Below are 224,128 nucleotides of genomic sequence, written 5' to 3' on the forward strand. Positions count from 1 at the left end.
CGGTTCGAAACTGCCGGCCTTGCTGCTGTGCCAGGCGCGCAGGGTGATCGCCGCCGGAACAAGGCTGCGCCCCTTGTAGGCCGGCGTCACTTCCATCTTGTCCACGCTGCCCTCGCTTATCAGCCGGACGAGAGTCCCGATCACCAGCTCCCGCGCTGCGGCCGCTTCGGGCGTGATATAGATCATATTCTCCCGGACTGCCCGCCCGCCGACCTCGGCGGGAAAGAGCAGCACCCGGACAAGCCGCCCTTGCGCCGCTAGCGCCTTCGCCGCGCCGGCGGTCTCGATGGAGGAAAAGTCCGGCTTCACCGTCTCCTCGCTGACCCCCTTTCGGGGCGCAGCGTCAACCGGAGCGCTGGCCAGGAGCAGGAGCGCCCCGGCCAGGGTCGCAGTCAATCCATGCCCGGTCAAAGGCGGCCGCACTCAATCATGCTCCCGCCCACCGGCGCCCATGTAGAGCTCGCTGCCGGTCTGCCGGAAGATTTCGCTCATCTCGGCCATGCCCTTTTCGGCATCCTCCGCCGCGATGAAGCTGTCCGCAGGCTGGTTCTGCTTCGCGGCGAAATCGCGCACTTCCTGGGTGATCTTCATCGAACAGAATTTGGGGCCGCACATGGAGCAGAAATGCGCGCTCTTCGCGCCCTCCGCAGGCAGCGTCTGGTCGTGATATTTCTCCGCCGTGTCGGGGTCGAGCGACAGGTTGAACTGGTCGCGCCAGCGGAATTCGAAGCGGGCGCGGCTGAGCGCATCGTCGCGGACCTTCGCGGCGGGATGGCCCTTGGCCAGGTCGGCGGCGTGGGCGGCCAGCTTATACGTCACCACGCCCACTTTCACGTCATCGCGGTCGGGCAGGCCCAGATGCTCCTTGGGCGTGACGTAGCAGAGCATCGCCGTGCCGTACCAGCCGATCATCGCCGCGCCGATGCCGCTGGTGATATGGTCGTAACCCGGCGCGATGTCGGTGGTGAGCGGCCCGAGCGTGTAGAAGGGCGCCTCTCCGCAGGCTTCCAGCTGCTTGTCCATATTCTGCTTGATCTTGTGCATCGGCACATGGCCGGGGCCTTCGATCATCACCTGCACATCCTGTTCCCAGGCGCGCTTGGTGAGTTCGCCCAGCGTGTAGAGTTCGGCGAACTGCGCCTCGTCATTGGCGTCGGCGATGGAGCCGGGACGCAGGCCGTCGCCCAGCGAATAGGCGATGTCATACGCCTTCATGATCTCGGTGATCTCGTCGAAATATTCGTAGAGGAACGATTCCCTGTGATGGGCGAGGCACCATTTCGCCATGATCGACCCGCCGCGCGAGACGATGCCGGTGACGCGCTTCGCCGTCATCGGGATATAGGGCAGGCGCACGCCCGCATGGATGGTGAAATAGTCGACGCCCTGTTCGGCCTGTTCGATCAGCGTGTCGCGGAAGATGTCCCAGGTCAGTTCCTCGGCGATGCCGCCGACCTTCTCCAGCGCCTGGTAGATGGGCACGGTGCCGATGGGCACGGGCGAGTTGCGCATGATCCATTCGCGGGTGTCATGGATGTTGCGGCCGGTCGACAGGTCCATCACCGTGTCGGCGCCCCAGCGGATCGACCAGACCAGCTTGTCGACTTCGCTCGCCACGTCGGAGGCGACGGCGCTGTTGCCGATATTGGCGTTGATCTTCACCAGGAAGTTGCGGCCGATGGCCATCGGCTCCGATTCCGGGTGGTTGATGTTGCTGGGGATGATGGCGCGGCCGCGGGCGACCTCTTCGCGGACGAATTCGGGCGTCACATAGTCGGGGATGGACGCGCCCCAGTCATGGCCGTCGCGGACATATTCGGCCAGGCGGGCGCGGCCCAGATTCTCGCGCTCCGCCACATATTCCATCTCCGGCGTGATGATGCCGCGGCGGGCATAGTGCATCTGGCTGACATTCGCTCCGGCCTTGGCGCGCAGGGGCCGCTTGACCGTGTTGGGGAAGGCCTGGACGCCGCCGCTACGGTCGGGGCCTTTCAAGCCGTTATCTTCAGGCTGGATGGCGCGGGCGTCATATTCCTCGACATCGCCACGACCGATGATCCAGTCCCGGCGCAGTGCGGGAAGACCGGCCATGATGTCGATGCGGGCGTTGGGATCGGTATAGGGACCGGACGTGTCGTAAACGCGGACCGGTGCTTCACCGCTGCCGGGTTCCAGGTCGATTTCCCGCATGGCGACCTTGAGCGGGCCGACATGGATCTTGCGCGAACCACGGATGGGGCCGGTGGTGACGCGCATCTCTGTTCGTGCTGGTATGTCTGCCATTTGGGTTCCTTTCAGGCGATGACGGTGACGCGGCCCGTGAGACCGGCGAGGAAGAGGAGGACGCCGAGGACGATGCTGACCATCGCCCAGGCGCGGGTGAAGTTGAGCGACCAGCGGCCGATCTTGATAAGGGGGCCGGGAACGGCGAGCAGCAGCGCGCCTTCGACCAGCGCGGCATAGCCGATGGCAGAGACGATGATCGACAGCGGATCGCGCCAGATGCTGTGGATCAGCACCAGCGCCGCGCCGACCGCGAAGACCGGAAAGCCCAGCGCCATCACCAGCCCCGGCGAGCGTTCCAGATCGTCCATCATCTGCCGCCAGCGCCGGGGCGCGGTGAGGCCGCCCATGCCGACGACGATCATGTAGAGGCCGATGGCTTCGGCCAGGCGCAGGGTCAGAACGGAAACCGTGTCCATGTCGTGCCGTCCTCCTTTCGCGCTCTGGGGCGGAGGACGGGCGCGGGCTGCCGGATGCGGACGGCCCTTCCCTCCCTACGCCGGTCTTATCCGGATCAGGTTCAGCGGGTCGCGGCCACGTCAGCCGCCTCTCAACCGTCTGTGGACGGTCCCCCGGGGATGTCCCGCATGTAGCCGATGCCGGGCGCGAGCGAAAGCCCCGTTGTGGCGCTGGACAGCAGACGGGCTTTTCCGCTTTAGTAATTGCGATGAAGCATCCCGATCTGTCGACGAAGGAAGGGCGCAAGGCGCACCGGCATGAGATGCGCATGGTGGCGGTCAGGCCGCGCCGATGGGGATTATGGCTGCTGACGGCGGGGTTCCTGATGGTGCTGGCGCCCTCCGCCTTGAACCTGCACAGCCTGTTCGGGCTTTGGCCGCCGATGCTGGGGGCGATCTGCATCATCATGGGCGTTCCGTTGCTGGCGGCGAGCGTGGTGCTCAAGCGGCGCTATCTGCGGCAGAGGATGGCCGGGCAGGCGATGGTGGGGCGGATCAAGGGGTGAGATTTCGGCCGTTTTCCGCCGAAGTTCACACCATATGCGCGCGCGTGCCCGCGCGCGCGTGAGCATGGGCGCCATGCGTCCGGACGTTTCAAAGAGAGATGCTGCCTATGCCGGCCGGAGCGGAATAGGACAGGCCAAATCCGCCTGCGTTGGAAAAATAGGACATTTTTTCAGGGAACTGTCGCCTTTGGGTTACGCATGATCCGGGTCGGCGATGCGGGGAGGAGAAGGCGCGGTTCCGGTCGGGGCGGGAAGAAAGTCGGCCTTCCGCCCATCGCCCCGTTCAGATCATCCGCCGCAGCACGCCATCCTTCAGGATGAAATGATGCCGCATCGCCGCCAGCCCGTGCAGGACCAGCAGCGCCGCCCAGGCGAAACCCAATATCTCATGCGCTTCGCCTGAAATTCCGACGATCGCATCGCCCTTCGCCACGGCGAATTTCGGCACGTCGAACAGGAAGAACCAGTTCAAGGGCCGGTCTCCGGCGGAGATCATGATCCATCCGGTCAGCGGCAGGACGAGCATGAAGGCGTAGAAGGCGAAATGCGTGGCATGGGCCGCGCCCCTTTCCCAGGCCGGCATTCCGGCCGGCAGCGCCGGCGCCCTGCGGGTGAAGCGCCACAATATGCGCGCGACCGCCAATGCCAGGACGGTCAGCCCGATCGATTTATGGACGGGCATCACCTTCCAGTCCCGCGGCAAGGCATCGTGCGCGAAGCCCAGGAACAGGTTGAAGAGGATGAGGATCGCCATGATCCAGTGCAGCGCGCGAGCGACGTTACCGTAGCGATCCATCCCTTACTCCTGTCTGATCGTTACCCCTGACGATTGGCGACCAGATTATCCACCACCGACGGGTCGGCAAGTGTACTAATGTCCCCCAGCGCCTGTGCCGACACCTCGCCCTCCGCGATCTTGCGCAGGATGCGGCGCATGATCTTGCCCGAACGGGTCTTGGGCAGGCCCGGCGCGAACTGGATGACGTCGGGCGTCGCGATCGGCCCGATTTCGCCGCGCACCCATTTGACCAGCGCCTGGCGCAGTTCGTCGCTTGCTTCCTCGCCGCTGTTCAGCGTCACATAGGCGTAGATGCCCTGCCCCTTGATGTCGTGCGGAAAGCCGACCACCGCCGCCTCGGCCACCGCCTCATGCAGCACCAGCGCGCTTTCGACCTCCGCCGTGCCCATGCGGTGGCCCGACACGTTGATGACGTCGTCGACGCGGCCGGTGATCCAATAATAGCCGTCCTCGTCCCGCCGCGCCCCGTCGCCGGTGGTGTATTTGCCGGGGAAGGTGGTGAAATAGGTCTGGAAGAAGCGCTCATGATCGCCCCAGACCGTGCGCATCTGCCCCGGCCAGCTTTGCGCGATGACCAGATTGCCCTCCGCCGCGCCATCCAGCACCTTGCCCTCCGCATCCACGATCTGCGGCACGACGCCGGGCATGGGCAGGGTGGCGGAGCCGGGCTTGAGGTCGGTCGCCCCCGGCATCGGCGCGATCATGGCCGCGCCCGTCTCCGTCTGCCACCAGGTGTCGATGATCGGGCAGCGATCCTCGCCCACGACATGATGATACCAGCGCCAGGCTTCGGGATTGATCGGTTCGCCCACCGTGCCCAGCAGGCGCAGCGAGGCGCGGCTGGTCCGGGTCACGAAATCGTCCCCCTCCTTCATCAGCGCGCGCAGCGCCGTGGGCGCGGTGAAGATGGTCTGCACCTGGTGCCGGTCCACCACTTCCCAGATGCGGCTGGGCGTCGGATGGTTGGGCACGCCCTCATATATCAGCGTCGTCGCGCCGTTCGCCAGCGGGCCGTAGACGATATAGCTGTGCCCCGTGACCCAGCCTATGTCCGCCGCGCACCAGTAGATGTCGCCCGGCCGATAGTCGAAGCACAGTTCATGCGTCAGGCTGGCCCAGAGCAGATAGCCGCCGGTCGTGTGCAGCACGCCCTTGGGCTTGCCCGTCGAGCCAGACGTGTAGAGGATGAACAAAGGGTCTTCCGCGTTCATCGGCTCGGCCGGGCAGTCGGCGGATACCCTGGCCGCTTCTTCATGCAGCCACAGGTCGCGGCCTTCCTCCATGGCGATGGCGCCGCCGGTCGCCTGGACGACGACGACCTTGCGGACGCTGGTGCACAGCTTGAGCGCCGCGTCGACATTGGCCTTGAGCGGCACCTTCCTGCCGGCGCGGCAGCCCTCGTCGGCGGTGATGACCAGCGTCGAATCGCAATCGGCGATGCGCCCGGCCAGCGCCTCGGGCGAGAAACCGCCGAACACGACGCTGTGGATCGCGCCGATGCGGGCGCAGGCGAGCAGGGCGAAGGCGGCCTCCGGAATCATCGGCATATAGACGGTAATGCGGTCGCCCTTCTTCGCGCCCGCGGCCTTCAGCACATTGGCGAAGCGGCAGACCTGCTCATGCACCTCCGCATAGGTGAAGCGGCGCGGCTGCGCGTCCGGCGAATCCGGTTCCCAGATGATCGCGGTCTGGTCGCCCCTGGTGGCCAAATGCCGATCGATGCAGTTGGCGCTGACGTTCAGCACGCCGTCGGCAAACCATTTCACGCCGAAATCGGCCTCGTCGAAGCTGCTCTCATTGGTCTTCGCGGGAAAGTTCACCCAGTCGAGCCGCCCCGCCTGCTCCAGCCAATAGGCGTGGGCATCCTCGACCGACCGCGCATAATCCGCCGCGCGCCGATCCCGATCGAACAGCGCGGAGGCCGCCCATTCGGCAGGAACCGGGAAAAAATCGTCAGACATGGCGCGCATCCTTTCCTTTGCGAAACCCTCGCTTGCGCAACTCCCTAGAACATCGCGCGGAAAAGTGGGAATTGGTTTTCCGCTTGAAACGACGCGACGCCAAAAAGGCGGAGCGCCACTTCCTGCCCCTTCGACATGCTCAGGACAGGCTTGATCCGGGGTTCCGCTGCCTTTTAGGCGCTGGGTTACAAGAAAAGCGGGACCCCGGGTCAAGCCCGGGGTGACGAATAGGGGCCGGGTTTGCGAATAGGGGCCGGGTTGCGAATAGGGAAACGTCCGCCGATGCCCAGATCACTCGGTCCGCCCCGTCTGGAATTTGTCCACGCACCCCAGCCAAGGGGGCAGCCGCAGGAAGATGGGATCTCGCTTCCCGCGCCGCGGTTTCGACCGTGGCCGGCCGGGATTTGAGCGGCATCCGCCATTTGCCGCTTTTCGCAAGGGCCTGCCCGGCCTAACAGGAGGGGAATATGTGGCAACTTTTCCAATTTCCGCTCTGCCCCTTTTCCCGCAAGGTCCGCCTGCTGCTCGGCGAGAAGGGCGTGGGTTACGACCTTGTGCGCGAATCGCCCTGGGAGGGACGCGACGAGTTCCTCGACCTCAATCCGGCCGGCACGACGCCGGTGATGGTCGATCAGGAAAAGGGCGTCACCCTGATCGACAGCCAGGCGATCTGCGAATATTTCGAGGAGACGGTGGAGAAATTCCCGCTGATCTCCGGCACGGCGGCCGGCCGGGCGGAGGTGCGGCGGCTGACCGCCTTTTTCGACCAGAATTTCTACGGCGACGTCGTCGGCCCGCTGCTGCACGAGCGGATGAAGAAGCGCCTGATCGAGCGCGCGCCGCCCGATGCCCGCGTGCTGCGGGAGGCGATGAAGCGGGCCAACGTCCATATGGACTATATGGACTATCTGCTCGACCATCGCGCCTGGATGGCGGGGGGAACGCTGAGCCTGGCCGACATCGCGGCGGCGGCCCATCTTTCCGTGGCCGATTATCTGGGCGGCATCGACTGGGCCGGGCATGAGACGGTGAAGCGCTGGTATGCGGGCTTCAAGTCGCGTCCGTCCTTCCGGCCCCTGCTGTCGGAGCGGATGGAGGTGATCACCCCGCCGCCCCATTATGAAAAGCCGGATTTTTGAGGCAGGCATTCCCCTCCCGCCTGCGGGAGGGGGAGAGGGCGGTCAATCCAGTTCGGCGGCCAGGTAGACCCGGTTGCGGCCATGTTCCTTGGCCAGGTAGAGCGCCCGGTCCGCCGCTTTGAGCGCGGCGCGGGGGTCTTCATAGGCCAGCACATTGGCGACTCCGGCGGAAAAGCTGACCCTTTCCATCCGCTCGCCATTGGAACGGTTGACGAGGCTGCGGGTGGACAGATCCTGCCGCACGCCGTCCACCGCCTCGCAGGCTTCGGCCGCCGTCTTGCCGCGGAACAGCATGACGAATTCCTCGCCGCCATGGCGCGCGACATGGCATTGGTCGTTGCTTGCCTTTGAGAGCAGTCCCGCCACGAATTTCAGCACCCGGTCGCCGGTGTCGTGGCCATGGGTGTCGTTGATCAGCTTGAAATGGTCGATGTCGCAAAAGGCGACGGCCAGCGGCTGCCCCTCCTTCTGCGCCTGGGCCAGTTCCTCGCGCAGCGTGCCTTCGAAGGCGCGGCGATTGGGCAGGCCGGTCAGATGGTCGTGCTCGGCGGCGCGGCGCGCGCTTTCCAGATTGGATTTCAGGAGTTGCGTCTGCTTCTGATTGTCGCGAAGCTGTGTTTCGACCTGCCGGGTCTTTTCCACCATGGACCGGGTCAGCGCCACCAGGCGCGCCAGCACCGGCTGGCTGTCCGATCCGGCGGCCAGGCCCTTCACCTCTTCCTGCAACGCCGCGCCATAATCCTTGGCGGAATTGCGCGATTCGGTCATCAGGCCGGTGAATTGCGACAGATTTTCCTCGACCTTGTCGAGCATGGAGGCAAGCGCTTCGGGCGTGACTTCGTCGTTGCGCTGTTCGGCGGCGACATTTTCGACCCAGCCGTTGGTGATCTTGCCGCGTTCGGTCAGCACCGCCTTCACGGCCTTTTCCACGCCGATATGCGATCCGGTCAGATAATCATGGGCCACGCCGAAATTGAGCGGCGTCAGGTCCAGGTCATGGGCGAAAAGGAAGTCGCCTATATCCTCGTACAGCTTGCGGCGCCGGATGATTTCCCGGCTGGAAGCGCTGCCGTGCCGGGCGCGCTGCGGCTGCTCCGGCAGGTCCATGGCTTCGTCGTCGGCCTTGCCGGACAGGCCGCGGGCCCAGCGGGCCAGGCGGTCGGTCAGACCATGTTGCGCGTTTGCGGAAGATGATGCCCCAGTCATGCCCGCTAGAACGACCGGGAATAAACAAGGTTAAGGACGCCCCAAGCGAAAAGCGCCAAGACCTTGATCGACCATGATTATATGTCCGCGCCGATCAGCCAGTCGCGGAAAATCCGCACCGCCCGAGTTTGCAGCGCGCGCGGGCGGCAGACGAAGAAATAGCGATAGGGGCTTTCGACCCGATGTTCGGGAAACAGCCGGACCAGCCGCGAATCCTGCGCTTCATTATAATGGCTGGCGTGCATGACGGCGATGCCCAGGCCCTGGGCCGCCGCCTCCAGCATCAACTGGCCGGAATCATAATTGTCGATCGCCAGCGGTTGCAGGTCGGGCAGGTGCACCGTGTCCTTCCACGCATCGAAGGCGAGCGCCATGTCGCGATGCAGCAGCACCGTGTGGTTGGCCAGCTCCTGCGGGGCGGTCAGCGCGTTCGGCGCCTCCAGCAATGCCTTGCGCCCGATCAGATAGACCTCGTCATGGTCCAGTTCATGGGCGTAGAGCGCGGGATCGATGTCCTTCGCCAGCACGATCGCCGCATCCAGCCCCTCGCCCAGGCGGGCCACGGCATAGGGGGTGGTCTCTATGTCGATGTGAAGCTGCGGATGCCGCTGGCGCAGCGCGCCCAGGTGCGGAAACAGCCGCTGCGTCGCGAACAGCGGCATGACCGCCAGCCTGAGGCGCAACTGGTTGCCGCCGCTCTGGATATTCTCCAGCGCCTGGCTCAGCGAATCGAGCGCCGGGGCGATGTCGTCCAGCAGCCGCTGCCCGTCCGCGTTGATCTCCAGCGCCTGATGCTTGCGGTCGAACAGCGGGCGGCCGATGAACCGCTCCAGCGCCTGCACCCGCCGGCTGAGCGCGGGTGTCGAGAGCGCGAGTTCCTCCGCCGCCGCCTTGACCGATCCAAGGCGGGCGACCTGAACGAAGGCCTCCAGGGCCGTAAGGGGCGGCAATCTACGCATAAACCGTCATGTTCATCCGGCCGGTCCGCTGCGACGCGTCATCGCTTCTTTTCGAACGGCGCGCAAACCGGCTCCAAGCATCCTTCTTCCACTGAGCAGCAAAACAGGGTGGTTGGCAAGATGCAAAAATTGCAACTCCTCTATTCTTTTCGCACTTGCGAAAATACATCCCGCAGTGCACATAGAAAAGGCCTTTCAGGCATCCTCTCCTAGAAACTTTCAGGGCTGGCCTTCGGACCAGCCCTTTTTTTATTCGTCCCGAGGCTGTCCATGGCCCCTTTCCGTCCGCCGCGACGTTCCCTATCTCGTTACGCAGCGAACGGAACGGGGAAGGCGAAGTGGCCGAAGAAGACACCGCAGGACGCAGGATACAGGTGGCCAACGCCCGGCCGGAGGATGCGGGGCGCGGCCTTGCCCGGCTGCCGCTGGCGGTGATGGCGGAACTCCACCTTGCCGAAGGGGATGTGGTGGAGATCGCGGGCAAGCGGTCCACCCCCGCGCGCGTGGTCCGGCCCTACAAGGAGGATGAGGGGCTGGACGTCCTTCGCCTCGACGGGCTTCAGCGGGCCAATGCGGGCGTCGGATCGGGCGACTTCGTGGTCATCCGGAAGGTCGATCCCCGCCCCGCCCAGCGCGTCGTCTTCGCGCCTGCACAAAACAATCTGCGGTTGCAGGGCAATCCCGAAGCGTTGAAGCGGGTTTTCTTCCAGCGGCCGCTGGCGTCCGGCGATGTCGTCGCGACCGCGGGACAGCAGCAGGTGCCCCCCGGCGACATGCCGCCCCAGTTGCGCCAGATGCTGGCCGCGCCCGCCTATGCCCTGCAGGAGATTCGCCTGGTCGTGGTGTCGACGGTGCCGAAGGGCGTCGTCCATATCGACGCGGAGACCGAGGTCGAACTGCGCGCCGAATATGAGGAGCCCCGCGAATCCCGACGGGCCGACGTCACCTATGACGATGTCGGCGGCATGGCCGAGGCCATCGACCAGTTGCGCGAGATGGTGGAACTGCCGCTGCGCTATCCCGAACTGTTCGAGCGGCTGGGCGTCGATCCGCCCAAGGGGGTGCTGCTCCACGGCCCGCCCGGCACCGGCAAGACCCGGCTGGCCCGCGCCGTCGCCAATGAATCGGAGGCCGAATTCTTCCTGATCAACGGTCCGGAGATCATGGGGTCGGCCTATGGCGAATCGGAAAAGCAGCTTCGCGAGATTTTCGAGGCGGCGGCCAAGGCGGCCCCGTCGATCCTGTTCATCGACGAGATCGATTCCATCGCGCCCAAGCGCGGCAATGTGACTGGCGAGACGGAAAAGCGGTTGGTCGCGCAATTGCTGACGCTGATGGACGGGCTGGAGCCGCGCACCAACCTGGTCGTCATCGCCGCCACCAACCGGCCGGAGGCGATTGACGAGGCGCTGCGCCGTCCCGGCCGTTTCGACCGGGAGATCATCGTCGGCGTGCCCGACGAGCGCGGGCGGCGGGAGATATTGGGCATCCACACCCGCGGCATGCCGCTGGCCGACGGCGTCGACCTGGGCGAACTGGCGCGCATGACCTACGGCTTTGTCGGTGCGGATCTGGCGGCGCTGACCCGCGAGGCCGCGATCGAAACCGTGCGCCGCTTCATGCCCCGGCTCAACCTGGAGGAGGGAACGATCCCGCCCGACGTGCTGGAGGAACTGTCCGTAGCGCGCGACGATTTCATGGCCGCGATCAAGCGCGTCCAGCCCTCCGCCATGCGCGAGGTGATGGTCCAGGCGCCGAACATCGGCTGGGCCGACATAGGCGGGCTGGACGAAGCGCAGATGCGGTTGAAGGAAGGGGTGGAACTGCCGCTGAAAGACCCTGACGCCTTCCGCCGCATCGGCATCCGCCCGGCCAAGGGCTTCCTGCTATACGGCCCGCCCGGCACCGGCAAGACGCTGCTGGCGAAGGCCGTGGCGCGGGAAGCGCAGGCCAATTTCATCGCCACCAAATCGTCCGACCTGCTCAGCAAATGGTATGGGGAGAGCGAACAGCAGATCGCCCGCCTCTTCGCCCGCGCCAGGCAGGTCGCTCCGACCGTCATCTTCATCGACGAACTGGACAGCCTGGTCCCGGCGCGGGGCGGGGGCCTGGGCGAACCGCAGGTGACGGAGCGGGTGGTGAACACCATATTGGCCGAGATGGACGGGCTGGAGGAATTGCAGTCCGTGGTCGTCATCGGCGCGACCAACCGGCCGACCCTGATCGATCCGGCGCTGTTGCGGCCGGGCCGGTTCGACGAGCTGATCTATGTCCCCGTGCCGGATCAGGCGGGGCGCAGGCGGATATTGTCCATCCATACCGGCAAGATGCCGCTGGCTGACGATGTCGATCTGGACCTGCTGGCCGAGCGGACCGAGCGCTTCACCGGCGCCGACCTGGAGGATATGGTCCGCCGCGCAGGTCTGGTCGCGCTGCGCCAGTCGCTGTCGGTCGACAAGGTCAGCCAGGCGCATTTCGACGCGGCGCTGGAGGACACCCGCGCCTCCGTCACGCCGGAGATGGAGCGCGAATATGAGCAGATACAGGCGACGCTGAAGCAGAGCGTGATGCAGATCGATCCGATCGGCTTCGTGTCGCCCGGCATGCTGCGGGGGCGCGCCAGGGATTGATCACATAGATACAATGTTTTCCTGTGAAGGCAGGAACACGGAGGGTCTCAACGCTCCACCTATTTACCCCCTCCCCGCGAAGGCGCTTGCATGCCCGTGCGATTTTTGCGAGTCGACGGGCAAGGCAGACAGGCGAGAATGAATGGCCTCCATTCCTTTGAAGAAGAAAAATCGGGTTCTTCCCGGCAAGCGATCCTCCACCTTCCTGGGTCAATGGAGCATGTTCTTCCGGCAGTTCATCAAGCATCCGGGCATGATCGGGTCGGTCATCCCGTCATCGCGGCAGCTGGTCGACAGCATGCTGGAGGGCGTGGATTGGCAGCGGACCCGGCTGTTCGTGGAATATGGGCCGGGCGTCGGCACCTTCACGCGGCCCATATTGGACAGGCTGCATCCTGACGCGACGCTGCTCGCCATCGACCTCAATCTCGATTTCGTCGCCTATCTGGAGGCGGAGATCGCCGATCCCCGGCTGCGCATCGTCCACGGCTCCGCCGCCGACGTCCGCCGCTTCATCAAGGAAGCGGGCTATGCCCAGGCGGACTATGTCCTGTCCGGCATTCCCTTCTCCACCCTGCCCGACGGCGTGGGGCAGGCGATCTGCGCGGAAACCCGGTCGGTCCTGAAGGATGGCGGGGCTTTCCTGGTCTATCAATATTCCGGCTATATGCGCCGCCTGCTCTCCCCCCTGTTCGAGGAGATTCGGGAGCGGGTGGAATGGCGCAACATCCCGCCCTGCCGGATGTTCGTCGCGATGAAGCGGGAAATCCTGGCCCAGGCAGCCTGATGCTTTCGGCCTGATGCTTTTGCTTCCCCACTGAATTAACTATATTTTTGCGAATTTTTCGCGGCTGCGGCGCGCCTATACCCTGTTTGGGGTATGCGCTGGCCCGGACGCCTCGCTAGGCGAGCGGAATAGGCAGTTCCTTCTGCCTGCTGGCAGCCGGGCCATATTGCGACCCATGGCCCGGTTGTCGGCTTCAGGCTTCATCGACTTGCCGCGGCCGCAACGACGGTTTCGCTTTCACCCGCTTCATGATAAGCCCCGGCGCGAAACACGGCGAGATAGTTGATGAACGACCTGACCCAGACCCCTGAAATGCTGATCGCGACCCTGGGCGCGCGCGCGCGCGCCGCTGCGGCGCAGCTTTCCACCGCCAGCGACGCGCAGAAGATCGACGCGCTGCGCCGCGCCGCGCAGGCACTGCGGGACCAGGCGCCGCAGATCATCGCCGCCAATGCCCGCGACATGGAAAATGCCGCCGCCAACGGCCTGTCGCCCGCGATGCTCGACCGGCTGAAGCTGGACGAGGACCGCGTCCTCGCGACGGCGGCGGGCGTGGATCAGGTGGCCGCGCTGGACAATCCGCTGGGCAGCGTGATCGACCGGCTGGTTCGCCCCAACGGCATGGAGCTTTCCCGCGTCCGCGTGCCGCTGGGCGTGATCGGCATCATCTATGAAAGCCGCCCCAATGTGACCGCCGACGCGGCCGCGCTCTGCCTGCGCGCCGGAAACGCCGTGATCCTGCGCGGCGGCAGCGAGGCGAAGGAAAGCAACCGCGCCATCCACGCCGCGATGGTGGAGGGCATCGTCGCCGCGGGCCTGCCCGCCGACGCGGTGCAACTGGTCCCCACCACGGACCGCGCCGCCGTGGGCGCGCTGCTGAAGGCCGCCGAGTTCATCGACCTGATCGTCCCCCGCGGCGGCAAGAGCCTGGTCGCCCGCGTGCAGGAAGAGGCGCGGGTGCCCGTGCTCGCCCATCTGGACGGCATCAACCACAGCTATGTCGACGGCGCGGCCGATCCCGACATGGCGCTCAAGCTGGTGGTGAACGCCAAGATGCGCCGCACCGGCATTTGCGGCGCGACCGAGACGGTGCTGATCGACAAGGGCTTCGCGCAAGCGCCCTCCATCGTGAACGCGCTGCTCGACGCCAAGTGCGAAGTGCGCGGCGACGAGGCCGTGCAGGCGCTGGACAGCCGCGTGGTCGCCGCGTCGGACGAGGATTGGGATACGGAATATCTCGACGCCATCGTGTCGGTGCGGATGGTGGACGGGCTGGACGAAGCGCTCGCCCATATCGCCGCCCATGCCAGCCATCATACCGACGCCATCATCACCGAGGATGCGGAAAAGGCCGAGCGCTTCCTGAACGCGGTCGACAGCGCCATCGTCATGTGGAACGCCTCCACCCAGTTCGCGGACGGCGGCGAGTTCGGGCTGGGCGCGGAGATCGGCATCTCCACCGGACGCCTGCATGCGCGGGGACCGGTGGCGCTTGAGGGCCTCACCACCTACAAATGGCTGGTGCGCGGAACGGGCCAAGCGCGGCCTTAGCCTTGACCGCCTAGAGCGTGATCATCTTAGATTGAAGCGTATCCGGAGTTTCTGAGGTAGTTGGCGCATTCTGTTGGCGGGAAGTCATCCAGTAGAGAACCGATGCGCCTCCATGTTGCCTCGACCGAGCGCATTTCAGCTTTTCGGAGCAGGGTTTTGAGTTTGGCGAAGACCTGTTCGATAGGATTGAGGTCCGGGCTGTAAGGCGGCAGGAACAGCAGCTTGGCGCCGACGGCTCTGATGGCTTGCCGGACGGCCTGGCCTTTGTGGCTGCCCAGATTGTCCATGATGACGATGTCCCCTGCCGAGAGGGTCGGAACGAGGAACTGCTCGACATAGGCGGTAAAGAGCTGGCCGTTGATCGGGCCATCGAGCACGCAAGGCGCGTCGATCCGGTCATGACGAAGCGCGGCCAGGAAGGTGAGCGTGCGCCACTTTCCGAACGGCGCTTTGGCGTAGAGCCGTTCCCCACGGCGCGACCGGCCATGGGTGCGGGTCATGTTGGTTTTGGCCCAGGTCTCATCGATGAAGACAAGGCGACGAGGATCAAGCCGACCCTGATACTTCTTCCACTGCATTCGCCGCCGCGCGATCTGCGGTCGGTCCTGCTCGCTGGCGAACAGGCTTTTTTTTGAACGACAATCCCTCGCGTTCGAGGAACAGCCACAAGGCGCCGTAGCTCGCCTTCACCCCGCGCTCGACCAACTCGGCAAGCAAGCCGCGCAAGGTCAAGTCCGGCTCGGCCGCAACGCGCGCCAGCAGCCAGTCCCGCTCGGGCAGCAACACCGGTTTGCGATGTCCGCCCAGCTTGCCCGGAGCCACCCCGCCAGTCCGCCGATGACGCTGCGACCAGCGCACCGCACTGGCTACGCTCACCCCAAACTGCGCCGCTGCACCGCGCGCCGACAGGCCAGACGCCATCGCCGCCACAACGCGCTCTCTCAGATCAATCGAATAGGCTCGGCTCATCCTTGCTGTCCTCCAAACCAGCCAGCAGGTTGAATCAGAAAATCTCGCGCCCTTGAAGCCCAATTCGATTCATTCAAACAAGATCACGATCTAACCTCACCTCCGTTCGCCCTGAGCCTGTCGAAGGGCAAGGCTGAGCGAAGTCGAAGCCTTCGCTGCGCTCAGCCCGAACGGGGAGGGGGTGGCTCGCTTATCCCTTCACCACCTCATCGATCGCCTTCAGCTTTTCCAGCAGCGGCCCGACCCATTCGACCGGCAGCATCACCGGTCCGTCCGAGGGCGCGTTGTCCGGGTCGTCATGCGCCTCGGCAAAAATCGCCGCTACTCCTGCTGCCACCGCGCTCCGCGCCAGCACCGGCGCGAAGTCCCGCTGCCCGCCTGAAGCCGATCCCAGCCCGCCCGGCTGCTGCACCGAATGGGTGGCGTCGAACACCACCGGATAGCCGGTCTGCGCCATCACCGGCAGCGCGCGCATGTCGCTGACCAGCGTGTTGTAGCCGAAACTCGCCCCGCGCTCCGTCAGCAAAATCCGCTCATTGCCGGTCGATGCGACCTTCTGCGCCACCGCCGCCATGTCCCAGGGGGCCAGGAACTGCCCCTTCTTCACATTGACCACCGCCCCGGTCCGCCCCGCCGCCAGCAGCAGATCGGTCTGGCGACACAGAAAGGCCGGGATTTGCAGGATGTCCACGGCCTCTGCCGCCGCCCCGACCTGCCCGGCCTCATGCACGTCGGTCAGCACCGGCCAGCCGAAGGCCGCCTTCACCTCCGCCAATATCGCCAGCCCCGCATCGATCCCCACGCCCCGTCGCCCCGACACGGAGGTCCGGTTCGCCTTGTCGAAGGAGGATTTGAAGATGAACGGCACCCCGGCTCGTTCCGCCGCGCCGGACAGCCGCTCCGCCATCATCATCGCATGGTCGCGGCTCTCGATCTGGCAGGGGCCGGAGATCAGGATGAAGGGCAGGTCGTTGCCGACCGTCAGCGACCCGATGGAAACATGTCTGGTCATGCCGCTCACTTCGGCGCTTTCACGAAGCGGCGCAAGAGCTGCCCCCGCCACAGCCCCTTGCCGGGGTGATAATTCCAGCAGAACCAGCCGAACACAAGGCAGGCCAGCAGCGAAGGCAGGGCCATGGGATCGCCATTGTCGCGCATGTGCCGGTAAAAGGTCAGGTCCGCCCGCCACCGATCCCGCTCGCTGCCGCCGCCATTGATGCCATAGGCATTGTCATGGCGCCGACAGCCGATGTTTCGGTTGTATTTGCGGTGGTCTATGAAATAGCAATAGTCGCGTTCGGGTGTCGTCATGGCCCGATGTGGAACAGGGGCCATGGAAAAGTTCAAGCGCAAACTCTTCTATCTCGGCGGATTCGACCCGCGCGGGGTGCGTTTCTACCATCAGATGTATCGCGAGCAGGCGGAAAGCTACGCGCGCCTGTCGGGCGAAGCGGTGGAGGTGAGTGCCCGCCGCTCCGGCCCGGCCTCTTCCGCCCGCTGGACCGTCGCCAACCACAGCGCGGGGGTGGAGACCGACTATGAGTTCCTCCGCTGGGAGGATCTGGTCGGCAAGGTGTGGATTCGCAATCCGCTGCTGCTGGCATGGCGCTCCATCGCCACCTATGGCGCCCATGCCCGCCACATGCAGTTCCTGCGGATGCGGAAACTGCGTCCGGGGCCGGTCATCACCATTCTCTATCCGCCGTTGTTGGGGGTGCTGATCCCGCTGGCGCTGGCGTTGATCCCGGCGCTGTTGCTGTCGTTGCTGATGCCCTTCTGGGCCGCCGCTTTGATCGGCATCGGCATCAGCGCGCTTTTCTCCGGCCGCCTGCTCGACAAGTTGATCGTGCCCTGGCTGCTGCGCTTCATGGCATATAACCACAGCGTCGCCGCCGACGGCCCCGGCGCGGAGATGGACGCTCGCCTAGACCAGTTCGCCGCCCGCATCGCGGAGGAAATGGACGGCCCCTGGGACGAGGTCGTCTTCGCATCCCACAGCAACGGCACCATCTATGCGATGAGCGTGCTGCGCCGCCTGTTCGAACTGCGCGGCGACAGGCCGCTGCCCGCCAACTTCACCGTCCTGACGCTGGGCCAGGTGGTGCCCGTCATCGCGCTGCGCAAGGATGCCCGCTGGTATCATGCCGACCTGAAGGCACTGGACGACAAGCCCTTCCGCCTGGTCGATTTTTCCGCCCCGCCCGACGGCGCGGCCTATCATGGCGTCCATCCGATCCGGCTCGTCTCGGACCGATGCGCGGCCCGCGTGGACCTGCTTTCGCCGCGCTTCCACCTCTTCTACGATCCGGAAAATTACCATGGCGGCTGGTCGAACAAATATGAGGCGCATTTCGACTATCTGCGGGTGGGCGACCGCCTCTCGCCCGTGGACTATGTCAGCCTGACCGCGGGCCGCCGCACCATAGACGAAGCCATAGCGCAGTTCAGGACGATCCCGTGACGGACCTCTTCACCCCTCCCTATCCCGAACCGCCCCGCACCAAGCGCGGCCTGATGAAGCGCTTCCTGCGCGGCTGGCATAGCTGGATCCATGTCCTGTTCGAGAAGAGCTACACGATGAAGCTGGGCGAAATCCGCATGCCCGGCCAGACCATGTATATCGCCAACGAACTGCCGCTGGTGGACCGGATCCTGCGCGGCGGCACGGCCTATCCCAAGCATCGCGAACTGGTGCGCAACCTGTCTCCCCTGATCGGCAATTCGGTCTTTTCCGCCAATGGGGAGGATTGGGAAAGCCAGCGCGCCATGGTGAACCCGGCCTTCGCCCACACCGCGCTCAACCGATCCATGCCGCTGATGGTGGCGGCGGCCGACGACCTGCTGGCCCGGCTCGACGCGGCGGACCGTTCGAAGCCGGTCGACATCGACCCGATGATGACCCATGTGGCGGCCGACATCATCTTCCGCACGCTGTTTTCGGAGGCGCTGGACGAGCGCCGCTCCAACATCATCCACACCGCCTTCGGGAAATTCCAGCGGCTCGCCCACAGCGCCTCCATGCTGCGCCTCTACGGCTTTCCGGCGCGCTGGTTCGAGAAGCGGTCGCTTGGACCGGCCAAGGCGATCCACGACGTCTTCCGCCCCATTGTCGAGGCCCGCCACGAAGGCTTCCACCAGCGCGGGGAGGCTCCGCACGAGGACATACTCCAGTCGCTGATCGAGGCGAAGCATCCGGAAACCGGCGAACCCTTCACCCTGCAACAGGTGATGGACCAGGTCTCGACCATCTTCCTCGCCGGGCATGAGACGTCGGCCAGCACCATGACCTGGGCGCTCTACATGCTGGCGGAATGCAGCCATATCCAGAATGCCGCCCGCGCCGAAGTGTCGGAAATCGCCGAGGATGCGCCGTTCGCCGCGACGATGCTCAAGGATATGGGCGCGATCCGCAACATCTTCCGCGAAACGCTGCGTCTCTACCCGCCGGTCGCCTTCTTCCCCCGCGAAGTGACCTGCCCGATGCCGATGCGCGACAAGCAGTTGGAGGAGGGTGCGATGCTGGTGGTCGCCCCGTGGCTCACCCAGCGCAACGAGGATAATTGGGCCTGCCCGCACAGCTTCGACCCTGCCCGCTTCGACGACCCCGCCAATGCGGAAATGGTGCGCCAGGCCTGGTTTCCCTTCGGCCGTGGCCCCAGGGTCTGCATCGGCGCCGGTTTCGCCCAGCAGGAGGTGATGACCGTGATCGCCGCTGTGCTGCGCCGCTATCGCCTGTCGGTGCCCGAAGGGTTCAAGCCCGAACCGATCAGCCGCCTGACCATTCGGCCGAGGACGGGAATGAAGCTGATGTTCGACGCCGTCCCGCCCTCCGTGGATCGTCGCACCGCTTGAACCGCGCTCCCGCACGGGGCGCCTGACGTCCTCGAGCGGACCTAGACCATCTCGCCCGTCAGCAGGCGCGGCAGGGCGCCGGATTGACCGCGGGCTTCGGCCATGAATCGATTCTTGAGCAGGGAGGTGCGCTGCACCGCCGCCAGCCCGGCGCGGCGGACGAGCGAGGGGATGCGGCCCGGCACGTCGAACAGCCGCACCAGCCCGTCCATAGCCACGCTGGTCATCATCGCGTCCAGCCCGCGCCAGCGCTGATAGCGCGCCAGCAATTGCGCGTCGCCCGGATCGAGGCCGAGCCGCATGCCCTCCACCAGCACCTCCACCAGCGCGGCGACATCGCGGAAGCCCAGATTGAGGCCCTGCCCGGCGATCGGGTGGATCGCATGGGCGCTGTCCCCCACCAGCGCGAGCCGCGTGCCGGTGATCCGCGCCGCATGGTGGAAGCCCAGCGGATAGCTGGAGCGCGGCCCCGCCAGCGCGATTTCGCCCAGGAAGCCGCCCATGCGCTTCTGCGCCTCCGCCAGCCAGGCGCGCTCGGACAGTTTCAGCATCGCCGGAGCCTGATCCGTTGGCACGGTCCAGACGATGGCCGACCGCGTGCCCGGCAGCATCGGCAGCAGCGCGAAGGGGCCGCCGGGGTAGAATATCTCATAGGCCGTGTTGGCGTGCGGCACTTCATGGTCGATGGCCGTCACCATCGCGACATGCCTGTAGTTCCAGCGCGTGGTGCGAATGCCCTCCGCCTCGCGGGTCGGGCTGTTGCGGCCCTCCGCCGCGACCAGCAGCGCGCCGTGGATCGTCTCTCCGCCGGCCAGGGTCAGCGTCACGCCATCGGCATTGCGGTCGACATGCAGCGCCCGGTCGGGCTGGAAGCGGGTGAGGTGCTCCGCCTTTTCCGCCGTCTGCGCCAGGGCGACGCGCAGGTCGCGATTGGGGAACATGATCCCCATCACCCCGTCATCCGCGTCCGGCGCGAAGTCGAGCGCGCCCGGTTCCAGCCCGTCGCTGACCCAGATGCGGTCGATGGGGCAACCCTTGCCTTCGAGGCGATCGGCCACGCCTATCGCCGCCAGCATGGCGTAGCTGGTCGAACTGATGGCCGACACCCGCCCGTCGAAACCGGCGGCGGTGGTCTCCACCGGGTTGGCCGGATCGATCACGGCGCAGCGCACGCCATGTCCGGAAAGCGCGATGCCCAGGGTCAGGCCGACAAGGCCACCGCCCAATATGACGACGTCGAAGCGTTGCATGGCGGCGGTTCTAGGCGGTTGCGAGGGGATTGGGAAGGGTATCCCATCCCCGTTCGCCCTGAGCTTGTCGAAGGGTTTTACTTTCTCCCCAGCACAATGCTTGAAAAGAAAAATAAAGGGCTTCGACAGGCTCAGCCCGAACGGGGAGACGTGGTTTCGTCGTTTACAGCTTCCGCACCCAGTTCGCCGGATCGGCCACCGTGCCGCGCTGGATGCCGGTGAGGTCGGCGCGCAACGCTTCGGTCACGATGCCGCCGTCGCCATTGCCGATGGTGAAGTCGCCATTGACGCTCTTGACCGTGCCGATGGCGGTGACGACCGCCGCCGTGCCGCAGGCGAAGGCCTCGCGCAGCTTGCCGCTGGCGGCGTCGGCGCGCCACTGGGCGAAGCTGTAGGGTTCCTCCCGCACCTCATGCCCCTTGGCGCGGGCAAGCGAAATGATGCTGTTGCGGGTGATGCCCGGCAGGATCGTGCCGGAGAGCGGCGGGGTGACGATCGACCCGTCATCCATCACGAAAAAGACGTTCATGCCGCCCAGTTCCTCGACCCACTTGTTCTCCGCCGCGTCGAGGAAGACGACCTGGTCGCAGCCATGGCTGATCGCCTCCTTCTGCGCCACCAGCGAGGCGGCATAATTGCCGCCGCATTTGGCCGCGCCCGTGCCGCCGCGCGCGGCGCGGGTGAAATGTTCCGACACCCAAAGCGTGACCGCCTTCTTGCCGCCCTTGAAATAGGCTCCGGCGGGCGAGGCGATGACGCAGAAAATATATTCGTTCGCCGGACGCACGCCCAGGAAGGTCTCGCTCGCGAACATGAAGGGGCGCAGGTAGAGGCTGCCCTCCCCGCCCGGAATCCAGTCGGCGTCGGTCTTCACCAGCAATTCGACCGCTTCCAGGAAGAGCTCTTCGGGCAGGACCGGCATGGCCATGCGTTCCGCCGATTCGGCGAAGCGGCGGGCATTTTCCTCCGGCCGGAACATGGCGATGCTGCCGTCCTCCAGCCGATAGGCCTTCATCCCTTCGAAGATTTCCTGCGCATAGTGCAGCACCGCGCAGGCGGGATCGAGCTGGAAGGGTTCGCGAGGACCGATGGCGTGGCTGTGCCAACCCTGCCCCTCCGTATAGCGAATCGTCACCATATGGTCGGTGAAGAGCTTTCCGAAACCGGGGTCCGCCAGCAGCACGGCGCGCTGGTCAGCCGGTACGGCCTTGCCGCTGCGGGTGACGGTGAAGCGCGATGTCTGCTGGACGTCCATGACGAAAAACTCCTTTGGGTTGGACGGGGCCGCCTATGTCACAGTTGGCGGCGCGAAACAATCGGTCAATATTACTGACCCATATGCATGGCCATGGCCGATCCCGTCAGGGTGGCATCTTGGCGCTGGACCGCGGCGCGGCTATCCCAGCCCCATGCACTTTTTTTCCGACAATGCGACGCCGGTCTGCCCGGAGGCGATGGCCGCCATCGCGGCGGCCGACCGGGCCGACCACGGCTATGACGGCGATGGCTGGAGCGCCCGGCTGAACGGCGCCTTTTCCGACCTGTTCGGGACGGAGGCTGTGGCGCTGTGGATCGCTACGGGCACGGCAGCGAACAGCATCGCGCTGGCCTGCCTCTGCCCGCCCTATGGCGGCGTGATCTGCCATGAGGAGGCGCATATCGTCGTCGACGAATGCGGCGCGCCCGGCTTCTACACCCATGGCGCGAGCCTGATGGCGCTGCCCGGCGCGGGCGCGAAACTGTCGCCCGACGCCGTGACCGAGCGGCTGAAGGCGATCCGCCCCGACGTGCATCAGGTGCCCGCAAAGGCGATCAGCATCACCCAGGCGACCGAATATGGGCTGGCCTATAGGCCCGACGAGGTCGCGGCGCTAGGCGACTTGGCGCGGGAGCATGGGCTGGGTTTCCATATGGACGGGGCGCGCTTCGCCAATGCCGTGGCGCATCTGGGCTGCCATCCGGGCGACGTGACTTGGCGGGCGGGCGTCGACATCCTCTCCTTCGGCTGCGTCAAGAATGGCGGGATGATCGGGGAGGCCCTGGTTTTTTTCGGGGACCGGGCAGAGGCGCGGGCGGCGGAGGCGGCGCGCTGGCGCAAGCGGGCCGGGCATCTGTTCTCCAAGGGCCGCTATCTGGCGGCGCAGTTGCTGGCGATGGTGGAGGGCGACCTCTGGCTGCGCAATGCGCGGGCGGCCAACGCGGCGGCGCAGGCGCTGGCGGAGGGGGCCGCGGGACGGTTGCTGCATACGGTCGAGGCCAATGAGCTGTTCCTGTGCCTCAGCGAAGCGGAAAGGGCGCGGTTGCGGGCGCAGGGCTTCGATTTCTACGACTGGGGCGCGGATGCGGCGCGGATCGTCACCAACTGGTCGCAGGACGCCGCCAGCGTGCGGCCGCTGGCCGACGCGCTGAGGGCGTTGCAGGGATGAGCGGGGGCAAGGGCGTCGTCCTGCCCTTCATCCTCGTCACGCTGATCTGGAGTTCGACCTGGATCGTCATCCGCGACCAGTTGGGCAGCGTGCCGGCAAGCTGGTCGGTCTGCTACCGATTCCTGCTGGCCGGGGTGGCGATGGCGATCTTCGCCCGGCTGCGCGGCGTGCCGCTGAATATCGGCGGCAGGGGGATGGTCTTTGCCGGGCTGCTGGGGGTTGCGCAGTTCGTGATGAACTTCAACTTCGTCTATCGCGCCGAACATTATCTGACGTCCGGCGTGGTGGCGGTGGTCTATGCGATGCTGCTGATCCCCAACAGCATCCTCGCCTATCTCTTCTTCCGCCAGCCGGTGAGCCGGGCCTTCGTCGCGGGATCGGTGGTGGCGGTCGCTGGAATCGCGCTGATGCTGGCGCATGAGGCGGCGAGCGTGCGGTCGGACAGGGTGCTGCTGGGCGCGGCCTTCGCGGTCGCCGGGCTGATGAGCGCTTCGGTCGCCAATGTGATGCAGGGGATGGAGATCGCCCGGCGGCTGCCGATGGTGGCGGTGCTGGCCTGGGCGATGCTGATCGGCGCGGCGGTGGACGCGCTGTTCGCCTGGATCATGGCCGGGCCGCCGGTAGTGGAGGCGCGGTGGAGCTATCTGGCGGGGATCGCTTGGCTGGGGCTGGCGGGTTCCGTCGTGACCTTCCCGCTTTATTTTCGGCTGATCCAGAGGATGGGCGCGGGGCGGGCAGCCTATACCAGCGTGCTGATCCCCGTGATCGCGATGCTGATCTCCACGCTGGCGGAGGGTTATCGCTGGACGGCGCTGGCGGGTATGGGCGCGCTGCTGGCGGTGGCGGGAATGGTCGTGGCTTTGCGGAGCAAGCGGGTTTAGCGGCGGACGCCCTGCTGATAGAGGCGCTTGGCCGCGTTCACCCGGTCGATCAGGCTGGCGAGCGCGACCGGCGCGGATGCGGGGCGTTCGGGCGGGGTCAGGCCGTTGATGCGCTGGCCGAGGGCGGTGAAGGCATGATCGAAGCGGTCCATCTCTTTAAGTCCTCGAAAGCTGACGGGACAGCCATCGGGCAGGGATGGTTAAGAAGGCGTTAGCGATATTCGGGCTTTGCGGCAGGCCGAGTCAGAGGCAGGCGCGCAGTCCTTCGCGATAGGTCGGATAGCGGGGGGACCAGCCGAGCAGGCGCTTGGCCCGCCCGTTCGCGACGCGCCGGTTTTCGGCATAGAAGGACTGCGCCATGGGCGACAGCGCCGCTTCCTCCAGCGCCAAGAGCGGCGGGAGGGGCATGCCGAGCATGGCGCAGGCGGCTTCGACCAGCCGGTTCTGCGCGCAGGGCAGGTCGTCCGAGAGATTGTAGATGCCCGGCGGTCCGTTGTGCAGAGAGGCGGCGATGCCCGCGACGATGTCGTCGACATGGGCGCGGCTGAAAACCTGATCGGGCAGGTCGATGCGATGCGCCCGCCCCTGCCGGACGCGGTCCAGCACCGAGCGTCCGGGGCCGTAGATGCCGGGCAGGCGGAAGCGCCGCATGTCGGGGCGCAGTTCGCCCCAATCGGCATCGGCCTGCGCCCTGACGGCGCGGCGGCCCTGGCGGAGAGGGGTGGCTTCGTCCACCCATGCGCCCGCCGCATCGCCATAGACTCCGGTGGAGGAGAGATAGCCGGCCCAGATCGCGGGCGCGGCGGCTATGGCGCTGCCGTAGCGGGCGAGGACGGGGTCGGCATCGCCTTCGGGCGGGACGGAGGAGAGGATGTGGCTGGCCTGCGCGATGGCGGCGCGGACGGCGCTTTCGTCATCGAAGGCGAGCGTTTCGGCATCGGCGGCGCGGCGGATGCCGGTGACGTGCCAGCCCTCCGCGCGCAGGCGGGCGGCCAGGCGGGAAGCGGTGTAGCCCTGCCCCAGAATGAGCATATGGGGCATGAAACGCTATTCCCTCAGACCGTGAAGCTCTCGCCGCAGCCGCAACTGCCCTTGGCATTGGGGTTGTTGAAGACGAAGCCGGCGGCGAAGTCGTCCTCCACCCAGTCCATGGTCGATCCGACCAGATAGAGGACCGACGCGCCGTCGATATAGAAGGTGCCGCCGGGAGTTTCGATCTTCTCGTCGAACTTGGCTTCTTCGCTCACATAGTCGACCGAATAGGCAAGGCCCGAGCAGCCGCGGCGGGGCGTCGACAGCTTGACCCCGATGGTGCCTTCGGGCGCCTGCGCCATCAGGTCGGCAATGCGCTGCTCGGCGGCCGGCGTCAGGATGACGGCGGCGGGGCGGGAGCGGATTTTGGTCTCAACAGTCATCAGAGCATTCCCAGTTCGAGCTTCGCTTCGTCCGACATCTTCTGCGGGTCCCATGGCGGGTCCCAGACAAGGTTCACCTGCGCGTCGCCGACACCCGGCACCGCGCCGACGCGCAGTTCGACTTCGCCCGGCATGGACTCGGCGACCGGGCAGTGCGGCGTGGTCAGCGTCATGGTGACAACGGCATGGCCGTCCTCCGTCACGTCGACGCCGTAGACGAGGCCCAGATCATAGATGTTGACCGGAATTTCCGGGTCGTAGATCTCCTTGAGCGCATCGATGATCGCGTCGTAGAGGCTGCCGCCCGGTTCGCCGACCGGCGTTTCCGCGGGTTTTTGCGCAAGGAAGCCGTCGAGATAGTCGCGCTGACGAGGCTCTTCCTCGACACGCACCTTCGGGGGCGTTTCTACCACCTCGACCTCTTCTACTAATATCTTCCGCTCTTCGCGATTACCTTCAGTCATTGGCGAAGATCTTCCTCACTCTTTCAATACCTTTGACCAGCGCATCCACATCGCTTTCGTCGCTGTAGATGCCGAAGCTGGCCCGCGCGGTCGCCTCGACGCCCAGATGGCGCATCAGCGGCTGCGCGCAATGATGCCCTGCCCTTATGGCAACGCCCGTTTCGTCCAATATGGTGCCGACATCGTGCGGATGAACCCCCTCCACCTCGAAAGAGAGGATGCCCGCCGAATCCTCAGGCCCGAAGACGCGGACGCTGTTGAGGCTTTCCAGCGCTGCCCGCGCTTTGCCGACCAGCGCGCATTCATGGGCGTGGATCGCGTCCAGCCCGATGGCCTGCACATAGTCGATCGCCGCCGACAGGCCGACGACGCCGGTGATGTGCGGCGTTCCCGCCTCGAACCGGGTCGGCGGGGGGGCGTAGGTGGTTTTTTCGAACGTCACCTTGTCGATCATCGATCCGCCGCCCTGATAGGGGGGCATGGCGTCCAGCAATTCCTTCCGCCCCCAGAGCGCGCCGATGCCGGTCGGGCCGTAGAGCTTGTGCGCGGAAAAGACGTAGAAATCGCAATCCAGCGCCTGCACGTCGACGGCGAGGCGCGGCACTGCCTGGCAGCCATCGATCAGGATTTTCGCGCCGACGCTGTGGGCGATGTCGGCGGCGCGGCGAACGTCGAGCACGCTGCCCAGAACGTTCGACACATGGGCCAGCGCCACCATCTTGTGCGCGGGGGTGATCATCGCCTGCATGGCGTCGAGATCGATCCTGCCGTCCGGGGTGAGCGGCACGACGTCGATGGCGGCGCCGACCTTCTCCGCCGCGATCTGCCAGGGGACGATGTTGCTGTGATGCTCCAGCATGGAGAGCAGGATGCGGTCGCCGGTCTTGATCTGCGTGCCCGCCCAGCATTGCGCGACGAGGTTGATGCCCTCCGTCGCGCCGCGGACATAGACGATCTCGCTGTCGGAAGCCGCGCCGATGAACTGCGCGACCTTGCGGCGGGCGGCTTCATAGGCGAGCGTCATGTTGGCGGAGCGCTCATAGACGCCACGATGGACCGTCGCATAGTCCGGGCCATAGGCGCGGGCGATGGCCTCGATCACGGCGTTGGGCTTCTGCGCGGTGGCGGCGCTGTCGAGATAGTGCCAGTCGCCGACGCCGGGGAAATCGTGGCGGAGGTCCAGAAATCCGTTCGGGCTGAGCGAAGGCGCTTCGCTGCGCTCAGCGGAGGGCTTCGACAGGCTCAGCCCGAACGGGGGGGGAGCGGGTTCCGTCATACAAGCGTCTCCAGCTTGGCGAGCGCGGCGGCTTCGAGGCTGTCCTTTACCGCTTCATCGGCCACATCGTCGAACACGCCCGCGACGAAGGCCTTCAGCAGCAGCGTCTTGGCCGTGGCCGGGTCCATGCCGCGGCTGGCCATGTAGAAGAGGGCCTGCTGGTCCAATTCCCCGACCGTCGCGCCATGGGCGCATTTCACGTCGTCGGCGTAGATTTCCAGTTCCGGCTTGGCATTGGCCGTGGCGGTGCGGTCCAGCAGCATCGCCTTCACCGACTGGAAGGCGTCGGTGCGCTGCGCGTCGCGGGCGACGTTGATGCTGCCGAGATAGCTGCCGGTGGCATGCTGGCCCAGGATGGAGCGGATCGTCTGGCCGCTGGTCGCGTCCGGCTGCGCATGGGTGACGGCGGTGACGATTTCCAGCACCTGGTCGCCGCCGCCGATGATCGCGCCGTTCAGTTCGAAATGCGACCCCTTGCCCAGCGTGACGGCGAAGGTCACGCGGCCCAGCTTGCCGCCGATATTGAGGATATGGAAGTCGCAGCGCGCCCCGTCCGCAACGGTTATCGCATAATCATGCACCGCCGCCGCGCCGTCCGCCGCGTCCTGCAACAGATGGTGGCGCGCATTTTCCCCGGCGGCGACATCGATGCGCGTCGGCGCGGGCGTTGGCCAGATGGCGGCCAGCGCGTCGAGGTCGCTGTAGCGCCATTCTTCGGCCCTGCGCGTGGGAAGGGTGAGAGCGTTCATTTCCCGCCTCCGTTCGCTTCGAGCGAAGTCGAGAAGCGGCCAAGGAACGGCTGTTGTTGCCAGACCATCACGCGGCCACCACCTCCGCATAGCCTTCGCGTTCCAGTTCCAGTGCCAGTTCGGGGCCGCCCGACTTCACGATCCGGCCGCCGGCGAGCACATGGACATAGTCCGGCTTCACATAGTCGAGCAGGCGCTGATAATGGGTGATCAGCAGCACCGCCTTGTCGGGCCTGCGCATGATGGCATTGATGCCCGCGCCGACGATCTTGAGCGCGTCGATGTCCAGGCCGGAGTCGGTTTCGTCCAGGATCGCCAGCTTCGGGTCGAGGATGCCCATCTGCACCATTTCGGCGCGCTTCTTCTCGCCGCCGGAAAAGCCGACATTCACCGGGCGCTTCAGCATCTCCATGTCGAGGCCGAGCAGGGCCGCCTTCTCCTTGGCGAGCTTGATGAATTCGCCGCCCGACAGCGGTTCCTCTCCCCGCGCCTTGCGCTGGCTGTTCAGGCTCTCGCGCAGGAATTGCAGGTTGGAGACGCCGGGGATTTCGACCGGATATTGGAAACCCAGGAACAGGCCCGCGGCGGCGCGCTCGTGCGGGTCCAAGCTGAACAAGTTCACACCGTTGAAAGAGGCAGTGCCGCCGGTAACCTGATACCCTGGACGGCCGCCAAGCGTATAGGCGAGCGTGGACTTGCCCGCGCCGTTCGGGCCCATGATCGCGTGGATCTCGCCCGCCTTGATGGAGAGCGACAGGCCCTTCAGGATCGCCTTGCCGTCGATTTCGTTGGTGAGATTGTCGATGGTCAGCATTGCTTATCCCTTATGCGCGCGCTGGAGCGTCCGCGCTGTCCAGAAGGCCATGTCCCGCACGTCGCCGGGCGCGGGGAACAGCGTGTCGATATGGCGCTTGATCGGCATATAGGGCCACCAGTCGGCGCCGGGTTCGGGCGCGCCCTTTTCCAATATGCCGGTCACGAATTCGGTCACCGGACCCATGCGGGCGAGATTGGGGGCCTTCGCCTTGTGGAAGGCCTTGTCTGTCTTGAGGCGCTCCGTGAAGGCGGCGTCGCCCTTGTCCAGCGCTTCGCGGCATTCGGCCTGATAGGCGTCCAGGTCGCCGAAATCCTTGACCGCGCGGGCCTGGAGTTCGCCCTCCTCCAGCTCATAATCCTCCGTCAGGATGCGGATCGCGGCGGTCCATGACTGGCCGTTGCCGACATCCTCCGCGAAATCGGCGAGGGCGTCTTGGATATCGTCTTCGTCGCTCAAGAGTCTTGGTCCTCATTAAGCCCCTCCCCTTGAGGGGAGGGGTTGGGGTGGGGGCTCGCCCAACGATCCGGCGCTTGTTGGAGCGCGCCGAGGATCGCTTCGCAGACCCCATCGATGTTGCGCATCACATCATGGTTGGCGATGCGGATGATGCGGTAACCCATCTCTGTCAGCGCCGCGTCTCGCCTATGGTCGGAGTTGGCGATGTGGGTGTCGCCGTCGACCTCGACGATCAGCGCCTTTTGCGGGCAGAGGAAGTCCGCGATGAACGGCCCGATTACGGACTGGCGGCGGAACTTGTAGCCGCCGAGTTGCGAGCGGGAGAGTTTCGCCCAGAGGCGCTTTTCCGGTTCCGTCGGTTCATGGCGCATTTCGTGGGCGAAGCCTGTCAATCGAGTCAGGCGCCCAGCGGAGAGCCCCCACCCCCGGCCCCTCCCCTGAAGGGGAGGGGAGTTTAGGCGGGTGGCTTGGTCGAGAGGGTTCAGACTTCTCAACCGACCGACCCTTCCAGCGAAATGCCCAGCAGCTTCTGCGCCTCTACCGCAAATTCCATCGGGAGTTGTTGCAGCACTTCGCGGGCGAAGCCGTTGACGATCAGGCTGACGGCGGCTTCCTGGTCCAGGCCGCGCTGCATCGCGTAGAAAAGCTGGTCGTCGCTGATCTTGCTGGTGGTCGCCTCATGCTCGATCTGGGCTGAAGGATTGCGCACCTCGATATAGGGCACCGTATGCGCGCCGCACTGGTCGCCCAGCAGCAGGCTGTCGCACTGGGTGAAGTTGCGCACGCCCTCCGCGCCCGGCGCGACGCGGACGAGGCCGCGATAGGTGTTGTTGCTGCGGCCCGCCGAAATGCCCTTCGACACGATGGTCGAGCGGCTGCCCTTGCCGTTGTGGATCATCTTCGTGCCGGTGTCGGCCTGTTGCAGATTGTTGGTGAGCGCGACGGAATAGAATTCGCCGACGCTGTTCTCGCCGTTCAGCACGCAGCTGGGATATTTCCAGGTGATGGCGGAGCCGGTTTCGACCTGCGTCCAGCTTACCTTGCTGTTGCGCCCCTGGCAGAGCGCCCGCTTGGTCACGAAATTATAGATGCCGCCCTTGCCGTTTTCGTCGCCGGGATACCAGTTCTGGACGGTCGAATATTTGATCTCCGCATCGTCCAGCGCGACCAGTTCGACGACGGCGGCATGGAGCTGATTCTCGTCGCGCATCGGGGCGGTGCAGCCTTCGAGATAGGAGACATAGCTGCCCTCGTCCGCGACGATCAGCGTGCGTTCGAACTGGCCCGTATTTTCCGCGTTGATGCGGAAATAGGTGGAAAGTTCCATCGGGCAGCGCACGCCCTTCGGGATGTAGACGAAGGTGCCGTCGGAGAAGACCGCGCAGTTCAACGTGGCGAAATAATTGTCGTGCATCGGCACGACCTTCCCCAGCCACTTCTTCACCAGGTCGGGATATTCGCGCACCGCTTCGCTGATGGAGCGGAAGATGACGCCCGCTTCCTCCAGTTCCTTGCGGAAGGTGGTGGCGACCGAGACGCTGTCGAACACCGCGTCGACCGCGACCTTGCGGCTGTTCTTCACCCCGGCCAGGACTTCCTGTTCGGCGATGGGGATGCCCAGCTTCTCATAGGTGGCGCGGATTTCCGGATCGAGTTCGTCCAGCGACTCCAGTTCCGCCTTCTTCTTCGGCTCGGCATAATAATAGGCGTCCTGATAGTCGATGGGCGGGATGTTGAGCTTGGCCCAGTCGGGCGACTCCATCTGCTGCCACATCGCAAACGCCTTCAGCCGCCATTCCAGCAGCCATTCCGGCTCCTTCTTCTTGGCGGAGATGAAGCGGACCGTATCCTCGTTCAGCCCCTTGGGCGCGAAATCCTGCTCGATAGCGGAGGACCAGCCATGTTCATAGGCAGAGGCGCGCTCGGCCGCCTCATGCGCTTCCAGGTTGCGGACGGTGGTGGCTTCTTCGGTCATAGCGTCTGCTCTGCAACTCGTTTCTCGACCTCGCCCGAAACGAACGGAGGCGGGGTGACTTCTCTGGCAAGGCTGGCGATGGTGACGCCCGCGAGCGCCGACCGGATCGCATTGTTCGCCACATTCATATGCGGGCGGATGCGGCATTCCTGCTCCAGCGAGCAGTCATGCGCGCCCATTTCGCTGCAGGCGGTCATGGCGATGGGGCCTTCCACCGCCTCCACCACGTCGGCCAGCGTGATCGCGGCGGGCGGGCGGCTGAGGCGGACGCCGCCGCCGGTTCCCCGGCTCGATTCGAGCAGGCCCGCGGCCGAGAGGCGGCTCACCAGCTTCTGCGCGGTGGGCAGCGGGATTCCGGTTTCGGCGGAAAGCGTGGTCGCGTTCATCTTCGCCACACCACAATGGCGGGCGGCGGCGGACATCAGCACCACGGCATAATCTGCGAAACTCGAAAGCCTCATGACCCTATGTCTTGCGAACCATTCTCAAATCGGATCGAATCCATCCGATTGCGCATGTGGTCCCGCCCGCACGCGGAATCAAGGCATTTTTGCTTGGGGCTGCGGCTTAGCTGAAACGGTTGATCACGGCCACGTCCCCGCCCAGCGAGCGGCGCAGCAGGGTAAGCTGGGCCACGGCGCTGGGTTCGGTTTGCAACTGGTGCGGGGTCAGGCCAATGAAATGCTTGATCTCCCGAATGAAATGCGACTGGTCGTAGAAGCGCCCGTCGTCGCACAGCGCCTGCCAGCTTTCATGGTCCAGCGCGATCCGCGCGCTGCACCGCAGCGCCCGATATTTGCGCGCCAGCAGCTTGGGCGGGCAACCATAATATTTGTTGGTGAGCCGGGCGAGCTGGCGGGGCGAGAGGCCGGTGATGTCGGCCAGCGTCTCGATCCGGGGGGAGCCTTCGTCCATCAGCCAGCCGTCCACCGCCTCCAGCAGCCGCCATGTCGATTCGGGCAACGGCACCAGCCTTTCCAGCAGGAAGGGCCAGCAGAGCGCCGCCATCTCCTCCGCATCGTCGGTGGCGCGGAGCTGTTCGAGAAGATCCCGATAGCCGGGAAGGTCGACCATTTCCTGCACGCGGTCGGTGAGCGTGCTGGCATCGCCGCCATGCAGCGCGATCCATCCGGCGGGCAGCAGCGAAATGCCGACCACCCGGCCCGCCCCCCTCAGGTCGAAGCGCGTCGCGCCCATGGTCGGCCCCAGCAGGCACACCTCCGGCGTCGGCAAAATCGTTCCGTCATGGAAATGATAATCGCCGCTATTGTCGAGCATGAAGCGAAGTTGGGGCACGTCCGCGCGGGTCACGTCGGAATATTGATCGGCCGTTTCAGTGAAGATGTAGAGCGAGCCGAAATAGGCGTTGAGTTGTTCGGGCGGCGCGAAATAGCGCAACCGAACGGACCCCTGCGCCGCGTCCACGGTATAGGACAGCGGAGCATGACCATCTCTTACCGTGATATTCGAAGCCCCCCCGGGCGCCTCGCCTTTATGCGACCCCATATTTCACCCCGGAATGCAATACTCGCCAACGGGGTGGGGGTGCAAGGGGCTATGCTGGACGGAACGCCATTTTCCGTCTCGTTCCAAGGCGATGAACCGGCGGTTCCCGGAAAAAAATGACCCGGCGGTTTTCACCGCCGGGTCAGGAAAAGGTCTCGTCAGCCAAATGGCCTAGAGCCTTCGGGTCGCGAGACTCTCTTACGTCCGAATCGGGGAAATTTTATTGGATGGATCGGACATCGGTCGGATCAAAACGGGACGAATCTCGGGGAATCTTGTTAAGAAATGTGGTTCCTTCCTTACTGTTGCCGCGCTGCAACAGCGACTCGACGGGACGGCCCTGTGCTGGCATAGCGCCGCCATGTCCTATCGCCTGATCCGCCCCCTTTTCTTCGCGCTGGATGCCGAGCGCGCCCATAACCTGTCCATCGCATTGCTGCGCCTGATGCCGACGCCGCCCATGCCGGAAGCCGATTCGATGCTGGCGCAGACGGTGGCCGGCATCGCCTTTCCCAATCCGGTGGGCCTGGCGGCGGGTTACGACAAGGAGGGGCTGGTCGCGCACAAGATGCACGGCCTGGGTTTCGGTTTCGCCGAACTGGGGACGCTGACCCCCCTGCCGCAGCCCGGCAATCCCCTGCCCCGTCTGTTCCGCCTGGCCGAGGACCGGGCGGTGATCAACCGCATGGGGTTCAACAATGGCGGCCAGGCCGCGGCGGCAGAGCGGATCGCGACGCGCCGGCGGGCGGGCAGCAACGGACAAACCCCCGTCATCGGCATCAATATCGGCGCCAACAAGGACGCGGCCGACCGGATCGCGGACTATGCGACCGGCGTCGCCTGCATGGCGCCGCTGGCCGATTATCTGACGGTCAACATCTCCTCCCCCAACACGCCGGGCCTGCGCGCGCTGCAGGACCGGGCGGCGCTGGACCAGTTGCTGGCCGCGGTCATGGCGGCGCGGGGGACGGATCGCACGCCGATCTTCCTGAAGGTCGCCCCGGACCTGGAGCCGGCCGATGTCGAGGATATTGCCGCCGCCTGCATCGACCACAGGATCGATGCGCTGATCGTGTCCAACACCACCATTTCCCGGCCTTCGCTGCGGTCTCCGCTGGCGAAGGAAGCAGGCGGCCTGTCGGGCGCGCCGCTGCACGATCCGGCGCTGCAAAGGCTGCGCGATTTCCGCAAGGCGCTGGGCACGCGGCTGCCGCTGATCGGCGTGGGGGGGATCGCCGATGCGGAGCAGGCCTATGCCCGCCTCCGCGCCGGGGCCAGCCTGATCCAGCTTTACAGCGCGCTGGTCTATGAAGGGCCGTATCTGGCCAAACGGATCAATGCCGGCCTGAAGGCGCTGATGGCGCGGGATGGGGTGAAGAATATCAGCGAGATAGTGGGTATCGACGCTTGATCCGTCCTGTGGGTTGCAGACCGCAACGCAGCGATTAGGGTGCCGGACATGATTTCTCGCCTTTCCGGCCTGTTGGCTCCCCTCGCCCTTTTCGCCCTCCTTCCCGCCCCGCTCGCGGCGCGGCAGCCGGTCGCGGCCAACGCCACCGTGTCCGCCGCCGATCCCCGCGCCGCCGAGGCCGGGCAGGAGATATTGCGCAAGGGCGGAAGCGCCACGGACGCCGCCATCGCCATGATGCTGACGCTGAACGTCGTGGAGCCGCATAACAGCGGCATCGGCGGCGGCGGATTCATCATGCATCATGACGGGCGGACCGGCGTGCTGGAGTCGATCGACGGGCGGGAGGCGGCCCCGGCGGCGGCGCGGCCCGACCGCTTCATGGGGGCGGACGGCCAGCCTTTGCCCTTCCGCCAGGCCTGGCCGGGCGGCTATTCGGTCGGCGTGCCGGGCAATGTGCGGCTGGCCTGGGACGCGCACCGCAAATGGGGCAAGCTGCCCTGGGCCGATCTGTTCCAGCCGGCCATCCGCTATGCCGAACAGGGGTTCGAGGTGCGGCAGAGGCTCGACACGGCGATGAAGGCGGTGGCGCCGGTCTGGGCCGATTTTCCGGAAATCCAGGAATATTTCTGGATCGACGGCAAGCCCGCGCCGATGGGGACGGTCCTCAAGAACCCGCCGCTGGCCGCCCTGTTCAAGCGGATCGCGGCGGAGGGGCCGGACGCCTTCTATCTGGGCGAGAATGCCCGGATGATCGCGGAAACGGTCAGCAATGCGCCGAAAAATCCGGTGCCGGTGACGGAGGCCGATCTGGCGGGCTATCGGGCCAAGCCGCGCAAGCCGGTCTGCGGCCCTTATCGCGCCTATACGGTCTGCGGCATGGGACCGGCTTCGGCGGGCGGGATCACCGTGCTGCAGGTGCTGGGCATGGTGGAGCGATTCCCGCTGGCGCGATGGGGCAAGGACGATCCCCGGTCCTGGCATGTCATCGGGGAGGCGATGCGGCTCGCCTATGCCGACCGGGAGACATGGCTGGGCGATCCGGAATTCGTGTCCGTGCCGATCAGCGGGTTGATCGACCGGGATTATCTGAAGCAGCGGTCTGCGCTGATTTCCATGGGCAGGGCGCTGAACGACTATCGTCCCGGCACGCCGCCGGGGGCGGAGAAGCGCACCGCCGCCCTGCCCCAGCCCGAATCGGGCACCAGCCATTTCGTCGCGGTGGACAGGAATGGCGACATCGCCGCCTGGACATCCACCATAGAGAGCTTCTTCGGCAGCCAGTTGATCGCCAATGGCGTGATCCTGAACAATGAACTGACCGATTTCAGCTTCACGCCGGAAAAGGACGGCGCGCCGGTCGCCAACCGGGTGGAGCCGGGCAAGCGGCCGTTATCTTCCATGTCGCCGACCATCGTCTATGACGCGGCGGGGACGCCGGTCTTCACCGTCGGCGCGGCCGGGGGGAAGACCATCATCATGCAGGTGGCGAAGGCGCTGATCGCGCATTTCGACTGGGGGCTGTCGGCGCAGGATTCGATCGCGCTGGGGTTCCAGTTCTTCGATAAGGAGGGGCTGGTGCTGGAGCAGGGCACGTCGCTGGAGGCGATGAAGGCGCCGCTGGAGAAGATGGGGCACAAGGTGTCGATCAGCCGCTTCGGATTGAAGGCCAATGCGGCGGAGCGGATGGCGGACGGGCATTGGGTCGGCGGCGCCGATCCGCGCAGTCCGGGGGTTTCGCTGCAGGAGTGAAGCCTTTTCAGCGCGCCGTGTTCCCGCGAAGGCAGGAACCCAGTCCAGACGGCGGAACTGGGTTCCTGCCTTCGCAGGAACACGGCGTGGCTGGGGCGAACTATCCCTTCAAATCCAGCCCGGCGACGTTGAATTCGAAGGGAAATGTCTTGTCCTTCGGTCCCACGACCAGATTCACCTTGAGCGTCTTGCCGTCCTTGATCGCGTCATAGGGTTTGGCGGCGGGCAGGATTTCGATGCCATCCTTGTTCTCCGTCATCCGGCCTTTCCATTCATGGGTCTTGCCGTCATCCGTGATCGCCATGACCTTGCAGTCCGAGAGGTCGCAGGTGAAGGGCGCGCCGACCAGCTTGACCGTCACGTCCGCCCCGCCCTCCTGCATGGGCTGGACAAGCAGCACGCCGAAAGTGTCGGCCGCCGTCATGGTCTGCACGCTGTTGGCGCTGCCGATATAGGCGACCTTGGGCTTTCCGCCCTCGCCGCCCTCATATTTCCAGACCTGCCCGATCCGGTCGCGCTGCGTCGGCGCCTTGTCCTCCGGCGAGGAGCAGGCCGCGACCAGTCCCATGGCGGCCAGTGCCCAAAGGGTGCGCATCTCTTCTCTCCTTGCCCGTCGTTACGGGAGGAGAACGCGTCGGCGCGGCGGGGTTTCCCTCCGCTCAGCGATAGCGGGCGGCGGTTTCCCGGATCAGCGCGATCATGTTGGGGATGCCCTGCGTCCGGTTGGAACTGAGCTGGTTGCGCAGGTCGAAGGGCGCGAGCGCGGATTCGATGTCGGTTCGGGCGATGGCGGCGGGCGGCTGGTCCTGCACGGTCAGCAGCACCAGGGCGATGATCCCCTTGGTGATGGCGGCGTTGCTGTCGGCCAGGAAATGGAGGCGCCCGTCCTCCAGCACGGTCGGATAGACCCACACCGCCGCCGAACAGCCGCGCACCAGCGTCGCGTCGGTCTTGAGCGCATCGGGCATGGGTTCCAGCGCCTTGCCCAGGTCGATCAGCAGGCGATAGCGGTCGTCGGCGTCGAGAAATTCATATTCTTCGACCAGGTCGGCAAGGACGGGCGGTTGGCTCATGGCCGCCATATAGGGGGAAAATCGGGTGGGGGAAGCATTATCCCGCCGGGTGGGTGCTGTCCGGATGGGGCGGATGGCTCGCTGCGCTCGCGCCCACCCCTGGCCCCCTCCCGCTTGCGGGAGGGGGAATATTTGGGATTATAGATCGACGCCGGCGGCGATGGCTTCCAGCTTGCGGATGCGTTCCTTGAGGTCGGCCACCTCGATCCGGGTCGCGGTGGAGGGCGGCGCGGCTTCGTCCGTCCGCTGCGCCAGTTCGGCGCGCTTCAGGTCCAGCCAGCCGTTCCAGCCGCGCAGGGCGGTGACGGCGACGATGGCGAGCCCGGTCAGGGCCGCGACCGCCAATGTCAAGGTGATGAGGGGGTCCTGCATATCGTCCTCCCTGTGATGATGGGCCGCGTCAGTCGCGGTCCCGAAGCCTGTCGAATTCGCGCTCCAGCGCGGTGCTGCTGTCCGTCGCCAGCCGTTCCAGCACGGCGACCCGGTCCTTGAGCGCCTTCACCTCCGCCCGGAGCCGTTCGGCTTCCGGATCGGGGCCGCGCTGGACCAGTTCCTCGCCCTTGTGGCGGCGGACGATGCCATATTTGGCGCGAACGACGCTGGCGATTGCCGCTATGGCGACGATGGCGACGACCATTTCAAACGGATTCATGACTTTTTTCCCTTGCTGAGCGGGGGGCCCTTCAGTTGGCGGGGCCGCGCAGACGCTCGATTTCCCTGTTCAATGCGTGACTTTCATCGGTCCCGATGCGCTCGACCACGGCCAGCCTGTCCTTCATCGATCCGAGTTCGGCGCGGAGCCGGGCGTTTCGTTCCGGCATGGCAGACCTCCCTCCTTCCGCTCCCCCAATGGGCGCGGCCTATCAGATGTTCGATTTCTCAGACAAATCGGCCGATTTTTCGACGGGCTCCCCAGCCTGTTCGATAAACGGCGTGGGGCGCGCAATTCCGTCAGCGCAGGCTGTCGATCTCTTCCGCCAGCCGGGTGTTGCGGCTGGTGTAGTAGGTTTCGATGTCGGCCAGGCGGCGGTCGATGTCGCGGAACTTGGACCGCACGTCGCGGGTGGAGCGCGCCGGATTGGCGCGCACGCCCTGCCAGAATTTCTCGTCGTCCCGGTCGGCATAGAGGCCCGACGGCCTGTTGTCCGCGATCACGCCGATGGCGAAATAGGCGAGCAGCGTCCAGCCGATGATGAAGAAGGACAGGAACATCGCGACCCTGACCCAGACCACGTCGATCCCGGTATAGTCGGCGATTCCGGCGCAAACGCCCATGAACTTGCCGTTCTGCTTGTCGAGGTAGAATTTGGTGCGGCGGGCGCTCATGTCAGTTCCTCCGGTCGAAGCTGTAATCGTCCGTCTCCTGCGGACGCGAAGGGCGGAAATCGGGATTGTCGGCGGCGACGATCCGTTCGACCGTCATCAGCCGCTCCTCCAGCCGCCGGGCGAGCAGGTGAAGCTCGTCCAGCAGCCGCTCATCCTCATCGGTGATCTTGGGCGCCTGCTTCCATTTGGTGACATAGTGGAAGATCAGCCAGGGCATGCCGATGAACAGCATGCCGCAGATCATGATGGGCAGGAACACGTCCTCCATGCGTCATTCTCCCTTCTGCATGCTGGCCTTCAGGGCGGCGAGTTCGGCGTCGACCTTGTCGGACGCCTGCAACTCGGCGATCTCCTCCTCCAGCGTCTTGGGCTGCTGGCCCAGGGTCGCGGCATCGGCGCGCCCTTCGGCCATGTCGACCCTGCGTTCCAGCATGTCGAAGCGGGCGAAGGCGTCGTTCACCTTCTCTCCGGCATAGGCTTCGCGGACGCGCAGGCGATTCTGGGCGCTTTCCATGCGGGTCACAAGGCTGTTCTGGCGGGCGCGGGCCTCGCGCAGCTTGGCCTGGAGCTTGGCGATATCCTCTTCCGAGGCATGCAGGGCTTCGTCCAGCACCGCGATTTCGTGCGAAAGCTGTTCGGCCATGTCGGCCGCCTTCTGCTTTTCGACCAGCGCGGCCTTGGCGAGGTCTTCGCGGTCCTTGCTCAGCGCAAGCTGGGCCTTTTCCGTCCAGCTATGCTGCAGCCCCTCCAGCTTGGCGATGTGGCGGCGCATCTCCTTCTGGTCGGCGATAGTGCGGGCGGCGGAGGCGCGCACCTCCACCAGCGTCTCTTCCATTTCGAGGATGATCATGCGGATCATCTTCGCCGGATCTTCCGCCCGGTCGAGCAGGTCGGTGACATTGGCGGCGATGATGTCGCGGGTGCGGGAGAAAATACCCATTTGAACTTCACTCCTGGTACGAACTTGTGTGGCGGGCCTTACGCCAGATAGTGCAAGGCCGCGGGGCATTCGGGGTTCACGAGCAGCGGCGTTTCGCTGGCGCGGGCCGGGCCGACCGCCGAAAGGATCAGGGTCGATCCGAACAGGACGGAGGCGATGGCGACGGACAGGAACTGGCCGATTTCGCGGACGCTGTTGCTTTGCTTTTCCATGTTGAAACTCCTGAACCTTGGCCTTCATATCGTGCCGCTTGATCGGTCAGCGGCTTCGGCATTCGATATTGCAGAAGCCGTGCCAATTTCTGGAAATGGCGGAAATTCGCGGTCTTTTACGGGCGTTCAAGAATAAGGCTTGCCGAAAGGTGGGAAATTTCACCATAAGTTGGGCATGGAGAAAAATACCCAGTTCGTCGGCCAGTCGCTGGCCTTTCTGGATGCGGTCGAGCAGGCCGGGCGCGCCGCCGAACTCAACCGGCCGGTGCTGGTGATCGGGGAGCGCGGGACGGGCAAGGAACTGATCGCCGAGCGCCTTCATCGCCTGTCGCCGCGCTGGGGCGAACCGCTGATCGTCATGAACTGCGCCGCCTTGCCCGAAACGCTGATCGAGGCGGAACTGTTCGGCCATGAGCAGGGCGCCTTCACCGGCGCGGCGCGGGCGCGGGCGGGACGGTTCGAGGAGGCGGACGGCGGCACATTGTTCCTGGACGAACTGGGCACGCTGTCCATGGCGGCGCAGGAGCGGTTGCTGCGCGTGATCGAATATGGGGAGGTGACGCGGATCGGCGCGTCCAAACCCATGACCGTCGACGTGCGCATCGTCGCGGCGACCAACGAAGACCTGCCCGCCGCCGCCGATGCCGGGCGGTTCCGGCCCGACCTGCTGGACCGGCTGAGTTTCGAGGTCATCACCCTGCCGCCGCTGCGGGCGCGGGAGGGGGATGTGGCGGTGCTGGCGGATCATTTCGGGCGGCGCATGGCGGCCGAGATCGGCTGGCCGCAATGGCCGGGCTTTTCCGCCGCCTGCATGGCCGAGCTGGAGGCGCATGAGTGGCCCGGCAATGTGCGCGAACTGCGCAATGTGGTGGAGCGGGCGGTCTATCGCTGGAACGAGCCGGGGCGGCCGGTCGCGGCGATCATGTTCGATCCCTTCGCCTCGCCGTGGAAGCCCAGGCCCATGACGGTTGCGAAGGTCGAGGCGGTTCCTGCGCCGTCATCGGTGGCGGCGGCGAACGGGCATGAGGCGGTCACGGACCTGAAATCGGCGGTCGACGCGCATGAGGCGGCGATCGTGCGGGCGGCGCTGGAGCGGTTTCGCTACAACCAGCGGGCGACGGCGAAGGGCTTGGGGCTGAGCTATGACCAGCTTCGCCATTGCATGAAGAAGCATGGGTTGAGCGCGGGGTAGCGCTACGTGGCCCTTCATCACCGCGTCGGCACGGGTTCTGCGCCGGAATAGTCGTAGAAGCCCTTGCCGGTCTTGCGGCCGAGCCAGCCTGCCTCGACATATTTCACCAGCAGCGGCGCGGGGCGGTATTTGGGGTCGCCGGTCGTGCCCTGAAGCACCTTGCAGATCTCCAGGCAGGTATCCAGGCCGACGAAATCCGCCAGCGTCAGCGGGCCCATGGGATGGTTGAGGCCCAGCATCACGCCCTTGTCGATGTCGACGACGCTGCCCACGCCCTCGCCCAGCGCGAAGATCGCTTCGTTCAGCATCGGCAGCAGGATACGGTTCACCACGAAGCCCGGCGCGTCGAAGGCGTGGACCACCTGCTTGCCCAGGCTGGCGGCGAAGCCCTCCACCGCCGTCACCGTTTCAGGGCTGGTGGCGAGGCCGCGAATGACCTCCACCAGCGCCATCACCGGCACCGGGTTGAAGAAATGGACGCCGACGAAGCGGCTGGCGTCGGGCGCGGCCTGCGCCAGCCGGGTGATCGGGATGGAGGAGGTGTTGGACGCCAGGATCGCGTCCTGCGCCAGCAGCGCGCCGACATTGGCGAAGATGGTGCGCTTGATCTCTTCCCGTTCGGTCGCGGCCTCTATCACCAACTGGCAGGCGGCCAGCGGGGCGATGTCGCCCGCCGGCGCGATCCGGGCGATGGCGGCGTCGGCGTCGGCCTGCGCCAGCTTGCCCTTCTCCACCGCCTTGGCGAGCAGGCGGATGATGCCGTCGCGGCCCTTTTGCGCGCGCGGCAGGTCGACGTCCGACAGGATCACCTCATATCCCGCCTGCGCCGCCACCTGCGCGATGCCCGCGCCCATCTGGCCCGCGCCGATCACGCCCACGGTCCGAATATCCTTCATCGCCGAAAACCCTCCTGCCGAATCCTCTTCGCCAGCCCCTAGCGCCATGGCGGGCAGGCCGCCAGAGCTTCCGCGCGGCGGGAAAGCGGACGGAAAGCCCCGGACGGTCGGCGGAGTGCCGATTTCTGCGATTTCCCGCTTTGCGCCCTGCCTGCTTGATGGTTAAAAGCCCCGGCATGTCCGTTTCAGACCCGCTGCCCGCGCCGGCAACCGGAAGGTTCATCGCCGCCGAGCATCACTTCCCGCTGCGCGTCTATTTCGAGGACACCGATCTTTCGGGGCTGGTCTATCACGCCAATTATCTGCGCTATATGGAGCGGGCGCGGTCGGACATGCTGCGCATCGCCGGGATCGACCAGCGCGGCAATCTGGAGGGGGGCGAGGGCGTCTATGCCGTCACCGACCTGCAATTGCAGTATCGCCGCCCCGCCCGGCTGGACGACGACCTGATGGTGGTGAGCCGCGTCACGAAGGTGGGCGCCGCTTCATGTTCCATTCATCAGAGGGTCATGCGCGGTGAGGAATTACTGACGGAGGGCGATGTTTCCGTCGCCTTCCTGACGCCCCAGGGCCGCCCGCGCCGGCAACCCAAGCCCTGGATCGACATTTTCAGCCGTTTGATGAGAGGGGAAGACATCCGCCCATGAGCCTTTCGATGCCCGACGTTGGCCTTGCTGTCGGCAGTGCCGCGCAAGCCGCCACCATTTCGCCGCTGGCCCTGTTCCTTCAGGCCGACATCGTCGTGAAGGTGGTGATGCTGGGCCTGCTGCTGGCCAGCATCTGGACCTGGGCGATGATCATCGGCTTCAGCTTCACGCTGCGCAAGGCGAGCAGACAAAGCCGCGCCTTCGAACAGGATTTCTGGAAGGCGGAGGATATCGACCGCTTCTACGAGGCGCGGGGCAAGTCCGAATTCCCCGCCGCCAGGGTGATGGCCGCGGGCGTCACCGAATGGCGCCGCTCCACCGCGCAGAAGGTGATCGACCGGGAGGGCACCCGCGACCGGCTGTCGACCGCCATGTCCAGCACCATCGCGGCGGAGGTCGACCGGCTGTCGGACCGGCTGAACATATTGGCCACCATCGGGTCGGTCGCGCCCTTCGTCGGGCTGTTCGGCACGGTGTGGGGCATCATGCGCGCCTTCACCAGCATCGCGGCGGAGCAGAACAGCAGCCTGGCGGTCGTCGCGCCGGGCATTGCGGAGGCGCTGTTCGCCACCGCCATCGGCCTGTTCGCGGCGATTCCGGCGGTGATCGCCTACAACCGCTTCAGCCATGGCATCAACCGGATGGAATCGGGGCTGACGCGCTTTGCCGACGGCTTCTATTCGACGCTGAGCCGGGAACTGGAGGCGCAGCGGTGACGCTGTTCGCAAACATCGTCATCCCGGCGAAGGCTGGGATCTCGTGCCTCAAGCGCCGCCCTATCCGGCCTGAGATGCCAGCTTTCGCTGGCATGACGGGAAAAGGGGGACGCCTGTAATGGCCATGTCCGGACCTCCTTCCGCGCGTCGCGGGCGCGGGCGCGCGCCGATGGCGGACATCAACGTCACGCCGCTGGTCGACGTGATGCTGGTGCTGCTGATCATCTTCATGGTGACGGCGCCTTTGCTGGTGACGGGCGTGCCGGTGAACCTGCCCGAAACCCGCGCCAAGGGGCTGGACCAGGACCAGAAGCCGACCGTGGTGTCCATCGACCGGGACGGGGGCGTCTTCATCGACGACGCGCAGATCAGCGACGCGGAGCTGCCCGGCCGCCTGGCGGAGATCATGTCCGCCAATGCGGGCAAGGCCGATCCGCCGCAGATATTCCTGCGCGCCGACAAGGGGCTGGACTATGGCCGGGTGATGCTGGTCATGGGCGAGTTGAACCGGGCGGGCCTGAACAAGGTCGCGCTGGTCAGCACCGGCTCCGAAGCTGCAAGCAGCGGTTCAGAATAGGGGCCATAGGCTTTGGCAATGGATCGCGCGGAGAAAATCGGCCTGGGGGTGGCGACGGCGGGACATGTGCTGCTGTTCGGCCTGCTGTCGTCCGGTTTTCTGGCTACTCCCAATCCGCTGAAATTGAACTCGCCGCCGATGGACGTCAGCCTGGTGGACGAGGTAGCGCTGAAATCGACCGCGCCGCAGGTGTCGACCCAGCCGCCCCCGCCCAGCGTCGCGCCGGAGCAAGGCCCGACCGAGGACGCCGCGCCCGCGCCGGAGCCCGAACCCGCGCCCCAGCCGACGCCCGCCCCGCCCGCACCCAGGCCCGCGCCGCCCAGGCCGGTGGCGAAGCCTGCGCCCGCCAAGCCCGCGCCGCCGAAAAAGACGGCGCCCGCCGCCAAGCCGAAGCCCGCGCCGGAAAAACCCAAGCCCGCCGCCGCCGCGCCGGCCAAGGCGTCGCAAAAGCCCGCGGCCAGGCCGAAGCCCAATGCCCCTGCCCGCGCTTCGGGTCAGGGCAAGGCGGAAAAGCCCAAGGGATCGTTGCTGGGCAAGGATTTCCTGAAAGGCATCGATACCGAGGCCGACGCGCCGCGCAAGCCCGCGCCGCCGCCCGCCGCCGCCATGGGACCGGCGCAGAAGGCCGCGCTGGACCGTTTGATCGGCGATCAGATATATCGATATTTGAACCTTCCGTCGGGCGCGGACGTGGAATTGCTGGTGGCGTTTCTGGACGTCAAGCTGGACCGCAATGGCCGCGTGATCGGAACGCCTGAGGTCATCGACGTCCAGGGCATCAATGCCAGCAATCGGCCCCAGGTCTCGATCTACAAGGAACGCGCGGTTCAGGCGGTGTTGCGGGCGTCCCCGTTCAAGGGGCTGCCGACTGAATATTATGAACAATGGAAGTGGCTCAGCCCACTGCGAGTCTATGCGAGGAAGGCACGATGAACAGCTTGAAGCTCTGGCTTAAGGGGAATCGTGCTCCTGCGAAGGCAGGAGCCCAGTTCGGAGTTCGGGACTGGGCTCCTGCCTTCGCAGGAGCACGGGGGAGGATGATCCGGTCGCGCCGCTTGCGGGGCCTCGCCTCGCTCGCGGCTGGGCTTCTTCTGGGAGCGACCCCCGCTCTGGCCCAATTGTCGGTCGACGTGACCGGGGACATCGACAGCAGCCTCAAGATCGTGGTTCCCGCGCTGCCCGCGCAGGCGGAAGTCTCCACCCCCGCCGGTTCCTCGACCGAACTGGGGCGCAAGATCGCGGAAGTGATCGCGTCGGACCTCAAAGGGTCGGGCCTGTTCGATCCTTCCGGGCCGAACGGCATCCCGACCATCGCCTTCCCCGAAGTCACCAGCCCCGCCTATGACAAATGGGGCGCCTATCAGGCGCTGGTGCAGGGGTTCGTGCGCACCACGGGGGGCGAGGCGGACATCACCGTCGGTTGCTATCTCTACGACGTGGCGTTGAAGCAGGAATTGACGCGGCAGGGCTATGTCGTCAGCCCGCGCGACTGGCGGCGGGCCGCGCATAAATGCGCCGACGCCATCTATGCGCGGCTGTCGGGCGAAAGCCCCTTCTTCGACAGCCGCATCGCCTATATCGCGGAGAGCGGACCCAAGGGGAACCGCACCAAGCGCCTGGCCATCATGGATTCGGACGGCGCCAACCACCGCTTCATCACCAATGGCCAGTCGATCGCGCTGACGCCGCGCTTCTCGCCCGATTACAAGTCGATCGTCTATGTGAGCTACCTGAACAACCGGGTGCGCATCTATGTCTACGACATCGGCACGGGCAAGCAGCGGCTGGTGACGGAGAGCAGCAATGCGACCTTCGCGCCGCGCTGGTCGCCTGATGGGCGCAGCATCCTCTTTTCCATGGCCATCGCGGGCAATACCGACATTTATCGCGTATCCGCCACCGGCGGCGCGCCGCAACGCCTGACCACCGCGCCGGGCATCGACGTCGGCGGCAGCTATTCCCCCGACGGCCGCCAGATCGTCTTCGAAAGCGACCGTTCGGGCAGCCAGCAAATCTATGTGATGAACGCCGACGGTTCGGGCCAGCGCCGGATCAGCCATGGCGGCGGCCGCTATGCGACGCCGGAATGGAGCCCGCGCGGCGACCTGATCGCCTTCACCAAGATTTCCGGCGACTTCAAGATCGCGGTGATGACCCCCAGCGGCGACAATGAGCGCATCCTGACCAATGGCTGGCAGGACGAACAGCCGAGCTGGTCGCCCAATGGCCGCGTGCTGCAATTCTTCCGCACCACGCCGGGCCGGGAGGGGAGCAGCCAGGTGTGGCAGGTCGACCTGACCGGGGTGAACGAACGGCGCATCCCGACGCCGCTCAGCGGTTCCGACCCGGCTTGGGGTCCGCTGCTGCCTTAATCTGCATCAGATCGGAACCGAAACGTCCTGACTGCGTAACGACTTTAGACCCTGTGTTGAGGAGCAACCCGATGAAACTTTCCCGTCCCTTGCTGATGGCGACCGCCATCGTGGCTCTTGCCGCCTGCTCGAAGAAGCCGCCGCAGGAACTGCCGCCCGCGCCCGGCGGCGATGCTTCCGCGCAGACCGGCGGGCCGGCCACGCCCTCCGGCCCGGTCAAGGGCAGCCAGGAGGATTTCGTCGCCTCCGTATCGTCGGACCGCATCCTGTTCGACACCGACCAATATGATGTCGACGCGCAGGACCAGCAGATATTGCAGAGCCAGGCCGCCTGGTTGCAGCAGAACCCCAATGTCCGCGTGACCATCGAAGGGCATGCCGACGAGCGCGGCACCCGCGACTACAACATCGCGCTGGGCGAGCGCCGGGCCAATGCCGCGAAGAACTATCTCGCTTCGCTGGGCATCGACGCGGGGCGCATCACCACCGTCAGCTACGGCAAGGAACGCCCCGCCGCGCTGGGTTCGGACGAGGCCGCCTGGGCGCAGAACCGGCGCGCGGTGACGGTCACCGTCCAATATTGATCCTGTGAAGCATTGGGGTCGCGCCAGCTTCATGACCCGCCGGTCCCTTCGGATCGGCGGGTTTTCTTTTTTGGGGGAAGCGCGACATGCTCCTGCGCAGGCGGGAGTCCAGTTTCAACGTCGAACTGGGTTCCTGCCTGCGCAGGAACACGGCTCGACTCAGGACCAGCCGCCGCCCAGGGCCAGGAAGATCGCGATCTGGTCCTGCACCAGTTGCACCCGCGCCGCCGCCGCCGACGCCTCCGCATTGGCGAGCGAGCGCTGCGCGTCCAGCAGGGACAGGAAATCGCCCCGTCCGAAGCGGAACAGCTTGCCCGCCTGCGCCGCCGAGATGCCCGCGCTGTCCCGCGCCCGGTCCAGCGCCGCCGTCTGGTCGGCATGGCGGCGGTAGCTTTCCAGCGCGGTCTCGGTCTGGCGCAACGCATCCAGCACTATGCCGTCGAAGCGGGCGAGATCGGCCTGCACCTGCGCGTCGGCCTGCGCGATCCGCGCCCTGACGACGGGGCGGTTGGGGAAGCTCCAGCTCAGCAGCGGCCCCAGGCTCATGCCGAAGCTGGTGCCCGAACCCGCGCTCCTGAGCGGTCCGGAAAGGCCCAGCGATCCGCCGATGCCGATCTGCGGATAGAGGTCGGCCGTCGCCACGCCGACGCGGGCGGTGTCGGCGGCGATGCCGCGTTCCGCCTGCCGGATGTCGGGCCGCCGCCGGATCAGCGCCGCGCCGTCGCCCACGGGCAGGGCCGCGTGCAGCATCGGCAGGGTCGCGCAATCCTCCACGTCCTTCGGATAATCCGCCGGGGCGCGGCCCAGCAGGGTCGCCAGCAGATATAGCCCGCCCTGCCGCTGCGCCGCGAAGGCGGGCAGACCGGCCTCGCTGGCGTCGACCGCCGCCTGCGCGCGGCTGACATCGAAGGCGGTGCCGCGACCACCCTTGAACAGCCGCTGGGTGGCGTTGAGAGTTTCCCTTTGCAGGGCCACGACGCGGCGGTTGACGGCCAGCGAATAGTTGGCGGCGCAGACCTGCGCATAGGCCCTGGCCGTCGCCGCCGCCACGCCGACCCGCACATAGTCGCGCGCGGCCGCCACGGCTTCGACATCGGCGGCGCTCGCCTCTATGGCGCGCCTGATCCGGCCGTTGAGGTCGAGCGGATAGGAGGCGGAAAGGCCCAGATCATAGCCGACCACGCCCGGCAGGCTCTCCGCCGTGCCGGAGGGCCGGGCCAGGGTGGCTCCGCCGCTGACGGTGGTGCCGACGGTCCGTCCGGCCTCCGCCTCGCGCAGCACGGCCTGCGCCGCGCTGAGGTTCGCGTCGGCCACGCGCAGGTCGGTGTTGGCGGCGAGCGCCTGTTCGACCAGCGCGTCCAGCCGGGGATCGTCATAGAGCCGCCACCAATGGTCGGGCAGTTCGGCATTGCTGAAGCGGGCGTCCTGCGCCGACAGGAAGGCGCCCTGCACGGCGGGGGCGGTTGCGGCGGACTTTTCCGGCGGGCGGTAGTCCGGGCCTGCGGTGGCGCAGGCGGTCAGGGCGAGGGCCATCAGGGGCGCGCATATCTTTGTCCTGGGCCCGCTCTCTTCTGGTGAAGGCTGGCGGCTTCTCAAGAAGGAAAAGGGCTTCGACAGGCTCAGCCCGAACGGAGGAAGGGAAGCGCCAGAAGGCAGGGCGTTACGCATGGCGGCACTGTCCCGGCTTTGCGTTCTTCCGCGCCGGTTCGATGGTCACGGTGGCGGTGCGACCGGCGATCAGCTTCACCTCCGCCGGTATGTGGGTCAGCTTCACCCGCACCGGAATGCGTTGGGCCAGGCGCACCCAGGAGAAGGTCGGCTCGACCGTGGGGAGCAGATTGCCCGAATCCGAACGGCTGCTGTCGTTGATGCCATAGGCGATGCTGTCGACCCGCCCGTGCAGATCCTGCGCCTCGCCCATCAGCCGGACCGTCACCGGCGCGCCGATGCAGACCAGCGGCAGCTTGGTTTCCTCGAAATAGCCCTCGACGCGCAGGCTGTCGCGGTCGACCAGGGCCATCGCCTGCTGGCCCGCGGCGACGAAATCGCCCGGATGCAGGTCCAGGTTCGTGACGACGCCGTTGACCGAAGCCACCACCTGCGTCCGTTTCAGGTTCAGCGCGGCGGCGTCCCGCGCGCTCATCGCCTCGGCCAGCGCGGCCTGCGCCGTGGCGACGCGGGCGACATTCTGCTCATGCGCCTCCTTGGCCACCAGATCGCCCAGGGCCACGTCGCGGGTCGCCTCCCGCCGGGCCTGGCCCAATGTCGCCTTCGCGCTGGCGATCCGCGCCTCCGCCTGCTCCACCGCCAGCGCATAGCGGGGCCGGTCGATCACGAACAGCAGGTCGCCCGCCTTCACCGCCTGATTGTCGTGCACGGCGACGGACGTCACCAGCCCGCCAATGTCGGGCGTCACCCGCACCACATCGGCGCGCACCCGCCCGTCGCGGGTCCAGGGGCTGCGCTCATAATGATTCCACATCCATATGGCCGCCAGCAGGGCGGCGATGACGACGACGATGGTGGCGGCGCTGCGGCCCAGCGTGGCGGCCAATGTTGAAAAGGGGCGGTTCATAGGCGGATTCCAAGGGTGGGGACGAGGATGGCGAGCGCGCCCAGCATCAGCACGAAGATGCTGAGGTCGACCGCCGCCCGATAGGCGAGGAAACGGTAGAGGCCGAAGGCGCCGATCAGCCGGGTCACGCCCCAGCTCAGGACCAGCGCGACCAGCGCCAACAATAAAAGCGTCGGGACATAGACGCCGCCCAGGGCGATTTCTCCGGTCATGCAACGGCCCTCCGATAGCCTTCGCTCTCCGGGAACAGGTTGCGGCGCAGGCTGACCAGCGCGAGGATCGCCTGCCGCCGGATCGCGGCGCTGGGATTGCGGGACAGGTCGCCGATCGCGTGGTCGATGTCGGCGAGCAGGGCCGGGCGAGCGGGCGCGGGCGCGTCCGGGTCCAGCCCGCGATAATGCGCGCCCACCCCGGTCAGCACATCGGCCAGCGGCGCGGCTTCATCGGCGGGCAGGTCCAGCCGCAATTGCCGCAACTCGCCGATGGCGACCCCGGTCCGAAGGTCGCGCAACGCATCGTAGAGCGGTCGCCCGCTGTCCGACCGGGTCGCCGCCAGACGGGGGGCGAGCAGCGCGATGCGGTCCAGCATCCGGTTGATCCAGCCGCGCACGTCGGGCGGCGTCATCAGCGTGGCGCGATTGGCTATGTCGTTCCAGCCCGCCCGCACCGTGCGCCGGATCGCCCGCTCGACGCCTGCCGACTGCAACAGCCCGGCCATGACGATGGCGAACCAGAGGCCGACCAACTGCGCCACCGTGCCGTTGGCATAGGCGGCGAATGCGTCCCGGTAACGGTCCGACAGCAGCACCGGGCTGCCCAGCCCCAGCAATGTCGGCAGGGCGATGCCCATCCAGCGGGGCGACGCCATCATCGTGCCCAGCAGCAGCAGCACCGGCGCATAGGCCGCCGCCAGCATGGCGAACCCGTCCAGGCGCGGCATGATGACATAGCCATAGACCGCGCCGATCAGCGAAGCGGCGATGGTGCCGATCATGAAGCCCTTGAGCGGGGCCAGCGGATTGTCCGACCCGGCGAACAGGGAAAGGAACACGCCCGCCAGCATCACCGCCGTGCCGCCGTCCCTCCACCCGCTGCCGATCCACAGGGCGCAACCCAATGCGATGGTGACGAAGGCGCCAAAGGCGCCGCGGGCCGCCCCGACATGATCCCTGTGCAGTTCGCGGTTGCGCCGCCCCTCCAGCAATTCGCCGACGCGGGGACTCACCGCCTCGCGCCTGTGGGTCACCATCTGGTCGTAAAGGTCGCGGCAGTCGCGATGCGCCGCGATCAGCGTGGCCAGCCGGGCGAACAGGCTGAGGCGCATCATCTCCGCCCAGCCCATCTCCTCCCGCGCCGCGGGCTCCAGTGCGGCGCAGCGGGCGATCAGCGCGTCCGCCGCCGCCGTGCGGGCGGCAATATCCTCGCCGGGGTCGACGATCCAGGCGCGGATGTCGGCGATCAGCTTCCGGACCGGCGGCGGCACCTTTCCGCCGCTGGCCGCCTTCAGCATCGCCAGACGGTCCTCCACCGCCGCGCCCAGCGGCAGCAGCAGGGAAAGCTGGTCCTGCATCGCCCGCACCGTGCGCACGCGGGGGGCCAGGCGGCTGATGTCGAAGGGCAGGTGCACCGACATCTGGTGCAGTTCGGTGATGTCCTGCGCCAGGCGGCGGCGTTCCTGCGCCAGCCCCTCCACTGGCTCCAGCGCGATGGCGTCATGGGACCAGCGTTCGGCGTCGCGCAGCATCGCCTGCACCCGCGCCAGCAGCAGGTCGGTGATGGAGCCGGGGAAGACGACGCCGTGGACCAGGCTGCCGCACAGGATGCCCAGGATGATTTCCTGCACGCGCAGCGTGGCCACGGTGAAGATGGCCTGGGGCGTGTCGACGTCGGGAAAGACGATCAGGCAGGCGCTGTAGCCCGCCAGCACGAACATGTAGGATCGCGGCGTCCGGTCGAGCAGGGAGATATAGACGCAGGCCGCAACCCATGAGGCCATGGCCAGCGACAGCAGTTCGGGGGAATTGACCAGCGGCGGCACGATAGCGACCGAAAAGACCGCGCCGGTCAGCGTGCCGATGGTGCGGAACACCGCCTTGGAAATCACCGCGCCCGCCAGCGGCTGGGCGACGATATAGCTGGTGAGGAAGGCCCAATAGGGCCGTTCCAGCCCGATGCTGAGCGCCGCATAGAGCGCCAGCATCGCCGCCGCGAAACATTTGAGGGAGAAGAGCGCGGCCGGCCAGCCGATGCGCTCGCCAAAGGCCTTCATGTCAGCACTGCCCCCGCCGCTCGGCCATGCGCCGTTCCAGCAGGCCCAGCAGGTTGACGAGGATTTCGACGGCGGTGTCGGGCACGCCCTCCAGCAGTTCGCGCCGCAAATTGGCCAGCCGGGCCTCGATCTGGCCCACCAGTTCCTTTCCCTCCGCCGTGAAGGCGACGCGGTTCGAGCGGCGATCGTCGGGATTGGGCACGCGCTCGACAAGGCCCGCCGCCTGCAACTGGTCCAGCGTCCGCACCAGCGAGGGCTGGGCGATGCCCAATTCCTCCGCCAGGTCGGCCTGCCGCGCATCCGGGCCGAGCCGGTCGAGATAGATGAGGCACCAGCCCGCGCTGTTGGATACGCCGAACTCCGCCAGCGCCAGATCGGCCAGTTGCCGCCATTGGCGCGATACCTGGGGCAGCTTGTGCGCGAGGATGCGCTTCAGTTCGGATCGGGACATTTTTCTTAGATAGCTAACTAATGGATTTCGTCAAGTCATTTTTCAATCCTCCCTATTCGGGAGATGGGGAGGAATAGGAAGGGGGCGGGGAATTCTGTTCCCCGCCCCCTTCCTGTCGCTATCGAACCGTCAGGCCCGGCGCGTGCCGGAGAAGCCCGCCGCGCCGAAGGCGCCAAGCTGCATCGTGCCGGTGATGCTGTCGCCGCTCACCTCCGCCTCGCATTCCAGCGTCATCGGCATGGGGATGGTCATGTTCATCTTCCAGACCAGCTTGTTGCCGTCGACCTTGCCGTCCGCCACGTCGAGCGAACCCATCATGCCCGCGAAGGTGCCGTGGAAACTGTCCCCGGAACTGATGACGGTCAGCACGCCGTTCTGGTCGCCCATCGGGGTCTTCGCCACGCAATCATAGGCGCCGTCCACTGCTGCCATAGCACTTCTCCTTTACGTAATCGTCAATCGGCCAATGTGCCCATTTCCACCGGCAGGCCGACCGCGTCAAGCTGCGGCTTCACCAGTTTCGCGTCGCCCACCACGACCCAGATCAGCCGGGCGGGATCGATCGCCTCCCGCGCCGCCTTGTCCAGGTCCGCCGCCGTCATCGCCCGGTAGACGCCCGGAAGCGTCTCATAATAATCGTCCGGCCGCCCCAGCATCCGGTTGCGCATCATCGCGCCCAGCAGGTCGGACGAGGTTTCGAAGCTGCCCGGCAGCGACAATATCTGGCTGTTGATCGTCTGGTTGCGTTCCGCCTCGGTCGTGCCCCTGGCGGTCAGGAAGTCGCCGATATCCTTGCGCGCCGCGATAATGGACTCGCCGGTCTTGTCGGTCTGCACCGGGGCATAGACCAGCAGCGGGATCGTTTCCTTGACGCCCGGCAGCGCGCTGCCCGCATAATAGGCCCAGCCCTTCGTCTCCCGCAGGTCCATGATCAGGCGGGAGGTGGAACTGCCGCCCAGCACTTCGTTGGCCGTCAGCAGCGTCACCGGATTGTCGGTGCCCGCCTTGTTGGTGAGCAGGCCGGCGAGGATCATCGACTGCGGACTCTGCGGCTTGTCGACCAGGATGATGCGCGACGGGCGCATCATGCGGTCCATGCGGAACAGCTTGGTCCCCTTCGCCGCCTTGGGCGCCTTCCAGTCGCCGAACCGCTTTTCCAGCAGCGGCATCACGTCGGCCAGCGTCGTGTCGCCGGTGACGAAGATGGTCGCATTGTCGGGCCGCAGCCATTTGTCGTGGAAGGCGACCAGATCGGCCCGCGTCACTGCCTTGACGCCGCTTTCCGTGCCGGAGCCGGTGAAGGGAATGCCGTAGGGATGCGCCTGCCCATAGAGAAGCGGCGGCAGCAGGCGCTGCGCGATGGGCATGGGTTCGGTCTTTTCCGCCGCGATGCGGGTCAGCACCTGGCCGCGCAGGCGTTCGACCTCCGCCGGGGCGAAGGCGGGGTTGCGGATCACGTCGGCCAGCAGGCCCAGCGAGGCGTCCAGATTGGGCTTCAGCGCATAGAGGCCGACATTTGTGGCGTCCATGCCGTTGCCCGCGCTGATCGAGGCGCCCAGCCGTTCCTGCTCCTCCGCGATCTGGATGGAGCTGCGCGTGGTCGTGCCCTCGTCCAGCAGCGCGGCGGTCAGCCCGGCCGTGCCCAGCTTCGCCTTGTCGTCGGCGGCGTTGCCCGCGTCGAAGGATACGGACACCCGCACCACCGGCACCGTGGCGCGGCGGGCGAAGACGATGGGGATGCCGTTTTTGAGCTTCGCATGCTCGACCGTGGGGAATTCCAGATCCTTGACCGGCTCTATGCCCGGTTCGGCGACCTTGGTCGGCGGCGGCGGTGTCGCCGCGATCGGCGCGGGCTTTTTGGGATCGCGGAAATAGGCGGGACGATGGGTGGCGTTGCCCGCCAGCGCATTATCCTCCGCCGAACGCTCGCCGGGCGCGACGGTCAGGCGGAACACCGGCCGCGACAGCCATTTGCGGGCCGCCTCGCTCACCGATTGCGGCGTCGCGGCGGCATAGGCGGCCAGATCCTTCTTATATTTGGCCGGATCGTTGGAATAGACCGCTCCCTCGGCCAGCGTCACCGCCTTGCCGCTGAAACCGCCCACCTTCTCCAGCCCGCCGATGGTGCCGGAAAGCTGCGCCGTCGCGGCGCGCTGCACCTCGTCCGCCGTCGGCCCCTTGGCGAGATAGTCCGCCAGAAGCTGATCCAGCCGCCTGCCTACCGCCGCCGCGTCCTGCCCCGGCTTCACGTCCACCGTGATCTCCGCGATGGAGAGTTTCTCGAAGGGCTGGATGCTGGCCTTGGCGGCCACGGCGACCTTCTCCCCCCGCACCAATATATTGTCGAGCCGCGACGACCCCAGCCCGCCGAACACCGACATGGCGAGATCGAGCTGGGTCAGATCGTCCGAATTCACCCCCGGCACGATCCAGTTGCGGTAGAGCCGGGTGGCGGCGACATTGTCGTGCATCACCTTCTCGACATCCTTGTCGAGCGTGGGCACGGTCGCATCGACATCCTGGGGCGCGGGACCGGCGGGGATATTGCCGAACCATTTTTCGACCTTCGCCTTCGCGGTCGGCACGTCTATGTCGCCCGCCAGCACCAGCACGGCGTTGTTGGGGCCGTAATGGGTTTTGAACCATGTCTGCACGTCGGCCAGGCTGGCGGCGTTCAGGTCCGCCATCGACCCGATGGTGGAGTGGCGATAGGGATGCCCCTCCGGCAGCATCGCGGCCAGTTGCGCATATTCGACGAGACCATAGGGCTCATTCTCGCCCATGCGCTTTTCATTCTGGACGACGCCGCGCTGGGTATCGAGCTTGGTTTGCGTGACGGCGCCCAGCAGATGGCCCATGCGGTCGGATTCCAGGAACAGCGCCCGGTCCAGCGCGCCGGTCGGCACCGTTTCGAAATAATTGGTGCGGTCGAACCAGGTCGTGCCGTTCCAGTCGGTGGCGCCAATGTCCTCCAGCCGCCCGAAGAAAGGACCGTCGGCATTTTCGGAGCCGTAGAACATCAGATGTTCGAACAGATGGGCAAAGCCGGTCTTGCCCGCCGGTTCGAAGCGGGAGCCGACATGATACCAGATCGACACGCCGACCACGGGCGCCTTGCGGTCGGTGTGGACGATGACGCGCAGGCCGTTCTTCAGCGTGAATTGCTCATAGGGAATGTCCACCGCCGACACGAGGCTGGAGAGCGGCGCGGGCGCGGCCGCGCTGGCCGCCCTGGGCGCCGCGACGGCCTGCATCGTGGGCGCCAGCGCGAGCGAGGACAGGCCGAGCATCAGGGCCAAGCGGCGGGAATGGGGGGAGAAGGTCATGAGCGCCTCATGATGGTCATGGATCGGCAGGCAGCATAGCGGGGCGTTTTAGCCGTGCAATACGCTTTCCGCTGGACAGGCCGGGCGGGCGCGATAGGCTTGACCTTCAACCATAAGAGGTTTCGCACCCGATGCGCCTTCGTTCCTTCGCCTTCGCTTCCACCTTCGCCCTTGTCCTCGCCGCCCCCGGCCTCGCCTTGGCCGAACCCTCACCTGCCATCACCGGGGAAGCGATCCGCGCCGATATCGGCTTCCTGGCCGACGACCTGCTGGAGGGACGCGACGCGGGCACGCGGGGCTATGACATCGCCGCCCGCTATGTCGCCGCGCGGTTCGAGACCTTGGGCCTGCGGCAGGCCGTGCAGGATAGCTGGTATCAGCCCGTGACGCTGGCCGTCGCCCAACTCGACAAGGCCTCCGCCCCCGCGATGGCCATCGGCGGCAGGCGCTTCGCCAATGGCGATGACGTCGCGATCGCCGCCTTCGGCCGCGAGCCGAAGCAGAGCATCGAGGCGCAGGCGGTGTTCGTCGGCTATGGCCTGAAATCGGACCGGGAGAAGATAAACGACTATGCCGGGCTGGACCTGAAGGGCAAGTTCGCGGTCGCGCTGTCCGGCTCGCCGGTCGGCATGCCGAGCGAGATCGGCGCGCATCTGGCCGCCGAAAAGTCGCTGGCGGCGCAGCAGGCCGGAGCCATCGGCCTGATCACCATTCCCACCACCAGCTATCTCAATCGCACCCCATGGGAGAAGGTGCGCGACCGGGCGCAGCATCCGGCGGTGAGCTGGCTGGACAAGGAGGGGCAGCCCTATGTCCGCACGCCCGCGATCCGGGGCACCGGCACGGTGAACGGGGCGGCCGCCGACGCGCTGTTCGCCGGATCGGGCAAGACCGTCGCCGCGATCCGCGCCCAGGCCGAGAAGAAGGGCGCCCGGCCCAAGGGATTCGCGCTGAAGCCCGCCGTCCGCATCGACCGCGCCAGCAGCGTGGAGACCGCGCCCAGCCGCAACGTGCTGGCGGTGCTGCCCGGTTCCGACCCGGCGCTTTCGCATGAATATGTGCTGCTGATGGCGCATCTCGACCATCTGGGCGTCAGGGAAAGCGCCAAGGGACCGGACAAGGTCTATAATGGCGCGATGGACAATGCGTCGGGCGTGGCGACCATGCTGGCGGTGGCCAAGGCTTTTGCGGAAAGCGGGGAGCGGCCGAAACGATCCATCCTGTTCGCGGCGGTGACGGCGGAAGAAGACGGGCTGTTGGGGTCGCAATATCTGGCGAGGAACCCGGTCCTGCCGGCCGGCGGCAAGCTGGTGGGCGTGGTCAATCTCGACATGCCGATCCTGACCTATGATTTTCAGGACGTGATCGCTTTCGGGGCCGATCATTCGACCCTGGGGCCTATCGTCGAGAAGGCGGCGAAGGCCGAGGGCGTTTCGCTTTCGCCCGATCCTCTGCCCGCCGAGGGGCTGTTCACCCGGTCCGACCATTACCGCTTCGTGCAGGAAGGGGTGCCTGCGGTGTTCCTGATGACGGGGTTCGCCGGGCCGGGGAAAGAGGCGTTCGAACATTTCCTGAAAACCGACTATCACCAGCCGTCGGACCAGATGAGCCTGCCCTTTCACTGGGAGGCGGCGGCCAAGTTCGCCAAGGTGAACTATGCCATCGCCCGCGAGATCGCGGACGAGCCGCAGGCGCCGCTCTGGTACAAGGGCGATTTCTTCGGGGACGCCTTCGCGCCGGATGCGCACAAGGCGGTGAAGCAGTAGGGAACATGTGTTCTTCGGCTGAGGTTTAATACACCGTGCTCCTGCGAAGGCAGGGGCCGGTTGAAACGTCTGAACTGGGTTCCTGCCTTCGCAGGAACACGGCGCGCCGAGAGCTAAGGATATTTGCGTAGGGCCTCTTGTGTTGCTTTTATGCAACATTACATCGTGACCAGCTTCACGAAGGGCCAAATTGCAAGAGAGGACTCTGATGAACCTCGAAAAATTCACTGACCGCGCCAAGGGTTTCCTCCAGTCGGCGCAGACCGTCGCGATCCGGATGAGCCACCAGCGCATCGGGCCGGAGCATCTGTTGAAGGCGCTGCTGGAGGACCAGCAGGGCATGGCGTCCGGGCTGATCAAGGCGGCGGGCGGCGATGCGGGCGTGGCGCTGCGCGAAACCGATGCGGCGCTGGCCAGGGTGCCCGTAGTGTCGGGCAGCGGGGCGCAGCAGACGCCGGGGCTGGACAATGACGCGGTGCGGGTGCTGGATTCGGCCGAGCAGATCGCGGCCAAGGCGGGGGACAGCTTCGTCACGGTCGAGCGGCTGTTGCTGGCGCTGACGCTTGCCACCACCACGGCGGCGGGCAAGGCTTTGGCGGCGGCCGGGGTGAAGGCGGAGGGGCTGAACGCCGCGATCAACGCTCTGCGCGGCGGGCGCACCGCCGATACGGCGGGGGCGGAGGATCGGTACGACGCGCTCAAGAAATTCGCCCGGGACCTGACCGAAGCGGCGCGGGCGGGCAAGCTGGACCCCGTCATCGGCCGCGATGAGGAAATCCGGCGGACGATCCAGATATTGGCGCGGCGGACCAAGAATAATCCCGTGCTGATCGGCGACCCCGGCGTCGGCAAGACCGCCATCGCCGAGGGGCTGGCGCTGCGCATCGCCAATGGCGACGTGCCCGATACGTTGAAGGACCGCACGCTGATGGCGCTCGACATGGGGTCGCTGATCGCGGGGGCGAAATATCGCGGCGAGTTCGAGGAACGGCTGAAGGGCGTTCTGGACGAGGTGAAGGGCGCGGAGGGGCAGATCGTCCTCTTCATCGACGAGATGCACACGCTGATCGGCGCGGGCAAGTCCGAAGGGGCGATGGACGCGGGCAATCTGTTGAAGCCTGCCTTGGCGCGCGGCGAACTGCATTGCATCGGCGCGACGACGCTCGATGAATATCGCAAATATGTGGAGAAAGACCCGGCCTTGCAGCGGCGGTTCCAGCCCGTCTTCGTGGGCGAGCCGACGGTGGAGGACACCATCTCCATCCTGCGGGGCCTGAAGGAGAAATATGAACTGCACCATGGGGTGCGGATCACCGACGGCGCGATCGTGTCGGCGGCGACCCTCTCCAACCGCTACATCACCGACCGTTTCCTGCCGGACAAGGCCATCGACCTGATGGACGAGGCGGCGTCGAGGCTGCGCATGGAGGTGGAGAGCAAGCCGGAGGAGATCGAGACGCTCGACCGGCGGATCATCCAGCTCAAGATCGAGCGGGAGGCGCTGAAGAAGGAGACGGACAAGGCTTCGCAGGATCGCCTGGCGGCGCTGGAGGAAGACCTGGCCAATCTGGAGCAGCAGTCAGCCGAACTCACGCAGCGCTGGCAGGCGGAGAAGGACAAGATCGCCGGCGAGAGCAAGCTGAAGGAACAGTTGGACGCCGCGAGGGTCGAACTGGATCAGGCGCAGCGGGCCGGTGATCTGGCGAAGGCGGGGGAACTGGCTTACGGGCGGATTCCCGAACTGGAGCGCAAGCTGGAAGAGGCGCAGAACGTCACCCAGGGCGCGATGCTGCGCGAGGAAGTGACGCCGGAGGACATTGCTTCGGTGGTCAGCCGCTGGACCGGCATTCCCGTCGACAAGATGATGGAGGGGGAGCGGGAGAAGCTGCTCGCCATGGAAGCGGAACTGGGCAAGCGCGTCATCGGGCAGGCGGAGGCGGTGAAGGCCGTGTCGACCGCCGTGCGTCGGTCGCGGGCAGGCTTGCAGGATCCGAACCGGCCGCTGGGGTCGTTCCTGTTCCTGGGGCCGACGGGCGTCGGCAAGACGGAGTTGACCAAGGCGCTGGCCGGATTCCTGTTCGACGACGACAGCGCGATGGTGCGCATCGACATGAGCGAGTTCATGGAGAAGCATTCGGTCGCCCGGCTGATCGGCGCGCCTCCGGGCTATGTCGGCTATGAGGAAGGCGGCGTGCTGACCGAGGCCGTGCGGCGGCGGCCCTATCAGGTCGTGCTGTTCGACGAGGTGGAGAAGGCGCATGGCGACGTGTTCAACGTGCTGTTGCAGGTGCTGGACGATGGCCGCCTGACCGATGGGCAGGGACGCACTGTGGACTTCACCAACACGATCATCGTGCTGACGTCGAACCTGGGCAGCCAGTTCATCGCCTCGCTGGCCGATGACGAGCCGGTGGAGAAGGTCGAGGATCAGGTGATGGACATCGTCCGGGCGCATTTCCGGCCGGAATTCCTGAACCGGCTGGACGAGGTGATCCTGTTCCACCGCCTGGGCGCGAGCCATATGGCGCCGATCGTCGACATCCAGGTGGCGCGGATCGGGAAGCTGCTGAAGGACCGCAAGGTGACGCTGGACCTGACCGACGGGGCGCGGGCGTGGCTGGGGCGGGTCGGTTACGATCCGGTCTATGGCGCGAGGCCGCTGAAGCGCGCGGTGCAGCGCTATCTGCAGGATCCGCTGGCGGATTTGATCCTGCGCGGGGAAGTGCCGGATGGCGCGACGGTGAGGGTGGATGAGGGGGATGGAGGGTTGAGGCTGGCCATAGCGTCAGCGTAGCCCGTAAATCCGCATGAAATCGCCAAGCAGGTCTCGATAGGGCTGCGACACGCCGATCCCATCCCTGTTGATCGGCCGTCGCACCTGCTGGACGCTGGAAGTGACCACTGGACGATCCGTTTTATGAGGTTCGAACGGCCCCTTTTCCAGCGGGAGACCGCAATGGGTCAGGATGCGTTCGATATGCCGTTCGGGTTGCGCGACCAACTCTTCATAGTCGACGACCAGCAGACGGTCTCCCAGTTCGGATTGCCAATGCGCGAACAGCCGATCCTCCAACTGGAAATGGAATGCGATATCCTCCAGATTCCAACTCCAGTTCAGACCCTTGGCGAAATAGGTGCGGAATATCGACCAGGCGCAGTCGAGCGGATCGCGCCGCATCCATATGAGCGGCGCCTGAGGGAGCAGAGCCGCGACAAGGCCCATGTGGCGGCTTCCCTCCAGCGTCTTGTCGACCACTCGCCCTTCGGGTCCGAACCGTTCCGCGATGAGGTGGAGATAAAGCCCCGCAAGATCGTTGGGCGCGCCCCCGGATTGCATGAAGCGGTCCAGCCATTCTGCGCCCAATCCGCCAATGTCCTGCACGATTAGGCGGAAGCGGCCCAACTCCTCCCCGCCCGCGACCGCGCTATGGCTTGCGAGGATCTGTTCCACCAGCGTGGTGCCCGATCGCGGGAGGCCGGTCACGAAGATCGGGCGCGCCGTGTCGACGGTCACCTGCTGGGATAATCGGTCGATATAGGCTCGGCTGAAATGCCGATGCGCCAGATCGGCCTCTTTCCCATCGGCCTGGCGATCGTAGACATGGTGCTGCGCCGCTATGCCCGCGCCGGTCGTGTAGGACGCAGCGGCACTTTCATAGTCGCCAAGATCATGGGCGACCTTCCCCAGGGCATAATGGTAACTCGACCGTTCCAGTGCGCCTTGCCTATTGATCGCCGGCCCTGCCTTTCTCAGCGCTGCATGGCTTTCATCGGTGAGCAATGCTCCGGACATGGCCAGGGCGAGCCACGCCTGGCCTGAGGCGGGTTCCTGCCTGACAGCCTCCTCAAGCCAGAATATGGCTTCTTCTGTCCGCCCCAAATTCAATAGCAGCGTACCTCGCATATAGGCATTGGCGAGGGGAGTTGGGATTGAGCGGGACACATGCTCCAGCTTGTTCAACGCCTCTTGCGGATTCCCCATCTGCGCAATCATCGCAGCCTGCTCGAACAGCGCGGCTTCGGATGGGTTCTGCTTCACATAAAGGTCCAAGGCGTGGCGCGCATCGGTCAACTCGCCATTCTGGATCAGCAACATGGCAATGGATTTCCACTGGGTTCCCAGCGGGCCAGCGATAGCGATCAACTCCCGCGCCACTTTGTTCATGCCGCCACGGTCGCGAAGCATGAGCGACTGCTTCAGTTGCTTCATCATTTCGACCACCGGCATGTCACTCATTCTGCCCATCCTTTTTCCGGCATGAAAAAGGGGGACGCTCCAAGCGCCCCCCTTCCTTTTCCTCGGTATTGCCGATGATCGGCTTACATGCCGCCGCCGAACCGAAGCGCCCAGGTGAAGCGGACGGCCCGCGGAGCCTGATAGCCGGTGACGAACCTGAAATCGTCGCGCAAGGAACCGTCGTCATTCTCACCGAACTCAACATAGTCGAGCTTCGACTTCCAGTTGAAGATGTTGAAGACGTCGACACGGAAGCTGGAGCGACCCAGTTCCTTGGGGAGCTGGAACTGGATGCCAAGATCGACATTCTTGAACCAGTTGCCCTTGAACGACGAACCGCGCGGGACGAGCGTCGAGTCGGTCGATCCGCCGTTACCGGCCGGATTGGCGCAATAGAAGGACGCCGCCTGATAGCCCTGAGCGAACTCGTCGGTCGGGTGAACGCCGATGCACGAGAAGCTGCGGGGCGACTGGACAGTCACATTGGTACCCAGCGTCACCCATTCGGCAGGCTTATACTGCCCGAACAGCTTGAAGGTGTGCTTGCGGGCATTGGCGAGCGTGCCAAAGGCGCCATCGGTCAGACCCGGCTGGTCGAAGTCCTGCGTCAGGCCGGCGTCATCCTGGTTGTTGTCCGACTTGACCGATCCTTCGTAATTTCCGCGAAGTTTCTGCCAGGTGTAGGAGAAGTCGAAGCCGAACGTGCCGTTGAAGGCCTTGCTCAAAGTGAATTCGACCGCATCATATTTACGGACAGGCTTCGGATAGCGGAGCTGCTGGCTGGTCAGGGTCACGACGTCGCACTGACCCGCGATGGTGCAGTCGCCATCCAGGCGAACCGTGATGTCCTTGCCGGGATTGGCCAGAACATATTGGTGGAAGCCGCTCCAGACATCGCCGCAACCGCTGATGCCGTTAGTGTCGCAATAATCGAGCACCGCAGCGTCGATCGCGACGTCTTCCAGCGTCTCCTTCAGCCTGCGGTTGATGTAGCGCAGGCCAACGGTCCAGTCGTTGAACCGATGGGTCGCGCCGATGATGAACTCCTCCTGGAACATCGGCTTCAGATTCTGCGATACCAGCGTGTCCGTCGGACCCGCAATGCCGTCCGAAAGGACAGTGGAGCAAAGCTGGCCCGCACCCGGACCGATGTCCGGACAATCGAGCGCGTTTGCGCCGGTCAGGGCACCCAGCAGAGGCGTTCCGTTAGCCGTGGTCTGCGGGTTGGCCGGTGCACCGCCAGCGGCGGGGGAACCGGGATTGACGCCGATCGGATAGGCATAGCGTTGTTCGTAGAAGGTCTCGGCACCCGCCAGACGGATGTTGGTGTTCGTAGCGACCGGCAGGTAATAACGACCCCAGAAGGCGTTGATCTTGGTCAGCTTGTCGCCGAACACGTCGAACGACGCGCCCAGACGCTGAGCCCACTGGTTCTTGATATCCAGATATTCTTCGCCAGTGATGCCGTAATTCTGGAAACGGTCATTGCGCACGCCAATCTGAAGGTTCAGCCGGTCGTTAAGCAGATCCCAACTGTCCTGCGCATAGAAGGCCGTCTGCTTCGTCTTGAACTGGCCGCTGTTCAGATAATAGCGGGTACGGATATAGTTCGGCGTGTACCGATAGACGACGCCTTGCGTGTAGAAGGTATCTTCCTTCGCAGACAGATCTTCCCGGTCGAAGCCGACGCGCAGATGGTGCGATCCCATCAGGTTGAAATAGAAGTCCGCATCGGCGCGGAAAACTTCGCGGCGGTCCTGCGAATCGGTGGGCGACAGCGGAATACCCGAAACGGTTTGCAGCGACCCGTTCAAGGTCGATTGAACGGTCGGACCGGCGTCTCCGATCAGGACATCGCGACGCTTGTAGTTGTTCTGACCCCAGGCGCCCGACAGGGTGAACCAGTTGGTGAACTGACCGGTATACTGGACGATGAAATTGTCGCCGCCCACTTCCTTGTCTTCACGGCCGACGCTGCGCCCCACCACATCCCCGGTGACCGGGTCAAGGGGGAGATAATCGGTATATTCATGCCGCTGGTCACGGAAATAGGTCGCCTCGAGACGATGGCCATCGGTGATGATAGCGTCCAGCTTACCGCCGAAGAAAGGCGATTTGCTGGTCGTCTTCTGGCGGTAGCCGCTGCTGACGACGCTGTCGTCGTCACGCACATAGCGCGGCGTGTAGAGCGCATAGAAGAACAGACGGTCCTTGATGATCGGACCGCTGGCATAGATGTTGGTTTCGATCGTCTCGTTATAGTCGTTGTCGTTGCGCTGCTTGAGCGCTCCGGCGGCATTCAAATAGGTGTTGGGCGCACGCTTGGTCAGACCCGCGGGCTGGAAAGCGACGACCGCGCCGGCCTCAAAATCGTTCGAGCCGGACTTGACGACAGCGGATGTAACGCCACCGAGCGCACGGCCATATTCGGCGGTCCAGCCGCCGGTCTTGACGTCGAGCGTGCGGTAGAATTCGAACGGAACGGTGTTGTTGCCGACGAAGGTACGGAAGTTCGTGGTGTTGAGGCCGTTCACGTAATAGCTGTTTTCGGCGATCGATGCGCCGCCGAACGATACGCAGTCCGTACAGTCGGCAAAGTTCGTATCACCCGCGCTGGTGCCGGGGGCCAGGAGCGCCAGAGAGGAGAGCGTACGCGCAACGGGCACGGATTCGGAAAGCGACTGCACGTTCAGCGTCAGACCTGTGGTCGTGGCAGCGAAATCGTTTGTTTTGACGCGGGCGCCAGTAACCACGATGGTCTCGCCGCTGTCCGCTTGCTGCTGCGACGAGCCGCCGGCAATGTAGCGATAGGTGTTGGACTGACCGGCGACGACCGGCACCGCGTTATCCTCAACCACTACGGTCCCGCCGCTGGTCACAGTCACCGAATAGGAGCCGGTGGGCAGCGCGGTGATGCGGAACACGCCAGCCGAGTCCGTGGTGGCGGTTCTGGTGAATCCCTGCTCATTAGACTTGATGGAAACTTCTGCGCCAGCGACCGGAGCATTGGCCTGATCGACCACTGTCCCGACCAGATTACCGCGTGTGTAATCCTGGGCCATAGCTGCGGTGGACGCACCCACGATGGCGAATAGCCCGGCACTGCCGAACGCAACCACCTGCAATGCCGCGCTTCCGCGCAGCAGCGCATTCTTTGAAATTTTCTTCACTACCCAGTCCCTTGCTCTGGCGTGACAGCAGGCTCAAAGCCCACCCCTGTTTCATTATGTCGACGCGCAAAGAGGGCAAAGGAGCCCGACAGCAAACCCTCTTCACTCGTGCTGCGCGATACTCTGCGCAGTCGTTTTATGAGTGTAAAGCAGAGTGGAAGGTCGAAAATCGCATTTGACCGGCACTGTAGCAATTATGCCACAGACCGAGAAAAGGAGATTGAACGCCCGTTTAACAACATTGTTACAGGCCTGAGTTTTGGGAGAAAATTTTGCGTTTCGGCGCAGCGAAACGAACGAATAAAATTATAGTTCCGTGAAATATTGCTTCAACTTTGCGGCATCTGCCCCGCCAGCAGGAGGGGGTCGATCCGCGCATCATTCCATTTCATGCCCCAGTGAAGATGGGGCCCGGTGGCACGCCCGGTGGCGCCGATCGCGCCGATGCGCTGTCCTTGGACCACATGTTGGCCGGGAATCACGTCGATCCGCGAGAGATGGAGGAAAGCGCTGTTCAATCCATGTCCATGGTCGATCATCAGCAGATTGCCCTCCAGCGTGAAGGGGCGGTCGGCGGCCAGGATCACTACCCCATCGGCTGGCGCAACGACGGGCTCGCCCGGCGCGCCGGCTATGTCGACGCCGCCATGATAGGCGCCCGGCTGGCCCTGATAGACGCGCTGCGATCCGAACAGGCCGGAGATGCGGCCGATACGCGGCCAGATGAAGCGCTGGCGCCAGCCCTGCGCGTCCGTCACGACATTGCGCGCGGCGGCGATCCGTTCCAGTTCGGGCTTGCGCAGCGCGAGGAAGGCTTCGGTGCTTTTCGTCGGGCGCAGCGGGGCGTTCACCTGCTCGATCCGCCAGTCGCGGGGCGCGACGGTGAGCGTGCGGTCGAGCGGGGTGCCGTCGGCCAGGCGTCCGGTCAGCCGGGCCTGCGGCTGCGCGTCGCGGTCGAAGGCGATCAGGAAACGGCCATCGGCATCGACCGGCACTGGCTGTCCGTCGAAGCGCAGTTCGACTATCCCCTTGGGCGCGGTGCCCAGCAGGACGCCGCCCTGGACGGGCACGCCGGTCAGGGTCAGTTGCGCGGGAGGGGGCGCCTCAGCCGCCATGCCGGTTGTCGCCAGCGCTGCGGCGACGATCCAGCCCTTCATGGACGACCCGGCATCTTACAGGCCACGCGCCTTCAGTTCGGCCTGGGCGGAGATTTCGGCGCTGGCATAGGGTTCCTGCCGGGCGATGCTCCAGTAGCGCAGATCCTCCAGCGGGATTTTCCGCCCGCTGACGGCGCAGAGCACATGGTCGCCCGCCTGGAGCACGCGGAAGCTGTAGGCCATATAGTGCAGCCGGGCCGGGCGGTCGCGGTTGGACATCAGCATGGGATCACTCGGCCTTTCTTGCGCAGCGGCGTCATCGGGAAAACAGGTCCGGTTGGCCCGCTTCCTCGCCCTCGCGGGGTTTGCGCGGGGGGCGTGACGGGTTCGATATAGCTTGCGCGGGCGGCTTCTCAAGGGGCGTGCCGCCTTCGATGGTCGCGCCCACCGCGCCGTCGCGGAAGTGCAGGCTGACCGCGCCCGCCGCCTTCGCATCCGCCACGGATTTCACCAGCCGGTCGCCCGCCATCACCCGCGCGAAGCCGCGTTGCAGCGGCAGGTCGGGATTCACCGAAGTGAACAGCCGCGACACCCGGTCGAAGGCGGTCGCCCGGTCCCGATAGACGCGCTCCAGATAATCGGGGCGCAGTTGCAGCCGGGCCACGCGCTCGGCGGCGCGGTTGACATATTGGCGCAGCAGCGCGGGGCGCAGCGCGCCGCCCGCCTGGCCCAGATGCGTGCGGGCATCGGCGATGCGGTGCCGCAGGGCGCTGGCAAGGCCATCGGACAATTGGTCGAGCCGTTGGCGCTGGGGCGCAAGCAGCGTGTCGGGGGTCGGCATCAGCCGCGCCTGCATGTCCAGCCGTTCGCGGGCCTGCGCCGCGCCGCGCCGCACGGCCCGGTCCATGCGCAGCCCCTGTTCGGTCAGCATCGCCAGCAGCTCCGCCCGCACCGGCACGGCCATTTCCGCCGCCGCGGTGGGCGTGGGGGCGCGCATGTCGGCGGCATAGTCGCACAGCGTCGTGTCCGTCTCGTGCCCCACGGCGGAGATGATCGGGATGGAGCTTTCGGCCACGGCGCGGACGACGATTTCCTCGTTGAAGCTCCACAGATCCTCAATCGATCCGCCGCCCCGCGCCACGATCACCAGGTCGGGCCGGGGGATGGGACCGCCGGGCTGCATCGCGCTGAAGCCGCGCACCGCCCGCGCCACCTGTTCCGCCGCACCCTGCCCCTGCACGAGCACCGGCCAGAGCAGCACCTGCGTCGGGCAGCGATCCTCCAGACGGTGGAGAATGTCGCGGATCACCGCGCCGGTCGGCGACGTTACGACGCCGATGACGCGGGGCATGAAGGGCAGGCGGCGCTTGGCGGATCGGTCGAACAGCCCTTCGGCGGCGAGCTTCTGCTTGAGCTTTTCCAGCAGCGCCATCAGCGCGCCTTCGCCCGCCAGTTCCATCCGATCGATCACGATCTGATATTTGGAACGGCCCGGATAGGTGGTGAGCTTGCCGGTGGCGATCACCTCCACCCCGTCCTGCGGCGCGAAGGGCAGGCGCGCCGCCCCGCCCTTCCACATCACGCCGTCGATCACGGCATTGTCGTCCTTGAGGCAGAGATAGATGTGGCCGGACCCCGCCCGCTTGAACCCGGAAATCTCGCCGCGCAGGCGGACATGGCCGAAACGGTCCTCCACCGTGCGCTTCAGCAGGGCCGACAATTCGCTCACGCTGAGCGGCGGCGCGTTGTCCCCTGAGCGTTCCTCGGCTAACAGGCGCCCCGACACATCATATCCAGCTTCATATTCCGGGGACATGGGCGAAATGAACATCCTTCTGTTGGGCGGCGGCGGCCGCGAACATGCGCTGGCGTGGAAGCTGGCGCAATCGCCCGCCCTTGCCACCCTTTATGCCGCGCCCGGCAACCCCGGCATAGCCCAGCATGCGACATTGGTCGACCTGGATGCCACGGATCATCGCGCCGTCGTGGATTTCTGCCTGCGCCACAGCATCGGGCTGGTGGTGATCGGGCCGGAAGCGCCGCTGGTCGACGGGCTGGCGGACAATTTGCGGGTCAAGGGCTATCCTGTGTTCGGTCCCGGCAAGAAGGCGGCGCAACTGGAAGGCTCCAAGGGCTTTACCAAGGATCTGTGCAAGCGCGCCAATATCCCCACCGCCGCCTATGAGCGCGTCGCCAGCAAGGACGGCGCCATCGCCGCGCTGGACGATTTCGCGCTGCCGGTGGTGATCAAGGCCGACGGGCTGGCGGCGGGCAAGGGGGTCATCATCGCGGAAACGCGTGAACAGGCGGTCGAGGCGATCGAGGACATGTTCTCCGGCGCTTTCGGTTCGGCGGGCGCGGAAGTGGTGTTGGAAGAGTTCATGATCGGGGAGGAGGCCAGCTTCTTCGCCCTGACCGACGGCAGCGCGATCCTTCCCTTCGGATCGGCGCAGGACCATAAGCGCGTGGGCGACGGCGACACCGGCCCCAATACCGGCGGCATGGGTGCCTATAGCCCGGCCCGCGTGCTGACCCCGGAACTGGAGGCGGAAGTGATCGAGAAGATCGTCCGTCCCACGGTCGACACGCTGGCGGCCGAGGGGACGCCCTATAGCGGCGTTCTCTATGCCGGGTTGATGCTGACCGACGAGGGACCGAAGCTGATCGAATATAATGCCCGCTTCGGCGATCCCGAATGCCAGGTGCTGATGATGCGTTTCGACGGCGATCTGGTCGAATTGCTGCTGGCGGTGGCGGAGGGGCGGCTGGCCGGTCAGGGGCCGGTGCGACTGGCTGAGCGCGCCGCGCTGACCGTCGTCATGGCGGCGAACGGCTATCCCGGCGTCCCCGACAAAGGCGGCGCGATCACGGGCATCGACGCGGCGGAAGCCGCAGGGGCGCGGGTTTTCCATGCGGGGACGGCGGACAAGGACGGCGCGATTGTCGCCAATGGCGGCCGCGTGCTGAACGTCACTGCGACCGGCGACACGGTAAAGGCGGCGCAGCAGGCAGCCTACAAGGCGGTCGACGCCATCGGCTTCCCGACCGGCTTCTGCCGCCGCGACATCGGATGGAGGGAAGTCGCGCGGGAGGAGGAAGCGCGCTGATCCCCTTGCGGCGCGCGTTCAACCATCTTTAAATAAGGCGAATTCGGACAGGGAGGGACGAGCGATGCAGGAATTTTTCATGGACTATGGCCTGTGGCTGCTGATCGCACTGCTGGTCATCATAGGCATCATATTCCTGCTGTCCGGGCGCAACCGGGCGGGCGAGCCGGCCGCGCCCGTGGAGACGAAGAAGCCCGTCGCTCCCGTTGCCGCTCCGCCTGTTGCCGACCCAGCAGAACCGGCCGCTCCCGGACCTGTCGCCGCTGCCCCTATTTCGGCGCAACCTGCGGCCCCCGCGTCGCCGGCCGCCGCCGCGCCGCCCGGCGATGCCGACGACCTGCTGAAGCTGAAGGGCGTGGGGCCGAAGCTCAACGCGTTGCTGCTCGATCTGGGCGTCACCCGCTATGCGCAGATCGCCGGCTGGAGCGATGCCGACATAGCCGCCATTGATGCCAGGCTAGGCAATTTCAAGGGCCGCCCGGTGCGCGACCAGTGGATCGACCAGGCCAAATATCTCGCCGCCGGAGACCTGGCCGGTTTCGAAGCGAAATATGGCAAGATCTGAACGGTCAGGCCGGTAGGGGCGCCGTCGCCGGAGGTGTCCCCACCCTGCCCCCTTGCGGCGCGCTGCCGAACAGCAGCGGCAACAGCGCCCCCCGCGCCGTCAGGCGGCAAGCCGCCGCCAGCAGCAGGATCGACAGCGCCAGCGTCGCCGCCGCCCCCGCGCCCGTCATGACGATCACGCCCATGACCAGCGGGTGCCAGAGGTAGAAGAACAGACTGTCCCGCCCGATCGCATTGACCGGCGCGAAATGCAGCCGCAGGGCCGACAGCGTCGGCAGCAGCGCGATCAGGCCAAGGCACATCAGAAGCCGCGCAGGCACGAAGGCCAGGGGATCATGGCCATGATAGAGGCCGGACCACCAGAGAAGGCCCAGCAACGCGACTGCCCCGGCGATCGGCAGATAGCGTCGTGAAACCCGCCGTTCCGCCATCAGCATGCCGAAGAAGAAATAGACCGGATAACGCAGGAATCGGCTGTCGGGCGACAACAGTCCGTCGCCCAGGGGCCCGTGATCCAGGCCGAAGCCGTACATGATCGAAAGGCTGACCGGCGTGCCGGCCGCCAGCAGCACCAGCGGCGAGAAAGGCATCAGCCGCGTCAGCATGATCAGGAAGAACAGCGTCGGCACATACCAGAGGTGAAAGGGCGGCCGGAACAGAAGGTCAAAAGGCAGGGTCCAGCGCAGCGCCGCTCCGCTGGCGATCATGTACACCATGCCGGCGAAAAGCCACGGCAGCAGCATGCGCCGGCCATAGCGGGACACCAGGCGCTGGATGCTGTCGCTGCGGGTGCGGGTAACGTTAAGCAGATAGCCGGAGATTCCGATCATCAACGGCATGCGGAAGCCCGATCCGACCCACAGCGCCAGATCATAGCCGCCGGTGATCTCCATCACATGCCCGGCCATGACGAGCAGCATCAGCACGCCTTTCAGGAGGTCGATCGATGGATTCTTGTTCACGGAAATGCCCTAACGCCCTGAATCAGAACGATAGTGCCAGATCCTTGCCGGATCGTTAAGGCCTCGTAAGGATTTGCGGCTTTGCAGCGCGTCAAAAAGCGCTACTTATATCTTTCCGATGAAGACGCCGCTGCTGCAACGCCTCGACGCCTCGCCTCTTGCCAAATGCGGGCTGGCAATCCTCATCTTCTGCCTGATCGTCGGCGGCTGGCTGGCTGTGAGACGGTACCAGGCGGCGCATGTGACACTGCCGGATGACGGCGCGCGGCAAGGCGCCTGCTCGCTCTGGTTCGTGGGCAGTTCGTCCATGCACCGCTGGACCAGCCTCAGCCGGGACATGGCGCCCTGGGATGCGCGCAACCGGGGCATGGACGATGCGACCTTTGCCGAAATCCTGCCGCGCTTCGCCAATGCAGCCAAGGATAACAAGCCGGCGGCGATCATCCTCTACGCCGGGGAGAACGACATCGCCAGCGGCGTCGAGGTTCGCGCTGTGGTCCACGACCTTGGGCGATTTCTGGACCTGCGCAACCGGATGATGGGCGATGTGCCGGTATTGATATTGTCGATGAAGCCCAGTCCGACGCGCCGCTCGATCCTCGGGAGCCAGATGCTGTTCAACGCGGCTGCGCGAAGACTGATCGAGCGCGTGCCGCTGACCTATTATGGCGACATCACGACGCCGCTGCTGGAGGGCGGAAAGCTGGGCGACAATTATCGGGCGGACGGGGTGCATATGAACCCCGCGGGATATCGCATCTGGGCCAAGGTGGTGCGCCAGCGACTGGACGACATCCTGCCGCCCGAGACGGTACGCCGCTGCGCCCGCTGATGGCGAAAGGAAGGCGCGTTCCCTCCCCCGAAGGCATCTGACGGATCAGAAGATGCCCAGGAATTTCTTTTCCTGGCTCCTGTTTTCGCGGGCGGTGCCCCTGCCGGCCTCGTCCTTGGCCGTGGTGCCGCGGCCGACATCGTCGCGGGGCTTGCCGCCCCTGGTGCGCTGGGCGGCGGCGGTCGCGCCGGCGAGGACCGGGCCGCAGGCGGCGCTCTTGGCGTCGCCGACATCGACGAAGGCAAGCACCGAGGCGAGCGGCGTGGCCGCGATGCCGAGCGCCGCCGCCGCGCCGCCGCGCGCGACCAGTTCGGGGCTGATCACGTCGATGCCCGGCCTGGCGAAAGTGCCGCCGATGCCGACCGGCGACTGGCCGGAAAACAGGCTGAACTTCTTGCCGTCGGCGCGGAAGGCGAGGTCCAGGCTCTCGTTGCGGAAGGAAAAGCCGCCCCGGCCCAGCATCACATTCTTGCGCGTATCGATGATGATCGGATCGGCGGCCGCCACGCCGTCGCGCACGGTGAAGGCGATCAGGCCGCAATTGATCTCCACCGGATCCTTCAGCTTCTTCTGGAACATCTTGGTGATGAAGGTGCCGATGTCGAGTTCCGACAGTTGCACATTGCGCGCCCACATGGAGCCGGCCGGCAGGATCACCGCGATGCGGCCGTTGGACGCGCCGAGCGAATCGTGCAGCGTGTTGCCGAGGCCGGTCATCTGGACCCGCGCCTTGATCGTGCCGGTGGTGCCGGATTCCTCGACGCCCCAGCGGGCGAGCAGCTTTCCCATCGGCGTGGGCGACAGGCGGATGTCGTAGACGGTGCGGACCGGCTGCACGCGGGCATCGATGCTGATGTCGGAACTGACATGGCCGCCCGACATGTCGAAGGTCAGCGGCGACAAGGTGAGCAGGCTGCGGTCCAGCGAAAGCGTCAGGCCGATGTTGGACACAGGCAGATTGTCGGCGCGGATGCGGCGGACGTCGTAGCGGACCCGCGCATCGAAATTGCGCAGCGCCTCCACCCGCAGCGGCGCGTCGGGCAGGATGCGCGGCGCGCCGCCGACCGTCCGGATCGCGCCCGCCTTGCCCTGCCGCGCCAGCCGTTCGGGATCGTAGCCGATGAAGGGACCGACATCGATTATGTCGAGGCTTTGGGTGGCGAGGTCGGCCTTCAGCAACAGCCGATCGTCGGGCAGCGACACGGTCAGGCGGCCAGCCAGGTCGCTGTCGCCGAAGCGGCCCTTGAGATGGGTGAACCGCCATTCGCCGCCCGCCTTGGTCAGGGCGGAGGTGAAGCGATAGGCGCGGGTTTCGGGAATGGCGACGCCCAGGAAATCGAACAGCCGGGCTAGATTGGGGCCGTGGGCCAGCAGGCGCAGGTCCGCGCCCTCGATCTCGGTCGCGCCGGGCAGCGTGCCGCTGACCTCCAGCACGGTCGCGCCCGCCTCTGCTTGGAGGGCAAGCTGGTTCCTGCCGCCCGTCCCCGTTTCATCGGGGGAAAGCAGGCCGCCGCGCAGCGTGAAGCGACGGGCCCGCATCGTCCCGGTGCCGGAAAAGCGCACGTCGCCGGCGAAGCGGGTGTCCCGCGCCTTCACCGTCTCGAAGCCCAGGTCGGCGGCGAGTTGCATGCGGGGATCGCGATAGCGCAGCGTCGTGCCGGCCAGGAGAGCGCGGCGGATCAGCGGCAGGTTGAGCGGTTCGCCCTTCCTGTCGGGATCGCCGAAGGTCCACGTGTTGCTCCTGCCGTCCCGCGACCATTCGAGGTCAACGGCGGCGTTGCGCAGTTCCAGCCAGCCCAGCTTGTATTTGTCGCCGAACATCAGGCTGAGCGGCGCGATGCGGCTGTCGATCAGGTCGGCGCGGAAAAAGTCGGGGCGGCTGGCCCAGGGCGTGTTGGCGATGGCCATATGTTCTGCGCGGAACTTGATGGCGATGGGATCGAAATAAAGCTGGAAATCGCCGCCGACGCGCACGGTGCGTTCCAGGCGGCTGCCGAGCATCCGTTCGAAGGGATGCTTGAGGAAGCGGCCCTTGGTGATGAAGAGGATCAGCCAGAGCGCGAAGAGGATGCCGACGATCCAGAGCAGGATGCGCACCGGCAGGGGCAGCCTTCGCCAGCCCTGGCGCATGCGTTGGACATGGTGGCCCGCGCCGCGAGGATGCGGCGGCTCGCTCGCCGGCCTATCCGGCCGGAGGGGATCTGCGTCGGCCATGGCGGTTGAACGCCGGTCCGCCTTTTTGGGTCCGAATCGCTTGCGTTCCGGGATGCTTGCGACTATGGGCCGCCCTTCGCGATATTCAAGAAGGACCGCCCGGCTATCTAGGGCTGCCGTGGCTGTCCGTAATCGTCGCGCTGTAAAAGGAGACGAAAATGCCCAAGCTCAAGACCAAGAGCGGTGTGAAAAAGCGCTTCAAGTTCACCGCTTCCGGCAAGGTCAAGCACGGCGTCGCTGGCAAGCGTCACCGCCTGATCAGCCACAATGCGAAATATATCCGCCAGAATCGCGGCACCTCGGTCATGTCCGACGCCGACGTGGCCCATGTGCGCCTCTGGGCGCCCTATGGCCTGAAGTAAGGGAGGGCTGACCAATGGCACGTGTCAAGCGTGGTACGACCACCAAGGCGAAGCATAAGAGGATTTTGGATCAGGCGAAGGGCTATTATGGCCGTCGCAAGAACACGATCCGCATCGCCCGCCAGGCCGTCGAAAAGGCCGGACAGTACGCCTATCGCGACCGCAAGGTCAAGAAGCGGACCTTCCGCGGCCTGTGGATCCAGCGGATCAACGCCGGCGTCCGCGCCGAGGGCCTGACCTATTCGCAGTTCATGCACGGCCTGAAGCTGGCCGGCGTGGAACTGGACCGCAAGGTTCTGGCCGACATCGCGATGCACGAGGGCGAGGCGTTCAGCGCCATCATCGCCCAGGCGAAGGCTGCGCTGCCCGCGGCCTGAACTTAGAACGATCGCAAGATCGTCCAAAGGGGCGCCGGGGCAGATGCCTTCGGCGCCCTTTTTGTTTTTGCCTGGAATTGGCGCCAATCGCCCTTCATCCGTTCGCTTCGAGCGCAGCCGGGAAGCAGGGGCGTCCGTGTCTCGACCACGCTCGACACGAACGGGTTGTGCGCTGGCCTGCAAAGGAGAAAACCCATGTCGCTGCATGTCTGGTGGCTCTATGTCACGGCGGTTTTCCTGATCTCGGCCACGCCGGGACCGAACATGCTGCATGTGATGACGCAGAGCATCCATCATGGCCCGCGCCGCGCGATCGCCACCATGGCGGGGCTGATGAGCGCGATCCTGCTGTGCCTGATCGCCTCCGCGCTGGGGCTGGGGGCGTTGCTGAAAGCCTCTCCGCGCCTGTTCGACGGGCTGCGCTACGCCGGCGTCGCCTATCTGATCTGGCTGGGCGTCAAGGCCTGGCGCGCGCCGGTGGGCGAAGCAGGCGAGGTGGGCGCCACGCGGGCACGGTCGCTGCGAGCGCTCTATGGCACCGGATTGCTCACCGGGCTCAGCAATCCCAAGCTCATCATCTTCGCGGCCGCGCTGTTTCCGCAGTTCATCGATACCGGCCGGCCCTTTGCGATGCAGTTGGCGATCCTTGTGATCAGCTTCGTCGCCATCGAATTCGGCTGGCAGTGCGTCTATGCGCTGGGGGGCGCGAAGCTCGCCCGCTGGCTGGCGCCCGCGAACCGGCAGCGGTTGTTCAATCGGGGAACGGGGCTGATGTTCATCGGCTTCGGCGGGGCGTTGCTGGGGGCGCGGGCGTAAGTCCCCGCTTTCCACCTCGTCATTCCCGCGAAAGCGGGAAGCCATCTCCCGAGGAATGCATGAAACGCGAAATCAGCCCAACGGTCTATATATTGGCGAGCCGCCGAAATGGGACGCTGTACACCGGCGTTACCTCCGACCTCGTAAAGCGTCTATACGAACATCGAAACGGCTTGATTGAAGGCTTCACGAGCGACTACGGCGTCAAGCGCCTCGTCTGGTTCGAAATGCATGACGCGATCGATGGCGCGATATTGCGGGAAAAGCGGATCAAGAAATGGAACAGGCAATGGAAGATCGAGCTGATCGGACGGGAGAATCCCGATTGGCGGGATTTGGCGCTCGATTTCGGGTTCGAGCCATTGAAGAGTCGGCGCATCGTCAAGGCGTCAGGTGATTAGAACAGGGTGGGAAATGGATTCCCGCCTCCGCGGGAATGACGAAGATTATGACTGAGATTGCCAATCTGAAAGCCGGCCTGATCGCGGATATTGCCGCCGCCGACACGCTCGACGCGCTGGAGGCGCTGCGGGTCGGCGCTTTGGGCAAGAACGGCGTGGTGACGGGGCTGCTCAAGACGCTGGGCCCGATGAGCCCGGAGGAGCGGCTGGAGAAAGGCCCGCCGATCCAGGATTTGCGGGAGAGCGTGACGGCGGCGCTGGCGGAAAGGAAGGCGGCGCTGGAGCAGGCGGCGCTCGACGCGAAGCTCGCGGCCGAGAAGATCGACATGACCCTGCCCGCCGACATCGGTCCGCAGGGGTCCGTGCATCCGGTCAGCCAGGTGATGGACGAGCTGGCGGAGATTTTCGCTGACCTCGGCTTCTCCGTGGCGACGGGACCGGAGATCGAGGACGACTGGCATAATTTCACCGCGCTCAACATTCCCGAGACGCATCCGGCGCGGGCGATGCACGACACTTTCTACTTCCCCGACACAAGCGATGAGGATGGGGACGGGAAGAAGATGCTGCTGCGCACCCACACCTCCCCCGTGCAGATCCGCACGATGAAGAACCAGGAACCGCCGATCCGCATCATCGCGCCGGGCCGGGTCTATCGGTCGGACAGCGACGCGACGCATACGCCGATGTTCCATCAGATCGAGGGGCTGGTGATCGACAAGGGCATCACGCTCGGCCATCTCAAATGGACGCTGGAGACCTTCCTGAAGGCCTTTTTCGAGCGCGACGACATCGTCCTGCGCCTGCGGCCCAGCTATTTCCCCTTCACGGAGCCTTCGGTGGAGGTCGACGTCGGCTATACGCTGGCGGGCGGCCAGCGGGTGATCGGGGGCGACGGCGACGCGCCGGGCGGCGGCTGGCTGGAGGTGCTGGGCAGCGGCATGGTCAACCGCCGGGTGATCGAGGCGTGCGGGCTCGATCCGGATGAATGGCAGGGCTTTGCCTTCGGGACGGGCGTCGACCGGCTCGCCATGCTGAAATATGGGATGAACGACTTGCGCGCTTTCTTCGACGGCGATCTGCGCTGGCTCAAACATTACGGCTTTTCGGCGCTGGACGTGCCGACGCTGAGCGGAGGAGTGGGCGCATGAAGTTCACGCTGAGCTGGCTCAAGACGCATCTCAATACCGATGCGGACCTGCCGACGATCCTCAAGGGGCTGACGAACATCGGGCTTGAGGTCGAGGGCGTGGAGAATCCGGCGGAAAAGCTGGGCGCGTTCCGCATCGCCAGGGTGCTGACGGCGGAGCGCCATCCGCAGGCCGACAAGTTGCAGGTGCTGACCGTGGATGCGGGCGAGGGCGCCATCCAGGTCGTCTGCGGCGCGCCCAATGCGCGGGCGGGCCTGGTCGGCGTGTTCGGGACAGAGGGCGCGGTGGTGCCGGTCAACGGCATGGTGCTGAAGAAGACCGCCATCCGCGGCGTCGAATCCAACGGCATGATGTGTTCCTTCCGCGAACTGGAACTGGGCGAGGATCATGACGGGATCATCGAACTCAGCGCCGACGCGCCGGTGGGGCAGTCCTATGCCGCGTGGGCCGGGCTGGACGACCCGGTCATCGACGTGTCGATCACGCCCAACCGGCAGGACTGCATGGGCGTGCGCGGCATCGCGCGCGACCTGGCGGCGGCGGGGCTGGGCACGCTGAACGCGCTGATCGTGCCGGTGATCGAGGCGGCCGGGCCGGGACCGGACGTGCGGATAGAGGATGCCGAGGGCTGTCCCGCCTTCTTCGCGCGGACAGTGCGCGGCGTGAGGAACGGCAGTTCGCCCGAATGGATGGCCAAGCAGTTGAAGGCCATCGGGCAGAAGCCGATCAGCACGCTGGTCGACATCACCAATTACATCATGATCGATCTGGGCCGGCCGCTGCACGTCTATGACATGGCGACGCTGAAGGGCGGGCTGGTGGCGCGGCGCGGCAGGTCGGGCGAGCAGGTGCTGGCGCTGAACGGCAAGAGCTACGCCGTCGACGAGAGCATGACCGTGATCGCCGACGACGAGGCGGTGCACGACATTGGCGGCATCATGGGCGGCGAGCATTCGGGCGCCACCGAAGCCACGACCGACGTGCTGATCGAATGCGCCTATTTCACGCCGGAGCGGATCGCGGTGACGGGGCAGAAGCTGGGGCTGACCAGCGACGCCCGCGCACGGTTCGAACGTGGGGTGGACCCCGCCTTCCTGGACGACGGCCTGTCGATCGCGACCTATCTGGTGACGCATCTGTGCGGCGGCAGCGCAAGCGAGGCGACCCGCGCCGGCAGTCCGCCGGCGGCCGCGAAGACCGTGACCTACGACCCGGCGCAATGCCTGGCGCTGGCCGGCGTGGACGTGGGGGATTCCGAGCAGAAGCGCATCCTGGAAAGCCTGGGCTTCGCGGTGGAGGGCCATGACGCCACCTTCGAATATCAGGACGGCGTGCCGGTCACGACCCCGGCCAACTGGACCGTGACGGTGCCGAGCTGGCGGCGTGACGTCGACGGTTGGCCCGACATCGTGGAGGAGGTGGTGCGCATCGTCGGGCTGGATCAGGTGCCCTCCACCCCCCTGCCCCGCGCCCCCGGCGTCGCCAAGCCGACCGCCACGCCGGAACAGGCCGTCGAGCGGCGCGTGCGCCGGACGGCGGCGGCGCGCGGGCTGGCCGAAGCGATCAACTGGTCCTTCATTTCGGAGAAGGAGGCCGCCGCGGTCGGCGGCGGGGCATGGACCCTCGCCAACCCGATTTCGGAAGATCTGAAGGTCATGCGTCCTTCCCTGCTGCCCGGCCTGCTTTCGGCCACGCGGCGGAACGCGGATCGGGGCGCGGCGTCGGTGCGGCTGTTCGAGCTGGGCCGCCGCTATCTGGCGGACAGGGAGCGGGCGACCGTCGGCTTCGTGCTGGCGGGCGAGAAGGTGGCGCGGGGCTGGCAGACGGGGAAGGCGCAGCCCTTCTCCGCCTTCGACGCCAAAAGCGAGGTGATCGCGCTGCTGGCGGCGGCGGGCGCGCCCGTCGCCAATCTGCAGAGCTTCGGCGAGGCGTCCGGCGCCTATCATCCGGGCCAGTCGGGCACGATGCGGTTGGGGCCGAAGACGGTGCTGGCGGAATTCGGCGTGCTGCATCCGAGCCTCGCCAAGCAGTTCGGGCTGACCGGCACGGTCGTCGCGGGAGAGGTCTTCCTGGACGCGATCCCCGCAAAGCGGGCCAGCGGCTTCATGCGCGCGCCCTATGCGCCGCCGGCCTTGCAGGCGGTGAAGCGCGACTTCGCCTTCGTCATCGATGAGGCCGTCGAAGCCGAAACGCTGGTCCGGGCCGTCAGGAACGCAGACAAGAAGGCGATCGTCGAGGCGCGGCTGTTCGACATGTTCGTCGGCCCCGGCGTCGAGGAGGGCAAGAAGAGCCTGGCCATCGAGATCACGCTGCAACCCGGCGAAAAAAGCTTTTCCCAGGAAGAACTGGACACGATCAGCGCCGCGGTGGTGAAGGCGGCGGAAAAGCTGGGCGGCACGCTGCGCGGATGAGGCTGTTCGCCGGGATCCAGGGGAAGGCGCGGCTCGCCGGCCTCTTCCTTCTCGGCGGAATGGCGCTGCGCGGCGTGGGCGAGGCCATGATCCGCGCCGCTCTGGTCGTGCCCGGTTCCGGGCGGGAGACGGCGCGGAACATAAGGGACTTCCCCTGGGCCTATCGCGCCGCGGAGGCGAGCGATCTGGCGATGATCTGCGCCATGCTGGGGGCGACCGTGCTGCTTTACGCGCTGTTCGCGCCGGTCGGGAGGCATGTTGCGCGGATGGCGGCACTGCTTTCCGTCATCGGCATCGCGACGCTGGCGGCCAGCGGCCTTCCGGCCATGGCGCCGCTGGTCCTGCTGGACGGCGCGCCCCATCCGGGCATCGGCATGGCGCAGACCTATTCCCTCGTGGAACTGGCGCTGCTGCTGCGGGATCAGGTTCAGGGCATAGCGCGCATCTTCCTGGCGCTGTACCTGCTGCTGACCGGGCTGCTGGTTTTCCGTTCGCGGCGGTTTCCCCGTGCCCTGGGCGCGGCGCTGATCTTCGGCGGCTCGCTGCAGGCGGCCGTGCGTCTGGTGGCCCTTACGGCGCCGGACCTGGCCGATGCGACGGTGATTCAGGCGGACATCGTGGCGGTGACGGCGGAGGCGGCCTTTGCCCTATGGCTTATTTTTTCGCCTCGTCCGACTTCTCCTGCGCGGTCGGAGGCGGACTCGTGATCTTGCAGCCCCTGGCGTCGGCCAGGCCGCGCAGATAGCCGCGCCGGGCTATGCCGGCGGTGACGGCGGCTTCCAGACGGCGCTCGGCGGGCGCCGCGCCGCTGATCTCCCGCACCAGGCCGCGAAAGGGGATGATCGAATTGACGATGGTCTTGCCGACCGCTTCGGCGATCTTGCCGGTGCGGTTCTCATTGGCCTTCTGCCCCACGGTGAAATCGGGGCCGAGCACCGCGTCAAGCTCCTCGAGCGAGGTCTTGAGCGCCTTGCAGCTCCGCACCGGCGGGCGCCGATAGGGGTCTTCGACCGCCTTCTGGAGCACGTCGGGAATCTTGTCCTTGTCGATGCCGACGTCCCGCGCCGGCTGGGTGGCGATGGTGCCCGCCTTCTTCAGCGTGTCGTCCTTCTTCTCCTGTTCCTGCGCCAGGGCGCCCGTCGAACAGAGCAGCAGCGCAGCCACGCCAATCCATTTCATCCGATTTTCTCCCTGCTGCTCCTTCAACCCGTTGAGACAGGGCGTGGTTCCGCGCCTGGTTCGCCGCCCCTGATTCTTTGCTTTCCGCGATTTCCTGACCAGCGATCGGTTCCGATCGCCTGGAAATCGCTCTATGCCGGACGGCAAGGAGATTGCAGCGCATGGCGGACGAATTCATCACCATCGGTTCGGGCGACCTCAGCGCCGGCATCAACCCGCTGGGGGCGGAGCTATGGTCGCTGAAAGACGGGCAAGGGCGCGAACTCATGACCGATGCCGATCCGCGCTGGTGGACGGGACATGCGCCTCTTCTCTTCCCCTTCGTCGGGCGGTCGCGGGGGGACGCCTATCGCTTCGAGGGGCGGGACTATCCCATGCCGCAGCATGGCTTTGCGCGGCGCAGGCTCTTTGACGTGGTCGAACGCAGTGACGAGGCCGCGACCTTCCGGCTGGAGGCGGATGCGGAGACGCGGGCCGTATATCCCTTCGACTTCCGGCTGGACATGCGCTTCGCGGTCGAGCGAGCGGCGCTGCGGATGACCGCGACGGTGGCCAATCGGGGGACGGGCGACCTGCCCTTTTCCTTCGGCTATCATCCTGCCTTCGCCTGGCCGCTGCCCTATGGCGGTGCGGCGGAGGATCACCGCGTGCTGTTCGAAAAGGCGGAGCCCGCGCCGATCCGCAAGGTGGGGGACGAGCCGGGACTGATCGCGCTGGAGAGCGCGCCCTCGCCGGTCGAGGGCCATGTGCTGGCCCCGACACCTGCGACGTTCCGGGGCGACGCGCTGATCTGGGACCGGCTGGAGAGCCGCAGCCTGTTCTGGGGCGTGCCGGGCGGCAGGGGGCTGAGGATCGACTTTCCCGATACGCCCTGGCTGGGGCTGTGGCAGAAGCCGGGCGCGCATTATCTCTGCGTCGAACCCTGGGCGGGAATGGCCGACCTGGTGGGTTTTGCCGGAGACGTTTGGGAGAAGCAGGGGATCATGCGGCTGGCGCCGGGGGAGGAACGGGCCTTCCGGATGGACGTGGCGGTGGTGGACGGCTGGATTTGAGGTGCCGCGCCAAAAACGGCCTTACTGGCGCGGCGGCGAAGAATCGCTATATGGGCCGCCCATGACCATTCCTTCCCGCCGCACCTTCGCCATCATCTCGCACCCCGACGCGGGCAAGACCACGCTGACCGAGAAGCTGCTGCTGGAAGGCGGGGCGATCCATCTGGCGGGCGAGGTCAAGGCGCGCGGCGCGAACCGGCGGGCGCGGTCCGACTGGATGAAGATCGAGCAGCAGCGCGGCATTTCCGTGACAAGCTCGGTCATGACCTTCGAGCGGGACGGGATCACCTTCAACCTGCTCGACACGCCGGGGCACGAGGATTTTTCCGAGGACACCTATCGCACGCTGACGGCGGTGGACTCCGCGGTGATGGTGATCGACGCCGCCAAGGGCATCGAGCCGCAGACGCGCAAGCTGTTCGAGGTATGTCGGCTGCGCAACGTGCCGATCATCACCTTCGTCAACAAGGTGGACCGGGAGGGCCGCGACGCCTTCGCGCTTCTCGATGAAGTGGCGGACGCGCTGGCGCTGGACGTGTGCCCGATGAGCTGGCCGGTCGGCATGGGCGGCGAGTTCGAGGGGATCTACGATTTCGCCCGGAACCGCCTGCGCCAGCCTTCGGGCGCGAGCAAGGAATTTGAGGGGAAGGAAGCCTTCTTCTCCGGCATCGACGACGACGCGCTGGCCGGGCATCTGTCCGCACAGGGGCTGGCGCGGTTGCGCGAGGAGGCGGAACTGGCGGTGGGCGGCTATGCCGATTTCGACCTGGCCGCCTATCGCCATGGCGACCTGACGCCAGTCTATTTCGGGTCCGCGCTCAAGCTGTTCGGCGTCACCGAGTTGATCGACGCGCTGGCCGCCCACGCGCCGCCGCCCCGCGCCCAGCCCGCCGAACCCGCGCCGGTAGAGCCGGAGAACAGCGAGGTCACCGGCTTCATCTTCAAGGTCCAGGCCAATATGGACCCGCAGCATCGCGACCGGATCGCCTTCATGCGGCTCTGTTCGGGCAAGTTCAGGCGGGGCATGAAACTGACGCCGAGCGGCAGCGGCAAGCCGATCGCGGTGCATTCCCCTATCCTCTTCTTCGCGCAGGATCGCGAGATCGCGGACGAGGCCTTTCCGGGCGACATCATCGGCATTCCCAACCATGGCACGTTGCGGGTCGGGGACACGCTGAGCGAGAAGGCCGGGGTGCGCTTCACCGGCCTGCCTAATTTCGCGCCGGAAATCCTGCGGCGCGTGGCGCTGAAAGACCCCACCAAGACGAAGCAGCTTCGCAAGGCGCTGGACGACCTGTCCGAAGAGGGCGTGATCCAGGTCTTCTATCCGGAGATCGGGTCCAACTGGATCGTCGGCGTCGTCGGGCAGTTGCAGCTCGACGTCCTGATCTCCCGGCTGGAGGCGGAATATAAGGTGGCGGCCGGGCTGGAGGCTTCCCCCTTCGACACGGCGCGCTGGATTTCCGGCGATGACGCGGCGATCAGGGATCTGGTGTCGTTCAACGGCGCGAACATGGCCAAGGATCGCGACGGCAACCTGGTCTTCATGGCGAAAAGCGCCTGGGACATCGGCTATCAGCAGGAACGCCACCCCAAGGTCAAGTTCAGCGCGACCAAGGAGCGGTGAGGAAAAGGGGCGGCGGCAGATGGCCTGGGACTTGCGCCGCGCCTTGCTGAAAAAGGGCGAGTTCGAATCCGCCCGGCTGATCGACTTCGAATTTCGGGAGCGGGCGCGGACGATGAAGCTGCTTGCGCCGCGGGTGTCGGCGGCGCTGGAGCCGCAAGCCCTGGCCGGGGAAATCGCGCTGGGGGACGATGAATCCATCCTGCGCCGGTTGCTCGATCGCTTCCCCGACCTGGAAGAGGCGGCGCTGCGGCAGGACTATGCCGAATGCAGGGCGCAGGCGCGCAAGGAACTGATCGCGGAACTGGGCGACCCCACGCCCTATCGCCTGGGCTGACCTTCAGCGATTGGCCCGGTTGCGAGAGGATGGAAAGGTGGCGGAGACGGAGGGATTCGAACCCTCGGTAGCCCCTTAAGGCTACGACGGTTTAGCAAACCGCTGGTTTCAGCCACTCACCCACGTCTCCGCACGAATTTGCCCACCGGATAAGGTGAGCAGTGGCTAGATGTCGGCCTATAGCGGCGGGTTTGATGCATGGCAACGGTTCGCGGCGGAGAAAAATCGCCCCAATTTCGAAAAGCGGATTCGGACTGGCGCGGAATCGACTCGGGTCGCCGTTCGTTCATTGTCGTTTCAGCTTGTTCCCCGATAATCTGAAATATGGTTCAAGAGCGGGTTCTTTGGGGAGTAGCGGACATGATCGGGATTTTGCGGCGGTTTTCGGGCCGCGCCGCATGGGCGGGCGCTTTGGCGGTCGCCCTGGGCGGCATGACGCTGGCGCCCGTCGCCGCGCAGGCGCAGGTGCGCACCGTCGATCCCAATACCGCCATCGATGCCGACCTGGCGCCGGTGCCGCAGCAGGGGGGCACGCCTACCGATCCCGGCGTGGACCCCAGCGTCCCGTCCGGGAACGGCGCGCCCTATGATCCGCCGCCGGCCGGTTCGGGGTCTACGGCGACCGGATCGACCGCGACCGGCGCGCCGGTGACGGCCAATTCTCCCCCGGCGGCGATTTCCCCCAGCGATTCCTATCAGGAAGACGATCTGATCGGCGCGGCCGAAGGGGTGTTCGGCAAGGGCGCGGAAGGGCTGGCCGGCATCATCGAGAAGATATTGAAGGATCAGGGCCGCCCCAACGCCTATATCGCCGGGCGGGAGGCGTCGGGCGCTTTCGTCGTCGGCCTGCGCTACGGGTCCGGCACGCTCAATCACAAGGTGGAGGGAAAGCGGGAAGTCTATTGGACGGGGCCGTCCATCGGCTTCGACGTGGGCGGCAATGCGGCCAATACTTTCGTGCTGGTCTACAACCTCTATGACACGCAGGATCTTTATCACCGCTTCCCGGCGGCGGAAGGCACGGCCTATCTGGTGGGCGGCTTCACCGCCAGCTATCTGCGCTGGGGCAGCGTTGTGCTGATCCCGATCCGGCTGGGCGTCGGCTACCGGCTGGGCGTCAATGCCGGTTACATGAAGTTCACCGAGAAGCGGAACTGGCTGCCCTTCTGAGGGACTTGGAGCGCGGGCCTGAAAATCCTCCCTGCGCGAAGCGTGGGGAGGGGGACCATTTGCGAAGCGAATGGTGGAGGGGAAATTCGGAGGTCGTGCCCCATTCCCCTCCACCAGCCTTCGGCTGGTCCCCCTTCCCATCTTGCGATGGGGAGGATTTTTAAGGCGTGCCTACAGGGATAGGTTGAGTTGCCCGCTCGCCTGCTCCGGTTCCTCATGGTCCAGATTATGGACGCCCAGCCCCAATAGCCGCGCCCCCATGCGCAGCGGCAGTTGGGCCCGGAGCAGCGCCCGGCCGGTCTCCGCCAGCAGATCGGGCGAGCGCAGCGGAGCGGCGAAGCTCCTGGAGCGGGTGATGATCCGGAAATCCGCGAACTTGACCTTGAGCACCACCGTCCGGCCATAGGCGCCGCTCTTTTCGATCCGGCCCCAGAGATTCTCCGCGATCCGGTCCAGTTCCGCGATCAGCGCATCCTCCGCCGTCAGATCGTCGAAGAAAGTATCCTCGACGCTTACCGATTTGCGTTCCTGCCGCTCATGAACGGGGCGGTCGTCCTCGCCCCGCGAGGCGCGATAGTAGAACAGCGCGGCGCTGCCGAAATGTTGCTGGAGGAAGGGCAGGTCGCGGGCGCGCAGATCCGCGCCCGTCTCTATGCCCAGCGCCGCATCCGCTTCGCCGTCACCGGCCCCACGCCATGGATGCGCCGCACCGGCATCTTCGCGATGAAGGCCGCGCCTTCCTCCGGCCGGACGACGCAGATGCCGTCGGGCTTGTTCTGGTCCGACGCCAGCTTGGCGATCAGCTTGTTGTAGGAGACGCCCGCCGATGCGGTGAGGCCGGTTTCCTCCCGGATCAGGCGGCGGATTTCCTCGGCTATGCGCGTGGCGGAGGGGATGCCGGGCTTGTTCCGCGTGACGTCCAGATAAGCTTCGTCCAGCGACAGCGGCTGGATGATGTCGGTGAAGCGGGAGAATATCTCCCGCACCTGGGCGGACACGGCGCGATAGACCTCGAACCGGGGGCGGACGAACAGCAGGTCAGGGCAGAGCCGCCGCGCCCTGGCGCCCGGCATGGCGGAGCGGACGCCATATTTTCGCGCCTCATAGCTGGCGGTGGCGACCACGCCGCGGGGACCGCCGCCGCCCACCGCCAGCGCCTTGCCCCGCAGGCTGGGATCGTCGCGCTGTTCGACTGACGCGTAAAAGGCATCCATGTCGATATGGATGATCTTGCGCGGCGGGCTTTCCATGGGCGCGCTTATGCCACAGGGCGAGCCGGAAGGCAGCCCTCAGCGTGGCAGCAGGCGCAGGCTATCGGGCAGCCCGCGTCAGCCTCATTTCTTGTCCTTCAGCGACAGCAGCGCGGCGAAGGGGCTGGTCTGCTCCTCGCTCAGCACGCCCGCTTCGCGCAGGACGCTGTCGGCTTCCGGAGCGCGCGGATAGGGCGTCATGGCCAGCGCCACCGTTTCGGCCACCGCCTCGCCCATGTCGAGGACCAGGCCGTCATAGCCGATGGTGTCGCAATCCTCGGCGTCCAGCTCCAGCTCGTCGCCTTCGGGCGCATCCTCCCCTTCCCTGACGAAGCGGAGGAGGAAGTCGGTATCGACCCTTTCAGGAACCGCAACGCCGGTCGCGACGCAGGGCTGGGCAAGGTCCGCCCGCACCCGCCCCTTGGCGTAGATCGCGCCATTTTCCTCGCTCAGCGCATAATCCGCCTCCAGCCGGTCGAGCGCGAGCAGGTGGAAGCGCCTGGCCAACGCCTCGCGCTCGGCGGCATCGGCAGTGATGGTCACTGGCTGGGCATGGCGGGCAAGCTGGTCAACACGGACCGGCCGGGAAAATTCGGGGGTCGTGCTCATCCAAGGTCTCCTGCCATCAGCGCGTCGCGGCTGACGCAGCCAAGCCGGACCCAGCGCGAACGCAGATGCGATTCGACATGCGCCAGCGCGTCGGCGGACGGCGCCGCGCCGCGATAGAGGTTGCGGGCGATCGCTTCATCCAGTTCCGCTTCGCCCGACAATGCGGCGCGATAGGCCGCCAGACGCCCGCCCAGCGCGCTCACCATGCGGCCGATATGCTTGCCGACGACGACGTCGCCAATCCCTTCCTGCCGCAACTGACCGTCCATGTCGTCCACGAACAATTCGGTCAGCCAGACGCTTTCCTGCGCAGCGCCCAGCGCCTCCAGCCGCATCAGCGCCTGGGTGAGGATGGCGACGATCATGTCGAAACGCCCGTCCATCGTGTCGGGAACCCGCCCTTCCACATACCAATGGGGCCGGCGGCCCTCCGCGACGATGGCGTTGTAGAGGGGGCGCATCGTGTCCCTGGGGTCGCTGGGCGCGAACAGGCGCTGGAAGATGCTGGGCATGACGAATGAGTTTCCTGGCTGGACCGAAAGGCGGCCCCTTGCCGAGGCCCACGCATTTCCATATTGATCGGCCAGCCGCCCGATGCAATGGCGGCTTTGTTTTTCGGCAAGGTCCGGGGCGTGCCCCCGCAGGAGAAGTTCATGCGCCAGTTCAGCCGCCAATCCCGCAGCGGGCGGATTTTGCTTGGCGCAGGCCTTTGCGCGCTGTTGCTGGGCGCGTCGGGCTGCTCGCGCATCCGCACCCACCAGGGTTATCAGGTCGACAAGCTGCTGGTGGATTCGATCCAGCCGGGCATCGATAACCGCGCCTCCGTGGAAGGCACGCTGGGCCGGCCGAGCTTCGTCGCGCAGTTCGGCGACCAGGACTGGTATTATGTGTCGCGCGACATGCGATCGCTGGCCTTTTCCAGCCCCAAGCCCGTGTCGCAGACCGTGCTGCACGTCCGCTTCGACGCGGCGGGCAATGTCGTGGCGGTGGACCGCATGGGGCTGGAGCAGGTGGCGAAGATCTCCCCCTCTGGCGACAAGACGCCGACTTTGGGCCGCCATCGCAGCCTGTTCGACGAGATTTTCGGCAATATCGGCGCGGTCGGCGCCGGCGGCATGGGCGGCGCGGGCGGCGGCAGCAACACCGGCGGCCCGAACGGGAGCTAGAGCGGGTTTCGGGTCTGGATAGAAAGCGGACCTATCTTATTCCTCCCCATCGATAGATGGGGAGGGGGACCATGCGAAGCATGGTGGAGGGGAAGGAGGCGCGACCTGCGTGTATTTCCCCTCCACCATCGGCTGCGCCGATGGTCCCCTCCCCACGCTGCGCGTAGGGAGGATTTTAGCCGCCACGCCGCTCCCACAGCTTCAAGCCGTCAGCCAGGCGCGTCGGCCGATAGCCCAATGCCTGCAGTCGATCGATATTGAGGGCGGGAAAGCCCCAATCCTCTTCCCCCTCACCTTCATGCACGACGGCCGCGCCCGTTCGCTCCGCCAGCAGGGTCGCCAGTTCCGCAATCGTCGTGCGCACGCCGCTGCCGACATTGAAAGCCCCCGCATTCTCGCTGCCGAGCAACAGCATCATGGCCCGCGCCACATCGTCCACATGGATCAGGTCGGCCCCGAACCCGCCGCCGCCACGCACCCGGATCGGCCCACCGCTCGCGGCTGCCTGCGCCATCGCGGCCAGCGCGCCGCTCCGCTGACCCGGCCCATAGACCGAAGCCAGCCGCAGCGTCTGGAGCAGCACATCCTCCCCCCGGCAACGTTCCGCCGCGTAGATTTCCTGACAGACCTTCGAACCGAGATAATAGCCCCTGCTGCCGGGAAAGAGGGGCGCTTGCTCGTCCGGAGGCTGGCCAGTCGGCGCATAGGCGTTGGCGCTGCTCGCCTGCATGATCCGCCGCACGTCTGCCCGGATCGCCGCGTCGACCAGCCTCAGCGTGCCGAGCGCGTTGATCCGCCAGCAGCGCTCCGCTTCGGCCGGGTCGCCATGGTCGGTGGGGATATGGGCAGCGAGATGCACCAGCGCCGCGCAGCCGGAAAGGTCCGCATCCTCCACTGCCGCCAGGTCGAGGAACGCCCAATCGTCCGCCGGATCGGCATCGGGCGGCGGGCGGCGGCCGAGATGGCGGATGCGCCACCCCGCCCGCCGCGCCGCAGGCCGAAAGGCGCGGCCGACAAAGCCCGAACCGCCGGTCAGGGCCAGCAGGGGGCCGACGCCGCTCATCGCACCGCGTCGATGCGCTCCTGCGGCACGAACATCTCGTCCCAATAGCGCAAGATGACCCCCGGCCGGACCGGCGGCTGCACGATGGGGGTGGCGTGGAGCAGTTTCCGCACGCACATCTCCACCTCGTTGAAGCCCGCCATGGCGCGCAGCGGCGTCGTGCCGGAAAATCGGGCGTTGATCTCGAACACGCGGGGGGTGCCGTCGGCATCGGTGCGGAACTGGAAGTTGGCGGGGCCATGGGGTTGCAGCGCCCGGCCCAGCGTCCGCACCTGATCGTTCAGTTCCGGATAGTCGGCGACATAAGCGCGATAGGTGTTTCCGTCGCGCAGGTCGCGGCGCATCACGATGGACGCCTGCACCTCGCCATCGAAGACGAGGGTGGAGGCGGTATATTCGCAATCGGCGCTGCCCACGCATTGCTGCACGACAAGCCCGCCGCGCCCCTCCAGCGCCGACGCCAGTCCGGCGCGGTCATGCACCACCGATACGCCGACCGAACGCGCGCCGATCCGGGGCTTCACCACCAGCGGAAAGCCGACCTGGGCGATCAGCGCCTCCACCCCCTCCTTATCCTCGCCAGCGGCGGAGGCGGGATGGGGCAGGCCGACGCTTTCGAAGAAGCGCGCCGTCTCCAGCTTGTCGTCGGCAATGGCGACGACGCGGGGATCGCTGACCAGCACATGCGTCCCGAACAGCGCCTCCAGCCGGTGGCGCTCAGCGGCGAACCAGGACAGTTCGACATCGGTTCCGACCAGCACGGCGTCGGGCCGTTCCCGGTCCAGCAGTTGGTGAATGCGGTCGCCAAAGGCCGGGTCATCGGCGAAGGGCAGGCGATAGGCCCCGTCCGCCCAGTAAAGGCCGGAGGAAAGCGGATTGGGATCGGCGGCGATCACCCGGCAATCCAGGGTCGATTGCCGCAGCGCCTTGATAATGCCCTGCCCCAGCACGGCGCCCGCTCCGGTGACGAGAATCTTCATGCGAAGAACCGGCAGAGCCGCTCCTGCGTGGAGGCGGACAGGGTAGTGGCGCGGATGGCGTGCATCTGATCCTCCGGATCGAAATCGATGTCGCGGCTTTCGATGGTCACAGAATCTCCCCTGATGTCGATCATCGCCCATTTCGGCGTCCGGTCGCCGTCGTCTCGCGGCTGGCCGAGCGAGGCGAGGGTGAAGATGGTGGCGGCGTCGCAATCATAGCGGCGATGCCGGTGGACGTGGCCGAACAGGCCGTAGAGAAAGCCCCGCGCCGCGACCGCGGCGGCGGCTTCCTCCGCCTCCTGCGCCGAGCGGATGTAGCGCCAGTCGCCATAGTCGAAGGGATTGGCATGGGCGGCGAACAGCGGCCCGAGCGACCAGCTTTCGCGCCAGTCGAACGCCGTCATGCTGTCGGACGGGATATGGGCGGCGGTCCAGTCGACGCTTTCGCGCAGCCAGTCGGGCAGGGCGGCGCGATAGGCCTCCGCCGCCGCCGACCCCCGGTAGAGCATGTCGTGATTGCCGCTGATCAGGATCGCCCCGTCGCGAACCGCCGCGCCCTGCACCAGTTCCAGCGTCTCCAGCGGCTGCACGCCATAGGTCAGCAGGTCGCCCAGGATGAGCATTCGGTCGAACCCCTCCCGCCGGGCGGCGGTAAGCGCGAGTTGCAGCGGGTCGCTGGCAGCGTGGATGTCGGTCAGCGCGGCTATTCGCATGGCGACACCGGGCGGGCCAGAGGGGACGGAGCGAAGCGGGGGCGGCGGGACTGGGTCAGTTCCCGATACAGGTCGAGATGCGCCGCCGCGCAGCTTTCGAGGGAAAAGCGCCGGGCGGCATGCAGCGCGCCCCGCGACAGGGCGGCATATTGGGAGTCGTCGCTCAGCGTCTCCACGACCGCCCGCGCCAGCGCGGCGGGGTCGGAAGGGGGGACGAGCCGGCCGTTGACGCCGGGCAGGACCATTTCCCGATTGCCCGCCACCGCGGTCGCGACGATGGGCAGGCCGCTCATCGCCGCCTCGATCATGGCGATGGGAAAACCCTCCCACAGCGAGCAGTTCACGAACAGGTCCGCCTGCCGCATCAGCGCGTCGACGCCGCTGCATGCGCCCAGCAATTCGACGGGTTCGCCAGCGGCCTGCACCTGAAGCCGGCCGAATTCCGGTCCCCCGCCCGCTATGCGGATGCGGGCGGAGCGGCCCTGCGCCGCCAGCGCCTCCACCAGCGGGCGGGCGGCGCGGAGCAGGGTGGGATAATCCTTCTGCGCCGACACCGTGCCCACGGCGAGGATCGTCGGATCGCGCCTGGCGGCGTCGCGCGGCTGCCCGGCCTGGAAGCGGGCGCTGGCGGCGTTCAGGATCATGCGGATCGGCTTGCGGGCATGGTCGCGCAGCATCGCCTCGCACTGGTCGCTGATCGCGACATAGCTGTCGACGATGCAGTCGAAGAGGGCGAAGGCCGACGGCGGAAAGGAGAGGCGGCTGTTATGGTGGGTCAGCACCACCGGCACGCCGGGCATGGCCAGCGCAAGGGGGAAGAGGGCGCGGGCCGTGTGGGCGTGGATCACGTCCGGCCGGATCGCGCGCAGGGCGCGGCGCAGCGCCAGCGCCCCGCCGGGCAGATTGTTGCGGTTGGCAAGGCCCAGGGAAAGGGCGGTAGCGCCGTCCGCCCGCACCCGCGCCATCATCGCCGCTTCGGTATCGGGCGCATTGCCCACCTGCGCCGCGTCGCTGAGCGAGAGGACTGTCGCCTGATGCCCCGCCTGCGCAAAAGCCTCCGCCAGATTGCAGACCAGCATTTCCGCCCCGCCCGACGTGAAGCTGGTGATGATCGAACAGATGCGCATCTCAGCGGGCCAGGTCGACGCCGGTGGCGGCCAGCAGCGCCAGGGCGCGGGGCGACAGGTCGGACCGGCAGCGTTCCAGCACCAGATCGGCCTGATCGGGCCTCAGCCACTCGCCGAAGGCGCCCGCCTTGCCGCTGCGCATGCGCAGGCTCTGGTCGTCGTTGCGGTCATAATCATGGCCGGGAATGCCGCCGTCGCGTTCCTTGTCGCGCATCCGGTCGAATTGCGCGGCGGCGACGGCGCGGGCGAGCATTTCGGGCTGAGGCTCGACGCCCAGAAAGGCGAGGATGCCCGCCACGGCAGGCATCGGTTCGGCCAGCATATGTTCATAGCTGATCAGGTGATGCGGCCGCCCCGCCAGCCCTGCCGCCCAGCCGTTCAGATAGGCGGTTAGCGCCGCCATCCCATATTTGGGTTCGTCCAGGAAAGCCGCCATGTCGCCGGAAAAACTCTTCTTGTGCCGGGTCGCGTGGAAATAGGCGGACACGATCACGTCGCGGGGATCCCGAACCAGGAAAAGGACCGGCCGGTCGAGGAACAGCCGCTCGCGATAGGGCAGGTGACTGACCAGAATCAGCGGCAGCCCCGCCTCGCCCGTCCGCCCGATGAAGGCGTCGATGCCGCGCACGGGATCGCGGTCGAAATTGGGCAGGATGCGGAAGGTGCTGGTGAGGTCGGGCTCGAAGCCCAGCTTCGCGCTTTCCGCGAAATAGCAGGAGAGCAGGTAACGCAGCCATGTCCGCCCGCTCTTGGGGTAGGAAACGAGGAAAGCGTCGGCCCGCGCCGCCGCCAGCCGCAATGGCGGTTCGTCCCGCAGCCGCCGCCGCATCGCCCGCGCAACGCCCTTCAGCGACATCATGTTCATGATCCTGCCCTCACGCGATGATGGTCGAGAATGCTGGTGATGACCGACTGCCAGCGGGCGAGCACCTGGTCATGGCCGAAATCCGCCATCCGATCCCGCGCCGCCTGCCCCAGGGCCGCGCGCCGCGCCGGATCGTTGCAGAGCGCGACGATCGCCTCCCCCAGCGCCGCGCCGTCGCCATTGGGCACCAGCAGGCCGCTGCGGTCATGCTCGATCATTTCGGCCGGACCCCATTGGCAGTCGAAGGAAACGACCGGCAGGCCCGCGCCCATGGCCTCCCCCACGACGATGCCCCAGCCTTCGAAGCGGGAGGAGAGGACGAAGATGTCGGTTTGGGGAATCCAGTCGCCCGGCCTTTCCGTCACGCCGGGCAGGCTGACCCGATCCGTCAGGCCCAGCCGGTCGCGCTGCCGCTCCAGCGCGACGCGCTCCGGCCCCTCGCCCCAGATCGCCAGCTTCCAGTCGGGTATGCGCTGCGCCACATGGGCGAAGGCGTCCAGCAGCAGGTCGAATCCCTTTTGCGGCACCAGCCGCCCCACCGCGCCGATGGTGCGGCCGTCCGACCGCCGGTCCGGCGCGGCGCCGGCGGGCGGCACCGGATTGGGGATCACCCATCCCTTCACGTCCATGGCGCCCTGGAACCAGTCCATCGCCCCCTGGGTCATGGTGATGAGGCCCAGGGCGCGCGGATAGGTCATCCGCCGCAGCCGGCTCCACACCGGCCCCACCGGCTGGAGCGCGGGATTGTTGCGTTCCGACACGATCACCGGGATGCAGAGCGGCCATGCGGCAAGCACGGACAGGATGTTGGTGCGGGTGAGGAAGCTGACCACCAGTTCGGGCTGCGCCGCCTTCAACGCCCGCCGCAGCAACCTGTGCCGCCGCAGCATCGCCAGCGCGCCGGTCGCGGCGGCGCGGCGGCGCGACTTCATGCCCAGCCTGACGATCCGCACATCGGGACGATAGGGGTAATAGGATGGAGCGGACGGCTCCTCGAACGCGATCAGGCTGATCGCCCAGCCCTGCGCCGCGAAATGGTTGCAGAGCAGGCTGACGATATGTTCCGATCCGCCCGCGCCCAGCCCCGGAAGGACGAACGCGAGTCTGGGTGGCCTGGATGCTCTTACCAGCATGGCGGCGGGGTTCCTGTATGATCACGCTGTTATGCGGGCCAGTGTCCTTGGCAGGCGATCCCAAGTCCATTGCGCGAAGGGGTTAGGGGGCGGCCCTTTGGATCAGTCCTGTCCCGCCCCGGCACGGCTGCGCGTCAATAATGGATGCGCAGTTCGATGCCCCCCCTGACGCGGTCGAATTCGTCCAGCGCGACGCTGCTGTCGCGTTTGGAAAAGCGCGCTATCCCCGCGACGGCGACCCGGCGGTTGACGGCATATTCCAGCTCGCCGGTGACGCCGTAGAGATGGTCGGTGTCGTCGACCCCGAAATATTTGCTGCGGCGGTAGAGAATGCCCAACCGGCCCGTCAGATTATGCCGGATTTCCTGGTTTATTCCCAGGCGGAAGCGCATGTCCTCACGGGACTGCACGCCGGTCCGGTAGGTGGCGACATTGCCGACGAAGCCGTCCAGCGTGATCGTCGTGCGCGGGCGAGGCGCATATGTCAGGCCGATCTGCACCGACATGCGGGTCTGCGATTCGATCAGCTTGTCCCTGGCGTCCAGGCGATAGACGCCCACCGCGGCATCGCCGCGCAGCGTGCCGCCCGGATCGATGGCGATGCCCACCCGTGCGCCATAGGTCGACGCATCGCGGTTGAACTGGCCTGGCGCGGGGGCCAGCCGGAAATCGCGATGCGCCGCGACGCCCTCCACGAAGACGCTCGTCAGCGGCGACACGCGCAGCATCACCCGCGCCAGGCCGCCCACCGCATCCAGGTCGCGCTCCTCGTCGATGGCGCGGGTGTAGCGCATCCGCGCGCCGGTCGCCTTGAACAGAAATCCGATGCGCGAACCCTGATGCAGATAGGACAGGTCGCCATCCACCAGATTGAGTTCGCGCGGGCCGATATTGGGCAATGTGTTGCCCTCCGGCTCGCCCCGATCCTCTATCAGGTGCTGCCAGCTTGCGCCGACGTTCAGCCGGTCGGCGGCCGACGGGTTCCAGTTCAGCCCGGCGGCGACGCGCCCGCCGGCCGCATCTTCCTTCTCATATTGGAAATATTTGCGGAAATCCCCCTCCGCCCGGGCGGTCAGTTCCAGCGCGCCGCCCTTGCGCAGCAGGTCGACATAGGGGCGGAACTGGAGCCGGAGATCGTCCTTTTCGCCAAAGGCCTGGGCATAGATGTTGCTGTCATATTCCAGGCGCGCGCTGCCGCCGATCCTGACGGTCGCGCTGCCCAGCGACAGCGGCGTCGGTTCGAACAGCGCGGCGGGTTCCCCCTGCAAGGGTTCGGAGGCGTCCATATCCTGCGCATGGGCGTCGGGCAGCGCCGTCATCAGCAACAGGGCGGCCGCTCCTCCGGAGGCCCGACCCAGGACCGGGCCGAAGACCGGGCGGGCCATCAAAACCACTTCTCATAGATGCGCAGCGTGTCGCCCGGCTGAATCATGTCGCGCTCGCCCGCCCGGCCGACCACCTGCCGCCCGTCGACCATGCGGGTGATGGCGACGCTGCCCTGTTCGGCGCGAAAGGTATATCCGCCCGCCACCGACACCGCCGCCAGCACCGACATGCCCGCGCGATATTGATATTCGCCGGGACTCTTCACCTCGCCCAGCACATAGAAGGGACGCAATCTCACTGGCTGGACGCTGACGGTCGGGGCATTGAGCAACTGGCGCTGGGTCAGTTGGCTGGCGATGCTGGCCTGCAATTCCGGGACCGTCTTGCCGCCCGCGTCGACATCGCCCAGCACCGGCAGCGAAATCTGGCCGCGATCGTTGATCGTGTAGCTGCCCTCGCCGGAATCGGCCCCGCTGAGGCCCGGAATCGCCACCCGCACCTCGTCCCCCGCGCCCAGGCGATAGGCGACGGTCGGGGCAGGCGGCAGGCTTGCGAGTCCCGACAGCCCGCTCGAACAGGCGGTGCTCAGGGCGAAAAGGCCAAGGAAAATGCCATGGTGAAGCCGGTTGCGCATCTGCGTCCCCTCTCGATGGATAGGGCGGAAGTTTAAGCCCTTAGGCTGATTCAGGGGCGGGCAATAACGGATCGCGGGCGGGCAAAAAGGGGCGAGGGGCGGGGCGCTTTGGGAGTGATTCGAAGGAGGCGTTGCTGGCATATCGTGCTCCTGCGAGGAGCCCAGTCCCGCCGACCGAACTGGGCTCCTGCCTTCGCAGGAGCACATATCGTCAAGCCGCCAGCCGCCTATCCTGCCGCCAATGGCTGAGATCGCGCCCGATCAACTCCTCCAGCTCGGCAATGTCCCGCGCATAATAGTCGACCATGCGCCGGCGCAGCGCCGGGGCGAGCGGCGGATAGGCGATCTGCCGCGCGAATGCGCCGCGCACCCGTTCGAACACCGCATTGCCGCGCAGGGGCCGCACCGCCTCCTTCAGCGGCGCCAGCGCGGTGCGCACCGGCAGGGGCAGGAATCTTTCGCTGCTGTCGTTGCGGGGATCGGCGCCCACCTGCGTCGAATAATGGCAGGGCGCGCCGATATGGTCGCTGACGATGGCGACGGTCGCTTCCGGCGCGGCCTTCACATCCTCGAACAGCAGCACCTTGATCTGCTCCGCATCGAAATGGGCGAGCCAGCGGCGCAGATGCTTCGCGTAAAGCCCATCCTCCAGGAAGCGCGGCTGGTCGCTGGGGCGGCCGTCCAGATAATGGTCTGGCCCCTTCGACACCGTGCCGCGCCGGAACAGCATCTTGTAATCGGAATAGGCCCGGTCGACCGGGTTGCGAAGCTGCACCACCAGCCGCGCCCTGGGCAGGACGGCGGCAAGGCGGGCGGGCGCGTCCGCATGGGCGAGATAGTCGGCCGACTTTTCCCCCAGCATCTGGTCGGGCCGCGCCCCGTCGAAGAAACGGCGATAATGGTCGAGGCCGCGATCGAAATCCTGGCTGAAGAAATGCGGTTCCGGCGCGGGCAGGTAGATGGCCGGATTGTCCTGAAGCTGGTTGTGGATCCAGGTCGTCGCGCCCTTCACGGCGCCTATGATGACGAAATGCGGCAGGCGGTCGTTGGTCATTGTCTCTTCCCTTTCGTCAGCGATCCTGTTCCGCCAGAGCGATCGCAAGGCAGTTGGCGAGCCGCTGCATGTCCGCATCGTCCAGCAGATGGTCGACCGGAAAGGCGATGCTGCGGCGGCCCATATCCTGCGCGACGGGCAGCACGCCGTCCCGGCGCACATCCATGGCGGCAAAGGCAGCCTCCCGCGTCATGTCGGCGCAGGAGCCGCTGCCGACCGGCATGCCCATGCGCGCCATCCGGTCGATGATCGGGGCGGTTCCGCCTTCGCCCAGCCGGTCGGCGGCGATGGCGACGTAAAGCCGGTAGAAGGCGTGGCCCACATGGCCCGGAATCTCCGGCACCTCCAGCCCCGGAACGGCGCGCAACAAAGGCATCAGCGCCTGCGCGTTGCGGCGGCGGCGGGCGAGCCAGCCGGGCAGCTTGGCAAGCTGCGCCCGGCCGATGGCGGCCTGCATTTCGGTCATCCGCCAGTTGCTGCCGAAACTGTCGTGCAGGTAGCGGAAGCCGCTGGCCGGGGCGGGCGCGAAGAATTTGTCGGGATTCTTGCCATGATCCTTATAGGCCCAGGCCCGCTTCCAATGCGCCTCGTCGCGCAGCAGCAGCATGCCCCCTTCCCCGCCGGTCGACATGATCTTGTCGGTGCAGAAGGAGAAGGCGGCGGCATCCCCGAAGCCGCCCACGGGCCGGCCGTGCAGCGTCGCGCCGTGCGCCTGCGCGCAATCCTCGACCAGCCACAGCCCCTTTTCATCGGCCAGCGCCCGAAGCGCATCCATGTCGCAGGGCCAGCCCGCCAGATGCACGCATATTATCGCCCGGCTGCGCGGCGACAGCATGCGGCGGACCGACGCCGGATCGATATTGTTGTTCACCGGATCGATGTCGGCGAAGACCGGCGTGGCGCCCACCGCGACGATGCAGGCCGCGCTGGCGAAGAAGCTGCGCGAAGGCAGGATCACCTCGTCGCCCGCGCCGATGCCCAGCGCCCGCAGCGCCAGTTCCAGCGCCACCGTGCCGTTGCTGACCGCAATGCCGTGGGGCATGCCGCAAAAGGCCGCGAACTCGGCTTCGAAGGCGCGACCTTGCTCGCCATGGACCATGGAATTCACCCGCCCGGTCTCCAGAACATGCGTCGCCGCCGCGATCTCGTCGGCCTCATGCTGCGGCCAGCGCAGCGCCGGATGGTCGAGCGGGCTGAGGCGGGTCGGGCTGGCGCGGGGCGCGATCCGGGCTGGGGCTGGCGCGGCTTGCATCAAGGTTCCTCCGGAAGGTCAGGCGACATCGCGCGGCAGCGGCGAGGACAGGGCGGCCGGAATGTCCGCCGGGCGCGGCGGCATCATCAGCAGCGTGTCGGAACTTTCCGCCGCCAGCCGCCGCAATATCTCCGCCCAGCGCGAACTGGCCGAGGCAGCGACCATCTCGTGCGTCAGCCGCACCAGCTCGTCCGCGTCGCCCGCCGCGATCAGCCGGGCGAGCTGGGCGAAGCCCTCCACCAGCATCTCCAGCGGGATGGGCGAGGGCATCGCCTCGAAAATGCCGGGAATGGCGCTTTCGATCTTGTCCTCGCTGCTGTCGAACAATTCCTCGAACAGCTTTTCGCCGGGACGCAGGCCGATGAACCTGATCGGCACGTCGATCTCCGGCCGCAGCCCAGCCATGCGGATGACGCGGCGGGCGATCTCCACGATCTTCACCGGCTCCCCCATGTCGAGGACGAAGATGGTGCCGCGTTCCGAATCCGTCTCCAATGCGCGGGCGCTGCTTTGCAGGATCAGCAGCACCGCCTCCTGCACGGTCATGAAGAAGCGTTCGATGTCGGGATGGGTGACGGTCAGCGGCTTGCCGTTCGCCAGTTGCTGCTGGAACAGCGGGATCAGCGATCCGCTGGACCCCAGCACATTGCCGAAGCGCACCGTCAGGAAGCGCGGACTGTCAGGATCGCAACTGCCGATCAGGTCGAGCGCCTGGCAGTATAATTCGCCCAGCCGCTTGGTGGCGCCCATCAGGCCGACGGGGTTCACCGCCTTGTCGGTCGACACCTGGATCATCGCTCGCGCCTCGAACTCGCAGACCGCGTCCGCGACGTTGCGGGTGCCCAGCACATTGGTGTGCACCCCGGCGCAGGGATTGGCCTCCACCATCGGCACATGCTTCAGCGCGGCGGCGTGGAAGACGATCTGCGGCCGCCGCCGCTCGAAAACCTGCCAGAGGGCGGGGCGCTGGCGGATGGAGCAGAGTTCGGCGTGGAAGCGGATATGGGGGAATTTCTCCCGCGCCTCCATCTCTATGGCGTAGAGATTATATTCGCTGTGATCGAGCAGCACGATCTCCGCCGGGGAATAATAGGCAAGCTGGCGCACCAGTTCGCCGCCGATCGTGCCGCCCGCGCCCGTCACCATGATCCGCGCCCCGGTGACGACCCGTTCCAGATAGCTGTGCTGCACGGTGATTTCCGGACGCCCCAGCAGTTCGGCGAGCGGCATCTTCTCTATCGCCATGCGGTCGCCGTCCATGGATTGGGCGCTGGTCCAGGGATTGCGGAAGCGCGAGACGACCAGATTTTCCTGCTCGGCCAGGCTGGCGATGCGCAATATCTGCTGCCGGTCGAGCCGCTCGCTGCTTTCCTGCACCACCAGGCTGACCGGACGCTTGCCCGCGCGGTCGAGGTCCGCGACGATCCGGGGCAGCATCTCCGGCGATCCCAATATCGGAAGGCCGCCGACATGCAGCCGCCGGTCATGCCCGTCGAAGGAGATGACGCCGACGATCTCCAGCCCCGAATGCGCCTCCGTGGGGACAAGATCCGCCATCACCCGCGCCCAATCCAGTTCGCCCAGCAACAGGATGCGGCGGCGCGCCTGCACCGTCCGGCGCAGCCGCGCCGCCCGGACATGCTTGAAGAACTGCCGCCGCAGCACGCGCACCGCCAGCAGCGCCGCGACGGTCAGCGGCACGTCGACGGTCAGGAAGACGGTCATCGGCCCGCGCATCATCTTCTGCGGCGCCAGCAACCCGGCGGTGATCATCCAGATGAGCCAACTGCTGGCGAGCAGGCTGGCCGCCAGCGACAGCGCGTCCCCGATCGACAGGAAGCGCCAGCTTTGTCGATAGGTGCCGACGACGAACAGCACGCTGAGGTTCACGCCGACGAACAGCGCCATGAACCAGGGGTCCAGCAGCGTCCGGGGCATGGGCAGGTCGGACAGGATCAGGCGGGAAAGAACGAAGCTGCCCAGCATGATGAGCGCGTCCAGCGCCAGGATGACGGCCAGCCTGATCGCCCAGAAGCGCGTGGCGCCCCGCGCCGCGAAAGCGCGGACGGCGGCATCCAGCCGCAGGAGGGGCGTTTCCGCGGCGGCTTCCGCCCCATTCTGCCCGGCTGGCGCGATATTCGGCATTCGCTTGTCTCCGATTTCGGGCGCTTGTCTACGAACCCTTGGTCCGCCGGTTGCGATGGAAGAGGGTTGCCTGGAGGCGTTGCCCTGCATGCCCGCCGCAACCGACGGTAGGCATCAGGCTATCGAAACAGGGGCTTCCCGGTAATCGATCGACCGGACATCATCCTTTATCCCTTGCGCGGCGCGGCCGGTGCGGGCGATCTCCCCTTATGGCTATGTCGCCAGTGCCGTCGTGCCACGGCGGGGGCCGCGCCGTGCGCGGAGGGGATGCCGCCTGCCTCAAAGGGGTATCTACCGATGCACCGCAAAATGGGGCGACAGGGCGTGCTATCCCACCCAATGACGTGTTCCTGCGCAGGCAGGAACGCGAAAAGTCAGGCCAGCCAGAGAGGCATATGCGCCATGAAAGTCGTGATCCTCTCCAGCCTGTCCTGGTCGCTGGTCAACTTCCGCGGGGCGCTGATCGCCCGGATGATCGAGGAGGGGCATGAGGTCGTCGCCTGCGCCCCGGACGAGGAACCGGAGGTGCTGGCCAGGCTGGCGGGCATGGGCGTGCGCTTTCGCCGGACGCCCATGGCGCGGGCGGGCACCAATCCGCTGCATGACCTGCGCACCCTGCTCCATTACCGGCGGCTGATGCGGGCGGAGCGGCCCGATGTCGTCATCGCCTATACGCAAAAGCCGATCATCTATGGCGGGCTGGCCGCCCGCCTGTGGAGCCGGGCGCGCTATTTCGCGATCATGAGCGGCCTTGGCTATGTCTTCAGCGAGGAAGCAGACGGCCGCCGCTGGCTGCGGGCCGTCGTGTCACGGCTTTACCGGATCGGCGTCTCCCGGGCGCGCTGCATCTTCGTGTTCAACGGCGACGATCATCGCCTGATGCGCGAAAGCGGGATCGTCTCGCCGGCGCAAAGGGTCATGCAGGTCCCCGGTTCCGGCATCGACATCCGGCACTTCGCCGAACGGCCCCTGCCCGAAGGCCCCTTCACCTTCCTGATGATGGGCCGGCTGATGCGCGACAAGGGCGTGGGCGAATATGTCGAGGCCGCCCGGATCGTCCGCGCAAGCCGCCCGGAGGTCCGCTTCCTGCTGCTGACCCGGCCGGAGGCGGAAAATCCGACCGGCTATACCGCCGCCGATCTGGAGCAATGGCGGCAAGCCGGGCTGATCGAATTCCTGCCCGAAACCCGCGACGTGCGGCCCTTCATCGCGGCCGCCCACGCCTTCGTTCTGCCGTCCTTCTACCGGGAGGGCCTGCCTCGCACGATATTGGAGGCGCTGGCGACCGGACGGCCGGTCATCACCACCGACATGCCCGGCTGCCGCGAGCCGATCCGCCACGGCGTCAACGGCCTGCTCGTGCCGCCCCGCGACGGGCCCGCGCTGGCCGCCGCCATGGAAAGGATGATCGCCCAACCGGAGCGCGCCGCCGCCATGGCCGCAGCGGCGCGGCGGACGGCGGTCGACATCTACGATGTGGACAAGGTGAACGCCATGCTGCTGGACGTCATGCAATTGCGCGGCGCGGCCAGCGCGACGCCCGTGCCCGCGCCTCCACCCGCGCTGCTGGTGCCGGAAGGCGCATGACCGCCCGCCTGCGCCCGGCGGGATTGCTGGCGATCGCCCTTCTCGCGCTGTTGTCCCCGCTGCTGCTGCTGCTGTCCCTGCTGGTGCTGATCGGCCTGGGGCGGCCGGTGCTGTTTCGCCAGGCCCGAAGCGGCCTGGGCGGGCGGCCCTTCGCCATGATCAAGTTCCGCAGCATGCGCGACCTGCGCGACGGCCAGGGCGCCCTGCTGCCGGATGCGCAGCGGATCACCGCGGTGGGGCGGTTCCTGCGGCGCTCCCGGCTGGACGAGTTGCCCGAACTGATCAACATCGCGCGCGGCGAGATGGATTTCGTCGGCCCCCGGCCCCTGCTGCCCCACAGCATCGCCGCCATGGGGCGCGACGGCGTGGAGCGGGGCAAGGTGCGGCCGGGCCTGACCGGCCTGGCGCAGGTCAGCGGCAACACGCTGCTGAGCGTCGAGGAAAAGCTGCGCTTCGACCTCTGCTATGTGCGCCGCCGCAGCGCCCGCCTGGACGCGCAGATCATCGCCCGCACGCTGCTGGTCGTGATCGGCGGCGAAAAAAGGATAGACTGGCATGCCGACGAAGCGCGCCCTCCTCATCGGGGCGGTTGAAACCACGCGGATCGCCTTCGAAGCGATCGCCCGCCATCCGGCATGGGACATGGCCGCCATCGTCACGCTCGATCCCGCGCTGGCCGGGCGCCATTCCGATTATGTCGACCTGGAGCCGGCGGCGCGCGAGCGGGGCTGCCCGGTCATCCATGTCGACAATATCAACCGGGAGGAAGCGCTGGCCGCGATCCGCGACGCGGGCGCCGACATCGCCTTCGTCATGGGCTGGTCCCAGATTTGCGGGCCCGCCTTCCGCGCGCTCTTTCCCGACCGGGCGATCGGCTATCATCCCGCCGCCCTGCCCCGGCTGCGCGGCCGCGCCGCCATTCCCTGGACGATATTGCAGCAGGAACCGATCACCGCCGGAACCCTGTTCTGGATCGATGCGGGCACGGACACGGGCGACATAGCCGATCAGCAATTCTTCCATGTCGCGCCGGACGAAACGGCGGCCACGCTCTACGCCAAGCATATGCGGGCGCTGGCCGTCATGCTCGACCGCATGCTGGAGCGGATCGCGGCGGGGGAGATGCCGCGCACGGCGCAGGACGAAGGCTGCGCCACCTGGGCGGCGCGCCGGACCCCTGCGGACGGGCTGATCGACTGGCGACGGCCGGCCGACGACGTGCTGCGCCTGATCCGCGCCGCCGGCCATCCCTATCCCGGCGCCTTCACCCGGCTGGACGGCGCGGACCTCAGGATCTGGGCGGCGGCGCCGTCCGACATGGGCTGGCGTCATGCGGCCCTGCCGGGACAGGTCGTGGCGCGGACGGCGGAGGGTTTCACCATCCTCTGCGGCCAGGCCACCGCCCTTGCCGTCACGCAATGGAGCGGTCCTGACAAGCCGCCGAAACTCCACGCCATTTTGGGGGAATAGCCGATGTCGCTGCCTTTCAACGCCCGACGGGTCGCGGTGGTCGCGCCCCATCCCGACGATGAGATATTGGGTTGCGGCGGCACCATGGCGCGGGCGGCGGCAGCTGGGGCCGAGGTGCATGTCGTCGTCGTCACCCGCGGCCAGCCGCCGCTGTTCGACGAGGAACTGGTGCGGCGGATACGCTCCGAAACGCTGCAGGCGCACGGGACGATCGGCGTGGCCGACACCTGCTTCCTGGATTTCCCGGCCGCCGGGCTGGACCAGGTCAGGCGCAGCGAGCTGAATGCGGCGCTGTCGGACGCGCTGTCGCGGATCGCGCCCGACCTGCTGCTGATCCCCTTCATCGGCGACATCCATCTGGACCATCAGATCGTCTTCAACGCCGCGCTGGTCCACGCCCGGCCGCGAGGGCCGGGCGGGCCAAGCTGCGTCCTGGCCTATGAGACTCTTTCGGAAACCAACTGGCTAGCCCCCGGCGTCACGCCCGCCTTCATCCCCAACATGTTCGTCGACATCAGCGAGACGATAGAGCGCAAGATCGCCGCCTTCCAGGCGTTCCGGAGCCAGGTGAAACCCAGCCCCGACGAGCGGTCGATAGAGGCCATTCGCGCCCTCGCGACGCTGCGCGGCGCGACGGTCTATCGCCAGGCGGCCGAAGCATTTGTTCTGGTGCGACAAATAGATTAACCTGGATTACTTTCCGCGCGAATCGCTCCGGATGCGAAACGGCGCGGGCGATTCCCGGCTAGACCATTCGCGATAACACCAAAGTAGTAAGCTGGGCTGCCGCAGGTGCGGCATATTTCCGCAATGGCGTGAAAAATTCAGCAGATTAACAATATGTTAATGGCTTATTGCGCGCACCCGAAATTTCCATTGAACATATCGGGACTCTCGCGGCAAAAATATGCTACTGATAAGTTGTTGAAACAAAAAGAAAGGGTCGCACTACAGGCATTTGATTACTGGTCTTCTACATTCCGTTTGGGGCCTGCTTACGGGGGTAGAGGAGATCATGAGGGGACCACCCAATGTCTTACCCAGTTAATGTGCGTCTGTTGTGCGGTAATGCAATCGTTCGGGAGGGGCTCAGCCGCATCCTGATTGAACGGGATTTCCGCGTAACCCAATATCCCAATATCGCCGCGGCGCTTCAACAGGTTGAGGTGCCGGAGGAGGATACGGGCCCGTCCCTGTTGCTGATCGACGACGGGACCGAAGCGATGGACATAGAAACGCTTTCGGTTCTGCAGAAACGTTTTCCCTGTTCCTATCTCGTCCTGCTGTCCGACAGGTTCGATTTCCAGATCATGCTCAAGGCTTTCCGGCTCGGGGCGCTGGCCTATATCGTCAAGGAAATCTCCTGCGACCGGCTGGTGGCGACGCTGCGGCTGGTGGCCATGGGCGAGCGCGTCCTTCCTCCGCAACTGGCGGACGAGCTGCAATCCCGGCCCAGCCTGACCGACGCGCTGGAGGTCGAACGCCCGGTGGACGCGGCCTGCCTGTCCGACCGGGAACTGGAAATCCTGCGCTGGCTGATCATGGGATGCCCGAACAAGGTCATTTCCAAGCGGATGGACATCAGCGAGGCGACCGTGAAGGTCCATGTGAAGGCCGTGCTGCGCAAGCTGCGCGTCAAGAACCGGACCCAGGCGGCGATCTGGGCGGCCAATCACGGCATGCGCGGACGCGTGGCGGAGGTCGAACCCGAACTGCCCGTCGCCATCCCCCATCCGACGCAATTGCCTGTCCTGGAACTGGCGGGGCTGGCCAGCCGCGCCTGATCTTCACGACCCCATGGGGGGATCGTCATGGCATATGATGTGAAGGGCGCGCTCGCCGCACGCGCCTTGCCGATGCTGCGCGGCCGGTTCGCGGGTTTCCTGGTCAAGGGAAGCCGGGGCCGGCTGATCGCGGTGGGGCATTTGCTGTCGGGCAATTTCCTGAACGCGCTGATCATGCTGGTCAGCGTGGCGATGGCGGCCCGATCGCTGGGACCGGCGACCTATGGCGTCATGGTTCTGGTCCTGTCCTATAATCGCGTGGTCGAACGAATCCTGCGCTTCGAATCCTGGCAGCCGCTGATCCGCTTCGCGGTGGAGGAAGAAGCCAGGGGTTCGCCGCGACGGATGCAGCGGCTGTACTGCTATGGCCTGATGCTGGACATGGGCGCCGCTGCGGTGGCGGCGTTCAGCGCCGTCGGGCTGGCATGGCTGTTCGGGCCGCTCTTTGGCCTTCAACCCCTGCATGTCGAGCTGGTGGCGATCTATTCGGTCGCGACCCTGTTCAACATCGCGGGCGTGCCGACCGCCGCGTTGCGCCTGTCGGGCCAGTTCAAGATGCTGGCCTATGCGCAGGTGGCGGGCAATGTGCTGCGCATCCTGCTCGCCTTCGTCTGCATGGTGACGCATGCCGGCCTGGTCGGCTTCATGGTGGCGTGGACGGCGTCGCAGGCGCTGGGTTCGGTCCTGGTCTTCTGGGTCGGATTCCGCGCCTTGAGAAAGATGGGGATACCCAATCCGCTGCATGCCCGGCTGAAGGGCCTGGCAAGGGATTTTCCGGGTTTCTTCGGTTTTGCCTGTTCGACCAACCTTTCGCTGACCCTGCGCGTCATCACCACGGAAGCGGACTCGCTGTTCGTCGGCGCGGTGGCGGGCAGTTCGGCCGCGGCGGTCTATTATCTCGCCAAGCGCATCGCGAAGGTCGCGACGCAGGTGGGCGCGCAGGTGCAGGCGGTCGTCTATCCCGATGTCGCGCGCATGTGGGCGAACGGCAATGTCCGGACCTTCCGGGCGGCGACGCTGCAGGTGCAGATGGCGCTGGCGGCGGTCGGCCTCGCCATCCTGGCGGGCGCCTGGCTGCTGGGGCCGCTGCTCATCCGGGTCGGGCCGGGCGCGGCCTATTCGGAAACCTATATCCTGCTGCTGACGCAGTTGGTCGCCGTGATGCTGATGCTGCATGCCGCGCCCTCCCGCTCGGCGATGCTGGCGATGAACCGGAGTTGGGCGGTCCTTGCGATCTCCGGCTTCGGCACGGCGCTGTTCGTGGCGGTCGCGGCCTATGCCGTTCCCCGTTATGGACCCATTGGCGGGAACATGGCCCATGTGATGCTGGGCGTGGTGACGGCGGTGCTGCTGGACGTCGCCTGGTTGCGGCGGGCAAGGGTGCGGCCGGTCGCGGCGAGCATGGGCTGAGCCGGATCGGGCGTCGACCGGCCCGGCACATTTCCATCCCCACAAATCCTAGGACCGATCGACATTCAGTTCAGGGCGAGCCGAAAATGGTAGTTTTCTGTGACCCGGAGCGCAGCGTACTTAAAGTACGTGAGCACCGGAAGCACGGGATTGAAGCGAGGCACGTGACTCGCTTCAACCATTTGCAGGCCGTTATGGGCTGAATGTCGATCGGTCCTAGAAGAAACTGGTCGAATCCGCCCCGGCCAGGCTGTTGACGCCCACCAGCTGAACGCTTTGGTCGAAAGCGCCGTCGCCATTGGCGTCGTAGAAGATCCAGCCGTCGGTCGTGCCGGCGACGAACGCCACATGATTGACGCCCGCGGTGGTGTTGGCCGCCGCCAGCGCGTCGGCGAAATTGTTGGTGGCGATCGTCCGTTCGGCATAGTCGGCAGCGGGCAGGGAGCCGTTCAGGAAGTCGAGGTCGATGCGGTCGCCCTCGATCGCCTTGAAATCGGTGATGCGGTCATAGCTTGCCGTGTTGAGCGTCGTGTCGCCGCGGTTGAAGATGAAGACGTCCGCCTCCGCGCCGCCGGTCAGCGTATCCTTGCCCGCGCCGCCGATCAGCATGTCGCTGCCCGCCCCGCCCTTCAGCGTGTCGCCCGCCGCGCCGCCGTCCAGCAGGTCATTGCCAGCGCCGCCGTCCAGGCTGTCCTGCCCGTCCTCGCCATAGAGCCGGTCGTCGCCGCCATTGCCCAGCAGGGTGTCGTTGCCCAGCCCGCCCCACAGGCCGTTATTGCCGCTGTTGCCGGTCATCGTGTTGGCGATGTCGTTGCCGATGCCGTCGATCGAGTCCGTGCCGGTCAGAACCAGCTTCTCGATCTCGGCCGCCATTTTGTAGCTGACGGAGGCGCTCACCTGATCGGTCCCCTCGCCCGCCAGCTCGACGATCAGGTCGTCATTGGCGCTGTTGCCGTCATCGGACCAACTGTCGACGATATAGCTGTCATTGCCCAGGCCCCCGGTCATGCTGTCGGCGCCCGCGCCGCCGTCCAGATAATCGTCGCCCAGCCCACCGACCAGCATGTCGTCGCCGTCGCCGCCGAAGAGGGTGTCGTTATCGTCGCCGCCGTCCAGCGCGTCGGCGCCGCCCATGCCGTAGAGGATGTCGGCGCCCAGGCCGCCCGACAGCATATTGGCCGCATCATTGCCGGTGATGGTGTTGGTCAGTTCATTGCCCATGCCGTTGATCGCCGCCGCGCCGGTCAGCGTCAGCTTCTCGACATTGGCGGCGAGGCGGTAGCTGACGGAAGCATAGACAAGGTCGCTGCCGCCGCCCGCCAGTTCGATCACCTGGTCGTCATTGCCGGCAAAGCCGTCGTCCGACCATGTGTCGACATAGAAGCTGTCGTTGCCCGCGCCGCCGTCCATATAGTCCGCGCCCGCTCCGCCATCGATGACGTCATTGCCGGCAAGGGCGTAGATGGTGTCGTTGAGCGCCGTGGTCTGATAGGCGAGCACGGCGGTCGTGGGGCTGATCGTGTTGTTGCCCGAAGATCCCGTGATCGTCTTCCCGTTTTCCGCGACGTCGGTGACGGTGATCGACAGAAGCTGGTCATCGGCGTTGCTGCCGTCGGTCGCGCGCACCGTCACCTGGTAGACGCCGTCGCCATCGGCATCGAGCCGGTTCTCGAAATCCGGGGCGTTGATGAAGGAAAGGGCGCCCGTCACCGGATCTATGGTGAACAGCGCGGCGTCGGCTCCCCCGGAAATGGCGAAGCCGGGCGCGGTCCCGTCCGCGTCGCTGGCGGTGACGACGGTCACGGCGCCCGCATTCTCCGCCATGCTGATCGACGCCGAAGCGCCGCCGCCGTTGGAGGTGATGATCGGCGCGTTGTCGTTCACATTGGCGACGCTGATGGCCAGGGTCTGCGAGACGCTGGTGCTGCCGTCGCTGGCGCTGACGATGACATGGTAGAGGCGGTCGCCATTGCTGTCGTCGGGCGCTTCGAAATCGGGCGCCGTCTTGAAGCTCAGCGCACCCGTCGCCGGATCTATGGTGAACAGCGCCGCGTCGGCGCCCCCGCCGATGCTGTAGCTGAGCGCCGCGCCGTCGGCATCGCTGGCCTGGACCGTCGCGGCGAGCAGGCTGTTTTCGGCGACGGAAAGGGCGACGGAAGCCGCCCCGGCATAGGAAGTCAGCACCGGCGCGTTATCGTTGAGATTGGCGACGGTCACCGCCAGCATCTGCTGGTCCGCATTGGCGCCGTCGCTGGCCTGCACGATCACGTCATAGACATTGTCATGATCGGCGTCGGCGGGGGCTTCGTGGTCCGGCGCGGCCTTGAAGCGGAGCGCGCCCGTCACCGCATCGATCTCAAAGAGCGCCGCATCCGCTCCGCCGATGATGGCGAAGCCGATCGACGGGCTGTCGGCATCGGTGGCGGTGACGCTGGTCACAGCCGTCCCATTCTCGTCAATGGCGATCGCCGCGCTGGCGCCGCCGCCATTGGAGGTGATGACCGGCGCGGAGCCGTCCGGCACGTCGTTCACGGTCACGGAAAGCGCCTGCGTGTCCACGCCGCCATTGCCGTCATTGGCGGCGACGATCAGTTGGTAGACATTGTCGCGGTCGGCATCGGCCGGGCTTTCGAAATTGGGCGCGGCGAGGAAGCGCAGTTCGCCCGTCAGCGCGTCAATCGCGAACAGCGCGGCGTCTGCGCCGCCGACGATGGAAAAGGCGACCGCCTGCCCCATGTCGGGATCGGTCGCGGTGACGATGGTGACGGCGGTGACGTTCTCATCGACGGTCAGGGACGCGCTGGAGCCGCCGCCGTTGGACGTGATGACCGGCGGCGCATTCAGCGCGGTGGAAGGGGTCGTCATGTCCGCGAACTGGAAATATTCGACGTTGCGGATGGTCTTGCTACCCTCCGGAGAGCCGGCGCGCTGGTCGACCGCGACATAGCTGCCATCGGCCTGGAGCGTGAAGACATAGTCCATCCGGTTGCCCGAAAAGACCAGCGTGTCGACGTCCGCGCTGCCGTCTATCACGTCGTTGCCCGCGCCCGCGAGGATCGTGTCGTTGCCCGCGCCGCCATGCATGTAATCGTTGCCGCTGCCGCCATCCAACAGGTCGTCGCCGGTGCCGCCATAGAGTTCGTCGCTGCCCGCGCCGCCATAAAGCTGGTCATTGCCCGCGTCGCCGTTCAGCGTGTCGTTGCTGTTGGTGTCGGCATCGTCGCCATGGAGGATGTCATTGCCCGACCCGCCCGACATGTTGTCGCCGCCGGCCTGGCCGTAGAGGATGTCGTCATCGTCGCCGCCGGTCATCCTGTCGCTGCCGCGGCCGCCATAGAGGATGTCGTTGCCCGTGCCGCCGTCGATGGTATCGTCGCCAGAGATGTTGTTGAAGCCCAGATCGTCGCCGTAGAGCAGGTCGTCCCCCGCGCCGCCGGCTATCGTGTCGCTGCCGCGCCAGCCGAAGATGATGTCGTTGCCGCCGTCGCCCTGAAGATTGTCCTTGCCCGCGCCGCCGATGACGATGTCGTTGCCAAGGCCCGCCTGGACCAGCACGTCCTTGGCATAGTCTATCCCGCCCGCGCCATGCGCCGTCAGGTCGATGATGTCGTCCCCGTCGCCCAGCCAGAACTGCTCGATATTGTCGAAGCTGCCGAAGCCGCCGGAAATCACGCCATTATTGTAGAAGATCGCGTCGGACAGGTTGGACCCATAGATGACGTCCGTGCCGGTGCCGCCCATCAGCAGGTCCATGGAAATCTGGATGTTGCTGGCGGCCAGTTGATAGGCCGCGCCGCTGCCGGTCAGGATCGCGGAGTTCCAGACCAGTTGCGCCAGCACCGCGTCGGGGCGCACCGTGTCGAGATTGGCAAGCCGGGTGAAGGCGAAGAACTGGTCCTTCTCACTACCTGCCGTGATGGTCTGGCTTCCCACCACGTTAAAGAAATTCGCCATGCCCGCCCCCTATCCAGCGTCCTTGTTAAAGGTCCGGAATCCTTAGCGGCAAATCGCATCGCGGCGGTGGGGTCTTAGGGATAGCGCCTACACCTTCGGGAGTGCGCCAATGGGTGTAGGCGCGCGCCTATTGCTCCCGGAAGGAACGCCACATGCTGTCTGTCAGCGGGTCGACCATATATTGCAGCGCCGTCCGCCGCCGCAGCGGCACGACGACCTCCACCGGCATGCCCGGCTTCATCGCGAAATCGCCTTCCCGATACCGCCGGATCAGCGCGATCTGATCGGGCGCGATGGTCACCTCTCCCGCGAAATAGGCGATGCCCGTCTTCTCCTCGACAAAGCTGTCCGCCGATATGCGGGTCACCTTGCCCTCGATGATCGGCAGGCTGCGCCCCGGAAAGCCGGCGAAGCGTATCTCCGCCTTCTGCCCCACGGCCAGGTCGTCGACGTCGGTGGGGGAGAATCGCGCCTCGATCACCACGGCGGAATGGCCCGGCACGATGTCCATCAGCGTCTGACCGGCCGCGATCACCCCGCCCACCGTATGCACGCCAAGGCCGACGACCGTCCCGCTCACCGGCGCGCGCACCTGCGTCCGGGCGAGTTCGTCCCGCGCCGCGCCCCATTTGGGCAGCACGTCGCCCAGCAGCGCCTGGGTATCGCGCAGTTCCGACGCGATCTTCTCCTCGAGGTTCTGCTTCGCCTCCAGCGCCTTCAGCCGCGCCTCCCCCACCATGTTGGCGGCGCTGTCGCGGGCAGCGCGCAGGCGCCCGCGCTGGCCGATCAGGTCCGCCTTGGCCCGCTCCAGCGCGCGGATGCGCGTCTTGCTGACAAAGCCCTTCTCCGCCACGGTCCGCAGGCTCTCCAGCTCGTCGGTGATCAGCCGTTCCTGCTCGATCACCGAGGCGACCTGCTCGCGATAGCCCGCCGCCTGAGACCCTGCCTGGCTCCCCTCATGCATCGCCACGCCCTGCTGCGTGCCGAGCAGCGCCGACCGCGCTGCCATCTGCGCCCGCTGCGCCCGCATCGCCGCTTGCGCATCGGCGCGGTCGTCCCCGGTCAGGTTGCGGAACTCGACCGGCGTCTCCATGCCCACGCCCACCTGTTCGGCGCGCAGGCGGGCGCGTTGCGCGATCAGCCAGATCGCCTGCGACGCCAGCACCCTCTCCTGCGCGGCCACGGCTGGCACGGCGAGCCGGACCAGCACTTCGCCCTGCCGGACCGTCTGGCCTTCCTTCACCAGGATCGCCGCGACGATGCCGCCGTCGCGATGCTGCACGCTCTGCCTCTGCCCCGCCACGGTGGTGCGCCCCGGCGCCAGCGCCGCCGCGTCCAGCCGGGCAAAGGCCGCCCAGCCCAGGAACAGCAGGAAAAAGGCGGCCGCCACCAGCAATCCGCCGCGCACCTCCGGCCTGGGGTCGACCGCAACGGCCGGCGGCCGGCCGGGCGGCGGCAACAGCAGGGGCCGGCTTGTGCGCATCAGCATCAGGCCGCTCCCGCCACGGGCGCGGGACGGGGACGGGCCAGCGCGCCCAGCACCTGATCGCGCGGTCCGCTCATCCGCATGCGGCCATTGTCGAGGACCAATATCCGGTCCGCCGGTCCCAGCAGGCCGGTGCGGTGCGCCGTCACCATGATCGCCGCGCCCCGCGCCTTGGCGCTGGCCAGCGCCGCGATCAGTTGCGCCTCGCCATCGGAATCGAGATGCGCATTGGGTTCGTCCAGGATCAGCACCGCCGGGTCGCGGAACAGGGCGCGGGCCAGCGCGATCCGCTGCGTCTGGCCCATGGACAGCCCCATGCCGCCCCAGCCCAGCATCGTGTCATAGCCCTGCGGCAGGCGCAGGATCATCCCGTGCGCGCCGCATAGCTGCGCCGCGGCGATCACGTCGGCGTCGATCCGCTCGTCGGCGTCGGGATCGGCAAAGCGGGCGATATTGTCGCGGATCGACCCGGCGAAGAGGGACAGTTGCTGCGGCATGTAGCCGATATGGGCGGCCAGCGCGTCGCCGTCCCATTGCGACCGTTCCGCCCCGTCGATGCGGATTTCACCCTGGTCGCAGGCTATGGCGCCCGCCACCAGCCGCGCCAGCGTCGACTTGCCCGCGCCGCTGGCGCCGATCACCGCCACCATCTCGCCCGGGCCGATGGCGAAGGACAGGTTGTTGAGGATCAGCCGCTGCGAATGCGAATCCTCGACGGTCACGCGCTCCACATCGACCCGGCCCTTCGGACGGGGCAGGCTGGTCTGCGGCGCGTCATCCGTCGCGCCGTCCAGCCAGGCCATGATCTCCCCATGCGAAGCCCGCGCCGCGACGAAACTGCGCCAGCTTCCCACAAGCTGGTCGACCGGCGCCACCGCCCGCCCCAGCAGGAAGGAGGAGGCGAAGATCGCGCCCCCCGAAATCTGCCCGTCTATCGCCAGCAGCGCCCCCAGCCCCAGCGCGCCGGATTGCAGCATGTTGCGCAGGAAGCGGCTGATCGCCATGCGGCTGCCGGCGGCGAAGCTGGCTTCGGCCTGCCAGCCGAGCATGTCCTCCCGCTCCGCCAGGTGCCGCCGGACCATCGCGCCCCGCATGCCCAGCGCGCGCACCGCCTCTGCCCCCTGCATCGTCTGTTCCTGGCTGCCATAGGACAGGTTCGCCGCGGCGCTGGCCTGCAACAGGGGTTGGCGCGTCGCCCGGTCGCTTGCCCAGGCGACGGCGACCAGAACCAGGCTGCCCGCCAGCGCCATCAGCCCGATCAGCGGGTGGATGAGCGCGCAGACCAGGATGTAGATCGGCGTCCACGGCGCGTCGAACAGCGCGAACATGGCCGGGCCGGTCAGCGTCTGGCGAAGCTGGTCGCATTCGCGGATGGGCTGGCGGCTCGTGCGCCCGATCCCCTCCCCCGCCTGCTGGCGCAGGGTGGCGGCGATCAGCGTCCGCGCCAGCCGCCGGTCCAGGCCGATGCTCGCCCGCACCAATATGCGCGAGCGGACATGTTCCAGCAGCGAGAGGGTGGCGAAGGCCAGCAGCAGCGCCAGCGTCAGGAAGGCGAGCGTTGTCCCGCCCCGCGTCGGCACCACCCGGTCGTAGATTTGCAGCATGTAGAGCGTCGGCGCCAGGAACAGCAGATTGGCGAGCGCGCTGAACAGCGCCGCCCACAGGAAATGCCGCTTCACCGCCCCGATCATGACCGCAGCGCTTCGTAAACGGCGCAGACCCTGGCGCAATGGGCCGCCTCGCCGAAGCGGGCGCGGGCATCGGCCTGGGCGCGCAGGGCCATGGCGCGGGCGTCGCCCGGATCGATGCAGGCCCGGGCCAGCGCCCCGGCGTCGTCCGGCTCCACCAGCAGGCCGATGCCGCCCTCCAGCGCCTCGATATTGCCGCCGGAGCGCGCGGCGACGATGGGCGTGCCGACCAGCATCGCCTCCACCAATGTCCGCCCGAACGGCTCGCCCACGGCGGGCACGACCAGCCGGTCGCAGGCCGCGATCCAGAAGGGGCCGGGCGTGCGGTAGCCCATCGGCTTCACCCTGTCCTCCACGCCCTTTTCCGCGATCCGCCTGCGCAGGGCCATGTCCATGGCGGGCACCCGCGCCTCCCCGAACATCAGGCCCATGACCGGGCGCGGGCTCATCTCCGCCAGCCGGGCGACCATGTCGACGAACAGCAGGGGCCGCTTCCTAGGCACGAAGGCGCCGAAATAGCCCAGCAACACCGTATCGGGCGGCACGCCCAATTCGCGGATCAGCGCCTCCCTCGCCCTGGCCCGGTCCACCTCCAGGCTGGTGTCGAAGGGGCTGTGGATCACCGACGCCCGACCGCGCGCCGACCAGATGCCGGCGGGCGGCAGGGCAAAGGAGGACACCGCAAGCACCCGATGCGCGAGCGCTGGCGCGAGCAGGCGCAGGCCCAGCGCCCCCGGATCGCCGCGATGATGCCAGATCAGCTTCGCCCCGGCCAGCCGCGCCGGCAAGGCCCAGTTGGCGCTGCTCCGCCCGTCATTGACATGAACGATGTCGATCCGGTTGCGCCGCAGGAAACGGGCGCGGGGCAGAACGCCGCCCAGCGTCCGTCCGAATTTCCGCAGGGTGAAGGCCTCGCCCGGCACGAACGGCCCCTGGGCGGCGGGGTCGTCCATCCGCTCATGCCCGGCGAAGAAACTGGCGATCATGCCGCCGGGCGCCTCCGTCACCACCATGGGACGGTAGAGCGCCGGGTCGAGATGCTCGATCAGCCCGCGCACCGAAATATGGCTGCCGCCGATGCTGTCCCCGGAAAAGGGGAAGCAGATGCGCAGGCGATCGTCCCGCGCCGCATCCGCGGGCTTCAGCCGGGGCAGGGGCGCGTTCATGGCGCAATCCCGTCCATCAGGTCGCGCGCCCGCTGGTCCAGGAACTGGTCGAGATTGGCCAGGCCGTCCCCGTCGGCATCGGCCCAGGGATCGGCCTTGCGCGGATCGGCGCCATGCTCCGCCTCCCACAGGTCGTCCATGCCGTCGCCGTCCGCATCGGCATAGGGCGCTCCCGGTTCCGGATCGTCGATCAGGCCGGGCTGCTTCACGATATGCCCCTTGCGTTCGCGCACCTGTTTGACGATTCGCCGGTCGAAAGGGTCGCGGGGAAAGGCGCCCGCATCGCTCAGCACCGCTCTATAGGCCGCTTCCGCCGGTTCGGCGGCGACGGTCGGCGGGCAGGGCGGCCGGTCCACCTCCGCCTCCTTCAACAGGGGGGAGAGATGGACGAAATCCCCGTCGAAGCGGTTGTCGGCCAGATAAACCCTCGCCACCCCCTTCGACCCCATGACGTTGCGCGCCACCCCGACCGTGTCCGGCCGGGTGTTCCGCCCCGCGATGAAGCTGTTTCCGATCAGCGAGACGGGAACGCCGCCGAAGCTCTCCCAGATCTCCGCGAATTCCGACTGGCCGTTATAGAGGATGTTGTTGATCACCTCCGCGCAGGAGCCGGGGGGGAAGTTGAGGTCCGGATTGCGGTCGCCATTATGGGCGCAGATATTGCCGATGAAGCTCAAATGCTGCGGCCCCTTCGGGTCGCTCGCCAGCAGCGCGCATTTGTCGTGGCGCGGAATGCCCTCCGCAAAGATCGAGTTACTGATCGTGATCCAGTCATTGTCGCCATAGCCGTTGATCAGCTCGTCCCGCGCCCAGCTTGCGCTGACATGGTCGATGATCACCTGGCGGCTATTCTCTATGGTGAAGCTGTCCTCCGACCCGCGATGGGTGCCGGTGCGGTCGTTGCGCACGCGGACATGGCGGATGACGATGTCGTGCGTGTTCTTGATGAGGATGGGCGTGCGCCCTTCCGCGCCGCCCGCATGGGCGATGACGATGCCGCCGCCCGGCGCCGTTTGCCCCGCTATGGTGAGATAGGGATTGGCGATCACCGGCGGGCGCGTGGTGAAGCGGATCGTGCCGCTCACCCGGAATATGCAGACGCGGGGTCCGGTGGCGTCGATGCAGGCGCGAAGCGACCCCGGCCCGCCGTCGGCCAGCGTGTCGACGGCCAGGATACGCCCGCCGCGCCCGCCCTTGGCCGCCGCGCCATAGCCGACCGCGCCGGGAAAGGCGGGGTCGCCCTTCACCGGCTGCGCCCGCGATTCGCTGCCCGCGCCGGAACAGCCCGCGATCACGACGGGCAACAGCATGCCGGCCAGCAGACGCCTCATGCCGCGCCTCCGCCGCGCAAGGCATAGCCGTATCGCCGCAGCAAGGGCGCGCACAACAGGGTGAACAGCCGCCGCTTCCACCCCGGCATCTCCCGCTTCCACCGATCATCGCCCTTGATGCTGAGCGATTTCTGCATGCGATGGCGGCTGCCCGCGACCTGGTGCTGCGGCGCGAAGGGGGCAAGGTCGGCGGCGGGCAGATGCGGCGCCTCCCCCACCAGCGCGACGATCCGCCCGATGGTGCCGCGCGGGTCGTCGACGAAATCCTCGTAGCGCACGCGAATGCTGCGCCCCGGCCCGACCCGGCGGCACAGCAGTTCCGCCGCGACATTCACCATCGCCCAGCGCAGGGCGGTGTAGAGCAGCGGCTTGGGCCGCAATTCGCGCTGCACGCCCTTTTCGACGCTGCGGCTGTGCCCCTTCATCAGCGACCAGGCGACGCCGCGCCCGTCGCGCACCACATGCACGACATGCAGGTCAACGCCCGGCATCGCCGCCAGCGCGAAGGCCCGTCCCGGCAGTTTCGAGGAATCGACCAGTATCGGGCGCCCCGACACCATCGCCATGCCGCGCAGCAATTTGACGGTTCGGCGAACATGGTCGCGCCATCCCGGCAGGCGCAGCAGCCGCGCCGGGGCCAGCAGCGCCTCCGTCCGTTCCTGCGCGCGGCGATAGCGGGCCAGGAACCCGTCCGGTTCGCCCTGCGTCCAGCGCGTGACGATGGCATTCCATTGCGGGCAGTCCCGCACCCGCGCCCCGCAGGCGCAATATTCGCCGCGGTCCCAGACATGCCGCGCCAGCGTCGTCACCTCGCCCGCGCCCATGATCGCCGGATGCTCGCCCAGCGCGATGTCGAGCAGGGTCGTCCCGCTCCGCCCATAGCCGGCCACATAGATCAGCCTGACCGATCCCTGCCGCGCGGCGGACGGCGAAAGGTCGACGGCCTGCTCCACCGTCGCCGGCGGTTCGCTGTTGCGCAGGGGCAGGATCGCATCGGTCACCGGGTCATCCTCGTCGCGCTAGACGCCCTGCCGGTCCGGCGGCGCTCGGCTGCCGTTATCCCGTCAGTCGCAAGGGCATTTCAACGGATCACAAGGCTGATCCTCCGGCAAATTCGGATAGGCGGGCTGGCTGGAATCGCCCCATGCCCTGCCCCGAAGGGCGTTTGCGCGGGAACGGCGCGAGGCGCAGCTTCCAAGGCCGTGACGATTCTCGCCAGCCCTGCCCCCCACGGTCCAGCATCGGCCGCCGCGCCGCATGTTCCGGCCGCGCATGAGGAAATCTGGGACAGGATCGCGCGCGGCTGCCTGCTGATCGCGATCTTCCTCAGCGGTTGGGGCCTGCTGCGCGTCGGCCAGATCAATCTCACCTTTTCCGACCTCTTCTTCCTCATCAGCTTCTCCATTTCCGCGTTGCGCGGCCGGCTGAGCGTCACGCCCTTCCGCTCGCTCACGCCCTTCTGGCTCGCGGGGCTGGTGATGATGCTGGGCGGGCTGTTCATCGGGTCGATCATCAACGGCGATCCGCTGCGCTGGGTGAACATCGCCCTGCAATATACCGTCGCCTTCCTCTGCATCCCGATCCTGCTGATGCAGCAGGAGGAAGGCACGATCCGCAAGGCGCCGCTGGTCTTCATGCTGGGCATCGCCTGTTCCGAAGCGGTGGGCATCGCCGCCAGTTCCTTCCTCACCTATAGCGACACGCTGCACTGGCTGGGCGACGGCTTCATCACCGGCAATGGGCGGCTGGGGTCCATGGCGGGCCAGCCCAATCCCAATGGGGCGGTCGTCGCCTTCTCGCTGCCGATGCTGCTCTATTCGATGCGCCACCGGCTGATCGGGGGCGTGGCCGGGCTCGCCTGCCTGGTCCTGCTGCTCTGGGGCCTGATGCTGAGCGCGTCCTTCACCGGATTTTCAGCCTCGCTGCTGGCGATCTTCGCGACGTTGCTGCTGATGGGCGTGCGCTACATCTTCCGCCTGGGGCTGGCGGTGGCGGTGGCGGCCGGGCTGTTCCTCGCCAGCGGCGCCCCGCTGCCCAAGGCGTTCCAGGAGCGCGTCGGCAATGCCGTGGAGAGCGGCGACATCAACCAGGCGGGGACGTTCCTCAACCGATCGCAGCTCATGGAGGAAGCCTGGGGATTTGCCGAGGACTATACCGTCATCGGCATGGGCGTGGACCGCTATCGCGAACTCAGCGCCTATGACAATCCGGTGCACAACCTGTTCCTGCTGATCTGGAACGAGGGCGGCGCGATCGCCTTTTGCGGGCTGATCGTCCTGCTGGGGCTGATCGTCCTGCTGGCGGCGAACGGGCTGCGCGTCAGCCGCGACAAGGGCGCGATGGCGGTGGCGGTGGTGCTGGTGTTCCTGATCTACACCCTGTCCTATCCGCACATGTATTCGCGCATGTGGGTGATGCCGGTGATGGTGGCGCTGGCGACCATCTATGTCCCCCGCAGGGCCATGCCGGAAGCGGCGCGGCTGATCTATGCGCGGCCGGTAGGGCCGCAGCCCTTGCCGGCATTATAGGCGGGGCGGCGATACCGTCGGTTTGCCCATCGAAACGCGACATGCTCCTGCGCAGGCAGGAGCATGATTCAATCTGGGGCGGACATTAACGTCCGCCCTCCACCCTCTTTCCCCTTCCTCAAGCCGACCCGATCAGCAGCGTCACATTGTCCGTGCGTGGATCGCCGCCGGTCTGGCCCGACTTTTCCACATGCAGCACGCGGTGCAGCACGTGCCGCACGCCATAGGCCTGCGTCGCCATGCTGCCGGGAATGACCGCGAGCGTCCCGCGATCGATCGGCAGGTCGATCCATCGCCCGCCGGCGAAGACCTGCGTCAGCATCTGCGCCCGTTCGCCGCACAGGGCGGAAAAATAGCGATGGTCGAAATGCGCGCTCTCTATCAGCTTCTGGCCCGGCGCGATGTCCCTGCTGCGGTCGCGGCGCAGCAACAGCCGGTTGACGCCCCGCAGCAGCCGTCCCAGGACCGGCGCATCGGCCAGCAGCCCATATAGGTCGGACAGGCCGCGCGGGCTGAGCGCGCCCGCCGCCTGCCACCGCCTTTCGTCCAGCGCGCAGCCCGCCCGGCCCCATCGCCCCAGCGAATTGCGGGCCAGCGCGCCCAATCGGTCGAAATCGCCCGCGTTTTCCTGATATTTCAGCCTTTGCACCACGACCTGGAAATCGCGGGGCGGCGTCCCCTCCGGCGCGAGCGCCGCCATCAGCCGGCAGCCAACCGCCCAGCATTGGTCCAGCAGCGCCTGCCGGGGCGCATAATGCTGCGCGCCCTGCACGAAATAGGGGGGATACATGGTGGCATGATCCTCCCCCTCATCATGGGAAAGGGCCATTTTCCGGGCGATATAGCCGTGGCGCCCGGGCTGGAAGTAGAAGAGGTCGCCCAGGCTGGCGGTGATGTCGCCGCTGCCGTGATAGTTGCGCGCCATGTCGACCAGCGGCGCTTCCCAGGGCATCTGCTCCGCCCTGTCCTCCAGCAATCCCCGCCACAGCCCGGCGGCGACGTCCGGGCAGCGCACCAGCACCGCGGCGCAGCCCGCGCCGAACAGCCGGGCGAGCGAGCCCGGTTCCAGTTCCTGATATGCCAACTCCGCGATCATGTGGCCAACCCCTGATGCGGAGCGTTCTTATCCTCGCTCAACTTTCGCACAATGGTGCGGAATGGGACGATCCGGAATAGTCAGACACGCATCAGAAATGTTTAGGCCGTAAATGCATGCATGGCGCGTTCGGGGCGTCATGGATCGGTATCCGGTCCGGGCGGGGCATGGGGCCGCGCCTCGATCCGAAGGGTTAGCACCTATGCGCATCGCCGGTCCCCGATGCGCTTTTGCTCTCTTGCGCCGCAACCCGCACTATCGCCTCGTTGGGACAGCCCTGACGGCGGGGCGCGTCCGCGCGCCGATGCGAGCGGGAGATTATCATGGCGTCTGCACAGCTCACCCTGATCGATGGCGCCGCTGCGGGCGGCGGCGCGGAAAAGCCGCGCGACCTGTCCTTCGAGTTGCAGCAGATGTCGGCGCGGCAGATCTGGTTCCTGCTCCGCCGCCACATGAAGCTGGTCGCCAGCATCGTCATCGCCTGCGTCCTGGTGGTGCTGATCGTCCAGTTGCAACTGCCCAACCGCTACGAAGCGACGGCGACCGTGCAGGTGGAACTGAACGATTCCACCGGCTCCAACCAGGCCGACGCCACCCGCAACCAGCAGCGCGTCGCCAATGAGGCGCGCATATACCGCTCGCAGGCGCTGGCGGAGCAGGTGGTGCGCGACCTCAACCTCAACCGCAACCAGGCCTTCACGCACGGCGTCCAGATGACGGTGCAGCAGGCCGCCGCGCAGCTTACCAAGACCACCCGCGTGGTCAGCTCCACCGATTCCGACTTCATCGACATCACCGTCCAGTCGCGCAAGGCGGAACTGGCGGCGCGGATCGCCAACCGTTTCGTCGACAGCCTTCAGAAGATGCGATCGCAGCGCCGCCAGACCTGGCGCAACGGCCTCAGCACGGCGCTCGACAAGGAGACCAAGCGCCTGGCCCATGAAGTGGAACTGGCCGAGAGGGCCGTTGCCGATTTCCGCCGCCAGCACCTGATGCCGATGGGCGCGGGCAGCGCGGAGGACTATCAGCAGATGAACCGCATCGCCGTGGAGGCCGCCTCCACCGCCGCGATGAGCAGCGCGATGCAGGCCCAGGCGGCCGGCGTCAGCCGCGCCGCCAGCATGCGGACAGTGGCGGGCGCGTCCTCCCCCGCGCTCGACAATCTGCAGAAGCAGTATGACGACCTGGTCCGCCAGCGCTCCGAAATTTCCGTCCAGATGGGCGCGAACCATCCGCAGATGCAGGCGCTGTCGGCCCAGATCGCGCAGGTCAGCAGGGCGCTGGTGCAGGAGCGCGCGTCCGTCGTCGCGACCCAGCAGACGAAGAACGACACCGATGCCGGGCGCGAACGGGCCATGGCGCTGGCGGAGGCGAACGCCGCCTCCGCCCGGGCGGGCCAGTTGCAGGCGAAGCTCAACGCCATGACCGGCGCCGCCTTCCGCAACAATGCCAATCTGGTCGACCTTTCCATTCTCGACCGCCGGGCGGAGGTGGCGCGGCAGGCCTATCTCACCACGGCGCAGCGCGCCCAGACGGTGCAGTCGGAACTCCAGACCACCGGCGTCAACTCGACCATGGTGTCGGCCGCCGCCGTGCCGCTCCAGCCCGTCGCGCCCGCGCCCAAGAAAATGGCGCTGGCCACGTTCGTCGGCTCCTCCGTCCTCGCCTTCCTGATCGTGCTGGGGATGGAGATGTTCGACAACCGGCTGCGCAGCGGCGACCAGCTTCGCCGTCTCTTCGGCCTGCGGACCCTGGCGATGCTGCCGAAGCTGGAGGAACCGATCCCCGCGACGATCGAGGACAATCCGGTGACGACGGAGCCGCAATCGCTGTTCACGGAGGTCGCCCGCAACCTTGCCAGCGAGATCGAGGAACTGCCCCACCAGGGGACGAGCCAGCGGGTGCTGGTGACGTCGCCCCTGCCGGGCGACGGCAAGTCCAGCGTGGCGCTGACGCTGGCGGCGGCCGCCGCGTCGATGGGCCGCCGCGCCATCGTGGTCGACCTCGACCTGCGCCGCCCCGGCCCCAGCATCCTGCGTTCGATCCAGGACGGTTCCGACACGCCGGACCTGATCGAGGTGCTGACCCATGCGGGCGAAAGCCGCCGTCTGATCCCGCAGGCCGAGCGCCATGTGGACCATGACGCCGCCGAGGGCGCGGCGCCCGTCGCGCTGATGCCGGTGGTGCTCAGCACCCGCGAGCAGATCCGCAATCCGGCCGCCGTGGTGCAGGGCTGGCAGGTCGGCCGCCTGCTGGACGACCTGCGCGATCGGTTCGACCTGGTGGTCATCAACGCGCCCGCCATATTGGCCGTGCGCGATGCGCGTACCCTGTCCTCCCTGGCGGATTCGACGCTGATGGTCGTGCGATGGGGGCATACGACGGTCGAACAGTTGCGCGCTTCGCTCCAGATGGTGAACAACCAGGTGGTCGGCGCCGTGTTCAACCAGGTCGATTATGAGGAACATGCCCGCCGCGGCTATGGCGACGCCGTCCAGTTCTACATGGGGTCGGCCGCCTATTATTCCGACAGCTTCCCCATCCGGCGGAGCTGGGCGGACCGCGTCCGCCACGCCTTTACGCGCAAGGCGGCATGAGCCGCCTCCCGCCCTTGAAGCAGGCGGCTTCGCCTCCCATTCGTTTCGAAAGCGTAATAGTGGAAGAGGATGCCCGTCTCACCTTGCTGATCCTGGACGGGAGCCCGCTTCGCCGGGCCTGCATCGCCGTCGCGCTGGAGGCGGCGGGCGTCCGCATAATGCAGCAGTCCAGCCTGGACCAGTCCAAGGCCGGGGAGCCGCCCGACATCATCCTGTTCCAGACGGGGGATTCCGAACTGGAAAGCGCCGCCCTGCCGCTGCAGATCGCGCAGGCGAAGCAGCTATGGCCGGCCGCCGCCATGCTGGTGATCGCCGACCATGGCAATGAAGCGCTGATGCAGGCGGCCGTCGCCGCGGGGGCGCAGGCCCTGCTGCGGTCCAGCACCGGCATCGTCACCATGCAGCGGGTGCTGTTCCTGTTGAAGGAGGGGCTTGCGGTCTATCCGGCACCGCTCGCCGCCGCGCTGCACATGCGCCCGCCCGACAAGGCCGGCGGCCTCAACGAGCGGATCGCGCTGGCGGTGGACAAGTCCAAGCTGCTGACCAAGCGGCAGCGCGACGTGCTGCGCCTGCTCGCGCAGGGCGCCTCCAACAAGGACATCGCCCAGCGGCTGAACATCAGCGAAAGCACGGTGAAGGTCCATGTGCGGGCGATCATGGCGGTGAACGGCGCGTCCAACCGCACGCAGATCGTCGCGCATCTGTTGAAGGGCGGCGGCCAGGATTAAGGGCTGGACGTTCAGCTCAGATGCGCGAACTCGCCATAGTCGCCCTGGAAGAAAAGCAGCGGCTTGCCGGGCGTTTCCACCTCCAGCGCGATGACCCGGCCCAGCACGATATAATGGTCGCCCGCTTCATGCACGGCTTCGAGCCGGCAGTCGATCCAGGCCACCACCCCGTCCAGTATCGGGGAGCCATTGGCCGACACCCGATGCGTCACGCCCGCGAACTTGTCGTTCGCGCCCTTGGTCGAAAATTGCTGGCAGAGCGGCTTCTGGTCGCTGGCGAGGATGTTGACGCAGAATTTCCCCGCCTTTTCGATGCGGGGCCAACTATGCGAATTCTTGGCCGGGAAGAATGCGACCAGCGGCGGATCGAGCGAGACGGAGGTGAAGGAGCCGACCACCATGCCGGTCGGCGCATCGTCGCCTCCCACCGCCGTCACCACGCAGACGCCGGTCGGATAATGGCCCAGCACCCGGCGGAAAGTGCCGCTGTCGAAGGCGACGGCCTCGCTCATGCCGGCGCGTCCCGCAGGAAGGAAATATCGTCACTGATCTTCATCGTCCCCTCTCTTCTAGACTCGGCGGGGCATAGCAAGCAAATCCGGCTGATAAGCTGATGAGTTTCCCTTTTCCTAGGTTTCGTGGACAAAGCTTGACTGAGGACATGGTCGCTGATTCAAGGCTGGCTTTTGGAGGCAGCATTGGGCGAACGGATCGGCGTTTCAGACGAAGAATGGGGAGTGATCGGACCGTTGTTGCCCCCTGAGCAAGTCGTGGATGCCGCCCGGCGCAGGATAACCGCCCCTATTTTGAAGGCATGATGTGGATCGCGCGGACCGGTGCGCAGTGGCGTCACCTGCCGGACGAGTATGGCAATTGGAACAGCGTGTTCCGACGCTACCGACGATGGGTCACGACCGGCGTGTTCGATGCCATGCTCGAGACGCTGGCCGAACTGGCGGGGCGCGACAGGGCAGCCGACATGATCGACAGCACAGTGGTCCGGGCACATCATTGTGCCGTCGGCATAAAAAGGGGACTCAGAAAACCGAGGCGCTTGGCCGATCGCGAGGCGGCTTCACCACCAAGCTCCACGCAAGGTGCGACGCCAGAGGCCTCCCACTGGGCTTCGTGCTGACACCAGGGCAGGCACACGACGTGCAGGGTTTCGCGCCGCTGTTCCGCATGATGACCGACCGGATCGAGGCCTTCCTGGCCGATCGTGGCTACGATGCCGATACGATACGGGAGGAGATCGAGGCAGCCGGTATCGAGGCGGTGATCCCCGCCAAGGTCAACCGGCGCAATCCTGCCCCGCACGACCGTGCCAAATACAAATGCCGCAACCTCATCGAGCGCATGTTCAACAAACTCAAGAACTGGCGGCGCATCGCGACCCGCTACGACAAAACCGGAGAATCCTATCTCGGCTTCGTCGCACTCGCCTCAGTCAAACTATGGATACCCTTTGTCCACCAAACCTAATCTCGCAGCGCGACCTTAAGCGACCATTGCGCGTACGGCACGGCACGATCACGCATCATCCGCCATGCGATATTGCCGGAATCCGGGCCGGCCAATATTGGCGGCGGCGCTGCGCGGCAGGGCATGGCGGCTGCCGCGACGCGGGCGGCGGTTTTCAACGGCCAAGCCGGAAGCGCGCCGCCGCCTCCAGCCAAGATCACATCCGCCAGAGGCGGTCAGACCGCCACGCCGGCCGAAGCCAGCACCGCCAGCGTCAGCAATTCCGATGCGTTGGACGCCATGGTGGCGATCTGCACCGACTTGTCCATGCCGACCAGCATCGGCCCGATCATGGTCGCGCCGCCCAGTTCGCGCAGCAGCTTGGCAGAGATATTGGCCGACTGAAGCCCCGGCATCACCAATATATTGGCCGGGCCGGACAGGCGGCTGAAGGGATAATTCTTCATCACCGTCGGGTTGAGCGCCGCATCGGCGGTCATCTCCCCTTCGAATTCGAAGTCGACCTCGCGGTCTTCCAGCACCTTCACCGCGTCGCGGACATTTTCCAGGAAGCCGCCCGGCGGGTTGCCGAAATTGGAATAGGACAGGAATGCGACGCGCGGATCATGGCCCATGCGCCGGGCGACCGCCACCGTACCTTCCGCGATGTCGGCCAGTTCCTGGGCCGTGGGACGCTCGTTCACCGTGGTGTCGGCCAGGAACACGGTCTTGTCCTTCGTCACCAGCACATGGATGCCGAAGGGGGTGCGGCCCGCCGCCGGGTCCAGCACCCGCTTCACTTCGCGCAGCGTCTGTCCGAAGGGACGGGTCATGCCGGTCAGCATCGCGTCGGCATGGCCCATCTTCACCAGCAGCGAGCCGAAGATGTTACGGTCGCGATTGACCATCCGCTCGCAATCGCGGCGCAGATAGCCCCGGCGCTGGAGCCGCTTGTAGAGCGTGTCCACCATTTCCGGCACCAGCGGCGAGTTGACGCTGTTGTGCAGTTCGTAGCTTTCCGGATCCTCCACGCCCAGTTCCTTGAGCTTGTCATAGACATGGGCGCGCCCGACCAGCACGGGGATGCCATAGCCAAGGGTGCGGAACTGGATGGCGGCGCGCAGCACTACTTCCTCTTCCGCCTCGGCGAAGACGACGCGCTTGGGATTGGCCTTCGCCACCTCATAGGCGGTGGTGAGGACGGAGGTGGTCGGGTTGAGCCGCCCCTTCAAGGATTGGCGATAGGCCGCCATGTCCGCGATGGGCCGCTGCGCGACGCCGGTCTCCATCGCCGCCTGCGCGACGGCGGAGGGCACGACCTCCATCAGGCGCGGGTCGAAGGGCGCGGGGATGATATAGTCCGGGCCGAAGCTGTGCGAGCGGCCATAGGCCTTGGCGACTTCCTCCGGCACCTGTTCCCGCGCCAGTTCGGCGATGGCCTTGGCGGCGGCCAGCTTCATCGCCTCGTTGATCCCGGTGGCCCGCACGTCCAGCGCGCCGCGGAAGATGAAGGGGAAGCCCAGCACATTGTTGACCTGGTTGGGATAGTCCGACCGGCCCGTGGCGACGATGGCGTCGGGCCGCACCGCCTTGGCGTCGGGCGGCGCGATTTCCGGGTCGGGGTTCGCCATGGCGAAGATGATCGGCTTGTCCGCCATGGACTTCACCATGTCCTGCGTCATCGCACCGGCGACGGAGAGGCCCAGGAACACGTCCGCGCCCTTCACCGCTTCGGCCAGCGAACGGGCGTCGGTCTTCACCGCATGGGCCGACTTCCACTGGTTCATGCCCTCGGTGCGGCCCTGGTAGATCACGCCCTTGCTGTCGCACATGATCACATTGTCATGCTGCACGCCCAGCGCCTTGATCAGTTCGGTGCAGGAGATGGACGCCGCGCCCGCGCCGTTCACCACCACCTTCATGTCCTTCATCTCGCGGCCGGTCAGCATCGCCGCGTTGATGACGCCCGCCGCCGCGATGATCGCGGTGCCGTGCTGGTCGTCATGGAAGACCGGAATGTTCATCCGCTCCTTCAGCGTCTGTTCGATGATGAAGCATTCCGGGGCCTTGATGTCCTCCAGGTTGATGCCGCCGAAGGTCGGCTCCATCAGCTCGACCGCGTCGATGAACTTGTCGACATCCTCGGTCTTGAGTTCGATGTCGATGCTGTCGACGTCGGCGAAGCGCTTGAAGAGGACCGACTTGCCCTCCATCACCGGCTTGGACGCCAGCGCGCCCAGATTGCCCAGCCCCAGGATCGCCGTGCCGTTGGAGATCACCGCGACCAGATTGCCCTTGGCGGTATAGTCATAGGCGGTCGCCGGGTCTTTCGCGATGGCGCGCACCGGCACCGCGACGCCCGGCGAGTAGGCGAGGCTGAGGTCGCGCTGGGTCGCCATCGGCTTCGAGGCGATGATCTCGATCTTGCCGGGGCGTCCCGTCGAGTGGAAGAACAGCGCCTCGCGCTCGGAAAATTCCACATTCGACTTGTCGGTCATGGCTGCGCCCACCCCTTGTTTGGAAAGATGAGGTGGCCCTAGCGGCAAGAATATCCTGTGGGCAAGTGCGAGAAGCGCAATTTTCCTGTTGCTCTTGCGGTACTGGCATGAGGCCGGGCTTCACGCTATCCGCTTTGCCATGGCGCGAACGATCGATACATCCACGCAGCAGGCGACGCCCATGATGGCGCAATATCTCGCGCTGAAGGCGGAGGCGCAGGACTGCCTGCTCTTCTACCGCATGGGCGATTTCTTCGAACTGTTCTTCGAGGATGCGAAGGCGGCGGCGGCGACGCTGGACATCGCGCTCACCAGCCGGGGCGAGCATGGCGGCGCGCCGATCCCGATGTGCGGCGTGCCGGTGCACAGCGCGGAATCCTATCTGGCGCGGCTGATCAAGGCGGGCCATCGCGTCGCCATCGCCGAGCAGACCGAAACCCCGGCCGAGGCCAAGGCGCGCGGGTCCAAGTCCCTCGTCGCCCGCGCCATCGTCCGTTACGTGACGGCGGGCACGCTGACCGAGGAAACGCTGCTCGACAGCCGGCGCGACAATATGCTGGCGGCGCTGGCGCAGGTCGGCGGCGAAGAGGCGGACGAATATGGGCTGGCCGCCGCAGACATTTCGACCGGCCGTTTCGAAACGCTGACGCTGCGGGCGGCCGATCTGCCCGCCGAACTGGCGCGCCTGCGGCCAAGCGAGATCGTGCTGCCGGACGGGCTGGACCTGGAACTACCCGATTCCCACCCGTTCGACCGCGCCGCCTTTTCCAGCAGCCGGGCCGAAGCGGCGCTGAAACGCATCTTCGGCGTGGCCACGCTGGACGGATTCGGCCAGTTCAGCCGCGCCGAACTGGCGGCCATGGGGGGACTGCTCGGCTATCTCGACCATGCGGGCAAGGGCACCCTGCCCTTCCTGGCCCCGCCTGTTCGCAAGACCAGCGGCGCGCATGTCGCCATCGACGCCGCGACCCGCGAGAGCCTGGAAATCACCGCCACCATGAGCGGGACGCGGGCGGGCAGCCTGCTGGGCGCGGTGGACCGGACCGTCACCGGCGCGGGCGCCCGATTGCTGGCGCAGGATCTGTCGGCGCCATTGATGGATCAGCCCGCGATCGAGGCGCGGCTGGGACTGGTGCAACTCTTCCATGACGACGCCATGTTGCGCGACCAGTTGCGCGTGACGCTGCGGGCCTTGCCGGACATAGGGCGCGCCCTGGGGCGTCTGGCGATGGGCCGGGGCAGTCCCCGCGATCTGGGTCAACTCCGCGACGGGCTGGGCGAAGCGCGGCTGTTGCGGGAGCGGCTGGGCCGCCTGCCCGACCAGCCCCTGCTGCTGGCGCAGCTTCTCCCCTCGCTCGACGGCCATGGCGCGCTGGTCGACAGCCTGTCCCGCGCCCTCGTCCCCAGCCCGCCCACCGAAACGGCCAATGGCGGCTATATCGCCGACGGCTATGACGCGGCGCTGGACGAATTGCGTCGCCTCGCCGGGGACGGCCGCCGCGCCATCGCCGCGCTGGAGGCGAAATATCGCGAGCAGACCGGCATCGCCTCGCTCAAGATCCGGCATAATGGCGTGCTCGGCTATCATGTCGAGGTGCCCGCCCGCGCCGCCGACCAGTTGATGCAGCCCGACAGCGGCTTCACCCATCGCCAGACGCTGGCGGGCGTGGTGCGCTTCAATTCGGTGGACCTGCACGAACAGGCGAGCCGCGTCGCGCAGGCGGGCGCCCACGCATTGGTCGCCGAAGCCGCGCATCTGGAAGAGCTCATAGAATCCACCCTCGCCCGCAAGGCGGAGATCGCCCGCGCCGCCGACGCCCTCGCCCGGCTCGACGTGGCGGCGGCGCTGGCCGAACGGGCGGCGGAGGGCGGTTGGCAGCGGCCCCATTTCCTGCCCGAAGACGGCGAAGGGCCATGTCTGGAAATCACCGGCGGCCGCCATCCGGTGGTGGAGGACGCGCTGCGCCGCGACGGCCAGCCCTTCGTCGCCAACGACTGCCGGCTTGGGGCAAGCGACCGGCTCTGGCTGGTCACAGGCCCGAACATGGGCGGCAAGTCCACCTTCCTGCGGCAGAATGCGATCATCGTCATCCTCGCGCAGGCGGGCGCCTATGTGCCCGCCCAGTCCGCCACCCTGACTCTGGTCGACCGCCTCTTCAGCCGCGTCGGCGCGTCGGACAATCTGGCCAAGGGCCGCTCCACCTTCATGGTCGAGATGGTCGAGACCGCCGCCATATTGGCGCAAGCGACCGAGCGCAGCTTCGTCATCCTGGATGAAGTCGGGCGCGGCACGTCGACCTATGACGGGCTGGCGTTGGCATGGGCGGTGGTGGAGGCGGTGCATGAGGTCAACCGCTGCCGCTGCCTGTTCGCGACCCATTATCATGAGCTGACCCGGCTGGCGGAGACGCTATCCTCCCTTTCCCTCCACCATGTCCGGGCGCGGGAATGGAAGGGCGATCTGGTCCTGCTGCACGAAGTCGCGGAAGGGCCTGCGGACCGCAGCTACGGCCTCGCCGTGGCGCGGCTGGCCGGGCTGCCCCCCGCCGTGCTCAAGCGCGCCAAGGATGTCCTCTCCCGCCTGGAAGCGGGCAAGGCGAAGACCGGCGGCATCGCGGCGGGGCTGGACGACCTGCCCCTCTTCGCCGCCGCCGTCGCGCAGGTGGAGGAAAAGGCCGATCCGCTCCGAGCCGCGCTGGACGGCATAGACGCAGACGCGCTTTCCCCCCGCGAGGCGCTCGATCAACTCTATCGGCTCAAGCAACTGGCAGCAGCCGGTCGGGATGGCTAGATAAGCCCTATGGTCATGCAGTTTCCGAAATTGGGGTCCAGACGCGCCATCATCGACCGGCGCGCCATTTCCGACCGCATCGCCGCCCTGGCGCAGGAGCATCGGGGCGACCAGATCAAGCTGCGCGGCCTGATCGTGAAGGAATTGAAGGACGCGCTGGACGCCGGGCGGGACGATGTCGCCCGCCGCCTCAGCCAGAAGCCGACCCGCGGGCGGGAGGCGGTGACCGCCTTCGCCTTCCTGATCGACCAGATTTTGCGCCTGCTCTACGACGCGACGACGCACCATCTCTATCCGGCAGGCAACCGCAGCACTGGCGAGCGGATCGTGCTGATTGCGGTGGGCGGCTACGGCCGAGGCGAGATGGCGCCGCACAGCGACGTCGACATCGGCTTCATCACCCCGTGGAAGCCCACCGGCTGGACCGAGCAGGTGATCGAATCCATGCTCTATTCGCTGTGGGACCTGGGGCTGAAGGTCGGCCATAGCAGCCGTTCCATCGATGAGACGATGCGCATGGCGAAGGCCGACCTGACCGTGCGCACCGCCCTGCTGGAGGCGCGCTACATCTGGGGCGACAGGGCGCTGTACGAGGAAACCGCAGCCCGTTTCGACAGCGAGATCATGCAGGGCACCGCCCGCGCCTTCGTCACCGAAAAGCTGGAGGAGCGGGAGGAGCGGCACAAGCGGATGGGCGACAGCCGCTATGTGGTCGAACCCAATGTGAAGGAGGGGAAGGGCGGGCTGCGCGACCTGCACACGCTGTTCTGGATCGGCAAATATGTGAACCGGGTAAAGTCGGTCGCCGAACTGGTCGATGTCGGCCTGCTCACCGAAAGCGAACTGCGCCAGTTCCAGAAGGCGGAGGATTTCCTCTGGGCGGTGCGCTGCCACCTGCACATGATCACCGGGCGGGCGGAGGACCGGCTGACCTTCGACCTGCAACTGGAAACCGCGACCCGCATGCATTTCATCGGGCGCGCCGGGCGTTCGGGCGTCGAGCGGTTCATGCGCTATTATTTCCTGAACGCGAAGACGGTGGGCGACCTGACCGCCGTGTTCCTCGCCCATCTGGACGACCAGATGGCGGAACGCGGGCGGCGCTATATCCCCAGCTTCTTCCGCCGTCCGAAGAAGCTGGACGGCTTCGTGCTGGATCGCGGGCGGCTGGCGCTGCCCAATGACCAGTTCTTCCAGGACGATCCGGTCCGGCTGCTGGAAATCTTCGCGCTGGCGGACAAGCACGGCCTGGCCATCCACCCCAGCGCGATGCGCGCCGCCAGCCGCGACGCCAGCCTGATCACCGCGAAGATACGCCGCGATCCCCGCGCCAACGCCGCCTTCATGGAGGTGCTGACCAGCCCCCGCGACCCGGAAACGGTGCTGCGCTGGATGAACGAATCGACCGTCTTCGGCCGCTTCGTCCCCGATTTCCGCCGCGTCGTGGCGCAGATGCAGTTCGACATGTATCATCATTATACGGTGGACGAGCACACCATCCGCGCCGTCGGCCTGCTGGCGCGGATCGAGAAGGGCGAGCTGAACCAGGATCATCCGCTGGCGGCGGACCTGATGGGCAAGCTGCTGTCGCGCCGGGTGCTCTATGTCGCGGTGCTGCTGCACGATATCGCCAAGGGGCGCGGCGGCGACCACAGCATATTGGGCGCGGAAGTGGCGGACCATCTCTGCCCGCGCCTGGGCCTGACCCCGGCGGAGACGGAGACCGTGTCCTGGCTGGTGCGGCACCATCTGCTGATGTCGGCCACCGCCTTCAAGCGCGATCTGGCCGATTACAAGACGATCCTCGATTTCGTCGACGTGGTGCAGAGTCCGGAGCGGCTTCGCCTGCTGCTCTGCCTGACGGTGGTGGACATCCGCGCCGTGGGGCCGGGCGTCTGGAATAGCTGGAAACGGCAGTTGCTGGGCGATCTCTACGAGGCCGCCGAAGAGCTGCTGCGCCTCGGCCACAAGCAGAAGGGGCGCAGCGAGCGGGTCACGAACAAACAACAGGCATTGCGGCAGGCGATGGGCATGTCGGACGCGGAATTCGCGAAGCTCAGCAAGCGCCTGCCCCAAAGCTACTGGATCGCGGAGCCGGAGGACATCCTCATCCACAATGCGCAGCATATATTGGAGGCGGGCGATTCCCCCCTTTCCATCGCCGCGCAATATTATCCGCAGCGCGGCGCGACATTGGTGACGGTCTATGCCGCCGACCATCCGGGGCTGTTCTACCGGATCGCGGGCGCGATCCACCTGGCGGGCGGCAACATCATCGACGCGCGCATCCACACGACCCGCGACGGCGTCGCCATCGACAATTTCCTGGTGCAGGACCCGCTGGGCGGCGCCTTCCACAGCCCCGACCAGTTGACGCGCATCCGCAAGGCGATCGAGGATTCGCTGGCCAACCGGCACCGCATGATCACCAAGCTGGAGGCGCGCCCCCTGCCCCGCACCCGCGCAGAGGCCTTCCGCATCGAACCCAATGTGCTGATCGACAACAAGGCGTCCAACCGCTTCACCGTGATCGAGGTGAATGCGCGGGACCGCCCGGCGCTGCTGTTCAGCCTGGCCAACGCGCTGTTCCAGTCGAAGGTGACGGTCCACAGCGCCCATGTCGCCACCTATGGCGAGCGGGCGGTGGATACTTTCTACGTCACCGACCTGCTGGCCGGAAAGATCGAAAGCAAGGCGCGCCTGCAAACGCTGGAGCGGCGGCTGTTGGAAGCGGCTGGCGGTGAAGTGGCGGAACTGGAGCGGGTTTAACAGACTGCCGTCATTCCCGCGGAGGCGGGAATCCATCTCCCATAAGAAGGTGCTTGGTGGATGGTCAGGAGATGGATTCCCGCCTCCGCGGGAATGACGAACCTTTTAGATCGTGATCTTGTTTGAATGAATCGAATTGGGCTTCAAGGGCGCGAGATTTTCTGATTCAACCTGCTGGCTGGTTTGGAGGACAGCAAGGATGAGCCGAGCCTATTCGATTGATCTGAGAGAGCGCGTTGTGGCGGCGATGGCGTCTGGCCTGTCGGCGCGCGGTGCAGCGGCGCAGTTTGGGGTGAGCGTAGCCAGTGCGGTGCGCTGGTCGCAGCGTCATCGGCGGACTGGCGGGGTGGCTCCGGGCAAGCTGGGCGGACATCGCAAACCGGTGTTGCTGCCCGAGCGGGACTGGCTGCTGGCGCGCGTTGCGGCCGAGCCGGACTTGACCTTGCGCGGCTTGCTTGCCGAGTTGGTCGAGCGCGGGGTGAAGGCGAGCTACGGCGCCTTGTGGCTGTTCCTCGAACGCGAGGGATTGTCGTTCAAAAAAAAGCCTGTTCGCCAGCGAGCAGGACCGACCGCAGATCGCGCGGCGGCGAATGCAGTGGAAGAAGTATCAGGGTCGGCTTGATCCTCGTCGCCTTGTCTTCATCGATGAGACCTGGGCCAAAACCAACATGACCCGCACCCATGGCCGGTCGCGCCGTGGGGAACGGCTCTACGCCAAAGCGCCGTTCGGAAAGTGGCGCACGCTCACCTTCCTGGCCGCGCTTCGTCATGACCGGATCGACGCGCCTTGCGTGCTCGATGGCCCGATCAACGGCCAGCTCTTTACCGCCTATGTCGAGCAGTTCCTCGTTCCGACCCTCTCGGCAGGGGACATCGTCATCATGGACAATCTGGGCAGCCACAAAGGCCAGGCCGTCCGGCAAGCCATCAGAGCCGTCGGCGCCAAGCTGCTGTTCCTGCCGCCTTACAGCCCGGACCTCAATCCTATCGAACAGGTCTTCGCCAAACTCAAAACCCTGCTCCGAAAAGCTGAAATGCGCTCGGTCGAGGCAACATGGAGGCGCATCGGTTCTCTACTGGATGACTTCCCGCCAACAGAATGCGCCAACTACCTCAGAAACTCCGGATACGCTTCAATCTAAGATGATCACGCTCTAGACAATCTCCACATCGCCGGGCGCCAGCAACGGCAATAACCGCAGCATATCCGCCCGCTCCACGGCCACGCACCCCGCCGTTGGTCGACCTTCGGACAAATGAAAGAAAATCGCGCTCCCCCGCCCCGGTACCGGCGGCGCGTCATTATGCCCCAGCACCACGATCACATCATAGGCATCATCGTCCCGCAGCAGCTTTTCCGCCGAAAAGGCCCGCGGCAGATGCACCGGCCGGTTATAGGCCGGATCGGCGACATCGTCGGACCAGCCATCCCCCTCCCGCACCCAGCGCCACGGCAGGCGGATGCCCGCCGCCTCCACCTTGCCCTGCCGCAGCAGCACGCCCCGGATCGGCCAGACGCCCAGCGGCGTGCACCCGTCCCCTTCCCGCTTGTCCGCCGCCGCGCAGGAACCGCCCCGCCCGATGGTGCAGGGCATGTCCAATTCACCGAAGGATAGACGCCCCGCGCCCGCATCGACGCGGACGACACTCATAGCTGGTGCCCGGTCCGGTCCCGCTTGGTGGCGAGATAGCGTTCATTATGCGGATTGGCGGGCAGGATGATCGGCAGCCGCTCCGCCACCTTGATTCCCGCCGCTTCCAGCCCCGTCACCTTGTTGGGATTGTTGGTGAGCAGCCGCACCTCCCCCACCCCCAGCAGGTCCAGCATCCGCGCCGCCACGGAAAAATCCCGCGCATCGATGGCGAAACCCAGCCGCACATTGGCGTCGACCGTGTCGAATCCCTGATCCTGCAGGGCATAGGCGCGCAGCTTGTTGACGAGGCCGATGCCCCGCCCTTCCTGCCGCAGATAGAGCAATATGCCCCAGGTGGAATCCGCGATCTGATGCAGCGCTTCGTGCAATTGCGGCCCGCAATCGCATTTCAGCGACCCTAGCACATCCCCGGTCAGGCATTCGCTGTGCAGCCGGATCACCGGCGGCGATGAATCGCGCTGACCGACGATCAGCGCCACATGCTCGCGCGGTTCGTCGGGGCTGCGGAAGGCGACGATCTCGGCGGTTTCGCTGGCCGATACCGGCAGCCTGGCCCGCGTCGCGATATCCAGATGCACGGCGTCGTCATAGGCGTCGACATCGTCGGCGCCGACCTCCGCCTCAACCTCTCCATCCACCGTCGCGAAATAGGCAGGCAATATGCCCGCCAGCCGCGCCAGCCGCAGCGCCGCCTTGGCCGCCAGCGGCGCGGCCAGCGGCTTCGCCATGAACGGCCCCTTCAGCGGCGAGGCAAGGTCCAGGACCGGGTCGGAAATCGCCGTCGCCACATCGGCGTCGATCCACGGCGCCCGCGCCACCAGCACCGGCATGTCGGGATCGGCCGCCGCGATCTGGTTGGCGAGCTTCAACGTCTGCGCCCGCGCCGCGGAGATCAGTATGTCGGCCCGGGCGCCCGGATCGAAGGCGGCAAGCGTCACCGAGTCCGCCCCTTCCACCGCCATCAGCCGCAACGCGCCGTCGGCGGCCTGCACCCGCACGGGCCAACCCCGGCGCAGCGCATCGATGGCGCGTGCGGCGTCACGAGCGCCCATCAGAAGGCGAATTCCGTGATGATCGGCACATGGTCGGACGGCCGCGACCAGCCGCGAATCGGCTCGACGACGCGGTGGCTGACCGCCTTTTCCGCGACGTCCCGCGTCATCCACATATGGTCGAGCCGCCGTCCGCGATCCGATTCCGCCCAGTCGCGGGCGCGATAGCTCCACCAGGTGTAGAGCCGCTGCGGCGCGGGGTAGAATTTGCGGCCGATGTCGACCCAATCGTTCGATTCCTGCAAGCGCGCCAGAATCTCGCATTCGATGGGCGTATGGCTGACGACGTTCAAAAGCTGCTTGTGGCTCCACACGTCGCATTCCATCGGCGCGATGTTGAAATCGCCGGTCAGGATGGTCGGCTTGTCCTCCAGCGTGGAGGACCATTGGATCATGCGCTCCAGGAAGTCGAGCTTCTGCCCGAATTTCGGATTGACCTCCCGATCCGGCACGTCGCCGCCGGCGGGCACGTAGACATTCTCGATCCTGACCCCATTGTCCAGCCGCACGCCGACATGGCGCGCCTCCCCATTGGCCTGCCAGTCGAGCCGGTCGTCCTCCCGGATCGGAATCTTCGACAGGATCGCCACGCCATGGTGCATCGGCTGTCCGTTCAGCACCTGATGATTATAGCCCCGCTGCCGGAACAGCCCCGCCGGGAAGGTGTCGTTCACCACCTTCGTTTCCTGCAGACACAATATGTCGGGCGATTCTTCCGTCAGAAAGCGCTCGACAATGTCGAGCCGGGCACGAACGCTGTTGATATTCCACGAAGCGATGCTGAGCGTCTGAGACATGCTGATCCACTAGGAGTCTCCGCCGCCCGGCGCAAGGGCGCAAGGATGTGACCGTTTGGGCCGGGATTTGGCCCAGGGCGGAGCGAAAATAGTGGATTTCCAGAACCGGCGCGCAGCGACCTTGAAGGTCGTGAGCACCGGAAGCGCAGAAAGCCGCTATTTGCAGCCCGGCCTGGGCCAAATCCCGGCCCAAACGAAAAGGCCCCCGCTCCGGGGGCATGGAACGGGGGCCTCGATCGCGCCCTTGAAGCGCTTTGCGGCGGGAGCGGGGTTCCGGGTAACAGGGGGGAAATCCCGGTTTCGTCTCTCGCCGTGGAGTTCCTTTTAGGGTCCGGGATATGAGCCTCAGATGAACGATTCCGAAAAGTTTTCGGCCCGTCGCGCCTGTGGCCCGTTTAGCCGCCGGCCGAGCGTCCCTTGGGTCGCGGATCGGTCCAGCGGAAGGCGGAATCGGCCACCGGCACGCCATAGCGCTGGTTGCTGAGCTTCACCGCCGTCCGGTTGTTCTGCGAATCCAGCGCTACCCAGCCGTAAAGCTGAAGGCCCGCCGGGCTGCCCGCATCGCGTTTGAAGATCATGGTGATGGTGCCATATTCGGGCCGCCTGGGGTCGCGCGCCTGGACGGACAGAACGGTCGGATCGCCAGTCTGGATCACCTTGCCGAATTTCGACAGATCCTTGTTGGGATCGATCAGCGCGCCCAGCGGCGAATTGCCGATCGGCCAGCGCTGCACCTGGCGCACCTCATAATCGATCATGGTCAGCGCCTTGCCGTCGCCCACGATCAGCAAAGGCACGCCCTTCTGATATTGGAAACGGATCTTGCCCGGCTGCTTGATCGTAAGCCGGCCGGTCAGCGTCTGGCCGTTGCGGTCGGTCTGGGCGAAATCGGCGGTCATGGTGGTGACGGCGCGGATATAGGCGTTGACCCTGGACAGGTCCGACTGGCCCGCCTGCGCGGCGGCCGGCATCATCGGCGCCGCAAAGGGCGCGACGGCAAGGGTCAGGGCAGCCAGCGTCAGGCCGTGGGGCGCAAACATGCGCTTCATGCGATCATCTCCGGTTGTTCAGGATGAGGAGTGTAGGTGGCAGGGCTTGAACCCGCTGTGAACCCGATCGTTCCTGCCATGCAACGAATTGGCCGTCTGTTTTGATCATGCGCCCCAAGGATCGGCGGCAGGGCTGTGGTTCCACGCCTTCAGGCAAGGATCAGTCGGGCCTCTTCGCCGGTCTGTTGCAGGAATCCGACCGGCCCGCCGACCTCGACGCCCTTGGGCAGATCATCGGCAGTCATTCCGCACAGCGCAAGTCCGCTCTGGCAGGCGAGCAGGGTGACGCCCAATCCCAGCGCCTCTTCGATCGCCATCGCCAGCGAAGGCAGCCCCGCAGCCCGATGCGCTTCGTCGCGGGGCGCTTCCACGGGCATGCGCAGCAATCCCACCGCATCCAGTTGCAGGAACACCGCCGCGCCGCCGCCCAGCGCCGCCTGAGCCGCAGCGATCACCAATGCGCCGCGCAGCCGCTCGGCATCCGCCGTCGCGACGACGATCCTCAGCTCGCGCATAGTTCCACGGCGCAACCCCGGCAGGCGGGATCCTTCGGCACGGCCACGGTGCGAAACCGCATCGACAACAGGTCGGCGAGCAGCAGGCGCCCCACCATATCCTCGCCAAAGGGAACCAGGGCGCGGATCACCTCCAGCGCCGCCAGGCTGCCCATCACGCCCGTCAGCGCGCCGATCACGCCGGTTTCGGAACAGTTCCGCTCCGGCGCATCCTCCGGCGAGCCGACGAGGCAGCGATAGCAGGGCTTGCCCGCTTCCCAGCCGCGATAGGTCGCCAACTGCCCCTCGAACGGCCCGACAGCCGCCGAGACGAGCGGAATCCGGAGCTTCTGCGTGCAATCGGCCACCGCCAGCCGGGTGGCGAAACTGTCGCAGCCGTCCAGCACGACATCGGCATCCCGCAGCATCAGCACGGCATTGCCTGCATCGATGCGGGCGTTGATCGGGATCAGCTTCACGTCGGGATTGAGCCGCGCAACCGCCGCCATCGCGCTTTCGGCCTTCGCCGCGCCGATTTCGGCGGTGCCGAACAGAACCTGCCGCTGGAGATTGGAGAGGGCGACCGCATCGTCGTCTATCACCCGGATCGTGCCGACGCCCGCCGCCGCAAGATAGAGGATGGCCGGGCTGCCGATCCCGCCCGCGCCGATGATCGCCACATCGGCCGACAGCAGCCGCGCCTGCCCCGCGCCGCCGATCTCCTTGAGCACGATATGCCGGGCATAGCGCTCAAGCTGATCGTCCGTGAGGGGCTGGGGCGTCATCGGGCGCGCACCCCCGTCGACCCGAAGCCGCCAGCGCCCCTGACCGTCTCGTCCAGTTCCTCGACTTCGGCGAAGCGCGCCGCCTGCACCGGCGCGGCGACCAGTTGCGCGATCCGGTCGCCCCGCGCGATCACGAAGGGTTCCTCGCCCAGATTGATCAATATGACCTTCAACTCGCCCCGATAGTCCGCGTCGATCGTGCCGGGCGTGTTGGGCAGGCTGATCCCATGTTTCAGCGCCAGGCCGGAGCGCGGCCGCACCTGCACCTCATAGCCTTCCGGGATGGCCATGGCGAAACCCGTCGCCACCGCATGCCGGCCGCCCGGCGCCAGGATGACGTCCTCCGCCGATACGACGTCCATCCCCGCCGCATGCGCCGTGGCATAGGCCGGCGCCGGCAGGCCCCGGCCATGGGGCAAGCGCTTCAGGCGGATTTCAATGGGCGGAAGCGGAGAGGACATGGGCGACCTTTTCTATCAGGCGGGTGGCGACGGCATCCTTGGGCAGATGGTCCCAGCTTTCGACGCCGTCCTTCGAAACGATGTGCACGCTGTTGGAATCGCCGCCCATCACGCTTGAGCCGGGTGGGCCGGACACGTCATTGGCGACGATCCAGTCGGCCCCCTTGCGCGCCAGCTTCGCCCGCGCATGTTCGGCGATCTTCTGCGTTTCCGCGGCAAAGCCGACCAGCAGGCCGGGACGCTTCGCATGCCTGCCCAGAGTGGCGAGAATATCGGGATTTTCCACCAGGGCGAGGGGCGCCGGCTTCCCCGATCCATCCTTTTTCAGCTTCTGATCAGCCGCATCGGCCGCGCGCCAGTCGGCCACCGCCGCCACCATGATCGCGGCATCGGCGGGCAAGGCCTGCTCCACGGCGGCCAGCATCTCCCGCGCCGTCTCCACATCCACGCGGGTAACGCCAGGCGGCGTGGGCAGATGCACAGGCCCCGCCACCAAGGTCACCCGCGCCCCGGCCCGCGCCGCCGCCGCCGCGATGGCGAAGCCCTGCTTGCCGGAGGATCGGTTGGCGATGTAGCGGACCGGGTCGATCGGCTCATGCGTCGGCCCGGCCGTCACCAGCACATGCCGTCCCGCGAGCGGCGCATCGGCCGCCTCGAAATCCGGCTGCCCGGCAAGCGGATCGGCGGCGGGCGGCCGGGCGAGCAGCCGCGCCACTTCCGCCGCGATCGCCTCCGGATCGGGCAGGCGGCCCTTGCCGAATTCGCCGCAGGCCATCTCCCCGTTGTCCGGCTCCATCACATGCACGCCGTCGGCCTTGAGCTGCGCGACGTTCCGCCGGGTCGCGGCATGATGCCACATGCGCACGTTCATGGCGGGAACGGCGAGCACCGGCTTGTCGGTCGCCAGCAGCAGCGTCGTCGCCAGATCGTCGGCAATGCCGCCCGCCATCCTGGCCAGGATATTCGCCGTCGCGGGCGCGACCACCACCAGGTCGGCCTGCCGCGAAAGCTGGATATGGCCGATCTCGCGTTCTTCCTTGAGGTCGAACATGTCGCCATAGACATGATCCTCCGTCAGCACGCCCAGCGACAGCGGCGTCACGAATTTCTGCGCGCTTTCCGTCAGCACCGCCCGCACCGCGATGCCGCGCTTGCGCAGCAGCCGCACCAGTTCCAGCGACTTGTAGGCGGCGATGCCGCCCGAAACGATGAGAAGGATGCGCTTGGTCATGACAGGCCCATCATTTGGGCAAGCGGCGGCGCCTTGTCCAGCCATTCCCATCGTCCCGACAAGCAATATGGCCAGAGGCCGGGCCGGAACCGATCCGCCCCTTCATGCGATTATTCCATGAGAGCGGCGCAACCGTATCGAAGGGGCATGCATGGCAAGAAGCCGGACAGCACCGGGCCAGATCGACCTCGTCACCCGCTATCGCGAGGTCCGGGGATTGAGCGAAGCGCTCGCCGCGCCGCTGTCGGACGCGGATGCGACGGTCCAGTCCATGCCCGACGCGTCCCCCGCCAAATGGCACCTGGCGCATGTGAGCTGGTTCTTCGAATGCTTCGTCCTGCGCGACCATGTGCCGGGCTACGCGCCCTTCGATCCGCATTACGCCTATCTGTTCAACAGCTATTATGAGGCCGAAGGCCCACGCCACGCCCGGCCGATGCGGGGCATGCTCACCCGCCCGACGCTGGAGGAAATCCGCGCCTATCGCGCCCATGTCGACAGGGCGCTGGCCGCCGCCCTGCCGATGCTGATGCCCGATGCGCAAGCGCTGGTGCTGCTGGGCCTCCACCATGAGCAGCAGCATCAGGAACTGATGCTCACCGACGTGCAGCATCTGCTGTCGCTGAACCCGCTGGAACCCGCGCTCTACGACGCGCCCAACGCACTGCCCGCGCCGCTGCCGGGCCCCCTCCACTGGATCGAGGGTCGGCAGGGATTGGTCGAGATCGGCGATGACGGCAAAAGCGACTTCGCCTTCGATTGCGAGACGCCCCGCCACAAGACGGTGCTGCACCCCCATGCCCTGGCGCACCGGCCGATAACCAATGGCGAGTGGATCGCCTTCATCGAGGATGGCGGCTATGCCGACGCCGCCCTTTGGCTGTCGGACGGCTGGGCCTGGGTGCAGGCCGAACGGATAGAGGCGCCGCTTTACTGGCGGCGGGGCGATCAGGGCTGGACGCGCTTCGGCCTGGACGGGCGCAAGCCGGTCAATCCCGCCGCGCCGGTCAGCCATGTCAGCCTCTATGAGGCGGACGCCTATGCCCGATGGGCGGGCGCGCGCCTGCCGACCGAGGCGGAATGGGAAAGCGCCGCCCTGAACGTCGCGCCGACCAGCGGCAACCAGTTGGACGGCTCTGCCTGCCCCCGCCCCCGCGCCGCGGACGGAGGCTCCGCGCTGACGCAGATGTACGGCGACGTGTGGGAATGGACGGGCAGCGCCTATCGCCCCCATCCCGGTTTCCGCGCCGCCGAAGGCGCGGTGGGCGAATATAACGGCAAGTTCATGTCCGGGCAGTTCGTGCTAAAGGGCGGCAGTTGCGCCACGCCGCGCGGCCATATGCGGCCCAGCTACCGCAATTTCTTCTACCCCCATCAACGCTGGCAGTTCACCGGGCTGCGGCTGGCGAAGGATCTGTGACGCGATGCTGCTGACCGAGGATGTCCCGCCGGCCCTGCGCGCCCCCGATCCGGCCTTCCGCCGCGACATCGTCGAAGGCTTGTCCCGCGAGCCCAAGGCGACGCCGCCCATCTGGTTCTACGACCGGCGGGGATCGGAACTGTTCGAGGCAATCACCGACCTGCCGGAATATTATCCGACGCGCACGGAAACCGCCCTGCTGGAGCGGCATGGCGCGGATTTCGCCGCCGCCGTCGGCGCCGGTCGGGCCGTGGTGGAATTCGGCGCGGGCAGTTCGCGCAAGACACCGCATCTGCTGCGCGCCATCGATCCGGCCGCCTATGTGCCGATCGACATCAGCGGCGACTTCCTCCACGCGTCGAGCGCGGAACTGGCGTCGGCCTTTCCGGGCCTGCCCATCCTGCCGGTGGTGGGCGACTTCAACGGCGAACTGGCCTTGCCGGCGGCGATCGACGGGCTGCCGCGCCTGGGCTTCTTCCCCGGATCGACCATCGGCAATATGGAGCCGGATGCGGCGGTCGACCTGCTGCGGGCGATGCGGCGGCTGCTGGGCGGGGACGCGATGCTGCTGATCGGCATGGACCGGATCAAGGACCGCGACCGGCTGGTCGCCGCCTATGACGATGCGGCCGGGGTGACGGCCGCGTTCAACCTCAACCTGATCGCGCGCATCAATCGGGAGCTGGCGGGCGACCTGCCGCTGGACGGCTTCGTCCATCGCGCCATCTGGAACGACGACAAGGCGCGCATCGAAATGCATCTGGAGGCGGTGCGGCCGCTCCATTTCCACGTCGCCGGCCAATGCTTCCGCATGGAGCAGGGGGAGACCATCCATACCGAGAGCAGCCATAAATATGGCGCCCGCGACGAAAGGCTGCTGCTGCGCGCCGGCGGGTGGGAGCCGCTGCGTGAATGGAGCGACGCGGAAGGGCTGTTCTCGCTGATCCTCGCGGGCGCTTAGAGCATCCAGCAATAACTAGGAACCGTTCACTGAACCCTTCGGCAGGCGCAGGACAGGCTTGTCGAAGCGGCGCATGAATGACCGATCCTGGCGCAGGTGCTTCGATACGGGCCTTCGACTTCGCTCAGCCCCTGCTCAGCACGAACGGCGTGCATTTGATTGAACGCAGGATGCTTTGGGCGAACTGCAAGCGATCGAAACCCGCTCTCATGTCGAGAGAACAAAGCTGTTCCTGCGAAGGCAGGAACCCAGTTCCGCCGTCCGATCTGGGTTCCTGCCTTCGCAGGAACACGGGGTGCGCGTTGGGCGGGAAAGCCTCCGGCGGCTCAGTCGGTCACCCTCGCGGACCAGGTGGTGATCCAGTGCCATGCGCCGCGGCATTCCCCCATCGCGCTCGCCTCGACCAGGCGGAAGCGCGCGCCGTCCCAGACATAGGCCTCGCTGCCGCCGCAATCGCCGATGCCGCGTCCCTTGGCATAGCTTTGCAGGGTGGCCGTTTCCGGCGCCCAGTCCGCATTGACCAGCATCGGATGGCCTGCCTCCTCGCTCCAGCCCGGCTGATAGTCGAAGCCCGCGAAGCGGAAGACGCGTCGGCCAGGAATGCCGGTCGCGATCACGGGGACGGAGGTGTAGTTATAGGCCCCCGCACCGCAGGGCACCAGGACCAGCGTCTCCGTCTTCGACAATCGGTGCAGTTCGGGAGGAGAGGACGCGGACCTCATCTCATCCGCGCAACCCGTGAAGGTGCCTAGCGCCGTCAGTTCCTCTCGCCAGAGCGCGGGCGGCTGAGCGCCCGCGGGCACGGCGGCCCGCCGGATCGTGGGGAGTGGGGGCGCAGGACGCACGGCGCCGCGCGCAAGCAGGCCCGTCGCGACAAGGGCCGCCACCGTGCCCGCCCTGCCCTGCTTCGCGTCCATATAGCGCAGCGCGGCAGCCGAGCCGGCCAGGGACGGCCGGTCGATGCGCCTGCCGCCGGCGCGGATCTCCATGCCGCCGCCCTTCGCCATGGCGATCGCCAGCGCGGACGCCTGCGGGCCTTGGACGCTTGCCTCGCCATTCACGCTCGTCACGCTGGCGATCTTGCGGCCGTCCACCAGGAAATCCAGCGTTTCCCGGCCCTTGGCTGCGCGGCTGACCCAGATTTCGGGATCGGCGTCCGCCCCCGCTTCCCGCACGATGCCCAGCATCACCGGCGCATCGGGCCAGTTGCCGCCTTCGGGCAGCAGCGACACGGCCTCGCATCGATTGCGATTGTCGCAGCCGATGGTCCAGTCCTTGTAGCTTTCCAGCTTGCCCGGCTTCGGCGCCTGCGCCGCGGCCGGCGCCGCCCACAGGACCAAGACCGCCAGCCCGAATATGCGTATCGCCCCCATGCGTTAACCATAACCGATCTTGCAGGCTGCGGGTAGAACTTTCGTTATAGTGTCGGAACGATCAGCGCAGGCTGAGCATCAGGCCCGCCAGCGCCGCGCTCATGAGGTTGGCAAGGCTGCCCGCGACCAGCGCCTTCAGGCCCAACCGGGCGATCACGGGCCGCTGGTTGGGCGCAAGATTGCCGGTGACCGCCATCTGGATCGCGATGGAGCTGAAATTGGCGAAGCCGCACAGCGCGAAGGTGACGATGGCGACGGTCGCCGGCGACAGCGCGCCCTGCACCTGGCCGAGATTGATATAGGCGACGAATTCGTTGAGCACGACCTTGGTCCCGAACAGGCCGCCCGCCACCTGCGCCTCCGTCCAGGGAATGTTGAGCAGAACCATGAGCGGGGAAAAGGCATGGCCGAGCAGTTGCTGGAAGCTGAGGTCGGGATAGCCGAACCAGCCGCCGATGCCGCCGAGTATGCCGTTGGCCAGCGCCACCAGCGCGACGAAGGCCAGCACCATGGCGCCGACCGCGACGGCCAGCTTCACGCCGGTCTGCGCGCCCTGCGCGGCCGCCATGATGAGGTTGGCGGGCTTTTCCTCGTCATGGGTGGCGGGGGGCATCGGCTCGCCGGGGGTTCCGCCCGGCAGCAGAGCGGCAGGCCCGGTGTCGCCGATCCGGCTTTCGGGCAGGGCGATGTCGGGATGATCGCCCAGGGGAAGTTCGGGTTCGCGCTCCGGCTCGTCGGGCATCATGATCTTCGCCATCAGCAGGCCGCCGGGCGCGGACATGAAGCTCGCCGCCAGCAGATAGTCGATCTTGATCCCCATGGAGGCATAGGCGGCCAGGATCGTGCCCGCGACGCCCGCCATGCCGCTGGTCATCACGGCGAAAAGCTGCGGCGGGGTCAGGCCCGCCAGATAGGGGCGGATGACGAGCGGACTCTCGCTCTGCCCCACGAAGATGTTGGCGGCGGCGCACAGGCTTTCGACCTTGGACACCCCCGTCACCTTCTCGATCGCGCCGCCGACCCAGCGCACCACTTGCTGCATGATGCCCAGATGGTAGAGGATAGACACCAGGCTGGCGAAGAAGATGATCACCGGCAGCGCCGCGATGGCGAAGCTGGCGCCGCCGATCTCCGGCCTGGCGAGCGGACCGAAGATGAAGTCCGTCCCTGCCTGCGCATAGCCGAGCAGGTTCGACACGCCATGCGACATGCCCGCGATCACGGCGCGTCCGGCCGGCACGTAGAGCACCAGCAGCGCGATGCCCGCCTGCAACAGGAACGCCGCGCCGACGACGCGAAGGCGGATGGCGCGGCGGTCGGAGGAAAGGATGAAGGCAATGGAAAGGATCAGCGCGATACCGGCTAGGCCAATGAGAAGATGCATGAACAGCTTTCGCGGGAAGAACGAACGGCGCGACCATAAAGAGCGCGCATGATGGAGGCCAGCAGCTTTACGCCAATAGCTTTACGCCGGTAAATTTACGATTTTGCAAATGGATTCGGGTCGAGATGCCTGGGCGTTTGCTGCTCTTATCTCGTCGTCATGCTGGACTTGTTTCAGCATCCATTCTCCCCAGGAACCAAGGCTCGATCTGGAGAAATGCACCCTGAAACAGGCTCAGGGTGACGATCATGCAAGGGTAGCTAGCGTGTGTGTGTGGATTCAGTTCAGGGCGCGGCGAAAATAGTGGATTCGAGAACTGGCGCGCAGCGTACTTCAGTGAGCACCGGAAGCGCAGAAAGCCGCTATTTGCAGCCCGCCATGGGCTGAATCCACACACACGCTAAAGCGGATTGCCGTTTTCGTCCCGCAGCACTTCGCGGCGGCCGACATGGTTGGGCGGTCCCACCAGCCCCTGCTCCTCCATCTGCTCGATCAGGCGGGCGGCGCTGTTATAGCCGACGCGCAATTGCCGCTGGAGCCAACTGGTCGACGCCTTCTGATTTTCGAACACCAACTGGCAGGCCTTGCGGAAAAGCTGCGCGTCCGGGCTGTCGTCGCCCAGATCCACCCCGTCGAGCGCGAAGCTGCCTTCCTCCGGCTCCTCCGTGACGGCGGCGATATAGTCGGGCTGGCCCTGCGCGCGCCAATGATCCGCCACCACGCGCACCTCGTCGTCCGACACGAAGGGACCGTGGACGCGCATCAGCCCCTTGCCGCCATGCATGTAGAGCATGTCGCCCTTGCCCAGCAGTTGTTCGGCGCCCTGCTCCCCCAATATGGTGCGACTGTCGATCTTCGACGTCACGAAGAAGCTGATGCGGGTCGGCAGGTTCGCCTTGATCACGCCGGTGATGACGTCGACCGATGGCCGCTGCGTCGCCAGGATCAGGTGGATGCCCGCCGCGCGCGCCTTCTGCGCCAGCCGCTGGATCAGGAATTCGACTTCCTTGCCCGCCGTCATCATCAGGTCGGCGAGTTCGTCCACCACCACCACGATCTGGGGCAGCGGCTGGAAATCCAACTGCTCCTCCTCATAGATCGGCTTGCCGGTCTCGGGATCGTACCCGGTCTGCACCCGGCGGCCGAGCGGCTTGCCCTTGGCCTTCGCGGCGCGGACCTTCTCATTGTAATTGGCGAGGTTGCGGACGGAAATCGACGCCATCATGCGATAGCGATCCTCCATCTGCTCCACCGCCCATTTGAGCGCCCGGATCGCCTTGGCAGGCTCCGTCACCACCGGCGACAGCAGATGCGGAATATCGTCATAGGTCGACAGTTCCAGCATCTTGGGATCGATCATGATCAGCCGCAACTGGTCCGGCGTCATGCGGTAGAGCAGCGACAGGATCATCGCGTTCAGCCCGACCGACTTGCCCGAACCCGTCGTGCCCGCGATCAGCAGATGCGGCATCGGCGCCAGGTCGGCGATGATCGGCTCGCCGGAGATATTCTTGCCCAGGATGATCGGCAGCGTCGCCTCCGCCCCGAACTGCTCGCTGGTGATGAGTTCGCGGAAGGACACGCCCTCCCGGTTCGCGTTGGGCAGTTCGATGCCGATCACCGTGCGCCCCGGAATCGTCGCCACGCGGGCCGAAAGCGCCGACATGTTGCGGGCGATGTCGTCGGCCAGCGCGATCACCCGGCTCGCCTTGATGCCGGGCGCAGGCTCCAGTTCATACATGGTGACGACCGGGCCGGGCCGGACCTCGACGATATTGCCCTTCACATGGAAGTCGTCGAGCACGGATTCCAGCAGGCGCGCATTGCGCTCCAGCGCGGCCTTGTCGATCTTCTGCCCCTGGCTCGCGGGGATCGGGTTCAGCAGGTCGGGCGAGGGCAGGGAGCTGTGGCCGAACAGATCGTCCTGCGACACCGGCGCCATGGGGCGCTGCGCCGGCGCGGGCTTGGGCGTCTGGATGTTGATCGGCGGCTTGGGTTCGTTGGAAACGGTCTTGCGCGGCGTCGCTACGCGCTCGAAAACATCGTCCTCTTCATCGGCGTCGACAGCCGGCGCGGGACCGGCCAGAGCGAATGTCGGCTTCGGCAAGCTGAGGCGCGGCAGGGAAGGCCTGCGCAAGGCGATGATCGGCTTTTCCAGCGCCAGGCTGCGATACCACAGGACAGCGCCCGCGATCAGCGTCAGCACGATCAGGACGCCGGTGATCCATCCCTGCGCGGCGGGCATCTGCGCGGTCAGGCTGGCCACGCCCCGCGCCGTCACCAGCGCGATGATGCCGCCCCACCCGGCGGGAAGGCCGACCAGCGGATTGGTCTGGAACAGAGCCAGCGCGATGCCGATCAGCGCGATGCCCGCGAAGCATTTGCCGAACTGCCCCTTCCACCCGCTCATGTCCTGGTCGCCCCAGAGGCGCCGGGCGGTGATCGCCATCAGCGGCAGCACCAGCGCCACCGGCACGCCCAGCAGCCAGAGCAGGAAATCCGCCACCCATGCGCCGGGCGCCTGCATGATATTCTGCACATGGTCGCCCGCGACCGTGTTCATCGACGGGTCGCTCGGCTGATAGCTGAGCAGCGCCAGCGCCAGGAACAGGGTCGCCAGCAACAGCGCGATCGATCCGATCAGCGCGCCGCTGCGGATCAGGCTGCGTTTCAGCATTTCGCGCCATTCCGGCGTGCGCTTGGCTCCGCGGCTGACAGCCATGGCCTCCATGTCCCCCAAATGTTCCGTCCGGGGACAATGCGCCGAGCGGGGAGTCCCCGTCAAGAGTCCGACCCCTCGGCTCGTCTCGCTGACTCCGTAACAATCCGTATGTCGGCGGGCGGCGGGTCAGCGCAAAAGTCCGGCGAAAGGAGACTTCGCCATGATCGCCGCCCTCTACCCCGCCCTTGTCGTCGTCGCGCTGGGGGCCTTCACCGCCGTCCTGCTGGGCGTCAGCGTGCAGGATGCGCTGAGGCGAGGGCGCTGAGCGCTTCGCCGTCGACGCGCTGCACCGTCCATTCGTCCATCGGCCGCGCGCCGAGCGAACGGTAGAAGGCGATGGACGGTTCGTTCCAGTCCAGCACCCACCATTCCAGCCTCGCGCAATCCCGCTCCAGCGCCAGTTGCGCGAGGCGGGAAAGCAGCGCCTTGCCCGCGCCCAGGCCCCGCGCTTCGGGAATGACGAACAGATCCTCCAGATAAAGTCCCGGCCGCCCTTCGAAGGTGGAGAAATTGTGGAAGAAAAGGGCGAAGCCGACGGCCTCCCCATCATTTTCCGCGATCAACACCTCTGCCATGGGACGCGGGCCGAAGAGATATTTGTCCAGGCTGGCGCGGTCGGCCTTCACCTCATGCGACAGCTTCTCATAGTCGGCCAGGGCGAGGATAAAGCCGTGAATCGCACCGATGTCTGCGGCAACGGCCTCGCGGATGGTGACGGACATGCTTTTCCTTTCAGGCGACGGACGGTTCGACATGCGATGCCTGGGCCGGCCCTGCACGGGACGCGATCAGGCATCCCACCACGATCAGCAGCGCGCCGGCCAGGGTGGTCAGGGTCAGCCGTTCGCCAAAGGCAAGCCAGCCGATGATCGCGGCCCAGAGGAAGGCGCTATACTCGACCGGGATCAACAGTTGCGCCTCCGCCCGCGCATAGGCCCAGGCAAGCGCGGCGAGCGAGGTGAAGGCCAGCGTCGCGGCCAGCGCCACCAGCGCCCATGAGGGCGGCGCCGGCACGACCGGCCTGACCTGGACGAGCGCCGCGAAAAGGACGAACAGCCCCAGCATCACGACATGCTGGAAGAAGGCGACCTCTATCGGGGAAGCAAGCTGCGCCTGCCGCCGCTGGAGGATGAGGTTCCAGGCGAACAGCACCGCCGAAACGAGGACCGCGCCCGCGCCCAACAGCGCGTCCGTATCATAATTGCCCCGCACGCGACCCGACAGGATGACCGCGACGCCGACCAGCCCCAGCAAAGACGCGCCGATGGCCCGCCGCCCGATCCTCTCCTTGAGCAGCAGGGCGGCGAGATAGAGCGCGACCAGCGGCGCGATGAAGGACAGGGCGATGGCCTCGGCCAGTGGCATCCGCATGATCGCCCAGAAGAACAGGCTGGCCATCACCGCCACCACCGCCCCGCGCAGCATGTGCAGCCGCAACACCGCCCGATCGGGCCAGCGCTGCCGCGTCAGCAGCATCAGAGCCAGCCCCAACAGGCTGCCCGCCACGGCGCGCCAGAACAGCGCGTCGAACAGGCCGATGGAGAGGCTCAATCCCTTCATCACCGCATCCATCACGGAAAACAGCGCGACCCCCAGGCAGCAGACGGCAAAGGGAAGGGCGAGGGAGCGGGGCGCAGTCATGGGGACGGGGAACGGCTTATTCCGCCGCTTCCGCCTTTCCGGCATCGGTGGTTTCGGCCTCCAGCTTGGCCGCCTCGATCTCCGCCGCCTTGGCCTCCACCAGGCCGACGATATGGTCGATCATGCCTTCGTCCTGCACCGTATGATCGGTCAGGCCCGACAGATAGACCATATGCTTGCCCGCGCCGCCGCCGGTCAGGCCGATGTCGGTCTCCCGCGCCTCGCCGGGGCCGTTCACCACGCAGCCCAGCACCGACAGCGACAGCGGCGTGTGGATATGCTGGAGCCGTTCCTCCAGCGCCTGCACCGTGCGGATCACGTCGAATCCCTGGCGCGCGCAACTGGGGCAGGAGATGACCTTCACGCCCCGCGTGCGGATGCCGAGCGACTTCAATATCTCGTAACCGACCCGCACTTCTTCCTCCGGCTCGGCGGAAAGCGAAACGCGGATCGTGTCGCCGATCCCGGCCCAGAGCAGGTTGCCGATGCCGATGGCGCTTTTCACCGTGCCGCCGATCAGCCCGCCCGCCTCGGTAATGCCCAGGTGCAGCGGGCAATCCACCGCTTCGGCCAGTTGCATATAGGCGGCGACGGCCAGGAAGACGTCGCTCGCCTTCACCGCCACCTTATAGTCGTGAAAATCCTGGTCCTGGAGCAGCTTGATATGGTCGAGCGCGCTTTCGACCAGCGCTTCCGGGCAAGGCTCGCCATATTTTTCGAGCAGATCCTTTTCCAGGCTGCCTGCATTGACGCCGATGCGGATCGAGCAACCGTTGGATTTGGCCGCGTCGACCACTTCCTTCACCCGCGCCTCGCTGCCGATATTGCCCGGATTGATGCGCAGACAGGCCGCGCCCGCATCGGCGGCTTCCAGAGCCCGCTTATAGTGGAAATGAATGTCCGCGACGATCGGCACGCGGGCGGCGCGGACGATCTGCTTGAGCGCCGCGGTCGACGCCTCGTCGGGACAGGAGACGCGGATGATGTCCACGCCCGCTTCCTCGCAACGGCGGATCTGGTCGACGGTCGCCCTGACGTCATCGGTGGGCGTATTGGTCATGGTCTGCACCGTGACCGGCGCGCCGCCGCCTACCGGAACATTGCCGACCATGATCTGGCGGCATTGCCTGCGGGCGATGTCGCGCCAGGGACGCAGGCCGGGATTATGGTCGGACATGAAAAAGGGGCTCCGTGGTGATGGAGCCCCTATAGGGATTTACCGCGAACTTTAGAAGCGCGAGCTGTTTTGCGTTTCAGCAGAGCTGAAACGTGCGGCACCGGCCCTTACCCCTACCCGACCGCCCATAGGCTACCATGTCTGGGCGGTCGGGGGGCGAAGGCCGGTGCCGCTCCCATCAAAAACGCGCCGTCAAAGAAGCGCCGATCTGGTCCGCATTGCCGCTGGTCTGCGACAGGGTGGTCGCCGTCACCGTTGCGGGCGCGGGATAATAGCTGTCCGGACGGATGATGTTCGCCTTCTCCACGAAATTATGGGCATAGCTGAGGTTCAGCGCAAAGGCGGGCGAGATATTATAGGTCGCGCCGGCCGACAGCCAGGTCCGATCGCCGTCGGGCACGCGGGTCGTCAGATGCTGCGGATTGGTGGGCGAGCGGTCGAACATCGTGCCCGCCCGCAGGGTCAAGGCCGGGCTGACGTCATATTCTCCGCCCAGGCTGACGCTGTAGCTGTCCTTGTAATCCAGTTCCTTGTTGCTGGTCCCGGCGGCGGAGGTGATGGCGATGCCCTTGAACTTCGACCAATTGTACCAGCGGGCGCTGATCATGGCGCGCAGCTTCGGCGTCAGGCGATGCATGAAGCCGACCGTGACGATGTCGGGCAGGTCGAGCGGCGCGGAAGCGTCCAAAACGCCATTGGCCGAGGCGATCGGACCCAGAAGGCCGGAAATGCTCTGCGTGCCGGTCACCTTGTGATTGACGCCGGAACGGTAGGAGACGCCCACATTGGTGTCGCCATTGGTGTAGAACAGGCCCGCATTCCAGCCGACCGTCCAGTCGTCGCCCTTCAACCGGGCGAAACCGTCGGTGGGGATCAACGGCGAAAGCTGGGGCAGCGCGTTGGTGAGGGTCGCCTTCACATATTGCACGTCGACGCCGCCGCCGATCGAGAAATTGTCGTTGAGCCCATAGGCTGCGCTGGACTGGATATTATAGGTCTTGAGGTCGGTGTAGATCGAATCGTAACGGCCGAAAAAGCCGTCGTCATAATCCAGCTTCAACCCGAAGGGCGCATTGACCCCCAGGCCAAGCCACAGCCGGTCGGTCGCCTGCGCCGTGACGTAGAAGCTGGGGATGGGAATGACCTTTTCGAACGGCTGGCCGCCGTCATTGCCGGTCACCGGCACCCGCGCGCCCGGCACGGTGGGAACGGTGCGGTAGGTGCCGCGATTGGCCTGGTGGGCGGAGGCCATGAGCGCGATACCGCCGACCGAGGTCTGGATGCCCGGCAATTGCGTCATGGCCGCGGGATTGAAATAGATGGCGGACGGATCGTCCGCCGCAGCGCCGGCGCCGGCCATTGCCCGGCCGGTTTCCTTTGGCGCCTGTTCCTGAAGGTAGAAACCACCCGCCAGAGCCGGGACGGGTGCTGCGAATGCGCCCGACAGCAGGAGACTGGCGAGGATGGGGCGGCGCAATGGCATGATGAAACCTCTCTTCAAACGTGTTTGCGGCAAATGGCTTTCACCGGAAAAATGATGCCTTTAAAGCCGCGCCCTATTAGCAATATGGTTAAATTATCGTTCGAAAAGCCCTAATTTACGGGGATTTCACGCGCTGGATCGCCGAAAATGCGAAACGACGCTACGGCAGGAAGCGAAAAAAGGGAGGGCAAAAAGGCAAAAAAAAAGCCGCCCCGGAGGACGGCTTGAAAGTTTTAGGAGAGGATGCCTGAAAGGCCTTTTCCTTTTGCGGTGCAGCGGCGCATTTCGCAAATGCGAAAAGCTGACCCCTGGTTGCGTTTTCTGCAACTGCCCCCTTATATCCTTGTTTCCCTGGCGTAAAAATATGTTTCTCCTGGCGATCTGCCTGTCGCCGGGATCAGGAATCGGCTCGCGAAATCCGAATCACGCCCGAATCGGACAGATGGGCGTCGATCTGCGCGACCAGGCGCGCCAACCCTTCCTCATCCTTCGCCTCGGCGCGGGCAACGAGCGCGTCCTGGGTGTTGGAGGCCCTGAGCAGCCACCAGCCATCGGGCGCGACGACCCGCAGGCCGTCGGTTTCGTCGACGTTCGCGCCCAGGGCCTGCAAGCGGGCGCGGACCTCCTCCACCACCGCGAACTTGCGGCTATCCGCCACTGGAAAGCGAAGTTCGGGCGTATTCGCCATGTTCGGCATTTCGTCGCGCAGGGCGGTGACGCTGCGGCCCAGTCGGGTCAGACCCCGGATCAGGCGCACCGCCGCATAAAGCCCGTCGTCGAAACCGTAATAATCGTCCGCGAAGAAGATATGGCCGGTCATCTCGCCGCCCAGCGGAGCGGCAATCTCCTTCATTTTGGACTTGATCAGGCTGTGGCCCGTCTTCCACATCAGCGGCCGCCCGCCCAGCGCGGCTATGCGGTCGAACAGGGCCTGGCTGGCCTTCACATCCGCGACGATGGTGGCGTTCGGGCGGTCCTTCAGCACCAGTTCGGCGAAGATGCCCAGCAACTGGTCGCCCCAGATTACCCGCCCCTTGCCGTCCACCACGCCGATCCGGTCCCCGTCTCCGTCGAAAGCCACTCCGAAATCGAGCTTCTTGGCGCGGACAAGCGCTTTCAGGTCCGCCAGATTCGCCTCGACAGTGGGATCGGGGTGATGATGGGGAAAATGTCCGTCTATCTGGGTGAAAAGCACATGATGCTCACCTGGCAGGAGCTTGACCAGCTTGTCCACGACCGGCCCGGCGGCGCCGTTGCCCGCGTCCCAGCCAATGCGCCAGGCGGCGCCGTCGAACCCCTGCACCAGCCGGGCGACGTAGCGGTCCATGACGGCGACAGTCTCGACCTGCCCTCTGTTTCCGCTCCCGCCGTCGCTCCAGTCGCCCGCCGCCGCCATGCTCCCCAGATCCGCGATGTCCGCCCCAAAAAAGGCCTGGTGCTGAAATACCAGCTTGAAGCCGTTATGATCGGCGGGATTGTGGCTGCCGGTTATCTGCACGCCGCCGTCGACATCGAGCGCCGCTTCGGCATAATAGAGCATGGGCGTCGGGCCGAGGCCTATGCGCACGACATCGGTTCCGGAATCCTGCAGGCCCTGCACGACCGCCTGTTCCAGCGCCGGGGAACTCAGCCGCCCGTCATAGCCGACCGCGACCCTTGATCCGCCTGCCCGCCTGACGCCCATCCTCCTGACAATCGTGCCGAAGCTGCGGCCCACGGCATAGCCATCCGCCTCGCCCAGCGTGCGGCCCACCACGCCCCGAATGTCATATTCGCGCAGGAGCGTGGGATGAAAGCGATGGGCCATGGCATCCTCTCCCTTGGCTTCAACGGCGTTGCGCGGCTTCCTCGATCAGCAGGTCGCGCGCGGCGTTGATCTGGGCCGCCAGCGCTTCGGTGCCGCCCTTGTCCGGATGGACCGAGGCGATCAGGCGGCGATGCGCGGCGCGGATGGCGCGGGCGTCGGCGTCCGGTCCCACGCCCAACAGCTTGCGCGCGTCGTTCACCGCCTGGGACGAAACGGCTTGCGGCGCGGGCGTGCCCGGCCCGGCTTTCGCCTTGCCCCGCCGGCTTCTGGCCAGGAAGAACAAGGTGGCCCCGATGAGCAGCGGCGCGCCGACCAGCGGCTTGCCCTTGGCGGCCGCGACCGCGCCGACCAGAGCGGCGCCCAGCGCCATGCCATCCTTCGCGCTCATGCGTTGCAACCGTCCCGTCCAGATCAGCCAAGCCGCCAGCCCGATCAGAAGCAGCGCCAGCAGACCCATCAGGCCGCGCCGAGCATGTCCAGCGGCGCGGCCTCGACCCGCGAAGGCAGGGCAAGGCCCGACACCATCTCGCGCAGTTCCTGCCGGGCGGCGATATGGCTGACGCCCAGTTCGCCCAGATGCCCCTTGTCCAGCAGGGTCAGCCCCGACGGAAAGAGTTCGCGGAAGATCACCCGCTCCGAAAGGCCCGGAATCACGCGGAATCCGACGCGACGGGAAAGCTCCATCAGCGCGTCGCCCACCCGCTTCTTGTTGCGGGCGTCATGATGCTGGACGCGGTTGCGCAGCACCACCCAGTCGATGGTGACGCCGTCCGCCTTGGCGCGGGTCTTGCGCGCCTCGAAGATCAGTTCGGAATAGAAGGACAGGCGCTTCACCTTGAATGTTTCCGCGTCCACCTGCCCAATCAGGTCGAAATCGACGAAACTGTCGTTCATCGGCGTCACCAGCGTGTTGGCGCGGGCGGCCATGTGGCGGGCATAATCATCGTCGCGGCCGGGCGTGTCGATGACCAGGAAATCCTTGCCTTCAGCCATGGCCGCCGCCTGTTCCTCCAGCGCCTCGACGCTGTCGCCCTTGAACACCGCGAAGTCCGGAGTCGGCAGGTCGATGCCGCGGCGGCGCGCGGTCTCCGCCCGATTCTCCATATAGCGGGTGATGGTGCGCTGCCGCGGGTCGAGGTCGATCATGCCGACGCGATGACCCAATACCGTCAGCGCGATGGCCGTATGCACGGCGGTCGTCGACTTGCCGGTCCCGCCCTTCTCATTGGCGAAGACGATATGGTGCGTTTGGGCGTTCGCCATCGGACCTTCATTACCCCGTTGATTGTCGCATTGTCTGTTGACCGTTTCAGCCGGTCATGCCTTAGCAGGATATACCCCTATCGCTGCCCTTATCGGAGCCGTTCCTGTCGTGCAAATCCTCCGTGACCTGCCTTCGCTGCGCGCCGCCGTCGATGCGCTGAAAAGCGACGGAAAACCGCTCGCTTTGGTGCCCACCATGGGCGCGCTGCATGACGGGCATATGGCGCTGGTCGAGGAAGCGCGGCGACATGCGGGCCATGTGGCGGTGTCGATCTTCGTCAATCCCCGCCAGTTCGGGGTGAACGAGGATCTGGACGCCTATCCCCGGCGGGAGGCGAAGGACGCGCAGATGCTGCAGGCCGCCGGAGTCGACATCCTCTGGGCGCCGACGGTCGACGTCATGTACCCTGTGGGCTATGCCACCAACATCTCCGTCTCCGGCGTGACCGAGGGGCTGGACGGCGCGGCCCGGCCCGGCCATTTCGACGGCGTGGCGACGGTCGTGACCAAGCTGTTCAACCAGGTCCGCCCGGACGTCGCCCTGTTCGGGGAAAAGGATTATCAGCAGCTCGCCGTGATCCGGCGGATGGTCCGCGATCTGGACGTGCCGATCGAGATTGTCGGCGTGCCCACCCAAAGGGCCGAGGATGGCCTGGCCCTGTCGTCGCGCAACGCCTATCTCAGCGAGGAGGAGCGCAAGGACGCGCTCGCCCTGCCCCGCGCCCTGGGCGAAGCGGCGCGGCAGATGGAAAAAGGCGCGACCGTGGAAGCAGCCATCGCCAAGGCCATCGCCCTGCTGGCGGCGCATGGCTTCGATCCCATCGACTATGTGACGCTGTGCGACGCGGTTACTCTGGAACCGATGACGGCGCTGGACCGTCCCGCAAGGCTGCTGGGCGCGGCGAAACTCGGCAAGACGCGCCTGATCGACAATATCCCGGTCGATCCGGCCTGAATCACATCGCGCTCCTGCGAAGGCAGGAGCCCAGTTGAAACGGCGGAACTGGGCTCCTGCCTTCGCAGGAGCACGTCGCATCCGGTCAGTTGGTCAAAACGGCTTCACGATCACCGCGATCACGATCACCGCAGCCGCGATTCCCGGAATCTCGTTCAGCAACCGCAATTGCTTCTCGCTGAGCGGCCGCTCCCCCCTGGCCAGCTTCTTCGCATAACCCGAGATCCAGCCATGATAGCCTGACAGGCCCAGCACGAAGAGCAATTTCAGGTGGAACCAGCCGAAATGCCAGGCGCCGATCTCCACCATCAGCATCAGGCCGAAGACCCAGACCAGAAGCAGCGACGGGTTCAGGATGATCTTGAGCAGCCGCCTTTCCCGGTCGATCCACTTCCTGTCCTCATCCGATCCCACCGGGCATTGCTGGTGATAGACGAAGAAGCGCGGCATCATGAACAGGCCCGCCATCAGGAAGATGACGAAGATGACATGCGCGGCCTTGACCCACAAATAGGCTGCTCCCAGATAAGGCATATTCAGTCTCCCGCTGCCCGCACATAGCTAAGCAGCGCTTCGACATGATCAATGGGGGTGTCGGGCAATATCCCATGCCCCAAGTTGAAGATATGGGGCCGCCCGGCAAAGGCGGCGCGGATATTGTCGACGGCCTCTTCCACGGCCCTGCCCCCGGCGATCAGCGCCAGCGGATCGAGATTCCCCTGCACCGGCAGCCCCTGCGGCAGCACGCGGTTGGCCCAGTGCGGATCGACCGTCTCGTCCACGCCGACCGCGTCGACCCCGGTCCCGACCGCATAGTCCGCCAGTTTCGCGCCCGCGCCCTTGGGAAAGCCGATCACCGGAATATCCGGATGGATCGCCTTCAGCTTCTCCACGATCCGCCGGTTGGGCCGGATCACCCAGCGCTCGAACTCCAGCGGGGCCAGGCTGCCCGCCCAACTGTCGAAAAGCTGCACGGCCTCGACCCCCGCCTCGATCTGGCCGCACAGATAGACCACCGTCGCATCGATGATCGCATCGATGATCGCGCCGAATTTATCGGGCTGCCGATAGGCCATGCGGCGGGCCGCGCCCTGGTCCTTGCTGCCCTGACCCGCGACCATATAGGTGGCGATGGTCCAGGGACTGCCCGCAAAGCCCAGGAAGGTGACTTGCGGGTCCAATGCGGCCTTCACCTGCCGGACCGTCTCATAGACCGCCTCATAGCGGCTGAAATCGGGTTTCAGGGTCGACAGGTCCGTCTCCGCCAGGATCGGCGCCAGACGCGGCCCTTCCCCGGCCTCGAACCAGAGATCCTGCCCCATCGCATAGGGCACGATCAAAATGTCGGAAAACAGGATCGCGCCGTCGAAACCGAAACGGCGCAACGGCTGCAGCGTCACTTCCGCCGCCGCCGCGCTGTCATAGACCAGTTCGAGGAATCCGCCCTTTTCCGCCCGCAAGGCCCGATATTCCGGCAGATAGCGCCCTGCCTGGCGCATCAGCCACATGGGCGGCACGGCAGGCAGCGCGCCTTTCAGGACCGAAAGCAACGGCTTGGGCATCGGGCCGTTCGAAAGGCCGGCATCTGGTCCCGTCATAAACTCTCTTATATTTAGATTCAGAAGGATGATGGAGATAGTAGGGCGGTTGGCAGCGGGGTTTATGCGCTGTGCCCGGATTTGCCAACAACTTGACTCCCCGGAGTCGCCGATTCCGGTCCGAGTCAGTTCGCTTATCCCCCTTATCCACAGGCTGTGGATTTTAATTTCCATCTGTTGGCGGGCTGTGGACAAGATTCCCGGAATCGGGGAGGGCGACAAACGCCTGATTTTCCCCGCAACCTATCCCTTGCTTTATCCACAACCTCCCCACAGAGATATTGTTCATGTCGCGCATCCATCTCCACCTGCTTTCGGACTCCACCGGCGAGACGCTGGAGAATATCGCCAAGGCGGCCATCGGCGCGTTCGAGAATGTGGAGGCGGTGCGCCATTTCTGGCCGATGGTCCGCTCCGACGTCCATCTCGACCGCATCATGGAGGAAATCGCCGCCAATCCGGGCCTCGTGCTCTTCACTTTGTCCAACCACCAGCTCAGGCGGCGGCTGGAGACGCGCTGCCGGGCGCTCGGCCTGCCGCATGTCGCCGCGCTGGACAGCGTGACCGACGCCCTTTCCAACATATTGGGGCAGGAAACCCGCAACCGCCCCGGCCGCAAGCATATCCTGGACGAAGCCTATTTCGCCCGGATCGAGGCTATCCAGTTCACCATCGCCCATGACGACGGCGTCGGCCATGAAAATTGGGAGGAGGCCGATATCGTGCTGGCGGGCGTCTCCCGCGCCTCCAAGACGCCGACCTCCATCTATCTCGCCAATCGCGGGTACAAGACCGCCAATATCCCGCTGGTGATCCAGTCGCCGCCGCCGCCCGCCCTCTATTCGTTGAAGCATCCGATGGTGGTGGGGCTGACGGTCAGCCCGGAACGGCTGGTGCAGATCCGCCGAAATCGCCTGCTCTCGCTCAACCAGGCGCCCGAAACCAGCTATGTCAATCTGGACAAGGTGCAGGAGGAACTGGCCTTCGCCCGCCGCATGTTCGCGGACAATGGCTGGCCGGTGATCGACATGACCCGCCGCTCCATCGAGGAAGCGGCGGCCGCCATCATCAACCTGTTCAACGACCGCGTTCTGGCGGAAGGAGCATGAGACCATGATCGTGCTGGCGTCGCAAAGCGCGAGCCGCCGGGCGCTGCTGGAAGCGGCGCAAGTGCCGTTCGAGGCGCTCTCGCCCGGCGTCGACGAGGAAGCGGCCAAGGAAGCCCTGCGCGCCGACGGGCTGGACGCCCGGCAACTGGCCGATGCGCTGGCGGAACTCAAGGCGCTGCGCGTGTCGCGCCGGGTGCCGGGCGCGCTGGTGCTGGGCTGCGACCAGACGCTCAGCCTGGACGACGGCGCCATGATCGACAAGGCGGTCGACCGCAGCGATGCCGAGCGGATATTGAAGCTGCTTTCCGGGCGGGTCCATCATCTCCACAGCGCGGCGGTGATCGCGCTTAACGGTGAACCGATCTGGCGGCATATAGAGCGAGTGCGGATGACGGTGCGCCCCTTGTCCGACGCTTTCATCGCGCACTATCTCGACGGCGACTGGGAGCAATGCCGCTGGTGCGTCGGCTGCTACCGGATAGAGGGACCGGGCGCGCAGCTTTTCAGCCGGGTCGAAGGCAGCCAGTTCGCGATTCAGGGCCTGCCGCTGCTGCCCCTGCTTGACTTTCTGCGCATCCGGGGCGTTCTGGAGTCATGACCGACAAGCTCCCCTATGCCGAGGTGATCGGCGATCCGATCGCGCACAGCAAGTCGCCGCTGATCCACAATTTCTGGCTGGATGCCCTGGGAATAGAGGCGGAGTATCGGAAAACCCATGTCACCGGCGAGGGTCTGGCCGCCTATTTCCTCGCCCGGCGGGCCGATCCGGACTGGCTGGGCTGCAACGTCACCATCCCGCACAAGATCGCGGTGATGGACTATACCGACGATCCGGGCGGGGTGCGCGAGCGGATCGGCGCGATGAACACCATCGCCAGCGAGACGGGCGGGCCGCTGATCGGCACCAACACCGATGCGGGCGGGTTCCTCCAGCCGCTGCTGCGCGACAAGTGGAAGGGGCAGAGCGCCGTGCTTGTGGGCGCGGGCGGCGCGGCGCGGGCGATCCTGTTCGCGCTGACCAGCCTGGGCGTGCCGGACATCACGGTCATGGCGCGGGATGCGGCGAAGGGGCAGGCGCTGCTCGACCGCGCGGGGGTAAAGGGCCGGGTGATCGGCATGACCGACGCGCTGCCCGGCGCGGACCTGATCGTCAACGCCAGCTCGCTCGGCATGGCGGGCCAGCCGGTGCTGGACCTTGACCTTTCGCCCCTGAACCCGGACGCGACCGTCTACGACATCGTCTATGCTCCGCTGGAGACGCAGTTGCTCAAGGCGGCGCGCATGAACGGATTGAAGACCCTCGACGGGCTGGAGATGCTGATCGGGCAGGCGGCGCTGGCCTTCGACATCTTCTTCGATGCGCAGGCGCCGCGCGAACGGGACGAGGAATTGCGCGCCCTGCTGCTTGCCGCCTGAGATTCATGAAGATGATGGGATGAAGATCTACGGTCTCACCGGCTCCATCGGCATGGGGAAGTCCGCCGTCGCGGCCATGTTGCGGCGGGAAGGCGTCCCGCTGTTCGATGCCGATGCGGAGGTGCATCGCCTGCAGGGGCCGGGCGGCGCGCTGCTGCCGGCGATAGAGGCGCGCTTTCCCGGCACGACGGGTCCAAGGGGCGTCGACCGGGCGAAGCTGGGCGCGGCGGTCTTTGGCCATCCGCAGGAATTGAAGGCGCTGGAGGCCATCGTCCATCCCGCCGTGCAGCAGGGCCGCAGGGCGTTCCTGCAAAGGAACCGATCGCGCAGGTTCGTGGTGCTGGACATTCCGCTGCTGTTCGAGAGGCATGGCGATCGCAAGCTGGCGGGCGTCATCGTCGTCACGGCCCCGGCGTGGAAGCAGCGCAAGCGAGTCCTGGCCCGGCCCGGCATGACCGCTGCGAAATTCCGCCGGATTGTCCATCTGCAAACGCCCGATGCTGAAAAGCGGCGGCGGGCGGATTATATCATCCACACGGGGACGACCTTCGCGGAGACCCGCTTCCAGGTCCGCCGCCTGGTCGCTTGCCTTGGTGCGAAGACAGGCCGATAAGAGGGGTCCGGCAAGAGTCGTGTAGAGGGCAATGCGCGAGATCATTTTCGACACCGAAACGACGGGATTCGACCCAGCTTCCGGAGATCGCCTGGTCGAAATCGGATGCATCGAACTTCTCAACCGGGTTCCCACGGGCCGCACATTCCACGCTTATTACAATCCGCAACGGTCCATGCCGGCCGCGGCGGAGGCGGTGCACGGCCTGTCCGACAGCTTCCTGAGGGACAAGCCGCTGTTTTCCCATGGGGTGGAGGAACTGCTCGCCTTTCTGGAGGACAGCCATCTGGTCGCGCACAATGCGCGCTTCGACTTCGGCTTCCTCAACCACGAATTGAGGCTGTGCGGATTGCCCGAAGTGTCGATGGCGCGGATGATCGACACCGTTGCCATAGCGCGGCAGCTTCACCCCGGCGCCAAGCACAGCCTGGACGCGCTCTGCACCCGATACGGCATCGACCGCAGCCACCGCATCAAGCATGGCGCGCTGCTCGACGCCGAATTGCTGGCCCAGCTTTACATCGAGTTGACCGGCGGCCGTCAGATCGGCCTCGGTCTTGCACAGGAGGAAGAGAAACGCGTTGCAAATATGGAACTTGCGGCGGAAGTCGCGGTTCGCCCTGTTCGTCCCGCGCGCGTCTTTGCGGCAAGCGCGGAGGAGCTGGAGAGGCATGCAGCGTTCGTCGCGACGCTGGAAAAGCCGCTCTGGCTTGAGGAGGCCTGATTACAGGCATCCCGTCCGGGATGCACTGCCTTCACGCCTCCACGCCGACCGGGTCGCCAATCCCGGGCGGTCCGGCAAGAATAAGGAGAAGGCATATGGATATTCGTGTTTCCGGGCATCAGGTCGATACGGGCGACGCGCTCAAGCAGCATGTCTGGACCCGTCTGGAGGCCATGGCCGAGAAATATTTTTCCCGCGCGCTTTCCGCCCAGGTCACGTTCCGGCCGGCCCCGCACGGCGCCTTCCATTGCGACATCGTCTGCCATGTCATGACCGGCCTGATCCTCAAGGGCGCCGGAGAGGCGCAGGAGGCGCATCCCGCCTTCGATCAGGCGGCCGAGCGGATCGAGAAGCAGTTGCGCCGCTACCTCCGCCGCCTGAAGGACCGCAGCGCCCAGGCCGCCGCGGCCGAGGCGAACCGGGCCAATGGTTTCAGCGTTGAGGAGCTTGACGGCGCAGGCTACACGATTTTCGCATCCCCGGCCGATGAGGAGGAACCGGCCGAAGCGCCGCTGATCGTGGCGGAAACCAAGGTCGACATTCCCGAAGCCAGCGTGTCGGATGCGGTGATGATGCTCGACCTGCGCAACACCAACGCGCTGTTGTTCGTCAATGCCGGGACCGCGGCGTACAACATGGTCTATCGCCGGCAGGACGGGACCATCGGCTGGGTCGAGCCCCGCCTGGCCTGATCGCCATCCCCCGGCCGCCGGTTGACCTGCGTCGGCTGGCGGCCTATGGGGCCGGACTTTAAAGATCCGGGCATTGCGTCAATTTTTCCGAAGCTGGGCGCGGCTCGGCTGGGATTCGGCATGGTTCATTTCAACGATATCGTCGCACCGGATGCATTGGGCACCGCCCTTTCGGTGAACGGCAAGAAGCAGTTGTTTCAGAAGGTTGCGACGCTGGCTGCCCAGGCCTACGGCCTGGAAGCGGATATGGTGGCGGAAGCGCTGCTGGAGCGCGAGAAGCTGGGGTCTACCGGCTTTGGCGGCGGAGTCGCGATTCCCCATGCGAAGATTCCGGGCCTTCAGAAAATGTGCGGCGTGGTCGTCCTGCTCGACCCGGTGGTTCCCTTCGACGCGGTAGACGAAGCGCCGGTGGACATCGTCTTCGCGCTCCTCTCCCCGATCGATTCGGGCGCCGAGCATCTCAAGACGCTGGCCCGCGTCTCGCGCTACCTGCGCGACGAGGGGCAGGTCGCCCGGTTGCGCGGCGCCAAGTCGACGGCGGCGCTTCATGCCCTGCTCGCCGGTGGCGAGGCGCGTGACGCAGCCTGATCGGGAATCGGCCGCCAGCGCCCTGCCCAGCGGGGAGGAGGCGCATTTCCGGGCGCTGGAGTCTCTCTACCGCTCCGCACCGATCAACCGGCTGTTCCGGTCCCAACTGACGATCCCGGAAGAAGGCCGGTCGATCATCCATTTCGACGTGGACGAGACCCAGTTCCACGCGGCGGGGGCGGTGCACGGCACGGTCTATTTCAAGATGCTGGACGATGCGGCCTTCTACGCCGCCAACAGCCTGGTCAGCGACCGTTTCCTGCTGACGACCAGCTTCAACCTGCTGTTCACCCGCCCGATCGGGCCGGGCCGCATCAGGGCGGAAGGGCGCTGGATCAGCGGCAGGCGGCGCGTCTATGTCGCGGAAGCCAGCCTGATCGATGCCGATGGCGAGGAGGTCGGGCGCGGCACCGGCACCTTCATGCGGTCGCAATTCCCCTTGTCGTCCCTGCCCGGCTATGCCGACTGACCCACCCGATGCGCGGCTGACCAGCGCGATGCTGGTCGGCGCGCTGACGCGCCGCTGCGCCGCGGCGGGCGGCTTCGCCACGGTGCTGGTGAAGGGGGACGAGATCAGCGGCTCCATTCTGCTCCAGACGTTGGAAAAGGGGCGGGAACAGGGCCTGTTCGAGCGCGTTCCTGATTATGCGGGCGGCTACAGGCTGGTCCGCTGCGGCCCCGATACGGAAAAGGGGCAGGAGGCCATGGCCCAATATCTTGCGCGTCGGCGTGGATCGGACCCCGATCTGTGGGTCATTGAACTCGACATCGCGGATGCGGAACGGTTCGCCGCTGAAACGATCTGTTAATCGTTGACTCATTTTCCTCGCGCGGGCACAGGCCTCCGACGCTTTCAACGCGCAGGTTGCCGGTTTTCGTCCATGGGGGGCGGATGCGGTAAACACGCAGACGGGGGGCGGCCGGACGTCGGTGTTCTAGGGGTTTTTTGACGTTTCCGGCCAAGAACCGCACGATTTTGAGTTGTAATGAGTTTTCGTCTGAAGGCTGCGATCATCGCGGCATTTTCCCTTTCCGCTACCGCGGCGGTCACTGCGGCCGACATGTCGAGCGCTTCCGAAGCGGCTCCGTCGGTCCTTTCCCTTCCGGGAAGCAATGAGCTGAATGCAGCTCCGGCCGGCGCCAAGCCCGCCGTCACTTTCGCCGCGCCGCGCGAAGTCGTGCAGCCGCTGGCTCCCCTTTCCGACAGCGCCGATGTGAAGGCGGACAATCTCGCCGCCCTGGTGGACGCGCAGGGCGCGCCCGAGGATGTTTCCGGCGACATGAAGTGCCTGGCCGGCGCCGTCTATTTCGAATCCAAGGGCGAAAGCCTGGAAGGCCAGTTGGCCGTCGCTCGCGTCATCATCAACCGCGCCCGCTCCGGCCGCTTCGCCGACAGCCTGTGCGGCGTCATCTATCAGCCCGGCCAGTTCAGCTTCGTGCGCGGCAACGGCATGCCGTCGATCCGCCTGGGCAGCGAAAGCTGGCGCGAGGCCGTCGCCATCGCCCAGATCGCGATGGAGGATAGCTGGAACAGCAAGGCGGAAGGCGCGCTCTATTTCCATGCGCGCCGCGTTTCGCCGGGCTGGGGCAAGCGCCAGCTCGCCGCGATCGACAACCACGTCTTCTATCGCTGACCGTTTCGCGCCGAGCGCGCAGGGGGTGAAGAAGGGCCGGTTCGGGGGCTTCCCGAATCGGCCCTTTCCTTTTGTTCCCTTCATGTTCTAATAAGCGGATATGGAGTCCGATCTTTCCGACAGTTGTTCGCCCCTGACCGACGGCACGGCGCTGGCCGTGGCGCGGGGTACGCTGCGCCTGTTCTTCCGCCACGACATGAGCGGGATATTGGAAGTGCCGCTGCCCAACGGCCGGCGCGCCGACATCATGGCGCTGGACGGGGCCGGGCGGATCACCATCGTGGAGATCAAGTGCAGTCGCGCCGACCTGCTGGGCGACATGAAATGGCCGGATTATTTCGACTATTGCGACCGTTATTTCTGGGCCGTGCCCTCCGGCTTCGACCTGTCGCTGTTCGAAAGCGAGGCGCTATGGCCGGGGCGGACGGGACTGATCGTCGCGGACCGATATGACGCCGAACTGGTGCGTCCGGCGCCAATGGAGCCGCTGGCGGCGGCGCGGCGCAAGGCGGAAACGCTGCGCTTCGCCCGACGGGCCGCGCGACGGCTGACGGCGCTGGCCGACCCGGACCATGCCGCGGAACTGGGCTGGTAGGGCGGAAATCACCTCCACCCATTGCACCGCCGCGACTACTCAACCGACAGGCCGTCGATCGCGCCCCAGCCGGAGGCGCCCATGCCCGCCAGCATATGCCGATGCGCCGCGCGCACTCCGCCCAGGGCGATCACCGGCATGGGGGCCAGCCGCGCCAGGGCCGCGAATCCCGCCCGCCCCAACACAAGCGAACCGGGATGCGAGCGCGTCGGGAAAAGCGGCGAGAGGAAGACGAAATCCGCGCCAGCGCGGGCGGCTTCCGCCATCTGCCGCTTGTCATGCACGGGCCTGCTGTGGAGCAGCGTCTTTCCGTCCCTCCGCCGGTCGCGGCCATGCCAGCCATCGGCGCGCCAGGCCCGCGCCTGCGCCGCCGTGCCGCCCAGCATCAGCACCAGCCGCCGCCTTCGGGCCATCCTGGCGACCCGATCGAACAAGGCGCGGCGTTCCGCCGCCGCCGTGCGATAGTGCCGGAATATGACCCCCGCCCTGCCCTTCGGCAGGCGATCGATAGCCGCCAGCAAGGCGGACTCCCCGACGCGTTCGTCGGTCATCAACCAGATCGTCGGCAGTTTTTTGCGGTGGCGGCGTTGCATGGCCATCGCCTATAGCAGCCCCCATGACGACCGACAGCATCGAAGCCGCAGACCGGCTGGCCGCGAACAGATTGGCCGGGATACGCGCCGCCATGGGCCGCACCGCCAGCCTGACCGGCCGCACCGCCGACGACATCACCCTGATCGCCGTGTCGAAGACGCAGGCGGCGGACGCCATCCGTCCGCTGATCGCGGCGGGCCAGCGGGTCTTCGGCGAGAACCGCGTGCAGGAAGCGGAAAGCAAATGGCCTGCCCTGCGGGATGAGCATGATGGCCTTCAACTGCATCTGGTCGGTCAGCTCCAGTCGAACAAGGCGGCCGATGCGGTCGCGCTGTTCGACGTCATTCATTCGCTCGACCGCCCGTCGCTGCTGACGGCGCTTGCCAGGGCGATGGATGCGGCGGACAGGCGCGTGCCCTGCTTCGTTCAGGTCAATATCGGCGCGGAACCGCAAAAGGGCGGCTGTCCGATCGCGGATGTGCCCGCGCTGATCCGCTCGGCGCGTGAGGCGGGCATTCCGCTGCTGGGCCTGATGTGCGTGCCGCCGGCCGACATCGAACCCGCGCCCTTCTTCGCGCTGCTCGCCAAGATGGCGCGCGAAGAGGGGTTGGAGGGACTCTCCATGGGCATGTCGGGGGACTATGAAACCGCGATCATGTTGGGCGCTACGCACATCCGCGTCGGCACGGCCCTGTTCGGGGAGCGCCCTGCCGCCCGCCCGACGCCGGGGAGCGGCAGGGGCATGATCAGAAACTCCCGCGCAAAGTGATGCCGTAGGTGCGGGGTTCGGCAAGATAGGCGGAGATGAGCTGGTTCGCCATCGGTGCGCCCAGGGCGAACTGGCCGGTTGTCGAGGTGGACGGGCTGCTCGACTGCAGCGGGGTGCTGAAGGCGACCTGGCTATAGTCCTGGTTGAAGATATTTTGGCCCCAGAATTCAACCGCCCAACGTTGCTGCGGTCCGCGGATGCCGACACGGGCGTTGAACACCGCATAGCCGTCCTGCCGCTTTTCGGGGAACAGGTCGGACCCGGTGTTGAAGTCGCTGCTCATGCGCCCATCGACATAGAAGAGCGCCGACAGGCCGTTGGAACCAAGCGAAGGCGTCCAGGCCGCGCTGACTGTCGTCACGACTTCCGGCGCCTGGGAGTTGATCGATCCCGGCAGCAGGAACAGCGCCGGATCGAGCGGCACCGTTCCGTTGCTGCTGCCGACCAGGCGGTTGGCGAACTTGGCGCGGGCATAGGTGAAGCCCCCGGCCACCCGCACGTTCCGCGCCGGCGTTGCCGACAGTTCCAGTTCCACGCCCTGGCTGATCAAGCCCGGTCCCACATCACCGCCAGCGCAGGTCCGCGCCGCCGTCAGCGCCCCGTCGCAGCCATTGATGTTTTGCACGACGAAGCTGGTGCCGTTGAAGGTGTTTAACTGGAAATTCTTGAACTCCTGCCGGAAGGCGGCGATGTTCGCGCTCCATTTGGGCTGGGTATATTTCAGGCCCACTTCGAACGCGTCCACCTTTTCCGCGGCGAAGCGCAGGCTGGTCACGTCGGCGTTGGTGCGCGGCGCGAACACGGCCGGCACCGCGTTCAGGCCCGTCGATCCGAGCTGGAAGCGGTCGAGATTGTAGCCGCCTGCCTTATAGCCCTTCGAATAGCTGCCATAGACCAGCAATTCCTGGATCGGCTTCCACGACAGGACGGCGGTGCCGGAAAATTCCCCGTCGCTGATCTTGTCGTTGAGGTCGAGCGCGTTCAGCCCCGTCGACCCGTTGCCGAGACAACCCAGGGTCAGGATTCCGCCCGCCAAGGCCGCCGCGCTGCCGAGCTGCGCATTGGTTGCGATGGCGGGAAGGCTGGACGCTTGCAAGGCCGCGCAGGTGGCGTTGTTATTGTTGAAATCGGCCGAGAAACGCTTGCTTTCATGGGTGTAGCGCAGGCCCAGCGTCAGATCGAGCTGGCTGGTGATGTGGACGATATTATGGGTGAACAGCGCCCAATTCTCGCTTTTCTGATGGTAGAGCGAGGCAACGTCGCCGGTGCCCGACGGGATCGCGGCCAGCGCGCGGAGACCGTTGCCCAGGCCGGTGGAAATCGCCCCGGCCTGCAAGGCTGGAACGCCGGCAAGGATGAGGCCGGCGTTAAGCTGCGCCTGCGTGCCGGTGATCAGCGCCTGCGTCGCAAGCCCGCTGCCACAAGCGGCAAGCTGCGCCGCCGTCAAATTGCTGTTGACGCTCGCTCCCGCCATCAGGCGACAGGCGGCAAAGCGGCCATAGTCCGCGCCGAAGACGATATTATCCTCCAGCGTGAGCTTTTCATGCGCATAATAGCCGCCGACCAGCCAGTCGAGCACATCGTTGAAGGCCGATCCCTGCGCCCTGAGTTCCTGGGTGAAGGTCTTGAACTGACGATGGGTGTTGGGATCGCGGTAGAGCAGGTCGGCCCCGCCATAGTCGTAATCGCCATAATCCTGGCTCTTGTAATGGCGATAGGCGGTTATGCTGGTCAGCTTGGTGCCGCCTAGGTCATAGTTGATCTCCCCCGAAACGCCCCAATCCTTGAGCTTGCTCACATAATTCCGGCCGGCCGTGATGGTGAGGTCGCGATCATAGGGATCGGCGCCAAAGACGCTGCCTTGCCCCGCCAGGATGGCGGCGATCCGGTTGAAGGGCGCCGTGCTGTAGCCGCCGCCCGCGACCGGGCGGCGTTCCCGCGTCTCGATATAGGGGGCGCCGCAGCAGCTTTCGTCGCGATGGGTATAATCCCCGATGAGACGGATGGAGAGCGCGTCATTCGGCTGGAACAATGCCTGCCCGCGCAGGAAATAACGGTCGCGGTCATTGGTTTCCCCAACCTTGGCGCCGCTGGCGTTCACCAGGTCGTAGAAGCCGTCCCGCTTCGACCAGACGCCGTCCAGGCTGAGCGCCAGCTTGTCGGTGACCGGCCCGGTGACGCGGCCCGCCAGACGCCAATAATCATAATTGCCGTAGGTGACTTCGGCTTTTCCGCCCAGCGTGAATTCCGGCGCCTTGCTGATGATGTTGATGAGGCCGGCGGACGCGTTGCGCCCGAACAGCGTGCCCTGGGGGCCGCGCAGCACCTCCACCCGCTCGATCTCGCCCAGTTCGTTGAGGCCGGCGCCGGTGCGGGAGCGATAAACGCCATCGATGAACACCGCGACCGAGCTTTCCAGCCCCGGATTGTCGCCCACCGTGCCGATGCCGCGGATGCGCGCCGAGGCGTTGGCCTCTGTCCCCGTGGAGGAGAGCAGCAGCGAGGGAGCCAATTGGTTGAGCGCGCGAATGTCTGTCGCGCCGCTATTCTGCATCGCCTGCGACGTCACGGCGGACACGGCGATCGGCACGTCGGACAGCGGGCTGGCGCGTCGGGTCGCGGTTACGATGATGTTGACGTTTTCGGAATCGACGGCTGATCCGCTGTCCTGCGCCCATGCGACCGGAACGCTGCTGCCCAATGCAATGGCACCGACAGAAATCAGCCAAAGGCTTTTCTTCATAATGATGCTCCCTCTACCTAAACCGCGCGACTTTGCATCGCGTCGAAATTATTGTCGAACTATGATGCCACAGCAGCATGAAGGCAAGATATGGCTGCTTTTCAGGGGCTTTTATCCTAAATGGCGGCCGGATTTTCATGCACTGTTACCTAAAGGAGACAGCTTTAATTCCGGTTTCCGCTACGTCCGCTTACGCTAAGGGAAAACGCAGCAGCCGACCGGCGACCGGCAACAAGGCGCTCGCCCCCGACCCCATTACCCGGCGGATTTCCCCATGACCGGCATCGAGACCGCCCGTTAGCGCTCCCAGAGCGGGCAGGATCAACTTGGTCCGCGATTCGACGAAGCAGCGCCGCGACACGTGGCGGCCGCGCACCGACAGGCGGAATTTGGGATGGAAGTGCCCCGAAATCTCCGGACGGGGATCGGCGGGATCCGCTTCGTGCCGCAGCCATATGCCGTCGACCTGCATGTCCGCGCACCGGGCGCCGCCGGGCGCCTGCGCCATGCCGGCATCGTGGTTGCCGGTGATCCAGACCCAGTCCAGCCTGTCCGTCAGCGCCGCCAGCCTTGCCCGCGCCGTCGGGTCGAGCCGCGCCGCGCCATCGGCATCGTGAAAACTGTCGCCCAACGACCAGACGGCCCGCGCGCCGGTCCGCTGGACCAGCATCTCCACCATGTCGAGCGTCGCCTGGCTGTCGTGCGGGGGCAGGAATTGTCCGGATCGGGCGAACCAGCTCGCCTTTTCGAAATGCAGGTCGGCCACCAGCAAGGCGGAGCGCGCCGGCCAGAACAGCGCGGCCTCCGGCAATGCCAGGAAATCGTGACCCGCGAACGAAAGGGGAACCATGCCCTGCCTATGCCCCCTTGCCCCGCCGCTTTCAAGAGGGCGGCGAAGCGGCTATGGGCGCTGCGATGAAATCCGCTTTCACCATTGCCGCGCTCTACCGTTTCGCCGCCTTCGACGATCCCGAGGCGATTGCCCGCGATTTGCGCTTGCTGTGCGCCGATCTTGGCGCCTGCGGCACGCTGATCGTCGCGGCGGAGGGGATCAACGGCACGGTCGCTGGAAACGACAGGGCGATCGCGGCGCTGGTGGCGCACATCAGGACATTGCCGGGCTGCGCCGACCTCGACGTCAAATATGCCCATGGCGACGACCCGCCCTTCGCCAGGATGAAGGTGAAGGTGAAGGCGGAGATCGTCACCCTGGGCGCGGGCGATCTCGATCCGGCGCATCAGGCGGGCACGCATCTCGATCCGGCGGAGTGGAACGCCCTGATCGCCGATCCCGACACAGTCCTCATCGACACGCGCAACGCCTATGAAGTGGCGGTCGGCAGCTTCGAGGGGGCGATCGATCCGGGCACGCGCTCTTTCCGCGATTTCCCGGCCTGGTTCGACGATTTTGCCGGAAAGCTGCGCGAGGAGGGCCGCAAGCCGCGCATCGCCATGTTCTGCACAGGCGGTATCAGATGCGAAAAATCGACGGCGCTGGTCCGGGCGCGGGGATTTGAAGAGGTCTATCATCTGCGCGGGGGCATCCTGCGCTATCTGGAGGAAATGCCGGAGGAAGATAGCCGGTGGCGGGGCGACTGCTATGTCTTCGATGAGCGGGTGGCGGTGGGCCACGGGCTGAAGGCGGGCGATTACGTGACCTGCCGCGCCTGCGGGCTTCCGCATCTTCGGGACGCGGCGCATGATTGCGCGGCGGACGGATCGGGCGTCTGGCCCCATAGGAAGCAAGGCTAGCAGGAATGGAATGCGCCTTCGCCTGCCGAAATTTCATTTGGCCTGATGCGAAAAAGCCACTGCCCATTTCGCTGTGAAACGGATTTTTGCGCCGGTTCCGGGGCCGCCGCCGGACACCGGAAGCCCGGCGCGCCTGGAAAAATCCCTGATTTTCAAGGATGATTGCGTTTCGTGCAATCGCAGATCGCTTCTTCGCATTTGCGGGACTGCGCGATCTGGGCGAAGAAGGCCCTGCCTTTCAGGCATCCTCTCCTAAAAACTTTCAGGCTGGTCTTCGGATCGGCCTTTTTTTTTGTCGTCGCGCCGGTATAAGCAGAGGCCGCTCACCGCAGCGCCTTAAAAATATATTGGGAGAGGGGCCGCCGGAAAGACCGGCACCGGCGAAGCGGGGAGCAGAGGGGGATTGAGCGACGATGTCGCTCTCCCCCTTCCCGTATCCTTCCTGACATGATGGGGAGGCCGGGAATGGCCGCTTCCACCGTCCTTTCAATCCGGGCGCATGGCCTCCGCCACCAGGGCTTCAGCCTCTATCAGCAGGGCGTCCTCCACCGCATGCTGGGCGACCTGCTCGCGTCCGATGAGGATGAGCACCGGGACGGCGAGCGGACTTACCCGGTCGAGATCGACATGCAGCATGGTGGCCGATGCGCGGTCGATCAGGTCGCCCAGCCGTCCCACATCGGTCATCCGGGCGCGGGCGTCGGCCCAGGCGGCCTTCAGCAGCAGATGGTCGGGCTGATATTTGCGCAGCACGTCGTAGATGAGGTCGGTCGAGAAAGTGACCTGCCGCCCCGTCTTGCGCTTGCCGGGATGCTGGCGCTCGATCAGGCCGGAGATCACCGCCACGTCGCGAAAGGCGCGCTTGAGCAGGCTCGATTGCTCGACCCATTGGATGAATTCATGATCCAATATGTCGGCCGAAAACAGGCTTTGCGGGTCCGTGACCGGCTTCAGGCCATAGACGGCGAGCGCATAGTCGTTGGAGACGAAGCCCATCGGCATCAGTCCCTGCGCGTCCATGCGGCGGGTCAGCAGCATGCCGAGCGACTGGTGCGCGTTCCAGCCTTCGAAACTGTAGCAGACGAGATAGTGGCGGCCCTCATGGGGAAAGGTCTCGATCAGCAATTGCCCAGGTTCGGGCAGGGCGGATCGATATTTCTGCACCTCCAGCCAGTCGCGGACATCGTCCGGGAAGCGGCCCCACTGGTCGGGTTCGGCCAGGAAATGACGGACCCGGTCGGCGAGGCGCGTCGACATCGCCATGCGGGTGCCGCCCCAGGTGGGGATGCGCGCCTGTTTGGACGTGGCGCGGACGACAAGGTCGGTCGTGTCCATCCGCACCGCCTCCAGCGCGATGCCGGAAAAGAAGAAGCTGTCGCCGGGGCGGAGCGTGGCGGCGAACCCCTCCTCCACCGTGCCCAGTTTCCGGCCGTTGGCGAAGCGGACGTCCAGCACCGGCTGGTCGACGATGATGCCCGCATTCAGGCGGTGCTGCTGGACGAAGCGGGGATGGGAGACGCGCCACAGGCCGTCGGCGCCAAGCGTCAGCCGCTTGAATCGGTCATAGGCGCGCAGGGCATAGCCGCCGCCTTCGATGAAATGGAGGACATTGGCGAAGGCTTCCTCCGTCAGCGCGCCATAGGGAGTGGCGGAGCGGATTTCGGCCAGCAGTTCCTCCTCGCGGAAGGGCGCGGCGCAGGCGAGGCCCATGACATGCTGGGCGAGGACGTCGAGGCTGCCGGGGCGGAAATCGTCGGTGTCGCGCTCGCCCGCCTCGACCGCGTCCAGCGCGGCGCGGGCCTCCAGATATTCGAAGCGGTTGCCGGGGATGAGGATCGCCTCGCTGGGCGTGTCGAGGCGGTGATTGGCGCGGCCGATGCGCTGGAGCAGGCGGGAACTGCCCTTGGGCGCGCCCATCTGGATCACGCAGTCGACATTGCCCCAGTCGACGCCCAGGTCGAGCGAGGCGGTGGCGACCAGGGCGCGGAGTTTTCCCGCCGCCATCGCCGATTCGACCTTCCGCCGCGCCTCGATCGACAGGCTGCCATGGTGGATGGCGATGGGCAGGTTCGCCTCGTTCACCGACCAGAGGGACTGGAAGATGAGTTCGGCCAGCCCCCGCGTGTTGCAGAAGACCAGCGTGGTGGCGCGGCGCTCAATTTCCTCCATCACCTGTTTGGCGGCATATTTGCCGGAATGGCCGGACCAGGGAATGCGTCCGTCGGGGATCAGGATGGCGACATGGGGATCGGCGCCCGCCTCGCCCATGACGGGGGTGACGGCGCCGATGTCGCCGTCCGGGGCCAGCCAGGCGCGATAGGCGTCGACATCCGCGACCGTGGCGGACAGGGCGACGCGGCGAAGGCCGGGGTTGATGCTCTGGAGCCGGGACAGCGAAAGGTTGAGGATGTCGCCGCGCTTCTGGGTGGCGAAGGCGTGGACCTCGTCGATGATGACGGTCTTCAGCCCCGCAAACATCAGGAAACTGTCGGCATAGCTCAGCAGCAGCGAGAGGGATTCGGGCGTCGTGAGCAGAATCTGGGGCGGGCGCGCGCGTTGGCGGGCCTTGCGGTCGGAGGGGGTGTCGCCGGTGCGGGTCTCCACGCGGATCGGCAGGTCCATTTCCTCGATAGGGGTGAGGAGGTTGCGGCGGACGTCGACGGCAAGGGCCTTGAGCGGCGAGACATAGAGGGTGTGGAGGCCTTCGCCCGGATTTTCGATCAGGTCGGTGAGGGTGGGCAGGAAACCGGCCAGCGTCTTGCCCGCGCCGGTAGGAGCGACGAGCAGCGCGTGATCGCCGGATCGGGCGGCGGCCAGCATGTCGGTCTGGTGGCGACGGGGCGTCCAGCCGCGGGATGTGAACCATTGCTCCAGCGGTTCGGGTAGGCGTTGGTTCATGGGAGATGTGTAGGACGGCAGCGCGCAAAGGTCATGCCCATTCAACGCTGCCTTGCTTCAATCGCTCCGTGACCTTGCGCAGGGAGGAGCCCAGTTCGGGCGGCGGGACTGGGCTCCCGCCTTCGCAGGAGCACGGCGTGTCGTGTAATTTAAGTTTGATTGCATGAAATAATCTTATCGAACGCCTCTGGCCCCTTTCCCCCGAAAAGCGTTACACTCCCTGCCATCGGAGCGGCGCAGCAGACGCCGCGAACATGCAGGAGATCATTGATGACCGGCGAAACCGAAGCCGACCTCACGGGCGCGGAGCCCACGCGCAACCGCCGCCGTCCCAAGCAACCGATCATGGAGATTGAAGGCCGCAAGTTGAAGCCCGCGACGCTGATGATGGGCCACGGCTATGACCCCACTTTGTCCGAAGGATCGCTGAAGCCGCCCATCTTCCTGACGTCCACCTTCGCCTTCGAAAGCGCGGCGGCGGGCAAGCGGCATTTCGAAGGGGTGACGGGCATTCGCCCCGGCGGTGCGGAGGGCCTCGTCTATTCCCGCTTCAACGGCCCCAATCAGGAGATTGCGGAGGACCGGCTGTCGGTCTGGGAAGAGGCGGAGGACGCCCTGCTCTTTTCCAGCGGCATGTCGGCCATCGCGACCACCCTGCTCGCCCTGGTGCAGCCGGGCGACGTGATCGTGCATTCCGCGCCGCTCTATGCCGCGACCGAATCGCTGATCGGGCGCATATTGGGCAAGTTCGGCGTGCAATGGCTGGATTTCCCCGCGGGCGCGACCGAGGAAGAGATTGGCGCGGTGATCGAGAAGGCCAAGGGCCTGGGCCGCGTCGCGCTGATCTATCTGGAAAGTCCGGCCAATCCGACCAATGTGCTGGTCGACCTGGAAGCGGTAGTTGCGCGGCGCGACTTTTCCTTCGCAGGCGAAGAACATCGCCCGCCCGTCGCCATCGACAACACCTTCCTCGGCCCGCTCTGGCTGCATCCGCTGAGCCATGGGGCCGATCTGGTCATCTACAGCCTGACCAAATATGCGGGCGGACATAGCGACCTGGTCGCTGGCGGCGTGCTGGGGTCCAATGCGCTGATCAACACGATCCGGCTGATGCGGAACACCATCGGCACGATCCTGGACCCGCATTCGGCCTGGATGCTGCTGCGGTCGCTGGAGACGCTGGAACTGCGCATGAGCCGGGCGGGCGAGAATGCCGCCAGGGTCTGCTCCTGGCTGAAGGACCAGCCGCAGGTGGAGAAGGTCGTCTATCTCGGCTTTCCGGAGACTGAGCGGCAGGCCGACATATACCGTCGCCATTGCACGGGCGCGGGATCGACCTTCTCGCTCTACCTCAAGGGCGGCGAGGCGGAGGCCTTCGCCTTTCTGGACGCGCTCAAGATCGCGAAGCTCGCCGTCAGCCTGGGGGGCACGGAAACGCTGGCGAGCCATCCCGCGGCGATGACGCATCTGTCCGTCCCTGCCGAACGGAAGAAGGCGCTGGCGATCGGCGACAATATGGTGCGCATCTCCATCGGCTGCGAGGATGCGGAAGACCTGATCGCGGATTTCGCGCAGGCCTTGCGCGCGGTGGAGGGAGCGGGCGGATGACGGATCGGCCGCTGATCCTGGTGGCGCAGCCGCATATGGCGCCGCTGCTGGATGCGCTTTCCCCCCGCTATGACGCCATGGCCCTGTGGGAGGAGAAGGGGCAGGCGCGGCTGGCGGAAGCCGAGGCGCTGGTGACCGCGGGCGAGTTCCGGCTCGATCCGGCGATGCTGGAGCGGATGGAGAAGCTGCGGCTGATCGCCTGCTTCACCGTGGGCTATGATGGGGTGGACCTGGACTGGGCAAGGGCGCGGGGCGTGGCCGTGACCCATGGGGGGGACGCCAATGCGGAGGATGTGGCGGACCATGCCCTGGGGCTGATCCTCGCCCATCGGCGGCTGATCGTCCTGGGCGACCGGCAGGTGCGGACGGGCGAGTGGACAGCCGGCGCGAAGATGCTGACCCGGTCGATGGCGGGCGCCAGGATCGGCATCGTCGGCATGGGCAGCATCGGAATTGCCCTGGCAAAGCGCGCCGAAGCGATGCGCATGCGGATCGGCTGGTGGGGGCCGAGGGAAAAGCCGGAACTGGTCTGGCAGCGGGCGGAGGGGCTGGAGGCGCTGGCGCGCGACAGTGACGTCATGGTGATCGCGGCCAAGGCGACGGAGGAGAATCGCGGGATGATCGATGCGTCCGTGATGGACGCGCTGGGACCGCAGGGGCTGTTGGTGAATGTCGCGCGCGGGCAGTTGGTGGTGGAGGATGCGCTGATCGCGGCTCTGCGCGAAGGACGGCTTGGCGGAGCGGCGCTGGACGTGTTCGAGAACGAGCCTACGCCGGCGGGGCGCTGGGCCGATGTGCCGAACGTCGTGCTGACGCCGCATATGGGCGGCGCGACCTATGAAGCGGTCGGACGGATGCGGGACATGTTGCTGGCGAACCTTGCTGCCTTTTTTGCAGGGGAGGCGTTGGTCTCGCCGGTCGGCTAAGTATGGCGTGCTCCTGCCTTCGCAGGAGCACGTTATTTCGAGCCGCCTGACATGCTCGCCGCTCCGCTACGCCCAATCCACCCGCGTCCAGCCCCGTTCCGCCGCCAGCCTGGCCAGCGGCTTGTGCGGGTTGGAGGCGAAGGGGATGTCCGCGAACTCCAGCATCGGCGCGTCCGACACATGGTCGGAATAGGCGCGGATATGCGCCTGCGTCCGGTCGATGGCTTCGGCGGCCATCCATGCCTTGATCATGCGCAGCTTGCCCGTGTCGTAGCAATTTTCCCCCGCGATCCTGGCGCGGACATAGCGCAGATCCTGCGAGAGATGGTCGGTCGCGATCACAGCATCGAAACCCAGCCGCCGGGCGATGGGTTCGACATAGAGCCGGTAGGAGGCGGTGGCGAGGACCAGCCGGTAGCCGTTCGCCCTGTCCTGCGCGATCTGCGCCAGCGCGCCGGAGCGGACATTGCCCGCCACCACCTTCGCCGCATAGCTTTCCACATGGGGCATCAGCCGGGCGCGTTCCACGTTGAAGCCGATCATCAGCGCCTGGTTCAGTTCCTTCAGCCGCTGGCGGCTGATCAGCTTCAGCACATAGGCCAGCATCAGCAGGATCACGCCCGGAAACAGCGCCAGACGCCAGGGCGCCATGCCTTTGGCGACGTGGATCAGGAAGCCGGTATAGGTGCCGGTGAACGTCACCGTGCGGTCCATGTCGTAGATTGCGAGTCTGTGCGTCATGCCATGTCCGAAACTTTTTGGGTCGCCCCTTCGTTTGATCGTGCGGATGGGCCGTTTCGGCTTGCCGTGCAACCGATAATGGACCACATCTCCGCCTTGATGAACAAAGCCGCTGATCTTGCTCAGGAAGTCCGCGAGGGCAGGACAGTCATTCGGCTTTCGGGCAATTTGTCCATCGCCTGCCTGCATGACCTGCCCGACCGGCTGGACGCGATAGAGGGTCCGGTCGACACCATCGACCTGTCGGACGTGGGCCATATGGACACGATCGGCGCCTGGGTGCTGCACCGCGCGATCAAGCGGCTCGACTGCGGGATCACGGGCGACAAATGCGACGCGGAGCGGCTGATCGCGACGGTCGGCAGCGTGGACGAGCCGGTAAACATCCGTCCCGACCATGAACCGCCCTGGCAGCGGGTGGTCGGGCAGATCGGCGAAGCGGTGGTCAATTCGGGCACGACCCTGCTGGGGCTGCTGGGCTTCTTCGGCGGCACGCTGGTGGCGACATGGAACGTCATCCGCCATCCGGGCCGCTTCCGCATCAACGCCGTGGTGCAGCGTTTCGAGGTGGTGGGCGTGTCCGCGCTGGGCATCATCGGCCTGATGAGCTTCCTGATCGGCATCGTCATCGCGCAGCAGGGTTCGGTGCAGCTTCGCCAGTTCGGCATGGAGATGCTGACCATCAACCTGGTCGGCCGCCTCACCTTCCGGGAACTGGGCGTGCTGATGACCGCGATCATGGTCGCGGGCCGCTCCGGCTCCGCCTTCGCCGCGCAACTGGGCACGATGAAGCTGACCGAGGAGGTCGACGCCATGCGCACCATCGGCGTGTCGCCGATGGAGGCGCTGGTGCTGCCGCGCACGCTGGCGGTGGTGGTGATGATGCCGCTGCTGGGCTTTTATTCCTCTATCGTCGCGATCATCGGCGGCGGGTTCCTCTGCGCGGTTTCGCTCGACATTCCGCCGATCACCTTCGTCCAGCGGTTGCGGGAGGTGGTGCCGATCCATGACCTGTGGGTAGGGTTGATCAAGGCCCCGGTCTTCGGCGTGATCATCGCGCTGGCGGGTTGTTTCCAGGGCATGCAGGTCAAGGCCAATGCCGAGGAAGTCGGCCTGCGCACCACGGCGGCGGTGGTGCAGGCGATCTTCCTGGTGATCGTTATCGACGCCTTCTTCGCCGTCTTCTTCACCTGGGTGGGCTGGAACTGATGGCGCAGGAGGAAGAAATCAGCGCCGAGGAAGCGCGAATCGAGGAGGCGGTCCAGCATGACGGCATCGCCATATCCGTCCGCAACCTGCGCAACAGCTTCGGCGATCAGGTGGTGCATGAGGGGCTGAACCTGGACGTGCGCAAGGGCGAGATATTGGGCGTGGTCGGCGGATCGGGCACCGGCAAGTCGGTGCTGATGCGCTCCATCATCGGCCTCCAGACCCCGGACGAGGGCGAAATCCACGTCTTCGGGGAATCGATGATCGGCCGGCTGGACAATGAGGCGCTGGCGATACGCAAGCGGTGGGGCGTGCTGTTCCAGGGAGGGGCGCTCTTTTCGACGCTGACGGTGGCGGAGAATGTCGAAGTGCCGATCCGCGAATATTATCCCAATATCGGCCCGAAGCTGCGCGACGAGATCGCCGCCTACAAGATCCGCCTGACCGGCCTGCCCGCCGAGGCCGGGCCGAAATATCCCGCCGAATTGTCGGGCGGCATGAAGAAGCGCGCCGGGCTGGCGCGGGCGCTGGCGCTCGACCCGGACCTGCTGTTCCTGGATGAGCCGACGGCGGGGCTGGACCCTATCGGCGCGGCGGCCTTCGACGATCAGACGCGGCGGTTGCAGCAGACGCTGGGGCTGACCGTCTTCCTCATCACCCATGATCTCGACACGCTCTATTCGATCTGCGACCGGGTGGCGGTGCTGGCGGACAGGAAGGTGACGGCGGTCGGCACTATCGATGAATTGCTGGCGACCGACCATCCCTGGATTCAGGAATATTTCAACGGCCCGCGCGGGCGCGCCGCGACGGCGGCGGTGGCCCGCGAGAAGGACAAGAGGCGATAGACTATGGAAACCCGCTCCAACCATGTGCTGGTGGGCACGGTCACGCTGCTGTTGCTGGCGGCGATCATGATCGCGGCTTTCTGGTTCTCGCGCCTCTCCCAGGGCGACAATATGGAATATGACATCTTCTTCAAACAGTCGGTCAACGGCCTGGCCAAGGGGTCCAGCGTCAACTATTCCGGCGTCCCTTCCGGCCAGGTGGAGAAGATCGAACTCTGGAAGCGCGATCCCAGCTTCGTGAAGGTGCGCATTTCGGTGAAGGAGGGCACGCCCGTCCTGCAGGGGACCACGGCGACCATCGCCGGGGTGGGCTTTACCGGCGTGTCGGAAATCGTGCTGGACGGCGCGGTCAAGGGCGCGCCGCCGATCGTCTGCCCGGCGGAAAACCCCCTCGCCTCCTGCCCCGATGGCGTGCCGGTGATCCCGACCAAGCCGGGGGCGCTGGGCGAATTGCTGAACAACGCGCCGCAACTGCTGGAGCGGCTGTCGACGCTGACCGAGCGGCTCACCGAATTGCTGAACGACAAGAATCAGCAGTCGATTGCCGGCATCCTCGCCAATGTGGAGCGGATTTCCGGCTCGCTGGCCGACCGCAGCCCGGAAATCGCCGCGACGCTGGCCGAAGCGCGCATCGCCGTGCAGCGCACCGGCATCGCCGCCGAGCAGATCGGCAAGCTGGCCGCCTCCACCGACGCCATGGTGAATGATGAGGGCCGCCCGCTGCTGGCCGACCTGCGCAAGAGCATCCAGTCGGCGACGCGCAGCATCGACACGCTCGACAAGACCATTGCGGAGGCGCAGCCGGGCGTTCGCGCCTTCAGCAACCAGACCATGCCGGAGGTCAACCAGCTGGTCCGCGACCTGCGCGAAATGTCGCGATCCTTCCGGGGCGTGGCGGAAAAACTCGACCAGCAGGGCGCGGGGTCCATCGTCGGATCGCCCAAGCTGCCCGATTACAAGCGATAAGAGGGACATGATGATGTTTCACGGGAAACTGGGTCTGGCGGCCGTCGGCGCATTGATGCTGGCGGGCTGCGTGTCCTTCGGCGGGAAGCCGCCGGAGCGTCTCCTGTCGCTGAACGCTGCGCAGAAGGTCGCGCCGGGCACGTTGCGCAGCGCCTCCTCCGGCACCTCCATCACCGTGGCCGATCCCGAAGCGCCCAAGATGCTGGACACGGTTCGGGTGCCGGTGATCACATCGCCCACCTCGGTCGCCTATGTGACGAAGGTGCAATGGGCCGACACGCCGCGCCACCTGTTCCAGAAGCTGCTGGCGGAGACCATCGCCGCCACCAGCAACCGCATCGTGCTGGATCCGGGGCAATATTCGGCGGACGCCGGGCAGCGGTTGATGGGCGAACTGGTCGATTTCGGCGTGGACGAAGCGAGCAACAGCGCAGTCGTGACCTATGACGCGATGCTGGCCGGGCCGGGCGGCACGGCGATCGCCAAGCAGCGCTTTACCGCCAGCGCGCCGATTGGCGGGAAGATCGACGCCAACAGCGTCGGCGCGCCGCTGAATGCCGCGGCGAACAAGGTGGCGGCGGATGTCGCGGCATGGCTGGCGTCTTCGGGGCGGTAGATGCCCTTCCCTGCCGTCACCCCAGCGAAAGCTGGGGTCTCGGGAGGACAGGTTGGCGGTCGAGGCCTGACCCCAGCTTTCGCTGGGGTGACGAGTTTTCGAGGAGGGCGCGCCCCTACTCCAGGCTCTTGCTGACCTGCTCCGTCACGTCCTTCGACAGGCCCGGTTCAAGCAGGATGCGCTGCAACTCCGCTCGCATCATCGCGGCGCGGGCTTCATCAAAGCGTCTCCAGCGTCCCAGCGGCGGCACCAGCCGGGCGGCCGTCTGCGGGTTGAGCTTGTCGAGCGCGACGATGCAGTCGGCCACCAGCCGATAGCCCTTGCCGGACTTGTGGTGGAAGGCCCATTGGTTGCCCGCGAAGGCGCCATAAAGCGCCCTCACGCGGTTGGGATTGGCCAGGGTGAAGTCCTTGTGCCTGCCCAGTTCCTCGACCAGGTCGACCGTGTCGGGATGGAAGGCGAAGGCCTGGGTCTGGAACCATTTGTCCAGCGTCAGCGCGTCGTCGCGATAGCGGTTGTAGAAGATGTCGAGCGCGGCCTCCCGTTCCGCGCTGGCGCCGTTGGCCAGGGTCGCGAGCGCAGCCTGACGCTCGGTCATATTGTCCGCTTCGCTGAACTGGCCGAAGGCGACGGTCGCGCCATCGGCGGCGCCTGACGCGGCGAGATAGAGCAAGGCGGTGTTGCGCAGCTTGCGCGCGCCCTTGGCGGCGGGCGACAGGGCGAAGGCGTTGGCCTTCGTCTTGCCGTGCATGTCGCGCCACAGCGGTTCCAGTTCCGCGCCGATCCGCCGTTGCAGCGCGTCGCGGGCGGCGTGGATCGCGTCGGGATCGACCACCGCCATCTGGTCGCCCAGATAGGCTTCGCTCGGCAGGCGGATCGCTTCGGCGATGAAGGCCGGGTCGAGCAGCGGATTGGTGACCGTGTCGCGGATCGCGGCGACCACCGCATCCTCATCGACCGGCTGCCCGCCGATGCGGCCGACGAGGACATTTACCATGAGCTGCTGCATCGCCTCATAACGGGCGAAGGGGTCGTCGTCATGGGCGGACAGGAAGGCGAGGTCGGCCTGGCTGCGGTTGGTTTCGACGATCACCGGCGCGGAAAAGCCGCGGTTGATCGACAGGATCGGAGCCGTCGGCCAGCCCGCGAAGGTGACGCTTTGGCGCGCCTCCGTCAGCATCAGCAGTTCGTCGCCGCGATGCTGGCCGGTTTCGGGGTCGAACAGGGCGGTGCGCAGCGGGATGGCCATGGGCCGCTTTTCCGGCTGGCCGGGGGTCGGCGGGACCGACTGTTCCAGCAGCAGGGTCACGCTCTGCGTGGCGGGATCGTGGCTCAGCAGCGCCCGGACATGGGGGGTGCCCGCCTGCTCATACCAGAGGCGGAACTGGGCGAGGTCGATCTCGCCCCCATCCTCCATGGCGCGGACGAAATCCTCGCAGGTTGCCGCTTCGCCGTCATGCCGGTCGAAATAGAGGTCGGTCCCGGCGCGAAAGCGCTCCGGGCCGAGCATCAGGGCCATCATCCGGATCAGCTCCGCGCCTTTGTTATAGATGGTGGCGGTGTAGAAGTTGCTGATTTCCATATAGGATTCGGGCCGAACAGGATGGGCGAGCGGGCCGCTGTCCTCCTGGAACTGGGCGGCGCGCAGGATGCGGACGTCCTCGATCCGCTTGACGGCGTGCGATCCCATGTCGGCGGAGAAATTCTGGTCGCGGAAGACGGTGAAGCCTTCCTTCAGGCTCAACTGGAACCAGTCCCGGCAGGTAACGCGGTTGCCCGACCAGTTGTGGAAATATTCATGCGCCACCACGCCTTCGACGCCGTCATAGTCGATGTCTGTCGCGGTTTCCGGATCGGCCAATATGTAGCGCGAATTGAAGATGTTGAGGCCCTTATTCTCCATCGCGCCGAAGTTGAAGTCGGCGACGGCGACGATATTGAACACGTCCAGATCATATTCCCGGCCATAGACCCGCTCGTCCCAGGCCATGCTGTTCTTGAGCGCCTGCATGGCGTGGGCGGTGCGGGGCAGGTCGGCTTCCCTCACCCATATGCCCAGTTGCACTTCACGCCCGCTCATCGTGACGAAGCGGTCGGCGTTGCAGGCCAGGTCGCCCGCGACAAGCGCGAACAGGTAGCAGGGCTTGGGAAAGGGGTCGTTCCAGCGCGCCCAATGCCGCCCGTCTGGCAGGTCTCCTTGCTCGACAGGATCGCCATTGGCGAGCAGCACCGGATAGAGCGCCTTGTCCGCCGTCATGCGCACGGAATAGCGCGACAGCACATCGGGCCGGTCGGGGAAGAAGGTGATCCGCCGGAAACCCTCCGCCTCGCATTGGGTGCAGAGCAGCCCGCCGCTGGCATAAAGCCCCATCAGCTTGCTGTTGCCCTGGGGCGCGATCTCCACGAACGTTTCAACCATATGCGCGGAGTTTGAAAGCGCGATCGTCAGCGTTCCGCCGTCCAGCGACCATTGGTCGGCCGCGAGAACCGCGCCGTCGACCCTGATCTCAAGCGGCAGGAGGCCGTCGCCGTCCAGCCTCAACGGCCGGTCATGGTCGCCGTTGCGCGTGACCGATAATGTCGCATGGACGCGGGTGGCGGCGGCGTCGAGGGCGAAATCCAGCGCGATGTCGGGAACCAGCCAGTCGGGCGGCCGATAGTCCTGGCGGCGGACGATGTGGGGGATGGTGAGAGAGGAGGAATTGTCTGCCATCTGCGCAGGCTAGAACATGATCCGCCTCGATTGAAGCGGATCATGTTCCTATCTTCTTTTTGTTTTTCCTATTTTCCAGGCGCCGGTCGATTTCGCCCCGGCTCGAAAGCATTTTCGTACGTGAAGTCGAAAATGCCTGGGCCTGTCGGTTCAGATGCGTTCCCCGGAAAGGCGCTGGCACAGCATGTCGAGCTGGTCCAGCGTGGAATAATGCAAAGACAGGGTGCCGTTGCCGCCCTGCGCATAGTCGATGTCGACCTTCACGCCCAATATGTCGGCCAGATGCTGTTCCAGCGCCGCGATGTCGGGATCATCGTCCCTGGCGGCGGCGGGGCGCTTGCGGCCGGGGGCGCCATCGCCCTTCTTGGCGCGGCGGACGAGTTGTTCCGTATCGCGCACCGACAGGCCCTTGGCTTCGACGGTTCGGGCGAGATTTTCGCAATCCGGCGCGCCGATCAGGGCGCGGGCATGGCCCATGCTGAGCTTTTGTTCGATCACCTGCCGTTGAACGGGCGCGGGAAGATCGAGAAGGCGCATCAGGTTCGCCACATGGCTGCGCGACTTGCCGACCAGCCGGGCCAGCGCCTCCTGGCTGTGCTGGAACTCCGCGATCAGCTTGCGATAGGCCTCCGCCTCCTCGATCGGATTGAGGTCTTCGCGCTGGATATTCTCGATCAGCGCGATTTCCAGCGTTTCCGCCTCGTCGAAATCCCTGACGATGGCGGGGATGCGGTGAAGCTGCGCGCGCTGCGCCGCCCGCCACCGGCGTTCTCCCGCGACGATCTGGAACCCGCCGCCATGGGGACGGACGATGATCGGCTGGATCACTCCGCGCTTGCCGATGCTGTCGGCCAGTTCCTGCAACGCGCCCTCGTCGAAGTGGCGGCGGGGCTGTTCGGGATGAGGCTGGATCAGCGCGACTTCGATGCTCTGGATCGCCTTGGTGGACGGCGGGGCGACGGCGGTGGGCGCGACCGGCTCCTCCCGCGCCACATCGCCGAGCAGCGCCGACAGGCCCCGGCCAAGGCCATGGGGGCGCTTGGCCGATTTCATGACGTTTTCGTTATTCAAGCAGCAACCTCCTGCCGGGGCAGGCGCGCGATCAGTTCACGCGCCAGACGCATATAGGCTTCCGATCCCGAACAGCGGAAATCGTAGATGAGGGCCGGCACACCATGGCTGGGCGCTTCGGACAGGCGCACATTGCGCGGAATGACCGTGGAAAAGACCAGATCGCCCAGGCAAGCCCGCACATCGTCGGCCACCTGGTCGGTCAGGCGATTGCGCCGGTCATACATGGTGAGCGCCACGCCCATGATGGAAAGGCCGGGATTGAAGCGGCCGCGAATGCGCTCCACCGTCTGGAGCAGTTGCGACAACCCCTCCAGCGCGAAAAATTCGCATTGCAGCGGCACCAGCAGGGATTGCGCCGCAACCATCGCGTTGATCGTCAACAGGCCGAGCGAGGGCGGGCAGTCGATCAGGCAAATGTCCCAGCGGCCGGGCTGGGCCTCCGCCAGCACGCGCTCCAGCCGGTGGGTGCGTTCCTCATATTCGATCAGTTCGATCTCCGCCCCGGAAAGATCCTGGGTCGCAGGGACGATGTCGAGCTTGGGCACGCGCGTGCTGATGATCGCATCTTCCAGCGCGCAATTGCCGACCAGCAGGTCATAGCTGGATTGTTCGCGGTCGGACTGGTTGACGCCCAGGCCGGTCGAGGCGTTGCCCTGGGGATCGAGATCGACCAGCAGGACGCGAAGCCCGGTGGCGGCCAACCCCGTGGCCAGATTGATGGCAGTGGTGGTTTTTCCGACGCCGCCCTTTTGATTGGCGATGGCAATACGGATCATCCTCGGCCCTTCCTCCTGACGGATCGAACCGCCTGCGCGACGATGATGGCGCTGTCGGCATCGGTCACGCTGCGTTCCACGTGGAACGCACCTTGCCATGATCGAGTCGCCGCCTCCAGTTCATTCTGCGCATTTCGTCCTTTTGGCAGCACCCAGATGGTCTTTTCATCGGCCAGATGCTCGGCCGATTCGAGCAACTTGGGCAATGGGGCATAGGCGCGGGCGCTGATGACGGCCGCAGCGGCGGTCGGCACGCTCTCCACGCGTCCGCCGAAGACCGCTGCATTGGGCAAGCCCAGTTCGGCGATGACGTCGTTCAGGAAGTCGATACGCTTGCGCCGCGATTCCACCATCTCGACAGGACGCCGGGTGAGAATCGCGACCACGATGCCGGGCAGGCCCGCGCCCGATCCCAGATCGATCCATTTCCCATCCCCCGCATTGTCGGCGAGCGGGATCAGCTGGGCGCTATCGACGATGTGCCGCGCCCAGATATGCGGACGGGTGGATTCCGCGATGAGATTTTGTCGTCCCATCTCATCCAGGATCACGGCGACATAGCGCTCCAGCCGGTCCCATGTTCCACGTGGAACATCGAACCGGGTTTGCAGCCATAGCCGCGCATCTTCCTCCGTCACGCGGCGCGCCGCCTTATATGGACGAGAAGGGCGGCCAGCGCCGCCGGCGTTATGCCGCGAATGCGACCCGCTGCAGCAAGCGTATCGGGACGCGCCAGAGTGAGCCGCTCGACCATTTCGGTCGACAGCCCCCCAATGGCGGCGAAATCGAAACCCGCTGGAATGACGACGCGCTCATTGCGGCGCATTTCCGCGATCTCCGCCTCCTGCCGTTCCAGATAGGGCGCGTAATGCGCATCCTCCAGCAGTTCCTCGCGCAGGTCGTGCGATATGCGGGACAATGTGGGCGCAAGTTCGCATAGCAGCGAACGCCCGACTTCCGGAAAACGCGCCCATTCGAACAGCGAGCGGCGCGCGCCGTCCTGCCGGACCGGCGCGCCCGACCTGGCCATTTCCGTGGCGGAGAAGGTGCGGCTCAATTCCTCCTCGACCGCTGCCCGCTCGTCATGGCGCCTGGCGTAATAAGCGGCGCGTTCCTCGCCCAGAACGCCATGCTCGAAGCCGATTTCCGCCAATCGAGTGCCGGCATTGTCCGCCCGCAGCCTCAGCCGATATTCGGCCCGCGCCGTCAGCATGCGATAGGGCTCGGTCACGCCCTGCAGGACCAGGTCGTCGATCATCACGCCGATATAGCTGCTGGCCCGATCCAGGATGAGCGGCCCTTCCCCCCTCGCCCTGGCGGCGGCGTTGATCCCGGCCAGCAGGCCCTGCGCCGCCGCTTCCTCATAGCCTGTGGTGCCGTTGATCTGCCCGGCGCAGAAAAGGCCGGGGATGGCCTGAACCTCCAGGGTCGCGTCCAGCGCTCGCGGATCGATATGGTCATATTCCACGGCATAGCCCGGCACCCGAATGTCGGCCTTTTCCAGCCCGGCCATGGATCGGACCATGGCCAGTTGGACATCGGCCGGCAGCGAAGTGCTGATGCCGTTGGGATAGACCAGATGGTCGTCCAACCCTTCGGGTTCCAGGAATATCTGATGTCCGTCCCGATCCCCGAAGCGGATCACCTTATCCTCTATGGAGGGGCAATAGCGCGGCCCCCGGCCCTCAATGGCTCCGCTGAACAAGGGCGAACGCCCCAGCCCTTCCCGAATGATGGCATGGGTCCGGTCATTGGTGCGGGTGATGGCGCAACTGAGTTGCGGCAATGGGCGACCGGGCGACAGGGCTGACATGGTCCAGCCTTCCGCGTCCGAAGGTTGCGCCTCCAGTGCGGCCCAGTCGATGGTGCGGCCATCGATCCTGGGCGGAGTCCCCGTCTTGAGCCTGCCCATGGGCAGGTCGAGGGCACGAAGCTGAACACCGAGCGCGGTCGCGGCTCTCTCGCTGATGCGGCCGCCCGTCAGCGTCTCCTCGCCGCGGAACAGCTTGCCGCCCAGGAACGTGCCGGTCGCCAGCACCACCGAGGGCGCATGAAGCCTGCGGCCATCAGCCAGGCTGAGGCCAGCGACGGCCCCTTCCGCCAGCAGCAGCCCGACGGCTTCTCCCTCGACAATTTCAAGACCGGATTGGGCATCCAGCAGGCGGTGGATCTCGGCGCGATAGCGCTTGCGATCCGCCTGCACGCGCGGCCCCTGGACCGCCGCGCCCTTGCTGCTGTTCAGCATGCGATAATGGATGGCGGCGGCGTCGGCGGCGCGGGCGATCAGGCCGTCCAGCGCGTCCACTTCGCGCACCAGATGGCCCTTGCCCAACCCGCCAATGGCCGGATTGCAGGACATGGCGCCCACCGTCGCCCTTTCGAAGGTCAACAGCGTGACCGCCGCGCCCTTGCGCGCCGCTGCGCCAGCCGCTTCGCAGCCTGCATGGCCGCCGCCGACCACGATCACGTCATAGCTTGTCCGCATGCGCGCCCCTTAACAGAAGTCAGGCGGTCGGGTCAAAACTGTTCCACGTGGAACATCGCTATTTTCCGATGCAGAATCCGGCGAACAGGCGGTCCAGCATGTCCTCCGTGCCGGCTCGCCCCGTCAGCAGGTCAATCGCATGGCGAGCCTGCCGCAACTCTTCGGCGACGATCAGCAAATCGTCCGAACCCTGCGCGGAAGTCAGATGCGCATGCAGCCGGGCCGCGCCTTCGCGCTGCCGCTGGTGCAGGGCATAGTCGCCTTCTCCCGGCAGGAGCATGGCCGCCCGTTCGAGCAGCATGGAGGCGAGACGATCCATCCCCTCCCCCGTCACGGCGGAAAGGGGCAGGCCGGGTCGGTCCGCTTTCGCGTGGCGATCGCACTGGGCAGCGATCACTATCGCATCTTCCCGTGGCGCTTCATCCGCCGGGCCGAGCCAGAGGATGATGTCCGCTGCCTCCAGCGCGCCGCGTGCCCTGTCGATGCCGATCGCCTCTATGGCATCGCCCGTTTCACCGCGCAGGCCCGCCGTGTCCGTAAAAAGAAAGGCGGTGCCGCCCAGCGCGGCGGGCACCTCGATCCGATCACGGGTGGTCCCCGCCACGTCCGAGACGATGGCCGCATCCCGCCCCACAAGCCGGTTGAGCAGCGTCGATTTGCCCGCATTGGGCGGCCCCGCCAGGACCACGCGAACGCCGTCCCTCAGCCGCTCCGCCGATGGCGAGGCGAGCACGGCGCGGACATCCTCCGCCAAAATGCGAACGCCCTGCCCGATCCGCGTTTCTATGCCGTGGTCCGGCACGTCATCCTCATCGGAAAAATCGAGCGCCGCCTCGGTCATTGCGGACAGGTCAAGCAATGTCCGCAGCCATTGCTCCACCCTTTGCGAAAAATGACCCTCCGCCATCAGCAGGGCCGCCCGGCGCTGCTGCTGCGTCTCGGCCGCCAGCAGGTCCGACAGGCCCTCCACGGCATTCAGGTCCATGCGGCCATTGGCGAAGGCGCGCCGCGTGAATTCCCCCGCCTCGGCCCGGCGCAGTCCTTGCAGGGAAGCCAGCGCCTGCTCGACCGCGGCGATGACGGCGCGCCCGCCATGGCAGTGCAGTTCCGCCAGGTCTTCGCCGGTCGCCGTGTCGGGGCCGGGAAACCACAGGACCAGCGCCCGGTCCAGCAACGCGCCGTCACGCGGATCGCGCAATGAGGACAGCCGCGCGCGTCTGGCCGGCGGCAGGCTTCCGGCCAGCGCCAGCAGCGCCTGCCCCGCCCCCGGTCCGCTGATCCGCACGACGGCGATGCCGGCGGGAGGCGCGCCGCTCGACAAGGCAAAGATGGTCTCCGTCACGGCGCGTCGTCGCGAAGGGGATCAGCCTGGATTCTTGTCGCCATTCTTGCCCGGCATCCCCGCAAGGCCGATGTCCATCATCTGTTTGAACAGGCGCATCCCGGCATCGCCCAAGGGCGAAAAACTCCTGAACAGCGTTTCCATCTGCTCGACATTGGCGACGCCGTCGAAGCTGTCGAGCATCGTTTTTACATATTTGTCGTGAATGGGGGTGACATCCGGCAGCCCCAGGAAAGCCCGGGCCTCCGCAGGAGTGCAGTCGACGTCCACGCTTACCTTCATAACCTGCTACCCTTTGCTGCGCCCTCGCTTTACAACGCCTCATGCCGCAACAAGGGCAACCAAGGCAAATTTTTTGACGGCTGGCATGGTTGCGCTCGGCCCCGCAAGCGCCATTATGCCCTTCCCTGGACATGACGCGATTTGAGAAGGACTTTCCCATGGCAGCATTCACATCCATCCCCACGCTGGAGGGCGATGCCCGCTTCGATGTCTTTGTCGCCCGGCCGGAGGGCGCGCCCAAGGCCGCGATCGTCGTAATCCAGGAAATCTTCGGCGTGAACGAGGGCATCCGCCGCAAATGCGATAGCTGGGCGGCGGCCGGCTATCTGGCCATGGCGCCCGATCTGTTCTGGCGCGAAAAGCCGCATGTCGAACTCGACGCCGACATAGGCGAGGAGCTTCAGGCGGCCTTCGGCCATATGCAGAAATTCAACCAGGATCAGGGCATTCGCGACATAGAGGCCACGATAAAGGCCGCCCGGGCCGAATTGGGGCAAGGCGGCAAGGTCGGCCTGGTCGGATATTGCCTGGGCGGGCGGCTGGCGTTCATGTCGGCCTGCCGCACCGACGGCGATGCCTTCGTGGCCTATTATGGCGTCGGCATCGACGGCCTGCTGAACGAACAGCATGCCATCGGCAAGCCGGTGCTGCTGCATGTCCCCACCGCCGACGGCTTTGTCCCGCCCGACGTGCAGCGCAAGATGCATGAAGGGCTGAAGGACAATCGCCATGTCACGCTGCACGATTATGAGGGGCTGGACCATGGCTTCGCGGCCGAAATGGGGGCGCGCCGCAATGAGGCGGCGGCGCAGCTTGCCGACGGCCGGACCGCGGATTTCTTCGCGGCCCATCTCTGAACGGGGACAACGGCATGACGCAGGCATGGCGGATGGTGGCCCGCAGCCATGGCGGGCCGGAGGTGATCGCGCGGGAAGGGTTCGACCCCGGCCTGCCGGGTGAAGGCGAATTGCTGATCGCGCAGGATGCCGTCGGGCTGAATTTCATCGACACCTATTATCGCAGCGGCCTCTATCCCGCGCCGCTGCCGACGCCGCTGGGCGCCGAGGGCGCCGGCCATGTCGCCGCCGTGGGTCCGGGCGTCGCCGGCTTTGCCGTGGGCGACAAGGTGGGCTGTGCGGTCGGGCTGGGCGCCTATGCCACGCATCGTCTGGTGCGCGCCGACCAGGCGGTGAGGATTCCGGATGGCGTCACGACGCAGGATGCGGCGGCCATGATGCTGAAGGGCATGACCGCCTGCTATCTGGCGGAGGACATCGTCACCCTGGAGGCCGGGCAGTGCGCGCTGGTCCACGCCGCCGCCGGCGGCGTGGGTTCCGTGCTGGTGCCGTGGCTGCGCGACAAGGGCGTGGTCGTGATCGCCCATTGCGGATCGGCGGAAAAGGCGGCGAAGGTGGATGCCGAACATAGCCTGCACGGCGGCTTCGACAGCCTGGCCTCCGCCGTGCGGGAGATCACCGGGGGCCGCGGCGTCGACGTTGTCTATGACGGCGTGGGCAAGGATAGCTGGAGCGCGTCGCTGGCCTCGCTCAGGCGGCGCGGCCTGATGGTCAGCTACGGCAACGCCTCCGGCGCGGTGCCGCCGATCAGCCTGCTGGAACTCAGCCGGGGCGGGTCGCTCTACGTCACCCGCCCGACATTGTTCGACTATATCGCCACTCCCGAAGAGTTGGCGCGAACCGCCGAAAGGCTGTTCGACCGCATGGCGCGGGGCGTGGCGAGGACCGTCGTCGGCCAACGATTTCCCCTGGCCGACGCGGCGGACGCGCACCGCGCGCTGGAGGCCCGGCAAACCACGGGAAGCACGCTGCTGATCCCCTGACGGCGGCGGGCAGGGCGGGAACTGGATGGCAGAGCGTGGCGCATTGCTGGAAACGCATTGTTTTCCAAGGGGAATGGCATATTCCGCTCGACTGGGGCCGACCGGAATGGCAAGGCGCCGTCGATGAACGCCCTTGCGCCCCTGCTCGCGCCTCTCTGGTTCGCCCAGCTATTCACCGGCGCCAAATCCTTCGTCGACAATCCGCTGATCGGTTCGACGCGGCTCAACGCGCTGGGGCTGCATGCGGGGCGGGTGCGGGCGGCGCAGGCGCTGGCGGCGGCGCGGCGCAGGCGGCTGGCCGACGGCGTCGATCCGGAACATCGGGGGATTTTCGACCGGGACGGTGTCGTCGAAATCCGGGATTTCCTGCCCGCCGCGACCTTTAGCGCCTTGCAGGAACAGCTTTTCAGCTATCGCGGACCTGCGCGGGAGATGGTTCAGGGCGATACGATCACCCGCCGCCTCGCGATGGACCCCGCCGCGCGCCGGGCGATCCCGGCCTTTGAGGATTTTCGCCGCGATCCCCGCTGGCAGGGTCTGGCCCGCTATGTGTCGGGTTTCGACATAGAGCCGCTGCTCTATGTCCAGTCGATCCTGCCGCGCCGTCGCGATGCCGCGCCCGATCCCCAGCTCGCATTCCATGCCGACACCTTTTATCCCGCGATGAAGGCCTGGCTGTTTCTGGAGGATGTGCCCGTCGAAACCGGACCCTTCGCCTATGTGAAGGGTTCGCACCGCTTGACGCCGCAGCGGCTGGCCTGGGAAAAGCAACGCAGCCTGGGCGCGCGGGACGGCGATTGCCGCCTTTCGGCGCGGGGATCGCTGCGGATCGACGTCAGCGAACTGACGGGGCTGGGCCTGCCGCAACCGAGCGTCTTTGCCGTGCCCGCCAATACGCTGCTGATCGCCGACACGTTCGGCTTCCATGCCCGCAGTCCGGCCAGCGCGCCCGCCACCAGGGTGGAGATCTGGGCCTATGGACGCCGCAACCCGTTCCGGCCGATCAAGGGATGGGATGTCTGGAGCCTTCCCGGCATAGCCGAGCGGCGCATCCCGTTGCGCTGGTGGCTGGGCGACAGGGCGGGCGGCTGGATCAGGCAGCCATGGCTGCCGGTCGGCGTCAAGGGTGCGGCGGACGGGTGATCCTGGCAAGGGCGGCACTGGGTTCCTGCCTGCGCAGGAACACCGATGCGCAATCCCTCCGGAAATTCGTCCTGGCGAGGTTGAACCGCGCAGGAACCTGCGATTTCAACGCATCCGGACGGGCCTTGGGGCGGGTTTCGATCCGATCGGATAAGATCGCCGCCCTGGATTCTGTGTTTTCGGCGATTTCTTGACCAGCGATCGGTTCCGATCGCTTGGAAATCGCTTCTAGACGAAGAGCGTCAATATGCCGACCTGATGATCCACGACGCCGTCATAGATCATCTTGACCGCGACATAGACGATCACGGCCAGGCCCAGATAGGCGATCCAGCGGAAGCGTTCGATATATTTGGCGATGATGTTCGCGGCGATGCCCATCAGCGCGACAGACAGGATCAGGCCGATGATCAGGATGCCCGGATGGTCGCGGGCCGCGCCGGCCACCGCCAGCACATTGTCCAGGCTCATCGAAACGTCCGCCACCGCGACCGCCCAGGCCGCGCCCGCGAAGCTCTTGGCGGGGCGCAGGCCGGATATGTCGTCGTCGCCGGTGTCCGGCGTGTCCCCGCCCCGCTTCGGGTGCAGTTCGCGCCACATCTTGAACGCGACCCACAGCAGCAGCAGCCCGCCCGCCAGGATCAGGCCCACGATCTGCATCAACTGCGTCACCACCAGCGCGAAGCCGATGCGCAGGACCAGCGCGGCGATGATGCCGATCAATATGACCCTCTTGCGCTGCTCCGCCGGAAGCCCCGCCGCCAGCGCGCCGACGACGATGGCGTTGTCCCCGGCGAGCAGCACGTCGATCATCAGCACCTGGCCGAACGCAGCCAGCGCGGCGGGCGAGCCGATATTGCTGAAATCATTGACGATATGCGCCCAGATGTCGGCGGGCGAGCCGATCCCCTGAGCCGCCGCTGCGGCGGTTGCGATTAGGTCGATCATCACGGCCTGACAGTTCCCCTGAAAATGAAAGAGCCGCCAGACCGAAGTCCGACGGCCCGAAGTTCGTGGCGCTTGAAGCGAAGGCGATCCGCGTCCGTCAGGAACACAACCGCCCGGCCCCTTACTGGTTCATCGAGTCGAAGAAATCCTCGTTGGTCTTGGAATCCTTCATCTTGTCGAGCAGGAATTCCATGGCGTCGACCGTGCCCATCTGCATCAGGATGCGACGCAGCACCCACATCTTGCTGAGCTTCGCCTTGTCGACCAGCAATTCTTCCTTGCGGGTGCCCGACTTGCCGACGTCCAGCGCCGGGAAGATGCGCTTGTCCGCCACCTTGCGGTCGAGGACGATTTCCGAGTTGCCGGTGCCCTTGAACTCTTCGAAGATGACCTCGTCCATGCGGCTGCCCGTGTCGATCAGCGCGGTGGCGATGATGGAGAGCGAGCCGCCCTCCTCTATGTTGCGGGCCGCGCCGAAGAAGCGCTTGGGCCGCTGGAGCGCGTTGGCGTCGACGCCGCCGGTCAGCACCTTGCCCGACGACGGCACCACCGTGTTGTAGGCGCGGCCGAGGCGGGTGATCGAGTCGAGCAGGATCACCACGTCCTTCTTGTGTTCCACGAGGCGCTTGGCCTTTTCGATCACCATTTCGGCGACCTGGACGTGGCGCTGCGCCGGTTCGTCGAAGGTGGAGGACACGACCTCCCCCTTCACGCTGCGCTGCATGTCGGTGACTTCTTCCGGACGCTCGTCGATCAGCAGGACGATCAGGAAGACTTCGGGATGGTTGTCGGTGATCGCCTTGGCGATGTTCTGGAGCAGGACCGTCTTGCCGGTGCGCGGCGGCGCGACGATCAGCGCCCGCTGGCCCTTGCCCTGCGGCGAGACGATGTCGATGACGCGGGCCGACTTGTCCTTGACGGTCGGGTCGGTCGCGTCGAGCGTCAGCTTCTGCGTCGGATAGAGCGGCGTCAGATTGTCGAAATTGACGCGATGGCGGACGACTTCGGGATCGTCGAAATTGACGGAAATGAGCTTGGTCAGGGCGAAATAGCGCTCCCCATCCTTGGGGGCGCGGATTTCGCCCTCCACCGTGTCGCCGGTGCGCAGGCCGAATTTGCGGACCTGGTTGGGCGAGACATAGATGTCGTCGGGACCGGCGAGGAAATTCGCTTCGGGCGAACGCAGGAAGCCGAAGCCGTCGGGCAGCACCTCTATCGTGCCCTCGCCCATGATCTGCTCGCCATTGTCGGCCTCGACCTTGAGGATCGCGAACATCAGATCCTGCTTGCGCAGGGTCGATGCGCCCTCGACGCCCAGTTCCTCCGCCATGGTCACGAGTTCGGCGGGCGCTTTTTTCTTGAGATCCTTAAGGTGCATTCGCGTGGAGTCCGATGGAATGAGAGAGACGAGGAGAAATAGGGGGGAAGGCTGACCCGGCAATGACTCGGGAGAACCCGCGCCGGACGGGCGGGATGGAATGTCTGGCGTTTAGCGATCCGACCCCGCCCAAGTCAAGGTCGCTGAGCCATTCGGATGGATTGAAAATTGCCGATATGCGTCCTGCCGCGAATGAAATGGGATGGGCGGAACCGGGGCGCCCATGCTATACAGGGATAAAATAAGGAGGAACGGGAGATGGGACGCTGGCGCGCCGCTCTGGGCATCGCGATCGCGATCGCCACTTCTCCCCTTGCGGCGCAGGATCGAGCCGCGCTCGATCCCGATGATCCGCCTGCGGTGATCCGCACCATCCCCAGCGGCGATACCCGCATCACCATCCCTATCCAAATCGACGGCAGGGGGCCGTGGAACTTCGTGGTCGACACCGGATCGCAGCGCACCGTCATTTCCCGCGCCCTGGCCGAACGGCTCGACCTGCCCCTGCGGGAGCGGGTGACGGTGATCAGCATGACCGGCCGGGCGGAGGTGGACACTGTCGCCGTCCCGCGCCTGGGCTTCGGCAAGACCGTGGTGGACGATATAGAGGCGCCGGTGCTGGAGGGGGAGCATATCGGCGCGGCCGGCCTGTTGGGACTGGACGGCCTGCACGCCAAGCGGCTGCTGCTGAATTTCCGCACGGGCCGGATGGAGATCAGCAGCAGCAAGCGGAGCTGGCGTGACCCCAATGTCATCGTCGTCGAGGCGCGACGGCGCCAGGGGCAGTTGATCCTGCTCGATTCCGACGTGAACGGCATGCAGGTCAGCATCATCCTGGACACCGGCACCTCCATAAGCGTCGGCAACATGGCGTTGATGAACAAGCTGGTGCGCAAGAAGAAGGCGCCCGCGCTGGAACTGGTGACGCTGACCAGCGTGACGGGGGAGACGCTGTCGGGGCAGGCCGGCCTGATCGACCGGGTGCGCATGGGCCAGGTCATGCTGAAGGAGATGCCGGTGATGTTCGCCGATGCCCAGCCCTTCGCGGAACTGGGGCTTCACGACAAGCCCGCGCTGCTGCTCGGCATCGACGCGCTCAAGGTGTTCGACCGGGTGGCCATCGATTTCGGGCGGGGGAAGGTGGACTTCCTGTTGCCGGACACAGGGCTGCTCGACCGGAAACGCCTTGCGACGGCGGGGAGAGCGGCGGGTTAGGCGCGCTTCATGACGGGTGGTTTTCAGGCTGAATGTCGATACAGCCTAGTGTGGTGGATTTGAAATACGCCACATTATGGCGGCTAGGTAGAGAACGTATTTCAAATCCATAAACCACACTAGAATCATATATTTGCTAGTGACCCTGATGAATCTGAAGTTCGTTCAGCGCTGGCCCAAAAATGGGACGAACTTCAGATTCGGGTCACTAGTGCTGCGGTTGCTGCTGTTGCCGGTTGCGGCCCAGCACATTGTCGATCCATTGCTGGTCCAGGCGCGGCGGCTGGGGGCGGTCTGCGGGGTTGGGCGTTGGCTGGCCGCTGTCGTCGGGCTGCGCGTCCTCGTCCGGCTGCTGCCCGCGCTCTATCGGCAGGCCGTTTTCGTCGACCATCATGCCGCCGTCCGTTCCGCCGTCGGGCTGGCCGTAATAGGCCTCCTCGTCCGGTTCCAACTGCCATTCGGGCAGCGTCACCTGGGTTTCGAACTGTTCGACCGGGCGCTTGGCGACGGCGATCTTCATATAGTCGGCGAAGGCGCGGGCGGGGGCGCGGCCGCCCTGGAGCACGCCCACGGCGCGGGCGTCGTCGCGGCCCATCCAGACGCCGGTGGTGATGCCGCTGGAAAAGCCCAGGAACCAGCCGTCCTTGTTGCTGCTGGTCGTGCCGGTCTTGCCCGCGACGGGCCGGCCGATCTGCGCCGCCCGGCCGGTGCCGGTGCTGACGGCGGTCTGCATCAGGTCGGTCATGCCCGCCGCGACCCAGGGGGCGACCAGCACGCGGCTGGTGTCGTCCTGATGTTCGTAGAGGACACGGCCTTCGGCGGTCGTCACCTTGGTGATGCCATAGGGCGTCACCGCCACGCCCTTGCGCGCGATGGAGGCGAAGGCGCGGGTCATGTCGATCAGCCGCACGTCGGACGTGCCCAGCACCATCGAGGGGTGCGTGTTGATCGGCGTTGTTACGCCGAAGCGGCGGGCCATGTCGGCGACGGTGGGGAAGCCGACCTCCACGCCCAGCTTCGCCGCCACGGTGTTGACCGAATAGGCGAAGGCGGTGCGGATGTCGATGTCGCCGGAGAAGCGTCCGTTGCTGTTGCGCGGCTTCCACCCGTTGATGTCGACCGGGCTGTCGGTGACGCCGGTGTCGGGGGTATAGCCCGCCTCCAGCGCCGCCATATAGACAAAGATCTTCCAGGCCGAGCCCGGCTGGCGCGTCGCGGTGGTGGCGCGGTTGTAGTTGGAACTCACATAGTCGAGGCCGCCGACCATCGCCCGCACCGCCCCGTCGCGGTCGAGCGAGACCAGCGCGCCCTGCGTGCCGCTGGGCACGTTCGCCTGGATCGCCGCGGTCGCTGCCTTCTGCATGCCCAAATCGATGGTCGTGTAGACCTCCAGCGGTTCATTGGGTTCGTCGATCAGCGTGTCGAGTTGCGGCAGCGCCCAGTCGGTGAAGTAACGCACACTGTTCTGCGGCGGTTCGGGCGCCATCTTCACGTCCTGGAGATTGGCGGCGGTGCGTTCGGCCGCGCTGATCTTGCCATTTTCCTGCATCAGGTCCAGCACCACCCCGGCGCGGCCGATGGCAGCGTCGGCGTCGGCGGTGGGGGAATAGCTGGAGGGGGCCTTCACCAGACCGGCGACGATGGCGGCTTCTGGCAGGTTCAGGGCGGTTGCGGGATGGCCGAAAAATTTGCGGCTGGCGGCGTCGATGCCATAGGCGCCGCCGCCGAAATAGACCTTGTTGAGATAGAGTTCGAGGATCTGCCGCTTGGAGAATTTGCGCTCCAGCGCGAGGGCCAGCACCATTTCCCGGACCTTGCGGCCCCAGCTATAGCTGTTGTTGAGGAAGATGTTGCGCGTCACCTGCTGCGTGATGGTGGACGCGCCCTGCCAGCGGCGGCCGCTGCCGCGCCGCTCCATCGCCACCCAGGCGGCGCGGGCCATGCCGATGGGGTCGACGCCGGGGTGCAAATAGTAACGCTTGTCCTCGGTCGAGACCATCGCGTCGACCATGACAGTGGGAATCTGGTCATAGCTCAGCCAGCGGCCGAAGCTGGGGCCGAGCGAGACGATGACGCTGCCGTCCGCCGCATGAACGCGGATCATCTGGCCGTTGGGGGAGGATTTCAGCGATTCATAGTCGGGCAGCGACTGATAAGCGATCGCCACCGCCACCACGACCGCGATCGCCGCGCTCAAGAAGCCGACAAGGCCGATTTTCACGCCCCTTATCAGCCATTTCTTCACCCTGCCCCGCGGTTCGCTGCTCGATCGTGCCATGGTTCGCCCGGATATGCGCTAATCAGGAAGGCGGCCAGTGGAAAAGCCGTGCAGGCCGCATAAATGTCGAGGCTTTCTGAAGATCGGCGGCGGTTTACCGGCGATGAACGATCATCCGGCTTCGTCGCGGGATTTGAAATCCAGCGACGCGCTGTTCATGCAATAGCGCAGGCCGTTGACCCCCGGCCCGTCGGGGAAGACATGGCCGAGATGGCCGTCGCAGTTCGAACAGCGCACTTCGGTGCGGATCATGCCGTGGCTGGTGTCGCGGATTTCGTCGACCGCGTCGATGTCGACCGGCGCGGTGAAGCTGGGCCAGCCCGATCCGCTGTCATATTTTTCCTCGGCGTCGAACAGTTCCGCGCCGCAGCCCGCGCAAAGATAGAGGCCGTCGGCCTTGTTGCTGTTATATTTGCCGGTGAAGGCCCGTTCCGTGCCGCCTTCCCGCAGGACATGATATTGTTCGGGGGAAAGGCGCTCGCGCCATTCGGCGTCGGTCAGGTTGAGCTTGTCCATGCTCGGCAATATGGCGATGGGTGGACCGGCGATCAAGCGGTTAGGCGTGAGCCTTGAAGTCTTTGGGAAGTCGTGTTCCTGCGCAGGCAGGAACCCAGTTCCGGCCTTGCCTTACTGGATGAAGCGTGGACCTGGGTTCCTGCCTGCGCAGGAGCACGTGGAATAAGAGTTACCGTTCCCGTGCCGCCTGGCGGGCGATGGCGAGCAGTTCGTGCCGGACCATCAGGTCGCCCAGGCCCCTGCCCGACCGGCTGGCGCGTTCGGCCTGGGCCAGCCGCTGGATGACGCGGGCGATGCCGGCGGCGTCCCAGATGCGGACCTGGCGGGTGACGACGCCCTTTTCCTTCCAGAAGACCGCCTTGCCCGCCGCCTCCACCGCGCCGTCCAGCCTGCCGCTCTCATCGAAATCGGCGCGGATGTTGGCCAGCAGCATGGCGCGGGTCAGCAAGGGGCGCAGCACTGCCGCCATCGCAGTGCCCGCCTCCGCCAGCCGCCCCAGTTCGCGGTGCATGCCGCGCAGGTCGCCGCCCAATACCGCGTTCACCAGCGGCGCGGCGTCGCTGTCGGGATTGTCGGCGGAAAGGGCGTCCAGCGCTTCCTCGGTCGCTTCGCGGGGGCGGTCGGGCGCGGCGTCGAGATAGAGGATCAGCTTTTCCACCTCGCCCGCCATCAGCGTGCGGTCGCCATTGGTGAGGTCGGCGATGCGGCGGCCCAGTTCGGGCGAAAGGCGCAGCCCCCCTTCCCGCCCGATAGCGACGGCGATCTGCTCCGCCTCCCGCGCATCGGGCTGGTAGGATGCGAAGGCCATGGTCTGCTTGTGGTCGAGGGCGAGCTTGAGCAGCTTCGACGTGCCCTTCAGCGCGCCCGCCACGGCGATGACGGGATTGCCGGCCGCCTCCGCCTCCAGCAGGGCGTTGAGAGCGGGGACCGATTCCTCCCCCATGCCGGTGACGCGAATCCAGCGCCTGTCCCCGAACATGGAAAAGGAGGCGGCCTCATCCGCCAGCCGCGCCGGATCGTCGCGCAGCGTCGAGGGGTCCAGGTCGATCCGTTCCGCGTCCGGCCCCATGGCGCGTTCCAGCCGCTTGGCGAGCGCCGCGCTGCCCGCCTCGTCGGGGCCATGGAGCAGGAAGAAGCGGCAGTCGGGTGCCAATCCCTGACCTGCTGCGTCGAGCGCCTTTTCGATCTGGCCGCGATTGGCCTTCAACGGCCCTTGTCCCGCGCCGCGAACCGGGCGAGCCGGGCGACGATCTGGTCGGCGATGGTCTGCGACAGGCGTTCCAGCGCCGTATCCTCCGCCGCGATGGTCGCATATTCGCTGGACACCACGTCGATGCCGACGTCCGATCCGGCGGTGTCGTCCAATATCTGCGCGCCGGTGGCTTCGTCGATCAACTGGTAGCGGGCGCGCAGGGTCCGCCGCTCGCGGGTGATGGCGGCGTCGGAGCGCAGGCCGAAGCCGCTGATATTGTCGTCCAGCTTCACCACCAGCCGGTAGCCGGGGCCGGTGCCGCTCATCGCCGCCAGCCGGTCGTTCAGCGCGTTGCGCACCAGCCAGCCGCCCTTGCCCTCTATCGGCTGCACCGCGACATTGCCCAGCGCCTGCGCGACTGCGCCGTGGCTGCCCCCGCTATATACGGGGCGCAGGCCGCAGGCGGAGAGGGACAGGGTGACAAAGAGCAATGGCCAGAGCTTCATAAGAGCTACCCTTAACCGTTCGCCCTGAGCTTGTCGAAGGGCTGTTCTTCTCTTCAAGAAAGTGAAGGGCTTCGACATTCAAATGAGACGAGTGGCTCATTTGAACAGCCCGAACGGATGTTGTTAAATTACTAAGTTCACCAGGCGATCCGGAACCACGATCACCTTTTTCGGGGTCGCGCCGTCCAGCGTCCGCACGACATTGGGCGCGGCGAGGGCCAGGCGTTCCAGTTCTTCCTTCGCCGTGCCCTTGGGGACGGTGATGGTGTCGCGCAGCTTGCCCATCACCTGGCAGGCGATGGTGACTTCATCCTCGACCAGCAATGCGGGATCGACCGCGGGCCAGGCGGCCTCCGCGATCAGGCCCTGTTCGCCCATGTCCGCCCAGGCCTCTTCGGCGAGATGCGGGGTCATCGGCGCGACCAGCAAAGCCAGCGCCCGGATCGCCGCGCTGCGGCTCGCGGAGGGCCTGGCCTTTTCGACCGCGTTGGTGAGTTCGTAGATCTTCGCCACCGCCTTGTTGAAGGACAGCGCCTCAATGTCTTTCGCCACGCCGTCGATGGTCTGGTGCAGCTTGCGGTCGAGGGTCTTGTCCTGACCCTCGGCACCCTTGTCGGCTTCCCCGAACAGCCTCCACAGGCGGTTGATGAAGCGCCAGGAGCCTTCGATGCCCGCCTCCGTCCAGGGCAGGTCGCGTTCCGGGGGGCTGTCGGACAGCATGAACCAGCGCACCGCGTCCGCGCCATATTGGGCGATGATGTCGTCCGGATCGACGACATTCTTCTTGGACTTGGACATTTTCTCGACGCGGCCGAGCGTGACCGGCGCGCCGGTGCCGACCATGACGATCCTGTCCCCCTGCCGCTCCACTTCCTGCGGGGCGAGCCAGGCGCCGTCGGGCGACTTGTAGGTTTCGTGCGTCACCATGCCCTGGGTGAAGAGGCCGGTGAACGGTTCGGCAAAGCCGATCTGCCCCATATGCTGGAGGGCGCGGGTCCAGAAACGGGCGTAGAGCAGATGCAGGATCGCATGTTCGACGCCGCCGATATATTGGCCGACAGGCAGCCATTTTTCGACGGTTTCCCGGTCGAACGGCCTGTCCTTGGGCTGGCTGGCGAAGCGGATGAAATACCAGCTTGAATCGGCGAACGTGTCCAGCGTGTCGGTCTCGCGCCGGGCGGGCTTGCCGCATGTGGGACAGTCGACATGCTTCCACGTCGGATGCCGGTCCAGCGGATTGCCGGGAATGTCGAAGCTGACGTCTTCGGGCAGGACCACGGGCAACTGGTCCTTGGGCACGCCCACGGGGCCGCAATCCTCGCAATGGATGACCGGGATCGGCGTGCCCCAATAGCGCTGGCGCGACACGCCCCAGTCGCGCAGGCGGAACACGGTGGTGCCGGTGCCCCAGCCCTCGCTCTCGGCGCGGCGGATGACCTCCGCCTTGGCCTCTTCCACGCCGAGGCCGTTCAGGAAATCGGAATTTACGAGGCGGCCGGGGCCGACATAGGCTTCGTCGCCGATGCCCTTGGCTTCGTCGCCTTCAGCGGCGACGACGCGCTCGACCGGCAGCAGATATTTGCGGGCGAAGTCGAGGTCGCGCTGGTCATGGCCGGGAACCGCCATGACGGCGCCGGTGCCATAGTCCATCAGCACGAAATTCGCGACGAACAGCGGCAGCTTCCGTCCGGTGAAGGGGTGGATCACCGACAGGCCGGTGTCATGGCCCTTCTTCTCCTGCGTCTCGATCTCCGCCGCGGCGGTGCCGGTCTGGCGGCATTCCTCCGCGAAGGCGGCGAGCGCGGCGTCCTTTTCCGCCAGCGCCAGCGCGATCGGATGGTCGGCCGCGATCGCCGCGAAGCTGGCGCCGAAGATGGTGTCGGGGCGGGTGGAGAAGACCTCCAGTTCGCTGATCTCGCCCACCGGCGCGTCGAGCCTGAAGTGGAATTGCAGGCCGACCGACTTGCCGATCCAGTTTTCCTGCATCAGCTTGACCTTGTCGGGCCATTGGTCGAGCGTTTTCAGGCCCGCCAGCAGATCGTCGGCGAACTGGGTGATCTTCAGGAACCATTGGGACAGCTTGCGCTTTTCGACCGGCGCGCCGGAGCGCCAGCCCTTGCCGTCGATCACCTGCTCATTGGCCAGCACGGTCATGTCGACCGGATCCCAGTTGACCGCCGATTCCTTGCGATAGACCAGGCCCGCTTCCAGCATGTCGAGGAACAGCGCCTGTTCATGGCCGTAATAGTCGGGGTGGCAGGTCGCCAGCTCCCGGCTCCAGTCCAGCGCGAAGCCCAGTTTCTTGAGCTGCGCCTTCATATTGGCGATATTTTCATAGGTCCATTTGCCGGGATGGACATTCTTTTCCATCGCGGCGTTTTCGGCGGGCATGCCGAAGGCGTCCCAGCCCATCGGGTGCAGCACTTCATGGCCGGTCATGCGGCGGAAACGCGCCAGCACGTCGCCCATCGAATAGTTGCGCACATGGCCGATATGGATGCGCCCGGACGGATAGGGAAACATCTCCAGCACATAGCTGCGCGGCTTTTCGCTGCTATCCGACGCCTTGAACGTCTGCTTCGCGTCCCAGGCGGCCTGCCAGCGGGCATCGGCCTCAAGCGGGTTGAAGCGCCTTTGCATGGAATTCGGTCCTCAAAATGCATTCGGGCTGAGCTTTGTCCAAGCCCAGCCCCGTGGTTCAAAACAGGTGACGGAGAGGGCCTTTAGCCAGCAATCGCCATGCGGCGGAGATCGCGGGCCTTGGTCAGGATGATCTCCTCCAGCTTCTGCACCGTTGCGGCCTGCACCGGCACGTCGACCCACTGGCCGCCCTGGCTGACCTGGCGGCTGGCCGCGACGCGCAGCGCGTCGGCGCGCAGATCCTGGTCGAGGATCGATACGGTCAGCTTCATCCGCTCATTGGGGCTGTTCGGATTGGCGTACCAGTCGGTGACGATCACGCCGCCGTTCGAATCCGTCTGCACCATCGGCATGAAGGACAGCGTGTCCAGGCTGGCGCGCCACAGATAGGCGTTGACGCCGATGGTCGTCACCTTCGATGCGGCGAGGTCCGCCTTCGGGCGGTCCTTGGCGCCGCCCCCGCAGGCGGCGAGCGGCAGGAGTGCAGCCAGCAGCAGACCGGCGGAAAGGCGCGAAGAAAGGCGGCGGACCATCATTATTGTCCCATCAAACAAGTAAACGCCCCGCTTCTATAGAGGACCGGCGGCAATGGGCAAGGGGGACTCCGGAACGGCGCGACGACGACCCGCCGTGCAACCGGGGCGAGTCCTGTGTGTTCCGTGCAACAGCTTCGACAAAAAACGGCGGCGCTCTACCAATTCCAAAGCCTTGCGTATATGAAGGACCATAGAAAATAGTCGGCGGGGTAGAGATTCGGATCATGCGCCTGAAAAGGGGACATATAGCGTTGGCAGGCTCGGCGGTCGCCGTGGCCGGCTTCATGCTGTCTCCTGCCATCGGCGCGGCCGCCGACCTGGTCCGCATGCGCGCCGAAACCCCGGTTTCGCTGGGCGCCCTTGGCAGCATATCCTCCTTCACGCCGACGACCAAGGATCCGCGCCTGGCGGCCGCCTATGCGAAGATCGCCGCATCCGCGAGTCGCCAGAATTTCCGCTTCACCCCCACCAGCGGGTCGCTGAGCGGCCAGCGTTCGGTCACGGTCATGGTGCGCGCCGCCGACCTGAACGATCGCGTGGCGGTCAGCCGGACGCTGGACCCGGTGAATATCGCGCCGGTCGCCTTCAGCCTGAACAGCGCGCACAACTGGCGCAAGTTCGCCCTGCCCGAAGCGGTGGGCCGCAAGGAACTGGACCCGGTCGCGGTGGAGCCGATGGCCGGCGCCAGGAATTTCTCGCTGGACCAGGGCCGCAAGGACCGTTTCAGCACCAAGGTGCTGATCGAAAGCCGCCGCGAACCGGCCGCGACGATCCGCAACCCCAGCGCGGACAAGGATTATTCGCTGGATCTGGCGAGTTCCTATTCGCTGACGCGCAATCTGAACGTCACGGCGGGCGTGCGCTATAACAACAGCTTCGCCGGACGACTGACGCCGATGACCGACGACCGGCAGGATGCGCAGGCCGTCTATCTGGGCACGATCTTCAAATTCTAAAACGGGCTTAGGGCCGATCGACATTCAGCCGCGGCGGCCTGAAAATGGTTGAAGCGAGTCACGGGCCTCGTTCGAGAGTCACGGCTCGTCCAGATCGTCCCTCAGGCCGCCACAGCCGTTCAGAGTCCCTTCGCCAAAGGCCACCGCCACGCGATCCGACCATAGCGCATCGCTCATGCCGTCGCTGCATGGTCCCTCGGTTACGGTCATGGAAAAACCCTCGCCCAGGAAACGGAGCGCCCGCTTGTCGTCGTTGCGGGTTATGGCGTAGCGGACGGGCGCCTTGTCCGGACGTTCCAGCACGGCGGTCGATCCGTTCACCGTCACGGCCCAGAAGGGCTCGGTCCCGATCGCCCGATAGTCGTCGTCCGCATAATGCTTGACGGGCGGAGCGCCGACGGGCGAGCGTTCCCCCGTTTCACGCGGAACTGTTTTTGCCCTATTTTCAGTGCCTTGGCGCAGTGTCGGGGCCGGCATGGCTATCGGCGTGGAGGCGTGAGGCTGCGCGATATTGGCTGCGGGCGTCTCATCGCTGCCGCACCCCGCCAGCGCATATAGCAAGGCCAGCGGCAAGCCCCCTCTCACGCCCTGCCGACCTCATCCCGCCGGAAGCAATCCACCGCATGATCGTTCACCATCCCGACGGCCTGCATCCATGCATAGACGATGGTGGGCCCCACGAATTTGAAGCCGCGCTTCTTGAGGTCCTTGGAAATCGCTTCCGAAAGGTCGGTCCTGGCGGGGAAGGTCAGGCCGTCGTTCCGGATCGGCTCGCCCCCGACGAAATCCCAGGCATAGGCGGAAAAATCCTCGCCCCGTTCCCGCATGTCGCGGAAAATCCGCGCGCCTCCGATCGTCGCTTCGATTTTCGCCCGCGCCCGGATGATGCCGGGGTCGCCCATCAAACGTTCGACATCGGCCCCGTCGAAGCGCGCGACCCTGTCCGGATCGAACCCCGCAAAGGCGGCGCGAAACGTCTCCCGCTTGCGCAATATGGTGATCCAGCTCAGCCCCGCCTGAAAGCCCTCAAGCATCAGCGTTTCCCAGAGCATCCGCGAATCCCGCTCCGGCACGCCCCATTCGCTGTCATGATAGGCGCAATAAAGCGGGTCCGATCCAGCCCAGGCGCAACGGACCCGCTCCATCGGATCAGACGTCCAGATTGGCGACGTTCAGCGCGTTGTCCTGGATGAACTCGCGCCGCGGTTCGACCACATCGCCCATCAGCCGGGTGAAGATTTCGTCGGCGACGTCCGCCTGCTCGACCTCCACCCGCAGCATGGAGCGGTTATCGGGGTCCAGCGTGGTTTCCCAAAGCTGTTCCGCGTTCATCTCGCCAAGGCCCTTATATCGTTGGATCGCCAGCCCCTTGCGCCCGGCCGTCAGGATCGCCTCCAGCAATTCGCTGGGCCGCGTGACCGTGGCCGACCCCTTGGTCGCGACCGGCAGTTCGTCCTCCCCGGCCTCCTCGGCGGCGGCCGCCGCCTTGGCCGTCACCAGGCGGCTGGAGGTGCGATAGCTGTCCGCCTCCTCGGCTGCGATGGCGTGCAGCTTGCGCGCTTCGGCCGACCCGATGAAGCCCGCCTCGATCATGTGATGGTCGGTGACGCCGCGCCAAAGCCGCTCGAAATGGAAGCCGCCCTCCTCTGCGATCCGGCCGCTCCACCTGCCCTCATCGTCCTGCGCGTCCATCCAGCGGACGGTGTTGGCCAGCCGTTCGGCCTGCGCGTCATGGCTGAGTTCCGGATCGAGCGCGCCGTTGATCGCCAGCGCCTCGATGATCGCGGGATTGTAGCGGCGCGGCACATAGCGCATCACCGCCCGGATTCGCCGCCCATGTTCGATCAGGCTGCGCAGGTCTTCGCCCGACCGCATGCCGCCGGTCGTTTCCAGCGCCATGGATTCGACGCCATTGTCGACCAGGTAATTTTCCAGTGCCGCCTCATTCTTCAGATAGACCTCCGACCGGCCCCGCGTCGCCTTGTAGAGCGGCGGCTGCGCGATGTAGAGATGCCCCGCCTCGATGATCTGCGGCATCTGGCGGTAGAAGAAGGTCAGCAGCAGCGTGCGGATATGCGCGCCGTCGACGTCGGCATCGGTCATGATGACGATCTTGTGGTAGCGCAGCTTTTCCAGGTTGAAATCGTCGCGGATGCCGGTGCCCATCGCCTGAATGAGCGTGCCGACCTCCTTTGACGACAGCATCCGGTCGAAACGGGCGCGCTCGACGTTCAGGATCTTGCCCTTCAGCGGCAGAATCGCCTGATTGTGCCGGTTGCGCCCCTGCTTGGCCGAGCCGCCCGCCGAATCGCCCTCAACCAGGAAGAGTTCGGACTTGGCGGGGTCGCGTTCCTGACAGTCGGCCAGCTTGCCGGGCAGGGAGGCGATGTCCATCACCCCCTTGCGCCGGGTCAGTTCCCGCGCCTTCTTCGCCGCCTCGCGGGCGGCGGCGGCGTCGATCACCTTCTGGACGATCATGCGGCCATGCTGGGGGTTTTCCTCCAGCCATTCGGCCATCTTGTCGGCCATCAGGCTTTCCAGCGGCTGGCGCACTTCGGACGAGACCAGCTTGTCCTTGGTCTGGGATGAGAATTTGGGATCGGGCAGCTTCACCGACACGATGGCGGTCAGCCCCTCGCGCATATCCTCGCCGGTCAGCGAGACCTTCTCCTTCTTCAGCAGGCCCGACTTGTCCGCATAATTGTTGAGCGTCCGCGTCAGCGCGGCGCGGAACGCCGCCAGATGGGTGCCCCCGTCCCGCTGCGGAATGTTGTTCGTGAAACAGAGGACATTTTCATAATAGCTGTCGTTCCATTCCAGCGCGACGTCGATGGTGACATCGTCGCGGCTGCCCGAAATGGCGATGGGATCGGGCATCAGCGGCTGCTTGTTGCGGTCCAGCCACTTCACGAAGGCCGCGATCCCGCCCTCGTAGAACAGCTCGATCTCCTTCTTCTCCTCATGCCGCGCATCGGCCAGGAACAGCCGCACGCCGCTGTTCAGGAAGGCCAGCTCGCGATAGCGATGCTCCAGCTTCTCGAAATCGAACTCGGTATGGTTCTTGAAGGTGCCGCCGTCGCCGGGCACTTTCTCGGTCGAGGGAAGGAAAGTGACCTTCGTCCCCTTCTTTCCCTCCGGAGCGTCGCCGATGACCTTGAGCGGCGCGACCGCGTCGCCATAGGCAAAGCGCATATAATGCTCCTTGCCGTCCCGCCAGATGTTGAGGTCCAGATATTCGCTGAGCGCGTTCACCACGGAAACGCCCACGCCATGCAGGCCGCCCGACACCTTGTAGGCATTGTCGTCCGACGTGTTCTCGAACTTGCCGCCGGCGTGGAGCTGGGTCATGATGACCTCCGCCGCCGACACGCCCTCTTCCTTGTGGATGTCGGTGGGGATGCCGCGGCCATTATCCTCGACGCTGACCGATCCGTCGGGGTTGAGCGTGATCAGGATGCGGTCGCAATGGCCGGCCAGCGCCTCGTCTATGGCATTGTCGCTGACCTCGAACACCATATGGTGCAGGCCGGAGCCGTCGTCGGTGTCGCCGATATACATGCCGGGCCGCTTGCGCACGGCATCCAGCCCTTTCAAGACCTTGATACTGTCGGCGCCATAGGCATTGCTGTTGGGGTTGTTCTGACTTTCCTCGCTCATATCCGAGCATATAGGGAATAGGGCCGGCAAACTAAAGCGAAACATGGCGGCTATCGCCCGTGGAGAGCAGGGTCTATCAGGCGGCTATGCGCATTGTCCTTGCCCTGGCCCTGATGCTCGCCGCCTGCTCGAAAAGCAGCGACGTGCTGGAGGAATTGCCCAACAGTTCCCTGGCCGGCGCGGCGCGGGAGGATGTGCCGGAAACCCGCCTGGAATCGCGCCTCGTCCGACCCGTGACCATCGGGGAGGACGGTCCGCGTCTGGACGCCTGCGGCGCCATGGGGCAGGCGGCGCGCGTGGGCGCCGGAGGAGCGCCGGTACGGGCCGCGCCCTTTTCGGACGCCCGGGAAATCGCCCGCATGGCGGAGGGCGCCCGCGCCTGGGTCTGCACCCGCAGCCTCGACCAGAAATGGCTGGGGGTCGTGCTGGTCGCTGAGCCTCCTGCCGACAATGCGACGGCTCCGGTGGATTGCGGCGTTTCCGAACCGGCGGACCGCAAGCAGCCCTATGACGGCCCCTGCCTCAGCGGCTGGGTATCCAGCGCCGCGATCAGGCTGATCGCAGGTTAGGATATCCTAAAATATTCCCCTCCCGCCTGCGGGAGGGGAGGAAATTAAAGCCCGCCCAGATAATCGAGCTTGCCCAGCGGCACGCCCGCCTGCCGCAGCAGCGCATAGGCCATCGTCACATGGAAGTGGAAATTGGGCATGGAGAAGCCCAGCACATGGCTGCGCCCGGTGAAGGAGAAGTCGCCGCGCGGCGTCCTGAGCACCACTTGCGCGTCCTCCCGCCCGTCGATCCGATCGCGCGGGACGGATTCCAGGAAGGCGAGGGTCTTGCCGATCCGTTCCTGGAGGTCGGCAAAGCTCTGCTCCGTATCGGGCATCGGCACCGGATCGAGCCCGCCGATGCGGATCACCGCCCCCTTCGCGCTGTCGCTGGCATATTGCACCTGCGCGGCGAGCGGGGCCATGTCCTGCGTGAGCCGCGCCTGCGTCAGCGTGAGTGGATCGATCCCCTTTTCTTCCGCATAGGCCGCGCCCTTCTCCAGGATGGCGGAAAGATTGCGCAGGCCCCGGATGAAGACGGGAACGGTCAGGTCGTACAGGTCGGTCGCCACCAGGCTCTCCTCATGATCGTGAGCGCCCTCCATATGGCATTCGCGGCCCCAGTCGATAGGCGCGAGCGATAAAAGGGACCGGCCGGCGGGGCTCCATGCCGGCCGGTCAGGGGGCAACCGGATCAGGCAGGCGCGGGACGTTCGCGCGCGGCTATGGCGAAGAAGGGCAAGGCATGGTGCACGATCCAGCCGATCGTCGCCGCATAGAGCAAAGTGCCGAGGCCGACCGTGCCGCCCAGCAGCCAGCCGGCCGCCAGCACGCCGATCTCGATGCCGGTGCGCACCCATTTGACCGGCAATCCGGTGCGGCGGCAGAAACCCGTCATCAGCCCGTCGCGCGGCCCCGGCCCCAGCCCCGCGCCGATATAGGCGCCGCCCGCTATGCCGTTGAGGAGGATTCCCGCCGCCAGCCAGGCGAAACGCATGGCATGGCCCTCCGGCGTCGGCAGGATCAGGAGGCTGATGTCCACCGCCGTCCCGATCACCGCTATGTTGCAGACGGTGCCGAGGCCGGGCCGCTGGCGCAGCGGCCACCAGAGCAGCAGGACGATCGCCCCGACCAGATTGACCGTCATGCCGAAACTCAGGCCCAGTCGCGGCGCCAGCCCCTGATGCAGCACGTCCTAGGGGTCCAGCCCCAGATCGGCGCGCAGCATCAGGGCCATGGAGAAGCCATAGAGGCCAAGTCCCCAGAAAAGCTGGAAAAGACGGCGGTGCATCAACATGGCGGCTGAAATCACCCGAAATGGCCTTTTACAAAACGGCCACTATCGGATAAGTGGCCCCCTCATTCTTCGGATTGGAATTTATTGCCATGTCCACTTCCCTCCTGCGGCCCCCTTCCCTGCTTCGCCTGCTGGGCGCCTGGCGCGCCGAGGACAGCGCCGAACCCGCCTATCGCCAACTGGCGCAGGCGTTGCGGATGCTGGTGCTGGACGGGCGCGTGGGATTGAACGTCCGCCTGCCGGGGGAAAGGGAACTGGCGGCCGCGCTGGGCCTCAGCCGCACGACCATCGCCGCCGCCTTCGACCGGCTGCGCGACGAAGGCTTCCTAGAAAGCCGGCAGGGGTCGGGCAGCGTCACCCGCCTGCCGCCCGGCCGGATGGACCAGGCCCTGCCGGAAATCGACACGATCGGCGGCGGCAACATCCTGAACTGGACCCATGCCGCCTTGCCCGCCGCGCCGGGCGTGGGCCGCGCCTATCAGGCGGCGGTGGAGGCGCTGCCCGCCTTTCTGGGCGAGCTGGGTTACGATCCGCTGGGCCTGCCGCCGCTGCGCCGGGCGATCGCGGCCTATTATGAACGGCGGGGATGCCCCACCAGTCCCGACCAGATCATCGTCACCAACGGCGCCCAGCAGGGATTTTCGCTGCTGCTGCACTGGCTGGCGGGGCCGGGCGACCGGGCGGTGATCGACCATCCCACCTATCATAATGCGATCCAGGCCCTGCAGCGCGCCCATGTCGTGCCGGTGCCTGTCGGCCTGCCCGCGCAGGGGTGGGACATCGACGCGATGGAGGCGGCCTTCCGCCAGACCAGCCCGCGTTTCGCTTATATCATCGCGGATTTCCACAATCCCACCGGACGCAGCATGGACCCCGGCACCCGCCGCGCGCTGGTGGCGGCGGCGACGCGCAGCCATATGCCGCTGATCATCGACGAGACCATGGCCGCGATGGGCCTGGACAACATGCCGCCGCCGCCGGTCGCCGTGCACGATCCTTCCGGGCGGCAGGTCATCACCCTGGGTTCGGCCAGCAAGATCTTCTGGGGCGGGCTGCGCGTCGGCTGGATTCGCGCCGACCCGCAGACCGTCGCCGCGCTGGGCCGCCTGCGCACGACGATGGACATGGCCAGCCCGGTGGTGGAGCAGCTTGCCGTCGCTCATCTGATCGACGGCGATGAAGGGCTTGGCCCGCGCGCGGCGATGCTGCGGGGGCGCCGGGACCATCTGCTGGCGCTGATCGAACGGCACCTGCCGCACTGGCGCGCCGAATCCCCGGCGGGGGGCCTGTCGCTATGGGCGGAGCTGCCGCGGGGCGAGGCGACGGCGCTGGCCGCCATCGCGGAGAGCCACGGCGTGCGCGTGGCCCCGGGGCCGCGCTTTGGCGTGAGCGGCGCGTTCGAGCGCTTCCTGCGCCTGCCCTTCACCCTGTCGGAGGAGCAGTTGACGGCGGGCGTGGAACGGCTGGCCGAAGCCGATGCGCGGCTGCACGCCCGCCTGCCCCGCGCCCGCGATTCGGTTGCCGCCGCGCTGGAGGCGGACCGGCTGATCTGAGTCGCGCCGGATATTGGCCATGAGCGGACATCAGTTTCCGTAGTTTCCGTCACCCCGGACTTGATCCGGGGTCCCGCTTTCTTGTCTGAGCGCCCGCCTCGTCCAAGGCAGCGGGACCCCGGATCAAGTCCGGGGTGACGAATAGGGGGAGCGTCCGCTTTCCACCCGCATCAGCCGGTCGGGCGACCCCTGACCATGTCCGCGCCGCGAGGTCCGGGCGGCGGGACCTACGAACCACCCGCCTGTTCGCGGGAGCATGCCGCTTACCCGTGCGAAGGCGTCCGCGTCGGCCCGACGGTCTTTGCATGGCTGTCCGGCATCGTCGCCGTCGGACAGCGCCGTTTCCCGGCGGGGCCTGTCACCCGACGAAGCGGTGCAGCGCGGTCCCATGCTCGCGCAGCCAGGCTCGCGCCGGGCGGGGATCGTCCCCCAATATCCGCTTGTGCGCCGCGTGGAAGGCGGGGCTATGGTCCATGTGCAGCAGATGCGCCAGTTCATGCGCCACGGTCGCCCGCCGCACCTCCGGCGGGCAGAGGATCAGCCGCCAGCTATAGCGGATCGCCCCGCTGGAGGCGCAACTCGCCCAACGGCTGCGCGGATCGCCGATGCCGACCGACGCCACGATCAGCCCATTGTCCCGCGCCATTTCATGGCTTTCGGTCTCCAGCACCGCCCTGGCCCGCATCTTCAGCCAGCGCAGCACCCGCGGTCCCACCGATTCCGCCGCGCCGCCGAGCAGCAGCCGGTCGCCCTCCAGCCGGATCGTGCGCGACGCGCCCTCCACCCAGCAGATGCGCACATCCCGCCCCTCCAGCGGAAAGACGGCGCCGTCGCCCAGCGTCACCTGCGCCGGGCGGCGCGCCATCTGCGAACGGACCCAGCCTTCATGCTCCTGCGCCCAGCCGAGGGCGCGCTTCAGATTGGCGCGGGTTGGCAGGGATAGCCTGAGTTCGCCGCGCGCATGATCGAGCGACAGCCGATAGGCCCTGGCCCGCGCCGACCGGCGAACCCGCACCGGAACGGCGACGCCGTCGACGACAAGGACAGCGTCAGAGCTCTCTGTCGACAAGGTGATTTTCCCAATCGCCCGCGTCCGCCTCCGCAACGGTCCAGCCGCGCACGGACTCCTGCGCCCGGTGCACCGCTTCCCGGTCGCCGCAGACCAGATAATGCCATTGCGGCAGCGGCTTGCCCTCGCCGCGCAGCCTGTAGGCGCAGGTGCGGGGCAGCCAGCCTATCGTCTTCACCTTCGCGGGGGTCAGGCGCACGCAATCCGGCACGAAGCGGCGGCGTTCCTTGTAGTTGGTGCATTGGCCGCTGTGCCGGTCAAGCAGGCGGCAGGCGACATTGGTGGGATAGATGCGGCCGGTATCCTCATCCTCCGCCTTGTGGAGGCAGCATTTGCCGCAGCCGTCGCACAGCGCTTCCCACTCGGCGCGGTCCAGTTTGTCGAGGGGCTTTTCCCAGAAGTCCAACCGTCACTTCACCCATTTTTCGAGGAAGGCCGTCACCTTCGCGGGATCGCCTTCATCCGCGTCCGGGGTTCCCGGATCGTCCACCGGCACCAGCGCGACCGGCTCCCCATCGCCGCCGAAAAGATAGGGGGTGCGGCTGTGGCTGACCAGATAGCCGCTCGCGCCCTTCGCCTCTTCCTTGTTGTAGAGGACCACGAAATCCTTTGCCACCTTGGCGATTTCGTCGGGCGTGCCGGTCAGGCCGATCAGGCGCGGGTGGAAGGCCGCGACATAGGTCTTGAGGACGGCGGGCGTGTCGCGATCCGGATCGACGCTGATGAAGATCGGCTGGACCCTGGCCGCCAGGGCGGGTTTCGCCTTCTCGAATTTCGCGAAGCCCTGCAGGATGCGTTGCAGGTCGACCGGGCAGACGTCGGGGCAATAGGTATAGCCGAAATAGACCAGCCGGTACCTGCCCTTGAAATCGTCCCAGCGCACCTTCTTGCCGTCCTGGTCGGTCAGCGTGAAGGGCGCGCCGATGCTGGCCCCGTGCAGGTCGCCCTGGGCGCTGTCGTCGCCGCTTGATGCATTGCCTCCCGCCCCCATATTACAGGCTGCCAGCAGGGCGGCGAACGGCAGGGTGAGCGAAATCAGCGCTTTGTTCATGGCGCCGCCAGCCATGCCCTGCTATGGCCCGATTTGCAAATCCCAACGGGGCTATGGATAGAATGACAGGACGTTTTCCGGCTTGGATGGGCGTTGGCCGCGCCGCCGCTCTGACCCTGGCGCTGCTGTCGCCGGTCGCGGCGCCGATGGTTGCGCGGGCGCAGTTTTCCGACAATTACAACTTCCTGAAGGCGGTCAAGGATGCCGACGGGCAGAAGGTGACCGACCTGATCCAGAAGCCTGGCTCCACCGTCATCAACAGCCGCGACGTGACCACGGGCGACACCGCGCTGCACCTGGTCATCGCCCGGCGCGACAATACATGGCTGACCTTCCTGCTTGCCAAGGGCGCGAACCCGAACCTGACCGACAATAACGGCAACACGCCGCTGATGGATGCGGTGCAGGCCCGGTTCGAGGAGGGGGCGCGCAGCCTGCTCACCTATAATGCGCAAGTGGACAAGGCCAATGGCAGCGGCGAAACGCCGCTGATCCGGGCGGTGCAGCTTCGCGATGTCGGGCTGGTCCGGCTGCTGGTGGCGCAGGGGGCCAATCCCGACAGGCGCGACACCATCGCGGGCATGTCGGCGCGGGACTATGCGCAGCGGGACAACCGCACGCCGGGGCTGGTCGAAGCGCTGAGCGCGGCCAAGACGACGACCGCACCCAAGGGGCCGGTGCAGGGGCCGGTGTTCTGATATTCGGCCGATTTTAGGGTGATTTCCAAGCGATCGGAACCGATCCCTGATTAAGAAACCGCGGAAAACAAGGAATCCAGAGCGGCGATCTGATTCAATCAGATCGAAACACGCTATAGGGTGTGTGGGGATTCAGTTCAGGGCGCGGCGAAAATAGTGGATTTCGAGAACCTCGAAACGAGGCAGGTGACTCGTTTCGGCGCAGCGTACTTCAGTACGTGAGCACCGGAAGCGGAGAAAGCCGCTATTTGCAGCCCGCCATGGGCTGAATCCCCACACACCCTAAGGCTTGTTGAGATTCAGGATTCCCCTTTAGGCTTTGATCTGATTCAAGCTCCTTGAAGGAGTTTGTGATGGAAGCTGAACGACTTGTCCTTCGGGACGATCAGTGGGCAAAGATGGCGCCATATTGTCTTGGCAAGGCAAGCGATCCGGGTCGGAGCGGCCACGACAATCGGCTATTTCTGGAGGCGGTGTTGTGGATTGCGCGCACGGGCAGTCCATGGCGTGATCTTCCGGCTGCATTCGGGAAGTGGAACACGATCTTCAAGCGCTATCGGGATTGGGTGAAAGCCGATGTTTTCCAACGGCTTTTCGACGCCGCGTCGGATGATCCAGACATGGAGTTTGCAATGGTCGATGGCACGATCGTCAAGGTCCACCGCCACGGCCAGGGCGCAAAAGGGGGACTCAAAGCCAGGCCATAGGGCGGTCGAAGGGCGGCATGACCACCAAGATCGTCGCACTCACGGATGCCTTGGGCAATCTCGTTCGCTTCGTGCTGCTACCGGGTCAGCGCTGCGACATCATAGGTGTCCCGCCCCTCATCGAGAACCTCGCCTTCGCTGGCTTCATGGCCGACAAGGCGTTCGACACCAACGCCATCATTGCTGAACTCGACGCGCGGGGCGCAAGGGTCGTGATCTCACAGCATCCCGGACGGGCCAGCAAGCGCCGGATCGACGCAGAACTCTACAAATGGCGTCACCTCATCGAGAACTTCTTCTGCAAACTCAAGGAGTTCAAACGAATCGCCATGCGTTCCGACAAGACCGATCAGAGCTTCTCAGCCATGATCTATCTCGCCAGTGCCGTCATCAACTCTCGATGAATCTCAACAAGCCTTAGAGCATCGTGCGGAAAAGCCTGTCCTGGACCATCCGCATATAGGAAGAAGGGGCCGCGCAGATCGTCTGCGCGGCCCCTTCTTCATTCAGCATCGCGCAGCGCCTCAGGCGGCCTGCTTCCCAGCCTTGTAGCGTTCGATCGCTTCCAGGGTGATGCGCTTGGCGTCTTCCGCGCCGCCCCAGGTGCCGATCCGCACCCACTTCTGCTTTTCCAGATCCTTGTAGTGGGTGAAGAAATGTTCGATCTGCTCCATCACGATGCCGGGCAGGTCGTCCTTTTCATCGACGTCGCTATAATAGGGAAAGGTCTTGTTGTCGGGAACGCAGACCAGCTTCTCGTCGCCGCCGGCCTCGTCTTCCAGGTTCAGCACGGCGATGGGACGGGCGCGCACGACCGAACCGGGCACGAAAGGCGAGCGGGCGATGACCAGCGCGTCCAGCGGATCGCCATCGGGCGACAGCGTGTGCGGCACGAAGCCGTAATTGGCCGGATAGCGCATCGGCGTATGCAGGATGCGGTCCACGAACAGCGCGCCCGAAGCCTTGTCGAATTCATATTTGACAGGCTCGCCGCCCACCGGAACCTCGATGATGACATTCAGGCTGTTGGGCGGATCGTCGCCGACCGGGATCAGTTCGATATTCATGGACTATAAGCCTCTGTAAACGCGGTGGTCGTTGCGGGCGATTATGTTTTCGGTTTCAGCAGCCGGTCCAGGCTGCCTTCACCCTCTCCCATTTTTTCGAGGCGCGGATAGCGCAGGCCGCCGGAATAAGCGAGGCTCAAAGTGCGATAATATTTGTCCTGCTTTAGTATGATCTGGAGCGGCTTTCCGGACTTGATCGCCGCCTTGAACACGTCGCCCGAATATTCGTCGCCATTGATCGCGACGATCTTCGAGCCGATGGCAAGACCCGCCTTGAAGGCCGGGCTGTCCCAGACGACATTGCTGATCTCGCCGTCATTCTTGACGATGAGGCCGATGCCGAAGCTCTGGTCGGTGAACTTGCCTGACCCCTCGGCCGCCTTGGTGATGGCGCCCGGCGTATCGCCATAGACCAGCCTGTAGCCGCCCAGCGTGAAGCCGCCCTTGGGCGTCTCCTTCGTCGTGCCGTCGACATATTTCTGGAAGAAGCCTGCCCAGTCATAGGGCGCGACCTGGTTCAGCGTCCTGATCACGTCGCCGCGATTATAGACGACCTGTCCCCAGTCGCCCGGATGGGTGCCGAAGAACGCCCTGGCGAAATCGTCGAGGCCCTTGGCGCCGCTTGTCTGCTGGCGGATGATGGCGTCCGCCTCCAGCCAGATCATCAGCCCTTCATTATAATAATCCTCCGACCGCTGCCAGCTCGACCAGCCCTTGGGCCGCCGGGCGGAGATGATGGGATCATGGGTGGTGTCCTCCATCGGCCGCCATTCGCGCCCCCGCGCCGTGTCCAGCTTGGCCGCGATATGGGCATAGGCGTCCAGCGTCTCCTGCTTGGAGAACAGCCCGGACCGCGCGCCCAGGACATAGCCCCAGAACTGCGTTTGTCCTTCATAGACCCACAGCAGATTATCCTGCATCGGCACGTTGAAATCCGGCGTCCACAGCAGGTCGGGACGGCGGAACTTGCCGTCCCAACTATGGGTGAATTCATGCGGCAGCAGGTTGCGGTCCAGCAGCGCGGCGCCATCGCCCCATTTCTTGAAATAGCCCGGCTCGACCTGATTTTCCGAAGAACGATGATGCTCCAGCCCGATGCCGCCCATCTCGTCGGTGATGGCGAACAGGAAGTCATAATGGTCGAAATGATAGGCGCCGAACAGCGCGCCCGCCTCGTCGACCAGCTTCTTGTGCTTCGCGATCTGGTCCGGCTTGGCGTCCAGTTCGCCGGCATCGTCGGCCAGGATGTTGAGCGTCACATTATGCCCCAGATCGACCGGCTTGAAATACAGCCCCGCGAAAACCGGCGAATCCTGCAACGCCTCATAATCGATCGTCTCATAGGCGACGGTAGAGCCCGTCTTCTTGCCGCGCAGCGCCGTCGCTGCCTGCCAGCCGTCGGGATAGGTCACGGTCGCCTGGATCGGGATCGCCCTCGTATAATAGCCCGCCGGATAGAGCGACACCGACTCCCACTGGATGTTCAGCATCTTGGGCGTCACCACCACGCGGCCCTGATTGGGCTGGGTGGCGGACAGGAACTGGAAGGATGCGACGACCTGCTTCACCCCCTGCGGCACGTCGATCACGAAGCCAAAGACGTTCAGCGGATCGCGCTTCCACGCCAGCGGCTTGCCGTCTGCGGTGAAGGTCAGGCCGGTCAGCTTCTCGATCTGCCCCCGCGGCGCGTGATTGCCCGGCAGCCATTGCGGCATCAGCAGCGTCATCGGCCCGGCGGCGGCGACCGGAATGGTCTCCTTCACGCGGAAGATGCGCTGCACCGTGTCGGTGGCGTCGACCTCCAGCCTGATGGTGCCGCCGGGATAGGGGACATCCTTGGGGGTGGGCGCGGCATTGTCGACCGGCAGCGCGACGGGCCTGGACCGGATCGCGTCCTGCGCGATCAGCGGTCCCGAAATGGCCGTGGAAAGGAAAAGGGCGGCAGCAAGGCTGCGGATCATGAACATCTCCGAAAACGGGTGTGGCCGAACGACCGTATAACAACAGCATGGCGAGCCATTCCGCTCTCGTCCACCCCCAACTCTTCTTGGGATATTTTACGATAAAAAAGCGCGTTTCCTTGGCGCGTCTTTATCGTTAAAGGCGCTGCCCCATGGCGAAGATCGAAACCCCGCGCCCGGTGCGCGGCACGCAGGACATGCTGGGCGGCACGAACGAAGCGTTCCAGGAACGCTTCGCCCATGTCGTCGCGACCTTCGACCGGGTGCGCAGGCTCTACGGTTTCCAGCGGGTGGAAGTGCCCGTCTTCGAATCGACGGCGGTGTTCGCCCGCTCGCTGGGCGAAAGCACCGACGTCGTCTCCAAGGAAATGTACACCTTCGAGGATCGCGGCGGCGACAGCATCACCTTGCGCCCGGAATTCACCGCAGGCATTTCCCGCGCCTACATCACCGAAGGCTGGCAGCAATATGCGCCGCTGAAAGTCGCGACCCACGGCCCTCTCTTTCGCTACGAGCGTCCGCAAAAGGGCCGCTTCCGCCAGTTCCACCAACTCGACGCTGAAATCATCGGCGCGGGCGAGCCGGGCGCGGACGTGGAACTGCTGGTGCTGGCCGACCAGTTGCTGCGCGAACTGGGCATATCGGAAGGCGTGACGCTCAACCTCAACACGCTGGGCGACGGGCCGAGCCGCGAAGCCTGGCGCGCCGCGCTGGTGGCGCATTTCGAAGCGCATCGCGACCAGCTTTCCGAAGAGAGCATCGACCGCCTGCACCGCAATCCGCTGCGCATCCTCGATAGCAAAGACCCGCGTGATCGCCCGGTGGCGGACAGCGCGCCGGACATCGACGCCTATCTCACCGACGAAGCGCGCAGCTTCTTCGAAAAGGTGACGGCGGGCCTCGATGCGGCGGGCGTGGCGTGGGAACGCAACGCCCGTCTGGTGCGCGGCCTGGATTATTATCGCCACACTGCGTTCGAATTCATCACCGACCGGCTCGGCGCGCAGGGCACGGTGCTGGGCGGCGGGCGCTATGACGGGCTGATCGAGAATCTCGGCGGCCCCTCGACTCCGGCGGTCGGCTGGGCGGCGGGGATCGAGCGGCTGGCGATGCTGATCGATGTACCTGCGGTAGAGCGTCCCAAGGTTGTTGTGTTTTCAGAGGCGGACGACCTCGAAGCCGACATTATAAAAGTCACAACCGCTCTTAGGCGAGCAGGTATCCCTGCCGACTCCATTTCAGGCGGTTCTCGCAAGAAACGATTCGACAAGGCGCAATCTGGAAATCCGGAACTTCTTTTCGTGATTCGAAGGTCACCGAATCCTCGACCGAATTGGAATCCTATTTTCATCGACGTAAAGCGTGGTCGGGCGAGTCCGCATGAGGATTTCTTGCTTGCGGAGCAGGATGCTGCGGCATTTCTCAATCAAGCGATGATTGTTGTGCAACTCGACGAAGATGAGAAGAAGTTCGCTGATTTTGGCGTTTTGTTGAAGTCATAATGCACATCTCCGCCGAACGCATCGCGCAGATCGAGGCGCGCCGGGACGAGGTGCAGGCGTCGATGACGCGTGCCGACCTCGCGCCGGAGGAGTTCGTGCGGCTGTCCAAGGAATATGCGGAGATCGAGCCGGTGGCGAAGGCCGCCCATGAGGTCCGCCGCCTGCGCCAGGAACTGAGCGCGCTGGAATATATGGCGGGCGGCGAGGATGCGGATTCCGATCCGCTGATGCGCGAAATGGCGCAGGAAGAGATGCAACTGATCAAGAGCCGGTTGCCCGACGCCGAACGCGCCCTCGCGCTGCAATTGCTGCCGAAGGATGCCGCCGACGCCCGCCCGGCCATGCTGGAAATCCGCGCAGGCACCGGCGGCGACGAAGCCGCGCTGTTCGCGGGCGACCTGTTCCGCATGTACCAGCGCTATGCCGACGCGCAGGGCTGGAAGATGGAACTCATTTCCGCCAACGCTTCCGAAGTCGGGGGGTATAAGGAGGTCGTCGCCAGCGTCACCGGCACCGGCGTCTTCGCCAAGCTGAAGTTCGAAAGCGGCGTCCATCGCGTCCAGCGCGTGCCCGTCACCGAAAGCGGCGGGCGCATCCACACCTCCGCCGCCACCGTCGCGGTGCTGCCGGAACCGGAGGAGGTCGACGTCCAGATCGCCGACAGCGATCTCAAGATCGACATCTACCGGGCGTCCGGCGCGGGCGGCCAGCATGTCAACACCACCGACTCCGCCGTGCGCATCACGCACTTGCCCAGCGGCATCGTCGTGACGCAGCAGGACGAACGATCCCAGCACAAGAACAAGGCGAAGGCGATGCAGGTTCTGCGCGCCCGCATCTACGAAGCGGAACGCGAACGCGCCCAGAGCGAACAGGCGGGCGCGCGCAAGGCGATGGTCGGCTCCGGCGACCGTTCCGAACGCATCCGCACCTATAATTTCCCGCAAGGCCGGGTGACGGACCACCGCATCAACCTGACCCTGCACCGCCTGCCCGAAATCCTGGAAGGACCGGGCCTGTCCGAAGTCATCGACGCGCTGGTGGCGGAGGACGAAGCCGCCCGCCTCGCCCAACTGGACGGCGTGGCGTGAAGTCGCCGCCAAAGACACAAAACCCGTCATTCCCGCGCAGGCGGGAATCCATCTCCCATAAGATGCGATTTGATGCAGCGTCTGGAGATGGATTCCCGCCTGCGCGGGAATGACGAATATGGGCGTTGCCGTCGCCTTGCGAGAGGCAGTCGAACGCCTGACCCCCATCAGCGCCACCCCGCGCCTCGACGCCGAACTGCTCCTCGCCCACGCGCTCAGGATCGACCGCAACACCCTCCTGCTGCGCCAGCGCGACCTCAGCGTCCCGCCCGGCTTCGACGCCCTCATCCAACGCCGCCTGACCGGCGAACCTATCGCCTATATCACCGGCACTCGCGATTTCTGGACGATCAGCCTGCACGTCACGCCCGACGTCCTCATCCCCCGCCCGGACAGCGAAACGCTGATCGAAGCCGCGCTCGACCATTTCGGCCCGCGAAGCCCCGCCCGCATCCTCGATCTCGGCACAGGCTCCGGCGCGCTGCTGCTCGCCGCGCTCAGCCAATGGCCGCAGGCGACGGGAACGGGTGTCGACATCTCCCCCGCCGCCGTCGCCGTGGCGCAGGGCAATGCCGACCGCCTCGGCCTCGGCGGACGCGCAAATTTCCGCCTCGGCGACTGGGCGGAGGGGATGGGAGGCCCCTTCGACCTGATCCTCGTCAACCCCCCCTATATCGCCCGCGACGCCGCGCTGGCGGGCGACGTCCTCCACGAACCCGAAACCGCCCTTTTCGCAGGCGCGGAAGGGCTGGACGATTATCGCCGCATCGCCCCGGCGCTGCCCCGCCTGCTCGCGCCCGGCGGCATGGCCGCGATGGAGATCGGCCATGACCAGCGGCTTTCCGTCTCCGCTTTGCTTGCCGATCAAGGACTTGGCGTTTCGCCGCGCCGCGATCTGGCGGGGCATGACCGCTGCCTGGTCGCGACGCCGGGCCCCTCCGCCTGACGCGGCGAAGGATTTGCGCTTCCCCAAGCTAAAATTGCTTGGTTTATGCCCTGGAAGCCACTACATGGGGCTTAGGGACGGCACTATCCTGAGGATTTGCCCCGTGGGCGTAGCCGAGAAAAGGCCGTTTTCCCGCTCCTTCAAAGTCACGACGGCGCTGCTGCGCAGGCGCCTCTGGCAGGTCAAGGGCATAGGCCGATCGCTCGGTCCCTGCCCGGCGGAGCCTTATCCGGCCTGATGGTCAGGCCGTGCTGAAGGATGCGACTGAACAGTGTTTTTCCGTGAATGATGGCAAAGTGAACGCAAGGATCAGCTCTTGATCAACAACAGGCAGGCCGGTCGCCGGAATCGCGGCCGGAACAACAATAATGGCCGGCCCAACGGTGGCAATCGGGGCGGCGGCGACAATGGCAACCGGATCGACAGCCGCGCACGCGGCAATGCGGCCCAGCTTCTTGAAAAATACAAGAATATGGCGCGCGATTCCCAGATGGCGGGCGATCGGGTCAATGCGGAATATTATCTGCAATTCGCCGACCATTATTTCCGCGTGCTGGCCGACAACCGCGCCCGGCAGGAGGAGCAGCAGCAGCGCTTCCGCCCACGGGACGAGAATTTCGACGACAGTTTCGACGATTTCGACGCCGCCGACGAAGCGGGCGAGGACGCGCGCGCCGATCAGGCGACCGACCGCGGGCAGGATTTCGATCGCCGGCGGGACGAGCAGCGCGACTATCGCGAAGGTCGGAACGACCGCAACCGGCGGGACCGCAATGACCGCAACGAACGGCGCCGGGATCGTCCTTCGGTAGAGGAAGCGGCAGGCGAGGAAGTCGCGGAACATCGGCAGGCCGAAGCCGCGTCCGAGCCGGTTGCCGCCGTTCAGCCGGCCCCGGAAGCCCAGTCCGAGGCGGATGCCCCCCGCGCCCGCCGCGGTCGCCCGCGTAAGGCGGCGACGAAGGAGGAAGGGCAGGGCGGTCTGGACCTGGCCGTGCTGCCGCCGTCCATCGCGCGCGCCGACAATGATGCGGACGCCGCCGCCGAAGCGCCGCGCAAGCGGACCCGCCGCGCCCGGCCCGCTGCTGAAGCGGCCGAATAAGGCTCCGATCCTGCCCCGGAGCGGGCGGGAATAGGGCCGACGAAGCAAAAAGGGAACGGCGCCGTCGCGCCGTTCCCTTTTTGCTTTCGTCGGCCCTGCCGGATCAGGCGGGGGGCAGCGGACGCGGCCGATGATTTTCGTCCAGCGCGACGAAGGTGAACAGGCCGCTCGTCAGCCCCACCTCCCTTCCCTGCCGTCCCCGCGTCGCGACGACATCGATCCGGATGGCGACCGACGTCCGCCCCCGCCGCTCCTCATGGGCATAGACCGACACGATGTCGCCCAACAGGATCGGGGCGATGAAGGTCATGCTCTCTATCGCCACCGTGGCGACCGGCCCCTGTGCGATCCGGGCGGCGATGATGCCGCCGGCGATATCCATCTGGCTCAACACCCATCCGCCGAAAATATGCCCGTTGCTGTTGATGTCCGCCATGCGCGGCATCACGCGCAACACCACTTCGCCCCTTTGGTCAGTCATTGTCGGGAACCTCGTCTTTCATGCGGTCGATGATCTGTTCGTCATGTCCTGTTCCGCTGGACAGAAATGCCAGGGCCATCAGGCCCGTCCCCAGCATGAACGTCAACCAGACGCCCAATATCGTCGCGATGACCATGTGGATCGGCATCGGCCCCGCCCACCAGCGCAGAAAGAGCAGCGCCGCCCCCACGCATAGCGCGCCGGTCAGCGCCATCCACGCCATGATGCGGCGGAACCGCCGCCACGCGACCCTGGCTATCTCCGGATCGTCAAGAGCTTGTCTGCGCGTCATCCCTTTCCTTTGGGCCGTGAAAGTGGGATCATCAAGGGACCGAGGCATTTAGTCGGCAGGGCAGGGAGACGGACCATGACGATCGCGGCGATTTTGCAACGCAAGGGACAGGATGTCGTCCAGGTGCAATCGAGCGACACGGTGCTGTCCGTGGTGCGATTGCTGGCCCAGCGGCGGATCGGCTGCGTGCCGGTGGTGGACGACGGCGAGGTAGTGGGAATCTTCTCCGAACGCGACCTGGCCTATCGCGTGGCGCAGGAAGGCGCGGCGGTGCTGGACCGCCCGGTGGGGGAGATCATGACGGCCCCGGCCATCACCACGGACGATCGGACGCCCGTCAACCATTGCCTGTCGCTGATGACGAAACGGCGCATCCGGCACCTGCCCGTCGTGGTCGACGGCGCGCTGGTGGGGCTGGTGTCGATAGGCGATCTGGTGAAGTTCCGCATAGATTCGATAGAATCCGAAGCGGCCGCCTTGCGCGATTATATCCAGACGGCCTGATCCGTCTCAGGCCGGCGCCTCCACCGGCGGCGCCCGCCGCGTTACCAGCGCCACCAGTTCCATAAGCGTCCCATGCGCGCACAGCATCAGCGCGGCCAGAAAGGCCAGCCCGCCCGCCGGCACCAATATCCCCAGCCGAATCGGCGCGGCGAGAGGCGGCAGCAGCCGGTCGATCCCCATCACCGCCGCCGCCATCAACAGCGAACAGCCAAGCCCCGGCGCCGCTGCCCGCGCCAGGTCGATCAGCCGCAGGCCCATGGGCGCGCCCGCCAGCCGGGCAGTGATCAGCGTTAGGATCGGAAAAGCAAAAAGCCATGCCCAGGCCAGCCCGATCGCCCCGAATCGAATCCCGATGAGGAAGGCGGCCGGCATCAGCACCGCGCCTACTGCCGCGATCCGCGCCGTCGTCCCCGGCCGGCCCACCGCATTGCTGACCGGCGCGAACATCACCTGCAACGTCATGAACGGCATGGCGAGCGCCAGGATCGCGACGAAGGGCGCCATGTCCCGCCATTTCGCGCCGAACAGCGTCTCGACCAGCGGCCCCGCCGTCACGGCCATCCCCAGATAGACGGGGCAGCTAATCAGCAGCAGCAGCCGCACCGCCTTGCAGAAGGACCAGGCGATTCGCGACGGATCCTTCTGCATCCGCGCATAAGCTGGGAAGGCCACGTCGTTCAGCGGCGGGATGAACTTGCTGACGAAGATCTGCGTCAGGAACAGGGCCTCTGCATAAAGGCCCAGTTGATGCGGCTCCAGCACGCGCCCGCCGATGAAGATGTCGGCCTGGCTCTGCACGATCCAGAATAACTGCCCGCCCAGCAGCGACGCGCCATAGGCCACCATCGCCCCGGTCCCGCGAAAATCGAAGCTGGGAACGGGCATGAACCCGGTCGCCAGCACATAGCCGATCCCCTTGACCCAGAATCCCGCGATAGGCGCGAACACCAATGTCCACACGCCCCAGCCCGACAGCGCACCCGACAGCGCCACCGCCGCCGAAGCCATGGCCGCGATCAGGTTGACCAATGCCGGCCGCCGGAAATCCATCGCCCGCCCCATGATCGCTTCGGGAATCGAGATGAAGGGCGTGGACAGATAGAGCAGCGCCTGCACCCGCAGCAGGTCCGCAACCATGGGCTGCGCATAATAGGCCGCAGCCAGCGGCGCGACCGCAAGCTGCGCCAGGGCGAGCCCGCCGTTCAGCAGCAGCATGATGCCGAATGCCTGCCGCAGCTTGTGCGTTTCGACCGTCTCCGACTGCACCAGCGCGCTCACCAGCCCATAGCCGTTGAGGAAGGTCGCGAAGTTCAGG

Annotated in this window: 206 protein-coding genes, 1 tRNA gene, 3 pseudogenes and 1 riboswitch (2 of these 211 cut by a window edge); of the genes and pseudogenes, 84 read left to right on the plus strand and 126 right to left on the minus strand. The window is 66.1% G+C overall.

Annotated features, from left to right (window positions below; genetic code table 11):
* The 3 genes in view from Sj15T_RS13100 to Sj15T_RS13110 are tightly spaced (at most 27 nt apart) and all read right to left on the minus strand, a layout consistent with a single transcriptional unit that may run on beyond the window.
* Window positions 1-396 carry the 5' portion of a hypothetical protein gene (locus Sj15T_RS13100; protein WP_253720669.1) on the minus strand. Its footprint begins 18 nt before the window's first position, so the window shows 396 of its 414 coding nt (coding positions 1-396); it begins with the start codon at window positions 394-396; its stop codon lies beyond the left edge, outside the window.
* Between the two features lie 27 nt (window positions 397-423).
* Complete coding sequence (thiC, locus tag Sj15T_RS13105; RefSeq protein WP_013041428.1) at window positions 424-2,283, minus strand: phosphomethylpyrimidine synthase ThiC; 1,860 nt, start codon at window positions 2,281-2,283, stop codon at window positions 424-426.
* Between the two features lie 11 nt (window positions 2,284-2,294).
* Complete coding sequence (locus tag Sj15T_RS13110) at window positions 2,295-2,702, minus strand: DUF2065 family protein (RefSeq protein ID WP_013041429.1); 408 nt, start codon at window positions 2,700-2,702, stop codon at window positions 2,295-2,297.
* Between the two features lie 68 nt (window positions 2,703-2,770).
* A riboswitch (TPP riboswitch) is annotated at window positions 2,771-2,862 on the minus strand.
* An 88-nt stretch (window positions 2,863-2,950) separates the two neighbouring features.
* Here Sj15T_RS13110 and Sj15T_RS13115 point away from each other — a divergent pair.
* Window positions 2,951-3,247, plus strand: a complete 297-nt coding sequence (locus Sj15T_RS13115) for a hypothetical protein (protein ID WP_013041430.1) — start codon at window positions 2,951-2,953, stop codon at window positions 3,245-3,247.
* A gap of 283 nt (window positions 3,248-3,530) precedes the next feature.
* On the opposite strand, the gene Sj15T_RS13120 is transcribed toward Sj15T_RS13115, so the two are convergent.
* Both Sj15T_RS13120 and acs read right to left on the minus strand, forming a co-directional pair.
* Complete coding sequence (locus Sj15T_RS13120) at window positions 3,531-4,043, minus strand: cytochrome b (RefSeq protein WP_013041431.1); 513 nt, start codon at window positions 4,041-4,043, stop codon at window positions 3,531-3,533.
* A 20-nt stretch (window positions 4,044-4,063) separates the two neighbouring features.
* Entirely contained in the window at window positions 4,064-6,007 is a 1,944-nt protein-coding gene (acs, locus tag Sj15T_RS13125; protein ID WP_041386646.1) for an acetate--CoA ligase, read from the minus strand.
* A gap of 467 nt (window positions 6,008-6,474) precedes the next feature.
* Between acs and Sj15T_RS13130 the strand changes: the two genes are divergently transcribed.
* The gene (locus tag Sj15T_RS13130) at window positions 6,475-7,146 is read left to right on the plus strand and encodes a glutathione S-transferase family protein (protein WP_007684379.1); all 672 of its coding nucleotides are present in this window, start codon (window positions 6,475-6,477) and stop codon (window positions 7,144-7,146) included.
* A gap of 42 nt (window positions 7,147-7,188) precedes the next feature.
* Here Sj15T_RS13130 and Sj15T_RS13135 read toward each other — a convergent pair whose 3' ends face one another.
* Entirely contained in the window at window positions 7,189-8,352 is a 1,164-nt protein-coding gene (locus Sj15T_RS13135; RefSeq protein WP_013041434.1) for a GGDEF domain-containing protein, read from the minus strand.
* A 77-nt stretch (window positions 8,353-8,429) separates the two neighbouring features.
* Window positions 8,430-9,311, minus strand: a complete 882-nt coding sequence (locus tag Sj15T_RS13140) for a LysR substrate-binding domain-containing protein (protein ID WP_013041435.1) — start codon at window positions 9,309-9,311, stop codon at window positions 8,430-8,432.
* Window positions 9,312-9,649: 338 nt separating this feature from the next.
* On the opposite strand from Sj15T_RS13140, the gene Sj15T_RS13145 reads away from it, so the two are divergent.
* From Sj15T_RS13145 to Sj15T_RS13155, 3 genes are all read left to right on the plus strand, one after another.
* Window positions 9,650-11,941 carry a CDC48 family AAA ATPase gene (locus tag Sj15T_RS13145; protein WP_041386148.1) on the plus strand — a complete coding sequence of 764 codons (2,292 nt, stop codon included), beginning with the start codon at window positions 9,650-9,652 and terminating at the stop codon, window positions 11,939-11,941.
* 142 nt (window positions 11,942-12,083) lie between these two features.
* A complete protein-coding gene (locus Sj15T_RS13150; protein WP_007684375.1) occupies window positions 12,084-12,728 on the plus strand; it encodes a methyltransferase domain-containing protein in 645 nt (214 codons plus the stop codon).
* Window positions 12,729-13,013: 285 nt separating this feature from the next.
* Window positions 13,014-14,279 carry a glutamate-5-semialdehyde dehydrogenase gene (locus Sj15T_RS13155; RefSeq protein ID WP_013041438.1) on the plus strand — a complete coding sequence of 422 codons (1,266 nt, stop codon included), beginning with the start codon at window positions 13,014-13,016 and terminating at the stop codon, window positions 14,277-14,279.
* A gap of 26 nt (window positions 14,280-14,305) precedes the next feature.
* Here the strand turns inward: Sj15T_RS13155 and Sj15T_RS13160 are convergent.
* The 3 genes from Sj15T_RS13160 to Sj15T_RS13170 all read right to left on the minus strand — a co-directional run bounded on the left by Sj15T_RS13160 (window position 14,306) and on the right by Sj15T_RS13170 (window position 16,559).
* Window positions 14,306-15,248 (minus strand): IS630 family transposase gene (locus Sj15T_RS13160; RefSeq protein ID WP_148225516.1). Its coding sequence is split into 2 segments (ribosomal slippage): window positions 14,306-14,911 and window positions 14,913-15,248, totalling 942 coding nucleotides; the frame shifts between segments, so codons are not numbered across the junction.
* Window positions 15,249-15,438: 190 nt separating this feature from the next.
* Complete coding sequence (kdsA, locus tag Sj15T_RS13165) at window positions 15,439-16,260, minus strand: 3-deoxy-8-phosphooctulonate synthase (RefSeq protein WP_041386151.1); 822 nt, start codon at window positions 16,258-16,260, stop codon at window positions 15,439-15,441.
* Between the two features lie 5 nt (window positions 16,261-16,265).
* On the minus strand, window positions 16,266-16,559 hold the full coding sequence (locus Sj15T_RS13170; RefSeq protein ID WP_013041440.1) for a hypothetical protein: 294 nt from the start codon (window positions 16,557-16,559) through the stop codon (window positions 16,266-16,268).
* A 22-nt stretch (window positions 16,560-16,581) separates the two neighbouring features.
* Between Sj15T_RS13170 and Sj15T_RS13175 the strand changes: the two genes are divergently transcribed.
* On the plus strand, window positions 16,582-17,709 hold the full coding sequence (locus Sj15T_RS13175) for a hypothetical protein (protein WP_013041441.1): 1,128 nt from the start codon (window positions 16,582-16,584) through the stop codon (window positions 17,707-17,709).
* A complete protein-coding gene (locus Sj15T_RS13180) occupies window positions 17,706-19,100 on the plus strand; it encodes a cytochrome P450 (protein WP_013041442.1) in 1,395 nt (464 codons plus the stop codon). Before Sj15T_RS13175 ends, Sj15T_RS13180 begins: the two co-directional genes overlap by 4 nt.
* Before the next feature lie 41 nt (window positions 19,101-19,141).
* On the opposite strand, the gene Sj15T_RS13185 is transcribed toward Sj15T_RS13180, so the two are convergent.
* Entirely contained in the window at window positions 19,142-20,350 is a 1,209-nt protein-coding gene (locus Sj15T_RS13185; RefSeq protein WP_013041443.1) for an FAD-dependent monooxygenase, read from the minus strand.
* Window positions 20,351-20,513: 163 nt separating this feature from the next.
* The gene (locus Sj15T_RS13190; RefSeq protein WP_007684367.1) at window positions 20,514-21,605 is read right to left on the minus strand and encodes a branched-chain amino acid aminotransferase; all 1,092 of its coding nucleotides are present in this window, start codon (window positions 21,603-21,605) and stop codon (window positions 20,514-20,516) included.
* Between the two features lie 154 nt (window positions 21,606-21,759).
* On the opposite strand from Sj15T_RS13190, the gene Sj15T_RS13195 reads away from it, so the two are divergent.
* Together Sj15T_RS13195 and Sj15T_RS13200 are read left to right on the plus strand one after the other, a co-directional pair.
* Window positions 21,760-22,776 carry a beta-eliminating lyase-related protein gene (locus tag Sj15T_RS13195; protein ID WP_013041444.1) on the plus strand — a complete coding sequence of 339 codons (1,017 nt, stop codon included), beginning with the start codon at window positions 21,760-21,762 and terminating at the stop codon, window positions 22,774-22,776.
* On the plus strand, window positions 22,773-23,657 hold the full coding sequence (locus tag Sj15T_RS13200; protein WP_013041445.1) for an EamA family transporter: 885 nt from the start codon (window positions 22,773-22,775) through the stop codon (window positions 23,655-23,657). Before Sj15T_RS13195 ends, Sj15T_RS13200 begins: the two co-directional genes overlap by 4 nt.
* Here the strand turns inward: Sj15T_RS13200 and Sj15T_RS13205 are convergent.
* From Sj15T_RS13205 to Sj15T_RS13260, 12 genes are all read right to left on the minus strand, one after another.
* Window positions 23,654-23,809, minus strand: a complete 156-nt coding sequence (locus tag Sj15T_RS13205) for a hypothetical protein (protein ID WP_013041446.1) — start codon at window positions 23,807-23,809, stop codon at window positions 23,654-23,656. The genes Sj15T_RS13200 and Sj15T_RS13205 overlap by 4 nt on opposite strands.
* Window positions 23,810-23,900: 91 nt before the next feature.
* The gene (locus Sj15T_RS13210; RefSeq protein ID WP_013041447.1) at window positions 23,901-24,698 is read right to left on the minus strand and encodes an epimerase; all 798 of its coding nucleotides are present in this window, start codon (window positions 24,696-24,698) and stop codon (window positions 23,901-23,903) included.
* A gap of 14 nt (window positions 24,699-24,712) precedes the next feature.
* On the minus strand, window positions 24,713-25,072 hold the full coding sequence (locus tag Sj15T_RS13215) for an iron-sulfur cluster assembly accessory protein (protein ID WP_013041448.1): 360 nt from the start codon (window positions 25,070-25,072) through the stop codon (window positions 24,713-24,715).
* Window positions 25,072-25,536 (minus strand): SUF system Fe-S cluster assembly protein, encoded by a 465-nt coding sequence (locus tag Sj15T_RS13220; RefSeq protein WP_007684356.1) that lies wholly within the window; start codon window positions 25,534-25,536, stop codon window positions 25,072-25,074. Before Sj15T_RS13220 ends, Sj15T_RS13215 begins: the two co-directional genes overlap by 1 nt.
* Window positions 25,529-26,812 carry a cysteine desulfurase gene (locus Sj15T_RS13225; protein ID WP_013041449.1) on the minus strand — a complete coding sequence of 428 codons (1,284 nt, stop codon included), beginning with the start codon at window positions 26,810-26,812 and terminating at the stop codon, window positions 25,529-25,531. Before Sj15T_RS13225 ends, Sj15T_RS13220 begins: the two co-directional genes overlap by 8 nt.
* Complete coding sequence (locus Sj15T_RS13230) at window positions 26,809-27,561, minus strand: SufD family Fe-S cluster assembly protein (protein WP_013041450.1); 753 nt, start codon at window positions 27,559-27,561, stop codon at window positions 26,809-26,811. The genes Sj15T_RS13225 and Sj15T_RS13230 overlap by 4 nt, the downstream gene beginning before the upstream one ends.
* 67 nt (window positions 27,562-27,628) lie before the next feature.
* The gene (sufC, locus tag Sj15T_RS13235; protein ID WP_007684352.1) at window positions 27,629-28,375 is read right to left on the minus strand and encodes a Fe-S cluster assembly ATPase SufC; all 747 of its coding nucleotides are present in this window, start codon (window positions 28,373-28,375) and stop codon (window positions 27,629-27,631) included.
* 3 nt (window positions 28,376-28,378) lie between these two features.
* On the minus strand, window positions 28,379-28,834 hold the full coding sequence (locus Sj15T_RS13240; protein WP_007684351.1) for a hypothetical protein: 456 nt from the start codon (window positions 28,832-28,834) through the stop codon (window positions 28,379-28,381).
* On the minus strand, window positions 28,831-29,226 hold the full coding sequence (locus Sj15T_RS13245) for an endonuclease domain-containing protein (protein WP_269076458.1): 396 nt from the start codon (window positions 29,224-29,226) through the stop codon (window positions 28,831-28,833). Before Sj15T_RS13245 ends, Sj15T_RS13240 begins: the two co-directional genes overlap by 4 nt.
* Before the next feature lie 98 nt (window positions 29,227-29,324).
* Entirely contained in the window at window positions 29,325-30,809 is a 1,485-nt protein-coding gene (sufB, locus tag Sj15T_RS13250; RefSeq protein WP_013041452.1) for a Fe-S cluster assembly protein SufB, read from the minus strand.
* Window positions 30,806-31,270 carry an Rrf2 family transcriptional regulator gene (locus tag Sj15T_RS13255; RefSeq protein ID WP_013041453.1) on the minus strand — a complete coding sequence of 155 codons (465 nt, stop codon included), beginning with the start codon at window positions 31,268-31,270 and terminating at the stop codon, window positions 30,806-30,808. Before Sj15T_RS13255 ends, sufB begins: the two co-directional genes overlap by 4 nt.
* 106 nt (window positions 31,271-31,376) lie before the next feature.
* Complete coding sequence (locus Sj15T_RS13260; RefSeq protein ID WP_013041454.1) at window positions 31,377-32,207, minus strand: helix-turn-helix domain-containing protein; 831 nt, start codon at window positions 32,205-32,207, stop codon at window positions 31,377-31,379.
* Window positions 32,208-32,676: 469 nt separating this feature from the next.
* Between Sj15T_RS13260 and Sj15T_RS13265 the strand changes: the two genes are divergently transcribed.
* Together Sj15T_RS13265 and ggt are read left to right on the plus strand one after the other, a co-directional pair.
* Window positions 32,677-33,726: a quinone-dependent dihydroorotate dehydrogenase gene (locus tag Sj15T_RS13265; RefSeq protein ID WP_013041456.1), complete on the plus strand. Its 1,050-nt coding sequence runs from the start codon at window positions 32,677-32,679 to the stop codon at window positions 33,724-33,726.
* A gap of 48 nt (window positions 33,727-33,774) precedes the next feature.
* A complete protein-coding gene (gene ggt / locus Sj15T_RS13270; protein ID WP_041386155.1) occupies window positions 33,775-35,475 on the plus strand; it encodes a gamma-glutamyltransferase in 1,701 nt (566 codons plus the stop codon).
* 100 nt (window positions 35,476-35,575) lie between these two features.
* Here ggt and Sj15T_RS13275 read toward each other — a convergent pair whose 3' ends face one another.
* From Sj15T_RS13275 to Sj15T_RS13315, 9 genes are all read right to left on the minus strand, one after another.
* On the minus strand, window positions 35,576-36,070 hold the full coding sequence (locus Sj15T_RS13275; protein WP_013041458.1) for a hypothetical protein: 495 nt from the start codon (window positions 36,068-36,070) through the stop codon (window positions 35,576-35,578).
* Between the two features lie 64 nt (window positions 36,071-36,134).
* The gene (locus Sj15T_RS13280; protein WP_013041459.1) at window positions 36,135-36,557 is read right to left on the minus strand and encodes a SufE family protein; all 423 of its coding nucleotides are present in this window, start codon (window positions 36,555-36,557) and stop codon (window positions 36,135-36,137) included.
* A 129-nt stretch (window positions 36,558-36,686) separates the two neighbouring features.
* Window positions 36,687-36,920, minus strand: a complete 234-nt coding sequence (locus Sj15T_RS13285; protein WP_013041460.1) for a hypothetical protein — start codon at window positions 36,918-36,920, stop codon at window positions 36,687-36,689.
* A 28-nt stretch (window positions 36,921-36,948) separates the two neighbouring features.
* The gene (locus Sj15T_RS13290) at window positions 36,949-37,200 is read right to left on the minus strand and encodes a hypothetical protein (protein ID WP_007684332.1); all 252 of its coding nucleotides are present in this window, start codon (window positions 37,198-37,200) and stop codon (window positions 36,949-36,951) included.
* A 31-nt stretch (window positions 37,201-37,231) separates the two neighbouring features.
* A complete protein-coding gene (locus Sj15T_RS13295) occupies window positions 37,232-37,369 on the minus strand; it encodes a hypothetical protein (RefSeq protein WP_013041461.1) in 138 nt (45 codons plus the stop codon).
* A gap of 130 nt (window positions 37,370-37,499) precedes the next feature.
* Window positions 37,500-37,874 carry an envelope stress response membrane protein PspC gene (gene pspC / locus Sj15T_RS13300; RefSeq protein WP_013041462.1) on the minus strand — a complete coding sequence of 125 codons (375 nt, stop codon included), beginning with the start codon at window positions 37,872-37,874 and terminating at the stop codon, window positions 37,500-37,502.
* 1 nt (window position 37,875) lies between these two features.
* Window positions 37,876-38,142, minus strand: coding sequence for an envelope stress response membrane protein PspB (gene pspB, locus Sj15T_RS13305; protein WP_007684328.1), 267 nt, complete (start codon window positions 38,140-38,142; stop codon window positions 37,876-37,878).
* A 3-nt stretch (window positions 38,143-38,145) separates the two neighbouring features.
* The gene (pspA, locus tag Sj15T_RS13310) at window positions 38,146-38,814 is read right to left on the minus strand and encodes a phage shock protein PspA (protein ID WP_013041463.1); all 669 of its coding nucleotides are present in this window, start codon (window positions 38,812-38,814) and stop codon (window positions 38,146-38,148) included.
* Window positions 38,815-38,852: 38 nt separating this feature from the next.
* Window positions 38,853-39,026 (minus strand): hypothetical protein, encoded by a 174-nt coding sequence (locus Sj15T_RS13315; protein ID WP_007684324.1) that lies wholly within the window; start codon window positions 39,024-39,026, stop codon window positions 38,853-38,855.
* Window positions 39,027-39,201: 175 nt separating this feature from the next.
* Between Sj15T_RS13315 and pspF the strand changes: the two genes are divergently transcribed.
* Entirely contained in the window at window positions 39,202-40,218 is a 1,017-nt protein-coding gene (pspF, locus tag Sj15T_RS13320) for a phage shock protein operon transcriptional activator (protein WP_013041464.1), read from the plus strand.
* A 17-nt stretch (window positions 40,219-40,235) separates the two neighbouring features.
* Here the strand turns inward: pspF and Sj15T_RS13325 are convergent, their stop codons facing one another.
* Window positions 40,236-41,114: a 3-hydroxybutyryl-CoA dehydrogenase gene (locus Sj15T_RS13325; RefSeq protein ID WP_013041465.1), complete on the minus strand. Its 879-nt coding sequence runs from the start codon at window positions 41,112-41,114 to the stop codon at window positions 40,236-40,238.
* 176 nt (window positions 41,115-41,290) lie between these two features.
* Between Sj15T_RS13325 and ybgC the strand changes: the two genes are divergently transcribed.
* From ybgC to pal, 6 genes are all read left to right on the plus strand, one after another.
* The gene (gene ybgC, locus Sj15T_RS13330; protein WP_007684321.1) at window positions 41,291-41,761 is read left to right on the plus strand and encodes a tol-pal system-associated acyl-CoA thioesterase; all 471 of its coding nucleotides are present in this window, start codon (window positions 41,291-41,293) and stop codon (window positions 41,759-41,761) included.
* Window positions 41,758-42,477, plus strand: coding sequence for a protein TolQ (gene tolQ / locus Sj15T_RS13335; protein ID WP_013041466.1), 720 nt, complete (start codon window positions 41,758-41,760; stop codon window positions 42,475-42,477). Before ybgC ends, tolQ begins: the two co-directional genes overlap by 4 nt.
* 118 nt (window positions 42,478-42,595) lie before the next feature.
* Window positions 42,596-43,054, plus strand: a complete 459-nt coding sequence (gene tolR, locus Sj15T_RS13340; protein WP_013041467.1) for a protein TolR — start codon at window positions 42,596-42,598, stop codon at window positions 43,052-43,054.
* 18 nt (window positions 43,055-43,072) lie between these two features.
* Window positions 43,073-43,987 (plus strand): hypothetical protein, encoded by a 915-nt coding sequence (locus Sj15T_RS13345; RefSeq protein WP_013041468.1) that lies wholly within the window; start codon window positions 43,073-43,075, stop codon window positions 43,985-43,987.
* A 107-nt stretch (window positions 43,988-44,094) separates the two neighbouring features.
* Window positions 44,095-45,426, plus strand: a complete 1,332-nt coding sequence (tolB, locus tag Sj15T_RS13350; RefSeq protein WP_041386652.1) for a Tol-Pal system beta propeller repeat protein TolB — start codon at window positions 44,095-44,097, stop codon at window positions 45,424-45,426.
* 71 nt (window positions 45,427-45,497) lie between these two features.
* Window positions 45,498-46,010, plus strand: coding sequence for a peptidoglycan-associated lipoprotein Pal (pal, locus tag Sj15T_RS13355; protein WP_007689541.1), 513 nt, complete (start codon window positions 45,498-45,500; stop codon window positions 46,008-46,010).
* A gap of 159 nt (window positions 46,011-46,169) precedes the next feature.
* On the opposite strand, the gene Sj15T_RS13360 is transcribed toward pal, so the two are convergent.
* From Sj15T_RS13360 to Sj15T_RS13390, 7 genes are all read right to left on the minus strand, one after another.
* Window positions 46,170-47,543: an efflux transporter outer membrane subunit gene (locus Sj15T_RS13360; RefSeq protein ID WP_013041470.1), complete on the minus strand. Its 1,374-nt coding sequence runs from the start codon at window positions 47,541-47,543 to the stop codon at window positions 46,170-46,172.
* Between the two features lie 127 nt (window positions 47,544-47,670).
* Entirely contained in the window at window positions 47,671-48,585 is a 915-nt protein-coding gene (locus Sj15T_RS13365) for an efflux RND transporter periplasmic adaptor subunit (protein ID WP_013041471.1), read from the minus strand.
* Window positions 48,582-48,797, minus strand: coding sequence for a DUF1656 domain-containing protein (locus Sj15T_RS13370; RefSeq protein WP_007689534.1), 216 nt, complete (start codon window positions 48,795-48,797; stop codon window positions 48,582-48,584). Before Sj15T_RS13370 ends, Sj15T_RS13365 begins: the two co-directional genes overlap by 4 nt.
* Window positions 48,794-50,854: an FUSC family protein gene (locus tag Sj15T_RS13375; protein WP_013041472.1), complete on the minus strand. Its 2,061-nt coding sequence runs from the start codon at window positions 50,852-50,854 to the stop codon at window positions 48,794-48,796. The genes Sj15T_RS13370 and Sj15T_RS13375 overlap by 4 nt, the downstream gene beginning before the upstream one ends.
* A 1-nt stretch (window position 50,855) precedes the next feature.
* Complete coding sequence (locus Sj15T_RS13380; protein ID WP_338756120.1) at window positions 50,856-51,305, minus strand: MarR family transcriptional regulator; 450 nt, start codon at window positions 51,303-51,305, stop codon at window positions 50,856-50,858.
* 129 nt (window positions 51,306-51,434) lie between these two features.
* Window positions 51,435-51,737 carry a hypothetical protein gene (locus Sj15T_RS13385; RefSeq protein ID WP_013041477.1) on the minus strand — a complete coding sequence of 101 codons (303 nt, stop codon included), beginning with the start codon at window positions 51,735-51,737 and terminating at the stop codon, window positions 51,435-51,437.
* Between the two features lie 23 nt (window positions 51,738-51,760).
* Window positions 51,761-54,631, minus strand: coding sequence for a pitrilysin family protein (locus tag Sj15T_RS13390; protein WP_013041478.1), 2,871 nt, complete (start codon window positions 54,629-54,631; stop codon window positions 51,761-51,763).
* A gap of 131 nt (window positions 54,632-54,762) precedes the next feature.
* Here Sj15T_RS13390 and Sj15T_RS13395 point away from each other — a divergent pair, with 131 nt between their 5' ends.
* Both Sj15T_RS13395 and clpB read left to right on the plus strand, forming a co-directional pair.
* Window positions 54,763-56,397: a M28 family metallopeptidase gene (locus Sj15T_RS13395; protein ID WP_013041479.1), complete on the plus strand. Its 1,635-nt coding sequence runs from the start codon at window positions 54,763-54,765 to the stop codon at window positions 56,395-56,397.
* A gap of 208 nt (window positions 56,398-56,605) precedes the next feature.
* Entirely contained in the window at window positions 56,606-59,191 is a 2,586-nt protein-coding gene (gene clpB / locus Sj15T_RS13400) for an ATP-dependent chaperone ClpB (protein WP_013041480.1), read from the plus strand.
* On the opposite strand, the gene Sj15T_RS13405 is transcribed toward clpB, so the two are convergent.
* The 5 genes from Sj15T_RS13405 to xseA form a co-directional block, all read right to left on the minus strand.
* Complete coding sequence (locus Sj15T_RS13405) at window positions 59,183-60,634, minus strand: sulfotransferase (protein WP_013041481.1); 1,452 nt, start codon at window positions 60,632-60,634, stop codon at window positions 59,183-59,185. The two genes, clpB and Sj15T_RS13405, sit on opposite strands and share 9 nt — an antisense overlap.
* Window positions 60,635-60,717: 83 nt before the next feature.
* On the minus strand, window positions 60,718-63,753 hold the full coding sequence (locus Sj15T_RS13410; RefSeq protein WP_338756232.1) for a TonB-dependent receptor: 3,036 nt from the start codon (window positions 63,751-63,753) through the stop codon (window positions 60,718-60,720).
* Between the two features lie 380 nt (window positions 63,754-64,133).
* Window positions 64,134-64,961 carry a M23 family metallopeptidase gene (locus Sj15T_RS13415; RefSeq protein WP_013041484.1) on the minus strand — a complete coding sequence of 276 codons (828 nt, stop codon included), beginning with the start codon at window positions 64,959-64,961 and terminating at the stop codon, window positions 64,134-64,136.
* Window positions 64,962-64,976: 15 nt separating this feature from the next.
* On the minus strand, window positions 64,977-65,186 hold the full coding sequence (locus Sj15T_RS13420) for a DUF2093 domain-containing protein (RefSeq protein ID WP_007689519.1): 210 nt from the start codon (window positions 65,184-65,186) through the stop codon (window positions 64,977-64,979).
* 31 nt (window positions 65,187-65,217) lie between these two features.
* Entirely contained in the window at window positions 65,218-66,717 is a 1,500-nt protein-coding gene (gene xseA / locus Sj15T_RS13425; RefSeq protein ID WP_013041485.1) for an exodeoxyribonuclease VII large subunit, read from the minus strand.
* A gap of 7 nt (window positions 66,718-66,724) precedes the next feature.
* Here xseA and purD point away from each other — a divergent pair, with 7 nt between their 5' ends.
* Entirely contained in the window at window positions 66,725-68,008 is a 1,284-nt protein-coding gene (gene purD, locus Sj15T_RS13430) for a phosphoribosylamine--glycine ligase (protein WP_041386658.1), read from the plus strand.
* Between the two features lie 64 nt (window positions 68,009-68,072).
* The gene (locus Sj15T_RS13435) at window positions 68,073-68,573 is read left to right on the plus strand and encodes a hypothetical protein (RefSeq protein ID WP_013041487.1); all 501 of its coding nucleotides are present in this window, start codon (window positions 68,073-68,075) and stop codon (window positions 68,571-68,573) included.
* Window positions 68,574-68,577: 4 nt separating this feature from the next.
* On the opposite strand, the gene Sj15T_RS13440 is transcribed toward Sj15T_RS13435, so the two are convergent.
* Complete coding sequence (locus tag Sj15T_RS13440; protein WP_013041488.1) at window positions 68,578-69,534, minus strand: acyltransferase; 957 nt, start codon at window positions 69,532-69,534, stop codon at window positions 68,578-68,580.
* A 118-nt stretch (window positions 69,535-69,652) separates the two neighbouring features.
* Here Sj15T_RS13440 and Sj15T_RS13445 point away from each other — a divergent pair, with 118 nt between their 5' ends.
* Entirely contained in the window at window positions 69,653-70,366 is a 714-nt protein-coding gene (locus Sj15T_RS13445) for a GDSL-type esterase/lipase family protein (protein ID WP_013041489.1), read from the plus strand.
* Between the two features lie 45 nt (window positions 70,367-70,411).
* Here Sj15T_RS13445 and Sj15T_RS13450 read toward each other — a convergent pair whose 3' ends face one another.
* Window positions 70,412-72,580, minus strand: a complete 2,169-nt coding sequence (locus Sj15T_RS13450) for an AsmA family protein (RefSeq protein ID WP_013041490.1) — start codon at window positions 72,578-72,580, stop codon at window positions 70,412-70,414.
* A gap of 158 nt (window positions 72,581-72,738) precedes the next feature.
* Here Sj15T_RS13450 and rpmI point away from each other — a divergent pair, with 158 nt between their 5' ends.
* From rpmI to Sj15T_RS13485, 7 genes are all read left to right on the plus strand, one after another.
* Complete coding sequence (gene rpmI, locus Sj15T_RS13455) at window positions 72,739-72,942, plus strand: 50S ribosomal protein L35 (RefSeq protein WP_007689506.1); 204 nt, start codon at window positions 72,739-72,741, stop codon at window positions 72,940-72,942.
* 14 nt (window positions 72,943-72,956) lie between these two features.
* On the plus strand, window positions 72,957-73,319 hold the full coding sequence (gene rplT / locus Sj15T_RS13460) for a 50S ribosomal protein L20 (protein WP_007689504.1): 363 nt from the start codon (window positions 72,957-72,959) through the stop codon (window positions 73,317-73,319).
* Window positions 73,320-73,514: 195 nt separating this feature from the next.
* The gene (locus tag Sj15T_RS13465; RefSeq protein WP_013041491.1) at window positions 73,515-74,135 is read left to right on the plus strand and encodes a LysE family translocator; all 621 of its coding nucleotides are present in this window, start codon (window positions 73,515-73,517) and stop codon (window positions 74,133-74,135) included.
* A gap of 59 nt (window positions 74,136-74,194) precedes the next feature.
* Window positions 74,195-74,536, plus strand: a complete 342-nt coding sequence (locus Sj15T_RS13470) for a GIY-YIG nuclease family protein (protein WP_013041492.1) — start codon at window positions 74,195-74,197, stop codon at window positions 74,534-74,536.
* A gap of 47 nt (window positions 74,537-74,583) precedes the next feature.
* Window positions 74,584-75,687 carry a phenylalanine--tRNA ligase subunit alpha gene (pheS, locus tag Sj15T_RS13475; RefSeq protein ID WP_013041493.1) on the plus strand — a complete coding sequence of 368 codons (1,104 nt, stop codon included), beginning with the start codon at window positions 74,584-74,586 and terminating at the stop codon, window positions 75,685-75,687.
* Window positions 75,684-78,098 carry a phenylalanine--tRNA ligase subunit beta gene (gene pheT, locus Sj15T_RS13480; protein WP_013041494.1) on the plus strand — a complete coding sequence of 805 codons (2,415 nt, stop codon included), beginning with the start codon at window positions 75,684-75,686 and terminating at the stop codon, window positions 78,096-78,098. Before pheS ends, pheT begins: the two co-directional genes overlap by 4 nt.
* Complete coding sequence (locus Sj15T_RS13485; RefSeq protein ID WP_013041495.1) at window positions 78,095-78,805, plus strand: DUF4386 domain-containing protein; 711 nt, start codon at window positions 78,095-78,097, stop codon at window positions 78,803-78,805. The genes pheT and Sj15T_RS13485 overlap by 4 nt, the downstream gene beginning before the upstream one ends.
* Here Sj15T_RS13485 and Sj15T_RS13490 read toward each other — a convergent pair.
* Complete coding sequence (locus Sj15T_RS13490; protein WP_007689492.1) at window positions 78,753-79,277, minus strand: hypothetical protein; 525 nt, start codon at window positions 79,275-79,277, stop codon at window positions 78,753-78,755. The two genes, Sj15T_RS13485 and Sj15T_RS13490, sit on opposite strands and share 53 nt — an antisense overlap.
* 161 nt (window positions 79,278-79,438) lie before the next feature.
* Between Sj15T_RS13490 and Sj15T_RS13495 the strand changes: the two genes are divergently transcribed.
* The 3 genes from Sj15T_RS13495 to Sj15T_RS13505 all read left to right on the plus strand — a co-directional run bounded on the left by Sj15T_RS13495 (window position 79,439) and on the right by Sj15T_RS13505 (window position 82,290).
* The gene (locus tag Sj15T_RS13495) at window positions 79,439-80,329 is read left to right on the plus strand and encodes an aldose 1-epimerase family protein (RefSeq protein ID WP_013041496.1); all 891 of its coding nucleotides are present in this window, start codon (window positions 79,439-79,441) and stop codon (window positions 80,327-80,329) included.
* A gap of 61 nt (window positions 80,330-80,390) precedes the next feature.
* Complete coding sequence (locus Sj15T_RS13500) at window positions 80,391-81,956, plus strand: peptide chain release factor 3 (protein WP_013041497.1); 1,566 nt, start codon at window positions 80,391-80,393, stop codon at window positions 81,954-81,956.
* Between the two features lie 19 nt (window positions 81,957-81,975).
* Entirely contained in the window at window positions 81,976-82,290 is a 315-nt protein-coding gene (locus Sj15T_RS13505) for a hypothetical protein (protein ID WP_013041498.1), read from the plus strand.
* Window positions 82,291-82,328: 38 nt separating this feature from the next.
* Here the strand turns inward: Sj15T_RS13505 and Sj15T_RS13510 are convergent.
* A tRNA-Ser gene (locus Sj15T_RS13510) sits at window positions 82,329-82,420 on the minus strand.
* A 230-nt stretch (window positions 82,421-82,650) separates the two neighbouring features.
* Here Sj15T_RS13510 and Sj15T_RS13515 point away from each other — a divergent pair.
* Window positions 82,651-83,460, plus strand: coding sequence for a DUF1134 domain-containing protein (locus tag Sj15T_RS13515; protein WP_007689483.1), 810 nt, complete (start codon window positions 82,651-82,653; stop codon window positions 83,458-83,460).
* Window positions 83,461-83,631: 171 nt separating this feature from the next.
* On the opposite strand, the pseudogene dinB reads toward Sj15T_RS13515, so the two are convergent.
* The 3 genes and pseudogenes from dinB to Sj15T_RS13530 all read right to left on the minus strand — a co-directional run bounded on the left by dinB (window position 83,632) and on the right by Sj15T_RS13530 (window position 85,831).
* Window positions 83,632-84,710 (minus strand): annotated as a pseudogene (gene dinB / locus Sj15T_RS13520) (DNA polymerase IV).
* Window positions 84,711-84,794: 84 nt separating this feature from the next.
* Window positions 84,795-85,319: a DUF177 domain-containing protein gene (locus Sj15T_RS13525; RefSeq protein WP_013041501.1), complete on the minus strand. Its 525-nt coding sequence runs from the start codon at window positions 85,317-85,319 to the stop codon at window positions 84,795-84,797.
* Window positions 85,316-85,831, minus strand: coding sequence for a ubiquinol-cytochrome C chaperone family protein (locus Sj15T_RS13530; protein WP_041386162.1), 516 nt, complete (start codon window positions 85,829-85,831; stop codon window positions 85,316-85,318). The genes Sj15T_RS13525 and Sj15T_RS13530 overlap by 4 nt, the downstream gene beginning before the upstream one ends.
* A gap of 87 nt (window positions 85,832-85,918) precedes the next feature.
* On the opposite strand from Sj15T_RS13530, the gene Sj15T_RS13535 reads away from it, so the two are divergent.
* Window positions 85,919-86,485: an outer membrane protein assembly factor BamE gene (locus Sj15T_RS13535; protein ID WP_041386164.1), complete on the plus strand. Its 567-nt coding sequence runs from the start codon at window positions 85,919-85,921 to the stop codon at window positions 86,483-86,485.
* A gap of 175 nt (window positions 86,486-86,660) precedes the next feature.
* Here the strand turns inward: Sj15T_RS13535 and Sj15T_RS13540 are convergent, their stop codons facing one another.
* The 11 genes from Sj15T_RS13540 to Sj15T_RS13590 all read right to left on the minus strand — a co-directional run bounded on the left by Sj15T_RS13540 (window position 86,661) and on the right by Sj15T_RS13590 (window position 98,777).
* Window positions 86,661-87,548 carry an NAD(P)-dependent oxidoreductase gene (locus Sj15T_RS13540; protein WP_013041504.1) on the minus strand — a complete coding sequence of 296 codons (888 nt, stop codon included), beginning with the start codon at window positions 87,546-87,548 and terminating at the stop codon, window positions 86,661-86,663.
* Window positions 87,545-88,528 (minus strand): ATP-grasp domain-containing protein, encoded by a 984-nt coding sequence (locus Sj15T_RS13545; RefSeq protein ID WP_013041505.1) that lies wholly within the window; start codon window positions 88,526-88,528, stop codon window positions 87,545-87,547. The genes Sj15T_RS13540 and Sj15T_RS13545 overlap by 4 nt, the downstream gene beginning before the upstream one ends.
* The gene (locus Sj15T_RS13550; RefSeq protein ID WP_013041506.1) at window positions 88,525-89,241 is read right to left on the minus strand and encodes a metallophosphoesterase family protein; all 717 of its coding nucleotides are present in this window, start codon (window positions 89,239-89,241) and stop codon (window positions 88,525-88,527) included. The genes Sj15T_RS13545 and Sj15T_RS13550 overlap by 4 nt, the downstream gene beginning before the upstream one ends.
* Complete coding sequence (locus tag Sj15T_RS13555) at window positions 89,232-90,368, minus strand: glycosyltransferase family 4 protein (protein WP_013041507.1); 1,137 nt, start codon at window positions 90,366-90,368, stop codon at window positions 89,232-89,234. The genes Sj15T_RS13550 and Sj15T_RS13555 overlap by 10 nt, the downstream gene beginning before the upstream one ends.
* 1 nt (window position 90,369) lies before the next feature.
* Complete coding sequence (locus tag Sj15T_RS13560; RefSeq protein ID WP_233431845.1) at window positions 90,370-91,227, minus strand: sulfotransferase domain-containing protein; 858 nt, start codon at window positions 91,225-91,227, stop codon at window positions 90,370-90,372.
* 2 nt (window positions 91,228-91,229) lie between these two features.
* Window positions 91,230-92,366 (minus strand): glycosyltransferase family 4 protein, encoded by a 1,137-nt coding sequence (locus Sj15T_RS13565; RefSeq protein ID WP_013041508.1) that lies wholly within the window; start codon window positions 92,364-92,366, stop codon window positions 91,230-91,232.
* Between the two features lie 134 nt (window positions 92,367-92,500).
* Window positions 92,501-93,751, minus strand: coding sequence for an outer membrane beta-barrel protein (locus Sj15T_RS13570; RefSeq protein ID WP_013041509.1), 1,251 nt, complete (start codon window positions 93,749-93,751; stop codon window positions 92,501-92,503).
* A complete protein-coding gene (locus Sj15T_RS13575) occupies window positions 93,751-94,326 on the minus strand; it encodes a polysaccharide biosynthesis/export family protein (protein ID WP_013041510.1) in 576 nt (191 codons plus the stop codon). The genes Sj15T_RS13570 and Sj15T_RS13575 overlap by 1 nt, the downstream gene beginning before the upstream one ends.
* A gap of 211 nt (window positions 94,327-94,537) precedes the next feature.
* The gene (locus tag Sj15T_RS13580) at window positions 94,538-95,380 is read right to left on the minus strand and encodes a sulfotransferase (RefSeq protein WP_013041511.1); all 843 of its coding nucleotides are present in this window, start codon (window positions 95,378-95,380) and stop codon (window positions 94,538-94,540) included.
* Window positions 95,381-95,396: 16 nt separating this feature from the next.
* Window positions 95,397-96,632 (minus strand): DegT/DnrJ/EryC1/StrS family aminotransferase, encoded by a 1,236-nt coding sequence (locus Sj15T_RS13585; RefSeq protein WP_013041512.1) that lies wholly within the window; start codon window positions 96,630-96,632, stop codon window positions 95,397-95,399.
* Window positions 96,633-96,650: 18 nt separating this feature from the next.
* On the minus strand, window positions 96,651-98,777 hold the full coding sequence (locus Sj15T_RS13590) for a polysaccharide biosynthesis protein (protein ID WP_007689455.1): 2,127 nt from the start codon (window positions 98,775-98,777) through the stop codon (window positions 96,651-96,653).
* 402 nt (window positions 98,778-99,179) lie between these two features.
* Here Sj15T_RS13590 and Sj15T_RS13595 point away from each other — a divergent pair, with 402 nt between their 5' ends.
* The 6 genes from Sj15T_RS13595 (at window position 99,180) to Sj15T_RS13620 (ending at window position 105,028) form a co-directional block, all read left to right on the plus strand.
* Entirely contained in the window at window positions 99,180-100,364 is a 1,185-nt protein-coding gene (locus Sj15T_RS13595; protein ID WP_013041513.1) for a glycosyltransferase family 4 protein, read from the plus strand.
* Entirely contained in the window at window positions 100,361-100,957 is a 597-nt protein-coding gene (locus Sj15T_RS13600; RefSeq protein WP_013041514.1) for a sugar transferase, read from the plus strand. Before Sj15T_RS13595 ends, Sj15T_RS13600 begins: the two co-directional genes overlap by 4 nt.
* Window positions 100,920-101,834: a formyltransferase family protein gene (locus Sj15T_RS13605; protein WP_013041515.1), complete on the plus strand. Its 915-nt coding sequence runs from the start codon at window positions 100,920-100,922 to the stop codon at window positions 101,832-101,834. The genes Sj15T_RS13600 and Sj15T_RS13605 overlap by 38 nt, the downstream gene beginning before the upstream one ends.
* A gap of 3 nt (window positions 101,835-101,837) precedes the next feature.
* The gene (locus Sj15T_RS13610; protein ID WP_007689444.1) at window positions 101,838-102,521 is read left to right on the plus strand and encodes a PIG-L deacetylase family protein; all 684 of its coding nucleotides are present in this window, start codon (window positions 101,838-101,840) and stop codon (window positions 102,519-102,521) included.
* Window positions 102,522-102,865: 344 nt separating this feature from the next.
* Entirely contained in the window at window positions 102,866-103,618 is a 753-nt protein-coding gene (locus Sj15T_RS13615) for a response regulator transcription factor (protein ID WP_013041516.1), read from the plus strand.
* Between the two features lie 27 nt (window positions 103,619-103,645).
* A complete protein-coding gene (locus Sj15T_RS13620; RefSeq protein WP_013041517.1) occupies window positions 103,646-105,028 on the plus strand; it encodes a lipopolysaccharide biosynthesis protein in 1,383 nt (460 codons plus the stop codon).
* Window positions 105,029-105,244: 216 nt separating this feature from the next.
* Here the strand turns inward: Sj15T_RS13620 and Sj15T_RS13625 are convergent, their stop codons facing one another.
* From Sj15T_RS13625 to Sj15T_RS13650, 6 genes are all read right to left on the minus strand, one after another.
* Complete coding sequence (locus Sj15T_RS13625) at window positions 105,245-108,982, minus strand: calcium-binding protein (RefSeq protein WP_013041518.1); 3,738 nt, start codon at window positions 108,980-108,982, stop codon at window positions 105,245-105,247.
* A 127-nt stretch (window positions 108,983-109,109) separates the two neighbouring features.
* Window positions 109,110-110,471 (minus strand): HlyD family type I secretion periplasmic adaptor subunit, encoded by a 1,362-nt coding sequence (locus tag Sj15T_RS13630; RefSeq protein WP_013041519.1) that lies wholly within the window; start codon window positions 110,469-110,471, stop codon window positions 109,110-109,112.
* Window positions 110,471-112,159 (minus strand): type I secretion system permease/ATPase, encoded by a 1,689-nt coding sequence (locus Sj15T_RS13635; RefSeq protein WP_013041520.1) that lies wholly within the window; start codon window positions 112,157-112,159, stop codon window positions 110,471-110,473. Before Sj15T_RS13635 ends, Sj15T_RS13630 begins: the two co-directional genes overlap by 1 nt.
* A complete protein-coding gene (locus Sj15T_RS13640; RefSeq protein ID WP_013041521.1) occupies window positions 112,156-113,322 on the minus strand; it encodes a glycosyltransferase family 4 protein in 1,167 nt (388 codons plus the stop codon). The genes Sj15T_RS13635 and Sj15T_RS13640 overlap by 4 nt, the downstream gene beginning before the upstream one ends.
* On the minus strand, window positions 113,319-114,653 hold the full coding sequence (locus tag Sj15T_RS13645) for a pectate lyase (protein ID WP_013041522.1): 1,335 nt from the start codon (window positions 114,651-114,653) through the stop codon (window positions 113,319-113,321). The genes Sj15T_RS13640 and Sj15T_RS13645 overlap by 4 nt, the downstream gene beginning before the upstream one ends.
* Window positions 114,650-115,654: a sulfotransferase gene (locus Sj15T_RS13650; protein WP_013041523.1), complete on the minus strand. Its 1,005-nt coding sequence runs from the start codon at window positions 115,652-115,654 to the stop codon at window positions 114,650-114,652. The genes Sj15T_RS13645 and Sj15T_RS13650 overlap by 4 nt, the downstream gene beginning before the upstream one ends.
* Before the next feature lie 201 nt (window positions 115,655-115,855).
* Between Sj15T_RS13650 and Sj15T_RS13655 the strand changes: the two genes are divergently transcribed.
* A complete protein-coding gene (locus Sj15T_RS13655) occupies window positions 115,856-117,181 on the plus strand; it encodes an O-antigen ligase family protein (RefSeq protein WP_013041524.1) in 1,326 nt (441 codons plus the stop codon).
* Between the two features lie 118 nt (window positions 117,182-117,299).
* On the opposite strand, the gene Sj15T_RS13660 is transcribed toward Sj15T_RS13655, so the two are convergent.
* Window positions 117,300-118,277 (minus strand): 2OG-Fe(II) oxygenase family protein, encoded by a 978-nt coding sequence (locus tag Sj15T_RS13660; protein WP_013041525.1) that lies wholly within the window; start codon window positions 118,275-118,277, stop codon window positions 117,300-117,302.
* Window positions 118,278-118,600: 323 nt separating this feature from the next.
* On the opposite strand from Sj15T_RS13660, the gene Sj15T_RS13665 reads away from it, so the two are divergent.
* Both Sj15T_RS13665 and Sj15T_RS13670 read left to right on the plus strand, forming a co-directional pair.
* Window positions 118,601-120,874: a Wzz/FepE/Etk N-terminal domain-containing protein gene (locus Sj15T_RS13665; RefSeq protein ID WP_013041526.1), complete on the plus strand. Its 2,274-nt coding sequence runs from the start codon at window positions 118,601-118,603 to the stop codon at window positions 120,872-120,874.
* Complete coding sequence (locus tag Sj15T_RS13670; protein ID WP_148225579.1) at window positions 120,871-121,602, plus strand: response regulator transcription factor; 732 nt, start codon at window positions 120,871-120,873, stop codon at window positions 121,600-121,602. The genes Sj15T_RS13665 and Sj15T_RS13670 overlap by 4 nt, the downstream gene beginning before the upstream one ends.
* Before the next feature lie 11 nt (window positions 121,603-121,613).
* Here Sj15T_RS13670 and Sj15T_RS13675 read toward each other — a convergent pair whose 3' ends face one another.
* Window positions 121,614-122,114, minus strand: a complete 501-nt coding sequence (locus Sj15T_RS13675; RefSeq protein ID WP_013041528.1) for a flavin reductase family protein — start codon at window positions 122,112-122,114, stop codon at window positions 121,614-121,616.
* Between the two features lie 174 nt (window positions 122,115-122,288).
* Between Sj15T_RS13675 and Sj15T_RS13680 the strand changes: the two are divergent.
* A pseudogene (locus tag Sj15T_RS13680) lies at window positions 122,289-123,084 on the plus strand (IS5 family transposase).
* Between the two features lie 215 nt (window positions 123,085-123,299).
* On the opposite strand, the gene Sj15T_RS13685 reads toward Sj15T_RS13680, so the two are convergent.
* Window positions 123,300-125,561, minus strand: a complete 2,262-nt coding sequence (locus tag Sj15T_RS13685) for an NADP-dependent malic enzyme (RefSeq protein ID WP_013041532.1) — start codon at window positions 125,559-125,561, stop codon at window positions 123,300-123,302.
* A 139-nt stretch (window positions 125,562-125,700) separates the two neighbouring features.
* Between Sj15T_RS13685 and mutS the strand changes: the two genes are divergently transcribed.
* From mutS to Sj15T_RS13700, 3 genes are all read left to right on the plus strand, one after another.
* Window positions 125,701-128,352: a DNA mismatch repair protein MutS gene (gene mutS / locus Sj15T_RS13690; RefSeq protein ID WP_013041533.1), complete on the plus strand. Its 2,652-nt coding sequence runs from the start codon at window positions 125,701-125,703 to the stop codon at window positions 128,350-128,352.
* A gap of 9 nt (window positions 128,353-128,361) precedes the next feature.
* Window positions 128,362-131,121, plus strand: a complete 2,760-nt coding sequence (locus Sj15T_RS13695; protein ID WP_013041534.1) for a [protein-PII] uridylyltransferase — start codon at window positions 128,362-128,364, stop codon at window positions 131,119-131,121.
* Between the two features lie 199 nt (window positions 131,122-131,320).
* Window positions 131,321-132,263, plus strand: a protein-coding gene (locus Sj15T_RS13700) for an IS630 family transposase (protein WP_148225516.1) whose coding sequence is annotated in 2 segments (ribosomal slippage) — window positions 131,321-131,656 and window positions 131,658-132,263 — 942 coding nt in all. Because the reading frame shifts where the segments join, the coding sequence is not laid out codon by codon here.
* A gap of 12 nt (window positions 132,264-132,275) precedes the next feature.
* On the opposite strand, the gene Sj15T_RS13705 is transcribed toward Sj15T_RS13700, so the two are convergent.
* From Sj15T_RS13705 to coaBC, 8 genes are all read right to left on the minus strand, one after another.
* Window positions 132,276-132,773: a L,D-transpeptidase family protein gene (locus tag Sj15T_RS13705; RefSeq protein ID WP_013041535.1), complete on the minus strand. Its 498-nt coding sequence runs from the start codon at window positions 132,771-132,773 to the stop codon at window positions 132,276-132,278.
* Window positions 132,770-133,828 (minus strand): GTP cyclohydrolase II, encoded by a 1,059-nt coding sequence (ribA, locus tag Sj15T_RS13710; protein ID WP_013041536.1) that lies wholly within the window; start codon window positions 133,826-133,828, stop codon window positions 132,770-132,772. The genes Sj15T_RS13705 and ribA overlap by 4 nt, the downstream gene beginning before the upstream one ends.
* Window positions 133,828-134,625: an exodeoxyribonuclease III gene (gene xth, locus Sj15T_RS13715; protein ID WP_007689405.1), complete on the minus strand. Its 798-nt coding sequence runs from the start codon at window positions 134,623-134,625 to the stop codon at window positions 133,828-133,830. The genes ribA and xth overlap by 1 nt, the downstream gene beginning before the upstream one ends.
* A 395-nt stretch (window positions 134,626-135,020) precedes the next feature.
* Entirely contained in the window at window positions 135,021-135,674 is a 654-nt protein-coding gene (locus Sj15T_RS13720; RefSeq protein WP_013041538.1) for an outer membrane lipoprotein carrier protein LolA, read from the minus strand.
* A 149-nt stretch (window positions 135,675-135,823) separates the two neighbouring features.
* Window positions 135,824-136,189, minus strand: coding sequence for a DsrE family protein (locus tag Sj15T_RS13725; RefSeq protein ID WP_013041539.1), 366 nt, complete (start codon window positions 136,187-136,189; stop codon window positions 135,824-135,826).
* Window positions 136,177-136,953, minus strand: a complete 777-nt coding sequence (locus tag Sj15T_RS13730; RefSeq protein WP_013041540.1) for a HesA/MoeB/ThiF family protein — start codon at window positions 136,951-136,953, stop codon at window positions 136,177-136,179. Before Sj15T_RS13730 ends, Sj15T_RS13725 begins: the two co-directional genes overlap by 13 nt.
* Complete coding sequence (dut, locus tag Sj15T_RS13735; protein WP_013041541.1) at window positions 136,950-137,414, minus strand: dUTP diphosphatase; 465 nt, start codon at window positions 137,412-137,414, stop codon at window positions 136,950-136,952. Before dut ends, Sj15T_RS13730 begins: the two co-directional genes overlap by 4 nt.
* Window positions 137,389-138,645 (minus strand): bifunctional phosphopantothenoylcysteine decarboxylase/phosphopantothenate--cysteine ligase CoaBC, encoded by a 1,257-nt coding sequence (coaBC, locus tag Sj15T_RS13740; RefSeq protein WP_013041542.1) that lies wholly within the window; start codon window positions 138,643-138,645, stop codon window positions 137,389-137,391. Before coaBC ends, dut begins: the two co-directional genes overlap by 26 nt.
* A gap of 151 nt (window positions 138,646-138,796) precedes the next feature.
* On the opposite strand from coaBC, the gene egtB reads away from it, so the two are divergent.
* Window positions 138,797-140,065 carry an ergothioneine biosynthesis protein EgtB gene (gene egtB / locus Sj15T_RS13745; protein WP_013041543.1) on the plus strand — a complete coding sequence of 423 codons (1,269 nt, stop codon included), beginning with the start codon at window positions 138,797-138,799 and terminating at the stop codon, window positions 140,063-140,065.
* 4 nt (window positions 140,066-140,069) lie between these two features.
* Window positions 140,070-141,026 carry an L-histidine N(alpha)-methyltransferase gene (gene egtD / locus Sj15T_RS13750; protein ID WP_013041544.1) on the plus strand — a complete coding sequence of 319 codons (957 nt, stop codon included), beginning with the start codon at window positions 140,070-140,072 and terminating at the stop codon, window positions 141,024-141,026.
* Window positions 141,027-141,352: 326 nt separating this feature from the next.
* On the opposite strand, the gene Sj15T_RS13755 is transcribed toward egtD, so the two are convergent.
* From Sj15T_RS13755 to Sj15T_RS13800, 10 genes are all read right to left on the minus strand, one after another.
* Entirely contained in the window at window positions 141,353-142,399 is a 1,047-nt protein-coding gene (locus Sj15T_RS13755) for a DUF1176 domain-containing protein (RefSeq protein ID WP_013041546.1), read from the minus strand.
* A gap of 61 nt (window positions 142,400-142,460) precedes the next feature.
* Window positions 142,461-143,783, minus strand: a complete 1,323-nt coding sequence (locus Sj15T_RS13760; protein ID WP_013041547.1) for a NupC/NupG family nucleoside CNT transporter — start codon at window positions 143,781-143,783, stop codon at window positions 142,461-142,463.
* Between the two features lie 400 nt (window positions 143,784-144,183).
* A complete protein-coding gene (locus Sj15T_RS13765; protein ID WP_041386662.1) occupies window positions 144,184-146,505 on the minus strand; it encodes a DNA translocase FtsK 4TM domain-containing protein in 2,322 nt (773 codons plus the stop codon).
* 230 nt (window positions 146,506-146,735) lie between these two features.
* A complete protein-coding gene (locus Sj15T_RS13770; RefSeq protein ID WP_013041549.1) occupies window positions 146,736-147,227 on the minus strand; it encodes a GNAT family N-acetyltransferase in 492 nt (163 codons plus the stop codon).
* A 10-nt stretch (window positions 147,228-147,237) separates the two neighbouring features.
* Window positions 147,238-148,146: a DMT family transporter gene (locus Sj15T_RS13775; protein WP_013041550.1), complete on the minus strand. Its 909-nt coding sequence runs from the start codon at window positions 148,144-148,146 to the stop codon at window positions 147,238-147,240.
* 16 nt (window positions 148,147-148,162) lie between these two features.
* A complete protein-coding gene (ispG, locus tag Sj15T_RS13780) occupies window positions 148,163-149,323 on the minus strand; it encodes a flavodoxin-dependent (E)-4-hydroxy-3-methylbut-2-enyl-diphosphate synthase (RefSeq protein WP_013041551.1) in 1,161 nt (386 codons plus the stop codon).
* 178 nt (window positions 149,324-149,501) lie between these two features.
* Window positions 149,502-150,806 carry a porin gene (locus Sj15T_RS13785; protein ID WP_013041552.1) on the minus strand — a complete coding sequence of 435 codons (1,305 nt, stop codon included), beginning with the start codon at window positions 150,804-150,806 and terminating at the stop codon, window positions 149,502-149,504.
* 397 nt (window positions 150,807-151,203) lie between these two features.
* On the minus strand, window positions 151,204-152,613 hold the full coding sequence (locus tag Sj15T_RS13790) for a phosphomannomutase/phosphoglucomutase (RefSeq protein ID WP_013041553.1): 1,410 nt from the start codon (window positions 152,611-152,613) through the stop codon (window positions 151,204-151,206).
* A gap of 19 nt (window positions 152,614-152,632) precedes the next feature.
* The gene (locus Sj15T_RS13795; RefSeq protein ID WP_013041554.1) at window positions 152,633-153,070 is read right to left on the minus strand and encodes a DnaJ domain-containing protein; all 438 of its coding nucleotides are present in this window, start codon (window positions 153,068-153,070) and stop codon (window positions 152,633-152,635) included.
* Window positions 153,070-153,876 (minus strand): division plane positioning ATPase MipZ, encoded by an 807-nt coding sequence (locus tag Sj15T_RS13800; protein WP_007689372.1) that lies wholly within the window; start codon window positions 153,874-153,876, stop codon window positions 153,070-153,072. The genes Sj15T_RS13795 and Sj15T_RS13800 overlap by 1 nt, the downstream gene beginning before the upstream one ends.
* A gap of 109 nt (window positions 153,877-153,985) precedes the next feature.
* Here Sj15T_RS13800 and panC point away from each other — a divergent pair, with 109 nt between their 5' ends.
* Window positions 153,986-154,831, plus strand: coding sequence for a pantoate--beta-alanine ligase (panC, locus tag Sj15T_RS13805; RefSeq protein WP_013041555.1), 846 nt, complete (start codon window positions 153,986-153,988; stop codon window positions 154,829-154,831).
* A 93-nt stretch (window positions 154,832-154,924) separates the two neighbouring features.
* Here the strand turns inward: panC and Sj15T_RS13810 are convergent, their stop codons facing one another.
* Window positions 154,925-155,365, minus strand: coding sequence for a CopD family protein (locus tag Sj15T_RS13810; RefSeq protein ID WP_013041556.1), 441 nt, complete (start codon window positions 155,363-155,365; stop codon window positions 154,925-154,927).
* A gap of 2 nt (window positions 155,366-155,367) precedes the next feature.
* On the minus strand, window positions 155,368-156,429 hold the full coding sequence (gene hemE / locus Sj15T_RS13815) for a uroporphyrinogen decarboxylase (RefSeq protein ID WP_013041557.1): 1,062 nt from the start codon (window positions 156,427-156,429) through the stop codon (window positions 155,368-155,370).
* 287 nt (window positions 156,430-156,716) lie between these two features.
* Between hemE and Sj15T_RS13820 the strand changes: the two genes are divergently transcribed.
* The 11 genes from Sj15T_RS13820 (at window position 156,717) to Sj15T_RS13870 (ending at window position 163,800) form a co-directional block, all read left to right on the plus strand.
* Window positions 156,717-157,538 carry a pyruvate, water dikinase regulatory protein gene (locus Sj15T_RS13820; RefSeq protein ID WP_013038684.1) on the plus strand — a complete coding sequence of 274 codons (822 nt, stop codon included), beginning with the start codon at window positions 156,717-156,719 and terminating at the stop codon, window positions 157,536-157,538.
* Between the two features lie 4 nt (window positions 157,539-157,542).
* Window positions 157,543-158,136 (plus strand): nucleoside triphosphate pyrophosphatase, encoded by a 594-nt coding sequence (locus Sj15T_RS13825; RefSeq protein WP_013038685.1) that lies wholly within the window; start codon window positions 157,543-157,545, stop codon window positions 158,134-158,136.
* Complete coding sequence (aroE, locus tag Sj15T_RS13830; RefSeq protein WP_013038686.1) at window positions 158,133-158,954, plus strand: shikimate dehydrogenase; 822 nt, start codon at window positions 158,133-158,135, stop codon at window positions 158,952-158,954. Before Sj15T_RS13825 ends, aroE begins: the two co-directional genes overlap by 4 nt.
* Window positions 158,955-158,973: 19 nt before the next feature.
* Window positions 158,974-159,567, plus strand: coding sequence for a dephospho-CoA kinase (coaE, locus tag Sj15T_RS13835; protein ID WP_013038687.1), 594 nt, complete (start codon window positions 158,974-158,976; stop codon window positions 159,565-159,567).
* 31 nt (window positions 159,568-159,598) lie between these two features.
* A complete protein-coding gene (dnaQ, locus tag Sj15T_RS13840) occupies window positions 159,599-160,291 on the plus strand; it encodes a DNA polymerase III subunit epsilon (RefSeq protein ID WP_013038688.1) in 693 nt (230 codons plus the stop codon).
* Between the two features lie 95 nt (window positions 160,292-160,386).
* Window positions 160,387-160,983, plus strand: a complete 597-nt coding sequence (gene raiA, locus Sj15T_RS13845) for a ribosome-associated translation inhibitor RaiA (protein WP_013038689.1) — start codon at window positions 160,387-160,389, stop codon at window positions 160,981-160,983.
* Window positions 160,984-161,103: 120 nt separating this feature from the next.
* A complete protein-coding gene (locus Sj15T_RS13850; RefSeq protein ID WP_041386169.1) occupies window positions 161,104-161,571 on the plus strand; it encodes a PTS sugar transporter subunit IIA in 468 nt (155 codons plus the stop codon).
* A complete protein-coding gene (locus Sj15T_RS13855) occupies window positions 161,531-162,040 on the plus strand; it encodes a PaaI family thioesterase (RefSeq protein WP_013038691.1) in 510 nt (169 codons plus the stop codon). Before Sj15T_RS13850 ends, Sj15T_RS13855 begins: the two co-directional genes overlap by 41 nt.
* Window positions 162,030-162,380 (plus strand): DUF1491 family protein, encoded by a 351-nt coding sequence (locus tag Sj15T_RS13860; protein ID WP_041385582.1) that lies wholly within the window; start codon window positions 162,030-162,032, stop codon window positions 162,378-162,380. The genes Sj15T_RS13855 and Sj15T_RS13860 overlap by 11 nt, the downstream gene beginning before the upstream one ends.
* A gap of 177 nt (window positions 162,381-162,557) precedes the next feature.
* Window positions 162,558-163,205: a cell wall hydrolase gene (locus Sj15T_RS13865; protein WP_013038693.1), complete on the plus strand. Its 648-nt coding sequence runs from the start codon at window positions 162,558-162,560 to the stop codon at window positions 163,203-163,205.
* Between the two features lie 100 nt (window positions 163,206-163,305).
* Window positions 163,306-163,800, plus strand: a complete 495-nt coding sequence (locus Sj15T_RS13870; RefSeq protein ID WP_013038694.1) for an MmcB family DNA repair protein — start codon at window positions 163,306-163,308, stop codon at window positions 163,798-163,800.
* Between the two features lie 35 nt (window positions 163,801-163,835).
* Here Sj15T_RS13870 and Sj15T_RS13875 read toward each other — a convergent pair whose 3' ends face one another.
* The gene (locus Sj15T_RS13875) at window positions 163,836-164,399 is read right to left on the minus strand and encodes a thiamine phosphate synthase (protein WP_013038695.1); all 564 of its coding nucleotides are present in this window, start codon (window positions 164,397-164,399) and stop codon (window positions 163,836-163,838) included.
* A gap of 17 nt (window positions 164,400-164,416) precedes the next feature.
* On the opposite strand from Sj15T_RS13875, the gene Sj15T_RS13880 reads away from it, so the two are divergent.
* Window positions 164,417-165,163 carry a YggS family pyridoxal phosphate-dependent enzyme gene (locus Sj15T_RS13880; RefSeq protein WP_013038696.1) on the plus strand — a complete coding sequence of 249 codons (747 nt, stop codon included), beginning with the start codon at window positions 164,417-164,419 and terminating at the stop codon, window positions 165,161-165,163.
* Here the strand turns inward: Sj15T_RS13880 and Sj15T_RS13885 are convergent.
* Together Sj15T_RS13885 and pdeM are read right to left on the minus strand one after the other, a co-directional pair.
* Window positions 165,141-167,906, minus strand: coding sequence for a TonB-dependent receptor (locus Sj15T_RS13885; protein ID WP_013038697.1), 2,766 nt, complete (start codon window positions 167,904-167,906; stop codon window positions 165,141-165,143). The genes Sj15T_RS13880 and Sj15T_RS13885 overlap by 23 nt on opposite strands.
* Before the next feature lie 190 nt (window positions 167,907-168,096).
* Complete coding sequence (gene pdeM, locus Sj15T_RS13890) at window positions 168,097-168,756, minus strand: ligase-associated DNA damage response endonuclease PdeM (RefSeq protein WP_007689342.1); 660 nt, start codon at window positions 168,754-168,756, stop codon at window positions 168,097-168,099.
* 53 nt (window positions 168,757-168,809) lie between these two features.
* Between pdeM and Sj15T_RS13895 the strand changes: the two genes are divergently transcribed.
* Window positions 168,810-169,658, plus strand: coding sequence for a rhodanese-related sulfurtransferase (locus tag Sj15T_RS13895; protein WP_013038698.1), 849 nt, complete (start codon window positions 168,810-168,812; stop codon window positions 169,656-169,658).
* Window positions 169,659-170,144: 486 nt separating this feature from the next.
* Here the strand turns inward: Sj15T_RS13895 and Sj15T_RS13900 are convergent, their stop codons facing one another.
* On the minus strand, window positions 170,145-172,556 hold the full coding sequence (locus tag Sj15T_RS13900; RefSeq protein ID WP_013038699.1) for a ligase-associated DNA damage response DEXH box helicase: 2,412 nt from the start codon (window positions 172,554-172,556) through the stop codon (window positions 170,145-170,147).
* A 270-nt stretch (window positions 172,557-172,826) separates the two neighbouring features.
* On the opposite strand from Sj15T_RS13900, the gene Sj15T_RS13905 reads away from it, so the two are divergent.
* Together Sj15T_RS13905 and Sj15T_RS13910 are read left to right on the plus strand one after the other, a co-directional pair.
* Window positions 172,827-174,164, plus strand: a complete 1,338-nt coding sequence (locus tag Sj15T_RS13905; RefSeq protein ID WP_013038700.1) for a cystathionine gamma-synthase family protein — start codon at window positions 172,827-172,829, stop codon at window positions 174,162-174,164.
* Window positions 174,161-175,090 (plus strand): 2-hydroxyacid dehydrogenase, encoded by a 930-nt coding sequence (locus tag Sj15T_RS13910; protein WP_013038701.1) that lies wholly within the window; start codon window positions 174,161-174,163, stop codon window positions 175,088-175,090. Before Sj15T_RS13905 ends, Sj15T_RS13910 begins: the two co-directional genes overlap by 4 nt.
* A gap of 66 nt (window positions 175,091-175,156) precedes the next feature.
* Here Sj15T_RS13910 and Sj15T_RS13915 read toward each other — a convergent pair whose 3' ends face one another.
* Complete coding sequence (locus tag Sj15T_RS13915; protein WP_013038702.1) at window positions 175,157-175,831, minus strand: HAD family hydrolase; 675 nt, start codon at window positions 175,829-175,831, stop codon at window positions 175,157-175,159.
* A gap of 99 nt (window positions 175,832-175,930) precedes the next feature.
* Here Sj15T_RS13915 and Sj15T_RS13920 point away from each other — a divergent pair, with 99 nt between their 5' ends.
* The 4 genes from Sj15T_RS13920 to Sj15T_RS13935 are packed head-to-tail and all read left to right on the plus strand — an operon-like array spanning window position 175,931 to window position 179,470.
* Complete coding sequence (locus Sj15T_RS13920) at window positions 175,931-177,040, plus strand: MlaE family lipid ABC transporter permease subunit (RefSeq protein ID WP_041386173.1); 1,110 nt, start codon at window positions 175,931-175,933, stop codon at window positions 177,038-177,040.
* A complete protein-coding gene (locus Sj15T_RS13925) occupies window positions 177,040-177,888 on the plus strand; it encodes an ABC transporter ATP-binding protein (protein WP_013038704.1) in 849 nt (282 codons plus the stop codon). Before Sj15T_RS13920 ends, Sj15T_RS13925 begins: the two co-directional genes overlap by 1 nt.
* A 3-nt stretch (window positions 177,889-177,891) precedes the next feature.
* Window positions 177,892-178,854, plus strand: a complete 963-nt coding sequence (locus Sj15T_RS13930; RefSeq protein WP_007689329.1) for an MlaD family protein — start codon at window positions 177,892-177,894, stop codon at window positions 178,852-178,854.
* A gap of 7 nt (window positions 178,855-178,861) precedes the next feature.
* Window positions 178,862-179,470 carry an ABC-type transport auxiliary lipoprotein family protein gene (locus Sj15T_RS13935; protein WP_013038705.1) on the plus strand — a complete coding sequence of 203 codons (609 nt, stop codon included), beginning with the start codon at window positions 178,862-178,864 and terminating at the stop codon, window positions 179,468-179,470.
* A gap of 115 nt (window positions 179,471-179,585) precedes the next feature.
* On the opposite strand, the gene pepN is transcribed toward Sj15T_RS13935, so the two are convergent.
* The 7 genes from pepN to Sj15T_RS13970 all read right to left on the minus strand — a co-directional run bounded on the left by pepN (window position 179,586) and on the right by Sj15T_RS13970 (window position 188,142).
* A complete protein-coding gene (pepN, locus tag Sj15T_RS13940; RefSeq protein ID WP_013038706.1) occupies window positions 179,586-182,183 on the minus strand; it encodes an aminopeptidase N in 2,598 nt (865 codons plus the stop codon).
* A gap of 150 nt (window positions 182,184-182,333) precedes the next feature.
* Window positions 182,334-183,236 carry a ParB/RepB/Spo0J family partition protein gene (locus Sj15T_RS13945; protein WP_013038707.1) on the minus strand — a complete coding sequence of 301 codons (903 nt, stop codon included), beginning with the start codon at window positions 183,234-183,236 and terminating at the stop codon, window positions 182,334-182,336.
* A 14-nt stretch (window positions 183,237-183,250) separates the two neighbouring features.
* Window positions 183,251-184,033 carry a ParA family protein gene (locus Sj15T_RS13950; RefSeq protein WP_007689321.1) on the minus strand — a complete coding sequence of 261 codons (783 nt, stop codon included), beginning with the start codon at window positions 184,031-184,033 and terminating at the stop codon, window positions 183,251-183,253.
* Complete coding sequence (gene rsmG, locus Sj15T_RS13955) at window positions 184,030-184,671, minus strand: 16S rRNA (guanine(527)-N(7))-methyltransferase RsmG (protein WP_013038708.1); 642 nt, start codon at window positions 184,669-184,671, stop codon at window positions 184,030-184,032. Before rsmG ends, Sj15T_RS13950 begins: the two co-directional genes overlap by 4 nt.
* On the minus strand, window positions 184,668-186,518 hold the full coding sequence (mnmG, locus tag Sj15T_RS13960; RefSeq protein WP_013038709.1) for a tRNA uridine-5-carboxymethylaminomethyl(34) synthesis enzyme MnmG: 1,851 nt from the start codon (window positions 186,516-186,518) through the stop codon (window positions 184,668-184,670). The genes rsmG and mnmG overlap by 4 nt, the downstream gene beginning before the upstream one ends.
* A 58-nt stretch (window positions 186,519-186,576) precedes the next feature.
* A complete protein-coding gene (gene mnmE, locus Sj15T_RS13965; protein ID WP_013038710.1) occupies window positions 186,577-187,860 on the minus strand; it encodes a tRNA uridine-5-carboxymethylaminomethyl(34) synthesis GTPase MnmE in 1,284 nt (427 codons plus the stop codon).
* 21 nt (window positions 187,861-187,881) lie between these two features.
* Complete coding sequence (locus tag Sj15T_RS13970; protein WP_007689313.1) at window positions 187,882-188,142, minus strand: DUF6489 family protein; 261 nt, start codon at window positions 188,140-188,142, stop codon at window positions 187,882-187,884.
* 158 nt (window positions 188,143-188,300) lie between these two features.
* Between Sj15T_RS13970 and Sj15T_RS13975 the strand changes: the two genes are divergently transcribed.
* From Sj15T_RS13975 to Sj15T_RS13985, 3 genes are all read left to right on the plus strand, one after another.
* The gene (locus tag Sj15T_RS13975) at window positions 188,301-188,999 is read left to right on the plus strand and encodes a dienelactone hydrolase family protein (protein ID WP_013038711.1); all 699 of its coding nucleotides are present in this window, start codon (window positions 188,301-188,303) and stop codon (window positions 188,997-188,999) included.
* A 32-nt stretch (window positions 189,000-189,031) separates the two neighbouring features.
* On the plus strand, window positions 189,032-189,982 hold the full coding sequence (locus Sj15T_RS13980) for a quinone oxidoreductase (protein ID WP_041386177.1): 951 nt from the start codon (window positions 189,032-189,034) through the stop codon (window positions 189,980-189,982).
* 123 nt (window positions 189,983-190,105) lie between these two features.
* Window positions 190,106-191,125 carry a phytanoyl-CoA dioxygenase family protein gene (locus tag Sj15T_RS13985; RefSeq protein ID WP_013038713.1) on the plus strand — a complete coding sequence of 340 codons (1,020 nt, stop codon included), beginning with the start codon at window positions 190,106-190,108 and terminating at the stop codon, window positions 191,123-191,125.
* Between the two features lie 228 nt (window positions 191,126-191,353).
* Here the strand turns inward: Sj15T_RS13985 and Sj15T_RS13990 are convergent, their stop codons facing one another.
* On the minus strand, window positions 191,354-192,073 hold the full coding sequence (locus Sj15T_RS13990; protein WP_007689305.1) for a YjbE family putative metal transport protein: 720 nt from the start codon (window positions 192,071-192,073) through the stop codon (window positions 191,354-191,356).
* A gap of 121 nt (window positions 192,074-192,194) precedes the next feature.
* The gene (gene rho / locus Sj15T_RS13995; RefSeq protein WP_007689303.1) at window positions 192,195-193,451 is read right to left on the minus strand and encodes a transcription termination factor Rho; all 1,257 of its coding nucleotides are present in this window, start codon (window positions 193,449-193,451) and stop codon (window positions 192,195-192,197) included.
* Window positions 193,452-193,709: 258 nt separating this feature from the next.
* Between rho and Sj15T_RS14000 the strand changes: the two genes are divergently transcribed.
* Window positions 193,710-194,666, plus strand: coding sequence for an aspartyl protease family protein (locus Sj15T_RS14000; protein ID WP_013038714.1), 957 nt, complete (start codon window positions 193,710-193,712; stop codon window positions 194,664-194,666).
* A gap of 208 nt (window positions 194,667-194,874) precedes the next feature.
* On the opposite strand, the gene Sj15T_RS14005 is transcribed toward Sj15T_RS14000, so the two are convergent.
* The 6 genes from Sj15T_RS14005 to Sj15T_RS14030 form a co-directional block, all read right to left on the minus strand.
* Window positions 194,875-196,944 (minus strand): PBP1A family penicillin-binding protein, encoded by a 2,070-nt coding sequence (locus tag Sj15T_RS14005; RefSeq protein WP_013038715.1) that lies wholly within the window; start codon window positions 196,942-196,944, stop codon window positions 194,875-194,877.
* A gap of 111 nt (window positions 196,945-197,055) precedes the next feature.
* Window positions 197,056-197,460: a peptide-methionine (R)-S-oxide reductase MsrB gene (msrB, locus tag Sj15T_RS14010; RefSeq protein WP_013038716.1), complete on the minus strand. Its 405-nt coding sequence runs from the start codon at window positions 197,458-197,460 to the stop codon at window positions 197,056-197,058.
* Between the two features lie 169 nt (window positions 197,461-197,629).
* Window positions 197,630-198,667 carry a DNA polymerase III subunit delta gene (locus Sj15T_RS14015; protein WP_013038717.1) on the minus strand — a complete coding sequence of 346 codons (1,038 nt, stop codon included), beginning with the start codon at window positions 198,665-198,667 and terminating at the stop codon, window positions 197,630-197,632.
* The gene (gene lptE / locus Sj15T_RS14020; RefSeq protein WP_013038718.1) at window positions 198,664-199,158 is read right to left on the minus strand and encodes an LPS assembly lipoprotein LptE; all 495 of its coding nucleotides are present in this window, start codon (window positions 199,156-199,158) and stop codon (window positions 198,664-198,666) included. Before lptE ends, Sj15T_RS14015 begins: the two co-directional genes overlap by 4 nt.
* 123 nt (window positions 199,159-199,281) lie before the next feature.
* On the minus strand, window positions 199,282-201,798 hold the full coding sequence (gene leuS, locus Sj15T_RS14025; RefSeq protein ID WP_013038719.1) for a leucine--tRNA ligase: 2,517 nt from the start codon (window positions 201,796-201,798) through the stop codon (window positions 199,282-199,284).
* An 83-nt stretch (window positions 201,799-201,881) separates the two neighbouring features.
* Window positions 201,882-202,331, minus strand: coding sequence for a DUF3576 domain-containing protein (locus Sj15T_RS14030; RefSeq protein WP_025160613.1), 450 nt, complete (start codon window positions 202,329-202,331; stop codon window positions 201,882-201,884).
* 227 nt (window positions 202,332-202,558) lie between these two features.
* Here Sj15T_RS14030 and Sj15T_RS14035 point away from each other — a divergent pair, with 227 nt between their 5' ends.
* Window positions 202,559-203,290 (plus strand): hypothetical protein, encoded by a 732-nt coding sequence (locus tag Sj15T_RS14035; RefSeq protein ID WP_013038720.1) that lies wholly within the window; start codon window positions 202,559-202,561, stop codon window positions 203,288-203,290.
* A gap of 78 nt (window positions 203,291-203,368) precedes the next feature.
* On the opposite strand, the gene Sj15T_RS14040 is transcribed toward Sj15T_RS14035, so the two are convergent.
* The 3 genes from Sj15T_RS14040 to gyrB are packed head-to-tail and all read right to left on the minus strand — an operon-like array spanning window position 203,369 to window position 206,947.
* Window positions 203,369-203,863, minus strand: coding sequence for a hypothetical protein (locus Sj15T_RS14040; RefSeq protein WP_013038721.1), 495 nt, complete (start codon window positions 203,861-203,863; stop codon window positions 203,369-203,371).
* Window positions 203,864-203,871: 8 nt separating this feature from the next.
* Window positions 203,872-204,435: a DNA-3-methyladenine glycosylase I gene (locus Sj15T_RS14045; protein WP_013038722.1), complete on the minus strand. Its 564-nt coding sequence runs from the start codon at window positions 204,433-204,435 to the stop codon at window positions 203,872-203,874.
* 4 nt (window positions 204,436-204,439) lie between these two features.
* Window positions 204,440-206,947 carry a DNA topoisomerase (ATP-hydrolyzing) subunit B gene (gyrB, locus tag Sj15T_RS14050; RefSeq protein ID WP_013038723.1) on the minus strand — a complete coding sequence of 836 codons (2,508 nt, stop codon included), beginning with the start codon at window positions 206,945-206,947 and terminating at the stop codon, window positions 204,440-204,442.
* An 86-nt stretch (window positions 206,948-207,033) separates the two neighbouring features.
* Between gyrB and Sj15T_RS14055 the strand changes: the two genes are divergently transcribed.
* On the plus strand, window positions 207,034-207,516 hold the full coding sequence (locus Sj15T_RS14055; protein ID WP_013038724.1) for a hypothetical protein: 483 nt from the start codon (window positions 207,034-207,036) through the stop codon (window positions 207,514-207,516).
* Between the two features lie 44 nt (window positions 207,517-207,560).
* On the opposite strand, the gene Sj15T_RS14060 is transcribed toward Sj15T_RS14055, so the two are convergent.
* Window positions 207,561-208,100, minus strand: coding sequence for a DUF1993 domain-containing protein (locus Sj15T_RS14060; RefSeq protein ID WP_081440619.1), 540 nt, complete (start codon window positions 208,098-208,100; stop codon window positions 207,561-207,563).
* A gap of 89 nt (window positions 208,101-208,189) precedes the next feature.
* Window positions 208,190-208,792 (minus strand): annotated as a pseudogene (locus Sj15T_RS14065) (hypothetical protein).
* An 89-nt stretch (window positions 208,793-208,881) separates the two neighbouring features.
* On the opposite strand from Sj15T_RS14065, the gene Sj15T_RS14070 reads away from it, so the two are divergent.
* A complete protein-coding gene (locus Sj15T_RS14070; protein WP_007689269.1) occupies window positions 208,882-210,345 on the plus strand; it encodes a PLP-dependent aminotransferase family protein in 1,464 nt (487 codons plus the stop codon).
* A 358-nt stretch (window positions 210,346-210,703) separates the two neighbouring features.
* On the opposite strand, the gene Sj15T_RS14075 is transcribed toward Sj15T_RS14070, so the two are convergent.
* From Sj15T_RS14075 to Sj15T_RS14085, 3 genes are read right to left on the minus strand one after another with little or no spacing between them, the layout of a single operon-like run.
* Entirely contained in the window at window positions 210,704-211,414 is a 711-nt protein-coding gene (locus Sj15T_RS14075) for a SprT family zinc-dependent metalloprotease (RefSeq protein ID WP_041385589.1), read from the minus strand.
* Window positions 211,395-211,820, minus strand: coding sequence for a YcgN family cysteine cluster protein (locus Sj15T_RS14080; RefSeq protein WP_007689265.1), 426 nt, complete (start codon window positions 211,818-211,820; stop codon window positions 211,395-211,397). The genes Sj15T_RS14075 and Sj15T_RS14080 overlap by 20 nt, the downstream gene beginning before the upstream one ends.
* 3 nt (window positions 211,821-211,823) lie before the next feature.
* The gene (locus Sj15T_RS14085; RefSeq protein WP_013038730.1) at window positions 211,824-212,480 is read right to left on the minus strand and encodes an SCO family protein; all 657 of its coding nucleotides are present in this window, start codon (window positions 212,478-212,480) and stop codon (window positions 211,824-211,826) included.
* A 47-nt stretch (window positions 212,481-212,527) separates the two neighbouring features.
* On the opposite strand from Sj15T_RS14085, the gene Sj15T_RS14090 reads away from it, so the two are divergent.
* Window positions 212,528-213,163: an ankyrin repeat domain-containing protein gene (locus tag Sj15T_RS14090; protein ID WP_233431843.1), complete on the plus strand. Its 636-nt coding sequence runs from the start codon at window positions 212,528-212,530 to the stop codon at window positions 213,161-213,163.
* 353 nt (window positions 213,164-213,516) lie between these two features.
* Window positions 213,517-214,274 (plus strand): IS5 family transposase gene (locus Sj15T_RS14095; protein ID WP_115288555.1). Its coding sequence is split into 2 segments (ribosomal slippage): window positions 213,517-213,853 and window positions 213,853-214,274, totalling 759 coding nucleotides; the frame shifts between segments, so codons are not numbered across the junction.
* A gap of 120 nt (window positions 214,275-214,394) precedes the next feature.
* Here the strand turns inward: Sj15T_RS14095 and ppa are convergent.
* Entirely contained in the window at window positions 214,395-214,937 is a 543-nt protein-coding gene (ppa, locus tag Sj15T_RS14100; RefSeq protein ID WP_007689259.1) for an inorganic diphosphatase, read from the minus strand.
* Window positions 214,938-214,978: 41 nt separating this feature from the next.
* On the minus strand, window positions 214,979-216,898 hold the full coding sequence (locus Sj15T_RS14105; RefSeq protein WP_041386179.1) for a M61 family metallopeptidase: 1,920 nt from the start codon (window positions 216,896-216,898) through the stop codon (window positions 214,979-214,981).
* A gap of 152 nt (window positions 216,899-217,050) precedes the next feature.
* Here Sj15T_RS14105 and hisS point away from each other — a divergent pair, with 152 nt between their 5' ends.
* From hisS to Sj15T_RS14125, 4 genes are all read left to right on the plus strand, one after another.
* Complete coding sequence (hisS, locus tag Sj15T_RS14110; protein WP_013038734.1) at window positions 217,051-218,400, plus strand: histidine--tRNA ligase; 1,350 nt, start codon at window positions 217,051-217,053, stop codon at window positions 218,398-218,400.
* Window positions 218,397-219,491 (plus strand): peptide chain release factor 1, encoded by a 1,095-nt coding sequence (gene prfA, locus Sj15T_RS14115; RefSeq protein ID WP_193377931.1) that lies wholly within the window; start codon window positions 218,397-218,399, stop codon window positions 219,489-219,491. The genes hisS and prfA overlap by 4 nt, the downstream gene beginning before the upstream one ends.
* Before the next feature lie 118 nt (window positions 219,492-219,609).
* On the plus strand, window positions 219,610-220,437 hold the full coding sequence (gene prmC / locus Sj15T_RS14120; RefSeq protein WP_013038736.1) for a peptide chain release factor N(5)-glutamine methyltransferase: 828 nt from the start codon (window positions 219,610-219,612) through the stop codon (window positions 220,435-220,437).
* A gap of 316 nt (window positions 220,438-220,753) precedes the next feature.
* Window positions 220,754-221,536 carry a DUF4167 domain-containing protein gene (locus Sj15T_RS14125; protein ID WP_007689247.1) on the plus strand — a complete coding sequence of 261 codons (783 nt, stop codon included), beginning with the start codon at window positions 220,754-220,756 and terminating at the stop codon, window positions 221,534-221,536.
* Between the two features lie 103 nt (window positions 221,537-221,639).
* Here the strand turns inward: Sj15T_RS14125 and Sj15T_RS14130 are convergent, their stop codons facing one another.
* Both Sj15T_RS14130 and Sj15T_RS14135 read right to left on the minus strand, forming a co-directional pair.
* Window positions 221,640-222,017, minus strand: coding sequence for an acyl-CoA thioesterase (locus Sj15T_RS14130; RefSeq protein ID WP_007689246.1), 378 nt, complete (start codon window positions 222,015-222,017; stop codon window positions 221,640-221,642).
* On the minus strand, window positions 222,010-222,309 hold the full coding sequence (locus Sj15T_RS14135) for a hypothetical protein (RefSeq protein ID WP_007689240.1): 300 nt from the start codon (window positions 222,307-222,309) through the stop codon (window positions 222,010-222,012). The genes Sj15T_RS14130 and Sj15T_RS14135 overlap by 8 nt, the downstream gene beginning before the upstream one ends.
* A 75-nt stretch (window positions 222,310-222,384) precedes the next feature.
* Between Sj15T_RS14135 and Sj15T_RS14140 the strand changes: the two genes are divergently transcribed.
* Window positions 222,385-222,813, plus strand: coding sequence for a CBS domain-containing protein (locus Sj15T_RS14140; RefSeq protein ID WP_007689239.1), 429 nt, complete (start codon window positions 222,385-222,387; stop codon window positions 222,811-222,813).
* A 6-nt stretch (window positions 222,814-222,819) separates the two neighbouring features.
* On the opposite strand, the gene Sj15T_RS14145 is transcribed toward Sj15T_RS14140, so the two are convergent.
* Window positions 222,820-224,128: the 3' portion of a lipopolysaccharide biosynthesis protein gene (locus Sj15T_RS14145; RefSeq protein WP_193377923.1), read on the minus strand. 179 nt of this gene lie beyond the right edge of the window; the window shows 1,309 of its 1,488 coding nt (coding positions 180-1,488); its start codon lies off the right edge, out of view — the gene reads right to left on this strand; its stop codon occupies window positions 222,820-222,822.

The sequence above is a fragment of the Sphingobium sp. TA15 genome (genome assembly GCF_037101235.1).
Lineage (GTDB): Bacteria > Pseudomonadota > Alphaproteobacteria > Sphingomonadales > Sphingomonadaceae > Sphingobium > Sphingobium indicum.

What these genes read in the sequence shown, in the direction of transcription:
- Sj15T_RS13200 (WP_013041445.1), top strand. Translation starts at nt 22,773, where the DNA reads ATGAGCGGGGGCAAGGGCGTCGTCCTGCCCTTCATCCTCGTCACGCTG.
- Sj15T_RS13535 (WP_041386164.1), top strand. Translation starts at nt 85,919, where the DNA reads ATGGCGGCTTTGTTTTTCGGCAAGGTCCGGGGCGTGCCCCCGCAGGAG.
- Sj15T_RS13620 (WP_013041517.1), top strand. Translation starts at nt 103,646, where the DNA reads ATGGCATATGATGTGAAGGGCGCGCTCGCCGCACGCGCCTTGCCGATG.
- Sj15T_RS13590 (WP_007689455.1), bottom strand. Translation starts at nt 98,777, where the DNA reads ATGCCGAATATCGCGCCAGCCGGGCAGAATGGGGCGGAAGCCGCCGCG.
- Sj15T_RS13625 (WP_013041518.1), bottom strand. Translation starts at nt 108,982, where the DNA reads ATGGCGAATTTCTTTAACGTGGTGGGAAGCCAGACCATCACGGCAGGT.
- Sj15T_RS13850 (WP_041386169.1), top strand. Translation starts at nt 161,104, where the DNA reads ATGGTTCATTTCAACGATATCGTCGCACCGGATGCATTGGGCACCGCC.
- clpB (WP_013041480.1), top strand. Translation starts at nt 56,606, where the DNA reads ATGAACCTCGAAAAATTCACTGACCGCGCCAAGGGTTTCCTCCAGTCG.
- Sj15T_RS13775 (WP_013041550.1), bottom strand. Translation starts at nt 148,146, where the DNA reads ATGACTGCGCCCCGCTCCCTCGCCCTTCCCTTTGCCGTCTGCTGCCTG.
- Sj15T_RS13920 (WP_041386173.1), top strand. Translation starts at nt 175,931, where the DNA reads ATGAACAAAGCCGCTGATCTTGCTCAGGAAGTCCGCGAGGGCAGGACA.
- Sj15T_RS13395 (WP_013041479.1), top strand. Translation starts at nt 54,763, where the DNA reads ATGCGCCTTCGTTCCTTCGCCTTCGCTTCCACCTTCGCCCTTGTCCTC.
- kdsA (WP_041386151.1), bottom strand. Translation starts at nt 16,260, where the DNA reads ATGACCAGACATGTTTCCATCGGGTCGCTGACGGTCGGCAACGACCTG.
- Sj15T_RS13975 (WP_013038711.1), top strand. Translation starts at nt 188,301, where the DNA reads ATGGCAGCATTCACATCCATCCCCACGCTGGAGGGCGATGCCCGCTTC.
- Sj15T_RS13865 (WP_013038693.1), top strand. Translation starts at nt 162,558, where the DNA reads ATGAGTTTTCGTCTGAAGGCTGCGATCATCGCGGCATTTTCCCTTTCC.
- Sj15T_RS13345 (WP_013041468.1), top strand. Translation starts at nt 43,073, where the DNA reads ATGGATCGCGCGGAGAAAATCGGCCTGGGGGTGGCGACGGCGGGACAT.
- Sj15T_RS13385 (WP_013041477.1), bottom strand. Translation starts at nt 51,737, where the DNA reads ATGGCAGCAGTGGACGGCGCCTATGATTGCGTGGCGAAGACCCCGATG.
- Sj15T_RS13755 (WP_013041546.1), bottom strand. Translation starts at nt 142,399, where the DNA reads ATGGGGGCGATACGCATATTCGGGCTGGCGGTCTTGGTCCTGTGGGCG.
- Sj15T_RS13285 (WP_013041460.1), bottom strand. Translation starts at nt 36,920, where the DNA reads ATGCAGGACCCCCTCATCACCTTGACATTGGCGGTCGCGGCCCTGACC.
- xth (WP_007689405.1), bottom strand. Translation starts at nt 134,625, where the DNA reads ATGTCTCAGACGCTCAGCATCGCTTCGTGGAATATCAACAGCGTTCGT.
- Sj15T_RS14035 (WP_013038720.1), top strand. Translation starts at nt 202,559, where the DNA reads ATGCGCCTGAAAAGGGGACATATAGCGTTGGCAGGCTCGGCGGTCGCC.
- Sj15T_RS13730 (WP_013041540.1), bottom strand. Translation starts at nt 136,953, where the DNA reads ATGACGCCCCAGCCCCTCACGGACGATCAGCTTGAGCGCTATGCCCGG.
- egtB (WP_013041543.1), top strand. Translation starts at nt 138,797, where the DNA reads ATGGCAAGAAGCCGGACAGCACCGGGCCAGATCGACCTCGTCACCCGC.
- sufC (WP_007684352.1), bottom strand. Translation starts at nt 28,375, where the DNA reads ATGCTGACCATCGACAATCTCACCAACGAAATCGACGGCAAGGCGATC.
- Sj15T_RS13575 (WP_013041510.1), bottom strand. Translation starts at nt 94,326, where the DNA reads ATGCGCAACCGGCTTCACCATGGCATTTTCCTTGGCCTTTTCGCCCTG.
- Sj15T_RS13790 (WP_013041553.1), bottom strand. Translation starts at nt 152,613, where the DNA reads ATGGCCCATCGCTTTCATCCCACGCTCCTGCGCGAATATGACATTCGG.
- Sj15T_RS14140 (WP_007689239.1), top strand. Translation starts at nt 222,385, where the DNA reads ATGACGATCGCGGCGATTTTGCAACGCAAGGGACAGGATGTCGTCCAG.
- pspB (WP_007684328.1), bottom strand. Translation starts at nt 38,142, where the DNA reads ATGGAGGACGTGTTCCTGCCCATCATGATCTGCGGCATGCTGTTCATC.
- Sj15T_RS13265 (WP_013041456.1), top strand. Translation starts at nt 32,677, where the DNA reads ATGTCCTATCGCCTGATCCGCCCCCTTTTCTTCGCGCTGGATGCCGAG.
- rplT (WP_007689504.1), top strand. Translation starts at nt 72,957, where the DNA reads ATGGCACGTGTCAAGCGTGGTACGACCACCAAGGCGAAGCATAAGAGG.
- Sj15T_RS13765 (WP_041386662.1), bottom strand. Translation starts at nt 146,505, where the DNA reads ATGGCTGTCAGCCGCGGAGCCAAGCGCACGCCGGAATGGCGCGAAATG.
- Sj15T_RS13490 (WP_007689492.1), bottom strand. Translation starts at nt 79,277, where the DNA reads ATGAAATGGATTGGCGTGGCTGCGCTGCTGCTCTGTTCGACGGGCGCC.
- Sj15T_RS14045 (WP_013038722.1), bottom strand. Translation starts at nt 204,435, where the DNA reads ATGGAGCGGGTCCGTTGCGCCTGGGCTGGATCGGACCCGCTTTATTGC.
- Sj15T_RS13915 (WP_013038702.1), bottom strand. Translation starts at nt 175,831, where the DNA reads ATGACGCACAGACTCGCAATCTACGACATGGACCGCACGGTGACGTTC.
- Sj15T_RS13405 (WP_013041481.1), bottom strand. Translation starts at nt 60,634, where the DNA reads ATGAGTGACATGCCGGTGGTCGAAATGATGAAGCAACTGAAGCAGTCG.
- Sj15T_RS14005 (WP_013038715.1), bottom strand. Translation starts at nt 196,944, where the DNA reads ATGGCACGATCGAGCAGCGAACCGCGGGGCAGGGTGAAGAAATGGCTG.
- tolQ (WP_013041466.1), top strand. Translation starts at nt 41,758, where the DNA reads ATGAGCCTTTCGATGCCCGACGTTGGCCTTGCTGTCGGCAGTGCCGCG.
- Sj15T_RS13885 (WP_013038697.1), bottom strand. Translation starts at nt 167,906, where the DNA reads ATGAAGAAAAGCCTTTGGCTGATTTCTGTCGGTGCCATTGCATTGGGC.
- Sj15T_RS13275 (WP_013041458.1), bottom strand. Translation starts at nt 36,070, where the DNA reads ATGCGCACCCTTTGGGCACTGGCCGCCATGGGACTGGTCGCGGCCTGC.
- Sj15T_RS13810 (WP_013041556.1), bottom strand. Translation starts at nt 155,365, where the DNA reads ATGCCTTATCTGGGAGCAGCCTATTTGTGGGTCAAGGCCGCGCATGTC.
- pheS (WP_013041493.1), top strand. Translation starts at nt 74,584, where the DNA reads ATGACTGAGATTGCCAATCTGAAAGCCGGCCTGATCGCGGATATTGCC.
- tolR (WP_013041467.1), top strand. Translation starts at nt 42,596, where the DNA reads ATGGCCATGTCCGGACCTCCTTCCGCGCGTCGCGGGCGCGGGCGCGCG.
- Sj15T_RS13980 (WP_041386177.1), top strand. Translation starts at nt 189,032, where the DNA reads ATGGTGGCCCGCAGCCATGGCGGGCCGGAGGTGATCGCGCGGGAAGGG.
- Sj15T_RS13880 (WP_013038696.1), top strand. Translation starts at nt 164,417, where the DNA reads ATGACGACCGACAGCATCGAAGCCGCAGACCGGCTGGCCGCGAACAGA.
- Sj15T_RS13185 (WP_013041443.1), bottom strand. Translation starts at nt 20,350, where the DNA reads ATGCAACGCTTCGACGTCGTCATATTGGGCGGTGGCCTTGTCGGCCTG.
- Sj15T_RS13555 (WP_013041507.1), bottom strand. Translation starts at nt 90,368, where the DNA reads ATGCGCATCTGTTCGATCATCACCAGCTTCACGTCGGGCGGGGCGGAA.
- Sj15T_RS13630 (WP_013041519.1), bottom strand. Translation starts at nt 110,471, where the DNA reads ATGCTGATGCGCACAAGCCGGCCCCTGCTGTTGCCGCCGCCCGGCCGG.
- Sj15T_RS13465 (WP_013041491.1), top strand. Translation starts at nt 73,515, where the DNA reads ATGTCGCTGCATGTCTGGTGGCTCTATGTCACGGCGGTTTTCCTGATC.
- Sj15T_RS13905 (WP_013038700.1), top strand. Translation starts at nt 172,827, where the DNA reads ATGACCGGCGAAACCGAAGCCGACCTCACGGGCGCGGAGCCCACGCGC.
- rpmI (WP_007689506.1), top strand. Translation starts at nt 72,739, where the DNA reads ATGCCCAAGCTCAAGACCAAGAGCGGTGTGAAAAAGCGCTTCAAGTTC.
- Sj15T_RS13190 (WP_007684367.1), bottom strand. Translation starts at nt 21,605, where the DNA reads ATGGACGTCCAGCAGACATCGCGCTTCACCGTCACCCGCAGCGGCAAG.
- purD (WP_041386658.1), top strand. Translation starts at nt 66,725, where the DNA reads ATGAACATCCTTCTGTTGGGCGGCGGCGGCCGCGAACATGCGCTGGCG.
- egtD (WP_013041544.1), top strand. Translation starts at nt 140,070, where the DNA reads ATGCTGCTGACCGAGGATGTCCCGCCGGCCCTGCGCGCCCCCGATCCG.
- Sj15T_RS13895 (WP_013038698.1), top strand. Translation starts at nt 168,810, where the DNA reads ATGGGCGCTGCGATGAAATCCGCTTTCACCATTGCCGCGCTCTACCGT.
- pdeM (WP_007689342.1), bottom strand. Translation starts at nt 168,756, where the DNA reads ATGGTTCCCCTTTCGTTCGCGGGTCACGATTTCCTGGCATTGCCGGAG.
- Sj15T_RS13985 (WP_013038713.1), top strand. Translation starts at nt 190,106, where the DNA reads ATGAACGCCCTTGCGCCCCTGCTCGCGCCTCTCTGGTTCGCCCAGCTA.
- Sj15T_RS13635 (WP_013041520.1), bottom strand. Translation starts at nt 112,159, where the DNA reads ATGATCGGGGCGGTGAAGCGGCATTTCCTGTGGGCGGCGCTGTTCAGC.
- Sj15T_RS13255 (WP_013041453.1), bottom strand. Translation starts at nt 31,270, where the DNA reads ATGAGGCTTTCGAGTTTCGCAGATTATGCCGTGGTGCTGATGTCCGCC.
- Sj15T_RS13665 (WP_013041526.1), top strand. Translation starts at nt 118,601, where the DNA reads ATGGCGTCTGCACAGCTCACCCTGATCGATGGCGCCGCTGCGGGCGGC.
- thiC (WP_013041428.1), bottom strand. Translation starts at nt 2,283, where the DNA reads ATGGCAGACATACCAGCACGAACAGAGATGCGCGTCACCACCGGCCCC.
- Sj15T_RS13875 (WP_013038695.1), bottom strand. Translation starts at nt 164,399, where the DNA reads ATGGCCATGCAACGCCGCCACCGCAAAAAACTGCCGACGATCTGGTTG.
- Sj15T_RS13370 (WP_007689534.1), bottom strand. Translation starts at nt 48,797, where the DNA reads ATGACCGGAGAAATCGCCCTGGGCGGCGTCTATGTCCCGACGCTTTTA.
- Sj15T_RS13375 (WP_013041472.1), bottom strand. Translation starts at nt 50,854, where the DNA reads ATGAAGGCCTTTGGCGAGCGCATCGGCTGGCCGGCCGCGCTCTTCTCC.
- Sj15T_RS14090 (WP_233431843.1), top strand. Translation starts at nt 212,528, where the DNA reads ATGACAGGACGTTTTCCGGCTTGGATGGGCGTTGGCCGCGCCGCCGCT.
- Sj15T_RS13225 (WP_013041449.1), bottom strand. Translation starts at nt 26,812, where the DNA reads ATGACGGAACCCGCTCCCCCCCCGTTCGGGCTGAGCCTGTCGAAGCCC.
- Sj15T_RS13720 (WP_013041538.1), bottom strand. Translation starts at nt 135,674, where the DNA reads ATGAAGCGCATGTTTGCGCCCCACGGCCTGACGCTGGCTGCCCTGACC.
- Sj15T_RS13445 (WP_013041489.1), top strand. Translation starts at nt 69,653, where the DNA reads ATGAAGACGCCGCTGCTGCAACGCCTCGACGCCTCGCCTCTTGCCAAA.
- Sj15T_RS13325 (WP_013041465.1), bottom strand. Translation starts at nt 41,114, where the DNA reads ATGAAGGATATTCGGACCGTGGGCGTGATCGGCGCGGGCCAGATGGGC.
- ggt (WP_041386155.1), top strand. Translation starts at nt 33,775, where the DNA reads ATGATTTCTCGCCTTTCCGGCCTGTTGGCTCCCCTCGCCCTTTTCGCC.
- Sj15T_RS13825 (WP_013038685.1), top strand. Translation starts at nt 157,543, where the DNA reads ATGATCGTGCTGGCGTCGCAAAGCGCGAGCCGCCGGGCGCTGCTGGAA.
- pspF (WP_013041464.1), top strand. Translation starts at nt 39,202, where the DNA reads ATGGAGAAAAATACCCAGTTCGTCGGCCAGTCGCTGGCCTTTCTGGAT.
- Sj15T_RS13570 (WP_013041509.1), bottom strand. Translation starts at nt 93,751, where the DNA reads ATGGCCCGCCCGGTCTTCGGCCCGGTCCTGGGTCGGGCCTCCGGAGGA.
- Sj15T_RS13525 (WP_013041501.1), bottom strand. Translation starts at nt 85,319, where the DNA reads ATGAGCACGACCCCCGAATTTTCCCGGCCGGTCCGTGTTGACCAGCTT.
- Sj15T_RS13115 (WP_013041430.1), top strand. Translation starts at nt 2,951, where the DNA reads ATGAAGCATCCCGATCTGTCGACGAAGGAAGGGCGCAAGGCGCACCGG.
- Sj15T_RS13120 (WP_013041431.1), bottom strand. Translation starts at nt 4,043, where the DNA reads ATGGATCGCTACGGTAACGTCGCTCGCGCGCTGCACTGGATCATGGCG.
- Sj15T_RS13220 (WP_007684356.1), bottom strand. Translation starts at nt 25,536, where the DNA reads ATGACTGAAGGTAATCGCGAAGAGCGGAAGATATTAGTAGAAGAGGTC.
- Sj15T_RS13785 (WP_013041552.1), bottom strand. Translation starts at nt 150,806, where the DNA reads ATGCCATTGCGCCGCCCCATCCTCGCCAGTCTCCTGCTGTCGGGCGCA.
- aroE (WP_013038686.1), top strand. Translation starts at nt 158,133, where the DNA reads ATGACCGACAAGCTCCCCTATGCCGAGGTGATCGGCGATCCGATCGCG.
- Sj15T_RS13360 (WP_013041470.1), bottom strand. Translation starts at nt 47,543, where the DNA reads ATGGCCCTCGCCCTGACCGCCTGCGCCACCGCAGGCCCGGACTACCGC.
- hisS (WP_013038734.1), top strand. Translation starts at nt 217,051, where the DNA reads ATGGCGAAGATCGAAACCCCGCGCCCGGTGCGCGGCACGCAGGACATG.
- Sj15T_RS13435 (WP_013041487.1), top strand. Translation starts at nt 68,073, where the DNA reads ATGCAGGAATTTTTCATGGACTATGGCCTGTGGCTGCTGATCGCACTG.
- coaBC (WP_013041542.1), bottom strand. Translation starts at nt 138,645, where the DNA reads ATGACCAAGCGCATCCTTCTCATCGTTTCGGGCGGCATCGCCGCCTAC.
- Sj15T_RS13130 (WP_007684379.1), top strand. Translation starts at nt 6,475, where the DNA reads ATGTGGCAACTTTTCCAATTTCCGCTCTGCCCCTTTTCCCGCAAGGTC.
- Sj15T_RS13670 (WP_148225579.1), top strand. Translation starts at nt 120,871, where the DNA reads ATGAGCCGCCTCCCGCCCTTGAAGCAGGCGGCTTCGCCTCCCATTCGT.
- Sj15T_RS13910 (WP_013038701.1), top strand. Translation starts at nt 174,161, where the DNA reads ATGACGGATCGGCCGCTGATCCTGGTGGCGCAGCCGCATATGGCGCCG.
- Sj15T_RS14030 (WP_025160613.1), bottom strand. Translation starts at nt 202,331, where the DNA reads ATGGTCCGCCGCCTTTCTTCGCGCCTTTCCGCCGGTCTGCTGCTGGCT.
- Sj15T_RS13470 (WP_013041492.1), top strand. Translation starts at nt 74,195, where the DNA reads ATGAAACGCGAAATCAGCCCAACGGTCTATATATTGGCGAGCCGCCGA.
- gyrB (WP_013038723.1), bottom strand. Translation starts at nt 206,947, where the DNA reads ATGAGCGAGGAAAGTCAGAACAACCCCAACAGCAATGCCTATGGCGCC.
- sufB (WP_013041452.1), bottom strand. Translation starts at nt 30,809, where the DNA reads ATGACCGAAGAAGCCACCACCGTCCGCAACCTGGAAGCGCATGAGGCG.
- Sj15T_RS13725 (WP_013041539.1), bottom strand. Translation starts at nt 136,189, where the DNA reads ATGCGCGAGCTGAGGATCGTCGTCGCGACGGCGGATGCCGAGCGGCTG.
- mnmG (WP_013038709.1), bottom strand. Translation starts at nt 186,518, where the DNA reads ATGCGGACAAGCTATGACGTGATCGTGGTCGGCGGCGGCCATGCAGGC.
- xseA (WP_013041485.1), bottom strand. Translation starts at nt 66,717, where the DNA reads ATGTCCCCGGAATATGAAGCTGGATATGATGTGTCGGGGCGCCTGTTA.
- dut (WP_013041541.1), bottom strand. Translation starts at nt 137,414, where the DNA reads ATGTCCTCTCCGCTTCCGCCCATTGAAATCCGCCTGAAGCGCTTGCCC.
- Sj15T_RS13540 (WP_013041504.1), bottom strand. Translation starts at nt 87,548, where the DNA reads ATGAGCGGCGTCGGCCCCCTGCTGGCCCTGACCGGCGGTTCGGGCTTT.
- pheT (WP_013041494.1), top strand. Translation starts at nt 75,684, where the DNA reads ATGAAGTTCACGCTGAGCTGGCTCAAGACGCATCTCAATACCGATGCG.
- Sj15T_RS14070 (WP_007689269.1), top strand. Translation starts at nt 208,882, where the DNA reads ATGTCCACTTCCCTCCTGCGGCCCCCTTCCCTGCTTCGCCTGCTGGGC.
- Sj15T_RS13230 (WP_013041450.1), bottom strand. Translation starts at nt 27,561, where the DNA reads ATGAACGCTCTCACCCTTCCCACGCGCAGGGCCGAAGAATGGCGCTAC.
- Sj15T_RS13760 (WP_013041547.1), bottom strand. Translation starts at nt 143,783, where the DNA reads ATGCATCTTCTCATTGGCCTAGCCGGTATCGCGCTGATCCTTTCCATT.
- Sj15T_RS13135 (WP_013041434.1), bottom strand. Translation starts at nt 8,352, where the DNA reads ATGACTGGGGCATCATCTTCCGCAAACGCGCAACATGGTCTGACCGAC.
- dnaQ (WP_013038688.1), top strand. Translation starts at nt 159,599, where the DNA reads ATGCGCGAGATCATTTTCGACACCGAAACGACGGGATTCGACCCAGCT.
- Sj15T_RS13990 (WP_007689305.1), bottom strand. Translation starts at nt 192,073, where the DNA reads ATGATCGACCTAATCGCAACCGCCGCAGCGGCGGCTCAGGGGATCGGC.
- Sj15T_RS13645 (WP_013041522.1), bottom strand. Translation starts at nt 114,653, where the DNA reads ATGAGGCGTCTGCTGGCCGGCATGCTGTTGCCCGTCGTGATCGCGGGC.
- Sj15T_RS13695 (WP_013041534.1), top strand. Translation starts at nt 128,362, where the DNA reads ATGGTCATGCAGTTTCCGAAATTGGGGTCCAGACGCGCCATCATCGAC.
- Sj15T_RS13640 (WP_013041521.1), bottom strand. Translation starts at nt 113,322, where the DNA reads ATGAACGCGCCCCTGCCCCGGCTGAAGCCCGCGGATGCGGCGCGGGAC.
- Sj15T_RS13280 (WP_013041459.1), bottom strand. Translation starts at nt 36,557, where the DNA reads ATGGCGGCCATGAGCCAACCGCCCGTCCTTGCCGACCTGGTCGAAGAA.
- Sj15T_RS13950 (WP_007689321.1), bottom strand. Translation starts at nt 184,033, where the DNA reads ATGATCCGTATTGCCATCGCCAATCAAAAGGGCGGCGTCGGAAAAACC.
- Sj15T_RS14130 (WP_007689246.1), bottom strand. Translation starts at nt 222,017, where the DNA reads ATGACTGACCAAAGGGGCGAAGTGGTGTTGCGCGTGATGCCGCGCATG.
- Sj15T_RS13970 (WP_007689313.1), bottom strand. Translation starts at nt 188,142, where the DNA reads ATGAAGGTAAGCGTGGACGTCGACTGCACTCCTGCGGAGGCCCGGGCT.
- Sj15T_RS14060 (WP_081440619.1), bottom strand. Translation starts at nt 208,100, where the DNA reads ATGGAGGGCGCTCACGATCATGAGGAGAGCCTGGTGGCGACCGACCTG.
- Sj15T_RS13545 (WP_013041505.1), bottom strand. Translation starts at nt 88,528, where the DNA reads ATGAAGATTCTCGTCACCGGAGCGGGCGCCGTGCTGGGGCAGGGCATT.
- Sj15T_RS13205 (WP_013041446.1), bottom strand. Translation starts at nt 23,809, where the DNA reads ATGGACCGCTTCGATCATGCCTTCACCGCCCTCGGCCAGCGCATCAAC.
- Sj15T_RS13175 (WP_013041441.1), top strand. Translation starts at nt 16,582, where the DNA reads ATGGAAAAGTTCAAGCGCAAACTCTTCTATCTCGGCGGATTCGACCCG.
- Sj15T_RS13550 (WP_013041506.1), bottom strand. Translation starts at nt 89,241, where the DNA reads ATGCGAATAGCCGCGCTGACCGACATCCACGCTGCCAGCGACCCGCTG.
- Sj15T_RS13150 (WP_007684375.1), top strand. Translation starts at nt 12,084, where the DNA reads ATGGCCTCCATTCCTTTGAAGAAGAAAAATCGGGTTCTTCCCGGCAAG.
- Sj15T_RS13155 (WP_013041438.1), top strand. Translation starts at nt 13,014, where the DNA reads ATGAACGACCTGACCCAGACCCCTGAAATGCTGATCGCGACCCTGGGC.
- hemE (WP_013041557.1), bottom strand. Translation starts at nt 156,429, where the DNA reads ATGACGGGACCAGATGCCGGCCTTTCGAACGGCCCGATGCCCAAGCCG.
- Sj15T_RS13290 (WP_007684332.1), bottom strand. Translation starts at nt 37,200, where the DNA reads ATGAATCCGTTTGAAATGGTCGTCGCCATCGTCGCCATAGCGGCAATC.
- Sj15T_RS13585 (WP_013041512.1), bottom strand. Translation starts at nt 96,632, where the DNA reads ATGCAAGCCGCGCCAGCCCCAGCCCGGATCGCGCCCCGCGCCAGCCCG.
- Sj15T_RS13770 (WP_013041549.1), bottom strand. Translation starts at nt 147,227, where the DNA reads ATGTCCGTCACCATCCGCGAGGCCGTTGCCGCAGACATCGGTGCGATT.
- Sj15T_RS13610 (WP_007689444.1), top strand. Translation starts at nt 101,838, where the DNA reads ATGTCGCTGCCTTTCAACGCCCGACGGGTCGCGGTGGTCGCGCCCCAT.
- Sj15T_RS13600 (WP_013041514.1), top strand. Translation starts at nt 100,361, where the DNA reads ATGACCGCCCGCCTGCGCCCGGCGGGATTGCTGGCGATCGCCCTTCTC.
- leuS (WP_013038719.1), bottom strand. Translation starts at nt 201,798, where the DNA reads ATGCAAAGGCGCTTCAACCCGCTTGAGGCCGATGCCCGCTGGCAGGCC.
- Sj15T_RS13365 (WP_013041471.1), bottom strand. Translation starts at nt 48,585, where the DNA reads ATGAACCGCCCCTTTTCAACATTGGCCGCCACGCTGGGCCGCAGCGCC.
- Sj15T_RS13795 (WP_013041554.1), bottom strand. Translation starts at nt 153,070, where the DNA reads ATGGGTCTGCTGGCGCTGCTTCTGATCGGGCTGGCGGCTTGGCTGATC.
- mutS (WP_013041533.1), top strand. Translation starts at nt 125,701, where the DNA reads ATGGCGCGAACGATCGATACATCCACGCAGCAGGCGACGCCCATGATG.
- Sj15T_RS13195 (WP_013041444.1), top strand. Translation starts at nt 21,760, where the DNA reads ATGCACTTTTTTTCCGACAATGCGACGCCGGTCTGCCCGGAGGCGATG.
- Sj15T_RS14000 (WP_013038714.1), top strand. Translation starts at nt 193,710, where the DNA reads ATGGGACGCTGGCGCGCCGCTCTGGGCATCGCGATCGCGATCGCCACT.
- Sj15T_RS13925 (WP_013038704.1), top strand. Translation starts at nt 177,040, where the DNA reads ATGGCGCAGGAGGAAGAAATCAGCGCCGAGGAAGCGCGAATCGAGGAG.
- Sj15T_RS13580 (WP_013041511.1), bottom strand. Translation starts at nt 95,380, where the DNA reads ATGACCAACGACCGCCTGCCGCATTTCGTCATCATAGGCGCCGTGAAG.
- ribA (WP_013041536.1), bottom strand. Translation starts at nt 133,828, where the DNA reads ATGGGCGCTCGTGACGCCGCACGCGCCATCGATGCGCTGCGCCGGGGT.
- Sj15T_RS13505 (WP_013041498.1), top strand. Translation starts at nt 81,976, where the DNA reads ATGGCCTGGGACTTGCGCCGCGCCTTGCTGAAAAAGGGCGAGTTCGAA.
- Sj15T_RS13420 (WP_007689519.1), bottom strand. Translation starts at nt 65,186, where the DNA reads ATGCTGATGTCCAACCGCGACCGCCCGGCCCGGCTGCACTATATGGCC.
- Sj15T_RS13500 (WP_013041497.1), top strand. Translation starts at nt 80,391, where the DNA reads ATGACCATTCCTTCCCGCCGCACCTTCGCCATCATCTCGCACCCCGAC.
- raiA (WP_013038689.1), top strand. Translation starts at nt 160,387, where the DNA reads ATGGATATTCGTGTTTCCGGGCATCAGGTCGATACGGGCGACGCGCTC.
- prmC (WP_013038736.1), top strand. Translation starts at nt 219,610, where the DNA reads ATGGGCGTTGCCGTCGCCTTGCGAGAGGCAGTCGAACGCCTGACCCCC.
- Sj15T_RS13110 (WP_013041429.1), bottom strand. Translation starts at nt 2,702, where the DNA reads ATGGACACGGTTTCCGTTCTGACCCTGCGCCTGGCCGAAGCCATCGGC.
- Sj15T_RS13705 (WP_013041535.1), bottom strand. Translation starts at nt 132,773, where the DNA reads ATGAGTGTCGTCCGCGTCGATGCGGGCGCGGGGCGTCTATCCTTCGGT.
- pepN (WP_013038706.1), bottom strand. Translation starts at nt 182,183, where the DNA reads ATGGCAGACAATTCCTCCTCTCTCACCATCCCCCACATCGTCCGCCGC.
- Sj15T_RS13390 (WP_013041478.1), bottom strand. Translation starts at nt 54,631, where the DNA reads ATGACCTTCTCCCCCCATTCCCGCCGCTTGGCCCTGATGCTCGGCCTG.
- Sj15T_RS13675 (WP_013041528.1), bottom strand. Translation starts at nt 122,114, where the DNA reads ATGAGCGAGGCCGTCGCCTTCGACAGCGGCACTTTCCGCCGGGTGCTG.
- Sj15T_RS13605 (WP_013041515.1), top strand. Translation starts at nt 100,920, where the DNA reads ATGCCGACGAAGCGCGCCCTCCTCATCGGGGCGGTTGAAACCACGCGG.
- Sj15T_RS13450 (WP_013041490.1), bottom strand. Translation starts at nt 72,580, where the DNA reads ATGGCCGACGCAGATCCCCTCCGGCCGGATAGGCCGGCGAGCGAGCCG.
- Sj15T_RS13870 (WP_013038694.1), top strand. Translation starts at nt 163,306, where the DNA reads ATGGAGTCCGATCTTTCCGACAGTTGTTCGCCCCTGACCGACGGCACG.
- pspC (WP_013041462.1), bottom strand. Translation starts at nt 37,874, where the DNA reads ATGAGCGCCCGCCGCACCAAATTCTACCTCGACAAGCAGAACGGCAAG.
- Sj15T_RS13685 (WP_013041532.1), bottom strand. Translation starts at nt 125,561, where the DNA reads ATGACCGACAAGTCGAATGTGGAATTTTCCGAGCGCGAGGCGCTGTTC.
- Sj15T_RS13495 (WP_013041496.1), top strand. Translation starts at nt 79,439, where the DNA reads ATGGCGGACGAATTCATCACCATCGGTTCGGGCGACCTCAGCGCCGGC.
- acs (WP_041386646.1), bottom strand. Translation starts at nt 6,007, where the DNA reads ATGTCTGACGATTTTTTCCCGGTTCCTGCCGAATGGGCGGCCTCCGCG.
- Sj15T_RS13935 (WP_013038705.1), top strand. Translation starts at nt 178,862, where the DNA reads ATGATGATGTTTCACGGGAAACTGGGTCTGGCGGCCGTCGGCGCATTG.
- Sj15T_RS13900 (WP_013038699.1), bottom strand. Translation starts at nt 172,556, where the DNA reads ATGAACCAACGCCTACCCGAACCGCTGGAGCAATGGTTCACATCCCGC.
- ppa (WP_007689259.1), bottom strand. Translation starts at nt 214,937, where the DNA reads ATGAATATCGAACTGATCCCGGTCGGCGACGATCCGCCCAACAGCCTG.
- msrB (WP_013038716.1), bottom strand. Translation starts at nt 197,460, where the DNA reads ATGGACAAGCTCAACCTGACCGACGCCGAATGGCGCGAGCGCCTTTCC.
- Sj15T_RS13855 (WP_013038691.1), top strand. Translation starts at nt 161,531, where the DNA reads ATGCCCTGCTCGCCGGTGGCGAGGCGCGTGACGCAGCCTGATCGGGAA.
- Sj15T_RS13215 (WP_013041448.1), bottom strand. Translation starts at nt 25,072, where the DNA reads ATGACTGTTGAGACCAAAATCCGCTCCCGCCCCGCCGCCGTCATCCTG.
- Sj15T_RS13560 (WP_233431845.1), bottom strand. Translation starts at nt 91,227, where the DNA reads ATGATGTCGCTGAAGGGCGTTGCGCGGGCGATGCGGCGGCGGCTGCGG.
- Sj15T_RS13565 (WP_013041508.1), bottom strand. Translation starts at nt 92,366, where the DNA reads ATGCTGGTAAGAGCATCCAGGCCACCCAGACTCGCGTTCGTCCTTCCG.
- Sj15T_RS13485 (WP_013041495.1), top strand. Translation starts at nt 78,095, where the DNA reads ATGAGGCTGTTCGCCGGGATCCAGGGGAAGGCGCGGCTCGCCGGCCTC.
- Sj15T_RS13380 (WP_338756120.1), bottom strand. Translation starts at nt 51,305, where the DNA reads ATGTCCCGATCCGAACTGAAGCGCATCCTCGCGCACAAGCTGCCCCAG.
- rho (WP_007689303.1), bottom strand. Translation starts at nt 193,451, where the DNA reads ATGCACCTTAAGGATCTCAAGAAAAAAGCGCCCGCCGAACTCGTGACC.
- Sj15T_RS13140 (WP_013041435.1), bottom strand. Translation starts at nt 9,311, where the DNA reads ATGCGTAGATTGCCGCCCCTTACGGCCCTGGAGGCCTTCGTTCAGGTC.
- Sj15T_RS13530 (WP_041386162.1), bottom strand. Translation starts at nt 85,831, where the DNA reads ATGCCCAGCATCTTCCAGCGCCTGTTCGCGCCCAGCGACCCCAGGGAC.
- Sj15T_RS13800 (WP_007689372.1), bottom strand. Translation starts at nt 153,876, where the DNA reads ATGGCGAACGCCCAAACGCACCATATCGTCTTCGCCAATGAGAAGGGC.
- pspA (WP_013041463.1), bottom strand. Translation starts at nt 38,814, where the DNA reads ATGGGTATTTTCTCCCGCACCCGCGACATCATCGCCGCCAATGTCACC.
- ispG (WP_013041551.1), bottom strand. Translation starts at nt 149,323, where the DNA reads ATGTCCGACCATAATCCCGGCCTGCGTCCCTGGCGCGACATCGCCCGC.
- Sj15T_RS13315 (WP_007684324.1), bottom strand. Translation starts at nt 39,026, where the DNA reads ATGGAAAAGCAAAGCAACAGCGTCCGCGAAATCGGCCAGTTCCTGTCC.
- Sj15T_RS13820 (WP_013038684.1), top strand. Translation starts at nt 156,717, where the DNA reads ATGTCGCGCATCCATCTCCACCTGCTTTCGGACTCCACCGGCGAGACG.
- Sj15T_RS13930 (WP_007689329.1), top strand. Translation starts at nt 177,892, where the DNA reads ATGGAAACCCGCTCCAACCATGTGCTGGTGGGCACGGTCACGCTGCTG.
- lptE (WP_013038718.1), bottom strand. Translation starts at nt 199,158, where the DNA reads ATGAAGCTCTGGCCATTGCTCTTTGTCACCCTGTCCCTCTCCGCCTGC.
- Sj15T_RS13860 (WP_041385582.1), top strand. Translation starts at nt 162,030, where the DNA reads ATGCCGACTGACCCACCCGATGCGCGGCTGACCAGCGCGATGCTGGTC.
- ybgC (WP_007684321.1), top strand. Translation starts at nt 41,291, where the DNA reads ATGTCCGTTTCAGACCCGCTGCCCGCGCCGGCAACCGGAAGGTTCATC.
- Sj15T_RS14105 (WP_041386179.1), bottom strand. Translation starts at nt 216,898, where the DNA reads ATGATCCGCAGCCTTGCTGCCGCCCTTTTCCTTTCCACGGCCATTTCG.
- Sj15T_RS13595 (WP_013041513.1), top strand. Translation starts at nt 99,180, where the DNA reads ATGAAAGTCGTGATCCTCTCCAGCCTGTCCTGGTCGCTGGTCAACTTC.
- Sj15T_RS13945 (WP_013038707.1), bottom strand. Translation starts at nt 183,236, where the DNA reads ATGAAATCGGCCAAGCGCCCCCATGGCCTTGGCCGGGGCCTGTCGGCG.
- Sj15T_RS14135 (WP_007689240.1), bottom strand. Translation starts at nt 222,309, where the DNA reads ATGACGCGCAGACAAGCTCTTGACGATCCGGAGATAGCCAGGGTCGCG.
- Sj15T_RS13515 (WP_007689483.1), top strand. Translation starts at nt 82,651, where the DNA reads ATGATCGGGATTTTGCGGCGGTTTTCGGGCCGCGCCGCATGGGCGGGC.
- coaE (WP_013038687.1), top strand. Translation starts at nt 158,974, where the DNA reads ATGAAGATCTACGGTCTCACCGGCTCCATCGGCATGGGGAAGTCCGCC.
- pal (WP_007689541.1), top strand. Translation starts at nt 45,498, where the DNA reads ATGAAACTTTCCCGTCCCTTGCTGATGGCGACCGCCATCGTGGCTCTT.
- Sj15T_RS13615 (WP_013041516.1), top strand. Translation starts at nt 102,866, where the DNA reads ATGTCTTACCCAGTTAATGTGCGTCTGTTGTGCGGTAATGCAATCGTT.
- Sj15T_RS13415 (WP_013041484.1), bottom strand. Translation starts at nt 64,961, where the DNA reads ATGAAGGGCTGGATCGTCGCCGCAGCGCTGGCGACAACCGGCATGGCG.
- Sj15T_RS14055 (WP_013038724.1), top strand. Translation starts at nt 207,034, where the DNA reads ATGCGCATTGTCCTTGCCCTGGCCCTGATGCTCGCCGCCTGCTCGAAA.
- Sj15T_RS14085 (WP_013038730.1), bottom strand. Translation starts at nt 212,480, where the DNA reads ATGGCTGGCGGCGCCATGAACAAAGCGCTGATTTCGCTCACCCTGCCG.
- Sj15T_RS13295 (WP_013041461.1), bottom strand. Translation starts at nt 37,369, where the DNA reads ATGCCGGAACGAAACGCCCGGCTCCGCGCCGAACTCGGATCGATGAAG.
- Sj15T_RS13660 (WP_013041525.1), bottom strand. Translation starts at nt 118,277, where the DNA reads ATGATCGCGGAGTTGGCATATCAGGAACTGGAACCGGGCTCGCTCGCC.
- Sj15T_RS13210 (WP_013041447.1), bottom strand. Translation starts at nt 24,698, where the DNA reads ATGCCCCATATGCTCATTCTGGGGCAGGGCTACACCGCTTCCCGCCTG.
- Sj15T_RS13170 (WP_013041440.1), bottom strand. Translation starts at nt 16,559, where the DNA reads ATGACGACACCCGAACGCGACTATTGCTATTTCATAGACCACCGCAAA.